Below are 221,076 nucleotides of genomic sequence, written 5' to 3'. Positions count from 1 at the left end.
GCCTCTTGGGCGGATTGCGGCTTTTCGGGCGTGGCCTCGGCTTCCAGGGCCTCCTTCAGCGCCTCGGCGTCCGGGACCGCCGCCGGCTGCCCGGCCTGGCCGGTATCCTGCGGCGTGGCTGCATCCTGCTGCGGTTTCTGCGCCGGGGCCGGATCGGCCGGGCTCACGGCTGCGGGCGTGTCCGGCTTGGGCGCGGGCTCGCCCTGCTGGACCGACGGGTCGGGCTGCGCCATCGGGGGCTCGGCCGCCTCGACCACTGCGGGCTTGGGCTGCGGCTCCTCGGCCTGGGTCACATCGGGCTTGGGCGCGGGGGCAGGCGTGGGCTGGTCCTGCGCAGCGGCCTCGCCTTGCGGGGGGGCGGGCTCGTCCTGGGTTTGCAGTTCTGCAGCGGGTTCCGCGGCGGATTCCTGCGCGGGGGATTCGCTTGCCGAACTGGCGCCCTGCACCTGCGGATCGCCGGGGCTCGGGGCCTCGGCCTGCGGTTGGGCCTGCGGCTGTTCGGCCGGCGCCGGAACCGGCTCTGCCGCGGGTTCGGGCGCGGATTGCGGCTCTTGCGCCTGCCCCGCCTCGGCCTCCTGCTGCTGGTCCGGAGGCAGGATGACCTGCTCGTCGGCGCCTTGGGTCTGCTGGTCCTGTGCCACCGCCAGCTGCGGGGCGATCAGGGACAGGCAGGTCACCATCGCGGTCGTGGTCTTGTAGATGCGGCGCATGTCGGTCCTCTTTTCCGATGGTCGCTTGATCCCGGATCAACCGGCGGCGATCGGTGCGGTTCCCCAACAAGCGCGTGACTGCCCCGTGATCGGAGCGGCGAGGGCCTCAGCCGCCGCTCAGCGCCAGCCGGCCGCCTGCCATGCGCTGCACCCGGCCCGACAGTTCCAGCGCCAGGATCGCGGGGGCGAGGATGGCGGCCGGGACTCCCAGGTCGCGGATCAGCATGTTTTCCTCGGTCGGGCTGGGGCTCAGCCGCGCCAGTATCCGCCGCTCCAGGTCCACCGGCCCGCCGGCGTCGCGCGGCCGGCCCGTGACGACCTGGCGCGGGATGCCATGACCCAGTTCCGCAAGCCGGCGGGTGACGGCGGCGGGTTGCGTGACCCGCCCGGCCGACGGGGCGACAGGGACGGGGGCAGGGGTTGCTGCCGCGGGTTGCTCTGCCGCCGCCGGCTGGGCGACCCTGGGGCCGTTCGATTGCAGCGCCGCCAACACATCGGCCGAATTGCGCACCAGAAGCGCACCGTCGCGGATCAGCGCATTGCAGCCGGCGGCCCGCGCATCCATCGGATGCCCCGGCACCGCCATCACCTCGCGCCCCTGGTCCAGCGCGCAGCGCGCGGTGATCAGGCTGCCCGAGCGATGCGCCGCCTCGATCACCACCACGGCGCGCGACAGGCCCGAGATGATGCGGTTGCGGGCGGGGAAATGCCGGGCCACCGGTTCGGTACCGGGCGGCTGTTCGGTCATCAGCAGGCCGGTTTCGCAGATCGCCTCGGCCAGGGCCGCGTTTTCGCCGGGATAGATCATGTCGATGCCGCCGGCCATGACGGCGATGGTGCCGCCGTGCAGCGCGGCTTCATGCGCGACGGTGTCGATGCCGCGCGCCAGTCCCGCGATCACCGCCGCGCCCGATTGCGACAGGCCTGCGGCCATGCCGCGCGCCATGCGCAGGCCAAGGGAAGAGGCGTTGCGCGCCCCGATCACCGCCACCGGCACGCGGTCCAGCACCGCCATGTCGCCGCGCAGCCACAGCACCGGCGGCGCCTCGGCCACCTCGCGCAGCAGGGCGGGATAATCCCGGTCGCCCCAGGTCACGAGCCGGGCGCCGGCGCGCCGGCCGGCCGCGATCTCGGCCTCGGCGACCGAAAGGGGGCAAGGGGTGTAATCCTGGATCCCCGCGGCCTGCGCCATGGCGGGCAGGGCGGCCAGCGCCGCCTGGGCGCTGCCATGTTCGCCCAGCAGCCGGTGAAAGGTCGCCGGCCCCACCTTGCGGGAACGGATGAGGTGCAAGGCGGCAAGCCCCTCCCCTTTTGGGCGGGGTCCGTGGTGGGGGTCCAAGGAAAGCTGCCTTGCCATCATGTTCCATGCCTCTGCCTGATCCGCAGGCCGAAACATCGCATGGCAAAGGTTAAGAATGGGTTAGCCGGCGAAGAATTTCTTCAACCCATTGGAATCAAGGCGATTCAGGCGGCCGATCCGCCGATGGTCAGCCCGCCGATGCGCAGCGTGGGCAGGCCGACGCCGACCGGAACCCATTGTCCCTGCTTGCCGCAATTGCCGATTCCCGGATCCAGCGACAGGTCGTTGCCGATGGCGCGGATCTGCTGCAACGCGGTCGCGCCGTCGCCGATCAGCGTCGCGCCGCGGATCGGATCGCCCACCTGGCCGTTTTTGACCCGATAGGCCTCGGTGCAGGAGAACACGAACTTGCCGTTGGTGATGTCCACCTGCCCGCCGCCGAAGCCGACCGCATAGATCCCGTCCTCCAGTCCGGCCAGGATCGAGGCCGGATCCTCGGACCCCGCCAGCATGAAGGTGTTGGTCATGCGCGGCATGGGGGCATGGGCGTGGCTCTGCCGGCGCCCGTTGCCGGTGGCGGCGACCCCCATCAGCCGGGCATTCTGCCGGTCCTGCATGTAGCCGACCAGGATCCCGTCCTCGATCAGCACGTTGCGGCCGGGGGGCGTGCCCTCGTCATCGACCGAGATCGAGCCGCGCCGGTCGGGAATGGTGCCGTCGTCGACCACGGTCACGCCGGGCGCGGCGACGCGCCTGCCCATCAGCCCAGCAAAGGCGGAATGCCCCTTGCGGTTGAAATCGCCCTCGAGCCCGTGGCCCACCGCCTCGTGCAGCAGGATGCCGGGCCAGCCGGGGCCCAGCACCACATCCATCACGCCCGCGGGCGCGGGCACCGAGCGCAGGTTGACCAGCGCGATGCGCAGCGCCTCGCGCACCAGCCCCTGCCAATGCTCGGGCGCGACCAGGCCGGAAAGGCCGATGCGCCCGCCGCCGCCCGCGGTCCCGGTTTCGCGCCGCGCGTTCGATTCGACGATGACCGAGACGTTCAGCCGCGCCATGGGGCGGATGTCGGTGGCCAGCCCGCCCTCGGGGCGCAGGATCGCCACCTCCTGCACCGAAGTCGCGATGCTGGCCGAGACCTGGACCACCCGCGGGTCCAGGTCTCGGGCGAATGCGTCGATTTGCCGCAGTAATGCGACGCGGGCGGCAAAGGGCACCTCTTCGGCCGGGTCGATGGCGGCATAAAGCGGCCGGATTTCGCCTTGCGGTGGCAGGGCCAGCGTGCCGCCGCCGGCGCCGACGGCCAGGCGCACGGTTTCGGCCGCCTTCTTCAGCGCGGCTTCGTCGATCTCGGTCGAATGGGCGTAACCCGTCACCTCGCCGCGCACCGCGCGCAGGCCAAAACCCTGTTCGGCGTCATAACTGGCAGTGCGCAGCCTTCCGTCGTCGAAGACCAGCGCCTCGGACCGGGCGCGTTCCAGAAAAAGCTCGCCGTCATCCGCCCCCGCCAGGGCGTCGCGCAGGATACGCAGCGCGCGGTCCTGATCGAGATGCGTCCGAAAGGGTGAAAAGGCAGCGTCTGTCATGGAACCGGTCCTTGTCATGCGGACCGGCCTAGGGCTTTTTTGGCAAGAAGTCGATAGGTATGGCTTGCCCGTCGGGGTAAGATATGGTTCTGGTGCAGGACCGAATGCTGGTGGCTCCGGGACAGGGGCCTGCCGGTGGCATGATAGGCAACGGGATGGGATGATGGCAATTGCGACCAAGCGCCGCGGGGTGGCGGCGGTGATGAGCCTGGGAGTTGCGACACTGGCGGCCGTTCCGGCCCTGGCGCAGGACGTGCTGGGCGATCTGCCGGTGATCGGCAAGCCGGTGAATGGCGGGATGAACTTCCAGCCGGCGTCGAGCCCGCTGGCGCAGGATCAGCAATGGCTGGATCATTTCGTACTCTACATCATCACGGCCGTGACGATCTTCGTCTGCCTGCTGCTGCTGATCTGCATCGTGCGCTTCAACCGCCGGGCGAATCCGGTGCCGGCGCGCTTTACCCACAACACCCCGATCGAGGTGATCTGGACCCTGGTCCCGGTGCTGATCCTGGTCGCCATCGGCGCCTTCTCGCTGCCGATCCTGTTCCGCAGCCAGGAGATGCCGAACGATCCCGACCTGGTCATCAAGGCCATCGGCCACCAGTGGTACTGGTCCTATGAATATCCCAACGACGGCGTCGCCTTCGATGCGCTGATGCTGGAGAAGGAAGCCCTGGCCGATGCCGGTTATTCCGAGGACGAATACCTGCTGGCCACCGACAATGCCGTCGTGGTTCCGGTCGGCAAGAAGGTTCTGGTGCAGGTGACGGCGACCGACGTGATCCACGCCTGGACCGTGCCCGCCTTTGCCGTCAAGCAGGACGCCGTGCCGGGCCGCATCGCGCAGCTGTGGTTCTCGGTCGACCAGGAAGGCGTCTATTTCGGCCAGTGCTCCGAGCTTTGCGGCATCAACCACGCCTATATGCCCATCGTGGTCAAGGCGGTCAGCCAGGAGAAATACGACGCCTGGCTTGCCGGCGCGCAAGAGGAATTCGCCGCCGACGCCTCGGACTACCTGCCCGCCAGCCCCGTCAAGCTGGCCTCGGCAGAGTAAGGCCGGGCCGTGGCCGATATCAACGCATACGAGGGGCCCGCCGAGGCGGGCTTCGGCGATTATGTGGCGCTGCTGAAGCCGCGCGTCATGTCGCTGGTGGTGTTCACGGCCTTCGTCGGGCTGTGGATCGCCCCGCAGCCGGTCAACCCTTTCGTTGCCTTCTGCGCGGTGCTGTTCATCGCGCTGGGGGGCGGGGCCTCGGGTGCCCTCAACATGTGGTATGACGCCGACATCGACGCGGTGATGCGCCGCACCGCGGGCCGTCCCGTGCCCTCGGGCCGCGTCTCCTCGGGCGAGGCGCTGGCGGTCGGCATCGCGCTCTCGGGCCTGTCGGTGATGATGCTGGGGCTGGCGGCGAACTGGTTCGCGGCCGGGTTCCTGGCCTTCACCATCTTCTTCTATGCCGTGGTCTACACGATCTGGCTGAAACGCTCGACGCCGCAGAACATCGTCATCGGCGGTGCCGCGGGGGCCTTTCCGCCGATGATCGGCTGGGCCTGCGCCACCGGCGGCATCGGCCTCGAGTCGCTCTTGATGTTCGCGCTGATCTTCTTCTGGACGCCGCCGCATTTCTGGGCCTTGGCGCTGTTCATGAAGGACGACTATTCCAAGGCCGGCGTGCCCATGCTGACCGTGACTCATGGTCGCAAGGTGACGCGCTGCCATATCTTCGCCTATACGCTGGTACTGGCGCCCTTTGCGATCTGGCTGGGCTTCACCTCGGTCGGCGGGCCGCTCTACCTGGCGGTCTCGGCGGTGCTGAACCTGCTGTTCATCGCCGGCGGCTGGCAGATCCTGCGCCGCAGCGAGGACCAGGCACAGGCCGATGGCTACCGGGTCGAGAAACGCTATTTCCGCCTGTCGCTCTATTACACTTTCCTGCATTTCCTGGCGCTGCTGGTGCAGCATTGGATCGGGGGGTGGTGATGCTGCCCCAGGTCGAACACGAGTTGCACAAGCGCCGCCGCAGCCGCAACATCGGGCTTCTGGTCGTGCTGCTGGGTTTCGTGGCGCTGGTCTTTGGCCTTTCGGTGGTCAAGATCACCCAGGGCGACATGATGCAGGGCTATGACCACCGCCCGCGCGCCTCGATGCTGCCGCCCGATCCCGATCCGCCGGCCCCCAATGCCGCCCCGGTCGCAGCGCCGGGCACGCCGGCGGCCCATCAGGAGGCAAGCCAATGAGCGGGAAACCGAGGTCGAACGGGCGCACCGTGGCCATGCTGGCCGGCGTCGTCGTGGTGATGGGCGCGCTGTCCTGGGCGGCGGTGCCGTTTTATTCCTGGTTTTGCCAGGTGACGGGCTTTGCCGGCACGACCAACGTGGCCGAGTCCGCCTCGGACACCGTGCTGGAGGAAAAGATCCGCGTGCGCTTCGACGCCAATGCCGACAGCAACCTCGGCTGGACCTTCCGCCCCATGCAGCGGGAAATGGAACTGCGGATCGGCGAGAACGCCATTGCCTTCTACGAGGCGATCAACAATACCGACCAGCCGGTCACCGGCACCGCCAGCTATAACGTGGCGCCCGATGCCGCCGGCTATTTCTTCAACAAGATCGAATGCTTCTGCTTTACCGAGCAGACCCTGCAACCGGGTGAGCGGGTCGAGATGCCGGTCAGCTTCTTCGTCGATGCCGACCTGGTCAACGATCGTGACGCGGGCCGGATCCGCGACATCACCCTGTCCTATACCTTCCACCGGACCGATCCTCCCGCGCCCAGACAGGCGGCGCTGGACGCGAAAACGGAACCGACCGTAAACTGAGCAACAAGAACCAGCAACAGCCGGGAACGCAGCCATGGCCCATGTAAAGAACCACGATTATCAGATCCTGCCGCCCTCGATCTGGCCCTTCCTCGGCGCGATCGGCGCCTTCGTGATGCTGACTGGCGCGGTCGCCTGGATGAAGGGAATCACGGTCTTGGGGCTGCCGGTCGAGGGGCCGTGGATGTTCCTGATCGGCCTGGCTGCCGTTCTTTACACCATGTTCGGCTGGTGGGTCGATGTCGTCAACGAGGGCGAGTCGGGCGAGCATACCCCGGTGGTGCGCATCGGCCTGCAATACGGCTTCATCCTGTTCATCATGTCCGAGGTGATGTTCTTCGTCGCCTGGTTCTGGGCCTTCATCAAGAACGCCATGTATCCGATGGGGCCGGACAGCCCGATCAAGGACGGCGTCTGGCCGCCGGAGGGCATCGTCACCTTCGATCCCTGGCACCTGCCGCTGATCAACACGCTGATCCTGCTGCTTTCGGGCGTCGCCGTGACCTGGGCGCACCATGCCTTCGTGCATGACGGCGACCGCAAGACCACGATCAACGGGCTGATCGTCGCGGTGATCCTGGGCATCTGCTTCACCGGGCTGCAGGCCTATGAATACAGCCATGCCGCCTTCGGCCTGGCCGACACGGTCTATGCCGGCACCTTCTTCATGGCCACCGGCTTTCACGGTGCGCATGTCATCATCGGCACGATCTTCCTGTTCGTCTGCCTGATCCGCCTGCTCAAGGGCCAGATGACCCAGCAGCAGCACGTCGGCTTCGAGGCCGCCGCCTGGTACTGGCACTTCGTCGATGTGGTCTGGCTGTTCCTCTTTGTCGTGATCTATATCTGGGGCCGCTGATCCCGACTGACATTTCCACGGCGCGGGGCAGATGTTCCCGCGCCGTTTGCTTTGGAGGCCCGCCCATGCGCCGTTACCTGTTCCCGCTGATCGTCGGCGTGCTGGGCTGCGCCATCCTGATCTCGCTGGGCATATGGCAACTTCAGCGGCTGGACTGGAAAGAGGGGCTGATCGCGCAGATCCAGCAAAGGATCGAGGGCGCCCCCGTGCCCCTGCCGGCGGCGGTGGACCCGTCGATGAAATACCTGCCGGTGCTGGTCTCGGGCCAGACCACGGGCGAGGAGATCGACGTGCTGTCGGGCACGCGCGAGGCGGGCGGCGGCTATCAGATCGTCTCGGGCTTCCTGACCGATGACGGGCGCCGGATCCTGCTCGACCGCGGCTTCGTCGATCAGGACCACAAGCGCGACCCGCGCCCGCCGGTGCGGCTGGAGGTGGCAGGCAACCTGCATTGGCCCGACGAAAAGGGCAGCGCCACGCCCGCGCCCAACCTGGCCGAGAACGTCTGGTTCGCCCGCGACGTGCCGGCCATGGCCGCGCAGCTGGGGACCGAGCCGATCCTGGTGGTCGCGGCCGAGGTCCGCGGCGATGCCCAGGGGGTGCGGCCGATCCCGGTGGCGGTCGAGGGCATTCCGAACAACCACCTGAGCTATGCCGTGCAATGGTTCATGATCGCTGCGGTTTGGGCAGGGATGACAGTGGCGCTGATCTGGCGTATCAGGCAGCGGCAATACTAGGGGGACGCGATGCGTTACGTTTCGACACGGGGCCGGGCTCCGGTCCTGGACTTCGAACAGGCGATGATGACCGGGCTGGCGCGCGACGGCGGGCTGTACCTGCCCGAGGCGATCCCGATGTTCTCGGCCGACGAGATCGCCCGCTTCGAGGGCCTGCCCTATGAAGAGGTCGCGCGCCGCGTCACCAGCCCCTTCGTCGGCGAAAGCTTCAGCGATGCGGAACTGCGCGATGCCATCGCGCGGGCCTATCATGGCTTCGACCATGTCGCCCGCGCGCCCTTGGTCCAGCTTGCGCCGGGCCATCACCTGCTCGAGCTGTTCCACGGCCCCACGCTGGCCTTCAAGGATTTCGCCATGCAGCTGATCGGCCAGCTGTTCCAGCTGGCGCTGGCGCGTTCGGGGCAGCGGGTCACGATCCTGGGCGCGACCTCGGGCGATACCGGCTCGGCCGCGATCGAGGCGTTCCGCGGCCTGTCGAACGTCGATGTGTTCATCATGTATCCGCATGGCCGCGTCAGCGAAGTGCAGCGCCGCCAGATGTCCACACCCGCCGACGCCAACGTCCATGCGCTGGCGGTGGACGGCACCTTCGACGATTGCCAGGCGCGGCTCAAGGATCTGTTCAACGACCACGATTTCCGCGATGCGGTCGGGCTTGCCGGCGTCAACTCGATCAACTGGGCGCGGGTGCTGGCGCAGATCGTCTATTACTTCACCGCCGCCGTCAGCCTGGGCGCGCCGCGGCGCGAGGTGGACTTCACCGTGCCGACCGGGAATTTCGGCGATGTCTTCGCCGGTTCCATCGCCAAGGCCATGGGCCTGCCCATCGGCAAGCTGGTCGTCGCCACCAACCAGAACGACATCCTGCACCGGGCGATGACCAGCGGCGAATACCGCGTCGGCACCGCCCGGCCCTCGATCAGCCCCTCGATGGACATCCAGGTCAGCTCGAATTTCGAACGCGCGCTGTGGCTGGCCTATGACCACGACGGCAATGCCGTGTCGCGGCTGATGGAAGAGCTGAAATCCGGCGGCTTCGTCATCAGCCAGGGCGCACTTCAGGCGCTGCGCGAGACCTATGTCTCGGGCCGTGCCTCCGAAGAGGAGACGATGGCGATGATCGCCACCATCCGCGAGGAGACGGGCGAGGTGATCTGCCCGCATACCGCCGTTGCGGTGAAGGTGGCGCGCGAGCATCTGCGGCCGGGCGTGCCGATGATCTCGCTTTCCACCGCGCATCCGGCGAAATTCCCCGACGCGGTCGAGGCGGCCGTGGGCATCCGCCCGCCCCTGCCGCCGCATATGGCCGACCTTTTCGACCGCGACGAGCGCATCACCCGGATTGCAAACGACGCCGAGGCCATTAAATCGCTGATCCTTGAACGGAGAACAGCTTGAATCAGATCCGCATCAGCACCCTGCCCAACGGGCTGCGCGTCGTCAGCCGCGACATGCCCGGCCTGCATTCCGCCGCCATCGGCATCTGGGTCAATGCCGGCTGCCGCGACGAGCGCGCCGAGCAGAACGGCATCGCCCATTTCCTGGAACACATGGCCTTCAAGGGCACGGCGCGGCGCAGCGCGCTGGAAATCGTCGAGTCGATCGAGAATGTCGGCGGCTATATCAACGCCTATACCTCGCGCGACGTGACCTCCTATTACGCGCGGGTGCTGGCGGGGGACGTGGAGCTGGCGCTGGACGTGATCTCGGACATCGTGATGAACCCGGTGTTCGACCAGCGCGAGATCGAGGTCGAGCGCGGCGTGATCCTGCAAGAGATCGGCCAGGCGCTGGACACGCCCGACGACGTGATCTTCGACTGGCTGCAAGAGGCGGCCTATCCCGACCAGCCCATGGGCCGCACCATCCTGGGCCCGGCCGAGCGGGTCAGCCGCTTCGACCGCGCCGACCTGTCGGGCTTCATCACCGAGCATTACGGTCCCGAGCGCATGATCGTCGCCGCCGCCGGTGCGGTGGACCATGACCGCATCCTGCGCCAGGTCGAGGCGATCTTCGGCCATCTGCCGGCCCGCAAGCTGACCACGCGCGAGCCCGCCCGCTGGCAGGGCGCCGAGGCGCGCCGCGTCAAGGGGCTGGAGCAGGCGCATTTCGCGCTGGCCTTCGAGGGGCCGGGCTATCAGGCGCCGGATTTCTATGCCGCGCAGATCTGGACCTCGGCGCTGGGGGGCGGCATGTCCTCGCGCCTGTTCCAGAAGCTGCGCGAGGAAAAGGGCCTGTGCTATTCGATCTTCGCGCAGTCCGGTTTCCACGACGATACCGGCATGGTGACGATCTATGCCGGCACCTCGGGCGAGCAGATCGCCGACCTGGCGACGCTGACCGTGGACGAGTTGAAGCGCTCGGCCGAGGACATGACCGAGGCCGAGGTGGCCCGCGCGCGCGCCCAGCTCAAGGCCGGGCTGCTGATGGGGCTGGAAAGCCCGACCGGCCAGGCCGAGCGCATGGCGCGGTCGCTGGCGATCTGGGGCCGGGTGCCGGACCCGGCCGAGGTGGCCGAGCGCATCGACGCCGTGACCGTGGCCGACATCCGCGCCCATGCCGAGCGTCTGATTGCCCATGCCCGCCCGGCACTGGCGCTTTACGGGCCGGTCGCGGGCGCGCCCACGCGCGAGGTGCTGGCCGAAAGGCTCGCCGCCTGATGTTCTCGCGCCGCCGTCCGCCGCGCCTGGAAACCGAGCGGATGGTGCTGCGCCTGCCTGCCCATGCGGATTTCGCCCCATGGGCCGCGCTGCGGGCCGAAAGCCGCGCCTTCCTGACCCCGTGGGAGCCGGTCTGGGCGCCCGACCACCTGACCAAGCGCGGCTTCACCAACCGGGTCTATTGGGCGCAGCGCGCCAGCCGCAACGGCACGGCTCTGCCCCTGTTCCTGATCCGGCGCGACGGGGCGCTCTTGGGGGCGATCACGCTGGACAATATCCGCCGCGGCCCGGCGCAATCGGCGACCATCGGCTACTGGATCGGCCAGCCCTTCGCCCGGCAGGGTTACATGCGCGAGGCCATCGGTGCGCTGGTCCAGCATGCCTTCACCGAGATGGACCTGAGCCGGATCGAGGCCGCCTGCCTGCCGGAAAACACCCCGTCGCGCGGCGTGCTGGAACGTTCCGGCTTCAAATACGAGGGGGTGGCGCAAAGCTACCTGCAGATCAACGGCCGCTGGCGCAACCATGTGCTTTACGCCAACCTGCGCCACGACCGGCGTGGTAAGACCGAGGTGCGCTGATGCTGAACCCTGCCGACGAGACGCTGGCTGCGACGCTGCCCGAGGGCGTGCTGCGCGAGGTCGCGCCCGCCTATCTGGAGGAGCCGCGCGGCCGCTGGCGGGGACAGGCGGGGCTGGTCGCCGCGCCGCGCAATACCGATGAGGTTGGCGCCGTGGTCCGCGCCTGCGCCGAGGCTCGCGTCGCCATCGTGCCGCGCGGCGGTGGCACCGGCCTGGTCTCGGGCCAGGTGATGCCCGAGGGGCCGGCGCCACTGATCCTGTCGCTGGAGCGGATGACCGCGCTGCGCGGCATCTGGCCCGAAGAGAACGTGCTGGTGGCCGAGGCCGGCATGACCCTGCAGGCCGTGCGCGACGCGGCCGAGGCGGCGGGGCGGCTGTTCCCGCTGTCGCTGGCGAGCCAAGGCACCGCGGCCATCGGCGGCTGCCTTGCGACCAATGCCGGCGGCGTCACCGCGCTGCGCTATGGCACGGCGCGGGCGCTTTGCCTGGGGATCGAGGCGGTGCTGCCCGACGGTTCGGTCGTCCACGACCTGAAGCGGCTGCGCAAGGACAATACCGGCTATGACCTGCGCGACCTCTTGATCGGGGCCGAGGGCACGCTGGGCATCGTCACCGCCGCCAGCCTGAAGCTGGTGGTGCCGCCGCCGGGGATCGGCACCGCCATGCTGCAGGTACCCTCGCCCGAGGCGGCGCTGACGCTCTTGTCGCTGGCCGAGGGGCGCATGGCCGGCGGCGTCACCGCCTTCGAGCTGATCGGCGGGCAGGGGCTGGCCTTCCTGGCCGAGGTGCTGCCCGAGATCCGCCAGCCGCTGCCCGGCGCCGAATGGTCGGTGCTGATCGAGGTCGGCCTGCCCGAGGGGCTGGCCCCCGAGGCGGCGCTGGAGGGGCTGCTGGTCGACGCGATGGAGCGCGGCCTGGTCTCCGACGGGGTGATCGCGCAATCGGGGGCGCATGCGGCCGGTTTCTGGCATCTGCGCGAACATATCCCCGAGGCGAACCGCCGCATCGGCGCCGTCGCCAGCCACGATATCAGCCTGCCGCTGTCGGAAATCGCCGGCTTCATCCGCGAGGCCGGCGCGCGGCTTGCGGGCGAGGGGCTGCGCATCAACTGCTTCGGGCATCTGGGCGACGGCAACCTGCATTACAACCTGTTCCCGGCGCCCGGCCGCAATCGCGCGGATTACGACGACCGGCGCAAGGCGCTATCGCTTCTGGTGCATCAGATGGTGGTGGATCGCGGCGGCTCCTTCTCGGCCGAACACGGGGTCGGGCGGCTGAAGGTCGGCGACCTGGAACGCTGGGGCGATCCGGCGCGCCTCAAGGCCATGCGGGCGATCAAGGCCACGCTGGACCCGCTGGGCATCATGAATCCGGGCGCGGTGCTTTCAGCAGAGGCGTAAGCCGCGCCCGAAGGTGGTCCAGATAGGCCGAAAGCCGCGGCGGCATGAAGGGCTGCGGCAGATACAGTGCCTGGATGTCCAGCTGCGGCCGCTGGAAATCCGGCAGAAGCCGCTGCAGCCGGCCCTGGGCCACGTCCTGCGCCACGACGAAGCTGGGGATCAGCGCCACGCCCTCGCCCTCCAGCACCAGCTTCCGCACTGCCTGGGCGCTGTTCACGGTAATGCGGCCGGGCAGGGGGATGCTGACCGCCTTGCCCTCGATCAGGAAGATCGCCCGGCCGGGATTCTGCGTATTGCTGTCGCGGATATTCGCATGCTCGCGCAGATCCTCGGGGCGGGCGGGGCGCGGATGCCGGTTCAGATAGGCGGGGCTTGCCACCGCCCAGGCCTCGGCCTGGCCGATGCGGCGGGCGATCAGGCTGGAATCGGCAAGCTGGCCGATGCGCAGCGCCAGGTCGAAGCCCTCGGCCGCCAGGTCGACATAGCGGTCTGTCAGGTTCAGGTCGATCTCGATCCCCGGATGGCCGGCGGTGAAGTCGCGGGTCAGGGTGGTGGCGAACATCTCGCCGAAGGCCACCGGGGCGCTGATGCGCAGCCGCCCGGTCAGGACGCCGTCCTCGGCATGGGCCTGCGCGTCCAGTTCCTCGACCGCCGCCAGCACCCGGCGGGCCGCCGCCAGATAACGCTCGCCCGCGGGGGTCAGCGACAGGGCGCGGGTGGTGCGGTTCAGAAGCGTGACGCCCTGCTGCCCCTCCAGCGCCGCGACATATTTGCTGACCAGCTTGTTCGAGATCCCCAGCCGCTCGCCCGCCCGGGTGAACGAGCCGGCATCGACCACGGCGACAAAGGCGCGGATGCCGTCGATCCTGTCCATTCCATCCCCGCATCGGCGACAATATTTCCATGAATATGGCAATTTTCGCGACAATCGCCAAGGTCTATCTGTCGGGCAACGGATACGCGAACAGTTGCAAGGAAACACATCATGACCGACCTTAGCCAAAGCGCCCCGGCCCTGGCCGAGCGCAATGCCGACATCGCCGCTTTTGTCCTGCGGGTCTCGACCGGGATCTGGTTCCTGGTCCATGGGCTGATCAAGCTGCTGGTCTTCACCCCCTCGGGCACAGCCGGCTATTTCCAGTCCATCGGCCTGCCGGGCATCCTGGGCCCGCTGACCATACTGGCCGAGATCCTGGGCGGGCTGGCGCTGATCGCCGGCATCTTCACCCGGCAGGTCGCGCTGGCGCTGGCCGCCGTGCTGCTGGGTGCGGCCTGGTTCGGCCATGGCGGTGCGGGCTTCACCTTCAGTAATCCGGGCGGCGGCTGGGAATATCCGCTGCTCTGGGCCGTGACCATGGTGGCGCTGGCGCTGCTGGGCGACGGGGCCTGGTCGCTGGGCCGGCGTCGCTGAGCCCTCGCCGCTGAGCCCTCGCCGCTGAGCCCGGCGCGAAACGATCTTGCCCAGGCTGGCCTTCGGGCCGGCCTTTCCTTGCGTGCATGGCTGGGTTGATTTGTCAGTCCTGCGCGATGGCTCTAATCATCGCCCGAGTTTCAGGGAGGCTGCTATGACCGAGGATCACCTTCACCGCATCCGCCACAAGCCCCTGCGCGAGCGCGTGGTCAGCGCCGAAGAGGCCGCGAGCCTGATCCGCGACGGCATGGTGCTGGGCATGTCGGGATTTACCCGCGCCGGCGAGGCCAAGGCGGTGCCGCTGGCGCTGGCCGAACGCGCCAAGGCCCAGCCGCTGAAGGTGACGCTGATGACCGGGGCGTCGCTCGGCAACGACCTCGACAAGACACTGGCCGAGGCCAAGGTGCTGTCGCGCCGCATCCCCTTCATGTCCGACCCGGCGTTGCGCCGCGCGATCAACGCCGGCGAGGTGATGTATATCGACCAGCACCTCTCCGAGACGGTCGAACAACTGCGCACCGGCCAGCTGCCGCCGGTGGACATCGCCATCGTCGAGGCGGTGGCGATCACCGAGACCGGCGGCATCGTCCCCACCACCTCGGTCGGCAATTCGGCAAGCTTCGCGCTGCTGGCCGAGAAGGTGATCGTCGAGATCAACCTGAGCCAGCCCGAGGCGCTGGAGGGGCTGCACGACATCTATATCCCCACCTATCGCCCCACCCGGACGCCGATCCCGGTGGTGACGCCGGAAAGCCGGGTCGGCTTTCCCTTCATCCCGGTGCCGCCCGAGCGCATCGCGGCCATCGTGGTCTCGACCAAGCTCGACTCGTCCTCGACCATCGAGGCGCCGGATGCCGAGACCCGGGCCATCGCCGGCCACCTGACCGAATTCCTGAAGAACGAGGTGGCGCATTCCCGGCTGCCGGGCCACCTGCACCCGCTGCAGGCCGGCATCGGCACCATCGCCAATGCGGTGCTGCACGGTTTCATCGACAGCCCGTTCCACGACCTGACCATGTATTCGGAAGTCCTGCAGGATTCGACCTTCGACCTGATGGATGCCGGCAAGATGGTCTTTGCCTCGGGTTCCTCGATCACGCTGTCGGCGCCGAAATACCGCGACGTGATGGCGCGGTTCCACGAGTTCAAGCCCCGGCTGGTGCTGCGCCCGCAGGAGATTTCCAACCACCCCGAGGTGGTGCGGCGGCTGGGGCTGATCTGCATCAACACGGCGCTGGAATTCGACCTTTACGGCAACGTGAACTCGACCCATGTCATGGGCACGCAGATGATGAACGGCATCGGCGGCTCGGGCGATTTCGCACGCAACGCCTATCTGTCGGTTTTCGTGACGAAATCCATGGCCAAGGATGGGCGGATCTCCTCGGTGGTGCCGATGGTCAGCCATGTCGACCATACCGAGCATGACGTGGACATCCTGGTCACCGAGCAGGGGCTGGCCGATCTGCGTGGCCTTGCGCCGCGCGAGCGGGCGCGGGTGGTCCTGCAAAACTGCGTGGCCCCGGAATGGCGGGATGCGCTGGCGGATTACCACGACCGGGCGCTGGCGCGGGGCGGCCATACGCCGCATCTGATCGAGGAGGCGCTCAGCTGGCACGACCGGCTGCGCCGCACCGGCAGCATGCGGCCGGAATGAGCAAACGCCCCGCTTGACCGGCGGGGCGTTTCCTTGTGGCGCGGGGGATGGGGGCTCCGCCCCCGTCGCGTGCCGCGACTCCCCCGGGGTATTTAGGAAACAGAGAAGGTCACCAGGCAGGGATGACGGCACCCTGGTATTTCTCCTCGATGAACTGCTTCACCGCCGGGTCGTGATAGGCTTCGACCAGTTGCCTGGCCCATGGGGCGTCCTCGTCGCCCTGGCGCACCACGATGATGTTGGCATAGGGGCTGTCGGGTTTTTCCATGGCGATGGCGTCTTCGTTCGGGTTGAGGCCGGCATCCAGCGCGTAGTTGGTGTTGATCACGGCGATGTCGGTATCGGCCAGTGCGCGCGGCAGCTGGGCGGCGTCGAGTTCCAGGAACTTGAGGTTCTTCGGGTTGCCGGTCACGTCGAGCGGCGAGGGGGTGAGGCCGGTGTCCTCGGCCAGCGTGACGATGCCCTTGTCCTGCAAAAGCAGCAGCGCGCGGCCGCCATTGGTCGGGTCGTTCGGGATCGCGACCCCGGCGCCCTCGGGCAGCTCGTCCAGCGATTTCAGCTTTTGCGAATAGACGCCCATCGGCGTGGTGATGGTCTTGGCGATGCTGACCAGCGCGAAGCCGCGGTCCTTGATCTGGTTGTCCAGATAGGGCTGGTGCTGGAAGCTGTTGGCTTGCAGATCGCCATCGGCCAGCGCCTGGTTCGGCACCACGTAATCGGTGAATTCGACGATGTCGATGGTCAGGCCCTTGTCCTTGGCGACCTTGGCGACTTCCTCCATGATCTCGCCATGTTCGCCCGGCGAGACGCCGACCTTGATCTCCTCGGCCGCGGCCATGCCGGCGGCGAGGGCGAGTGCCGAGGTCAGGGCGGCAAGGCTGAATTTGCGCATGGGATGTCCTTTCCGGTTATCGGCCCCGGTTGCGGGGCGCGCGCTTGTCGAAACGGGCGGCGATCCATTCGCCGGCCGATTGCACCAGTTGCACCAGCACGATCAGGATCACCACCACCGCCAGCATCACCTCGGGCATGAAGCGCTGGTAGCCGTAGCGGATGCCGAGATCGCCCAGGCCCTCGCCGCCGACCGCGCCGACCATGGCCGAATAGCCGATCAGGCTGACCACGGCGAGCGTCAGGCCCAGGATGATGCCGGGCATGGCCTCGGGGATCAGCACCTTGCGCACGATCTGGCCGGGCGTGGCGCCCATGGCGCGGGCGGCCTCGATCAGCCCGGCATCGACCTCGCGGATGGCGGTCTCGATCAGGCGGGCGATGAAGGGCGCGGCCGCGATGGTCAGTGGCACGATGGCGGCGGTGGTGCCGATCGAGGTGCCGGCGATCAGCCGCGTGAAGGGGATGATCGCCACCACCAGGATGATGAAGGGCGTCGAGCGCGCCGCGTTCACGATCAGCCCCAGCACGGTGTTCAGCCAAGGCGCCGAGAGCAGCTCGCCCCGGCGCGAGGTGGCCAGGAACACGCCCAGCGGCCCGCCGATCAGCGTGCCGAGCAGCGTGGACAGGGCGACCATGTAGAGCGTCTGCAGCGTCGCCTGCCAGAGGATCGGGATCAGGTTAGCCGACATAGCCAAGCACCTCGGTCAGAAGCCCGTGTTCTTCCAGGAAGCGGCGCGATTCCTCCAGCCGCTGGGCGGGCAGGGCGACGATCAGGCTGCCGAAGGGCCTGGTGCCGATCTCCTCGATGGCGCCGGCCAGGATGTTGACGCTGACCCCGCGTTCCGAGGTCAGCCGCGCCAGCATCGGGTCGGTGGCATGGCTGCCGATGAAGGTGATCTGCACCACCGCCTCGGCCTCGGGGCCCTGCGGCGCGTCCCGCATCTGGCCGGCGACGAATTGCGGCACCGCGACGCCGGTCACGCCGGTCAGGAACGAGCGCGTGGTGGGATGGGCGGGTTTCGAGAAGACCGCGTAGGTCTCGCCCGCCTCGACGATGCGGCCGCCCTCGATCACCGCGACATGGCTGCAGATGTCGCGCACCACCGCCATCTCATGGGTGATGAGCAGGATGGTCAGGCCAAGCTCGCGGTTGATGCGCTGCAGAAGCTCCAGCACCTGCCGGGTGGTGTCGGGGTCGAGGGCCGAGGTCGCCTCGTCCGACAGCAGCACGCGCGGCCCGGTGGCCAAGGCCCGGGCGATGCCGACCCGCTGCTTCTGCCCGCCGGAAAGCTCGGCCGGGTAGCGGCCGGCCTGGGCGGTCAGGCCGACGCGCTCGATCAGCTCCGTGACGCGGGGGGCGATCTTCGCGCGGTCCTCTCCGGCGATCTCCAGCGGCAGGGCGATGTTCTCGGCCACGGTGCGGCTGGCCAGCAGGTTGAAATGCTGGAAGATCATGCCGACCTCGCGCCGGATGCGGCGCAGGCTCGCGTCCGAGGCGGCGCCCACGTCGCGCTCGTTCACGATCACCTTGCCGGCGCTGGGGCGTTCCAGCCCGTTCACCATGCGCAACAGCGTCGATTTGCCGGCGCCGGACCGGCCGATGATGCCGGTGATCGCGCCCTGCGGCACGTCCAGCCAGATGTCGTGCAGCGCCACCACGTCGCCGCCGCCCTTTTGCGGATAGCGGCGCGTCACGCCCTGGAATGAGATTGCCGGCTCTGTCATCGCCCCTGCCTTGAATGTCAGGCGAGACCTATGCCCGCCGGGCCGGGCTTGGCAAGGGGCAGGCGCCCGGCAAAAGGGCAACGCCATTCCAAACCGGAGGGTTCGGATGGAATGGCGTTCCTTTCGCCGGCGTTACGCTGCGGAAAGCGCGGCGATGATCGGGCCGAAATCCTCGGCCTTGAGGCTGGCGCCGCCGACCAGCGCGCCGTTCACATGCGGAATGGCAAAGATCTCGGCCGCATTGCCGGGCTTGACCGAGCCGCCATAGAGCAGCGCCATGTCGGCACCGTCGGCGAAGCGCGCCGAGAGGCGCTCGCGCATCAGGGCATGGACCTCGGCGATCTGGTCGGAGGTGGGCGTGCGGCCGGTGCCGATGGCCCAGACCGGTTCATAGGCGATCACCGTGTTGGCGGCCGTGGCACCATCGGGAACCGAGCCGGCAAGCTGGGCCGAGATCACGTCGAGCGTCTGGCCGGCGTCGCGCTGCGCCTCGGTCTCGCCGACGCAGATCACCGCGACGAGGCCCGCCTCATGCGCGGCGACGGATTTGGCGGCGACCTGGGCGTCGGTCTCGGCATGGTCGGTGCGACGCTCGGAATGGCCAAGGATCACATGGCTCGCGCCCGCGTCCCTGAGCTGCGCGGCGGCGATGTCGCCGGTATGGGCACCCGCGGTCTTGGCGTGGCAGTCTTGGCCGCCGATGGCGATCTTGCCCTGCGCGCTGGCGGCCATGGCATGGAGCAGGGTGGCAGGCGGGCAGATCAGCACGTCGCAGCCCGGCGCCGGGTGATCGGCGAGCAGCCGGCCGATCTCGGCCAGTGAGGCCAGGGTTCCGTTCATCTTCCAGTTGCCGGCGGCAAGTTTGCGCGGGGCCATCTGCCTCTCTCCCTTTTCATGATCTGGCAGGGGATTAGGCCGGGGATTTCGCGCGATCAAGCCGGCAGGGCGATGTGGGCGCTAACTTGCGGCAAAAAGGTTCAAACCTTGGCGCGCGAACCTTCCAGCGGAGCGAAGTTGACCGATTCGCCGCAGCCGCAACTGTCGGTGACATTGGGGTTGCGGAACCTGAAGCCGGATTCCAGCAGGCCGGATTCATAATCGATCTCGGTCCCGAACAGGAACATCTGCGCGGTGGGGGCGATCAGAACCCGCGCTTCGCCCTGTTCGACCACCTCGTCGCCGGGCGAGGCGGTCTCGGCCAGCTCCATGGTGTATTCCATGCCGGCGCAGCCGCCCTTCTTCAGGCCGATGCGCAGGCCGCTGGCGGATTTCTGCGCCATCAGCCGGGCGATCTGCCGCTCGGCCGCCTGGGTGATGGTCACGGGGGATTTGCCGGGGATCGAAAACATCTCGGGCCCTTTTCTGTTCGCTGCCTTTCATTTAGGAGCATCGGGGCCGCGGCTCAAGGGGTGCTTGACACCGGGCGCCGGGCGGCTATAAGCGCCGCTTCATTGGTGTTGGTGGACCCCGCAAGGGGAATCCTGTCGGGCAATATGCCAAAGGACAACGCCCTTCGAGAACAGAACATAAAGAAGGAGATCAGCGATGACCAAACGCACCGCTGCCAAGTACAAGATCGACCGCCGCATGGGCGAGAACATCTGGGGCCGCGCCAAGTCGCCGCTCAACCGCCGCGAATACGGTCCCGGCCAGCACGGCCAGCGCCGCAAGGGCAAGCTGTCGGATTTCGGCACCCAGCTGCGCGCCAAGCAGAAGCTGAAGGGCTATTACGGCGACCTGACCGAGAAGCAGTTCCGCCGCATCTATGCCGAGGCCGAGCGCGTCCGGGGCGACACCGGCGAGAACCTGATCGGCCTCTTGGAGCGCCGCCTGGACGCGGTGGTCTATCGCGCCAAATTCGTGCCGACCATCTTCGCCGCCCGCCAGTTCGTGAACCACGGCCATGTCGAGGTGAACGGCAAGCGCGTGAACATCGCCTCCTACCGCGTCAAGGAAGGCGACGTGATCTCGGTCCGCGAGCGGTCGCGCCAGCTGGCCATCGTGCTGGAATCGGTCGGCCTGGCCGAGCGCGACGTGCCGGACTACCTGGAAGTGGACCACAACAAGATGACCGCCACCTTCGTGCGCACTCCGGCCCTGGGCGATGTGCCCTATGCCGTGCAGATGGAGCCGAACCTGGTCGTCGAATTCTACGCCAAGAACTGATCCTTCCGGGATCACAGGATTTCAGGGCCGTCCCTTCGGGGGCGGCCTTCGCTTTTCCGGCGCCGTCCCAGGGGTATTTTAGGAACGAAGAAGCCGGGGTGCCGGAAGAGTATTTGCAAAACGGTGAAACGCAGCGCCGGCGGCGGGGCGCTATTCCTCGGCGCAATACCACAGGCTTCCACCCACGGCGGCCGAACCGATCACCAGCGAGCCCACTGCCACCGGCGAGGCCGCCATGCCCATGGCCGCCGCCCCCGCCGCCTCGAGCGTGCCGACCATCTGCCCCGAGGTTGCGGCCAGGATCGTGGCGCCGGGCCGCTGCGTCACCGCGTCATAGCCGGCGACCGCCAGCGCATTGGCATTGCGGAAGGTTGCCTGCCGCGCCGTGTTCACCCGTTCGCAAAAGGTCTTGCGACATAGCGCATTCCCTTTGCGCGGCCCCTTCTGCGCGCCGATATAGGTGTCGTGCTGCTTGTCCCAGAGCAGGCAATAGCTGCCGTCGTCCGCCATCTGGTTGCGCCGCAGGATCTCGCGCAGGGTGACGTAGCCGGGACAGGAGATCCGCCCCCAGCCGGAGAAATTCTTCTCCAGCCGGCCGACATTCGCGCGAAACGCGTCATCGCGGACATAGTTGATCGCCGTCTGCTCGCCGGCGATCGAGGTCTCGCAGGTCCAGAGCCGCTCGTTCCCGGCCGGATTCTCTTGTGCGCCTGCCGGCGCCGACAATCCCATCGCTCCGATCAAAGCCACCGCCAGCCCGCGCATCGCTTTCCCCTTATCAGTCCCTGCGTGCCGATTTGCCAGAATGCTCCGCCGCCATGCAAGCCGCTCGCTCTACGCTTGCCCGATTGTGAACGGCGCTGCGTTTCACCGTTTTGCAAATACTCTTCCGGCAGCCTGGCTTCTTCGTTCCTAAAATACCCCTGGGACGGCGCCGGAAAAGCGAAGGCCGCCCCCGAAGGGACGGCCCGTCATTCTTGTCCGATGGCGCTGGATCAGGCTTTCGCCAGGTTGCGCAGCACGTAATGCAGCACGCCGCCGTTCTCCAGGTATTCGATCTCGACCTCGGTATCGACGCGGGCCTTGAGCTGGATCACCTTCTCGCTGCCATCGGCATAGCGGATGGTGCAGGCGACCTGAGACAGCGGCTTGAACTCGCCCGCCAGCCCGTCGATCGAGATCACCTCGTCGCCCTTGAGCCCCAGCGTCTTGCGGTTCTCGCCGCCGGTGAACTCGAAGGGGATCACGCCCATGCCGACCAGGTTCGAGCGGTGGATGCGCTCGAAGCTCTCGGCGATGACCGCCTTGACGCCCAGCAGGTTGGTGCCCTTGGCCGCCCAGTCGCGCGACGAGCCGGCGCCGTATTCGACGCCGCCGAAGATGACCAGCGGCGTGCCCTGCGCCTGATATTCCATCGAGGCGTCGAAGATCGAGGTCTGCTGCCCGTCCGGGCCCAGGGTATAGCCGCCCTCGACCCCGTCCAGCATCTCGTTGCGGATGCGGATATTGGCGAAGGTGCCGCGCATCATCACTTCGTGGTTGCCGCGGCGCGAGCCGTAGCTGTTGAAGTCCTTGGGCGCGACCTGGCGCTCGGTCAGGTATTTGCCGGCCGGGGTGGTCGGCTTGAACGAACCCGCGGGCGAGATGTGGTCGGTGGTGATCATGTCGCCCAGGATCGCCAGGATGCGGGCGCCGTCGATATTGCTGATCTGGCCCGGCTCCTTGGACATGCCGCGGAAATAGGGCGGGTTCTGGATATAGGTCGAGGTCGGCGGCCAGTCATAGGTCTCGCTGTCGGTGATCTCGACCGCCTGCCAGCGCTCGTCGCCCTTGAACACGTCGGCATATTTCTTTTGGAAGGCCTCGCGGGTGACGGTGGCCTCGACCAGTTCCGCGACCTCCTGCGAGGTCGGCCAGATGTCCTTGAGGTAGACATCCTTGCCCTCGGGGGTCTGGCCGATCGGATCCTTGGTCAGGTTGATGTTCACGTCGCCGGCGATGGCATAGGCCACGACCAGCGGCGGCGAGGCCAGGTAGTTCGCGCGCACGTCGGGCGAGATGCGGCCCTCGAAGTTGCGGTTGCCCGACAGCACGGCGGTGGCGACCAGGTCGTTGTCATGGATCGCCTTGGAGATCGCCGCATCGCCCAGCGGCCCCGAGTTGCCGATGCAGGTGGTGCAGCCATAGCCGACCAGGTTGAAGCCGATGGCGTCCAGATCCTCCTGCAACCCGGCCGCCTCCAGGTATTCGCCCACCACCTGCGAGCCGGGCGCGAGCGAGGTCTTGACCCAGGGCTTGCGGGTCAGGCCGAGCGCGCGCGCCTTGCGCGCCACCAGGCCGGCGCCGATCATCACATAGGGGTTCGAGGTATTGGTGCAGGAGGTGATCGCCGCGATCACCACCGAACCGTCGCGGATGGTGTAGTCCTTGCCCTCGACCGCCACGGACTTGCGCACGTCGGTGCCCGAAGTGGCGACCACGCCGCCGCCTTCCTCGACCATTTCCTCGGCCGCGGCCGACATGTCCACGCCGCGATATTCCGCCACGGTCTTGTAGAAGGCGCGGGCGGCCAGGTTCAGCGGCGTGTAGTCCTGCGGGCGCTTCGGACCCGAGATCGCGGGGACGATATCGCTCATGTCAAGGTGCAGCGTGTCGGTATAGACCGGCTCGTAATCCGCGCCGCGCCAGAAGCCGTTCTGCTTGGCATAGGCCTCGACGAGCGCGATGCGCTCCTCGTCGCGGCCGGTGTTGCGCAGGTAGCGCAGCGTCTCGGCGTCGATGGGGAAGAAGCCGCAGGTCGCGCCGTATTCGGGCGCCATGTTGGCGATGGTGGCGCGGTCCGCCAGCGGCAGGTGGTCTAGCCCCTCGCCGTAGAATTCGACGAACTTGCCCACCACGCCCTTCTTGCGCAGCATGGCCACGACCTTCAGCACCAGGTCGGTTGCCGTGGTGCCTTCCATCATCTTGCCGGTCAGCTTGAAGCCCACGACCTCGGGGATCAGCATCGAGACGGGCTGGCCCAGCATCGCCGCCTCGGCCTCGATCCCGCCGACGCCCCAGCCCAGCACGGCCAGGCCGTTGACCATGGTGGTGTGGCTGTCGGTGCCGACCAGCGTGTCGGGATAGGCGACGGTCTCGCCCGCCTGGTCGGCATCGGTCCAGACGGTCTGGGCCAGGTATTCCAGGTTCACCTGGTGGCAGATGCCGGTGCCGGGCGGCACCACGCGGAAGTTGTTGAACGCCTTTTGCCCCCATTTCAGGAAGGTATAGCGTTCCAGGTTGCGCTCATATTCCAACTCGACGTTGCGCTGGAAGGCGCGTGGGTTGCCGAAATCGTCGATCATCACCGAGTGGTCGATGACCAGGTCCACCGGGTTCAGCGGGTTGATCTTCTGCGCGTCGCCGCCAAGCGCCTTGATGCCGTCGCGCATCGCGGCCAGGTCCACTACCGCCGGGACGCCGGTGAAGTCCTGCATCAGCACGCGGGCCGGGCGATAGGCGATCTCGCGCGGGTTCTGGCCGCCCTGCCGCGCCCATTCGGCGAAGGCCTTGATGTCCTCGACGCTGACCGTGCGGCCGCCGTCCTCGAAGCGCAGCAGGTTTTCCAGCACCACCTTGAGCGAGGCCGGCAGCTTCGAGAAATCGCCCAGGCCGGCCTGGGTGGCGGCGTCGATCGAGTAATAGGCATAGCTCCGAGAGCCCACCTGAAGCTGGCGGCGCGTCTTGGCGGTATCGGTTCCGGTTTCGATGGGCATGGACTCGGCTCCCTATCCTTGAAAAAGGTGGCTGAATGGCGGTGCTGCCTGCCATTTGCCCCTTTTCGGCATGGGGTTCAAGGGGGCGGGGCAGACTTTGTATGCCATTGTATGCCAAATTTCTGCTGCGGCGGCAAGATGTGGGTTTTGCATCACGGTCACGCGGAGGGAACGCGGCACTAACAAAGCATTGATTTGTCGTTCCCCTGCCCGGCGGTTTAGCTGTTGCGGATCGGAAGGGCCGGGAAAACGGGCGATATGACGGCAAGGCGCATCAAGAGGACGGCTTGGGGGCAGGGACGAAGCGCGGCGATCCTGCCGGGGCTGGCCTGCGCCCTGTGGGTGTTGCTGGGCGGATTTGCCGCGCCGGCCCTGGCGCAGGACGCGGGGGTCGCGGCGGCCACCGAGCCCGCAGCCGCAGCCGCGCCGGAAGCTTCGCCGGCGCTCTCGGGGACAGGCGGCGATGCGGCGGCCTTTGCGCCCCCGGCCCCGTCCGCCGTCGCCACCGAGGAAGAGGATGATGATGGCATCATCGGCCTGATCGAGGCCCCCGAAGGCGCGCCGGGCGTGCCCGCCGAGGGCATGCCGCCGGTCATCGACCCCGGTGCGCTGGCCGCCTCGGCCATGGTTTCCTTTGCCGAGGTGCAACCGCGGGCCGGCATGATGGGGCCGGTGGGCCACCCGCCGGTGGTGGTCGAGCTTTTCACCTCGCAGGGCTGTTCGTCATGCCCGCCCGCCGACGAATTGCTGGCCGATCTGGCCGATCGCGAGGACGTCCTGGCGCTGTCCTGGCATGTCGACTACTGGGATTATCTGGGCTGGGCCGATGAATTCGCCCGCCCCGAGTTCACCCGCCGCCAGCAGGTCTATGCCCACCAGGCCGGCGAGCGCGCGATCTATACGCCGCAGATCGTCGTCGGGGGCACCGATACGCTGATCGCGCTGCGCCCGGCCGAACTGATGGGCCTGCTGCAGACGCAGATGGCGCGGCCGGCGCCGGTCATGGTCTCGTCCAGCCAGGGCAAGGACGGCTATCGCATCGAGCTGACGCCGCGCGGCGCCATCGCCGACCGGGTGGCGATCATCCTGGTGCGCTATGCGCCGCAGCGGCGGGTGGCGATCAAGGCCGGCGAGAACCGTGGCATCGCGCTGGAATACCGCAACGTGGTGCTGGCGGCCGAGCGCATCGCCGAATGGGACGGCCGCACACCCCTGCGCATGACCGTCCGCCGCGACAGCCAGAACAGCGCCGATTTCCCCGCCGATACCCGCCATGCCATCCTGGCGCAGGAACTGGGCCGGGGCGATGCGCGCTCGGCCAGCGGACCGATCCTGGCCGCGATCCGGCTGGATTGAACCGCGCCGCCGGACGCCGCCCGCTTGCGCCGGCGCAGGCGCCGGGGCAAAACCCGGCCCGTGCCGCAGATGATCATCCCAGACAGGAGCCCCCCTTGACCGAATCGCGCAAGATCGCCCCCTGGCTCAAGGCCGCATTGGAATTCGGCCCGCTGATCCTGTTCTTCCTGGTCTTCATGCGGTTTCGCGACCAGACCGTCAGCCTGGCGGGGCGGGACTATTCCGGTTTCATCCTGGCCACGCTGGTCTTCGTGCCGGTGCTGGCGCTCAGCACGCTGGCGCTGTGGCGGCTGACGGGCAGGCTGTCGCCCATGCAGATCGCGACGCTGGTGCTGGTCGTGGTCTTCGGCGGGCTGTCGGTCTGGCTGAACGATCCGAAATTCTTCAAGATGAAGCCGACGATCATCTACCTGATCTTCGCCGGCCTTCTGGGCACCAGCCTGGCCTTGCGCCGCAACTGGCTGGAACTGGTCCTGTCCGAGGCGCTGCCGATGAACGCCGAGGGCTGGCGCATCCTGACCCTGCGCATGGCGCTGCTGTTCCTGTGCCTTGCCGCGGCCAACGAGGCGGTCTGGCGGCTGATGTCGGAAACCGCCTGGGTGAATTTCAAGACCTTCGGCCTGCCGGCGATCATGGTGGTCTTCTTCATCGCCAACGCCCGCCTGTTCGAGCGTCACGCCCAGCCCCGCGACGGCGAATAGCGCCGGCTGCACCCTTGCATGGCTGGCCGGGCGGGGTTAACCCCAATCCCTGAGCATCAGGAGCGAGCCATGTCCCCGGAGTCGAAACCCCAGGAGCCGAACCAGCCTCTGCATCCGCGCACCCGCGCCGTCCATCACGGCATCCGCCGCAGCCAGTATGGCGAGATGGCCGAGGCCCTGTTCATGACCCAGGGCTTTTCCTATGACAGTGCCGAACAGGCCGAGGCGCGTTTCCTGGGGACCGGGCCGGACGAGTTCATCTATGCCCGCTACGGCAACCCGACCTCGCGCATGTTCGAGGACCGCATCGCCGACCTGGAAGGGACCGAGGACGCATTTGCGACCGCCAGCGGCATGGCGGCGGTCAACGGGGCGCTGATGTGCTTTGCCAAGCCGGGCGACCATATCGTCTCGTCGCGGGCGCTGTTCGGCTCCTGCCTCTATGTGCTGGACCTGCTGGCCCGGTTCGGGGTCGAAGTGACCTATGTCGACGGCACCGACCTTGAGCAATGGCGCGCCGCGATCCGGCCGACGACCCGCGCGGTGTTCTTCGAATCGGTGTCGAATCCGACGCTGGAGGTGGTGGACATCGCCGCCGTCGCGGAACTGGCCCATGCGGTGGGCGCGCTGGTGGTGGTGGACAATGTCTTTGCCACCCCGGTCTATTCCCGCGCGGCCCGGCAGGGCGCCGATGTGGTGGTTTATTCCGCGACCAAGCATATCGACGGCTCGGGCCGCTGCCTGGGCGGGGTGATCTGCGGCACGCGCCAATTCGTGCGCGAGGTGGCCGAGCCCTATCTGAAACATACCGGCGGCGCGATCAGCCCCTTCAATGCCTGGATGATGCTGGGCGGGCTGGCCACCATGGAGCTGCGCGTGCGCGCCCAGGCCGACAGCGCCTTGCAGCTTGCTGCCGCGCTCAGGGACGAGCCGGGGATCGCCCGCGTCATCTATCCCGGCCTGCCCGACCATCCGCAGCACGACCTGGCCATGCGGCAGATGGGTGCGGGCGGCACCATGGTCGCCCTGGACCTGGGCTCCAAGCAGGCGGCCTTCGCGGCGATGGACCGGATGCGGATCTTCCAGATCTCGAACAACCTGGGCGATGCGAAATCCATCGTCACCCACCCCTCGACCACCACGCATCAGCGCCTGTCCGAAGAAGTGCGCGCCACGCTGGGCATCACTCCCGGCCTCTTGCGCCTGTCGATCGGCCTGGAGGATGCGGGCGACCTGATCGCGGACATCCGCCGGTCGCTGGGCTGAGTGCCGGGCGGACGTGCCGGAGCCCCCTTTCTTTTCCGGTGCCGAGCCCCCAGATAGGAGCCGTCCTGCCAGGGAGACGACCATGACCGAGGCCCGCCCCGTCGCCACCGAACGCGCCTATCCGGCGTTGAGCCGCGAATACCCGGCCGATTTCCGCGTGGACGACAGCTACAAGGCCAGCCTGCCGGACCTGCAGAACGGCCCGGCCAGCCTGATCGTCGGCGCCCGCGCGCCGATCCAGCATGTCGGTATCTCGAATTTCCGCCTGCCGATCCGCTACCAGACGCAGGAGGGCGGCGAAATCGCGCTGGAAACCAGCGTCACCGGCACCGTCAGCCTGGAAGCCGACCGCAAGGGCATCAACATGAGCCGCATCATGCGCTCGTTCTACGCCCATGCGGAAAAGCAGTTCTCGATGGGCGTGCTCGAGGCGGCGCTGGAGGATTACAAATCCGACCTCGGCAGTTTCGATGCCCGCATCATGATGCGGCTCAGCTATCCGATGCGGGTCGAATCGCTGCGCTCGGGCCTGTCGGGCTGGCAGTATTACGACATCGCGCTGGAACTGGCCGAACGGGCCGGGCAGCGGCTGCGGATCATGCATTTCGACTATGTGTATTCCTCGACCTGCCCCTGCTCGCTGGAACTCAGCGAGCATGCCCGCCAGATGCGCGGCCAGCTGGCGACGCCGCATTCGCAGCGGTCGGTGGCGCGCATTTCGGCGGTGATGCAGGGCGACACGCTGTGGTTCGAGGACATGGTGGCGCTGTGCCGCCGCGCCGTCGCCACCGAAACCCAGGTCATGGTCAAGCGCGAGGACGAGCAGGCCTTTGCCGAGCTGAACGCCGCTAACCCGATCTTCGTCGAGGATGCGGTGCGCGCCTTTGCCGCCGAACTGATGGCCGAGCCGCGCATCGCCGATTTCCGCGTCGTCGCCAGTCACCAGGAATCGCTGCATTCCCATGACGCGGTCTCGGTGCTGACCCAGGGCGAGACCTTCGCCCATGCCAGCCTGGACCCCGCGATCTTCGCCGGCCTCAGGGCGTAATGCTATGGTTGTCCAGCGGAATGGCCTGTCTCCTGGCGGCCCGGCTGGCGGCAATCTGGCTTTGCCTGAGCCATCGCTATCCTGAATGGCGCCTGCGGCGGCTGACCGAGGGGCGGTCGTCCGGTCCCCTCGCGTTCGGGATGCTCCACGCCAATCCGCTGTTCGACGGTCAGGGGTTTCTGGATTGGCACCACCCGCGCAACCGCCGCGAACGCATCCGGCTTTACGCGGTGGGTGCGGTTTTTCTCGCCCCGGCCCTTCTGGTTTTCTGGGGACTCGCCGCCGCGGTAGGCGGCATGTGAACGAAATGGGAACGACAGGCTTTCCCGAGCGCGGATGCGGGGCTATGGTGCGGGCATGAGCAATTTCGACGACTCGGACGCTTTCGAGGCCGCAGCCGCCCCGGTGCCGCTTTCCCAGCGTGCCATGGGCGCGCGGCCGGCGCCCTATCTGGACGGGCTGAACCCGGCGCAGCGCGCCGCGGTCGAGGCGCTGGACGGGCCGGTGCTGCTGCTGGCCGGCGCCGGCACCGGCAAGACCCGCGCCCTGACCACGCGCATCGCGCATCTGCTGAATCTCGGCCGCGCGCGACCGGGGCAGATCCTGGCCGTGACCTTCACCAACAAGGCCGCGCGCGAGATGAAGGACCGCGTCGGCCGGCTTCTGGGCGAGATGGTCGAGGGCATGCCCTGGCTCGGCACCTTCCACTCGATCAGCGTCAAGATCCTGCGCCGCCATGCTGAACTGATCGGCGACGGCGAGTTGCACCTGAAGCCCAGCTTCACCATCCTGGACACCGACGACCAGATCCGGCTGCTGAAGCAACTGATCCAGGCCGAGAATATCGACGAAAAGCGTTGGCCGGCGCGGCAGCTGGCGCATCTGATCGACGGCTGGAAGAACCGCTGCCTGTCCCCGGCAAAGCTGCCCAAGGGCGAGGAACGCGCCTTCGACGGCTGGGGCGGGCGGCTTTACGCCGCCTATCAGCGCCGGCTGCTGGAACTGAACGCGGTCGATTTCGGCGACCTGCTGATGCATTGCGTCAACCTGTTCCAGGCGCATCCCGACGTGCTGCGGACCTGGCAGGACCGTTTCCGCTATATCCTCGTGGACGAATACCAGGACACCAACGTCGCGCAATACATGTGGCTGCGGCTGCTGGCGTCCGGGCATCGCAACATCTGCTGCGTGGGCGACGACGACCAGTCGATCTATGGCTGGCGCGGCGCCGAGGTCGGCAATATCCTGCGCTTCGAAAGCGATTTCCCCGGCGCGCAGGTGATCCGGCTGGAACAGAACTATCGCTCGACCCCGCATATCCTCGCCGCCGCCTCCGGGCTGATCGCGGCGAACAAGGGCCGGCTCGGCAAGACGCTGTGGACCGAGGCCGAGGAGGGCGAGCGCGTCCGCCTGATCGGCCATTGGGACAGCGAGGCCGAGGCGCGCTGGATCGGCGAGGAGATCGAGGCCTTCCACGGCGGGCATCGCCACAGCATCGGCCGGCGCAGCCTGAACGACATCGCCATCCTCGTGCGCGCCAGCCACCAGATGCGGGCCTTCGAGGACCGCTTCATGACTATCGGCCTGCCCTATCGGGTGATCGGCGGTCCGCGCTTCTACGAGCGGGCCGAGATCCGCGACGCCATGGCCTATTTCCGGCTGGCGGTCAGCCCCACCGACGACCTGGCCTTCGAGCGCATCGTGAACGTGCCCAAGCGCGGCTTGGGCGACAAGGCGGTGCAGAAGATCCAGATCGAGGCGCGGGAACGCGGCCTGTCGCTCTTGGAAGGCGCCGCCTCGGCCGTCGCCACCGGCGCGCTTGGCGGCAAGGGGGCAGGGGCGCTGCGGCAGTTCACCGAGGCGATGGGCCGCTGGCATGCCGATGCGCTGGACGCCTCGGTGAACCATGTCGAGCTGGCCGAGCGCATCCTGGACGAATCCGGCTATACCGCGATGTGGCAGAACGACAAGTCGCCCGACGCGCCGGGGCGGCTGGACAACCTGAAGGAATTGATGAAGGCGCTGGAGGAATTCGAAAACCTCCAGGGTTTCCTCGAGCATGTCGCGCTGGTCATGGACAATGACAAGGGCGAGCAGTCCGAGGAGGTCAGCATCATGACCCTTCACGCCGCCAAGGGGCTGGAATACCCCATCGTCTTCCTGCCCGGATGGGAGGACGGGCTGTTCCCCAGCCAGCGCAGCATGGACGAAAGCGGCATGAAGGGGCTCGAGGAGGAGCGGCGCCTGGCCTATGTCGGCATCACCCGCGGCGAGGAGCTGGTGACGATCAGCTTCGCCGGCAACCGCCGCATGTATGGGCAATGGCAGTCCTCGCTGCCCTCGCGCTTCATCGACGAACTGCCCGAGGATCATGTCGAGGTGCTGACGCCGCCCGGCCTTTACGGCGGCGGCTATGGCGCGGCGGCGCAGTCCTTCGGGCAGCCCTTCGCGCAATCGGTGATGCACGAACGCGCGGCGCGGGCGGATGTCTACAATTCGCCCGGCTGGAAACGCATGCAGGAACGCTCCGCCCAGCGGGCCCAGCCCGTCCACCGCACCCCGGTAGTGATCGACGCCGAGCCGGCGGCGCGGTTTTCGGTGGGCGACCGGGTGTTTCACCAGAAATTCGGCAATGGCACGATCATGGGCATTGCCGAGGACACGCTGACCATCCAGTTCCCCACCGGTTTCAAGACGGTGAAGGCGGGCTATGTGCAGCCCGCCTCGCAGCCCGCCCAGGGGGGCGGCGCACTGGACGACGTGCCGTTCTAAAGCGCGTCGCGCACCGCCTCGGCCACCACTTCGGCCACCACTTCGGCCAGCGTCGCGGTCGGGCGTCCGATCAGCCGCGACAGCGTGCGGCTGTCGTCGAACAGCGCGCCTTGCGCGGCGCCGGCATCCCAGCTTGCGATCGCTGCGGCCAGCCCCTCGGGCAGGCCCGCGCCCGTCAGCGCCGCGGCGTAATCGGCCTGCGACAGGTCGCGATAGGGGATCGCCCTGCCGCTTTGCGCCGAAAGCTCGGCGGCAAGCCCTGCCAGGGTCCAGCCCTCGTCGCCGGCCAGTTCATAGGCCTTGCCCAAATGGCCCTCGCCGGCCAGCACCAGGGCGGCGGCCTCGGCATAATCCGCGCGCGCGGCAGCCGAGATCCGGCCCTCGCCCGCCGCGCCGATCAGCGCGCCATGCGCCAGCGCCGCCGGGATCGCGCCGGTATAGTTCTCGGCATACCAGCCATTGCGCAGGACGGCGTAGGGAATGCCCGATTCGGCCAGCATGGCCTCGGTCGCCACATGTTCCTCGGCCAGAGACAGCGGCGAGCGGTCGGCATGCAGCAGGCTGGTATAGACGATCTGCCCGACTCCGGCAGCCTTCGCGGCCTCGATCACCGCGCGGTGCTGGCCGGCGCGCTTGCCGAGTTCGCTCGACGAGATCAGCAGCAGCCGCTCCACGCCCGGCAATGCGGCGGCCAGCGTCTCGGGCCGGTCGTAGTCGAAGGCGCGGGCCTCGACGCCAAGGTCGGCGGCCTTTCCGGGATTGCGGGCCAGCGCGACGATCCCGCCCGCTGGCAGCAGGCTCTTCAGCCGGGCGATGGTCAGGCGGCCAAGCTGGCCGGTGGCTCCGGTGACGGCGACGGTCATCTGTCTTTCCTTTCGTGAATGGCTTGTGCGGCGAAAGGTAGATATCTAACTTACTGATCGTAAGTACTGACGGAGATGTTAGTGTGAAAAATTCCGATCCCTTCGACCGAGGCAACCTGATGGCGGCGGAATGCCCCTCGCGCGATGTGCTGCGCCGGCTGACCGGGCGCTGGGGCATGCTGGTGCTGCGCGTGCTGGCCGAGGGGCCGCATCGCTTTTCCGCCCTGCGCCGGCGCATCGGCGGCATCAGCGAGCGGATGCTGGCCCAGACGCTTCAGGGGCTGGAGGCGGACGGCATGGTGCTGCGCCGCGATTTCCAGACCGTGCCGCCGCATGTGGAATATGCCCTGACCCCGCTCGGACACGAGGCGGCGCTGCGGGTCGGCGCGCTTTTGGGCTGGATCGAGGATTCGCTGCCCCGGATCGCGCGTGGCTGGACGCGGGCCTGACCCTTTCTGCGTTGTCCAAGTACCCATGCGGCGGCGCGACCGGCACGGCGCTTGACCCCGAAGGCGCGGGGCCCTATCTGACCCTTGCGCGGATGGCCGGATGACCGCGGCGGCAACGTCGAGGAAAGTCCGGACTCCATGAAGGCACGGTGCCGGGTAACGCCCGGCGGGGGCAACCCCAGGGAAAGCGCCACAGAGAAGAGACCGCCCATGCATGCATGGGCAAGGGTGAAACGGTGGGGTAAGAGCCCACCGCGGGGCTGGCAACAGCCCCGGCACGGCAAGCCCCACCGGGAGCAATGCCGAATAGGGACCGCGCGTCGCAAGACAGGGCCGCCTTTGCCCCAGCAGGTCCGGGTTGGCAGCTAGATCCCGTCAGCAATGGCGGGACCAGAGGAATGGTCATCGAAGGGGGCAACCCCGGAACAGGATCCGGCTTACAGGCCGTCCGCGCAAATCAGTTCAGAGAATTGTCAGTCGAGTTTGCAGTAAAAGGCTCGCCTTTACGGTTGTCTCTTCAACCGATGGCAAGTCGAGACGGTCGATTCCTGGTTGATTCCCGGTTGACTTCGCCGGCTTCGCCGCTAAAAGGCGGGCTTCAAGAGAATTTCACGGGGTTGGCGAGACGCATTTTGCCCCGCAGCAGGAGCGAAACAGATGGCGAAGCCGACGACGATCAAGATCCGTCTGAACTCGAGCGCCGGGACCGGGCATTTCTATGTCACCAAGAAGAATGCCCGCACGATGACCGAAAAGATGACGGTCAACAAATACGACCCGGTTGCCCGCAAGCATGTCGAGTACAAGGAAGGCAAGATCAAGTAAGATCTGCCCTTTCGACGGGATCATGCAAGGCCGCGCCCCGCAAGGGCGCGGTCTTTCCCTTTGGGTTGCTGCCCTTTGGACCTGCCGGCCTGGCCCGTCAAAGGGCCGTGGCGACCAGGAAGCTGCGCGGGAAAGGCAGCAGCACCCGCCCCGCGACCTCGGGGTAATGCGGCGCGATCTCGCGGCGATAGGCGGCCAGGAATGCCGGCCGCTCGGCCTTGTCCAGCCGGTCCAGATAGGGCCGCAGCGCCGAGCCGAGGAACCAGCCCACGATGCCCTCCAGCCCGTCCAGTTCGACATGATAGGTCGTGCGCCAGACATCGACCCGCGCGCAGAGGGGGCGCAGCAGCGCATGCAGTGCCACCGGCGACAGCAGCGGCTGGCGCTGTCCGGCCGCCGCCGCCAGCCGGGCCGACCAGCGCGGATCGGCGGCACTGCGGCGCATGGCCACATGGCTCGGCTCGTCCAGGTTGTCGGGCATCTGCACCGCCAGCGCGCCGCCGGGGCGCAGCAGCCCGACCAGATGCGGCAGCAGCACCCGGTGATCGGGCACCCATTGCAGCGAGGCATTGGCAAAGATCAGGTCGGGCGGCGTCTCGGGACGCCAGCTTTCGACATTCCCCTGCACGAAGCAGCAGCCGGGCAGGGCGGCCTGGGCGGTGCGGATCATGTCGGCATCGGGATCAAGGCCGACGACCTGCGCGCCGGGGAAACGCTCGGCCAGCAGGGCGGTCGAATTGCCCGGGCCGCAGCCGATGTCCACCACGAGGTCCGGCGCCTCCAGCGGCAGCGCCGCCAGCAGGTCGCGCGCCGGTCGGGTGCGGTCGTCCAGGAATTTCGCATATTGCGTGGCCGACCATCGCATGGCGTTCCTCCAGCCCGGATTCGCCCGCAGGCTAGAGGATGGCCCGCCGCCTGAACAGGCCGACCCTTAGTGAAAATCCCGCGATTTCGGCATTATCCTGACCTGGCGCGGATGGCCGGCGCGCGGGGCCGGCAGGGCCGGGCATGGCTCTCCGGCCAGGCGCAGCAGCGCGTCGGAGCGGTCGCCCAGCCAATGCGCGACGATATGGGTCACGCCCTCGGCACGCTGGAGCTGGCCGTGGACCTCCAGCAGGCGGGCGGTCATCACCACCTTGCGGAATCGCGCGAAGGTCTTTTCCCAGATCACCAGATTCGCCACGCCGGTTTCGTCCTCCAGCGTGACGAAGCAGGTGCCGTTGGCGCTGCCGGGGCGCTGGCGCACCAGCACGATGCCGGCCATGCGCAGGCGGCCGCGATTCGGCAGGGCGGCAAGGTCCGCCGCCGAGGCATAGCCCTGTGCTGCCAGGCTGCGGCGCAGGAAGGCCATGGGATGGGCCTTCAGCGACAGGCGCAGGGTCTGGTAATCGGCGGTGACATGCTCGCAAAGCGGCATGGCGGGCAGGGCAACGGCGGGCTCGGCGCCCTCGTCCCGGGCCCCGAACAGCGGCAGGTCCGGCGCGTCGCGCAGGGCGCGTGCCTGCCACAGCCCAGCCCGCCGGTCGAGCCCCATCGAGCGCAAGCCGTCGGCCGCCGCGATCAGCCGGATGGCGCGGGCATCGAGCCCGGCGCGGGCCTTGAGATCGGCCAGGTCGGCATAGGGCGCGTCCCGCGCAGCCTTGATGCGTTCGGCCAGCGGTTTGGACAGCCCTTCGACCTGGCGCAGGCCGAGGCGCAGCGCGAAGGCGCCGTCGCAGGGCTCCAGCATGTTGTCCCATTCGCTGATGTTCACATCCACCGGCAGCACGATGACGCCGTGGTCGCGCGCGTCGCGCACGATCTGGGCGGGCGCGTAGAAGCCCATCGGCTGGCTGTTGAGCAGCGCCGCCGCGAAGGCGGCCGGGTGATGGCATTTCAGCCAGGCCGAGACATAGGCCAGATGCGCGAAGGCCGCGGCATGGCTTTCGGGAAAGCCGTAATCGCCGAAGCCCTTGATCTGGTTGAAGCAACGCTCGGCGAAGTCGCGGTCGTAGCCGCGTTCGACCATGCGGCCGACCATCCGGTCCTGCAACCGCTCGATGGTCCCGCGCGAGCGAAAGGTGGCCATGGCCTTGCGCAGATCGTCCACCTCGGCGGGTGAGAACTCGGCGGCGACCATGGCAATCTTCATCGCCTGCTCCTGAAAGATCGGCACGCCTTCGGTGCGGTTCAGGATCTTGAACAGTTCGTCCGGGGGGCCGCATTCGGGCGAGGGGGCGGGGTAATCCACCGTCTCCAATCCCGCCCGGCGGCGCAGATAGGGATGGACCATGTTGCCCTGGATCGGGCCGGGGCGGACGATGGCGACCTGGATCACCAGGTCGTAGAACTCCTTGGGCTTCAGCCGCGGCAGCATGGCCATCTGCGCCCGGCTTTCGACCTGGAAGGTGCCGATGCTGTCGCCTCTTTGCAGCATGGCATAGGTCTCCGGATCGTCCCGGTCGAAATCCGAAAGCGTCAGCGCCTTGCCGTAATGCACCCGGACCAGTTCGAAGCATTTGCGGATGCAGGTCAGCATCCCCAGCGCCAGCACATCGACCTTGAGGATGCGCAATTCGTCGATGTCGTCCTTGTCCCATTCGATGAAGCTGCGCTCCGGCATGGCGGCATTGCCGATGGGCACGGTTTCCGACAGCGGCCCCTCGGTCAGCACGAAGCCGCCGACATGCTGCGACAGGTGGCGCGGCATGCCGATCATCTCCTCGGCCAGCCTGACCGTGCGCCGCAGCAGCGGGTCGCCCAGGTCGAGCCCGGCCTGGTCGGTCGAGGCCGCCGACATGTCCTTGCCCCAGCTGCCCCAGACCGTGTCGGCCAGCGCCGAGGTCACGTCCTCGGACAGGCCCATGACCTTGCCGACCTCGCGGATGGCGCTGCGCGGGCGGTAATGGATCACCGTGGCGCAGAGCCCGGCGCGGTCGCGGCCATAAGCGTCATAGATGTGCTGGATGACCTCCTCGCGCCGCTCATGCTCGAAATCCACGTCGATATCGGGCGGCTCCTTGCGGTTTTCGCTGATGAATCGCTCGAACAGCAGTTCATGCTTGGCGGGATCGACCGGAGTGATGCCGAGGACGTAGCAGACCGCCGAATTCGCCGCCGAGCCGCGGCCCTGGTTCAGGATGCCCTGATCTTCGGCATAGCGGACGATGTCGTGGATGGTCAGGAAATATTGGGCGATCTCCTTCCGGCGGATCAGCGCCAGTTCCTTGACCAGCGTGGCGTGGACCTTCTCGGGCACGCCGGCAGGATAGCGCCAGGCCGCGCCCTGCCAGGTCAGGTTTTCCAGATGCTGCTGCGGGGTCAGGCCGGGCGGCACGCTTTCGCGGGGATATTCGTATTGCAGCTCGTCCAGCGAGAAGCGGCAGCTGTCGGCGATCTCGCGCGTGGCGCGGATGGCATGGGGCCAGTCGGCGAACAGGCGGACCATCTCGGCCGGAGGCTTCAGGTGACGCTCGGCATTCTGCGCCAGCAGCAGGCCGGCCCGGGCGATGGTGGTGCCCGCGCGGATGCAGGTCATCACGTCCTGCAGCGGCCGGCGGTCGGGGGCGTGGTAATGCACGTCGTTCACCGCGACGATCGACAGCCCCGCCGCCCGCGCCGCCCGGTCGAGGCGGTTGATCCGCGCCCGGTCGTCGCCGCGATAAAGCCAGCTGGCCGCGACATGGGACAGCTGCGGCAGGCGGCGGGCCAGGCCGGGCAGGGGTGCAAGGTCGTCGCCCGGCAGCCAGATCAGCCGCATGCCTTCGGCATGGGCGGCCAGGTCGTCCAGGCTCAGGTCGCAGCGCCCCTTCTTCTGCCAGTTCCCGTCCAGGTCGTGCCGCCGGCCCTTGGTGATCAGCGAGGCGAGCCGGCCATAGGCGGCGCGGTCGGTGGGATAGGCCAGGAAGGCGCTGCCCTCCGCCAGCACGATCCGCGCCCCGATCACCGGGCGCAGTTGCAGCTTCTTCGCCGCGGCATGCAGCCGCACCACCCCGGCCAGGCTGTTGAGGTCGGCGATCCCCAGCGCGTCATAGCCCATCAGATGCGCCGCCAACGCCAGCTCGCGCGGCTGCGAGGCGCCGTGCAGGAAACTGAAGGCGCTGGTCACTGCCAGTTCGACGTAATCCGCGGGCGGGTTCGGGTGCTCGGCCGGGGGCAGCGGGATCTGGGGGCGGGCATGATGGTCGGGCATCAGGCGAAGATCCCGTGCAGGAACCAGCGCGGCGCGCCGCCGCGGCCGTCATGGACCAGCCCCTCGCGATAGATCCACAGGCGCAGGCCGCTGTCGTCCTCGATGCGGAAATAGTCGCGCAGCCGGGTGCCGGGGCGGTCGTGCCACCATTCCGGAGCGATGCGCTCGGGCCCGGCATGGCGGGCGACGCGCAGGGTCTGCCGGCGCCAGACGAATTGCGCCGGCGGGCCTTCGGGGATGGCGTAGAGCACGCGGATCTCCTCGGGCGGGTTGAGCAGGCGGATCGGCCGGTCGGCGCGCGCGACCGGGGCGGGAATGGTGGCCAGCGGCGGGCCGGGTGTCTCGGCGCGTTCGGGGACATGGCTTTCGCGCGGCAGCGGCCGGCTGATCGCCGCCGCGCCGAAGCGCGCCGCCAGCCGGTCCACCAGCCGCGCCAGTGCCAGCCCTGCGGGCGCGGCACCGTCGAGGCCGGGCTGGGTCTGGGCCAGCGGCTCGACCGCCTCGGCCGCAAGCCGGATCAGGTCGAAGCCATAGCCAGGGTCCAGCCGTTCGAGCCGGCCGTCGAACAGGCGCAGCAAATGGCCGGGGTCGCGCGTGGGCGCGGCCAGGGCGACGCGGATGTCGCGCCGCTCGCCATCCACGCGAAACACCGACAGGCACAGCCGCCGGCAGCCGCGATCCGCCGCCGCCATCTGCGCGCAAAGATCGGCCAGCAATCCGGGCAGCCAGTCCGAGGGGTCCATCACCGGCTCGGCCAGCCGGGCCTCGGCGGCGTATTCGGGTGCGGGCTCGGGCGCATCCAGCGGCTCGGCCGCCCGCCCCAGCGCCTGGTCGAGGCGGATCAACGGATTGTCCTGCGGCTCGGCCCGGGCAAAGCGGCGCATCAGTGACAGGCGCGGAAGGGCGGCGAGGTCGCCGATGGTCCTGAGCCCCAGCCGGCGCAAGAGCAGCAGGGTTTCCCCCGACAGCCGCAACCCGGCCACCGGCAGCGGCGCCAGCGCGGGCAGGGGATCGGCGCAGATCGTGCGCTCGGGGCCGAAGCGGGCCAGCGCCCAGGCCGCGCCGCGCGTCGGCGCCAGCGCCAGCCGCGCGGTCAGCCCGGCCCGGGCGAAGCCGGCCTGGATCTCGGCCAGCATCGCCGCCTCGCCGCCGAACAGATGCGCGGCGCCGGTGGTGTCGAGAATGATGCCGTCCTTGTCGTCGGGCGTGCTGAAGGGGCCCCAGCGCCGGGCCCAGAAGGCCAGCCGCGCCAGTTTTGCGGCATCGCGTCGGGGCTCGGCCGGCTCGATGCGCAATTCGGGGCAGATGGCGCGGCTGTCCACGGCGCGGGCGCCGATGCGGGCCCCGGCCCGTTCGGCGGCGCGGTTCGCGGCATGGATGACGGGCCCGTGCGGACCGGGCGCGGCCAGCGCCAGCGGGATCTCCTCAGGCCAGGCGTCGCCCCGGCGCGCGGCGCGGTTCAGCCAGCTCTCGATCGCCAGGCGGGGCAGAGAAATCGAGACGATCCGCCGCCCGGTCATGGCGCACCACCCAGGTCGAGGGCGGCTGGCCGCGGACCCGGAACAGTTCCGCCAGCCAGCGCGGCTCGCCCGGCGCCTGCGGATCGTCCGGGTCGGGGGCAGAGGGCAGCGGCGTCACCCGCCAGCGCATCCGCGCCGCGCTGGGTTCGGGCGGCGCGGCGTGGCGGATCAGCCAGCAGGGCAGGCCCGCCGCCTCGGCCCGAAGCGCCAGGCGGCGGCTGGCGGTGAAGCTCAGCGCCGCAGCGGCGCCATGGATCTCGCCCACCACGGCGGCCAGGGCGCGGCTTTGCAGCCCGTCCTCCAGCGCCGCCAGCACATCGGCGGGGCGCGTCAGGTCCAGCCGCAGCAGGTCGCGGCCCATGCCGGGCAGGAAGGGGGCGCCGAATTCGGTCCGGCTTAGCCGGTCCTGCGCCCAAAGCACCAGCCCCGGCGGCAGGGCGGCCAGGACGAATCCGGGCGCCGCCCCCGCCAGGGGACGGGCGCCGAAGGCTTCGGACAGGGTCGGCGCGCTCGGTTGCGGCGCCGCGGGGACTGGCGCCCGTCCGAAAGGCGCCACCCCGGAAGGGAAAGGGCGAGCGGACATGGTTCAGTCAGTATGTTCCTGATTTGTTCCTATCCCTTGTCCAAGGATTCGTCAATCCGGCCGCGCCAGGGAACATTGCACTGCCTGCGCGGTTGAGGCCATCTGACGCCAAAGGTGCAGGACGAAAGGCCATGGCCCATGCAAGCCGCAAGACATGCGGGGCAGGGCAGCAGGATCGGGACAGGGCATGCAACGCCGGGCGGCGGGGAAAACCCCATGGCCTTCATCCCGGTCATCGGGCCGCTCATCCGGGGCCAACCTGCGAGCCGCGGTTTTGCTCCCTGCCGCCCGGCACGGAGCGGCCCGATGCGGCACCGCCCGCGCAACCCTTGCGAGCCGCGCGCCAAGCGCCTAGAAGGCGGGGCGCAGCCTTGCCAGGGAAAATGCCATGCTCGACCATCTGACCTATACCGCCCCCGAACCGAAGATCATTCAGGGTGCGAAGCAGGATTGGGAACTGGTCATCGGGCTGGAGGTCCACGCCCAGGTCGCCTCGAACGCCAAGCTGTTTTCCGGTGCCTCGACCGGCTTCGGGGCCGAGCCGAACAGCCATGTCGCCTTCGTCGACGCTGCCATGCCGGGCATGCTGCCGGTGATCAACGAGTTCTGCGTGGCGCAGGCGGTCAAGACCGGGCTGGGCCTGAAGGCGGCGATCAACCTGGTCTCGGCCTTCGACCGCAAGAACTATTTCTATCCCGACCTGCCGCAGGGCTACCAGATCAGCCAGCTTTACCACCCGATCGTGGGCGAGGGCGAGGTGATCGTGGACATGGCCCCCGGCGTCGCCCGCCGCGTCAGGATCGAGCGCATTCACCTGGAACAGGATGCCGGCAAGTCGATCCACGACATGGACCCGAACATGTCCTTCGTCGACCTGAACCGCACCGGCGTCGCGCTGATGGAGATCGTCAGCCGCCCCGACATCCGCGGCCCCGAGGAGGCGGCGGCCTATGTCGCCAAGCTGCGCCAGATCATGCGCTACCTCGGCACCTGCGACGGCAACATGCAGAACGGCAACCTGCGCGCCGACGTGAACGTCTCGGTCTGCGCGCCCGGCGCCTACGAACGCTACCAGGAGACCGGCGATTTCAGCCATCTCGGCACCCGCTGCGAGATCAAGAACATGAACTCGCTGCGCTTCATCCAGGCCGCCATCGAATACGAGGCACGCCGCCAGATCGCCATCATCGAGGATGGCGGCAAGGTGGTGCAGGAAACCCGGCTCTATGACCCCGACCGGGGCGAGACCCGCTCGATGCGCTCCAAGGAAGAGGCGCATGACTACCGCTATTTCCCCGATCCCGACCTGCTGCCGCTGGAGATCGAGCAGGCCTGGGTGGACGAGATCGCCGGCGCGATGCCGGAACTGCCGGACGAGAAGAAGGCGCGTTTCGTCACCGAACTGGGCCTGTCCGAATACGATGCCGGTGTGCTGACCGCCGAGGTCGAAAGCGCCGATTACTTCGAGCAGGTCGCCGCCGGGCGCGACGGCAAGATGGCGGCGAACTGGGTCATCAACGAGCTGTTCGGACGGCTGAACAAGGAAGGGCTGAGCGTCGAGACCTCGCCCGTCTCGGCCGCCCAGCTTGGCGGGGTGATCGACCTGATCGGCTCGGGCGCGATCTCGGGCAAGATCGCCAAGGAACTGTTCGAGATCCTGTGGACCGAGGGCGGCGATCCGGCCGAGATCGTCGAGGCGCGCGGCATGAAGCAGGTCACCGACCTCGGCGCCATCGAGGCGGCGGTGGACGAGATCATCGCCGCCAATCCGGCGCAGGTGGAAAAGGCCAAGGCCAACCCGAAGCTGGCCGGCTGGTTCGTGGGCCAGGTGCTGAAGGCCACCGGCGGCAAGGCCAACCCGGCGGCGGTGAACGAACTGGTGGCCAAGAAGCTCGCCCTGGCCTGATCCGCCACGGACAGCCGGCGTTCATCCCGCGATACCGCGGCGCGGCTTGCGCGCGGCAGGGCAAGGGGCCTTTCCGGCCCCGCCCAGCCGCGCCAGGGCAAGCCCTTCGGCCGTTTTCCGCTGCGCGGCCCGGCCTGTCGGCAAGCCTTCGCCATTCCGGCCCGGCATGAATGAAATAAGCTCGCGGCTTTCCGCCGCAGCCCGCCGCTCAACGGCGGCCGGCGGGAGATTGTCCATCATGGGAAATATGCCCGTGCTGCGGCATCGAGTTTTGGTCATGAAGATCAAACCTCGGAGGGCGTCCCGCGCTATCGTTCGGGATGGCTGGCACGAGCGGCGACCTGGTGCGGCCCGATAGGCACGCCATCTGATCGGCATCCGGGCCAGCGGCTTCTCCAGATACCCGAGCCGTTTCGCGCATGATCGCTTGGTCCTGCATGCCGATGGCTCCTCCTCGGATGACCTTGACACCTGCCCGATAAAAAAGACCCCGCGCCGGAACGCGGGGCCTTGGTCAGGCGGGGCCGGGGATCACTCCTCGACCGTCACCTTGACCATGTAGTCGGGCTCGACCACGGCGCCATTGGCGGCCGGGTCGCCCTTCTTGATCGCGTTCAGCACGTCCCAGCCGTCGACCAGCTGGCCGACAACGGTATATTGCCCGTCCAGGAAAGTCGCCGGCGCCAGGTCGATGAAGAACTGGCTGTTGGCGCTGTTGGGATCCTGCGCCCGCGCCATGCCCACGGTGCCGGCCTGGAAGCTGACATCGTTGAACTCGGCCGCCAGGTCCGGCATGTTCGAGCCGCCCATGCCCGCCCGCGCGGTATCGCTGCCGTGCTTGCCGAATTCGACATCGCCGGTCTGAGCCATGAAGCCGTCGATCACGCGGTGGAACACCACCCCGTCATAGGCGCCCGATTTCGCCAGCGTCACCAGGCGCTCGACATGGTTCGGCGCCTTGTCGTTGTAAAGGTCCAGCACGATCCGGCCCTTGGCCGTGCCCTTGGAATCGGCCACCTCGATCACCAGGTTCGGACCCGGCCCGTCGGTGACGCCCGGCAGGCCCTCGGCCAGGACCGGATGGGCGGCCGCGCCGGCGCCCAGCACCAGGGCGGGAAGCAGCAGCTTATTCCACATCGGCCGCCACCCTCACCGAGATCATCCGGTCGGGATTCGCCGGCGGCTCGCCGCGGGCGATCTTGTCGACATGCTCCATGCCCTCGATGACCCGGCCATAGACGGTATACTGGCCGTTCAGGAAGTGGTTGTCCTTGAAATTGATGAAGAACTGGCTGTTGGCCGAGTTCGGGTTCATCGAGCGCGCCGCGCCCAGCGTGCCGCGGTCATGCGGCAGGCGCGAGAACTCGGCCGGCAGGTCCGGCAGGTCCGAGCCGCCGGTGCCAGCGCGGCCCGGATTGTAGTTGTTTTCCATGTTGGCATGTTCCACATCGCCGGTCTGGGCCATGAAGCCCTCGATCACGCGGTGGAAGGCCACGTTGTCGTATTTCCCGGCGCGGGCCAGTTCCTTCATGCGCTCGGCATGTTTCGGCGCCACGTCGGGCAGCAGTTCGATCACCACCGGGCCGTCCTTCAGCTCGATGATGACCGTGTTCTCGGGATCCTTGATCTCGGCCATGGGGGTCTCCTTCTGATGGCTTGGGCAAAGGCATAAGCGTTTCGCCCCGCCCAGACAACGCCCGCCGGCGCCGTGCGTTTCGCCGCATGCCCGGCCTCCGGCGCCGGTTGACGAAAATGTCATGATGCGGGAAAACCCCGGCGGGGGACGGTCAGCCCAACATGAAAGGGACATGAGCATGGCGGATTTCAACACGATCGACGACCTGGAGCTTGACGGCAAGGTGGTGCTTGTCCGCGTGGACGTGAACGTCCCGGTCGAAAACGGCCAGGTCACCGATGCCACGCGAATCGAAAAGATCGTGCCCACCGTCAAGGACATCCAGGCCAAGGGCGGCATCCCGGTGCTGCTGGCGCATTTCGACCGCCCCAAGGGCAAGCGCGTGGACAGCATGAGCCTCAAGGTCGTTCTGCCGGCGCTGCAGCGCGCCCTGGGCCAGGAGGTCAGGTTTGCGGACGAGGCCATCGGCGGCCCCGCCAAGCGGGCTGTGGCCGACCTGAAGCCGGGCGATGTCCTGCTGCTGGAGAACACCCGCTTCTATCCGGGCGAGGAAACCAATGACGCGACCTGCGCCGCCTCGCTGGCCGCCCTGGGCCAGGTCTACGTCAACGACGCCTTCTCGGCCGCCCATCGCGCCCATGCCTCGACCGAGGGCATCGCGCGGCTGCTTCCTGCCGCCGCCGGCCGGCTGATGGAGGCGGAGCTCAAGGCGCTGGACGCCGCGCTTGGCAATCCGCAGCGCCCGGTGGTGGCGGTGGTCGGCGGCGCCAAGGTCTCGACCAAGCTCGACCTGCTTGGCAACCTGATCGAGAAGGTCGATCATCTGGTCATCGGCGGTGGCATGGCCAACACCTTCCTGGTCGCCCAGGGCATCGAGGTCGGCAAGTCGCTGGCCGAGCGCGACATGGCCGATACGGCGCGCGAGATCCTGGCCAAGGCGGAACAGACCGGCTGCACCATCCACCTGCCGGTGGACGTGGTGGTGGCGCGCGAGTTCAAGGCCGGCGCCGACAACGAGACGGTGGCGGCGGATGCCTGCCCGGCCGATGCGATGATCCTGGACGCCGGCCCCGCCACGGTGGCGAAGATCCGCGAGGTCTTCGAGGCCAGCCGCACGCTGATCTGGAACGGCCCGCTTGGCGCCTTCGAGATCGCGCCCTTCGACGCCGCGACCAATGCCGCCGCGCAAGAGGCCGCGCGGCTGACGCGCGAGGGCAAGCTGATCTCGGTCGCCGGCGGCGGCGACACGGTGGCGGCGCTGAACAAGGCCGGGGTGTCGGGCGATTTCACCTTCATCTCGACTGCCGGCGGCGCCTTCCTGGAATGGATGGAGGGCAAGGAACTGCCCGGCGTCGCGGCCCTGCAGAAACGCTGAGGCCTGCCGCCCGGCAGGCGGAGGAGCCCCTCGCGGGGGGCTGTTCCGTCTGATGCCGGATCGGCGCATCGGCGCAAGCGAAAGGGCGGCAGGGGACGCCCTGGTGTCCCCTGCCGGCTGCGGTCAGTTCCCCTCGGCCGGTGCGGCTTCCGGCGCGGCTTCGCCTGCCGGCATGGCCGGTGCCGTCGCGGCGGGCGGCGCGTTGCGCGTCACGTCGCGCGAGTCGGTGTCGAGGAACAGGATATAGAGAAAGGCCCCGATCGCGATCGCAAAGGCCAGTCCCAGCACCAGGAAGAAGGGCCGGTTCTGGCGGATCTGTTCGGGAATGCCGTCGGGATCTTCGTTCGCCATTGGAATTCCTCCCAATTCTGACAGCGGAATAACGCCGAAAGGCGGCCATGTGTTCCGTTAGCGCAATCGCGATTGCCCTTGCCGGCTGGTCTGTTAATCAGCCGGCATTCAGACATGGAGTTCCCGATGCAGATGACCGATACCGTCCGCAAGATCCTCGCCAATTACGAGGGCGAAGCGCCGGGTGTGAAGGCACAGCTGGCCCGCATGCTGATGACCGGCAAGCTGGCCGGCACCGGCAAGATGATCATCCTGCCCGTGGACCAGGGTTTCGAGCATGGCCCGGCGCGCAGCTTCGCGCCGAACCCGGCCGGCTATGACCCGCATTACCATTACCAGCTGGCGATCGACGCCGGGCTCAACGCCTATGCCGCGCCCCTGGGCATGATCGAGGCGGGCGCCGACACCTTTGCCGGCCAGATCCCGACCATCCTCAAGGTGAACTCGGCCAATTCGCTGATGTCGGACACCGCCGGCAAGAACCAGGCGATCACCGCCTCGGTCGACGACGCGCTGCGGCTGGGCTGCTCGGCCATCGGCTTCACCATCTATCCGGGCTCGGACATGGCGCTCGACATGATCGAGGAGATCGTCGAGATGCGCAAGGAAGCCGCCGCCAAGGGCGTGGCGACGGTGATCTGGTCCTATCCGCGCGGCGAGGCGATCAGCAAGGACGGCGAGACCGCCATCGACATCGCCGCCTATGCCGCGCAGATCGCGGCGCTGATCGGGGCGCATATCATCAAGATCAAGCTCTCGACCGACCACCTGGAACTGGGCGAGGCGAAAAAGGTCTACGAGGCCAAGGGCATCGACATCTCGACCCAGGCCAAGCGCGTGGCGCATTGCATGCAGTCGGCCTTCAACGGCCGCCGCATCGTGGTGTTCTCGGGCGGGGCGGCCAAGGGCGCGGATGCGGTCTTCGACGACGCGCGCGCCATCCGCGACGGCGGTGGCAACGGCTCGATCATCGGCCGCAACAGCTTCCAGCGTTCGCGCGAGGATGCGCTGGAGATGCTGGGCAAGCTGGTGGACATCTATCTGGGCAAGGCCTGAGCGCCGTGGGGGCGCTGCCCCCACACCCCCGGGATATTTCGGCAAGAAAGAAGGGCGCTGCGCAGGCGCCCTTTTCCTTTGGCCGCGGAACGCCTAGTCTCTTGCGCCACAGGCAGAAGGATGGGTGCATGGCGTTTTTCTCGAAACTGCGCGAGCGGCTGACGCGGTCCTCGTCGAAGATCGGCGCGGGGCTGGATGACATCGTGTCCGAAGGTGCCGAACCGGAAAGCGCCGCGCCGGTGCAGCCCGCTGCCCCAGCCCCGCAAGCCCCGATCCCTGACACGCCCGCCAAACCCGGGCTTTTCGGCCGCATCTTCGGCCAGGCCGCCACGGCCGAGCCGCGCCGCGAGCTGGATGACGAGATGCTGGAGCAGCTCGAGGAGATGCTGATCCAGGCCGACATGGGCGTCGAGACGGCCTTGCGCGTCACCGCCAATATCGCCGAGGGCCGCATGGGGCGGCGCATCTCGTCCACCGAGCTGAAAGAGCTGCTGGCCGAGGAGATCGCCCGCATCATGACGCCCGTCGCCAAGCCCTTGCCGCTCTATCCCAAGCGGCCGCAGGTGGTGCTGGTGGTGGGGGTGAACGGCTCGGGCAAGACCACGACCATCGGCAAGCTCGCGAGCCAGTTCAAGGCGGCAGGCAAGAAGGTGGTGATCGCGGCCGGCGACACCTTCCGCGCCGCCGCCGTCGAGCAATTGCAGGTCTGGGGAAGCCGCGCCGGGGTGCCGGTGATGACCGCGCCCGAGGGCGCCGACCCCGCGAGCCTCGCCTTCGACGCCATGGTGCGGGCCGAGGCTGAGGGCGCGGATCTTCTGATGATCGACACCGCCGGCCGCCTGCAGAACCGCCAGGATCTGATGGAGGAACTCGCGAAGATCGTCCGCGTCATCCGCAAGAAGGATCCGTCGGCGCCGCACAACACCTTGCTGGTGCTGGACGCGACCACCGGGCAGAACGCGTTGAGCCAGGTCGAGACCTTCCGGAAGCTCGCCGATGTCTCGGGCCTGGTCATGACCAAGCTGGACGGCACCGCGCGCGGCGGCGTGCTGGTTGCGCTGGCCGACCGCTTCGGCCTGCCGATCCATGCCATCGGCGTGGGCGAGCAGATCGACGATCTCGATGCCTTCGACGCCCGCGACTTCGCCCGCGCCCTGGTCGGTCTCGGGGACTGACCCCGCGGCTTTCCGTTTTCCAAATACCCCTGCGGCGGCGCAACCGGAGCGGAGGTCACGGCTTGACGAGATGCGCGTCGGTCCTTGTGTCCTCGGCCGGCGCGACATTGCCCGCCGCATCGGCCATCGGCTCGACCACATCCTGCGGTGGCGTGAAGGGCGCGGTCAGCTCGGCGGTTCCGGCCTGCTTGTCATAGATGCAGACGTAGCGATCCACCCCGCCATCGGCGAGCGTGGTGATCAAGAGCGCCGCGCCGTAGCTTTCCGAGCCGAAGGGGTTGATCTCGATCGCCGTCTCGCCCGCCTCGGGGGCCAGCGCGGTGCAGGCCGCCTCGACATCCTGGCGGAACTGCTCCCAGGCCGCTTCGGACGAGGCCAGCACGGGGCTGGCGGACAGGATCAGCATCAGGGCGGCCAGGCGCATGGTCATTCTCCCTTGGCGGTGCAGGAAAACAACGCCGCTGCCCGGCCGCGGGTTTCTAGAGCCCGAGTCGCGCTGCGAAATCCCGCACCTCGGCCTCGTCCCCCGCCGCCAGCGAGCGCAAGAGCGTCGCCTGCGAGCGCAGGATCGGCTCCTCGCCGATGATCTTCAGGTGGTTGGCGCGCAGCGTCTCGCCCGAGGAGGTGATGTCGGCGATGGCCTCGGCGGTCAGGTTGGCCACCGTGCCCTCGGTCGCGCCCTGGCTGTCGACCAGCTGGTAATCCGCGACCTCCTGCGCCGAGAGCCAGGCGCGCACCAGCCGATGATACTTGGTGGCGATGCGCAGGCGGAAGCCGTGCTCGGCGCGGAAATCGCGGGCGATGGTGGCGAAATCGTCCAGCGTCTCGCAATCGCTCCAGCAAGCGGGCACGGCCAGGATCAGGTCGGCATGGCCGAAGCCCATCGGCGCCAGTTCCTCGACATGGCTGCGCCAGCCGGGCAGCTTCTCGCGGATCAGGTCGGTGCCGGTCACGCCCAGGTGGATGCGCCCGGCCATCAACTCGCGCGGGATCTCGCCCGCCGACAGCAGCACCAGCGCGACATTGTCCGCCCCCTCGACCCGGCCGGCATATTCGCGATCCGAGCCGGCGCGCGACAGGGTCACGCCGCGGGTGGCGAACCAGTCGAATGTCTGCTCCATCAGCCGCCCCTTGGACGGCACGCCCAGCCGGATCATGCTGCTTTCCCCAAGACCTGGCCCCCCAATTCGTAGACCAGCCCCGGCCGGATGATGCCGCCCACCGCCGGGATCGAGCGGCCCTGCGCCTGGCCCAGCACCGCCGCCAGCGCGTCGTAGCGCCCGCCCGAGGCGACGGGCGGCCAGTCCGTGCGGCCCGGCGCGGCAAAGCTGAAAGTCATGCCGTCGTAATATTCCATTGTGTGCCGGCCGTGGCTGGCGTCGAAATGCACCCGGCCCACGTCGATGCCGCGCGCCGACAGCGCCGCGAGATTGCGCTCCAGCCGGTCCACCGCCTCGGCGATGTCGGGGATCTCGGCCGCCAGCGCGCGCAGCTGCCGCAGCGCCTCGGGGGCCGGGGCCTGGATGGAGAACAGCCGCTCCAGCCGCTCGACCCATTGCGGCGGCAGCGGCGCCTCGGCGGCGTCGCTGCGCAGCCGGTCGATGCGGGCCTGCATCTCGGCCGGCGAACGCAGCCCGGTCCAGGGCGCGGCGGTTTCGGGAAAGCCGCGGGCCTCGGCCGGGGCGGCGAAGCGCGCCAGCGCCTTGGCAAAGCGCCGCGGCCGCCAGATGTGGTGCAAAAGCGCGGCACGACGCGCACCCGACAGCGGCAAGGCGCGCACCGCGTCTATCAGCAGGTCCATGTCGCCCATGCTGGCCTGCAGCTTCAGGGGCGCCAGGATGTCGTGGAACAGGGCGAAAACCTCGGCATCGGCATCCGGGTCGCGGGCGAAAAGCTCGAAGCCGGCCTGCAGGTATTCGTTGTCGCGCGGATGCTCGGGGCGCGTCTCGCCATGGTCCTGCTTGCGGAACACCTCGCCCAGGTAGCAATAGCGGGCGGGCTCGGCGCCGCTGGCCATGTGCATCTGCACCACCGGCACGGTGAAGTCGGGGCGCAGCATCATCTCGCCGCGGATCGGATCCTGGGTCACATAGGCGCGGGCGCGGATGTCCTCGCCATAGAGGTCCAAGAGCGTCTCGGCCGGCAGCAGCAGGTCGGGCGCCACTTCCTCGGCCCCTGCGGCGCGGAAGGCGGCGAGGATCCGCTGGCCGATGGCCTGTTTCTCGCGCTTGCTCATCCCAGGATGCGCCGGACTTCGGCGACCAGATCGGCGCGGGCCACTTCGGTCTGGGCGGGCTGGGCCTTCCATTCCTCGTGGCTGGCCTCGGCCGCGATCTTCGCCCCAAGGACCAAGTCCTTGACCTGCACCACGCCGCGCGCCGCCTCGTCGCCGCCCTGGATGATCGCGACCGGGGCATTGCGCTTGTCGGCATATTTCAGCTGGTTGCCGAAGTTCTTCGGGTTGCCCAGATAGACCTCGGCGCGGATGCCGGCCGCGCGCAGTTCCGCCGCCATGGCCTGGTAATCGGCCATGCGCTCGCGGTCCATGACGGTGACGACGACCGGGCCCGGCTCGGCCCCGCCCATCAGCCCCTTGGCGCGCAGGGCGGCCAGCAGCCGGTCCACGCCGATGGAGACGCCGGTCGCCGGCACCTTCTGGCCGGTGAAGCGTTCCACCAGCCCGTCATAGCGCCCGCCGCCGGCGACCGAGCCGAACTGACGCTTGCGGCCCTTGTCGTCGAGGATCTCGAAGGTCAGCTCGGCCTCGAAGACCGGGCCGGTGTAATAGCCCAGGCCGCGCACGATCGACGGGTCGATGACGGCGCGATCCTCGCCCACGCCCATGGCGGCGAGCATCTGGGCAATCTGCGCCAGTTCCGCGACCCCCTCGGCCCCCGCGGCCGAGGCGCCGACGGCGGCGCGCAGGTTTTGCAGCGTCGCGGCGTTGTCCGCGCCCTTCGAGGTCAGGAAGGCCAGCACCGGACCGGCCTGTTCGGGGGCCAGCCCCACGCCCTCGATGAAGGCGCCGCTATCGTCCTTGCGGCCGGTGGTGAGCAGCTGGCGCACGCCCTCCTCGCCGACCTTGTCGAACTTGTCGATGGTGCGCAGCACGTCGTCGGCAGGCTTGCCCTCGGCCACGCCCGTGGATTCCAGGATGCCGTTCAGCACCTTGCGGTTGTTGATGCGGATCAGGTAGTCGCCGCGCGCGATCCCGGCATGTTCCAGCGCCGCCGCCAGCATGGCGCAGATCTCGGCATCCGCGGCAACCGAGGCAGAACCCACGGTATCGGCATCGCATTGGTAGAACTGGCGGAAGCGGCCGGGGCCGGGCTTTTCATTGCGCCAGACCGGGCCCATGGCATAGCGGCGATAGGGGCTGGGCAGGTCGTTGCGGAACTGCGCCGCGACGCGGGCCAAGGGCGCGGTCAGGTCATAGCGCAGCGCCAGCCAGTCGCCGGAGCCGCCGCCGGGGACGTCCGATTCCTGCCAGGCGAAGACGCCGGCATTGGGGCGGTCCACGTCGGGCAGGAACTTTCCCAGCGCCTCGACGGTTTCCACGGCACTGGTTTCGAGCGGCTCGAAGCCGTGGCGATGATAGATCTCGGCGATACGGTCCAGCATCTGCTTGCGCTCGGTCACGTCCGCGCCGAAATAGTCGCGGAACCCCTTGGGCGTCTCGGCCTTGGGACGGGGCTGTTTCTTCTGATCTTTCGCCATGGTTTGCCTCGGGCTTTTCCATGCGGCGGTCTAGCGGATGGAGGATGGATGGACAAGCAGACGCAGGAACGGATCGAGCGGCTGGAGGAAGCCGCGGCCTATCTGGCGCGGACCGTCGAGGATCTGTCGGGTATCGTGGCCCGGCAGGAGGGCGAGATCGCCCGGCTGGCGCGCCATGTCGGCATGCTGATGGAGCGCGAGGCGGAGCGCGAGGCCGAGGCGGGCACGGTGCCGCTGGCGGACCAGCGGCCGCCGCATTGGTGAAGGGGTGAGGGGCGCTGCCCCTCGCCCCCGTGCCGGGGGCTCACCCCGGGGTACTTGGAAAACGGAGAAATCAGCGGCTGGCCGGGCCGAGGCGCGGGCCCGCGGGGGCCGGGGCCGGCGGCGCGGTCAGCGGCGGTTCCGCGACGCGCGCGGCAGCGGTCGGCGCGGCAGGGGCTGCCGGTTTCGGCGCCGCCCGCATCGGTTGGCTGAACGGGCCGCGGGCGGCAGGCTCGGGTTCCGGCTGGGGGGCGGCTGCGGCGGGTTGCGGCTGCGCCACGGCGACCGGCTGGTCTGCGGACCCCGCAAGCGCGCGGCGGAAGATCAGCAGGTTGTGATAGACCGTGGTGCGGCTGGTCAGGCCCGAGCGTTCTTCGGCCGGCAGGGTTTCGGCGCGGACATAGTCCCAGCCGTCGCGGGCCATCTCGTTGAGGACATCGGCGAGGGTGGCGGCGAAACGCTCGATGCCGCTGCGCGCCCCCCTGGCCTTTTCGCCGCGGGCGGGAGCGGGGATGACGGTGTATTCATAGCTGCTCATGCATGGGCCTTTCCTTTGCGCCGCAGGTTAGGCGAGATGCGGGGGCAAGGGAAGCACCGGGCAAGGGCGGCGCGCGGGCCTGCGAAGCACGAGGCCGTGAGGGGGCAGGCGGTCCGGCGCGCGGGCGGCGCCGGAGCCGCGATTCGGGCAGGCGGGGCGGTTCGGGAGGGCGGCCCCGGCCACCGGGCCGGCCGGAGGAGCGGGCCGGCGGGGAGCCCCGGCGTTTGGCTTATCCCAATTGCACCATGCGGTGCTTTTTCTTGCCGACCGAAACCTTCAGCCCGTCGCCGATCAGCGCCGCGTCGACGGCCAGCTGCGGGTCGCTGACGGCTTCGTTGTTGAGCCGCAGTCCCCCTTCGGCGATCAGGCGCTTGGCCTCCTTGCCCGAGGCGGTGATGCCGGTCTGCGCCAGCAGCTGCACCACGGTCAGGCCCGAGGCCAGGGCATCGGCGCTGACCGTCACCACCTCGAGATCGCCGCCGGCGCCGCCCTGCTCGAAGACCTCGCGCGCGGTCGCCTCGGCCGAGGCCGCCGCCTCGGCCCCGTGCAGCAGCGTCGTGACCTCATTGGCCAGGATGATCTTGGCCGCGTTGATCTCGGAGCCCGAAAGCGCGCCCAGCCGGTCGCATTCCTCGACCGGCAGCTCGGTATAGAGTTTCAGGAAGCGGCCGACATCGGCGTCGGTGGTGTTGCGCCAGAACTGCCAGAACTCGTAGGGCGACAGCATCGCGCCGTTGAGCCAGACCGCGCCGCCGGCCGACTTGCCCATCTTGCGCCCGTCCGAGGTGGTCAGCAAGGGCGAGGTCAGGCCCCAGATCTCGGCATCCAGCACCCGGCGGGTCAGGTCGATGCCGTTGACGATATTGCCCCACTGGTCCGAGCCGCCCATCTGCAGCCGGCAGCCGTAGCGGCGATACAGTTCCAGGAAGTCATAGGCCTGCAGGATCATGTAGTTGAATTCGAGGAAGCTCAGCGACTGCTCGCGGTCCAGCCGCGACTTGACCGATTCGAACGACAGCATCCGGTTGACCGAGAAATGCCGGCCGATGTCGCGCAGAAAATCGAGGTAGTTCAGGCCGTCCAGCCATTCGGCGTTGTTGAGCATCATCGCGCGGCCGTCGGCATAGTCGAGGTAGCGGGCAAAGACCTGCTGCATGCCGTCGATATTCGCCTGGATCGCGTCCGGGGTCAGCAGCGGACGCTCCTCGCTGCGGAAGCTGGGGTCGCCGACCTTGGTGGTGCCGCCGCCCATCAGCGTGATCGGTCGGTTGCCGGTCTTCTGGAACCAGCGCAGCATCATGATGTTCAGGAGGTGCCCGACATGCAGGCTGGCCGCCGTCGCGTCATAGCCGATATATGCCGTCACCGGGCCGAGGATCAGGGCTTCGTCCAGCGCCTGCATGTCGGTGCAGTCCGCCAGGTAGCCACGCTCGATCATCACGTTCAGGAAATCGGATTTGGCACGGTAGGTCATGGGCTGTTCCTTTCGACTGGCGCGGATATACCGGGGGAAGGGCCGAAGGGAAAGCAGGATGATCCATGCGCTGGGGATGATGTCGGGCACCTCGCTCGATGGGGTGGACGCGGCGATGATCGAGACCGACGGGCGGCGCATCGCCGGGTTCGGCCGCAGCGCCTGGCGCGCCTATTCCGGCAACGAATCGGGGCTGCTGCACGCGGCGCTGGGGCAATGGCCGGGCGGGCCGGACGTGGCGGATGCGGCGGCGCTCTCGGTCGCCGCCCATGCCGCGCTGGCCGAAGGTTTCCCCGAGGCGGAACTGGTCGGCTATCACGGCCAGACGCTGGCCCATGACCCGGCGGGGCGGGGCACGCATCAGGCGGGCGACGGCGCGGCGCTGGCGCGCCGGCTGGGCCGGCCGGTGGTCTGGGATTTCCGCTCCGAGGACGTGCGGCAGGGCGGCGAGGGCGCGCCGCTTGCGCCCTTCTTCCACTGGGCCTGTGCGGAATGGGCGATGGGGCAGGGGCATTTGCCGCGCGCGCCCGTCGCTTTCCTGAACCTGGGCGGGGTGGGCAACCTGACCTTTGTCGATCCGGCCGCCGATGCGCCCGAGGCGCCGGGCGCCTGCATCGCCTTCGATACCGGCCCGGCCAATGCGCCGCTGAACGACCTGATGCGCGCCCGCCGCGGCCTGGCCCGCGATGAGGGCGGGCGGCTGGCCTTGCAGGGCAACCCGGACGAGCGCGTCATCGCCCGTTTCCTGGAACATCCGCATTTCGCCCGACCCGTGCCGAAATCGCTGGACCGCGACGCCTTTCCCGCGCTTGCGGCCGAGGTGGTAGGGCTATCGGATGCCGATGCGGCCGCGACGCTGACCCATGCGGCGGCGGCGGCGGTGGCGGCGGGCATGGCGGCCCTGGACCCGGTGCCCGGCCTGGTGCTGGTCTGCGGCGGCGGCCGTCACAATGCCGCGCTGATGGCGGCGCTGGCGGCGCGGCTGGCGGCCCGCGTCGCGCCGGTCGAGGAAGCCGGGCTCGACGGCGACATGCTGGAAGCGCAGGCCTTCGGCTGGCTGGCGGTGCGGGTGCTGCGCGGGTTGCCGACCTCGGGGCCCGGCACCACCGGCGCGCCGGGGCCGGTCTGCGGCGGGCGCATCAGCCATCCGCCGCGGCGCTGAGGCGGTTGCCAGCCGGGGCCGCGATCACAGGCGGATTTCCGCCTTGTGATTGTTTCGGCACCATTTCGCGGGAACGATGCGGAGGATGGTGACGTTGGACGGGCATATGGCGGCACCCGCCGTCCGTGACAACGACAATCGGAAAGGACATCGTCCATGAAACCTCTTGTCATCGCTGCCACCACCCTGGCGCTTGCCGGTCCTGCCTTTGCGCAGACCGAGACCATGCCGCCGGCCGAGATCCCGGCCGAACAGGTCGAGGACGCCGCAACCGCGGCCGAGAATGCTGCCGAGCAGGCCGAGCAGGCCGCAGACCAAGCAGAACAGGCTGCCGACCAGGCGGCCGAGGAAGCCGGCGAGGCCGCGGCTGATGCTGCCGGTGACGCTGCCGACGCCGCCGATGCGGCGAGCGACGCGGCCAATGACGCCGCCGGCGCCGCGGCGGAGATGGGCGTCGCCCCCGATGCACCCGCCGGAGATGCGGTGCCCGAAGCGGCCGAGGGCGCTGCCGAGGAGGCTGCCGGCGCTGCCGAGGAAGCCGCCGATGCCGCAAGCGACGCTGCCGATGCCGCCGCGGATGCGGCGGCCGAGGCACCGGTCACGCCGCCCGACGTCAACCCGCCGGCGATCTCGGAGGCTGAGCCGGGCGTGCTGTCGAGCTGGCTGACCAGCCGCCGGATCTGGACCACCAACCAGCCCTCGACCACCGAATGGACCGATCCCGCGCTCGAGGAGCGCCCGGCCGAATGGCAGGACATCGCCAAGGTGAACGACATCGTGCTGGATGATTCGGGCCAGGTCGTCGGCTATGTCGCCGATATCGGCGGCTTTTTGGGCATCGGTGCCAAGAAGGTGCTGCTGGGCGTGGATGCGATCCACCTGGTGAGCATCGGCAACGACACCTTCTTCGCCACCAATTACACCAAGGCCGAGCTGCAGGCCCTGCCGGATTTCGACGAGAAGACCGTGCGGAAATAAGGTTTCCGGCCCTTGCCGGACCGGACGAGGGCGCCTTTCGGGGCGCCCTTGCGTTTTTTGCACAAGATCGGCCTTGACGGCATCCGCCGCCATGCGTAAACCCCCTCGCACCCCGGACGGCGATCCGGGGGAAGTGGTCTGCGCGGTTGTAGCTCAGTTGGTTAGAGTACCGGCCTGTCACGCCGGGGGTCGCGGGTTCGAGCCCCGTCAACCGCGCCACCACCACCATATATCGCCGAAAAGATGCGCGGTTGTAGCTCAGTTGGTTAGAGTACCGGCCTGTCACGCCGGGGGTCGCGGGTTCGAGCCCCGTCAACCGCGCCATCTTTCCCCTTGATCCTCCATGGCTTCGCGGCTGCGCCTGTGGCGCGGTTCCTTGGGTATTTGGGGAACGGAGAAGCCGGCCGCCGGTCGTGCTTCCAAGCGGCGCTAGGGGCTTTTCAAGCCGTCTCATTTCCCTATGCTGGCCCCCAACACGACGGAGGACGCCATGGCACGCGGAATAGATTACGGCGGAATGATGCACCGGGCCATGCAGCGGCTGATCGCGGATGTGCTGCAAACGGTGGCCACCGAGGGGCTGCCGGGCGAGCATCATTTCTTCATCACCTTCGACACCCGCGATTCGCAGGTGCAGATGGCCGACTGGCTGCGCGAGCGCTATCCCGACGAGATGACCATCGTCATCCAGCATTGGTTCGAGGATCTCTCGGTCACGCCCGAGGGCTTTCACATCACGCTGAATTTCGGCAATTCGCCCGAACCGCTCTATATCCCCTTCGACGCGCTGCGCACCTTCGTGGATCCCTCGGTCGAGTTCGGCCTGCGCTTCGAGAACCACGAGGAGGAGGACGAGCCCGAAGAGAACGAGCCGCCCATGGCCGAGGCGCCGGGCGAGGAGGGCGCGAAGGGCGGCGCCGAGGTGGTCAGCCTGGACAAATGGCGCAAGTGAGGCGCTGTTAGCGCATGGCATACCACGGCATGCCGATTGCCAATCCGCGCCATCGGGCCTAGAACCCCCGCAACACCGTGAGGGAGCATGCCATGACCAAGACCACCCGCACCGAGACCGACAGCTTCGGCCCGCTGGAGGTGCCCGCCGACAAGTATTGGGGCGCCCAGACCCAGCGCTCGATCCAGAACTTCCCCATCGGCTGGGAGCGCCAGCCGGTGGCGATCATCCGCGCCCTGGGCGTGATCAAGCAGGCCGCGGCCGAGGTGAACATGGCCAGCGGCAAGCTGGACCCGGCGATCGGCAAGGCGATGGTGCAGGCGGCCTCGGAAGTCGTCGCCGGCCGGTTCGACGACAATTTCCCGCTGGTGGTCTGGCAGACCGGCTCGGGCACGCAGTCGAACATGAACGCCAACGAGGTGATCTCGAACCGCGCCATCGAGATCCTGGGCGGCGAGATGGGCTCGAAGAAGCCGGTCCATCCGAACGACCATGTGAATATGGGTCAAAGCTCGAACGACACATTCCCGACCGCGATGCATGTCGCCATCGCCATGCAGGCGCGCGACGTGCTGCTGCCGGGGCTGGAAAAGCTGCACAAGGCCCTGGTCGCGAAGTCCGAGGAGTTCAAGGACATCATCAAGATCGGCCGCACCCATACCCAGGACGCGACGCCGCTGACGCTGGGCCAGGAATTCGGCGGCTATGCGCATCAGGTCGCCAAGGGCATCGAGCGGGTCAAGCTGGCGCTCGGCGACATCTACGAGCTGGCGCAGGGCGGTACCGCGGTCGGCACCGGGCTGAATACCAAGAAGGGCTGGGACACGGCGATTGCCGCCCAGATCGCCGAGATCACCGGCCTGCCCTTTGTCACCGCGCCGAACAAGTTCGAGGCGCTGGCCGCGCATGACGCGATGGTGTTCTTCTCGGGCGCGCTGAAGACCGTGGCCGCCGCGCTGTTCAAGATCGCCAATGACATGCGCCTGCTGGGTTCGGGCCCGCGCTCGGGTCTGGGCGAGCTGATCCTGCCGGAGAACGAGCCGGGCTCGTCGATCATGCCGGGTAAGGTGAACCCGACCCAGGCCGAGGCGCTGACCATGGTTTGCGCCCATGTCATGGGCAACGACGCCGCCATCGGCTTTGCCGGCTCGCAGGGCCATTTCGAACTGAACGTCTACAACCCGATGATGAGCTACAACGTGCTGCAATCCATGCAGCTTCTGGGCGACGCGGCGGGCTCGTTCACCGACAACATGGTCGTGGGCACCCAGGCGAACATCCCCCGCATCGAGAAGCTGATGAAGGAATCGCTGATGCTGGTGACGGCGCTGGCGCCGACCATCGGCTATGACAACGCGACCAAGGTGGCCAAGACCGCGCATAAGAACGGCACCACGCTGCGCGAGGAGGCGATCGCGCTGGGCTTCGTCGATGGCGAGACCTTCGACCGCATCGTCCGCCCCGAGCAGATGATCGGCCCGGAAGACTGATCTTGGCCGGGTCTGGTTCAGGCAAGGTCGTGAACCTGCGGGCGGTGCGCAAATCCGCCGCCCGCGATGCCGCCCGCCGGCAGGGCGACGAGAATGCGGCGAAATTCGGCCGCAGCAAGGCCCAGAAGCTTGCCGAGCAGGACGCCGCCGCCCGCGCTGCCCGGCACCTGGACCAGCATCGCAAGGGACCGGAGCCGGGCGATGACTGATCTGCCGCTGCCGCCGATGTCCGCGCCGGTGAAGCGCTCGATCACCATCGGCGGGCATCGCACCTCGGTCAGCCTCGAAGACGCCTTCTGGCGCGAGCTGCGCGACCTGGCCCGTGCCGGGGGACGCACCACCGCCGCGCTGATCGCCCAGATCGACGCCGCCCGCCCGCCCGAGGTGGGGCTGGCCACCGCCCTGCGGCTCTATGTGCTGGCCGAGATCGTCAAGAATCGGGCGTAATGCTTGCGGCCTGGGCCCTGGCTGACTAAAAGCCGCAGCACATATCCAAATTTTCGGGAAATACCATGGCAGGCCATTCCAAATGGGCCAATATCCAGCATCGCAAGGGCAAGCAGGACAAGCTGCGCTCGAAGCTGTTTTCGAAACTGGCCAAAGAAATCACCGTCGCCGCCAAGATGGGCGACCCTGACCCCGACAAGAACCCGCGCCTGCGCCTTGCGGTGAAGGAAGCCAAGTCGAACTCGATGCCGAAGGACGTGATCGACCGCGCCATCAAGAAATCGCAGGGCGGCGATGCCGAGAGCTATGACGAGATCCGCTACGAGGGCTATGGCCCGAACGGCATTGCCATCATCGTCGAGGCGATGACCGACAACCGCAACCGCACCGCGTCCAACGTGCGCAGCTATTTCACCAAATACGGCGGCGACCTGGGCCAGACCGGCTCGGTCAGTTTCATGTTCGACCGCAAGGGCGAGATCATGTATCCCGCCAGCGCCGGCGATGCCGACACGGTGATGATGGCCGCCATCGAGGCCGGGGCCGAGGATGTCGAGAGCGACGAGGACGGGCACTGGATCTATACCGCGGACACCGACCTGGCCGAGGTCTCGAACGCGCTGGAGGCGTCCCTGGGCGAATCCGAACATGCCAAGCTGATCTGGAAGCCGCAGGCGCCGACCGAGATCGACCTGGAGACGGCGCAGAAGCTGATGAAGCTGATCGACGCGCTGGAAGAGGACGACGACGTGCAGAACGTCACCGGGAATTTCGACATTCCCGAGGATGTGGCGGCGCAGCTTTGATTGCCTGCCTCCGGCGGGGGTATTTAAGGAACAGAGAAATCAGGGTCGCAGTTCGGCTGCGGCCCTTTTTCTGATCGCGGCGGTCAGGGGGGCGAGGGCGGGCGCCATGGCGCGCTGGACGTGCCAGTAGAGCGCCACGTCCAGCGGCATGTCGGGGAGCAGCGGTCGCAGCCGGCCCTGCGCCAGGGCCGGGGCGGCCATGGCCTCGGGGATCATGCCCCAGCCGAGGCCGAGTTCGACTGCGCGGGCGAAGGGTTCCGAGGCCGGGATCCGGTGGCCCGGCAGGTGCAGCCGTTTGCCGGTGGCCTGTTCGGCCCAGCGGGATTGCAGCGCGTCCTTGGCGTTGAAGATGATCGCCGGGGCGGCGCGCAGGCTGGCCTCGGTCACGCCGTCGGGGAAATGCCGGGCGCGGAAACCGGGCGCGGCCAGCGCCAGGTAGCGCATGGCGCCCAGGGGCAGCGCGTCGCAGCCCGGCACCGGGTCGGGGTCGGAGCTGATCGCGGCAGAGACCTGGCCCTGGCGCAGCCAGTCGCGGGCATGGTCCTGGTCGTCCAGCACCAGGTCGTAGAGCGCCGGCAGCGCCGCCATCACCGGCAGGAACCAGGTCGCCAGGCTGTCGGCATTGACCGCGAGCCGCAGCACCGCCGGTCCGGGCGGGCGCAGGCCGGCGGCGAGCGTGGTTTCCAGCAGCCGCACCTGGTCGAGATGCTGCGTCAGCCGCAGCCCGGTTTCCGTGCCGCGGGCCGGCGGGCCGCGATGGACCAGCACCTGACCCAGCCGCTCCTCGAGCCCCTTGATGCGCTGCGACACCGCCGAGGGGGTGACGCCGAGCGCCGCCGCAGCCGCCTCGAAACTGCCGCGGCGGATGATCTCGGCCAGCACGGCCAGGGCGGCATAATCGAGCATTAAGGCAACCTTAAGTCACGTAATGATTTTGAATTTGCCTGAAGGAACGCGCCGGGGCAAGACGCGGGCAAAGGAGAACCGCATGCAGGCCTATTTCGCCGGTCTTGGCACCGCCCTGTCGTTGATCGTCGCCATCGGGGCGCAGAACGCCTTCGTGCTGAGGCAGGGGTTGATGCGCCGGCATGTGCTGGCGACCTGTGCCTTTTGCGCCATCTCGGATGCGGTGCTGATCACCGCGGGGGTGCTGGGCGCCGGCGCCATCGCCGCGCAGGCGCCGTGGTTCCTGGCGGCGATGCGCTGGGGCGGGGCGGCCTTCCTGCTGGCCTATGGCGCGCGCGCCTTTCGCGCCGCCTGGCGCGGCGGCGAGGCGCTGCGGGCCGGGCCGGGCCATGCGGCGGGGCTGGGCGCGACGCTTCTGGTGCTGGCGGGGCTGACCTGGCTCAACCCGCATGTCTGGCTGGATACGGTGGTGCTGATCGGTTCGGTCTCGGCGGCTTGGGAGAACAAGCCGGGCTTCGTCGCCGGCGCGGTCTCGGGCTCGGTGCTGTTCTTTTTCGCGCTGGGTTACGGGGCGCGCTGGCTGTCGCCGCTATTCGCGCGGCCGGCGGCCTGGCGGGTGCTGGACGGGCTGGTGGGCCTGGTGATGTGGTCGATCGCCCTGGGCCTGCTGCTGGGCGGCTGAGCCTTGCGCTGCCCGTGCCGGCAGGGCATGGCTGTGGGATGAGCAGGACAACCCATTCCCTTGCGCGCGGCGACCTGCCGGGCATCCTGTGGATGCTGACGGCGGGGCTGTGCTTCGTCGCGGTCAACGGCACGGTGCGCTGGCTGGGGCAGGCGCTGCCGGCGGCGGAGGGCGCCTTCATCCGCTTCGCCTTTGGCTTGCTGTTCCTGGTCCCGGCGCTGGCGCCGGCGCTGCGGCAGGGCTTCGCCCCGCGCATCTGGGCGCTTTTCGCGCTGCGCGGCGGGCTGCATGTGCTGGCGGTGATCCTGTGGTTCTATGCCATGGCCCGCATCACCGTGGCCGAGGTCACCGCCATCGGCTTTCTCAACCCGGTCGTGGTTACGCTGGGCGCGGCACTGCTGATGGGTGAGCGGATCTCGTGGCGGCGCGGGCTGGCCATCGCCGTGGCGCTGGCGGGGGCGATGATCGTGCTGCGGCCCGGCATCCGCGCGCTGGAGCCGGGCCACCTGGCGCAGCTGGGCGCCGCGGTGATCTTTGGCGGCTCCTACCTGGTGGCCAAGCGGCTGTCGGAGCTGGTGCCGGCCTCGGTCGTGGTGGCGATGATGTCGCTGACGGTCTGCATCGGCCTGGCGCCGGTCGCGGCGCTGGTCTGGGTGCCGCCGACGCTGGCGCAATGCGCGGTGCTGGCCTGCACCGCCTTTTTCGCCACCGCGGGGCATTACGCGATGACGCGTGCCTTTGCCGCCGCGCCCCTGACGGTGACGCAGCCCGTCACCCTGCTGCAGCTGATCTGGGCCAGCCTGCTGGGCGCGCTGGTCTTTGCCGAGCCGGTCGACCTGTGGGTGCTGATTGGCGGCGCCATCATGATCGGCGCGATCAGCTATATCACCTGGCGCGAGGCGCGGCTGCGGCGCCCCACCATCACCCCGCCGGCCGAGGCGACGCGGGAAAGCTAGGCCGGCTGTTCCAGCGCGCCGCCGGCCTGGCCGCGCCGCACCACCAGGCGCGACATGATGCCCTGGCGCGTCACCCGGCCGCCGCCCTGCAGGGGCAGCATCTCGGCGCCGGTTTCGGTCATGGCCCGGATGACCTCGCGCACCGGGGTCTGGCGGTCGATGGGGAGGCCCGCGGCCTCGCCCGGTTCGGCCATGTCCTCGGCCCGCAGCACCGCCAGCGGGTTCATGTGGGCGACGAAATCCTCGACATAGGCATTCGCCGGATGGGCGATGATCTCGCGCGCGGTGCCGACCTGGACGATGCGGCCGCCCTCCATCAGCGCGATGCGGTTGCCGATGCGGAACGCCTCGTCGAGGTCGTGGCTGACGAAGATGATGGTGCGGCGGAACCGCTGCTGCAATTCCAGCAGTTCGTCCTGCAGCCGGTTGCGGATCAGCGGGTCCAGCGCCGAGAAGGGCTCGTCCATCAAGAGGATCGGCGCCTCGGTGGCGAAGGCGCGCGCCAGGCCCACGCGCTGCTGCATGCCGCCCGACAGGTCGCCCACCTTGCGCTCGGCCCAATCGGCCAGGCCGACGGTGGCCAGCTGCGCGTCGACGCGGCGGCGCCGTTCGGCCGCGGGAATGCCGGCCAGTTCCAGTCCCAGCCCGACGTTCTCGCGCACCGAGCGCCAGGGCAGCAGGCCGAATTGCTGGAAAACCATGGCGATGCATTCGCGGCGCAGCCGGCGCAGCTCGGTGCCCGAGGCCTTGGTCACCGAGGCCATGGCCTTGCCGTCCCAGATCCGCACCTCGCCCCGGCAGACCGGGTTGAGCCCGTTCACCGCCCGCAAGAGCGTGGACTTGCCCGAGCCGGAAAGGCCCATCAGCACCAGGATCTCGCCCTCGCGCACGGTCAGCGAGCAGTCGTGGACGCCCAGAACCTGGCCGGTCTCGGCCTTGATCGGGCCGCGCTCCAGGCCCTGGTCCATCAGCGGCAGCGCGGCCTGGGGCGCGTCGCCGAAGACGATGTTCACCTTGTCGAACTCGACCGCGTTATGCGCGGCTTGCCTGGCCTCAGTCATGGCGCCCCCTGACCCGCAGCATCCGGTCCAGCATGATGGCGACCACCACGATGATGAAGCCGCTTTCGAATCCCAGCGCCGTGTTCACGCTGTTCAGCGCCCGCACCACCGGCACGCCCAGCCCCGAGGCGCCGACCAGCGCCGCGATGACGACCATGGACAGCGACAGCATGATGGTCTGGTTCAGCCCGGCCATGATCTGCGGCGTGGCGCTTGGCAGTTCGACCTTCCACAGCAGTTGGCGCGGGGTGGCGCCGAAGGCGGTGGCGGCCTCGACCAGCGCCCGGGGCGTCGAGGAGATGCCCAGATGCGTCAGCCGGATCGGCGCCGGCAGCACGAAGATCACCGTGGCGATCAGGCCGGGCACCATGCCGATGCCGAAAAAGACGATGGCCGGGATCAGGTAGACGAAGGTCGGCAGCGTCTGCATCAGGTCCAGCACCGGCCGCATCCAGGCGTAAAGCCGCGGCCGGTGCGCGGCGGCGATGCCCATGGGCACGCCGATCGCCATGCAGACGACGCAGGCGGCAAGCACCAGGGTCAGGGACTGCATGGTCTCTTTCCAATAGCCCTGGTTGAGGATGAACAGGAAACCCAGCGCGACCAGCAGGCAGGTCTTCCAGCTGCGCTGCAAGGCCCAGGTCAGGGCCACGGCCAGCAGGGTGAAGACCAGCGGATGCGGGAATTCCAGCAGCTTCAGAATGCCGCCGATCAGCCCCTCCATCAGCCGCGAGATGGCGTTGAAGACCACGGCGGCATGGGCGTTGAGCCAGTCGAAGATCGCCTTGGCGGTCCGGCCCACCGGGATCTTGGTCCCCGTCAGGAATGCGGTCAGTTGGTCCATGCGTCCCTTTCTTTCTGCCGTGCGGGATCGTCGGGTCTGTGGGGCGGCCTTGCGCCGAAGGGTCGGAGCGCGGCACGGCCCGGACATGCCGTCCCGGCCAGGGTAGAGAAAACCGTCCCATGAGCTAGGCGGTGCGGGCAGGGGCGTCCCCGCCCGCCCGGCGCTTGTTCGGCCCCTATTCGGACAGCACCTTGTCCAGCGCAGCCTGCGCATCGCCGCCATCGGCGGCGGTGACGCCCGCGATCCAGGGCTGGGCCGCTTCCGGGTTGGTGCGGAGCCATTTCAGCGCCGCATCGGCCGGCTGCATGCCGTCGTTCAGGATCAGGCCCATGACCTCGTTCTCCATGGGCAGGCTGAATTCCAGGTTTTGCAGGAACTTGCCGACATTCGGGCAGGCCTCGGCATAGCCGGCGCGGGTATTGGTATCGACGCGCGCGCCGCCGAAATCGGGGCCAAAGACCTCGTCGCCGCCGGCCAGGTAGGTCATTTGGAACTGGCTGTTCATCGGATGCGGCTCCCAGCCCAGGAAGACCACCGGCTTGCCGGCGGCGTCGGCGCGCGCGACCTGCGCAAGCATGCCCTGTTCGCTGCTTTCCACGACCTCGAAGGTGCCGAGGTCGAACTTGTTCTCGGCCACCATCTCCAGGAGCAGGCGGTTGCCGTCATTGCCCGGCTCGATGCCGTAGATCTTGCCCTCCAGTGCATCCTTGTGCCCGGCGATCTTGCCGAAATCGTCGATGCCCAGCTCGGCGCCGGCCTTGTTCGTCGCCAGCGTGTATTTCGCCCCGGTCAGGTTGGTGCGCAGGATGTCCACGGTGCCCGCCTCGCGATAGGGGGCGATGTCGGCCTCCATCGTCGGCATCCAGTTGCCCAGGAACACGTCCACGTCGTCGGTGGAAAGCGCGGTATAGGTCACCGGCACCGACAGGATCTTGGTTTCGGTCTGGTATCCCAGCGCCCCCAGCACGGTCGAGGCCAGCGCGGTGGTGGCGCTGATGTCGGACCAGCCCACATCCGAAAAGACGACCTTGCGGCACTCCATCGGCTCTTGTGCCGCAGCGATGCTGGCCGTGGCGAGCGAGGCGACCAGCCCGGCGGCAAGAGCTGCAGCGGTGCGGCGAAATGTCATCTTTATCTCCCTGGTTCGTTGACGGGTGCGTTGATTAAGGCTTTCATTGATTGACGAGTCAATCAATGATCTGCCAGATACGGGTCTCTTGCACGAAATTTTCCAACGGAATTGCACCATGGTGTCCTGTCATGCCCAAGCTTGGCGCTGAACCTATCCGAAAAGCGGCGCTGATCAACGCCGCGATTGCCACAGTGGGCCGGGCGGGCTCGCTGGACGTGACCGTGGCGCAGATTGCGCGCGAGGCGGGCATGTCCTCGGCGCTCGCGCATCACTATTTCGGCTCGAAGGAGCGGATCTTCCTGGCGGCGATGCGGCATATCCTGGCACAATACGGTGCCTCGACCCGCGCCGCGCTGCGGGGCGCGGAAACGCCGCAGGAGCGGCTCAGCGCCATCATCGCCGCCAGTTTCGACGGTGCGAATTTCGAACATGATACCATCGCCGCCTGGCTGAACTTCTATGCGCTGGCGCTGGTCGAGCCCGAGGCGGCGCGGCTGCTGCGGGTCTATCACCGCCGGCTCGCCTCGAACCTGCTGACGGCCCTGCGGCCGCTGGCCGGGGCGGGGGCCGAGCGCATCGCCCGCACGCTGGGGGCGCTGATCGACGGGCTTTACCTGCGCGCGGCGCTGTCCAACGAGGCCGATGCCGCCGCCGCCGAACGAACCACGCTGGATTATCTGGAGAAGGTGCTGCCATGAGCCATGACGCGCAACCGCAGGCGAGCCTTTACATCGACGGCGCCTTCGTCGAGGGCGAGGGCGAGTCCTTGCCGGTGCATTACCCCTATACCGGCGAGGTCATCGCGCATCTGCGCGCGGCGGCCCGCGACCAGGTGACGCGCGCCACCGCCGCCGCCGCCGCCGCGCAACCCGCCTGGGCGGCAGCTCGACCGGTCGAGCGCGGCCGGGTGCTGGTCCGGGCGGCGCAGATCATCCGCGAGCGGGCCGAGGAACTGGCGCGGCTCGAAACTCTGGATACCGGCAAGCCGATCCAGGAGACGCGGGTGGCCGACTGGCCCTCGGGCGCTGATGCATTGGAATATTTCGGCGGGCTGGCGCCGACCGTCACCGGGCAGGCGATCCCGCTGGGCGGCGATTTCGTCTATACCATCCGCGAGGCACTGGGGGTCTGCGCCGGCATCGGTGCCTGGAACTATCCCAGCCAGATCGCCTGCTGGAAGGCGGCGCCGGCCTTGGCCATGGGCAATGCCATGGTCTTCAAGCCCAGCGAGGAAACCCCGCTGGGCGCGCTGAAGCTGGCCGAGATCCTGGCCGAGGCCGGGCTGCCGCCGGGCATCTTCAACGTGGTGCAGGGGCGGGCCGAGGTCGGCGCGGCGCTGGTCACGGATCCGCGGGTCGCCAAGGTCTCGCTGACCGGCTCGGTCGCGACCGGGCAAAGGGTCTATGCCGCGGCGGCCGAGGGCATGCGGCATGTCACCATGGAACTGGGCGGCAAATCGCCGCTGATCGTCTTCGACGATGCCTCGCTGGACGATGCGGTCGGCGCGGCGATGCTGGCGAATTTCTATTCCTCGGGGCAGATCTGCTCGAACGGCACCCGTGTCTTCGTGCAGCAGGGCATCCTGCCCGCCTTCCTCGACCGGCTGGCCGAGCGGGTGGCCCGGATCAGGATCGGCGATCCGCTGGACGAGGCGACCCAGCACGGTCCCATCGTCAGCCCGGGCCAGGCGGCGAAGATCCGCGAGGCCATCGCCCGCGGCTGCGCCGAGGGCGCGCGGCTGGTCTGCGGCGGGCCGGGCGAGGGCGCCTTTGTCCCGCCCACGGTCTTTGCCGATGCCTCGGATGACATGTGGATCGTGCGCGAGGAGATCTTCGGCCCGGTCATGTCGGTGCTGGGCTTCGCGACCGAAAAGGAGGCGGTCGAGCGCGCCAATGCCTCGCCCTACGGGCTGGCGGCGGGGGTGTTCACCCGCGACCTGGCGCGCGGCCACCGGGTCGCGGCCGCCCTGCAGGCCGGCACCACCTGGATCAATGCCTATAACCTGACCCCGGTCGAGGCGCCCTTCGGCGGCGTCAAGCTGTCGGGGATCGGGCGCGAGAACTCGGCCGCGGCCATAGAGCATTATTCGCAGCTGAAATCGGTCTATGTCGGCATGGGAGGGGTCGATGCACCCTATTGATCGGCGTGGCGCCCGCGGCGCGGTGGGCATGGGTATTGGGAAAACGGAAAGAGCCGCGGCGGCGGCGCAGGGGGGGCAGGCGTGATCCCGGATTATGTGATCGTGGGCGCCGGCTCGGCCGGTTGCGCGCTGGCTTACCGGCTGGTGATGGCCGGCAAGCGGGTGGACATCGTCGAATATGGCGGCAGCGATGTCGGGCCCTTCATCCAGATGCCGGCGGCGCTGTCCTATCCGATGAACATGCGCCGCTATGACTGGGGGTTTTCGTCCGAGCCCGAGCCGCATCTGGGCGGTCGGCGGCTGGTGACGCCGCGTGGCAAGGTGGTCGGCGGCTCGTCCTCGATCAACGGCATGGTCTTCGTGCGCGGCCATGCCCGGGATTTCGACTTCTGGGCGGAAAGCGGCGCCGACGGCTGGGCCTATGCCGACGTGCTGCCCTATTTCAAGCGCATGGAGACCTCGCATGGCGCGGTCAGCGACTATCGCGGCACCGAGGGGCCGCTGCATGTGACCCGCGGCTCGCGCAAGAACCCGCTGTTCAACGCCTTTATCCGGGCCGGGCGCGAGGCCGGCTATCCGACCACCGAGGATTACAACGGCGCCCGGCAGGAGGGTTTCGGCGCCATGGAGGCGACGATCTGGGAAGGCCGGCGCTGGTCGGCCGCCAATGCCTATCTGCGCCCGGCCCAGGCGACCGGCCGGCTGCGGCTGCGCCGCGGACTGGCGCGGCGCGTGGTCTTCGAGGATGGCCGCGCGGTCGGCGTCGAGGTTCGAAATACCCGTGGCGTCAACGTGTTCCGAGCGAAACATGAGGTGATTCTTTCGGCAAGCTCGATCAACACGCCGAAGCTGCTGATGCTCTCGGGGATCGGCCCGGCGGACCATCTGCGCGAACATGGCATCGAGGTCCGGGCGGACCGGCCTGGCGTGGGCGCCAATCTCCAGGACCACCTGGAGATCTACATGCAATATACCGCGACCCAGCCGGTCACGCTTTACAAGCACTGGAACCTGTGGGGAAAGGGCTCGATCGGGGCGCAATGGCTGGCGACCGGGACGGGCCTGGGCGCCTCGAACCAGTTCGAGAGTTGCGGCTTCATCCGCTCGGCCGCGGGCGTGGAATATCCCGACATCCAGTATCACTTCCTGCCCTTGGCCGTGCGCTATGACGGCCGGGCGGCGGCCGAGGGGCATGGCTTCCAGGTCCATGTCGGGCCGATGCGCTCGAAATCGCGCGGCACGGTGCGGCTGCAATCCGCCGATCCCAAGCAGGCGCCCGAGATCCGCTTCAACTACATGTCGCACCCGGATGACTGGGCCGAGTTCCGCGCCTGCGTGCGGCTGACGCGCGAGATCTTCGCCCAGCCGGCCTTTGCCGCCTACAAGGGCCACGAGATCCAGCCCGGCGAGGGCGTCGTAAGCGACGATCAGATCGACGCCTTCGTCCGCGACCATGCCGAATCGGCCTTTCACCCCTGCGGCACGGCGCGGATGGGCGCGGTGGACGACCCCTTGGCGGTGGTGGACCCGGAACTGCGGGTGATCGGGGTCGAGGGGCTGCGCGTCGCCGACAGCTCGGTCTTTCCGCGCATCACCAATGGCAACCTGAACGCGCCCTCGATCATGACCGGCGAGAAGGCCGCCGATCATATCCTGGGCCAGGGCATGCTGGCGCCGCTGAACCTGGGCCCGGAAATGGCGCCGGATTGGCAGATCGCCCAGCGTTCCGCCTAGTTCAGGGCTTCCTCGGGGTTTTCAGCAGGTCGGCAAGCCCGGCGAAGGGCTTGCGGATCCCCTCCTCGGGCGCGGTTTCGGGGGCGTCGAGCGCCGCCCCCTCGGCGCGCGGGTAAAGCGGCAGCGCCAGGGCCAGCGCCTCGGTCATGATCGCCTCGATGTCGATGAACTGGCCCAGGGGCTCCAGATCCTCGTCGGGCATCTCGACCTCGTCGCCTTCGGGGGTGCCGGCATGGGGCGAGAAGACGCGGTGCAGGGTTTCGCGCAATTCGGTCTCGACCGGGGCCAGCGTCACCACGCAGGGCTGCACGACGCGGGCCGAAAGCGTCCCCGTCACCTCCCAGGCGTCGCTGGCCACGGCGCGGATGCGGCCGGAAAAACCCAGCCGGGGCAGGGCGATCAGCCCCAGTTCCGCCGCCAGCGCCCGGCGGGCGGGCGCGGCGGGGGCCAGCGCGAAATCGGTCGGCTGGCGCGGGTTCAGATGGGCCACCCGGAACCGGGTCTGCGGGGCTTTGGAATCGGTCATCGGTGGCCTTTCGCGGGCAAAACCGCCCTTGGTCTGGATATTCTTGAGCGTGGGGCATGAGTTTGCTAAGCCGGTCGCGCGGCGTCAACAGGCGCGTAAGAGGGCAGAGAGAAGATGAAGATTTCCCGGCGGCAGCTTATGGCTTTTGCACTGACCGCATCTCTGGGCCTTTCCGCCTGCCAGGCCACCTATCGCAACCACGGCTATATCCCGCCCCAGGAGCAATTGGCCCAAGTGGTCGTCGGCCAGACCTCGCAATCCGATCTCGAGGGGCTGATCGGCCGGCCCTCGGCGCAGGGGCTTCTGACCGGCTCGGCCTGGTATTACGTGGGGTCGCGCTGGCAGTTCTATGGCCCGCGCGAGCCGCGCGAGGTCGACCGCCAGGTGGTCGCCATCAGCTTTTCCGACAGCGGCGTGGTCAGCAATATCGAGCGCTTCGGGCTGGAGCGGGGACAGGTGGTGGTGCTGTCGCGCCGCGTGACCGATACCGGTGTGACCAGCCTGGGCCTGATCCGCCAGCTTCTGGGCAATGTCGGCCGCGTGCAGGCTGGGGATTTCCTGGGCGATTGACAGGAACCGGGCGCCCACCGGCGCCCTTTTCCGTTTCAGCCGGGTTCCGGTACGAAGCGCAGCGCCACGCCGTTGATGCAATAGCGCAGCCCCGTCGGCGGCGGACCGTCGGGAAAGACATGGCCCAGATGCGCGTCGCAGCGGTGGCAGCGCACCTCGGTGCGGATCATGCCGTGGCTGGTGTCGCGATGCTCGTCGATCTGGCCCGCCGGGCTGGGGCGGGAAAAGCTGGGCCAGCCGCAATGGCTTTCGAACTTGGCGTCGCCCTCGAACAGCCGCGCGCCGCAGCAGGCGCATTCGTAATGCCCCGGTCCCTGCGGAAAGCCCGGATGCGAGAACGGCCGCTCGGTCCCTGCCTGCCGGGTCACGCGATAGGTTTCGGGGTCCAGCTCTGCCTGCCACTCCGCGTCGCTCTTGATGATCCGTTCCGACATCTTGGCCCTTCAATCCTGCCATGCTGCTGTTACAAGATAGGCGCAGAACGGTTGTTAACAAGTCGGAGCGGGGCCGGTTCACGGGCCGGGCGGGAACGCCATGATGTTACTCAACAAGGGCCGCTACCAGGTCGGCTTTGCCGAAGGCGCAGCCGAGATCCGCGAGGCGCAGCGCCTGCGCTGGCTTTGCTTTCTGGGCCGGCGCGGCGATGGCGGGGGCGCATCGCTGCTGGATGCCGACGATTACGACGACCGTTGCAGCCATGTGCTGATTCGCGACAAGGCCGGCGGCGGGCTGGTCGCCTGCTTCCGCATGCTCACCCTGTCCGGCGGGGCCGAGATCGGCGACAGCTATTCGGCGCGCTACTATAACCTGTCGCGGCTGCGCGATTTCCGCGGCCCGATGGTCGAGATCGGCCGCTTCTGCATCCACCCGCAATGGCGCGACCCCGACATCCTACGCCTGGCCTGGGGCGCGCTGGCCCGGCATGTCGACGACGCGCGCATCGAGATGCTGTTCGGCTGCTCCAGCTTTGCCGGCACCGACATCCACGGCTACGAGGATGCCTTCGCCATGCTGCGCGAGCGGCACCTGGCGCCGAAACGCTGGCTGCCGCGGGTCAAGGCACCGCAGGTCTTTCGCTTTGCCCGCGCGCTGCGGCTGCGCCAGGCGGATCCGCGCCGGGCGATGGCGGCGATGCCGCCGCTTTTGCGCTCCTACCTCGCCATGGGGGGCTGGGTCAGCGATCATGCGGTGGTGGACCGGCAGATGGATACCTTGCATGTCTTCACCGGGCTGGAGATCGGGGCCATTCCCCCGGAACGGGCGAAACTGTTGCGCGCGGCCGGGGCGTAAGGGCGGCTTTGCATCCGCCGGCGAAACCCCCTATCTGCGCAGGCATGAGCGACAGATTCCATTTCACCGTCCAGGCCACCGACGGCCGCGCCCGCAGCGGCGTGATCCAGACGCCGCGGGGCGAGATCCGCACCCCCGCCTTCATGCCGGTGGGCACCGCCGCCACGGTCAAGGCCATGCTGCCCGAATCGGTGCGCGCCACCGGTGCCGACATCCTCTTGGGCAATACCTATCACCTGATGCTGCGGCCGGGTGCCGAGCGCATCGCCCGGCTGGGCGGGCTGCACAGGTTCATGAACTGGCCGCGGCCGATCCTGACCGATTCGGGCGGTTTCCAGGTCATGTCGCTGTCCAGCCTGCGCAAGCTGACCGAGGAAGGCGTGACCTTCTCCAGCCATGTCGACGGCTCCAAGCACCACCTCTCGCCCGAGACCAGCATGGAGATCCAGCGCCTGCTGGGCTCGGACATCGTCATGGCCTTCGACGAATGCCCGGCGCTGCCCGCCTCCGAGGAGGTGGTGGCGAAATCCATGCGCATGTCGATGCGCTGGGCGCAGCGCAGCCGCGACGCCTTCGGCGACCGGCCCGGCCACGCGCTGTTCGGCATCATGCAGGGCGGCGTCACCCGCGAGCTGCGCGAGGAATCGGCCGAGGCGCTGAAGGCGATCGGCTTCGACGGCTATGCCATCGGCGGGCTGGCCGTGGGCGAGGGGCAGGAGGCGATGTTCGGCGTGCTGGACTATGCGCCCGGCTTTCTGCCGCAGGACAGGCCGCGCTACCTGATGGGCGTGGGCAAGCCCGACGACATCGTCGGCGCGGTCCTGCGCGGCGTGGACATGATGGATTGCGTGCTGCCCTCGCGCTCGGGTCGCACGGGGCAGGCCTGGACCCGGCGCGGGCAGGTCAACATCAAGAACGCGCGCCATGCCGACGATCCGCGTCCGCTGGACGAGCATTGCACCTGCCCGGCCTGCGCCGGCTACAGCCGCGCCTATCTGCACCACGTCTTCCGCGCCGGCGAAATGATCTCGGGCATGCTGCTGACCTGGCACAACCTGCATTACTTCCAGGAACTGATGGCCGGGCTGCGTGACGCCATCGCGAGCGGCACCCTGGCCGGTTTCGTTGCCCGATTCGAGGCAATGCGGGCACAGGGCGACATCGAACCGCTCTGAAACGCCGGGTCGTGCCTTGAATTTCGGCGAACCTTCGATAATCCCCAAGGGAATCGCCGGCGGAAGGACCGCCCCCCGAAGGAACCCTATGCCCGCAAAAGCCACGAACGATCAAAAGCCCGAGATCCGCACCCTGACCACCACGGCCGAACTGGCCGAGTTCTGCGCCCTGGCCAAGGCCCAGCCCTATGTCACGCTCGACACCGAGTTCCTGCGCGAGCGGACCTATTATTCCCGGCTATGCCTGATCCAGGCGGCGTTGCCGCCGGCCTCGGCCGCGAAGGCGCCGGGCGGCTCTGCCGTGCTGATCGACCCGCTGGTCGAGGGGCTGTCGCTCGAACCGCTCTACGACCTTTTCCGCCACAAGGCGACGGTCAAGGTCTTCCACGCCGCGCGGCAGGATCTGGAGATCTTCTTCCACGACGCGGGCGTGATGCCTGACCCGCTGTTCGACACCCAGATCGCCGCCATGGTCTGCGGCTTCGGCGAGCAGGTCGGCTACGAGACGCTGGTCAAGAAGATCGCCCGCCAGCCCTTGGACAAGTCCTCGCGTTTCACCGACTGGTCGCACCGGCCGCTTTCGGATGCCCAGGCCGCCTATGCGCTGGCCGACGTGACGCATCTGCGCGCGATCTACGAGTTCCTCTCGGCCCAGCTCGACAAGACCGGGCGCGCGCCCTGGCTGGCCGAGGAGGTCGCGGTGCTGCTGGACCCCGAAACCTATATCACCCGCCCCGAGGAGGCCTGGGAGCGGGTGCGCACCCGCTCCGGCTCGCCGCGCTTCCTGGCCGTGGTGCGCGAACTCGCGCGCTTCCGCGAAAGCTTTGCCCAGGAACGCGACATCCCCCGCGCCCGCGTGTTCAAGGACGATGCGCTGATCGAGCTGGCCTCGACCAAGCCGCTCTCCGAGGCCGATCTGGCCAAGTCGCGGCTGCTTCTGCGCGACGCCCGCCGGGGCGAGATCGCAAGCGGCATCCTGGCCGCGGTCAAGGCCGGGGTCGAGGCGCGCGACCTGCCCAAGCCCGCCCCCGAGGAGCCGGGCCGTCCGGGCAATGCCGCGTTGGCGGATCTGCTGCGGGTGCTGCTGAAGGCCAAGGCCGATGCGGCCGGGGTGGCGCCGCGGCTGATCGCCTCGGCCTCGGACCTGGACGCCATTGCCTCGGGCGCACGCGACCTGCCGGCGCTGCATGGCTGGCGGGCCGAGGTCTTCGGCCGCGACGCGCTGCGGCTGGCGGCGGGCGAGATCGCGCTTTCCGCCCAGGGCGGTGCGGTCAAGGTGGTGCCGGTGGCCCCTTAATTCTCGTCCGCCTCCGCCGCTTTGCGGGCGGCGGGGCTGACCACGATCCGGACCAGATACAGCACCACCAGCGCCATGGCGGTGGCCATCAGCGCCAGGCGCAAGTCGCCGGTGCCGCAGCACAGCCCGACGGCGCCGCAAAGCCACATCGAGGCGCCGGTGGTGATGCCGCGCACATTGCCCTTGTTGATGACGATCGAGCCCGCGGCCAGGAAGGCCACGCCCGCCGTCACCGCCTCGATCAGCCGCAAGGGGTCGGTGCGCTGCTGGCCCTCGCTTGCCGGGCTGAAATCGACCAGCTCCAGCGCGACCAGCGTGAAGCAGGCCGCAGCCAAGGCGATCAGCATATGGGTGCGCAGCCCGGCGGCGCGGGATTTCACCTCGCGCTCCCAGCCGATCACCCCGCCCAGCAGAACCGCCATGGTCAGCCGCAGGGCGACCACGCCGGCGGGCAGGCTCATGGGGCGCGAGAACTCGCCCGCCAGCATGTCCAGCATATTGTCACTTTCGAGACGCTTTTTCCTCGATCCCCGAACGCCCCTCGCGCCGGTCGAGTTCATTTTCCACGTCCGCAAGCGTCACGTCGCGCGCTGCCAGCATGACCAGCAGGTGATAAAGCGTATCGGCAGCCTCGGAGATCAGCCGCTCGCGGTCGCCCTTGACCGCCTCGATGATCGCTTCGACGGCCTCCTCGCCGAATTTCTCGGCGCATTTTTCGGGGCCCTTGGCCAGCAGCCTGGCGGTCCAGCTGGTCTCGGGATCGGTGCCCCTGCGCGCCGCGATGGTCTCGGCCAGGCGGTGCAGGCCGGTCTGCGCGGGGCCGCTCATGTCAGCCGCACCGGGATGCCGGCGGCGGCCAGGTGTTCCTTGGCCTCGCGCACGGTGAAGGTGCCGAAATGAAAGATCGAGGCCGCCAGCACCGCCGAGGCATGGCCTTCCAGCACGCCCTCGGCCAGGTGCTCCAGCATCCCGACCCCGCCCGAGGCGATGACCGGCACGCTCACCGCATCGGCGACGGCGCGGGTCAGCGGGATGTTGAAGCCCGACTTGGTGCCGTCGCGGTCCATGCTGGTCAGCAGGATCTCGCCCGCGCCCTTGGCGGCGACGGTGCGGGCGAATTCCACCGCGTCGATGCCGGTCGGCTTGCGGCCGCCATGGGTGAAGATCTCCCACTTTCCCGGGGCCACGGTCTTGGCGTCGATGGCGCAGACGATGCACTGACTGCCGAAACGGTCGGCAGCCTCGGCGATCACGTCGGGGTCGGCGACGGCGGCCGAGTTGAAGCTGACCTTGTCGGCACCCGCCAGCAGCAGCGCCCGCACGTCCTGGTGGCTGCGCACGCCGCCGCCGACGGTCAGCGGCACGAAGCAGGCCTCGGCGGTGCGCGTCACCAGGTCGTACATGGTGCCGCGATTCTCATGCGTGGCATGGATGTCGAGGAAACAGATCTCGTCCGCGCCGGCGGCGTCATAGGCGCGCGCCGCCTCGACCGGGTCGCCGGCATCGATCAGATCGACGAAATTCACGCCCTTGACCACGCGGCCATCGGCGACATCCAGGCAGGGGATCACACGGGTCTTCAGCATATGCCTTGTTACCTCGCCCGCCGCGCTCAGGCCAGCGCCTTCAGCGCCGCGTGAAGGTCGATGGCGCCGTCGTAAAGCGCCCGGCCCGAGATCGCCCCGGCGATGACCCCGGTGGCGCGCAGCGCCATCAGATCCTGCATCGAGGACACCCCGCCCGAGGCGATGACCGGAATGTTGACCGCCCGCGCCAAGGCCTCGGTCGCGGCGATGTTGGGGCCGGCCATGGCGCCGTCGCGGTCGATATCGGTATAGATGATCGCGGCGACGCCGGCGTCCTCGAAGCGATGCGCCAGGTCGACGGCCATCACGTCGGTCTCCTCGGCCCAGCCGCGCGTTGCCACCCGGCCGCCGCGCGCGTCGATGCCGACCGCGATCTGGCCGGGAAAGGCCATTGCCGCCTCGCGCACCAGGCCGGGCTGCTCGACCGCCACGGTGCCCAGGATCACCCGCGCCAGGCCGCGCTTCAGCCAGGCCTCGATGGTCGCCATGTCGCGGATGCCGCCGCCCAGCTGGGCCGGCACCGCGACGGCGGCCAGGATCGCCTCGACCGCGGCGGCATTCACCGGCTTGCCGGCAAATGCGCCGTTCAGGTCGACCAGATGCAGCCATTCCGCCCCGGCATCCTGGAATGCGCGGGCCTGCGCGGCGGGGTCGGTGCCGAAGACGGTCGCCGCCTCCATGTCGCCGCGCAGCAGGCGCACGCAATTGCCGTCCTTGAGGTCGATCGCGGGATAAAGGATCATCGCATCTCTCCTGATAGCGTGGCGCCCCTTTGCCACAGGCCGCGCCGATCCGAAAGGCCCCGCGCCGGCCGCTGCGACCTCACGTCAGGCTTGATCGACGGCCCGGGGCGCGCCCATCCTGCGGCCCGGACCATAACCCTGGGGAGGGGGGAATCACCATGAGGACATTGGCTCTTGCCACGCTGCTCGCGCTTGCGGGCACCACCGCGCAGGCCCAGGGCATCGGCGGCATCTTCCAGACCCAGGCCAATGACGACGGCAATGTCGGCATGGTCGAGTTCTACGACTGCGGCGGCAAGTATTGCGGCCGGCTGGTCAGAAGCTTCGACAAGGCGGGCAAGCAGATCAAGTCGCCCCATGAGGGCAAGAACATCGTCGCCGGCATGACCGACGAGGGCGGCGGCAAGTTCTCGGGCGGCACGATCTGGGATCCCGGCGCCGACAAGACCTACAAGTCGAAGATGCAGCTCGACGGCAAGACGCTGAACGTCTCGGGCTGCGTGGCGGTGTTCTGCAAGACGCAACGCTGGATCAAGGTCAAATAGCGGTCCCGGCTTCTTTCTTGTCCAAATATCCTCGGGGGTCCGGGGGCAGACAGCCCCCGGCGCCAAGGCGGCTCAGGGGCGCCAGCGCAGGAAATTGCCGATGATGCGCAGCCCCACGGCTTGCGATTTTTCGGGATGGAACTGGGTGCCGACGATATTGTCCCGCCCGACCACCGCCGTCACCGGCCCGCCGTAATCGGCGGTGGCCAGCAGATGCGCGGGATCGGCGACGCGGAACTGCCAGCCATGCACGAAATAGGCGTGATCGCCGGTGGCGATGCCGTCCAGCAGCGGGTGCGGGCGCAGCACCCTGAGGTCGTTCCAGCCCATATGCGGCACCTTCAGTCCGGGGGCGTCGATGGCGTCGATCTCGCCGCCGATCCAGCCCAGGCCGGCCGTGTCGCGATACTCATGCCCGACCTCGGCCAGCATCTGCATGCCGACACAGATGCCCATGAAGGGCACGGCGCGGGCGATCACCGCCTCGTGCAGCGCCTCGACCATGCCGGGCACGGCGTCCAGCGCCGCCCGGCAGGCCGGAAAGGCGCCGTCGCCCGGCAGCACGATGCGCTCGGCGCGGGCCACCGTCTCGGGGTCGGAGGTCACCATCACCTCGGCCCCCGCCTCGCGTCCCATCAGCGCAAAGGCCTTCTCGGCCGAATGCAGGTTGCCGCTGTCGTAATCGACCAGCGCCACCCGCATCACAGCGCCCCCTTGGTCGAGGGCAGCACGCCGGCCATGCGCGGGTCGGGCTCGACCGCCTCGCGCAGGGCGCGGGCCACGGCCTTGAAGCTGGCCTCGGCGATGTGATGGGCGTTGAGCCCGTGCAGCCGGTCCACATGCAGGGTGATGCCGCCATGGGTCGAAAGCGCCTGGAAGAACTCGCGCACCAGCTCGGTGTCGAAGCTGCCGATCTTCTGCGCCGGGAAATCCACGTTCCACACCAGATAGGGCCGCGCAGACAGGTCCAGCGCCGCGCGCACCAGCGCATCGTCCATGGCCAGGTGGAAGGCGCCGTAGCGCCGGATGCCCCGCTTGTCGCCAAGAGCCTGGGTCAGCGCCTGGCCGATGGCGATGCCGGTATCCTCGACCGTGTGGTGGTCGTCGACATGCAGGTCGCCCTGGGCGCGCACGGCCAGGTCGATCAGCGAATGCCGGGCCAGCTGGTCCAGCATGTGGTCGAAGAACCCGACGCCGGTCCGGTTGTCGTAGCGGCCGCTGCCGTCAAGGTCCAGTTCGACCTCGATCTGCGTCTCGGCCGTCTCGCGGGTGATCTTTGCGCGGCGCATCGCGTCCTCTCCTCATGCAGGCTTGCCGCCTTATAGGGTCCGTTCCGGCGGCTGAAAAGCCGATGCGGCGCCGCAGGCCCCGGCGGGAAACCCCGCCGCCTCCCGCCCGTTCTTGTCATATGGCCGGGGCAATGCGAAAAGTGGAAGGCGAGCCCCGAGGACAAGCGACCCGAAAGGATCCTGGCCGATGAGAGATGACCTGAACCTCAGCGAAAAGCGGCTGATCGCGGCGCTGGACCGGATCGACCAGTTCCTGGACCGCGCCGCGGCCCGGCAAGCCCCGCAGCCCGTTCCGGCGGATGCGGATGCCGCCTTGCAGCTGCACGAGCTCCAGGCCGAAAACCGCCGCCTTTCGCAAGAGCTTGCCGCCCTGCACGCGCGCCAGTCCGACACGCTTTCCACCTGCGAGCAGAGGCTGGCCGAGGCGCATCGGCGCCTGGTCGAGGCGGGCGAGGAGGCCGCGCGGCTCTCGGCCGCCAACGAGGCGCTGACCGAGGCAAACCGCGCGCTGATCGCGGCGCGGCAGGGGGACGGGGCACCGGACGAGGCCCGCCGCGCGCTGGAGGCCGAGATCGAATCGCTGCGCGCCGCCCGCGCTGCCGAGGTCGCGCAGATGGGCGAGATCGTCGATGCGCTGGACCGCATGATCGAAGCCCCCGCCTCCGACGCGGGCGTTTCGGGGGATACGCCGGCGCCGGGCCCGGCCGGAATGGCCGAGCATGCCGATGCGGGGCTGGACGGAGAAAGGGGCTGAACCATGGCGGAAGTGGATTTCTCGATCGGGCACAAGTCCTATACCCTGGCCTGCCAGGAGGGCGAGGAGCGGCTGCTCAAGCGCGCCGCCGGCCTGCTGGATGCCGAGGCGCGGGTGATTCTGGAGCAGGCAGGCCGGATGCCCGAGCCGCGGCTTCTGCTGCTGTCGGGGCTGATGCTGGCCGATCGGACCTCGGCGCTGGAGGATCGCCTGGCCTCGCTGGAGCGCGAACTGGCGCGGCTGAAGGCCAATCCGCAGCGCGTCGAGGTGCCGGTAGTGCCCGAAAGCCTGGGCGAGGCCATGGCCGAACTTGCCGCGCGGGCCGAGGCCTTGGCGCAGAAGGCCGAAGACCAGCTGGCGGATTGAGCGCCGGCCCCGCCGAGTGCGGAGGATATTCAGAAACGGTGAAACGGCGGGCTCGGGGCCGGGGTGCGCGCCCGTGCCCCCTTTTGGCCGGTGCGGTCCTGGCTGTATAGCGCGGGCCGACCATCCATTCAGGAGCATTCATGGAACGCCTTCTCGAACGCAGCCTTTTCGCCAGCCGCTGGATGATGGCGCCGATCTATGTCGGTCTGGCGCTGTCGCTGCTCATCCTGCTTTGGGTCTTTGCGCTGGAGCTTTGGCATCTGATCGGCATCCTGCCGGTGATGACGGTCAACGATGCGGTGCTGGGGGTGCTGGCGCTGATCGACCTGAGCCTGGCGGCGAACCTTCTGCTGATCGTGATCTTTTCCGGCTACGAGAATTTCGTCAGCCGCATGGACCTGAGCGAACACGAGGACCGGCCGGAGTGGCAGGGCGAGGTGGATTTCTCGGCGCTGAAGCTGAAGCTGGTGGCCTCGATCGTGGCGATTTCGGGCATCCACCTGCTGAAGGTGTTCATGGATGTCGGCAAATATGCCCCTGAACAGATCCGCTGGATGGTGGTGATCCACCTGGTCTTCGTGGTCTCGGGCGTGCTGCTGGCGGCGATGGACTGGATCGCGAGCCATGGCAAGACGCTGAAGAAGGCCAAGGCGTCCCAGGCCTGAACCCTTGGGCCGGCTGCGCGGCCGCATGGGTATTGGGGGAACGAAGAAGGGCAGGGCGGCGCAGGATCGGCGCTGCCCCTTGCCATGGCCGCGGATTTTTGGCCGGGCGGGCGGCGCGGACCCTTGCGACTTCGCCCGCCATGGCTATAACCCCGGACGATTTATCAGCCGCTAGCCCTGGGGACCGCCATGCCGAAAAGAACCGATATCAAATCCATCCTGATCATCGGTGCCGGTCCCATCGTCATCGGCCAGGCCTGCGAATTCGACTATTCCGGCGCCCAGGCCTGCAAGGCGCTGCGTGAAGAGGGCTACCGGGTCATCCTGGTGAACTCGAACCCCGCCACGATCATGACCGATCCCGAGATGGCGGATGCGACCTATATCGAGCCGATCACCCCCGAGGTGGTCGAGAAGATCATCGCCAAGGAGCGGCCGGACGCGCTCTTGCCGACCATGGGCGGGCAGACCGGGCTGAACACCGCACTGGCGCTGGCCGACATGGGCGTGCTGAACCGCTACGGCGTCGAGCTGATCGGCGCGCAGCGCGCCGCCATCGAGATGGCCGAGGACCGCAAGCTGTTCCGCGAGGCCATGGACCGCATCGGCCTGGAGAACCCGCGCGCCACCATCGTCGCCGCGCCCAAGCATCCGAACGGCCGCTATGACATCGCGGCCGGGGTTTCGATGGCCATGGAGGCGCTGGAGGAGATCGGCCTGCCCGCCATCATCCGCCCCGCCTTCACCCTGGGCGGCACCGGCGGCGGCGTCGCCTATAACCGCGACGATTACGAGCGCATCGTGCGCTCGGGGCTGGAGGCCTCGCCGGTGGCGCAGGTGCTGGTGGACGAGAGCCTGCTGGGCTGGAAGGAATACGAGATGGAGGTCGTGCGCGACCGCGCCGACAATGCCATCATCGTCTGTTCCATCGAGAACGTCGATCCGATGGGCGTGCATACCGGCGATTCGATCACCGTCGCCCCGGCGCTGACCCTGACCGACCGCGAATACCAGCGCATGCGCAACGGTTCCATCGCCGTGTTGCGCGAGATCGGGGTCGAGACCGGCGGCTCGAACGTGCAATGGGCGATCAATCCCAAGGACGGCCGCATGGTGGTGATCGAGATGAACCCGCGCGTGTCGCGGTCCTCGGCGCTGGCCTCGAAGGCCACCGGCTTCCCCATCGCCAAGATCGCCGCCAAGCTGGCGGTGGGCTATACGCTGGACGAGCTGGACAACGACATCACCAAGGTCACGCCGGCGAGCTTCGAGCCCTCGATCGACTATGTCGTGACCAAGATCCCGCGCTTCGCCTTCGAGAAGTTTCCCGGCTCCAAGCCCGAGCTGACCACGGCGATGAAATCGGTGGGCGAGGTCATGGCCGTCGGTCGCAGCTTCCACGAATCGCTGCAAAAGGCGCTGACCTCGATGGAGAACGGGCTGACCGGGCTCGACGAGATCGAGATCCCCGGCGCGCCCGACAAGGCGGCCATCGTCAAGGCGATCAGCCAGCAGACCCCCGACCGGCTGCGCCTGATCGCCCAGGCCATGCGCCACGGGCTTTCCGACGACGAGATCCAGCACGCGACCAGTTTCGACCCCTGGTTCCTGGCCCGGCTGCGCGAGATCGTCGATGCCGAGGCCGGGGTCCGTGCCGAGGGCCTGCCCGAGGATGCCGAGGGCCTGCGGCGGCTGAAGATGATGGGCTTTACGGATGCCCGGCTGGCGAAGCTTTCCGGCAAGGCCGAGGCCGAGGTGCGCCAGGCCCGCCGCGCCCATGACCTGCACCCGGTCTTCAAGCGCATCGACACCTGCGCGGCCGAGTTCGAGGCCCAGACCCCCTATATGTATTCGACCTACGAAGCCCCGGCGATGGGCGACGTGGAAAACGAGGCCCGGCCCAGCGACCGCAAGAAGGTGGTGATCCTGGGCGGTGGCCCGAACCGCATCGGCCAGGGCATCGAGTTCGACTATTGCTGCTGCCATGCCTGTTTCGCGCTGACCAAGGCCGGCTACGAGACGATCATGGTCAACTGCAACCCCGAGACGGTCTCGACCGATTACGACACCTCGGACCGGCTGTATTTCGAGCCGCTGACGCTGGAGCATGTGCTGGAAATCCTGGCGGTCGAGCAGGAGAACGGCACGCTGCACGGCGTCATCGTCCAGTTCGGCGGCCAGACGCCGCTGAAGCTGGCCAATGCGCTGGAGGAGGAGGGCATCCCGATCCTCGGCACCACGCCCGACGCCATCGACCTGGCCGAGGACCGCGAGCGCTTCCAGAAGCTGCTCAACGACCTGGGGCTGAAGCAGCCGATCAACGGCATCGCCCATTCCGACGCCGAGGCCATCGAGATCGCGCAGCGCATCGGCTTCCCGCTGGTCATCCGCCCGTCCTATGTGCTTGGCGGCCGCGCGATGGAGATCGTGCGCGACATGGACCAGCTCAACCGCTATATCCGCGAGGCGGTGCAGGTTTCCGGCGACAGCCCGGTGCTTCTGGACAGCTATCTCTCGGGCGCCATCGAGGTCGATGTCGATGCGCTGTCCGACGGCAAGACCGTGCATGTCGCCGGCATCATGGAGCATATCGAGGAAGCGGGCGTGCATTCCGGCGACTCGGCCTGCTCGCTGCCGCCGCATACGCTGGATGCCGAGACCATCGCCGAGCTGAAGGTCCAGACCGAGGCGATGGCCCGCGCGCTGAACGTCGTCGGGCTGATGAACGTGCAATTCGCGCTGAAGGACGGCGCGATCTATGTGCTGGAAGTGAACCCGCGCGCCTCGCGCACCGTGCCCTTCGTCGCCAAGGCCACCGACAGCGCGATTGCGTCCATCGCCGCGCGGTTGATGGCGGGCGAGCCGATGTCGAACTTCCCCGCCCGCGCGGCCTATCCCGAGGGCGTCGGCCCCGACGATCCGCTGCCCTTTGCCGATCCGCTGACGCTGGCCGATCCGAACACGCCCTGGTTCTCGGTCAAGGAGGCGGTGCTGCCCTTTGCCCGTTTCCCCGGCGTCGATACGCTGCTTGGCCCGGAAATGCGTTCGACCGGCGAGGTCATGGGCTGGGACCGCAGCTTCCCGCGCGCCTTCCTCAAGGCGCAGATGGGGGCGGGGACGCAGCTGCCCGAGGCCGGGCTGGTCTTCGTCTCGGTCCGCGATGCCGACAAGACCGCCGAACTGGCCGAAGCGGCGCGCGAGCTGACCGCCATGGGCTTCAAGCTGGTCGCGACCCGCGGCACGGCCGAGTTCCTGCGCGGTGCGGGGGTCGAGACCGAATTGGTGAACAAGGTCTATGAGGGCCGCCCGAACATCGTGGACCGGCTGAAGAACGGCGAGATCGCCATGGTGCTGAACACCACCGAGGGCGCCCAGGCCATCGCCGATTCGCGCGAGATCCGCGCGGTCGCGCTGAACGACAAGATCCCCTATTACACGACCGCCGCCGGCAGCATCGCCGCGGTCGCGGCGATCAAGTCGCGCGGCGAAGGCGAAGTCGGGGTGAGGTCGCTTCAGGCCTAGCGCCGGGATGGGGTTGTTCGGGGGCCTCATGCTGCCCCCGGTTCCCTAACGCGACCGCTGCCCGGCCTTTCCGGGCAGGAGTGCCGGTGGCCACTCGGCCAGCTTGCCGAGCGGGATCATGCGCGGCTCCGCAGCACAGATGCGGGATCGCGCGTTCGTCCAGGCCGGATCGGCAGGGGTGGCAAACCTTCGGCCTGGGCATCCATTGCCTGATACGGTCGCCGCGGCCGCCCGCGCGGACGATCCGCAACCTGGCGGTTTGACAGGCCGCTGAAAAATCGCCCGAGTATCGCGACCTGGCTTTGGAAGCCGGGAAACGCGCCTCCAAATGGCCCGGAAAACCCGAATTTCCGGCCGAGTTGGGCCAGATTGGGGACCAATTCCCTCACCGAACGGGCGCAAGATCCTTTGTCGGCAACCTGTTGGAGGGGCCGTATGGACCTGCCGTCGCGGGAACGCGCAGCAGGGCCCTGGGATTTGGGATCGCAGTTTTGGCAGGGCCTGTGCACGACCGAACGCTCATCGCGGTCGCGGCGCGGCGCCTTGTCCGCCCCAGGGTTGGAAAGCCATGCTGATGAAAAGAGGAAGTGGCAGCCCGTAGGGGAGTCGAACCCCTCTTTTCAGGTTGAAAACCTGACGTCCTAACCGATAGACGAACGGGCCACTTTTTCTGTATCCGCCGGGTCTTGCCCTGCGGCGTGGGGCGGTATTTAGGTTCTCTGCCGCGGGGCTGCAAGCGGAAAAATCACATCATGCCAAAGTTTTTTCCTGGCCGGCGGCGGGGGCTCAGCCCACCGGCGCGGCGTCATCCAGGCGCAGCCGCACCCGCTCGCGCCCGCCCCATTGCGTGAGTTCCAGCTTGCCCGCCAGGTGGAAGCGACGCCCCCTCGCGCCCAGCAGAGCGGGGCCCAGCGGGCCGTTCATCGCGCCCCAGGCTACCGCCTCCAGGACCGGGCTGCCGGGGCTGCGGAAGCGCAGGCGCAGGTGGCTGTCGCCCATCGCCCCGGTGCTGTCGATCAGCTGCTCGGCGAAGGCAAAGCGCGGTGCCGGCGCGGCCTGGCCGAAGGGGCCGGCGCGCTCCAGCATCTGCATCAGCTCGACCGTGGCGCCCGCGGGATCCAGAAGCCCCGAGATACGCAGCTCGCCCGCGCCGGGACGCTCGGCCATCTCGCGCGAGAGCAGTTGCGACAGGCGCTCCATGGCCGCGGGGATCCTGGCCTCCTCGACGGTCAGCCCGGCCGCCATGGCATGCCCGCCGCCCTTCAGCAGCAGCCCCTCGGCCGAAAGGCGCTGGATGGCGCGGCCCAGGTCCACGCCGGGCACCGAGCGGGCCGAGCCCTTGCCGATGCCGCCATCCACCCCGATCACCACCGCGGGCAAGCCGGTCGCCTCTTTCAGCCGCGCGGCGACGATGCCGACGACGCCGGGATGCCAGCCCTCGCCCGCCGCCCAGGCGACCAGGCCGTCGCTGACGCGGGCCTCGACCTGGGCCAGCGCCTCGTCGCGCACGGCGGCTTCGATGGCGCGGCGGTCGCGGTTCAGCGCGTCCAGCTCGGCCGCCAGCCGCTCGGCCTGCCGGCTGTCGGTGCAGGACAGGCACAGCGCCCCCAGGTCGGCGCGGCCGACACGGCCGCCCGCATTGATGCGCGGCCCCAAAAGGAAGCCCAGGTGAAAGGCATTCGGCGCCGAATCGAGCCGCGCCACGTCCGACAGCGCCACCAGGCCGGGGCGCTCGCGCCGGGCCATGATCAGCAGCCCCTGCCGCACGAAGGCGCGGTTCACCCCCACCAGCGGCGCCACGTCGGCCACCGTCGCCAGCGCCACCAGGTCGAGCAGCGGGATCAGGTCGGGCTGCGCATGGCCGCCCCGCCGCAGCAGGCCGTTGCAGCGCACCAGCGTCAGGAACACCACGCCGGCGGCACAGAGATGGCCCAGGCTGCCATCCTCGTCGGCGCGATTCGGGTTCACCACCGCCAGTACCGGCGGCAGGGTTTCGCCGCCCTGGTGGTGGTCCAGCACGATCACGTCGCAGGTCGAGGCCGCCAAGGCATCAAAGCTGAGCGTGCCGCAATCGACGCAAACGATCAGGTCGTGATCTCGCGACAGCGCCGCGATGGCCGGGGCGTTCGGGCCGTAACCTTCGTCGATGCGGTCGGGAATATAGAGCGTGGCGTCGCGCCCCTGCCGGCGCAGCCAGTCCAGCAGCAATGCGGCCGAGGCGCCGCCATCCACGTCGTAATCGGCGAAGATGGCGATGCGCTGGCCGGCCAGCACCGCGGCGACCAGCCGCTCGGCGGCCTTGTCCATGTCGCGCAGGTCCGAGGGGTCGGGCAGCAGGTCGCGCAGCTTGGGATCGAGGTAAAGCGGCGCCTCATGCGCGGGCACGCCGCGCGCGGCCAACACACGGCTGACGGGCAGCGGCAGGCGGCTGTCCTGGGCCAGCGCCTCGGCGGCGCGTTCCAGCATGGCATCGGGACCGCGCCAGAGGCGGCCGGTCAGCGAAGATTCTACGGAAAGAAAGGCGGTCATGCGGGCTTCATCCCCCATGACCGCCCGCGGTTCAACCCCGTCCGCCAAGGCTTACCTGATCGGGTTGCGATAGATCATCCGCCGCACCGAGCCGGTCTTCGAACGCATCAGGATGGTTTCGGTCTGCAGGTAATGCGGCTCGCGCTTGACGCCGGCCACGATCGAGCCGTTCGTCACCCCGGTCGCGGCAAAGATCACGTCGGCGGTGACCATTTCGTCGCGCGAATAGACGCGGTCCAGGTCGGTGATGCCGGCCTTGGCGGCGCGCGCCCTTTCATCGTCGTTGCGGAACAGCAGCTTGCCCCACATCTGCCCGCCCATGCATTTCAGCGCCGAGGCGGCCAGCACCCCCTCGGGCGCGCCGCCCGATCCCATGTACATGTCGATGCCGGTCAGTTCGGCCTCGGCGCAATGGATCACGCCGGCCACGTCGCCATCGGTGATCAGCCGGATCGCCGCGCCGGTCGAGCGCACCTCGGCCACCAGATCCTCGTGCCGGGGCCGTTCCAGGATGCAGACGGTGATGTCGCTGTCCTTGACGCCGCCGGCCTTGGCCAGCGCCCGCACCCGCTCGGACGGGGTCATGTCCAGGCTGACCACGTCCTTGGGATAGCCGGGGCCGATGGCCAGCTTTTCCATGTAGACGTCGGGCGCATGCAGCAGCGTGCCGCGCGGCGCCATGGCGATGACGGTCAGGGCGTTGGGCATGTCCTTGGCGGTCAGCGTGGTGCCTTCCAGCGGGTCCAGCGCGATGTCGACCGCCGGGCCCTGGCCGGTGCCGACCTCCTCGCCGATGAACAGCATGGGCGCCTCGTCCCGCTCGCCCTCGCCGATGACGACGACGCCCTTGATGTCGAGCATGTTCAGTTGGTCGCGCATCGCGTTGACGGCCGCCTGGTCGGCGGCCTTCTCGTCGCCGCGGCCGATCAGCCGCGCCGAGGCATGGGCGGCGGCCTCGCTGACACGGGCAAGGCCGAGCGACAGCATGCGATCGTTGAAATCCTTGGGCGAGGTCATCGGGAAATTCCTTGTGCTTACCGGCTTTCCGGGCTTCTACGCCCGGGGCCTCGGCCCGGCAAGCCTGCGCGCGCTAACGGGTCAGTTTTCCGCCAGTTCCAGCGCAAGCGCATGGATGCGCGGCACGATGTCGCCCAATGCGGCATGCACCAGCCGGTGCCGCGCGACATGGCCCAGCCCGGCAAAGCGGGCGCTGGCCATGCGGATGCGGAAATGCGTCTCGCCCCCCTCGCGCCAGCCGCCATGGCCGCGATGGCTTTCGCTTTCGTCGATGATGTCCAGCCGCGACGGCTGAAGCTCGGCCAGTCTTTTCCGCATCTCGTCGGCAATCATGCGCTTGCCCCCTTTCATGTCCCGCGAAATAGCCTAAACTGCCTGTCCCGTTCAGGACAAGGCAGGCAGATGAGCAACAGCGACCCGTTCGGATTCGACATTTCCGCGGCCTCGGACAAGAAACGCCGGGCCAAGGGCCGGCGCGGCATGTCCGGCGCCTTCGAAACCTCGACGCGGCAATGCGACAAGGAGGGCTGCGACCAGCCCGGCCAGTACCGCGCGCCGAAATCGCCGCGCGCGCTGGACGAATACTATTGGTTCTGCAAGGAGCACGTGCGCGAATACAACCTGAACTGGAACTATTTCCAGGGCCAGTCCGAGGCCGAGTTCCAGGAATTCCTGGACAATGCCACGGTCTGGGAGCGCCCGACCAAGCCCTTCGGCCGCGCCGCGCAGGAACAGAAATGGGCGCGCCACGGCATCGACGATCCGCTGGAGATCCTGGGGGCGAACGGCACCAATCCCGAACTGCGCACCCGCAGCGCGCGCAAGCTGCCGCCGACCGAGCGCCGGGCGCTGGAGATCCTCGAGGCCAAGGACAGCTGGACCCGCGCCGAGATCCGCAAGCAATACAAGTCCCTGGTCAAGGATCTTCATCCCGACATGAATGGCGGCGACCGCTCGGACGAAGATCGGCTGCAAGAGGTGGTCTGGGCCTGGGACCAGATCAAGGACAGCCGCAGCTTCAAGGACTGAAGGACGGGGGCTTTGCGCCCCCGCGCCCGCCGGGCAGGCCCGGCGAGCTTCCCCCGCAGGATATTTGCCCAAGGAAGAAGCAGCCGGGGCCTGGGCTTCTTTCTTGTCCAAATATCCTGGGGGAGCCGCGCGCCGGCGCGGCGGGGGCAAAGCCCCCCCCCTGCGGCCTTACAACTCGCGCTTCAGGGCCTCGACAAGATCGGTCCGCTCCCAGGAGAAGCCGCCATCCGCATCGGGCCTGCGGCCGAAATGGCCATAGGCGGCGGTGCGGCGATAGATCGGGCGGCAAAGCGCCAGATGTTCGCGGATGCCGCGCGGCGTCAGGTCCATGACCCGCGAGACGGCGCGCTCGATCTCGGCCTCGGGGATCTCGCTGGTGCCGAAGGTGTCGGCATAGATCGACAGGGGTTTTGCCACGCCGATGGCATAGGACAGCTGGATCACGCAACGTTTCGCCAGGCCGGCCGCGACGACATTCTTGGCCAGGTAGCGCGCGGCATAGGCGGCCGAGCGGTCCACCTTGGTCGGATCCTTGCCCGAGAAGGCGCCGCCGCCATGCGGTGCCGCGCCGCCATAGGTATCGACGATGATCTTGCGCCCGGTCAGCCCGGCGTCGCCATCCGGCCCGCCGATCACGAAGGTGCCGGTCGGGTTCACCCACCATTCCGTGCTCTCGGTCAGCCATTCCGCGGGCAGCACCTCGCGGATATAGGGCTCGACGATGGCGCGGATGTCATCCGAGCTCTGGCTTTCGTCCTTGTGCTGGTGCGACAGCACCAGGCTGGTGATCTCGACCGGCTTGCCGTTCTCGTAGCGCAGGCTCAGCTGCGACTTCGCATCCGGGCCCAGCGTCGGCTCGGCGCCGGATTTGCGCGCCTCGGCCAGGCGGCGCAGGATCGCGTGGGCATATTGGATCGGCGCGGGCATCAGTTCCGGCGTCTCGTCCACGGCATAGCCGAACATGATGCCCTGGTCGCCGGCGCCGTCGCGGTCGACGCCCTGGCTGATATGGGCGGATTGCTCGTGCAGGTAGTTGTGGACATGGCAGGTGTTCCAGTGGAACTTTTCCTGCTCGTAGCCGATGTCGCGGATCGTCTCGCGGGCGATCTCGCTGATGCGGCCCATGTATTCGCCCAGCTTCTTCTGGTCGGTCAGGCCGATCTCGCCCCCGATGACCACGGTGCCGGTCGTCGCGAAGGTTTCGCAGGCGACGCGGGCGGCCGGATCCTCGGCCAGCAGCGCGTCGAGCACCGCGTCCGAGATCTGGTCGCACAACTTGTCGGGGTGGCCCTCGGAGACGGATTCCGAGGTGAACACATAGTCCTGTCTGGCCATGAAGATGCTCCGTTGAAATGACGCCGCCACGCCAGGAAGCCGTTGTGACGGTCAGGCGAAGCGTTAGTGGACCTGCCCGCCGCCGTCAACTGCGCAACTTGCGCCGCCGCCCCAGGGCGGCCAGCAGGAAGGCCGCCAGCGCCAGCGCCACGGCCGGCCAGTCGCCCAGCCGCGACCAGGGCGTCGGCGGCAGCGCGCCGGGCAGGGCGGCGTCGATGCGCCCGGCGCGGTTCAGGCCCAGCGTGGCGCGCAAGCCCCCGCGCGCGTCGATCACCGCCGAGACGCCGGTATTGGCCGCCCGCATCAGCGGCAGGCCCGATTCGATGGCGCGCAGCCGGGCCTGCGCCAGATGCTGCCATGGCCCCGAGAGCTGGCCGAACCAGGCGTCGTTGGTGACCTGCAAAAGCCAGCCCGGCCGGTCTTCCCCGGCGATCAGGTGATGGGAGAACACCGCCTCGTAGCAGATCAGCGGCTGCATCGGCGGCAGGCCGGGCAGGCGCATGACCTGCGGTCCCGGCCCGGCCGAATAGCCGAAGCCGTGCTGCGCGGCAAAGGCGCGGATGCCGAACCGCGCCATCACATCGCCCCAGGGCGTGTATTCGCCAAAGGGCACCAGGTGGAACTTGTCATAGACCGGGCCGATGCCCTGGGCCGAGAACTCGGCCAGGCTGTTGAAATAGCGGCTGCCCTCGACCCGCTGGATGCCCAACACGACCGGGGCGCCGACATAGGCGGCGATGTCCTGCGGGGCGGTGCCGGATTGTTCCAGCAGGAAGTTCACCGCCGTTTCGGGCCAGATCACCACATCCGGCGGCGGCATGTCGGGGTCGCGGATGGCCGAAAGGTCGAGCAGGCGGCGGAAGAACACCTCGGACCACCAGGGATCCCATTTCAGCGCCTGGGTGGCGTCGGGCTGGACCAGCCGCAGCCGCAAGCCGGTATCGGGCGGCAGGGGGTGGGCCAGCCGCGCCAGCCCCGCGCTCCAGGCGGTGGCGACGACCAGCAGGGCCAGCACCGTGCCGGGCAGGGCCGGCAACCGGCCGGGCCGGCGAAAGCACAGGGGCAGGGCGGCGGCCAGCATGGTCAGGCCGGACAGCCCGATCGCGCCAAGCGTGGCCGCGACCTGCCCGGCGGGGGTGTCGATCCAGACATGGCCGGTCAGCGCCCAGGGCAGGCCGGTAAAGATCCAGCCGCGCATCCAGTCCGACAGCACCATCAGGGCGGCGAAGCCCAGCCCCTGCCGGGGAAAGCCCGGCGCGAGCCGGGCGGCGAGCCAGGCCGGCGCAGTCCAGAACAGCGCCCCGCCCGCCGCGGTCAGCACCAGCGCGAAGGGGGCCATCCAGCCATAGGTCTCGGGCTCGACCAGGAAGGGCTCGACGATCCAGGACATCGCCAGCGCGAAATGGCCCAGCCCGGCGGCAAAGGCGTGCCAGGCCGCGGCGCGGGGCGTTTCGGCCCGCGCCACCTGCCGGCACAGCAGCGCCAGCGCCAGCAGGGTCAGCGGCCAGAGATCCCAGGGCGCCTGACCCAGCGCGGCCATGGCCCCCAGCCCCGCGCCAAGGGCGAGCATCGCCCAGGACGGGCGCCCGCGTCGCGATGGCGATGTGCAGGCCGGAGGGGCCATGGAACCGGCTCAGGCCCCGGCGGTGGTATCGTCCGGGCTCGGCGCCGCATCGGTGCCGGCTGCGTCGCCGGGGGTGATCGCTTCGGCCTCGGCCGCCTTGGCCCTGGGCTTGCGCGGCGCGCGGGGCTTGGCCGGCTTCTTTGCCGCCTTGCGGGCCGGCTTGGCTTCGGCTTCGGCTTCCGGCTGTTCGGGCGCGGGCTGTTCCGCCTCTGCCGGGATCGCCGCAGCGTCGGCGTCGGCGGCAGCGTCGGCCTTGGCCTTGGGGGTGCGCGGCTTGCGCTTGCGCACAGGCTTTTCCTTGGCTTCGGGCTCGGCCGCCGGTTCGGCGGAGGCGGCCTCCCCGGGCGCGGCTTCCGGGGCCGTTTCCGGTTCAGGTGCCGGTTCCGCTACCGGTTCCGCGGGCTGGATCGCCGGTTCGGCCAAGGCTTCGGCCGGGGCCGGGATCGGAGCCTCGGCGGGCACGGGGCCGGGCTCGGCGGTCGGCTCCGCGGCCGCGGCCTCGGCAGGCTGCGCGGCCGGCTTGGTGCGGGCGGATTCCCCCCGGCGGCGCTTGCCGGGCTTGCGTTCGGCGGACGGGCGCTCGGCGGCCTGCTCAGGTGCGACATCCTCGCGCGGTGGCTCGGCGGCGGTTTCCTCGATGGCGGATTCCTCGACGGGGTCGCGGAAGCCTGGACGGAAGCTGCGGGTCAGGAACTCGGGCATATGCTCGCCCATGCCCATGACCGGATGGCGGTCGGTGCGGCGGTCCTCGCGCCGGTCGTGACGCTCGCCATGGCGTTCGCGGCGCTCGTCCCGGCGTTCATCCCTGCGCTCCTCGCGGGGCGCCCGGTCGTGCCGGCGCTCGGCCTGTTCGGCGGGCCTGGCCTCGGCGCGCGGCTCGTGGGCCTGGATGGGCGCCTGGGCGCGCTGTTCGCTGTCGTCGCGCCGGCCGCGGCGGTCGCGGTCGCGCCCGCGTTCCTTGCGGCCGGTCTCGCGCGCCGGACGCGGCGCGCCCTGGGCGGCGCTGGAAAGGGCAAAGCCCTCGGGCACCGGCGCGCGGGGCAGGGTCTGCTTGACCAGCGATTCGATGGCGCCCAGGTATTTCTCGTCCGCGGGCGTCGCGATCGAGATCGCGGTGCCCAGCCGCCCGGCGCGGCCGGTGCGGCCGATGCGGTGGACGTAATCCTCGGCATGGCTGGGCAAGTCGAAGTTGAACACATGGCTGACCGCCGGGATGTCGAGCCCGCGCGCCGCCACGTCCGAGGCGACCAGGAAGCGCAAGGTGCCCTCGCGGAACCCGTCCAGCGTCGCCATGCGGTGGCGCTGGTCCAGGTCGCCGTGGATCGGCGCGGCGTCGAAGCCATGCGCCTTGAGCGACTTGGCGACGATGTCCACCTCGGTCTTGCGGTTGCAGAAGATGATGGCGTTCTTGAGCCCCTCGCCCTCGGCCCGGATCAGGGCGCGCAGCAACTCGCGCTTCTGCTTCGCGGTCTGGTCGCGGCGGGTCGGGGTGATCTCGATCAGCTTCTGGGTGATCGTTTCGCTGGTGGTGGCCTGGCGTGCGACCTCGATGCGCTCGGGCGCATGCAGGAAGGTGTCGGTGATGCGCTCGATCTCGGGCGCCATGGTGGCGCTGAAGAACAGCGTCTGCCGGGTAAAGGGCGTCAGCTGGAAGATGCGCTCGATATCGGGGATGAAGCCCATGTCGAGCATCCGGTCGGCCTCGTCCACCACCATGATCTGCACGCCGGTCAGCAGAAGCTTGCCGCGCTCGAAATGATCCAGCAGCCGGCCGGGCGTCGCGATCAGCACGTCCACGCCGCGGTCGATCAGCTTGTCCTGTTCGCCGAAGGAAACGCCGCCGATCAGCAGCGCCTTGGTCAGTCGGGTGTGCTTGGCATAGATGTCGAAATTCTCGGCCACCTGGGCGGCCAGTTCGCGCGTCGGGCACAGCACCAGCGAACGCGGCATCCGGGCGCGGGCGCGGCCGCGGCCGAGCAGGGTGATCATCGGCAGGGTGAAGCTGGCGGTCTTGCCGGTGCCGGTCTGGGCGATGCCCAGCACGTCGCGCCCTTCCAGCGCCGGGGGAATCGCCCCGGCCTGGATCGGCGTGGGCGTCTCATAGCCGGCCTCGGCGATGGCTTTCAGAACCTTGGGGTCCAGCTTCAGATCGGAAAACTTGGTCATTCAGGGCTTTCGTATCAAATGCGCGGGACAGCCCGCGCCGTGCTTGCGTCCATCGCCGCTTCCGGAGAAACCGGATTGTCGCGGCGGGTCGGGACGCAATTTCCGCACGCCCCTCGCCTTGCCTGCCGGATGCAGACAGGGCGGGCCTAGCCGAAAACCCGCTCTTCGTCAATCTGATGCGCGTCTGCTGTTCCGTGGGCCGGTTGACGGCCCCCTCGGGCAGGCGCTATCCCCGGGCGATCTTACGGATGGAAGCCATGAACCTTTTCTCGGATATCCGCGCGCTGGTCCTTGATGCGCTGGCGCAGATGGAACAGGCGGGCGCGCTGCCCACGGGTCTCGACACCGCCAATGTGACGGTCGAGCCGCCGCGGGACGCCGCGCATGGCGACATGGCCACCAATGCCGCCATGGTGCTGGCCAAGCCCGCCGGGAAAAAGCCGCGCGACATCGCCGAGGCGCTGGCCGCCCGCCTGGCCGCCGATCCGCGCATCGCCTCGGCCGAGGTGGCGGGGCCGGGCTTTCTGAACCTGCGCCTGGCGCCCGCCGAATGGCAGGGCGTGGTGCGCGCCGCGCTGGCCGAGGGCGGGGATTACGGCCGCTCGGAGATGGGCAAGGGCCAGCGGATCAACGTCGAATTCGTCAGCGCCAATCCGACCGGACCGATGCATGTCGGCCACACCCGCGGCGCGGTCTTCGGGGATGCGCTGGCGGCGCTTCTGGATTTCTCGGGCCATGAGGTCACCCGCGAATATTACATCAACGACGGCGGCGCGCAGGTCGATGTGCTGGCGCGGTCCGCCTATGAACGCTATCGAGAGGCCAACGGGCTGGAGCCCGAGATCCGCGAGGGGCTTTACCCCGGCGACTACCTGATCCCGGTGGGCGAGGCGCTGAAGGCGAAATACGGCACCAGCCTGCTCGACAAGCCGGAATCGGAATGGCTGGCCGAGATCCGCAGCTTCGCCACCGAGGCGATGATGGACATGATCCGCGAGGATCTGGCGCTGCTCAACGTCCATATGGACGTGTTCTCCAGCGAGAAGGCGCTTTACGGCACCGGCCGGATCGAGGCCGCGATCGAGCGGCTGCGCCAGCAGGGCCTGATCTATGAAGGCGTGCTGGAGCCGCCCAAGGGCAAGACCCCCGAGGACTGGGAGCCGCGCGAGCAGACGCTGTTCCGGTCCACCGCCCATGGCGACGACGTGGACCGGCCGGTGAAGAAATCCGACGGCTCCTGGACCTATTTCGCGCCCGACATCGCCTATCACTGGGACAAGATCGAGCGCGGCTTCGATGCACTGATCGACGTGTTCGGCGCCGACCATGGCGGCTATGTCAAGCGCATGACCGCCGCCGTGAAGGCGCTGTCGAACGGCCGTGTGCCGCTGGACGTCAAGCTGATCCAGCTGGTCAAGCTGTTCAAGAACGGCGAGCCCTTCAAGATGTCCAAGCGCGCCGGCACCTTCGTCACCCTGCGCGACGTGGTCGAGCAGGCGGGGGCGGACGTCACCCGCTTTCACATGCTGACGCGCAAGAACGACGCGGCGCTGGATTTCGACTTCGACAAGGTGCTGGAGCAATCCAAGGACAACCCGGTCTGGTACGTGCAATATGCCAGCGCGCGGGTGAACTCGGTCCTGGGCAAGGCGGCGGCGATGGGGGTCGATACCTCGGACGCGGCGCTGGCGCAGGCGGATCTGGCGCAGCTTTCGCATCCGGCCGAGCTGGAACTGGCCCGCAAAGTTGCAGAATGGCCACGCACGGTCGAAATCGCCGCCCGCGCGCACGAGCCGCACCGGATCGCGTTTTTCCTTTACGATATTGCCTCGGAACTGCATTCGCTGTGGAACCGCGGCAATGACGAGCCCGCCCTGCGCTTCCTGCAAGAGGGCGATGCGGCGGCCACGGCAGCGAAAATCGCGCTGGCACGGTCCGTCGGCGTTGTCATTTCGGCCGGTCTTGGTATCTTGGGGGTGACTCCGGCCAAAGAAATGCGCTGAAAAACGGCGCCCTGCCGGGGGACGAGCAGATAAACGAGCAGCGTCGGAACAACCGGCAGGCAGGCAGGAATGACGGTAGTAGATTTCCGCTCTTCGGGCGGGTTTGACGGGTCGCAGCCCCACAGGCTGTCGCAGGGCTATGCCCATGCCGAGGGGCAGCAGGGCTATCAGGACGACTGGCAGGATGGCGGCTGGGACGAACAGCATTACCCCCATGCCGAATCGCTGGCCGAATCGCCTTCGCTCCTGGGGCGGATCACGCGGCTGACGCATTACCTCGGGGCGCTGGTCTCGGTCGGGCTGATCGTGATCCTGGCGGTCTGGGGCTACAAGCTGGTGGTGCGCGACGTCTCGGGCGTGCCGGTGATCCGCGCCATCGAGGGCGAGGCCCGCACCGCGCCCGACAATCCGGGCGGCGAGCTGACCCAGCGCACCGGCCTTGCGGTGAACTCGGTCGCTGCCGGGGCCGAAGCCGGGGCGGTGGACCGCGTGGCTCTTGCGCCCGCTGCCACGCCGCTTGACGGCCAGGACGTGCCCATGGGCGAACTGGGCGCCACGGCGCAAGAGCCCTCGCATCCGGTTGATGCGCCGCTGTTCGAGGAAGCCGCCCGCGTCATCGCCCGTCCCGACGGCGAGACCCTGGCCCAGCCGGACACGGCGGCGGAAAGCGTCGCCAGCGCGGTGATCTCGGACGCGCCCGCCGCCGATGCGCCGGTGAACGAGGCCGTGACCGACCTTGCCGGCAATGAGACGCGCGACATGGCCATCACCACCGCGCTGGCCGAGGCCGGCGCCCTGCCGGCCCCCGGCGCCATCGCGCAATCGGCGCGTCCCGCGCCGCGTCCGCGCCGCGTCGCCGCCGCCGCGCCGGCGGTCGCCAGCGATGCCGCGCCGGCCCCCGCACCTGCCGCTGCCGAAAGCCGCCCGGCCGCTGCCCCGGCACCGGTGCAGGTCGCCTCGGGCGCGCCCCTGGTGCAGATCGGCGCCTTCGACAGCGATGCATTGGCACGGGGCGAATGGAACCGCGTCTCGGGCAAGTTCGGCGCGCTTTTCGCCGGCAAGGGCATGGTGGTCCAGGAACACAAGGCCAATGGCCGCAGCTTCTGGCGCCTGCGCGCCGCCGGTTTCGAATCGCGCGACGAGGCGCGGCGCTTTTGCGCGGCGTTGATCGCCGAGGGCGTGGACTGCATCCCCGCCATGGCGAAATGAGCCGCTGACATGGCAGGCGCCACCATCCTCGGCGGCATCGCCGGCCCGGAGCTGAGCCGGGCCGAGCGCGATTTCTTCCGCGCCGCCGACCCCTGGGGCTTCATCCTGTTTGCGCGCAATGTCGATACGCCGGACCGCCTGCGCCGGCTGACGGCCGAGCTGCGCGAGGCGGTGGGCCGCAACGCCCCGGTGCTGGTGGACCAGGAGGGCGGGCGCGTCCAGCGCATGCGCGCGCCGCATTGGACCGACTGGCCGGCGCCGCTGGACCAGGCCGGACGGGGCGAGCGCGCCGTCTGGCTGCACCATCACCTGCTGGCACAGGAATTGCGCGCCGTCGGCATCGACGCCGATTGCGCCCCGGTCCTGGACATCGCCCGCGACGAGACGCATCCCTTCCTGAAGAACCGCTGCCTCGGCTCGGATGCCGAAACGGTGATCCGCCTGGGCCGCGCCGCGGCGCAGGCGATGCTGGCCGCCGGGGTGCTGCCGGTCGTCAAGCACATGCCGGGCCATGGCCGGGCGCGGGTGGACAGCCACAAGGATCTGCCGGTGGTCGAGGCTTCGCTCGACGAGCTTCGCGCCAGCGATTTCGCCCCGTTCCGTGCGCTGGCCGACCTGCCCATGGCGATGACGGCGCATATCCGCTTTACCGCCATCGACGATGCGCCCGCCACCGCCTCGGCCCCGGTGATCGAGATGATCCGGCGCGAGATCGGCTTTGACGGGCTGCTGATGTCCGACGACATCGGCATGCAGGCGCTGTCCGGCAGCCCGGCCGAGCGCGCCGCCGCCGCCATCGCCGCCGGCTGCGACCTGGTGCTGTCCTGCAACGAGACCCTGGCGCAGATGGACGAGATCGTGGCGGCCGCCGGAGCCATGTCCCCCCGCGCCGCCCTGCGGGCCGAGGCGGCGCTGGCCCTGCGCCGCGCGCCGGTGCAGCAGGACACCGCCGCGCTGCGGGCCGAATTGGCGGCGCTTGGCGGGCTGGCGGCCTGATCGGTTGACTAGGCCCTGTCTATCGCGGATTCTGCGCAGGTTCCCTTGCCTGGACGCGACATGACCAAGGTGCCCTACCTGACCCCCGTGCCGGACCCCGAACCGGACCCGGCGCCGCATCTGCCGGGGCTGGGCCCGCAAGCCGTGGCCGAGCGCCGCGCCGAGGAGATGCTGGTCGTCGATGTCTCGGGCTTCGAGGGGCCGCTGGACCTGCTGCTCACGCTGTCGCGCACGCAGAAGGTCGATCTGATGCAGGTCTCGGTGCTGGAGCTTGCCGATCAGTATCTGGCCTTCGTCGAGGAGGCCCGCGCGCTGCGTATCGAGCTGGCCGCCGATTACCTGGTCATGGCCGCCTGGCTTGCCTATCTGAAATCCCGCCTGCTGCTGCCGCCCGACCCCGAGGCCGAGGGGCCGAGCGCCGAAGAGATGGCGGCGCATCTGGCCTTCCAGCTGGAACGGCTGAACGCCATGCGCGAGGCCGCGGCGCGGCTGATGGCCCGCGACCGGCTGGGACAGGACCGCTTCCCCCGCGGCGCGCCCGAAACCGTCGCCCGCCAGCGCCAGGTCGCCTGGCAGGCCGGGCTGATCGACCTGATGCGCGCCTATGCCCGGCTGCGCACCCGCGACGAGTTTCGCCCCTATGCCTTCGACCGCCGGGACGTGCTGAGCATGGAGCAGGCGCTGGACCGGGTGCGCGGGCTGATCGGCTATGCCGGGGACTGGACCGCGCTTTCGGCCTTTCTGCCCGAGGGTTGGGAGGCCGATCCGCAGCGCCGCCGCTCGGCCACCGCGGCGACCTTTGCCGCGACGCTGGAACTGGCGCGGCAGGGTGCGGTGGAAATCAGCCAGGCCGGCACCTTCGCCCCGATCTCCATCCGCAGGCGTCCAGAATGAGCCAGGACCATATCGCCCCTGATTCCCAGCATTTCCCGCCGCCGCCCCTGCCCGAGCAGGAGCGCATGGTCGAGGCGATCCTCTTCGCTTCGGCCGAGCCGATGAGCCAGCGCGAGATTGCCGCCCGCCTGCCGGCCGGCTGCGATACGGCCGAGGCGCTGCGCGCGCTGCGCGCCCGCTATGAGGGGCGGGGGGTGCAGCTGGCGCGGGTGGGCGATGCCTGGGCCTTTCGCACCGCCGCCGACCTGGGCTTCCTGATGCAGGAAAGCGTGGTCGAAAGCCGCCGCCTGTCGCGGGCCGCGACCGAGACCCTGGCGATCATCGCCTATCACCAGCCCGTGACCCGCGCCGAGATCGAGGAGATCCGCGGCGTCGCCGTCAGCCGCGGCACGCTGGACCAGCTGATCGAGCTGGACTGGGTCCGCATCGGCCGCCGCCGCCAGACCCCCGGCCGGCCGGTGACCTTCGTGGTGACCGAAGCCTTCCTGGATCATTTCGGGCTGGAAAGCGCCCGCGACCTGCCGGGGCTGGCCGAGCTGCGCGCGGCAGGCCTGCTGGAATCGCGCCCGCCGGGCGAGGGGCTGGCGCCCGGCCTGTTCGGCGAGGCCGGCGAGGAGGATGCCGAAGCCATGGCCGAGGATTTGTTCGAAGACGAGTGAAGAACGGGTTGCAACCCGATGAATATAAATCGCTTAATTGCTATTCTGACGCGCGTGGCCGTCAACCGGCTGCTGCGCTGGGGCCTCCGGCGGATGCATGCGCCGAAGTCGGGCGCGCGCCGGACGCCTCGGCAGCAGGGCCGCGAAAAGACCATGCGCGAAGCGGTCAAGCACGCCCGCCAGGCGGCGCGCATCACCCGGCGGATGCGATAGGGGGCTCTGCCCCCGTCGCGCTGCCGCGCGACTCCCCCGGGATATTTGGGCAGGAAGAACGCTGGCCGGGCGGCCAGGCTCAGGCGAATTGCTTGGCCAGCTTGAGGCCCTGGCCCTGGTAGTTCGAGGCGATGCCGCTGCCGTAGAGCCGTTCGGGGCGGGCTGCCATCCGTTCGTAGACGAGCCGGCCGACGACCTGGCCATGCTCCAGCGCGAAGGGGGCCTCGTGGCAGCGCACCTCGAGGACGCCGCGCGCGCCTTGCCCGGCGGCGCCATGGCCGAAGCCGGGGTCGAAGAAGCCGGCGTAATGCACGCGGAACTCGCCCACCATGGCCAGGTAGGGTGCCATTTCCGCGGCGTAATCGGGCGGGATCGCCACGGATTCGCGGCTGACCAGGATATAGAAGGCGCCGGGGTCGAGGATCAGCTGGCCATCCGTGGTGCGCAATTCGTCCCAGAAGTCGCGGGCCTGGTAGGCGCCGATGCGGTCGAGGTCGATGACCCCGCTATGCGGCCGGGCCCGGTAGCCGACCAGGTCGCCGCGCGCGGGCCGCAGATCGACCGAGAAGCCCAGGCCGTCGTCGATCAGCGCCTCGCCCGTCACCAGCGGCTCGCATGCGTGCAGGTCACGCAAGGCGGTATCCGTCAGCACCGCCTGGCCCCGGCGCAGCCGCAGCTGGTTCAGCCGCATGCCGGGCCGCACCAGCACCGAGAAGCTGCGTGGGCAGATCTCGGCATAGATGGGGCCGTCATAGCCCTGGGGCAGGCGGTCGAATTCGGTGCCCTCGTCGGTGACCAGCCGGGTCAGAAGGTCGAGCCGGCCGGTCGAGCTTTTGGCATTGGCGACCGCGTCGAGGCCCTGGGGCAGCGACAGCCGTTCCATCAGCGGCACCAGGTAGACGCAGCCCTTTTCCAGCACCGCGCCCTCGGTGAGATCCATGCGGTGCATCTCGAAATCCTTGAGCCGGTCGCTGACCCGGCGCCCGCGCCCGGCCAGGAACGAGGCGCGCAGCCGCCATGCCGTCGCGCCCAGGCGCAGGTCAAGGCTGGCAGGCTGGACCTGTTCGGGCCGGATCGGCTGGTCGGCCGAGATCGCGCCGCTGGCGATCAGCTGACGCAGGGACGTATCGGGAAGCACACCGTTCACGCGAAACCCTTTCGGCAAAAGGAAACGCCCACCCCCGGACGGGGATGGGCGTTTTCGGAATGGTCGGGCCGGCGAGATTCGAACTCGCGGCCTTCCGCCCCCCAGACGGACGCGCTAACCAGGCTGCGCCACGGCCCGACGAGGGGCATATAGAGCGAAGCGGGCGGCCAGCACAAGGGGCCAGGGGCGGAAATTTCGGCAAGAATCTCGATTGCTGTGGATAGTCGGCCGGCGGGGGCCGGAAAGCGGGCGGCCATGCGCGTCAGCGTGCGCCGGTCAGCGCGTCGCGCAGGGTTTTCGCTTGCGCGGGCAGGGGCTTGCCCTGCAGTTCGAACTGGCGCAGGGCCAGCGCGGTCGCCACCAGCCGGCCCAGCCAGTCCGGCGCGGGATCGCGCCCCGGATCGAGCGCGGCGAAGAGCGGCAGCGATTCGGCCTGCTGTTCGGGGCGGTTCGGCCGGGCTGGCCTGAGGACCGCTTTCGCGTCCCTCGGCATGGCGTCGCGCTCGGGCAGGGCCAGGCGCACGGCCGGGCCGGGATGTTCCACCGCGCCGGCCTCGCCCAGGGTTTCGCCCAGGCGGGCGGCGCCGATCTCGCGCAGCGCGGCGCCGCGATCCGCGGCGATCAGCCGCTTGGCGCCGCGGATGCTGAGCCCCTCCTCGCGCATGACCTGGCAGAGGCCGGCTGCCAGCCGCACGTCTTCGGGCCGGTAATAGCGGCGCCCGTCGGCGCGCTTGACCGGCGCAAGCTGCGTGAATTGCGATTCCCAGTAGCGCAGCACATGCGGCGCGACGCCGACGAGGCGCGAGACCTCTCCGATGGACCTGAAGGCGTCGGGCGACTTGCTCATCAGCCCTTGCGCCTGTTCCCCGCCGCCACCCGATCCTTCATCAGATGCGATGGCCGGAAGGATAGAACCCGGCGCGGCGTGATCGGCACTTCCTCGCCGGTCTTGGGGTTGCGGCCGATGCGTTCGTTCTTGTCGCGGACCGAGAACGTGCCGAAGGACGAGATCTTGACCTGCTCGCCGCGCACCAGCGCATCGGAGATATGGCCAAGCACGCTTTCGACAAGCTGGGCCGATTCGTGGCGGGACAGACCCACCTCACGGAACACGGCCTCGGCCAGGTCCATGCGGGTCAGGGTAGAGTCGCTCATCTCGGAAACCTCTTGAATGGTGCGAAGGATGATTTCTTTACGGCGCCGAGTCAACAACCCCGGCCCGATTCCGTTCCCTCATCGGACGATTTTGTTCCGCGTTATTCGCGCCTTACCTGCAAGACCCCGCGCATGGCCGCCTGCGACCCGCTTGGAGCCGCGGCAATCCGCGCCTATGTTGAAGGGGAAAGGGCAGGCGGGACGGAGCGGATATGGCCGGTGGCTGGGCGCGCGACGATGCGGTGAACGAGCAGATCGAGGTCTCTACGCAGGAGGCGATCGAGCGGATGCGGCTACGCAATGCGCAGCGCGTCGCGCAGGAAAGCGCCCGCATCTGCGAGGAATGCGACGAGCCGATCCCCGAGGCGCGGCGGCAGGCGATTCCCGGTGTCCGGCTGTGCGTGGACTGCCAGTCGGGCCGCAACCGGGCCTGGCGACCCAGCGCCGGGATCAACCGGCGCGGATCGAAGGATTCGCAGCTGAAATAAGGGGCTTGCCTACCAGCGCAGCACGACCGAGCCCCAGGCGAGGCCGCCGCCGATGGCCTCGGCCACCAGCACGTCGCCGGGCTTGAAGCGCCCCTCGGCATTGGCCACCGAAAGCGCCAGCGGGATCGATGCGGCCGAGGTATTGCCGTGGTCGGCCACCGTCAGCACCACCTTTTCCATCGGCAGGTGCATGCGCTTGGCCGTGGCCTCGATGATGCGCAGGTTGGCCTGGTGCGGCACCAGCCAGTCCACCTGTTCGGGCGTCAGGCTGGCCCGGTCCAGCGCGCGATGCGCGGTGTCGGCCAGCTTCTCGACCGCGTGGCGGAAGACCAGGTTGCCCTGCATGCGCAGATGGCCGGCGGTGCCGGTGCTGGCCACGCCGCCGTCGACATAGAGCAGGTCGCGATATTGCCCGTCGCTGTTCAGGTCGGTCGCGAGGATGCCGCGGTCGGCGGAGGTGCCCTGGCCCTCGGCCGCCTCCAGCACCATGGCGCCGGCGCCGTCGCCGAAGAGCACGCAGGTCGAGCGGTCGCTCCAGTCCATGATCCGGCTGAAGGTCTCGGCCCCGATCAGCAGGACGCGATCTGCAAGCCCGGCGCGGATCATCGCATCGGCATTGGCCAGCGCATAGACGAAGCCGGCGCAGACCGCCTGCAGGTCATAGGCGAAGCCCCGGCGCATGCCCAGCCCGGCCTGCACCATGGTCGCGACCGAGGGGAAGGTCAGGTCGGGGGTCGAGGTCGCCACGATCACCGCGTCGATCTGTCCGGCCTCGATGCCGGCATCGGCCAGGGCCGCCTGCGCGGCCCGGATGGCCAGGTCGCTGGTGCCCTGGTCCTCGGCGGCGAAATGGCGCCGTTCGATCCCGGTGCGGGCGCGGATCCATTCGTCGCTGGTGTCCAGCTTATCCTCGAACCAGCTGTTCTCGACCACGCGCTCGGGCAGGTAATGGCCGGTTCCCCGGACGATCGCACGCCGCATCAGGACGCCTCGCTTTCCTTGCTGCCGTTGATTTGGCCGGCCGCCGCGACGGATTGCGCCACGCGCGCCGCCAGCCGGTCCTGAAAGCCGGATTGCGCCAGCCGGAAGGCCAGCTTGATCGCCGCCGAGACGCCGGTGGCATCGGCCGAGCCGTGCGATTTCACCACCGTCCCGTTCAGCCCCAGAAAGACGCCGCCATTGACGCGCCGCGGGTCGATGCGCTTTTGCAGCCGCTTGAGCGAGCCCATGGCCAGAAGCGCCGCGAATTTCGACATCACCGACTTGCCGAAGGCTTCCTTCAGCAGTTCGCCCACCAGCTTCGCGGTGCCCTCGCCGGTCTTCAGCGCGACATTGCCGGTGAAGCCGTCGGTCACGATCACATCGACGCGGGCCGAGGGCAGGTCGCCCCCCTCGACGAAGCCGACATAGTCGAAATTCGCCGCCTGCGCCGTGGTGGGGATCAGTTCATGCGCCTGCTTGAGCTCGGGCCGGCCCTTGTGGTCCTCGGTCCCGACGTTCAGCAGACCGACGCGCGGCCGTTCCAGCCCGAAACCGTTGCGGGCATAGGAGGCGCCCATCAGCGCATAGGTCAGCAAGTCCTGCGCATCGGCGCGGATGTCGGCGCCCACATCCAGCATGACGTTGAAGCCCTGCGGATTGCGCGAGGGCCAGAGGCAGGCGATCGCGGGGCGGTTCACGCCGGGCAGCTTGCGCAGCCGCAGCATCGAAAGCGCCATCAGCGCCCCGGTATTGCCACAGGAGACGGCGGCGGTCGCCTCACCCTGCCGCACCGATTCGAGGGCGGACCACATCGAGGTGCCCTCGCCCTTGCGCAGCACCTGGCTGGGCTTGTCGTCCATGGTCACGACGCCGGCCGCGTCGCGGATGTCGCAACGCCGCGCCAGATCGCCGCGGCGGGCGATCAGCCGTTCCAGCTCGGCCCGCGGGCCGTGGACGATGAAGCGGATGTCGGGATTCTTCCCGGCGCTTTCGGCCATGCCGGCGACCACCGTCGCCGGGCCGCGGTCGCCGCCCATCGCGTCAACGGAGATCACCACGCCGCCCCCGTCGCCAGGGGCACGAGGCAGAATGCTGGAATCTGCCGAAGCCATATCCGCGGTCGGTCCGCTCAGGCCGCGTCTTCGTCCAGGTCGACCTCATTGGCCTGCGCCACGACTTCGCGGTCGGCGTAGTGGCCGCAGGACGGGCAGACGTGATGCGGGCGCTTCAGCTCGCCGCAGTTGGGGCATTCGTTCGGGTTGCCGGCGACGAGCGCATCATGCGAACGGCGCATGTTGCGGCGGGAGCGGGTAACTCGGTTCTGAGGGACGGCCATGTCTCAACCTCAAGTGGTTCGGGGGGCAACCCGGCTGGGCGGCCCCGGATTCGGTGTTTCGTATCTGGGGCGGGCATAGGCCACTGGAGCGTTGGCCGCAAGTCACGAAAACTGCTCGCAAAGCGGGGGCCGCGGTCCGGGATTCCCCCGCCGGTCGAATGAAGGCGGCAAAATAGCGGGATTTCCGCATTGCGCAAGGGAAATCTGCAAGAGAAGCGGCGCATGCGCGCCGCTGCCTCCGGCGGGGATATTTGGGCAAGAAAGAAGCCGGGCGCCGGGAGGGCCCGGCGGGTTCAGCGGCCGAGCTTGGCGTGGATCTCGTCCAGGTCGATCTCGTTCTTCGGCAGCTTGTTGTCGGGGTTGTCGAAGTCGTATTTGAAGAGCTGGAAGTCCTTCTTGTAGATTTCCCAGATCAGGTGGCGCGACAGGTCGTCGAAATAGGCGCTGACCTTGTGGGCGCGCTTGGGGCCGTGCCCCTCGGATTCGTTGAACTTGGGCACGTCGTTCACGTCGAGCCTGACCGGGGTCGGCGCGGCGTCCAGCACCTTCTGCATGCCCTGGTTGAATTTCTCGGTGAAGAAGATCTGGTCGTAGCGGCCGCCGTTCACGATGAAGGTCGAGATATGGCCTGACATGGCCGACCAGTGGATGTCCGGCTCCATCGGCCGGCGCCAGCGGATGGTGTCGCGCGCAAACAGCAGGAAACGGCGGAAGCTGGCGATCTGGTCGAACTCGAAGCCGTTCTCGGGGCTGCCGACATCGACGCCGTAGCGTTGCATCAGCTCGGGCACCAGGTTGCCGCGGTAGCGCTTGCCGTTCCGCTGGATCCCCGCGATCTTGTCGAAGAACGAGGACAGGATGCGTGCGTAGGGGTTGCGCACGCAGGTGAAGGCCAGCGCCTTGTGGGCCGTGACGTTCGCCTCGATCAGCGGCTGGCTGTCGGGCTGGTTCCACTTGTGCAGCCCGCTGGTGGCGTCGTGGATGTCGCCGTCGAAATAGCGGCCGTGGTCGGAGTAGAACATGATCTGCCCGATCGAGGAGCAGGCGCATTTCGGGACGACGCGATAGACCATGCTTTCGCTTTCCGTCATCCACGTTCCTGGAAAACCCATAACTCTCTTTCCCTTCACAAGAACCGTGCCGGCCGCGGCGGCTTGCCCCTTCGGCCAAAATCGGTAAGGACACAATGCAAATCGCCGGCAGAGATTCAACCAGTGTGAGCATTGCCCGCGCAAGGCGGGCCGGATGGGTAACGAGATGGCGCGTATCGCCTTTATTCTGCTGTGCCACAAGGATCCCGAGAGCGTGGTGGCGCAGGCCCGCCGGCTGACCGCCTCGGGCGATTACGTGGCGATCCATTTCGACGGCCGGGCCGATTCACGCGATTACGCGCTGATCCGGGCGGCGCTGGCCGACAACCCTTCGGTCGCCTTCGCACAGCGGCGCTGGAAATGCGGCTGGGGCGAATGGTCGCTGGTCGGCGCCACGCTGGAGGTAGTGCGCGCCGCCGTCGCCGCCTTTCCGCGGGCCACGCATTTCTACATGCTCTCGGGCGATTGCATGCCGATCAAGTCGGCCGAATACGCCCATGGCCTGCTGGACGCAGAGGATTGCGACTATATCGAGAGCTTCGATTTCTTCGAATCGGACTGGATCAAGACCGGTTTCAAGGAAGAGCGGCTGATCTATCGGCACTGGTTCAACGAGCGCAGGCAGAAATGGCTGTTCTATGCCAGCTACGACCTGCAGAAGCGATTCGGCCTGAGGCGCAGGGTGCCGGCCGACATCCAGGTCATGATCGGGTCGCAATGGTGGTGCCTGCGCCGCCTGACCGTCGAGAAGGTGCTGGATTTCTGCGCCAGCCGGCCGGAGGTCATGCGCTTTTTCTCGACCACCTGGATCCCGGACGAGACCTTCTTCCAGACCGTCGTGCCCCATGTCGTGCCCAGGAAGGAGATCCGCACCCGCACGCTGACCTACCTGATCTTCACCGATTACGGCATGCCGGTGACCTTCTACAACGACCATTACGACCTGCTCATGGGCCAGAACTACCTGTTCGCCCGCAAGATCAGCCCCGAGGCGATCCGCCTGCGCGAGCGGCTGGGCGCGCTTTGGGCGGCGAAGGGCGTGCATTTCCCGATCTCGAACGAGGCGACCGGCCTCTTTCACTTCCTGACCGGGCGGGGCCGGGCCGGGCGGCGCTTCGGCCAGCGGTTCTGGGAGGCCGAGGGCAGCCTGGGCCGTGACAATACGCTGCTGCTGGTGGTGGCCAAGAAATGGCATGTCGCCAAGCGGCTGACCGCGGCGATCCGGGCGCATACGCCGATTCCGGCGGTGGATTACGTCTTCAACGAGCCCGAGGCGCATCTGCCCGATCTGGGCGGGGTCGAGACCACGGTGGAAAAGCGCGACCGCCACCGGCGCGCGCTGATCCGGCTGCTGTTCCAGCATTTCGAATCGAACCGGCTGGTCTTGTGCCTGGACCCCTCGGCGCTGTATCTGATCCAGGATCTGACCTCGGACAAGGCCGATACCCGCATCCTGCTGGTGGATTCCGAATTCGACGACGATTACCTGCGCGGCCATATCGCCCGCGTGGGACTGGCCGGGAGCGAAACCGCCCCCGAGGTGATCGAACGGCTGCTGCCCATGGTGCGCGCCGACCTGGAACACGAGGCCGAGCGGTTGCGCGACATGGATTTTCCCGGCTTCCATTCCATCGCGCCCTGGCGGCCGGCCGCGGAGAATGCCGTGCAACTGGCGCGTTTCCTGGACCTGCCCGCCGAGGCCGCGCTGGCGCTTGCCGGGACCGACCACCTGTTCAGCGACTGAGGAGAGAGCCATGCCCGCCTATGACGACAGCAACATCTTCGCCCGCATCCTGCGCGGCGAGATACCCAACGACACGGTGCTGGAGACCGAGCATACGCTGGTCTTTCGCGACATCCGGCCGCAGGCGCCGGTGCATGTGCTGGCGATCCCCAAGGGCGCCTATATCAGCTACGACGATTTCGCCGCCAATGCCTCGGATGCCGAGATCGTGGATTTCCACCGCGCCGTGGCGAAAGTCACCCGCGATCTGGGTGTGGCGCTGGACGGCGGCCAGGGTTTCCGCGCCATCACCAATGCCGGGCCGGACGGCGTGCAGGAGGTGCCGCATTTCCACATGCACATCCTGGGCGGCCGGCCGATGGGGCGCATGGTTCAGCCGGGCTGAGACGCCGGGCGCGAGGTCAGCTGGACGAAGACATCCTCGAGGTCCGGCGCTTCGACCGCCACGTCGCGGATCGGCAGGTCCGCGGCGCGCAGCGCGTCGATCAGCCCGTCGGTGGGGATGCGCGAGGGCGCATAGCTGAGCGCGAGCCGGCCGTCGCCGCGCCGCTCGGCCCGCACGCCCTCGGGCAGGGCGGGCAGGGTGCGGGCCGGGCCGGTATCGACGACCAGCGTCTTGGAATCGGCCCGGCCGAGCAGGGCGGCGGTATCCTCGCACAGGATCAGTTGGCCGTGGTCGATGATGGCGATGCGGTCGCACATCTCCTCGGCCTCTTGCAGGTAATGCGTGGTCAGGATGATGGTCATGCCCTGGTCGTTCAGCCGCCGCACGTTGCGCCACAGCATTTCGCGCAGCTGGATGTCGACGCCCGCCGTCGGTTCGTCCAGCACCAGGATCTGCGGCCGGTGCACCAGCGCCTTGGCCAGCAGCAGCCGCCGCTTCATGCCGCCCGAGAGGTGGCGCGAATAGCTTTCCGCCTGATCCGTCAGCCCGACCAGTTCCAGAAGCTCGTCGGTCCAGCGTTCGCGGCGGGGCACACCGTAGAGCCCCGCCTGCACCTCGAGGCTGGCGCGGGGCGTCAGGAAGGGGTCGATGTTGAGTTCCTGAGGCATGACGCCGATGGCGGCGCGGGACTGGCGCGGGTTCACATCCTGGTCGAAGCCCCAGATCGTCACCTGACCGGCGGTCTTGCGCACCAGCCCGGCCAGGATGTTGATCGTGGTGGACTTGCCCGCGCCGTTGGGTCCGAGCAGGCCGAAGATCGAGCCGGCGGGGATGGCGAGGTCCAGCCCCTTCAGCGCCTGTTTCGGGGGCGCCTTGCCCGCGGCGGCATAGGTCTTGGTCAGGCCGCTGATTTCGATGGCGTTCGGGCTTTGCTCGGGGGCTGGCATCGGCTCTTCGCGTTCATTATGATCGCCGCCGGTTTAACCCCGTTTGTCGTCAGAGCTCAAGGAACCGCCATGACCATTCCGGCCCCCGAGATCCAGACCGTCACCTCCTGGAAGGTCGCCTGCGACGGCGACGAGAAGCGGGGGCTGGGCCATCCGCGCGTCTGGCTGGCCATTCCGCGCGATACCGGCTGGGTCGAATGCGGCTATTGCGACAAGCGCTTCGTCATCGACCGCGAGCACGCGCACGAGGATCACTGATCGCGCGCCATGGCGGCCTGGTTCGGGGGGCGGCGCGGTTGCCGCGCCTCCGGCGGGGGTATTTGTGAAACAGTGAAGGCGGGGGCGGTCTTGGCCCGGTCGGCGCTTCGTGGCAGTAAGGGGCCTTGGACGCTGGCAGAAGGATGAGGCGCAGATGACGGACGGATTCGGCAAGGGCCATCACCTGCATCTGATCGACGGCTCGGCCTTCATCTTTCGCGCCTATCACGCGCTGCCGCCGCTGACCCGTCGCTCGGACGGGCTGCCCATCGGCGCGGTGGCCGGCTTTTGCAACATGGTGTGGAAGTATCTGCAGGACGGCAAGGGCTCGGACCAGCCGACCCATGCGGCGGTGATCTTCGATCATTCGGCGCGGACATTCCGCAACGACATCTATCCGCTCTACAAGGCCAACCGGCCCGAGCCGCCCGAAGATCTGCGACCGCAATTCCCGCTGACCCGCGAGGCGACGCGCGCCTTCAACATCGCCTGCATCGAGACCGAGGGCTTCGAGGCCGACGACATCATCGCCACGCTGGCCTGCCAGGCGCGGGATGCCGGCGGGCGGGTGACGATCATCAGCAGCGACAAGGACCTGATGCAGCTGGTCGGCGGCGGGGTCGAGATGATGGACCCGATCAAGGGCAAGCCCATCGGCCCCGAGGAGGTGCGCGAGAAATTCGGCGTCGGTCCCGAGCGGGTGGTGGACGTGCAGGCCCTGGCCGGCGATTCCGTCGACAACGTGCCGGGCGCGCCGGGGATCGGCATCAAGACCGCCGCGCAGCTGATCGAGGAATATGGCGATCTGGAGAGCCTGCTGGCGCGGGCGGAGGAGATCCGGCAGCCCAAGCGCCGCCAGACCCTGATCGACCATGCCGAGCAGATCCGCATCTCGAAGCGGCTGGTCGAGCTGGATTGCGGGATGGCGCTGGATTTCAGCCTGGAGAGCCTGGAGATCCGCGAGCCCGATCCCGAGGCGCTGCTGGACTTCCTGGCCCGGATGGAGCTGCGCACCCTGACCAAGCGCGTGGCCGAGCGTTTCGGCGCCGAGGCGCCGACCATGGCCGAGGCGGCGCCGGTGCCGGCCGCCGTCGCCGGTGCCGCGGCCGCGCCGGCCGTCGAACTGCCGGCCATCGACCGCAGCCTTTACGTCACCATCCGCGACGAGGTCATGCTGGCCGAATGGCTGGCCGAGATCGCCGAAAAGGGCGTGGTCGCCATCGACACCGAGACCACCGGGCTGGACGAGATGCAGGCCGAGCTGGTCGGGGTCTCGCTTTGCACCGGGCCGGGGCGGGCGGCCTATCTGCCGCTGGGCCATGTCGATGGCGCCGCCGACCTCTTCGGCTCGGGTGCGCGGGCCGAGGGGCAGATGGACCTGGACCGGGCGGTGGCGATGCTGAAGCCGGTGCTGGAGGATCCTTCGGTGCTGAAGATCGGCCAGAACATCAAGTATGACTGGAAGGTGCTGGCCCGCCACGGCATCCGCATGGCGCCTTTGGACGACACCATGCTGCTGTCCTATGCGCTGAACGCGGGGGCGCATAACCATGGCATGGACGAGTTGGCGGACCTGTATCTGGGCCATCGCTGCCTGCCGATCAAGGATCTGATCGGCTCGGGCAAGGCGCAGATCAATTTCTCGCAGGTGGCGATCGACAAGGCCAGCGAATATGCCGCCGAGGATGCCGAGGTGACCTGGCGGCTCTGGCATCATTTGCGCCCCAAGCTGGCGCCGAACCATGTGACCACCGCCTATGAGCGGCTGGAGCGGCCGATGATCGCGGTTCTGGCCGATATGGAGATGGCCGGCATCCGTATCGATTCCGAGCATCTGAAGCGCATGTCCAACGCCTTTGCCCAGAAGATGGCGGGGCTGGAGGCCGAGATCCACGAACTCGCCGGCGGTCCCTTCAACGTCGGCAGCCCCAAGCAGCTGGGCGAGATCCTGTTCCAGCGCATGGGCCTGGCCGGTGGCAAGCAGGGCAAGACCGGCGCCTTCTCCACCGGCGCCGAGGTGCTGGAGGATCTGGCCGCCGAGGGGCATGAGCTGCCGGCGCGGGTGCTGGACTGGCGGGCGATCTCGAAGCTGAAATCGACCTATACCGATGCGCTGCCCCTGCATGTGAACCCCGAGACCGGGCGCGTGCACACCAGCTATTCCATCGCCGGGGCACAGACCGGGCGGCTGGCCTCGACCGATCCGAACCTGCAGAACATCCCCGTGCGGACCGAGGAGGGGCGGCGCATCCGTGAGGCTTTCGTCGCCGGGCCGGGGATGCGGCTGGTGAGCCTCGACTACAGCCAGATCGAGCTGCGGATCCTGGCGCATGTGGCGCAGATCCCGGCGCTGAAACAGGCTTTCCGCGACGGCATCGACATCCATGCCATGACCGCCAGCCAGATGTTCGGCGTGCCGGTCGAGGGCATGGACCCGATGATCCGCCGCCGCGCCAAGGCGATCAATTTCGGGGTGATCTACGGCATCTCGGGCTTTGGCCTGGCGCGCAATCTGCGCATTCCACGCGCCGAGGCGCAGAGCTTCATCGACACCTATTTCGAGCGTTTCCCCGAGATCCGCGCCTATATGGACCGCACCGTCGCCGAGGCGAAGCAGGACGGTTTCGTGCGCACGCTGTTCGGCCGGCGGATCATGACGCCGGGCATCAACCAGTCGGGACCGGCGGCGGGCGGGGCGCGGCGCGCGGCGATCAACGCGCCGATCCAGGGTGCGGCCGCCGACATCATCCGCCGCGCCATGATCCGTATGCCGCAGGCCATCGCGCATCTGCCGGCCAGGATGCTGCTGCAGGTGCATGACGAGCTGGTCTTCGAGGTCGAGGAGGGCGCGGTGGCCGAGCTGATCGAGGCGGCGCGCGGCGTCATGCAGGGCGCGGCCGATCCCGCGGTCCGGCTGGACGTGCCGCTGATCGTCGATGCCGGGCAGGGGCTGAACTGGGCCGAGGCGCATTGAGGGCCGCCGGTCGCGTGGATTGCGCGGCCGCATGGGTATTTGGGGAACGAAGAAGCCGGCGAGGGAACGGGATGGGCCATTCGCATGCGCATGACGGCAGGCAGGGGCATGCGCACCTGCCGGGCGGGGTGGGCGATGGCACCATCCTGATCGCGGTGGTGATCAACCTGGCGCTGACCGGTGCGCAGATCCTGGGCGGCTATGTCGCCGATTCCACGGCGCTGATCGCGGACGGGGTGCATAACCTTTCCGATGCGCTGTCCCTGGTGCTGGCCTTTGGCGCCCGGCGCCTAGCGCGGCGTCCCGCCAGCCCCGAGATGAGCTATGGCTGGGGCCGAGCCGAGATCGTCGCGGCCTTCGTCAACTACATCGCGCTGATCGCCATCTCGGTCTGGCTGGGGATCGAGGCGCTGGCGCGGCTGGTCGATCCGCCGCAGGTCGCGGGCGGGCTGGTCATGGCGCTGGCGGCTTTCGCGCTGGTCGTGGATGCGCTGACCGCGGCGCTGGTCTGGCGGGCCGCGAAGGAGAGCGTGAATATCCGCGCGGCCTTCCTGCACAACCTGGCCGATGCCGCGGTCTCGGTCGCGGTGATCCTGGGGGGCGCGCTGATCTGGGCCTTCGGCTGGCAGATCGCCGACCCGATCCTGACATTGCTGATTTCTGCGGTGATCCTGTGGCATATCGGGCAGGAGATCGGGCCGGTGATGCGCATGCTGATGCTGGCCGCGCCGGCCGGCGTGGATCACGCGGCGCTGGTCCGTGCCATGGCCGGGGTCGAGGGCGTGGCGGGTGCCCATCACCTGCACCTGTGGCAGATCGACGAGCGGCGCAACGCGCTATCGGCGCATCTGGTGCTGCGCAAGGGGGCCGATCCGGCCAAGGCGGTGCGCCGGGTCAAGGCGCTGCTGCGGCGCGACTTCGGCATCGGCCATGCCACCATCGAGACCGAGCGCGAGGGCGAGCCCTGCGGCGACCGGGATGACGGCCAGGGCCATCATCCGCATTAGATCGCGGCGGAATGGCCCGAGGCCGCCATGTCGTAGCCGTCGAACATGCGCGCGATCATCCGGGTCAGCGGCCGGCCCTTGGGCGTGATGCGCAGGCCCGCGGCATCGGCCTCGACCATCTCGCCGAAATGCGCGGCGACGGGGGCGAAGACCTGGGCCAGGCCTTCGGCGTCGAAGCCGTGGTCGCGGATGAATTCCTCGGCCCGGATCTCGAAATCGCACATCAGCGCCTCGATCATGCGCGAGCGCCAGCGGTCCTCGGGCGTGAAGGCATGGCCGCGCGTGGTCGAGAAGCGCCCGTCGCGGATCCTGGCCAGATGCGCGCCGGTGGCCGGGGCGTTCTGCGCATAGCCCTGCGGGAAGCGCGAGATGGACGAGGCGCCCAGCCCCACCAGCACCTCGGCCCGGTCGTCGGTATAGCCCTGGAAGTTGCGGCGCAGCAGCCCGGCCTTTTGCGCGCGGGCGAGCCCGTCGCCGGGGCGGGCGAAATGGTCGATGCCGATCTCGTCATAGCCGTCGGCCAGGAACAGCGCGCGCGCCGTCTCGAACAGCCGCAGCCGGCCATGGGGATCGGGCAGGGCCTCGGACGGGATCATCACCTGCCGCTTGGCCATCCAGGGCACATGCGCATAGCCGTAAAGCGCCACCCGGTCGGGCGACAGCGCCAGCAGCTTCTGCACCGATTCGGCGATGCGGTGCGGATCCTGATGCGGCAGCCCGTAAAGGATGTCGGCGTTCAGGCTGGCGATGCCGCGGTCGCGGATCATGTCCACGGCGCGTTTCGTCACCTCGAAGCTCTGCTCGCGGCCGATGACCTTCTGGATCTCGGGGTCGAAATCCTGCACCCCGATCGAGGCGCGGGTCAGCCCGGCCTCGGCCAGGGCGTCCATGCGGGCCTCGTCGATCTCGTTCGGGTCGATCTCGACCGAGAACTCGGCGCCCTCGGCCAGCGGGAAGGTGTTCAGCACCGCGCCGGCGACCAGCCGCATCATCTCGGCCGGCATCAGCGTGGGCGTGCCGCCGCCCCAATGCAGGCGCGACAACCGGACGCCGGGGGCCAGCGCGGATTTCAGCATGTCGAGCTCTGCCAGCAATGCCTTGGCATAGGCGCGCACCGGCTCGTCGGATTGCGTGCCCTGGGTGCGGCAGGCGCAGAACCAGCACAGCCGCCGGCAGAACGGCACATGCATGTAGAGCGAGATTGCGGCGCCGGCGGGGATCGCCGCGATCCAGTCGCGGAAGAGCGGCTCGCCCACGGCGGGGGTGAAATGCGGCGCGGTCGGATAGCTGGTATAACGCGGCACGCGCGCGTCAAACAGTCCCAGCCGCTCAAGTTGCGATTGTTGTTCCATGTTGCTATACCTAGCCGTGAACACGCGCCGGAACCTTGACCCAAATCAAATGCCACATGACGCCGCCCTCTGTGCGACGCAGCAGCCCTGCGAAATCTGCCCCATCCGGTATCGGGCCGTCTGCGCGCATTGCGAAGGCGACGAGCTGGCCGAGCTGGAGGGCATGAAATTCTATCGCCGCTACGAGGCGGGGCAGGTCGTGGTCTGGGCCGGCGACCGCTTGGATTTCGTGGCCTCGGTGATCGCCGGCATGGCCGGGCTGACCCAGCAGCTCGAGGACGGGCGCACGCAGATGGTCGGCCTGCTGTTGCCCAGCGACTTCCTGGGCCGTCCAGGGCGCGAGATGGCGGCCTATACCGTCACCGCGACCAGCGACCTGATGCTGTGCTGTTTCCGGCGCAAGCCCTTTGAAAAGCTGCTGATCGACAATCCCCGCATCGCCAGCCGGCTGCTGGAGATGACGCTGGACGAACTGGACGCCGCCCGCGACTGGCTGCTGCTGCTGGGCCGCAAGTCGGCGCGCGAGAAGATCGCCTCGCTTCTGGTGATCCTGGCCCGGCGCGAGGCCGCGCTGATCAAGCGCCGGCCCGAAGGCCGCATCGCCATCGAACTGCCGCTGACGCGCGAGGCGATGGCGGATTACCTGGGCCTGACGCTGGAGACCGTGAGCCGGCAGATGAGCGCGTTGAAGCGCGAAGGCGTGATCGAACTGGACGGCAAGCGCCGGGTGATCGTGCCCTCCTTCGTGCGGCTGGTCACGGAAAGCGGCGACGATTCGGACGGTGGGCCGCTGAGCTAGGGGGCGCCCGCGGCCGTGTCCCCGAGGGTTGTGCCCCGGAGGGGATCCGGGGCATCGGCCGGGCCGGTCAACGGGCCATCAGCACCGGCAGCTGCGCCTTTTCCAGCATGTTGCGGGTCGCGCCGCCCAGGATCGCCTCGCGGAAGCGGGAATGGCCGTAGGCGCCCATCACCAGCATGTCGGCGCCGATCTCGGTGGCGCGGCGGTTCAGGATGTCGCTGACCAGGGGCTGGGTGCGGGCCAGGACCGCGATTTCCGCCCTGACGCCGTGGCGCGTCAGCATCTGGCACAGCGCCCCGCCGGGATCCGATCGCTCGGGGCCGCTGGGCGAAGGGTCGATCACCGTGATCTCGACGCTGTCGGCGGCGATCAGCAGCGGCAGGGCGCGGCGCACGGCGGCCAGGGCCTCGTTGGACTGGTTCCAGGCGATCATGACCTTCCGGCCGAAGGGTTCCTTCAGCGCCTCGGGCACGATCAGCACCGGGGCCGCGCCCTCGAACAGCGCCGCTTCGGTCACGGCCTCGGCATCGGCGGGCGCGCCCTCGCCATAGGGGCGGTTCAGCACCACGAGGTCGGAATAGCGCGCGCGCATGCCGACCAGCGTCGAAAGCCCGCCGACCTGCGCCACCGCGGAATCGACGGACCAGCGGATGTCCTCGGGGTCGAGCCGGTCGCGGACCCTTTCTTCAAGCTCGCCGGCCGCGGCCACGGCCTTGTCGATGGATTCCTGGAACACATAGGCCGACGCGCCTGCATAGTAATAGCCGCTCTGGGTGTGATCCACACCCATGCAGAACACGTCGAGATGCGCATCCTCGCGCCGGGTCATGGCAATGGCCGAATCCAGCTGCTTGTGCTGATTGGCATCGGTCAGAACGGTCAGGATGGTCTTGTAGCCCATGGGCCCTCTCCTTTCGGGGTTCGGCGGCGAGTTTCACCTGCATCCGGCGGGATCGCAATCGCTGACGGCGGCCGGCTGCGACATCCTGTCCGGATATTTGGGAATTTTACACCTATCCAGAACGGACAGATTGACGCAGATCAAAGTCTCACGAAACCGTGTGACGTTAAGAGGAAAGCTGTCGAAGCCGCGGCCCGTCGCATGCGATGCGAATCGGCCGCCTTCGGCGCAGGATGAAGGACACGAACTTAATGTTGGACACCATCAAGCTGATCGCGCTTGGCACGATCGCGGTATTGGCCGCGATCGGCGCCAATTACGCGCGACCCGATGATCCCGCCTATCTCGTGAATGCCCTGATCGTCATGCTGGCGGCGGGCATCATGTTTCTGCGGGTGCTGCGCCAGATGGGCAACGAGCAACCCTCGCTCGAGCCGCATCCCGAAACGCAATACATGGACGACGTGGTCCGGGCCGGCGTGATCGCCACCGCGCTGTGGGGCGTGGTCGGCTTCCTGGTCGGGGTGATCATCGCCTTTCAGCTGGCCTTCCCGGCGCTGAATCTCAGCGACCTTACCGTGGGCTATACCAATTTCGGCAAGCTCAGGCCGCTGCATACCTCGGCGGTGATCTTCGCCTTCGGCGGCAACGCGCTGATCGCCACCTCGTTCTACGTGGTGCAGCGTACCTCGGCGGCGCGGCTCTGGGGTGGCAATGCCGCCTGGTTCGTGTTCTGGGGCTACCAGCTGTTCATCGTATTGGCCGCGACCGGCTATATCCTGGGTGCCACCCAGTCCAAGGAATACGCGGAACCCGAATGGTATGTGGACTGGTGGCTGACCGTGGTCTGGGTCGTCTACCTGGCCGTGTTCCTGGGCACGATCCTGAAGCGGAAAGAACCGCATATCTATGTGGCGAACTGGTTCTACCTGTCCTTCATCGTCACCATCGCCATGCTTCACATCGTCAACAACCTGGCGATCCCGGTCAGTCCCTTCGGCTCGAAGTCGGTGCAGCTCTTCTCGGGCGTGCAGGACGCGATGACGCAATGGTGGTACGGCCACAACGCGGTGGGCTTCTTCCTGACGGCGGGCTTCCTGGGCATGATGTATTACTTCATTCCCAAGCAGGCCGAACGCCCGGTCTACAGCTACAAGCTGTCCATCATCCACTTCTGGGCGCTGATCTTCCTCTATATCTGGGCCGGTCCGCACCACCTGCACTATACCGCGCTGCCCGACTGGGCCTCGACGCTGGGCATGGTGTTCTCGATCATCCTGTGGATGCCCAGCTGGGGCGGCATGATCAACGGGCTGATGACGCTGTCGGGCGCCTGGGACAAGCTGCGCACCGACCCGGTGATCCGCATGATGGTGGTGGCCGTCGGCTTCTACGGCATGGCGACCTTCGAAGGGCCGATGATGTCGATCAAGGCGGTGAACTCGCTGAGCCATTACACCGACTGGACCATCGGCCACGTGCATTCCGGCGCGCTCGGCTGGAACGGCATGATCACCTTTGGCGCGCTCTACTATCTGGTGCCGCGTCTTTGGGGGCGTGAGCGGCTTTACTCGACGGGCCTGGTCAGCTGGCATTTCTGGCTCGCCACCATCGGGCTGGTGCTCTACGCGGCCTCGATGTGGGTCTCGGGCATCATGGAGGGGCTGATGTGGCGTGAGGTCGACGCCCAGGGCTTCCTGGTCAACGCCTTCGCCGACACGGTGGCCGCGAAATTCCCGATGAACGTGGTGCGGGCATCCGGCGGCGTGCTTTACCTGATCGGGGCGCTGATCATGTGCTACAACCTGTGGGCTACCGTCGCCAAGCAACCCAAGACCCATGCGACCACGGTCGCGGTCCCGGCAGAGTGAGGACGGATCATGGCCATTCTTGAAAAGCACAAGGTTCTGGAAAAGAACGCCACGCTGCTGCTGGTCTTTTCCTTCCTTGTCGTGACCATCGGCGGCATCGTCGAGATCGCGCCGCTGTTCTACCTGCAGAACACCATCGAGAAGGTGCAGGGCATGCGGCCCTATACGCCGCTGGAGCTGAAGGGCCGCGACATCTATGTCCGCGAGGGCTGCTATGTCTGCCACAGCCAGATGATCCGCCCGATGCGCGACGAGGTCGAGCGTTACGGCCATTACAGCCTGGCGGCCGAATCGATGTACGACCATCCGTTCCAATGGGGCTCCAAGCGGACCGGGCCGGACCTGGCCCGCGTCGGCGGCCGCTATTCGGACGAATGGCATATCGACCACCTGGTGAACCCGCAGGCGGTGGTGCCGGAATCGATCATGCCGAAATACGGCTTCCTGCTGGATCGCCAGATCGACCCCTCGAACATGGCGCAGCGGCTGAAGACCGACGCGCTGGTCGGCGTGCCCTATGACGACGAGATGATCGCCGCGGCGGTCAGCGATTTCGCCGCCCAGGCCGACCCCGATGCCGATGCCTCGGGGCTGGAGGAACGCTATCCGGGGGCGCAGCAGCGCAATTTCGACCGCCGTCCCGGCGTGTCCGAGATGGACGCCCTGATCGCCTATCTCCAGGTCTTGGGCACGATGGTCGATTTCTCGACCTTCGAACCCGATCCGAACCGCTGAGGCCGGCCATGGACAGGTATTCCTTCCTGCGCGAACTGGCCGACAGCTGGGTTCTGCTGCTGCTGGTGCTGTTCTTCCTGGGGACGATCGTCTTCGCCCTCAGGCCGGGCTCGCGCCCGCTGCATCGCGATGCGGCCGAAAGCATCTTCCGCAACGAGACGACACCCGCAGCGGCGGGCGAGAAGGAGGTCGAGTGATGGCCGATAGCGACGACGAGCACACCAGCCCGCAAAATCCCGACAACCGGATCGAGCTGGAACGCCAGGCCGCCGACAAGGCCCACAAGGCCGAGATCCTGGCCCATCCGCCAGAGGGCCCCGAGGGGCCGCTGCATCCTCCGGTCACGCCTCGGCCGGGCGCCACCCGCGTCGTGCGCGACCGCAAGGGTGGGCGCAGGGTGGTCGAAGTGCCCTCGACCGGGCACAGCTGGGATGGGATCGAGGAATATGACAACCCGCTGCCGCGCTGGTGGCTGTGGACCTTCTATGCCACCATCATCTGGGGGGTGTTCTATTTCATCGCCTATCCCGCCATTCCGCTGGTGAACGGTGCGACCCGCGGCCTTCTGGGCCAAAGCTACCGCTCCGACGTGGCGGCCGAGATCCAGCGTTTCAACGATGCCAATGCCCCGATCCAGGCCAAGCTGGTCGAGACGCCGCTGGAGGAGATCGCCGCCGACCCGGAACTGGCAAACTATACTGCCAATGCCGGCGCCGCGATCTTCCGCACCTGGTGCGCGCAATGCCACGGCTCGGGCGCGGGGGGCGCCGCAGGCTATCCCTCGCTGCTGGACAACGACTGGCTCTGGGGCGGAACCTTGGAAGAGATCCACACCACCGTCATGCATGGCATCCGCGATCCCAAGGACGGCGATACCCGCTATTCCGAGATGCCGCGCTTCGGCACCGACGACTTGCTGGACAACACCCAGATCAGCCAGGTGGTGCATCACGTGCTGGAACTGGGCGGACTGCCTCATGACGCGGCGCTGGCGGCCGAGGGGGTGGAGCTGTTCGCCGACAACTGCTCGTCCTGCCATGCCGAGGACGGCACCGGCGACCGCGCGCAGGGCGCGCCGGACTTGACCGATGCGGTCTGGCTCTATGGTTCGGACCCGGCGACGATCACCCGGATCGTGCGCGACGGACCTTTCGGCGTGATGCCGGCCTGGAGCGGGCGCCTGTCCGATGCCGACATTGTCGCCGTCGCCGCCTATGTCCACAGCCTCGGCGGTGGCGAGTAACGGATATTCAGATCCGTGGCCGGGAAACCGGCCCCGGTGGCACCGGCCCCCCGTCCTGTTCGCGCGTTTCCAAGGGGGGCCGGTGTTCTTATCAAACGCAGGGCCTGGTTCCGGCGCAAGCCCGGCCGGGCCGGTTTTCTTATGCGGATGCGACAATTCGGCCCATGTTCCCCGCATCCCGTCTCGCTATGCTCGGTCAGCCCGCGCTTGACGCAGATCAATGCGTCGCCGCCGCCAGGCTCTATACCCGAGCCACGCGCAACAGGAGCCAATCATGTCGCATCCCGACATCGACCCGCCACGCCTTTATGCTGCCCGAGAGCCGATCTTTCCCCGCCGGGTCCATGGCTGGTTTCGCAACCTGAAATGGATCATCATGGCGGTGACGCTGGCGATCTATTACGTCACGCCCTGGATCCGCTGGGACCGCGGTCCGGCCATGCCCGACCAGGCGGTGCTGATCGACCTGGCCAACCGCCGCTTCTATTTCTTCTGGATCGAGATCTGGCCGCATGAATTCTACTTCGTCGCCGGCCTTCTGGTCATGGCGGGGCTGGGGCTTTTCCTGTTCACCTCGGCCCTGGGGCGGGTCTGGTGCGGCTATGCCTGCCCGCAGACGGTCTGGACCGACCTTTTCCTTCTGACCGAACGCTGGGTCGAGGGCGACCGCAACGCCCGCCTGCGGCTGTGGAACGCGTCCTGGGACTTGCGCAAGCTGCGGCTGCGGCTGACGAAATGGACGATCTGGCTGCTTATCGCGCTGGCGACCGGCGGCGCCTGGATCTTCTATTTCACCGATGCGCCGACGCTCCTGGGCAATCTTCTGCGCGGCCAGGCCCATCCGGTCGCCTATATCACCATGGGCATCCTGACCGCGACCACCTTCGTCTTCGGCGGCTTCGCGCGCGAGCAGATCTGCGTCTATGCCTGCCCCTGGCCGCGCATCCAGGCCGCGATGATGGACGAGGACACGCTGACCGTCGCCTATCGCGAATGGCGCGGCGAGCCGCGCGGCAAGTTGCACAAGGGCGAGGCGACGAAATCCGACGGCGGCGCCAAGGGCGATTGCATTGACTGCATGGCCTGCGTGAACGTCTGCCCCATGGGTATCGACATCCGCGACGGCCAGCAGCTGGAATGCATCACCTGCGCGCTGTGCATCGACGCCTGCGACGAGGTGATGGACAAGATCGGCAAGCCGCGCGGGCTGATCGACTACATGGCGCTGAAGGACGAGGCCGCCGAGCGGGCGGGCGAGACACCGAAGCCGGTGCTCAAGCATATCCTGCGCCCGCGCACGATGCTGTATTTCACCCTCTGGGCCGGGATCGGCGTCGCGCTGGTGGTGGCGCTGTTCCTGCGCTCGCCCTTCGACCTGAACGTGACGCCGGTCAGGAACCCGCTTTACGTCACCATGGCCGATGGCGCGATCCGCAACACCTATGCGCTGCGGCTGCGCAACAAGCAGGGGGCCGAGCGCGACTTCACCGTCTCGGTCGTCGGTCCCGACGGCACCGTGCCGGCGGGCGTGGACCTGACGCTGGAAGGGCTCCCCGATGCCCATGTCCATGTGGCGGCGGACAGCACCCATACCCAGCGCGTCTATATCACCGCCGAAAAGGGCTCGGCCCTGGCCGAGGCGGCGCAGAGCGAGTTGACGCTTTGGGTCGAGGATGCCACCGATGGGAGGAAGTCCCGTATCGACACCGTCTTCCACGGAAGGAGCGAATAGATGCCCCGCGAACTGACCGGCCGCCATGTGCTGATCGTCACCCTGGGCGCCTTTGGCACCATCATCGCCGTCAACCTGTTCATGGCTTTCAAGGCCGTGGGGACCTTTCCCGGGCTCGAGGTCAAGAACAGCTATGTCGCCTCGCAAAGCTTCGACCGCGACCGCGACGCGCAGGCGGCGCTGAACTGGACGGTGACGCCGGAATATGACGGCCGCGAGCTGGTGCTGGCGATCCGGGACGGGCAGGGTCTTCCGGCGCCGGTGCAGGGGCTCGAGGTGACGGTGGGCCGCCCGACCCATGTGCGCGACGACCAGCGGCCCGAGTTCACCTATTCCGGCGGGCTGTTCCGCGCGCCGCTGGTGCTGGAGCCGGGAACCTGGAACATCCATCTGGCCGCGACCGCGCCGGACGGCACGGTCTTCCGCCAGCGCATCGACCATTACCACGGCAACCGGGTGAACTGAGATGTCCGACGCCGCGCTGCACGACCACGACGCCCGACTCTCGGCCTGTCCGGCCTGCGACGCGGCGCCGCTGGCGCAGCGTATCGCCGCGGGTGGGGGCGGGCAGGAGGACATCGTCCTGTCCCTGCCGACGATCCATTGCGCGACCTGCATCACCGATGTCGAGCGGGTGCTGAACCGCCATCCCGGCGTCAGGGATGCGCGGGTCAACCTGACGCTGCGCCGCGTCACCGTGGACGCGCCCGGCATGAGTGCCGAGGAGCTGATCCCGGTGGTCGAGGGCATCGGTTACGAGGCGCATGAGCTTGACCCCGCCGCGCTGTCGGCCAGCGCCGCCGACCGCCAGGGCCGCGACATCCTGATGCGCATCGGCGTGTCGGGCTTTGCGATGATGAACATCATGATCCTGTCGGTTGCGGTCTGGTCGGGGGCCGAGGCCGCGACGCGCGACATGTTCCACTGGATTTCCGGCGCCATCGCCCTGCCGACCTTGGCCTTCGCCGGCCAGCCCTTCTTTGCCAGCGCCTGGCGGGCGCTCAGGCATGGGCGGCTGGGCATGGACGTGCCGATCTCGCTGGCGCTGGTCCTGGCCAGTGCGATTTCGGTCTATGAGACGGCGCAATCGGGCCATCACGCCTATTTCGACGCGGCGGTGATGCTGTGCTTCTTCCTGCTGATCGGGCGCTATCTGGACTATCGCACCCGCGCCGTCGCCCGCTCCGCCGCCGAGGAGCTGACCGCGCTGGAGGTGCCGCGCGCCTTTCGCGTCACTGCTGCGGGTGACGAGCCGGTGCCGGTGGCCGAGCTGCGCCCCGGCGACCTGATCCGCATCCGCCCCGGCGCCCGCATCCCCGCCGATGGCGAGATCGCCGAGGGCAGCAGCGAGATCGACCGCTCGCTGCTGACCGGAGAAAGCATCCCGGTTCCCGCCCGTCCGGGCGTCGCGCTTTCGGCGGGCGAGGTGAACCTGACCGGCCCGCTGGTCATGCGGGTGACGGCCGCCGGGCGCGACAGCTCGCTGGCGCGGCTGACGGCGCTGGTCGCGGCGGCGGAATCGGCGCGCGGGCATTACACCGGGCTTGCCGACCGCGCCTCGCGGCTTTATTCGCCGCTGGTGCATCTGCTGGCCTTTTGCAGCTTTCTCGGCTGGTATTTCGCGACGCATGACCTGCGGCTGGCGGTGAACGTCGCGGCGGCGGTGCTGATCATCACCTGTCCCTGCGCATTGGGCCTGGCGGTGCCGGCGGTGGTCACGGCTGCCTCGGGGCGGCTGTTCCGGCGCGGCATGCTGATCAAGGACGGCACCGCGCTGGAGCGCCTGGCCGAGGTCGATGCCGTGGTCTTCGACAAGACCGGCACCCTGACCATGGGCGTGCCGCAACTGGTCTCGCTGGACCCGATCCCGGTTGCGGCGCGGCCCCTGGCGCTGGCGCTGGCGCAGGGATCGGGGCATCCCTTGTCGCAGGCGCTGGCCCAGGCGCTGCGCGAGGCCGGCACCGAACCTGCCGCATTGCAGGATCTGCGCGAGGTGCCGGGCTATGGCATCGCCGGGATCTGGCAGGGGCGCGAGTTGCGGCTGGGCCGGGCCGACTGGCTGGGGGCCCGGCATGGCGAGGCGACCCTGTCGGCAAGCTGGCTGTCGCTGGGTGATGAGGGGGGGCAGGGTGCGCCGATCCGGCTGGAGTTTTCGGACCGGCTGCGGCCGGGGGCCGAGGCCTGCGTGGCCCGGATTCTCGCCTCGGGCCGGCGGGTGATGCTGCTTTCGGGCGATGCGGCGCCGGTGGTCCGGGATCTGGCGCAGCGGCTGGGCATCGTGGAATGGCGGGCCGGCGTCACGCCCGTCGAAAAGGCCGATGCCCTGCGCCAGCTGCGGCAAGAGGGCCTGCATGCGCTGATGGTCGGCGACGGGTTGAACGACACCGCCGCCCTGACCGAGGCGCATGTCTCGATCTCACCCGCTTCGGCGCTGGATGCGGCACGCACAGCCTCGGACATGGTGCTGATGGGCAGCGATCTGGCCCCGGTGGCCGAGGCGCTGGAACTGGCCCGCGGCGCCCGCGCCCGGATCAAGGAGAATTTCGCGATCTCGCTGATCTACAATATCGTCGCGGTGCCCATCGCCATCGCCGGCTTTGCCACGCCGCTGATGGCGGCGCTGGCCATGTCGCTGAGTTCGATCAGCGTGACGTTGAACGCGCTGCGGCTGCGATAGGGAGGAAGCATGGAAATCCTGGGCCTTCTCATTCCGGTTTCCCTGGGCCTTGGCGGGCTTGGCCTTCTGGCCTTCATCTGGTCGCTGCGCGGCCGGCAATACGACGATCCGAAAGGCGATGCCGAGCGGATCCTCAGCTCCGAATGGGACGACCGCCCCAAGCCCTGACGGCCGCGGCGCGGTCACGGCCTTGTTGGCTTGCATTGCCGGCGGCGAAAGGCCAATCAGGCGCCACCCAACAGACAGGTGAGCGATGGCCAGCCCCGCCCCGTTTTCGCGTTACGAGTTCATGATCGCCTGGCGCTACCTGCGCGCGCGCCGGGCCGAAGGCGGGGTCAGCGTGATGACCTGGATCAGCCTGATCGGCATCACCCTGGGGGTGATGGCGCTGATCGCCACCCTGGCGGTGCGCGCGGGCTTCCGGGCCGAGTTCGTCGACACCATCCTGGGCGCCAATGCCCATAGCACGGTCTATTACGCCCCCACCCAGATCTATAACGAGCTGACCGAGGAGACCTATGTCACCCCCGGCCGGGTCGAGGATTACGATGCGCTCGCCGCCAGGATCATGCAGATCCCCGGCGTGACCCGCGCTGTTCCGGCGGTCCGCGCGCAGGTCATGGCGCGGCAGGGCGATGCGGCCTCGCTGGGCGATGTCTACGGCATCACGTTGGATGCGCTCCGGGGCATGTCGGGCATCGCCGATCCCCAGAGCGCGCTGGGGAATCTTGACGATTTCGACCGCGGCATCGCCATCGGCATCGGCATGGCGCGCGACCTGGGCCTGGGCGTCGGCGACCGGCTGCAACTGGTCGCCCCCGAGGGCGCCAAGACCCCCTTCGGCACCACCCCCAGGGTCGAATCCTTCGAGGTGGTCTATATCTTCTCGGCCGGGCGCTACGACGTGGACAAGGCCCGCATCTACATGCCCATGGCCGAGGCGCAGGCCTTCTTCAACCGCGAGGGGCAGGCCGACGAGATCGGGGTCTATGTCGCCGATGCCGAGCGCATCGACGACTGGACCATGCCGCTCTTGCAGGCTGCGGGCGAGCGGGCGCAGGTCTGGACATGGCGCGACGCTTCGGGGTCGTTCCTGGCCGCGCTCGACATGGAGGATGACGTGATGTTTATCATCCTGTCGATCTTGGTGCTGATCGCCTCGATGAACATCACCTCGGGGCTGATCATGCTGGTCAAGAACAAGGGCCGCGACATCGGCATCCTGCGCACCATGGGCCTGACCGAGGGCTCGGTCCTGCGGGTCTTTTTCCTCTGCGGGGCCTTTACCGGGGTGATCGGCACCATTGCCGGCGTGGCTCTGGGGGTGGCCCTTTCGCTCAATGTCGATCACATCATGGCGGCGCTGAACGCGCTGACCGGCGGCAATGCCTGGCAGCCCGAGGTGCGCGGCATCTATCACCTGACGGCGGACCTGCGGGCCTGGGACATCTTCCGCGCCGCGGCGCTGTCGCTGGCGCTGTCCTTCGTCGTGACCATCTTTCCTGCGCGCCGCGCCGCGCGCATGAACCCGGTGGAGGCGCTGCGCTATGAGTGACATCCTGGTTCTGGAAGGGATTTCCAAGACTTACGGAATCGGCGGCCCCGCGCCGGTGCCGGTGCTGGACGGGCTGTCGCTGCGGATCGCGCGGGGCGAGGTCGTGGCGCTGGTCGCGCCCTCGGGCGCCGGGAAATCGACGCTGCTGCATATCGCCGGCCTTCTGGACACGGCCGATTCGGGCCGGGTGCTGCTGAACGGCCGCGACATGGCCGGGCAAAGCGACCGGGCCCGGACCGAGGCGCGGCGCGAGGAGCTGGGCTTCGTCTATCAGTTCCACCACCTGCTGCCCGAGTTCTCGGCGGCGGAGAACATCGTGCTGCCGCAGCTCGCCAATGGTATTTCGCCGACGGCAGCGCATGCGCGGGCGCTGGACCTGCTGGGCCGCGTGGGGCTGTCGCACCGCGCCGACCACCGCCCGGCGCAGCTGTCGGGAGGCGAGCAGCAGCGCGTCGCCTTCTGCCGGGCGCTGGCCAACCAGCCCTCGCTGTTGCTGGCGGACGAGCCGACGGGGAACCTGGACCCGGCGACTTCGGACAAGGTCTTCGACGTGCTGATGGCGCTGGTGCGCGAGACCGGGCTCGCGGCGTTGATCGCCACCCATAACATGGATCTGGCGGCACGGATGGACCGGGTGATCCGGCTGGACGAGGGCGGTGCGGCATGAGCGCAGATGCCGGCCGGCGGTGCATGGCCGGGGGATGCGCGGTGCCTGGCCGCAGCATGGTGACCACGGCTCCAGGCCCGGCGGAGGCTGGGCTTGCGACTAAGTCCGCGCGCCGCGTGCGCAGGCGTAGCGTAGCCCTGCTCGGGCTGCTCTGCCTGCTGCCCGCCCAGGCTGATGCCGACCCGTTCGAGCAATTCGGCACGGCGATGAAATACGGCCTGCCGCTGGCGGCGGCGGTCTGCGCTGCCGACCAGGACCGGCTGGAGGATTTCGCGGTGCGCGGCGTTTTGCAGGCGGCGCTGGTCTGGGGAATGAAGGAATTCTTCGACGGCGCCCCGATCTCGCGCCGCCCTTCGGGCGAGAGCAAGGGCTTCCCTTCGGGCCATACGGCGGCGGCCTTCTTCGGCGCCTCGGACCTGGCCGGAAAATGCTTCGAGGACAGGCCATTGGCCGGCGGTGCCGCCTATGGCGCCGCCGGGCTGACGGGCTGGAGCCGGGTCCATGCCGGCGAACACACACCGGCGCAGGTGTTCAGCGGCGCGCTGCTGGGGGTTTCGTTCGGCGCTGCGAGCTTCGGCATTGGCAGCGAGGGGGTAAGCTTTTCGCTGGGGATGCGGTTTTGAGCCCTAACCAGGCGTTCGCCTAGACGATGCGGGAAGCTCTTATTACGGCGAAAAAACGGTTACGGTGTTCGGTAGAGCTGCAGCTAGGGCGTGTTGACAAAAGGGATTCACCGGGCGCGGTGATCGTGATTCAAGCTGGTATCTGCAATGGAGACCAGCGTGGCACGAAACCTGATGTCGAACGACGAGTGGGCGTTCTTTGAACGCTTCATCCTGGCTGTCCGTTCTCCGAACGGCCGCAAGCCCACGAACCATCGGCTTGTTCTGGATGGGATTTTCTGGATCGCCCGAACGGGGTCGCCCTGGCGCGACCTGCCGGAAGAGTTCGGCAAATGGTCGTCTGTCTATCGGCAGTTCCGGCGCTGGACGTTGGCGGGGCTGTGGGAACAGATCCTGGAGGCGCTGAACGAGAGCCGGATCGTGCCGGATGCGCTGCAGATGATCGACAGCACCGTGGTTCGCGCTCATCATCAGGCAGCGGGCGCAAAAGGGGGACTCCGCGCCAAGGTTTCGGCCGCTCGCGAGGTGGCTTCACGACCAAGATCCATCTGCGGGTCAATGCGGCAGGCCTGCCCATGAGAACCGAGATCACGGCCGGGCAGACATCGGACTACCTCGGCTTCGATCTGGTCATGGCTGACAACCTGCCCGAGCCAAGCGTTCTGCTCGCAGACCGCGGCTACGACTCCGACAACATCCGCAAGACCATGGAGGTGCGCGACGTGGTGCCGGTCATCCCCATGCGCAAAACCCGGAAGCTACGGGTCGCCGTTGACCGCAGGCTCTACCGCCTGCGCAATCTCGTTGAGCGGTGCTTCAACAAGCTCAAGAATGCCCGTCGCGTCGCCACCCGCTACGACAAGACCGCCGAAAGCTTCCTGGGCTTCATCGACATCACGTCGATCCGCCTCTGGCTCCGCCATTTGTCAACATGACCTACGCTGGTGCCATGTTTACGATTAAGGTCGCTGGTGGCCTATATCTGCTTTATTTGGCGTGGAAATCCGCACGATCAGCGTTGGCAAGTCATGCCAGTCAAGTGGCTTCCGTCCCATGTGCAGGCAATTGGGCGCTCTATCGTAAGGGTGTGTTGCTTCACCTCTCCAACCCAAAGGCTGTCCTGGGATGGATAGCGATCATGTCCTTGGGGGTGCGTCCTGATGCTCCCTCTCACACCATCCTGATCATGATGGGGGGCTGCGCAATCATGGCTATTGCAGTCAATGTCGGCTATGCTATCGCGTTCTCAACCCGCATCATGGGGTGCGCCTATCAACACTCGCGCCGGTGGATCGAGGGAGTGCTTGCCGCGATCTTCGGGGTTGCGGGCATCCGTATGCTTCTCTCAAGGCCGTAACGGCATCTTCCCGTGCAACGGCAGGAATGTCCGCATGGCGACAAAGCGATCCCAGCCTTGCCGCTCGTAACGATCCTCTACGCGCGCGACCCGGTCAGGATCACCATCGCCCCCAGCACGCAAAGCCCGCCGCCGAGCAGATCCCAGCGCGTCGGCACCTGGCCTTCGGTCAGCCAAAGCCAGCCCAGCGAGGCCGTGACATAGATCCCGCCATAGGCCGCATAGGCGCGGCCGGCGAAATCCGCATCCACCCGCGTCAGGAGCCAGGCGAAAACTGCCAGCGAGACCATCCCCGGAATCAGCCAGAGGGGCGATTTGCCAAGCCGCAGCCAGGCCCAGAAGGCGAAGCAGCCGGCGATCTCGGCCAGCGCCGCCAGGACATAGATCGCCAGCGGTGCGGCCAGGATCACACGTCCAGTTCCTCGGTATCGGCGAACTGGGCATTCTCCTGGATGAACTGGAAGCGCAGCTCGGGCTTCTTGCCCATCAGCCGCTCGACCAGGTCGCCGGTTTCGCCGCCCTCTTCCTCGTCGATCGAGACGCGGATCAGCTTGCGCGTCCTGGGGTTCATCGTGGTGTCCTTCAAGTCCTTGGCGTCCATCTCGCCCAGGCCCTTGAAGCGTTGCACGTCGATCTTGCCCTTGCCGCCCAGGCCCTTGGCCAGCATCGCCTCCTTCTCGGCATCGTCGGCGACATAGACGCGATGGGCGCCCTGCGTCAGCCGGTAAAGCGGCGGGCAGGCCAGGTAGAGATGCCCCTTGTCGATCAGCGGCCGCATCTGCGTGAAGAAGAAGGTCATCAGCAGCGACGCGATATGGGCGCCGTCGACATCGGCATCGGTCATGATGATGATCTTGTCATAGCGCAGGTCGTCGATGTTGAAGCGCGAGCCCATGCCGACGCCCAGCGCCTGGCAGAGATCGGCGATCTCCTGGTTCGAGCCCAGCTTGGACGAGGCCGCACCCAGCACGTTCAGGATCTTGCCGCGCAGGGGCAAAAGCGCCTGGGTGGTGCGCTCGCGCGCCATCTTGGCACTGCCGCCCGCCGAATCGCCCTCGACGATGAAAAGCTCGGTGCCCTCGCGATTGGTGGCCGAGCAATCGACCAGCTTGCCGGGCAGGCGCAGCTTCTTGGTGGCCGACTTCCGGGCGGTTTCCTTTTCCTGCCGGCGCCGCAGCCGCTCCTCGGCGCGCAGCACCAGGAAGTCCAGGATGGCGCCGGCCGATTTCGTATCCGCCGCCAGCCAGTTGTCGAAATGGTCGCGCACCGCGCCCTCGACCAGCCGCTGCGCCTCGGTGGTGGCCAGGCGGTCCTTGGTCTGGCCGACGAATTCCGGCTCGCGGATGAAGCAGGAGACCAGCGCGCAGCCGCCGGCCAGCAGGTCGTCGCGGGTGATCTGCGCCGCCTTCTTGTTGCTGACCCGCTCGCCATAGGCGCGGATGCCGCGCAGGATCGCCGACCAGAAGCCGGCCTCATGCGTGCCGCCCTCGGGCGTGGGCACGGTATTGCAATAGGACTGGATGAAGCCGTCGCGCGACGGCGTCCAGTTGATCGCCCAATCGACCTTGCCGGGCGTGTTGAACTTTTCCTTGAAATCGACGCTGCCGGCAAAGGGGCGGTCAGCATAGGTCGAGGCCTTGCCCAGCACCTCGCCCAGGTAATCGGCCAGCCCGCCGGGAAAGTGGAAGGTGGCTTCCAGCGGCGTCTCGCCGTCGTCGATCTCGGATTTCCAGCGGATCTCGACGCCCGAGAACAGATAGGCCTTGGACTTGACCATGCGTAGCAGCCGCGCCGGCTTGAAGCGGTGATGGCCGAAGATCTGCTCGTCGGCGTGGAAGGTGACGGTGGTGCCGCGCCGGTTCGGGGCGGCGCCGACCTTCTCGACCGGGCCCAGCGGCAGGCCGCGCGAGAAACGCTGCTCGTAAAGCTCGCGGTTGCGGGCGACCTGCACCACCATGCTGTCGGAAAGCGCGTTGACCACCGAGGCACCGACGCCGTGCAAGCCGCCCGAGGTCTGATAGGCGTCGCCCGAGAACTTGCCGCCGGCATGCAGCGTGCACAGGATCACTTCCAGCGCCGATTTGCCGGGGAATTTCGGATGCGGGTCGATGGGAATGCCGCGGCCGTTGTCGCGGATCACCACGCTGAAATCGGCCAAGAGCTCGACCTCGATGCGGCTGGCATGGCCGGCGACTGCCTCGTCCATCGAGTTGTCGAGGATCTCGGCCACCAGGTGATGCAGCGCGCGCTCGTCGGTGCCGCCGATATACATGCCGGGTCGCTTGCGCACCGGCTCCAGCCCCTCGAGCACCTCGATCGAGGATGCCGAATAGCTGTCGGAAGCCTTATCCGCGGCGGGGAAGAGATCGTCGGCCATCGCACCTGCTCGTCTTGTTCTTCTGGGGCGGGGTTATCTCATGCCCGACGGGCCGGGGGCAAGGGAAAGTGGATCAGCCGCCGCCGACCGCAAGGGATGGAGCAATGCGACGATGCATTTGCGACGGTTTCATGAAAAAGCGCGGTTTTCTTGATCGAGGTCAAATCGCCTGCTCGCCGAGGGTGGCATATCCGACGCTGTTATCGAGTTGCAGCGTGGTCGGGGCGAATGGAAGGTCATCCGGTTTCTAGTGAGTCCCCGGCCACGCCGCCTGTTAACGGTTTCGCGGGGTCCGGCGCGGCAATGGCAGAGCCACCGCCCCCCCCCGCCTTTCACCCCTTCGCCTCCGTCCGAGGCCACGGGGCCGAAAAGCTTTCCCAGCCTCGACCCGGATGCGATCCGGTTGGCCTTCGAAAGCGGGCGCTATCCCTATCCGCGCCGGATGGGGCGCGTCGCCTATGAGCGGGAAAAGGCCCGGTTGCAGGCCGAACTGCTGAAGGTGCAGATCTGGGCGCAGGAGACGGGGCAGAAATTCGTCATCCTGTTCGAGGGCCGCGATGCCGCCGGCAAGGGCGGCACGATCAAGCGGTTCATGGAGCATCTGAACCCGCGTTTCGCGCGGGTGGTGGCGCTGAACAAGCCCTCGGAGATCGAGCGCGGGCAATGGTTCTTTCAGCGCTACATCCAACACCTGCCGACCGCGGGCGAGATGGTGTTCTATGACCGCAGCTGGTACAACCGCGCCGGGGTCGAACGGGTCATGGGCTTCTGCTCGCCAGTGGAATACCTGGAGTTCATGCGCCAGGCCCCCGAATTCGAGCGCATGCTGGTTCGTTCGGGCATCCGGCTTTACAAATACTGGTTCTCGGTCACCCGCGACGAGCAGCGGGCGCGCTTCCAGGCGCGCGAGACCGATCCGCTGAAACGCTGGAAGCTCTCGCCCATCGACCTGGCCAGCCTCGACAAATGGGAGGACTACACCGAGGCGAAGGAGGCGATGTTCTTCTATACCGACACCGCCGATGCGCCCTGGACCATCGTCAAGTCGAACGACAAGAAACGCGCGCGGCTGAACTGCATGCGGCATTTCCTGTCGACGCTGGACTATCCCGACAAGGATCCGGCCATCGCGACGGCGCCCGACCCGCTGATCGTCGGCCATGCCAGCCATGTGATCCATTCGGCCGAACACATCCTGGGCTCCTCGCTGCATCCCGACAACCGACGGGCAATGCAGGTGATGGATCCGGTTCCGGGATGAACGCCTGCGGGCGGGCCGGCGATTTGCGCCGGCCGTCGGCAATCCGTCAATCGGCAAGGCTTGGAATGAATTTCCGCGATCCTGGCCAGGGCCTTGCGCAAGCGGCGCAAGGAAGCCGGCAGCGTGGCCGGTTGCAGTGTTCCCAGCGCGGTCCGGCCGCCGGGTTCGGTCCGGCTCCGGCGATCCTGCCGCGGGCCGGAAAAGCCATGTGTCCGATGTCGTATCGAATCGCGCGATCCGCGCCGGGCGGCGCGGGCCTGCCGATGCCTTTCGCACCCGGTCACCGGGCGCGAGAGGCTGCCCCCGCTGTCGGGAGTTGCCGAAAGGGCGGCCGGGACACATCCTGCGCTCGGACAGGCGGGACCGCCCCCCCCAGCCTGCCGGCCTGGATGATTTTGCCCTATCCAGGGCGCGGCGCGGATGCCGGCCTGCGATCGCTTATTCGGGTTCTGCCAGCCGCTCTTGCCACATCTTGCGAAAGGCGGGACGGGCCTGGCAATCGTCAAGCCAGGCCGCGACGGCCGGGAATTGCTCCATCAGCGGCCCATAGCCCTGGGCATAGCGCAGGATCTCGGCCAGGTTCAGGTCGGCCACGGTGAAGCGGCCGCCGACCAGGTGGCCATGCCGGGCGATGTGATCCTCCAGCACGCGCAAGGGCCGGACCAACCGCTCGGCGGCATGGGCGACCGTGGCCTGGGCCGCGCCGGGCTGGGCCTGGCCCTTGCCGTGGTTGAACAGGATGGCCAGCGCGTCCTGCTCGATGGCGGTGGCGGCGTAGAAGCTCCATTGCAGCATCAGCGCATCCTCGAGGGCATCGGCGGGGCCGAAGGGCTGGCCGTATTTGCGCGCCAGGTGCAGCGTGCAGGCCAGCGATTCCGACAGCACCAGGTCGCCGTCCTGGATCACCGGGATGGCGCCGGCGGGCGAAAGCTTCAGGAAATCCGGCGAATGCGTGTTCAGCGGCGCGTCCGGTGCGTCGGGGTCGGGCAGGCGATAGGCCTGGATCACCGGCACCTGCTTGAAGGGCAGGCCCAGTTCGTGACACAGCCAGATGATGCGCGATGCGCGCGAGCGGGTGACGCCGTAGACGGTCAGCATGGGCCTCTCCTTGATGCGCGGGCAGCTTAGGCGGGTTCAGAGCATCTGGGCAAGATAGCGCATCATGTTGCCGCCCATCACCTTGGCAATCTGCTGGTCGCTCAGGCCCGCATCCAGCAGCGCCTGGGTCAGCGCAGCCAGATGGGCGGCGTCGAAGGGCGCATCGACCGAGCCGTCGTAATCCGAGCCGAGCGAGACATGGTCCTCCCCCACAAGCGCGATGGCGGCCTGGATGCTGCCGGCGATGTCGGCCGGGGTCTTGCCGCAGACCACGTCGGCCCAATAACCGATGCCGATCAGCCCGCCCTTGTCGGCGATGGCCCTCAGCAGCGCGTCATCGAGGTTGCGCGGGCTGGGGCAATGGCCGTGGATGCCGGTATGGGACAGGATCGGCCGGGTGCCGGGGATGGCCAGCACGTCGCGCACCATCTGCGGGCTGGCATGGGCCAGGTCGATGATCATGCGCTTGGCCATCATCTCCTCGACCACTTGCCGGCCGAAGGGGCTGAGCCCGGCGCCGCTGCCGCCTTCGCCATGCAGGCTGCCGCCCAACTCGTTGTCGAAGAAATGCGTCAGGCCCAGCAGGCGGAAGCCGGCACCGTAAAGCACCTGGAGATTGCCGATCTGTCCCTCCAGCGGATGTGCCCCTTCTGCGCCCAGGATGGCGCCCACCGTCTGCGCGCCGTTCTGCCGTGCTTCCAGCAGGGTCTGCAAATCCTCGGCCGAGCGGATCAGCATGAGCTGGTCCGGCGCGCGTTGGGCGGCGTGGCGCAGGGCGGCGGCCTGGACCAGCGCGCGCTCCTTGAGGCTGAACCAGCTGGGCAGGGGGCGCAGCTGGCCGATGAAGAGCGGGGTGATATTGTCCGGCGCCTCGGCCGAGTTGCGGCCATAGTTCTGGCCGCGCGGGCTCTTGGTGACGGTGGTAAAGACCTGCACCGCGACATTGCCCTGCACCAGCCGGGGGATGTCGGTATGGCCGCGCTCGGCATGCCTGAGCAGGTCGCGGTCCCAAAGCAGCGCGTCCGAATGCCAGTCCCCGATCACCAGTCTCTGATGCAATGCCTCGGCCTGGGGCGAGACCGGCCAGCCTTCGGCCGGCATGGTCACGGGGTTCAGCCGCCGCTCGACGAATCCCGGTCCCCAGATCGCCACCACGGCGGCGGCCAGAACCGCGAGCACCGAAAGCCAAAGGATGATGCGTCGGATCATGCGGATCATGCCGCCCCCTTTCCGGTTTCCCGGCAGCATAGGACAGGCCCATGCCGCAGGCGACGGAAAACTGCCCTGGCCAAGGCCGGGAGGAAGCGGGGGCTCTGCCCCCATCCCTCCGGGATTCCCCCGGGATATTTTGACAAGGAAGAACGGCGGAAGAAGCCCTGCTGTTCTTTCTTGTCCAAATATCCTCTGGGGGTCCGGGGGGCGAAGCGCCCCCGGCGCCGCGAGGGTTCAGTCCTCCATGGCCTCGAGCTCCTCGATGAAGCCCTCGATCATCGACAGGCCCTTGTCCCAGAAGGCGGGATCGGACGCATCAAGGCCGAAGGGCGCCAGAAGCTCCTTGTGGTGGCGCGAACCGCCGGCCGCCAGCATGTCGAAATATTTTGCCTGGAAATCGGGCAGCCCGTCCTCATAGGCGGCATAAAGCGCATTCACCAGCCCGTCGCCGAAGGCATAGGCATAGACGTAGAAGGGCGAATGCACGAAATGCGGCACATAGGTCCAGAAGGTCTCGTAGCCTGGCATGAATTCGAAGGCGTCGCCCAGCGATTCCGCCTGCACCGACATCCAGAGCGCGTTGATGTCCTCGGGGGTCAACTCGCCCTTGGCGCGGGCGGCGTGCAGCTTGCATTCGAAATCGTAGAAGGCGATCTGGCGCACCACCGTGTTGATCATGTCCTCGACCTTGCCGGCCAGCAACGCCTTGCGCTGCGCCTTGTCGGCAGTTTTTGCCAAGAGCGCGCGGAAGGTCAGCATCTCGCCGAAGACGCTGGCCGTTTCGGCCAGGGTCAGCGGCGTCGCGGCCAGCAATTCGCCCTGCGCCGCTGCCAGCCGCTGGTGCACGCCATGGCCCAGTTCATGCGCCAGCGTCATCACGTCGCGCGGCTTGCCCAGGTAGTTCAGCAGCACATAGGGATGCACCGTCGTCACGGTCGGATGGGCGAAGGCGCCCGGCGCCTTGCCGGGCTTCACCGCCGCGTCGATCCAGCCCTTGTCGAAGAAGGGCTGCGCCAGTTCCGCCAGCCTCGGCGAGAAGCCGGCATAGGCGTCCAGCACCGTCGCCTGCGCCTCGGCCCAGGGGATCAGGCGCGGGCTTTCGCTGGGCAGCGGCGCGTTGCGGTCCCAGACCTGCAGCTTGTCGAGGCCGAGCCAGCGGGCCTTGAGCCGGTAGTAGCGATGCGACAGGCGCGGATAGGCGGCGGTGACGGCGTCGCGCAGCGCCTCGACCACTTCGGGCTCGACATGGTTCGACAGGTGGCGCGCGGTCTGCGGCGTCGGCATCTTGCGCCACTTGTCCTCGATGGCCTTTTCCTTGGCCAGTGTGTTGTGGATGCGGGAGAAGAGCTTGACGTTCCGGCCGAAGACCTCGGCCAGGGCGCGGGCACCGGCCTCGCGCCGGGCGCGGTCGTGGTCGGTCAGCAGGTTCAGCGTGGCCTCCAGCCCCAGTTCCTCGCCCGCGACGTCGAAGGTCAGGCCGGCCGTGGTCTCGTCGAAGAGCCGGTTCCAGGCGGCGGCGCCGACCACGGAATTGTCGTGCAGGAAGCGTTCCAGCTCGTTCGAGAGCTGGTAGGGGCGCATGGCGCGCATGCGGTCGAAGACCGGCTTGTAGCGGGCGGGACCGTTCGGGGCTGCGAAGATTTCCTCGTAGCGCGCGTCGGGGATGCGGTTGAACTCCAGGCTGAAGAATACGAGCTTGGTCGTTGCCGCGGTGATGCGGTCCTGAAGGTCGCCCATCTGCTTGGCGCGGGCCGAATCGGTGGTGTTCTGGTAATAGCGCAGCCCGGCATAGGACATGACCCGCCCGGCCAGGATGTCGATCTCCTGGTAGCGTTCGATGCATTCCAGCATCTTGCCGGCGTCGAGCGAGGCCAGCTTGCCGTCGTAGTCGCGGGCGAAGATGCAGCAGGCCCGCTCGACCGCCTCGATGTCGCGGGCCAGTTCCGGCGAATCGGGTGCGGGATAGAGATCGCCCAGTTCCCATTCCGGCAACGCGCCCAGATCGGGGGTTTGGGCCGGGACAGGCAAGGCATTCTCGTCTCGCGGCAGGACGCGGTCCAGGGGGCTGCGGGCAGAAATCGTCATGATCGCTCCTTTCGTGTGCTCAACATGTGACCTCTGAACCGTCTGGCTGCAAGCCATGCGATGTGCCGGGGCAGGGGCGTCGGCCCGATTCAAGGCGCGATTCAGGGCGTGGTGGCGGCGCCGAAATGGGCGATGGCGGCGTCCAGGAAGCGGCTGCGGACCGGGTCGCGCTCCATCATCGGCTCGTGCCGGCAATCGGCCAGTTCCAGCAGCCGGGCGCCGGGCCAGGCGGCGGCGCGGCTGCGGATGGCCTGGGCCGAGACGACCCGCTCGCAATCCCCCAGCACGATCAGCGCCGGCAGCGCGGGCGGGGGCAGCGCGGCCAGGCGCCGGCATTCCAGCAGCGCCGCGCGCAGCCAGTCGTTGCTGGCGCCGCCGACCGAGATGTCGGGCCAGGCCGCGGCCTCGGCCACCAGCCGGCCCCAGCGCCGGCCGTCATGGGTCAGCAGGTTGTCGTGGAACGGATCCAGCAGCACGAAGCTGTCCTCGCCCCCGGTGCGCGGCGCGGGATGGCCGCCGCGGCCAAGCCGGCTCAGCGTGCCGGCCAGCGCCAGCGCCAGCGCCTCGGGCACGCGGCGCAGGTTGATGCCCCACATCGGCGCCGAGAACACCACGCTTTGCACCGGCAGGCCCGCACCAAGCGCGGCAAGGCCGATGGTGCCGCCCATGGAATGCGCCAGCAGGTGCCAGGGCCGCGGCAGGTCCAGTTCCTGCGCCGCGACCACCAGTTCGACCACGTCGCGCTGGTAATCGGCGAAATCGCCGATATGGCCGGGCCGGGCATTGTCCTGCAACCGGTCGGACATGCCCTGTCCGCGCCAGTCCAGCGCCAGCACGTCCAGCCCGGCGGCGTTCAGCTCGGCCGCGACCTCGGCATATTTCTCCAGGTATTCGGTGCGGCCCGGAAACAGCAGCACCGTTCCCGAGGCGCCGCCCGCCGGCCAATGCGCCGCCCGCAGGCGCACCCCGTCCTCGGCCCGCAGCCAGAAGGCGCGGGCCGTGGGCAGCGGATCGCCGGGCAAGGTGTTGAAGGGCGCCGGCCTCATCGCTCAGGACAGCAGCGCGCCCAGCTTCATCGCCGTGCCCATCGAGCCGTCGACCCGCAGCTTGCCGGTCATGAAGGCGGTGGTCGGGTTCACGTCGCCCGACAGCAGGCCCTCGAAGGTCTCGCGGCTGGCGGTCAGCGTCACCTCGGCCTCGTCATCGGCGGCGCGGGCGCCGTCGGCGTCGATATAGACCGATCCCTCGCCCTCGATGACGAATTTGGCGGTGCCGTCGAAGCCCTTGGCCTTTTCGTCCAGAGCGGCCACGGCTGCCTCGACCACTTTGCTCATTCTCGATCTCCTGTTCTCGTGTCTGGAATTAGACGATGGGGAAAGTTACATGGGGAATATGCTTTTGCCAGTCCCCCATTTCCATCATGCCGTCGCGGCAGCACTTTTCCTGGGGCTGGCGGGGGCCGGGGCCGGCCATGCGCGGCAGGACGGCGCCGCCGCGCCCGATGCGATGCCGGTGCAGGATCTGCCGCTGCCAGAGGATCCGCCGCAAGCCGAAAGCGATGCGCTGCCCGAAAGCCCGCTTTCCGAACCCGCCGCCGCCTCCGAGCCGACCGCCGAGGCGCGGCTGCGCGAGCGCGAAGACCTGGACCTGCTGTTCGCCGAGCTGGCCCAGCCGGGCGGCGAGACCTGGGCGCGGGCCGAGACCGACATCCTGCGCATCTGGTCGCGTTCCGGCTCGGCGGCGATGGACCTGCTCTACAAGCGGGGCGAGGCGGCGCTGGACGCGGGCGATACCGTCACCGCCATCGGCCACCTGACCGCGCTGACCGATCATGCGCCGGATTTCGCGGCCGGCTGGTATCTGCGCTCGGTCGCCTTCTATCTGGACGGCGATTTCGGCCCGGCCATCGCCGACCTGGGGCAGGTGCTGCGGCTGGAGCCGCGCCATTTCGGCGCCCTGACCCAGCTCGGCACCATCCTCGAGGAACTGGGCGACGACCGGGACGCGCTGGTGGCCTTTCGCCGGAGCCTGAAGATCCATCCCCATCAACAGGAGGCGCAGGATGCCGTCCAGCGCCTCGAACGCAAACTGCAGGGCACCGACGCCTGATGAATGACAGATCGCGGGTCACGGCCGTCCTTGGCCCGACCAATACCGGCAAGACGCATTACGCCATCGACCGGATGCTGGCGCATCGCACCGGGGTCATCGGCCTGCCGCTGCGGCTGCTGGCGCGCGAGGTCTATGACCGCATCGTCAAGGCGCGCGGCCCCTCGGTCGTGGCGCTGGTCACGGGCGAGGAGCGGATCGTGCCCGAGCGCGTGCAATACTGGGTCGCCACCACCGAGGCCATGCCCGAGGTCGGGGCCGATTTCGTCGCCATCGACGAAATCCAGCTTTGCGCCGACCCGGAACGCGGCCATGTCTTCACCGACCGGCTGCTGAACATGCGCGGCCTGCATGAAACCCTGCTGCTGGGCAGCGACACCATGCGCCCGGCCATCGCCGCCTTGGTGCCGCAGGCGCAGTTCATGCGGCGCGAGCGATTCTCGACGCTTTCCTGGGCCGGTTCGAAGAAGATCAGCCGCATGCCGCCGCGTTCGGCCATCGTCTGCTTCTCGGTCGAGGAGGTCTATGCCACGGCCGAGCTGATCCGTCGCCAGAAGGGCGGCTGCGCCGTGGTCATGGGGGCGCTGAGCCCGCGCACCCGCAATGCCCAGGTCGCCATGTATCAGCAGGGCGAGGTCGATTACCTGGTCGCCACCGACGCCATCGGCATGGGGCTGAACCTCGACATCCGCCACATCGCCTTTTCCGCCACCGAGAAATTCGACGGCCGCCGCTATCGGCCGCTGTTTCCGCACGAGCTGGGCCAGATCGCCGGCCGCGCCGGGCGGCATACCGAGCCGGGCACATTCGGCGTCACCGGCGATGCGAGCCCCCTGGACGAGGGGCTGGTCGAGGCGATCGAGAACCACCGCTTCCAGCCGATCAGCCGGCTGATGTGGCGCAATGCCGCGCTGGAATTCGGCACGGTCGAGCGGCTGCTGCAAGGACTGGAGACGCAGCCGCAATCGGAATGGCTGGCGCGCGGGCGCGAGGCGGACGACATCCGCGCGCTCAAGGCGCTGTCGGCGATGCCCGAGATCCGCGACCAGGTGACGCATCCGCGCGAGGTGCGGCTGCTCTGGGACGTCTGCCGGATCCCGGATTTCCGCTCGATCTCGGCGGCCGAGCATTCGACGCTGCTGGCGCGGATCTTCGGCTTTCTGCGCGAAGGCAAGCTGCCCGGCGACTGGCTGGAGGGGCAGATCCGCCGCATTGACCGGATTCAGGGCGACATCGACACATTGTCGAAACGATTGGCATATATACGCACCTGGACCTATGTTGCCCAACGATCCGGCTGGGTGTCGGACGAAAGTCATTGGCGTGCCGAGACGCGCGCGGTAGAAGATCGGTTGTCGGACGCGTTGCACGCGGCTCTGACGCAAAGATTCGTGGACCGGCGCACGTCCGTGCTGCTGCGCCGGCTCAAGCAGAAGGAGAGCCTTTTGGCCGAGGTGAATGACAAGGGCGAAGTGACGGTCGAGGGCGAGTTCGCCGGCCGTCTGGAAGGCTTCCGCTTCCACGCCGATCCGAGCGCAACCGGGGACGAGGCGCGGATGCTGCAACGCGCCGCCTATGAGGCGCTGCGCCCCGAGTTCCATCTGCGCGCCGACCGCTTCTACAACGCGCCGGATACCGAGTTGGACTTCACCGAACAGGGCGGCCTGATGTGGGGCGCCTCGGCGGTGGGCAAGCTGGTCAAGGGCGCCGAGGCGCTGAAGCCCGGCGTCGAGGCCTTCGTCGATGAGGAGGCGGGCCCCGAGATCGCCGAGAAGGTGCGCCGCCGGCTGCAGCATTTCATCGACCGCAAGATCGCCACCCTGTTCGAGCCGCTCTTGGCGCTGAAAAACGACGAGACGCTGGCCGGGCTGGCCCGCGGCTTCGCCTTCCGCCTGGTCGAGGCGCTGGGCGTGCTGCCGCGCGAGGGCGTCGCCGCCGAGGTCAAGGAACTGGACCAGGATGCGCGCGGCCTCTTGCGCAAGCATGGCGTGCGCTTCGGCCAGTTCACCATCTTCCAGCCGGCGCTGCTGAAGCCGGCGCCGACCCGGCTGCGGCTGGTGCTTTGGGGGCTGGACCAGGGCCTGTCGGAATTTCCCGAAAGCCCGCCCCCCGGCCTGGTGACGATCCCGAACCTGCCCGACGTGCCCAAGGGCTATTACACGCTCTCGGGCTATCACCCGGCGGGTGAACGCGCGATCCGCATCGACATGCTGGAACGGCTGGCCGACATGCTGCGCGGCCAGGACAGCCGTGGCGGCTTCGAGGCGACGCCGGACATGCTGTCGATCACCGGCATGACGCTGGAACAATTCGCCGGGCTGATGCAGGGCCTGGGTTATCGCGCCGAAAAGGGCGAGAGACCCAAGGTCCGCGTCGAAACGGCTCCTGCCGCGGCGCCGGCGCCGGAGGAGGCCGATCACGAGCATCCGCTGACCGAGGAAGAAAGCGTGCTTGCCGCCGAAACCCGCGCCAAATGGGAGGCCGAGCAGGCCGCTCGCAAGGCCGCCGAGGCGGAGGCTCAGGCCGAAGCCGGGGATCCGGCCGGGGCAGGGGACGAAGCCGGCGAACCGGCGCCCGAGACCGAGGTGTTCTATACCTTCACCTGGGCGCCGCGCCCCCGCGGCGGCCATCGCCGGCCCGAGCGCGGCGAGCGCCAGGGTCAGGGCCAGGGGCGTCCGCAAGGCGAACGTGGCCCGCGCCGCGAGCGCGAGGCCGGACAGGAGAACCGGCGCGAGGGCAAGCCCTTCGAAGGCAAGCCGCGTGGTGAACGCGGCGACCGACCCGAACGCGGGCCGAAGGGCAAACCCAAGGGCAAGCCGCGCCATGACGGTCCCAAGAGCTTCGAGGCCCGCCCGCCGCGGGCCGAGAAACAGGCCGACCCGGACAGCCCCTTCGCCGTTCTCGCCGCGCTCAAGAACAAGACGTGATCGGGGAAGGCGGCGAAAGCATCAGGCTCGACCGCTGGCTGCATCACGCGCGGCTGTTCAAGACCCGCACCCTGGCCGCCGATGCGATCGGCGCCGGGGGCATCCGGCTGAACGGCCAGCCTTGCAGCAAGCCGGCGCAGGCGGTGCGGGGCGGCGATACCGTCACCGTTTCGGCCCATGGCCGGGTGCGGGTGCTGCGGATCCTGCTTCTGGGCGCGCGGCGCGGCCCGGCCAGCGAGGCGGCGACGCTTTACGAGGAACTCTAGGCAAGGCGGGGCAAAGAACCGGGTTCCGGTCCGCGCCCCTGCGACAGAACGCCATCCCATCCCGGACGGGGCTCGGCCATATCCTCGTCTTTTCGCCGGCGGTGGCCTTGATTGATGGCGGCGGCGGGCGTAACTAGCCGATCAGGAAACAGGAATATCTCGCCATGACCTATGTCGTCACTGAAAACTGCATCATGTGCAAATACACCGACTGCGTCGAGGTGTGCCCCGTGGACTGTTTTTATGAAGGCGAGAACACGCTGGTCATCCATCCCGACGAATGCATCGACTGCGGCGTCTGCGAACCGGAATGCCCGGCTGACGCGATTCGCCCCGATACCGAGCCCGACATGGAGACATGGGTCGAGTTCAACCGCAAATATGCCGAATCCTGGCCGGTGATCACGCGCAAGAAGGATCCGATGCCCGGCTATCAGGAGATGGACGGCATGCCCGGCAAGCTGGAGAAATATTTCTCGGAAGCGCCCGGTGAAGGGGATTGAGACCTCCGGTTCCGCTGGTGGTCCCCGATCTTGTTTGAAATGCTAACGACTGTGCCTGCCGCGCATCATGTCCCGTCTCATATGTGGGATTTGACTGCCGCATCGCTGGCGGGCCGGGGGCGCGGCCGCTAGATCGTGTCCGTGGCGAGGGCGTCGATTCGCCCTGACCATGCATCGGCTCTGTTCGGTGAGGCGTTTTCCTGGTGTTGAGTTTAAACGATTTTCTTTCGCCAAACGGGGCCGGTGCCGCCTTTCAGGGAACCTTTGAACCGGCGCGATTTTTGTGCTATGGTGCAGCCATCTCGCGCCGGTCGGGCTGCTTTTGTGGCCTGGCCGGCGTTGCTGCCTGTCCTGATCGACTGCCCGGTCAGAAGTGCAAGAACAACAATGTTGGCCCGTAAGGGGGGGATCGTCCCTCCTTGGGGGTTTTTGTGTCGCGCGGCGGCGCAACTGCGAAGGATGCCCAATGTCGAAAGCCAAGAAGACCGAATTTCGCCCCGATGACTTTGTCGTCTATCCCACGCATGGCGTGGGCCGCATCGTGTCGATCGAAGAGCAGGAGGTGGCGGGGCTGCGCCTCGAGATGTTCGTGATCTCGTTCGAGAAGGACAAAATGACCCTGCGCGTGCCCACCGCCCGCGCGACCGAGATCGGCATGCGCGGCCTCTCGACCCCGGACCTGGTCGAGCGGGCGCTGGACACGCTGAAGGGCAAGGCCCGCGTCAAGCGGGCGATGTGGTCGCGCCGCGCCCAGGAATATGAGCAGAAGATCAATTCGGGCGATCTGATGTCGATCGCCGAGGTGGTGCGCGACCTGCATCGCACCGACGACCAGCGCGAACAGTCCTATTCCGAGCGCCAGCTTTACGAGGCCGCGCTGGACCGCCTGACCCGCGAGGTCGCCGCCGTTTCCGGCATGGACGAGGCCGGCGCCCAGAAGAAGGTCGAGACCGTGCTGACCGCCCGCGCCGCCTGAAGGACGGCCCGCCGGGATGATCGGGGCGCCCGCGGGGGCGCCCCTTTTCATGCCGGGATGCGGGTCCGCGCCGAGGCTGCCTGCCGCCCCGGAGCCGAGGCGGAGCCCCGCGGGACAGCACCGCCGGGCATCAGACGCGGATGAGGCCGAACACCAGCGAAATCGAGACGAATGCAAGCCAGACCGAGGCGACGCGCTGGACGCCCTGCAGCCGTTCCCGGCCGCCGTTTCCCGCCTGCGCCAGGATCCCGGCGCAGCCCCAGGCCAGGGCCGCGCCGATCACCATCAGGCAGAACATCCCCAGCCGCGTCGCGAAAGCCGGATCCTGCGGCGCGGGCAGCAGGACAAGGCCAAGGATCAGCGCCTTGGGGTTCAGGACGGTGGTCACATAGATCCGCCGGGCGCCGATGTCCCGGCTTTCTCCATCGCTGCCCGGCGCCCGCCACAGGGCCGTCGCCAGAACCATGATCCAGCCGGCCGCCGCCAGTTTCAGCCCGACCGCCAGGGCCGGCATCTGTTCAAGCAGCCCCGCGCCCAGGAAGGCCAGCGGCAGGATGGCGGTCAGGTAGCCTGCCAGCTCTGCCGGCAGCAGGCGCGCGACGCGGGCCAGGCCACGCTGCGCCCCCGCGATTCCCATCAACGTATTCGTCGGCCCCGGCGCCAGCAGCAGCGCCAGAACCGTCGAAACGAATGCAGCCGTGGTCATGTTGGATGCCTGTCCTTTCAATGCTGCCCGCGCCCTATCACGGCGCTTGCCCCCATGAATTGATCTGGGTCACGGGCGCAAGCCAAGGATCCGGTCTCGGCCCCTTTTTCGCCGCTGCCGCCGCGCCGAGGGAGGCGACCCGGCCGGGCCGCCGTCCCCGGTCTCCTCTCAGCCCAGGGCGGCCAGGATGCGCGCCCAGCTGCGCGCGCCCCTGGCAAAGCTGTCGAGGTCGTATTTCTCGTTCGGGGAATGGATGCGGTCGTCGTCGCGGGCAAAGCCGATCAGCATGGAGTCCATGCCCAGGATCTCCTTGAAATCCCCGGCGATGGGGATCGAGCCGCCGGCGCCGATATAGGCGGCCTCGCGGCCCCATTCCTGGCTCAGCGCCGCCTTGGCCGCGGCGAAGGCCGGGTCCGAGATGTCCATGCGGCTGGCCGGGCTTGCTCCATGGCCATGGAACTCGACGGTGCAATCCTCGGGCACATGGGCGCGGACATGGGCGCGGAAGGTCTCGCGGATGCGGTCGGGATCCTGGGTGCCGGTCAGGCGGAAGCTGACCTTGGCGCGGGCCTCGGCCGGCAGGACGGTCTTGAAACCCTCGCTGGTATAGCCGCCGGTGATGCCGTTGATCTCGAAGGTGGGGCGGTTCCAGACCATCTCCAGCCCGGTGCGGCCCGTCTCGCCGACCGGATGCTTCAGCCCGACGCGCGCCAGGAACTCGGCCGGGTCGAAGCCGAGCGCGTCCCAGTCGGCGCGCAGTTCCGGGGACAGTTCCTCGACGCCCTCGTAGAAGCCGGGCAGGGTGACGCGGCCGCTGGCGTCCTTGACCGTCGCAAGCGCGTTGACAAGGATCTGGACCGGGTTCGCCGCCAGCCCGCCGAAGCTGCCGGAATGCAGGTCGCGGTCCGCGGCGCGGATCACGATCTCCTCGCCGCAAAGCCCGCGCAGCTGGGTGGTGATGGCCGGGCGGCCGTCGGCATAAAGCCCGGTGTCGCAGATCATGGCGATGCCGGCGCGCAATTCCCCGGCATTCTCGCGCAGGAAGGGGCGCAGGCTGGGCGAGCCGGATTCCTCCTCGCCCTCGAACAGCAGCACCAGGTCCGAGGGCAGGCTGCCATGCACGGCCTTCCAGGCCCGGAACGCCTCGATGAAGGTCATCAGCTGGCCCTTGTCGTCCGAGGCGCCGCGGCCGCGGATCACCCTGCCCTGGGGCGTATGCTCGATGCGGGGCTCGAAGGGGGGATGGTGCCACAGTTCCAGCGGATCGACCGGCTGCACGTCGTAATGGCCATAGAACAGCAAGGGCCGCCGCGTGCCCTTGGGCGAATGCGCGACCACCATCGGATGGCCGGGCGTGTCGCGCAACGCGGCCTGGAAGCCCAGCGAGGTCAGTTCGGCGCAAAGCCACTCCGCCGCCCGCCGCACCTCGGCCGCATAGGCCGGGTCGGTCGAGACCGAGGGAATGCGAAGAAATTCCATCAGCCGGTCGAGCGCCTGGGGCAGCCCCGCGTCCAGCGTTGAAAGTACTTCGCCGATTCTGGAATTGTCCGTCATCCTTCGCCTTTCCTGATTGATTTTATCAGAGAAAATGCCTGTCATCTTGGTATGGGTGCGACATTTTTACGCTGTATTTTCTCTGGCTTGATGCGTATCAAGGTATGACCCGCGGGATCGCAGCATGATCCCCCAAGCGAGCAAGTTCAAGCAAGGCAAGGGATCCGTGATGGACTATTCAGCCGCCCTCGATCAGGCCATCGGCAAGCTGCACGAAGAGGGTCGTTATCGCACCTTCATCGACATCGAGCGCCGCAAGGGGGCCTATCCGCAGGCGGTCTGGACCCGTCCCGACGGGACCGAGACCCAGATCACCGTATGGTGCGGGAACGACTACCTGGGCATGGGCCAGCATCCGGTGGTGCTGGCGGCGATGCACGAGGCGCTGGATGCCACGGGGGCGGGTTCCGGCGGCACGCGCAACATCTCGGGCACCACCGTCTATCACAAGCGCCTGGAAGGGGAACTGGCCGATCTGCACGGGAAAGAGGCCGCGCTGGTCTTTTCCAGCGCCTATACCGCCAATGACGCGACGCTCTCGACCCTGCGCAAGCTGTTTCCCGGCCTCATCATCTATTCGGACGAGCTGAACCACGCCTCGATGATCGAGGGGATCAAGCGTTTCGATGGCGCCAAGCGCATCTTCCGCCACAACGACGTGGCGCATCTGCGCGAGCTGCTGGAGGCCGACGATCCCGAGGCGCCCAAGCTGATCGCCTTCGAGTCGATCTATTCCATGGATGGCGATTTCGGCCCCATCGCCGCGATCTGCGACCTCGCGGACGAGTTCAACGCCCTGACCTATCTGGACGAGGTCCATGCCGTCGGCATGTATGGCCCCCGCGGCGGCGGCGTGGCCGAGCGCGACGGGCTGAGCCATCGCATTGACATCTTCAACGGCACGCTGGGAAAGGCTTTCGGCGTCTTCGGCGGTTATATTGCCGCCTCGGCCAAGATGGTGGACGCGATCCGCTCCTATGCGCCGGGCTTCATCTTCACCACTTCGCTGCCGCCGGCGGTGGCGGCGGGCGCCGCGGCCTCGATCGCCTTCCTCAAGACGGCCGAGGGGCAGTTGCTGCGCGACCAGCAGCAGCTGAACGCCCGCATCCTGAAGATGCGGCTGCGCGGGCTGGGCATGCCGATCATGGACCATGGCAGCCATATCGTGCCGGTGCATGTCGGCAACCCGGTGCATTGCAAGGCGCTGTCCGACATGCTGCTGGCCGATTTCGGCATCTATGTGCAGCCGATCAACTTCCCGACCGTGCCGCGCGGCACGGAACGGCTGCGCTTCACGCCCTCGCCGGTGCATGACCCCAAGCAGATCGACCACCTGGTGAAGGCCATGGACAGCCTCTGGTCGCAGTGCAAACTGAACCGTTCAACTTCGGCTGCCTGAGACGGTTTCGGGGTGAAGACCTCTCGCGCCCGTGATAACCTTGCTTTAATCAAGTTCTGAGAGTCTTCCGATTCGCGGGGACGAGCAGCAAAGTATGGGGCAGGCGCAATGATCGGGCTAAGGGGGAACCCCCCGTCCAATGGCCATGAGGAGCCGGCGGCCTTGCCGCCCGGTTTCGACGATCCTGACATTCGTCTCGGAGATCTGATGCGGGGCGAACGGGCCACGCTGGGCAAGTCGCTGCTGGATGTCCAGCGCGAATTGCGCATTCGCGCCTCCTATGTCGCCGCCATCGAGAATTGCGACATTTCCGCCTTCGACACGCCGAGCTTCATCGCCGGCTACGTGCGTTCTTATGCCCGCTATCTCGGCATGGATGCCGATTGGACCTTCCGCCGCTTCTGCCAGGAATCGGGTTTCCAGCCCACGCATGGCATGGCCCCCGCCGCCGCCGGGCCGAAGCCGCAGCGCCGCCCCTCGGACCCGGCCGAGGCGCTGGCCAATCCGCATCCGATCTTCCTGCCCCGGCAGGAAAGCATCTGGAGCTCGATCGAGCCGCGGGCCATCGGCTCGCTGCTGGTCATGGTCGTGCTGGCCTGCGGGTTGGGCTATGGCGGCTGGGCCGTGCTGCAAGAGGTGCAGAAGGTCAACCTGACCCCCGGCGAGCAGGCGCCCGGCGTGATCGCCGCGCTGGACCCGGTGCAGGAGGCGGCCGAGCCCGAAACCGTCGAATCGGCCCAGGTCAACCTGCCGCGCCCCGAGGGGCTGGACCGTACCTACCGGCCGCAGGCGCTGGAACTGCCCGTGCTGGTCGCCCGCGACGGGCCCATCGCCGCCATCGACCCGCGGCTGAACACCTCCACGCCCAAGCCGGAAGGCGCCGTGCCTGCGACCCGCAGCGCCGCGGTCCACGACCGGGTCTATGGCCCGCAGATGCCGCCCGAACAGGCGGCTGTGCGCACCGTTGCCCCCGATGCGCCCGAGATCGAGATCCTTGCCGCCCGTCCCGCCTGGGTGCGCGTCACCTCGGCCGACGGTACGGTGCTGCTGGAAAAGACCATGGACGCGGGCGAGCGTTTCGCCCTGCCCAAGCTCGAGGCGCCGCCGGTGCTGCGCGCCGGTAATTCCGGCGCGGTCTATTTCGCGGTCAACGGCCGCACCTACGGCCCGGCCGCACCCGGCGCCAAGGTGGTCAAGAATGTCGAGCTTTCGCCGACGGCGCTGACGGCGCAATATGCCTTTGCCGATCTCAGCAAGGATCCGCAGCTGGCCGAAATGGTCGCCCTGGCATCGGCCGAGCCGCCGGAACAGGCCCCCGCGCAGGATTGACCGGGCGCCGGGTCATGGCCGCCGGAGCATGAATCCGGGGTCACGGATGCGGCATCGCGCGCCTGACCGGGACCGGATGGCTTGCCCGTCTGGCCGGATCGGCCTATTTCTGACGGGTGAAGCCGCCCCTGGCGCAGGAAAAGGCACCAGCCATGTCGCATAATCCGATCCGCCCCTGGCGCAATATCGACCGGCGCAAGTCGCGCCGGATCATGGTCGGCAACGTGCCGGTCGGGGGCGACGCGCCGATCAGCGTGCAGACCATGACCAATACCGACACCTCGGACGTGCGCGCGACGCTGGACCAGATCATCCGCGCCGCCGACGTCGGCGCCGACATCGTCCGCGTCTCGACCCCCGACGAAGCCTCGACCCGCGCCCTGCGCGAGATCTGCCGCGAAAGCCCGGTGCCGATCGTGGCCGATATCCATTTCCACTACCGCCGCGCCATCGAGGCCGCCGAGGCCGGCGCCGCCTGCCTGCGCATCAATCCCGGCAATATCGGCGACGCTGCCCGCGTGCGCGAGGTGATCAAGGCCGCCCGCGACCATGGCTGCTCGATCCGCATCGGCGTGAATGCCGGCAGCCTGGAACGGCACCTGCTGGAAAAATACGGCGAGCCCTGCCCGGATGCGATGGTGGAATCCGGCCTCGACCACATCAGGATCCTGCAGGACAACGATTTCCACGAATTCAAGATCAGCGTGAAGGCCAGCGATGTCTTCCTCGCCGCCGCCGCCTATCAGCAGCTGGCCGAGGCGACCGACGCGCCGATCCACCTGGGCATCACCGAGGCGGGCGGGCTGGTGTCGGGCACGGTGAAATCCGCCATCGGCCTGGGCAACCTTCTGTGGATGGGCATCGGCGACACCATCCGGGTCAGCCTCTCGGCCGATCCGGTCGAGGAGGTCAAGGTCGGGTTCGAGATCCTGAAATCCCTGGGCCTGCGCACCCGTGGCGTGCAGATCATCTCCTGCCCCAGCTGCGCGCGCCAGGGCTTCGACGTGATCAGGACGGTCGAGACCCTGGAAAAGCGCCTCGAACATATCAAGACGCCGATGAGCCTGTCGATCATCGGCTGCGTGGTGAACGGGCCGGGCGAGGCGCTGATGACCGATATCGGCTTCACCGGCGGCGGCGCGGGTTCCGGCATGGTCTATCTGGCCGGCAAGCAGGACCACAAGATGACCAACGAGCAGATGGTCGACCATATCGTCGAACTGGTCGAGAAACGCGCCGCCGAACTCGAGGCCGCGCAAGCCGCCGCCGAATAGGCGAAAGGGCGGCCCTCGCGAGCCGCCCCGTGCTTCTTCGTTCCTCAAATACCCATTCCGCCCGCGCAACCCGCCCAGGCGGCGCAGCCTCAGCCCTCGGCCTTGGCCGCGCGTGCGCGGGCAATCGCGCCCTCCAGCCCCTCGGTGGGCATGCCGCGCAGCATCTCGCCGCCGATGATGAAGGTGGGGGTGCCCATGATCCGCATCTGCTCGGCCAGCTGGTGGTTCTTGCGCAGCACGGCCGAGACCTCCTCGGTGTTCATCCGGTTCAGCACCGCCTGGCTGTCCAGCTCCAGGTCTCCGGCCAGCTTGGTCAGGCTTTCCAGGTTCACCGGCCCGCGCGATTCCATCAGCGCGTCATGCGCCTGCTTGTAGGCATCGGGCCCCGCCTTCTGCTGCACCGCGACGGCAAAGCGCGCGGCCATGTCGCTTTCCTGGGTCAGGATCGGGAATTCCTTGACGATCCAGCGGATGTTGCCATCGGCCGAGATCAGCTTTTCCACGTCCGGGCTGACCCGCTTGCAGACGCCGCAGCGGTAATCGACGAACTCGACCAGGGTCACGTCGCCCTCGGGATTGCCGCCGACCCAGCTGTGGCCGTCGTCGAAGATCGCCGTGCGATTGTTCTCGACCAGCAGTTCGTCGTTCCTGGCCTCGTCGGCAAGGCGGCGTTCCTCCAGCACGTTGATCGATTCGATCAGCACGTCCGGATTGGCCATCAGGTAGTCGCGCACCGCCTCGCCGAAGGCGGCCTTCTCGGCCTCGGTCATATTGGCCGGGTCGAAGGCCAGGGCGGGCAGGGCGGTGGCGCTGATCAGCGCGGCGGTCACAAGGGCTTTCATGGAACAATCCTCTCCGGTTCCCGGCAACTTGACCGCTTGCGCGCGGTGTTGCAAGCGGCCGGCCGGGGCATCACGCGGGCTTGACCGGGCCGTCCGCAGGCCCGATACCCGGCAAAAACCACGAGGCAGGCTGACATGAGACAATCCCGTCGCGGGCAGGTGGATCCCTTCATCGTCATGGATGTGATGGAGGCCGCCCGCAAGGCCGAGGCCGGAGGCCGCCGCATCATCCACATGGAGGTCGGCCAGCCCTCGACCCCCGCGCCCGAGGGGGCGCGCCGGGCGCTGGCGGCGGCGCTGGACCGGCCGCTGGGCTATACGGTGGCGCTCGGGCTGCCGGAACTGCGCCGGGGCATCGCCGGGCTTTACCGGCGCTGGTACGGGCTCGACCTCGACCCGGCCCGTGTGGTGGTGACGCCGGGCTCCTCGGGCGCCTTCATCCTGGCCTTCTCGGCGCTTTTCGATGCGGGTGAGCGGGTGGCCTTGGGCGAGCCGGGCTATCCCAGCTATCGCCAGATCCTGCGCGCCATGTCGCTGGAGCCGGTGGGCATCCAGACCCGGGCCGAGGACCGCTATCAGCCGCGTCCCGACGACCTGCCGGCGGATGCGCAGGGGCTGATCCTGGCCTCGCCGGGCAACCCATCCGGTACGGTGCTGCGGCGCGAGGAACTGGCGGCGCTGACCGCGCGGGCGGCGGAACTGGGCATGAGCGTGATCTCGGACGAGATCTATCACGGGCTCGATTACGGCGCCGGCTTCCATTCCGCGCTGGAGGTCACGGACGAGGTATTCGTCATCAACAGCTTCTCGAAATATTTCAGCATGACCGGCTGGCGCGTCGGCTGGATGGTGGTGCCGGACAGCATGATCCGCACCGTCGAGCGCATCGCGCAGAACATGTTCATCTGCCCGCCGCATGCCAGCCAGGTCGCGGCGCTGGCGGCGCTGGATTGCGTGGAGGAGGCCGAGGCGAACCTGGCCGTCTATGCCGAGAACCGCCGGCTGATGCTGGACCGGCTGCCGAAGATGGGATTCGACCGCATCGCCCCGCCCGAGGGCGCCTTCTACATCTATGCCGACGTGTCGGACCTGACCACGGACAGCCTGAGCTTCGCCGCGGAAATCCTTGAAAAAGCGGGCGTGGCGGTAACGCCGGGGCTGGATTTCGATCCGCGTCGCGGCGCGCGGACCCTGCGCTTCAGCTATGCCGCGGGGCCGGCCGAGATCGCCGAGGGGCTGGACCGGCTGGCGGCCTTCATGGCCGCACGATGAGATGGCTCTGGGCCTTGTTGCTGGTCTGGCTGGCGCTGCCTGCGCTGGCCGATGACGGCGCGCGCCCGGCACCTGCGACGGTCGATCTGGCGCAATCCTCTCTGATGGCCGAGGGGCGCGACCGCGGCAAGCCGCGGCCGATGGAACTGCGGCTGACGATCAGCCGGCCGGTGCCCTACCGGGTCTATTTCCTCGACGGGCCGCCGCGGCTGGTGGTGGATTTCCGCGAGATCGATTTTTCCGGCGCCGATGCCGACGCAATGCCTGGCCGCGAACTGGTGCCGGCGCTGCGCTGGGGCCGCTTTCGTGCCGGCTGGTCGCGGCTGGTGATGGAGCTGCCCGGACCCTATGCCCTGCGGCTGGCGGTGCAAGGTCCGGCCGAGAGCGGTGCCAAGGGGGCGCTGGTCAGGCTGCGCATGGAGCCGGTCAAGCCCGAGGATTTCGCCACCCGCGGCAATGCGCTTTCGGCGCTGTGGGACTTGCCGCAGCCGGCGGCCGTGGCCTCGTTGCCGCCGCGACGCGCGGGCACGCGGCCCCTGCGCGTGGCGCTGGATCCCGGCCATGGCGGCCACGACCCCGGCGCCCAGGTCGGCGCGATCAGCGAGGCGGCGCTGATGCTGGGCTTTGCCCGCGAGTTGACCGAGATCCTGACCGCCGCCGGTTTCGAGGTCATCGCCACCCGCAAGGACGACAGCTTCATTCCGCTGGAACAGCGCATGACCATTGCCCGCGCCGAGCGGGCGGACCTGTTCATCTCGCTGCATGCCGATGCGTTGCCGGCGGGCGAGGCGGCGGGGCTGTCGATCTATGTCTGGAATCCGCAGGCCGACGACCGCGCCACGCGCGAACTGGCGATGCGCCACGACCGGGCCGACCTGCTGGCCGGGCTGGACCTGTCGGGGACCGACGACCAGGTCGCCGACGTGCTGATGGACCTGGCGCGGACCGAGACGCATCCGCGCTCGGAAGCCTTTGCCAAATTCGCAGTCTCCGAACTGAACCGGGCGGGCATCGCCATGCATCGCCGGCCGGTGCGCGGCGCGGCATTTTCGGTGCTGAAATCGCCCGACATCCCCTCGGTGCTGGTCGAGCTGGGCTTCCTGACCGATCCGGGCGACCGCGCCAACCTGTTCGACCCCGAATGGCGCGCGCAGACCGCCCAGGCGCTGGCGCAGGCCATCGGGCTTTGGGCGCAGGACGATGCCGCCCGCGCCGCCCTGCTGCGCAAGTAGCGCAAGGTTGCTTTGACGGGCGCGGCCTCGCTGTCTATAGAGGCGCAGGTTATCCCCAGAGGCTTGCCCATTGCTGCGCTTCCTGCTGTCTTTCATCGGTGCGATCTTTTCCTGGCTCGTGACCGCGGTCTTCTTCATCGCCCTGACGGTCGGGGCGGTGTTCTGGATGTATTCGCGCGACCTGCCCAGCCATGAACAATTGGCGCAATACGCGCCCAAGACCATCAGCCGGATCTATTCCGCCGAAGGGCGGCTGATCGACGAGTTCGCCGAGGAACGCCGCATCTTCGTGCCCATCGACGAGATCCCGCCGCTGGTGAAGCAGGCCTTCATCAGCGCCGAGGACAAGCATTTCTACAGCCATCACGGCTTCGACCCGATGGGCATGGGCAAGGCGGCGCTGGATGCGATCAGTTCGGGCGGGCGCAACCTGCGCGGCGCCTCGACCATCACCCAGCAGGTGATGAAGAACTTCCTGCTGTCCAGCGACCGCAGCATCGAGCGCAAGATCAAGGAGCTGATCCTGGCCACCCGGCTGGAATCGACGCTGAGCAAGGACCAGATCCTTGAGCTTTACCTCAACGAGATCTTCCTGGGCCAGAACAGCTTCGGCGTGGCCGCGGCGGCGCAAAGCTATTTCAACAAGCCGCTGACCGAACTCGCGCCGCATGAGGCGGCGACGCTGGCCGCCATGCCCAAGGCGCCGGGCCGCTATCACCCGGTCCGCGCCAGAGAGGCGCTGACCGAGCGGCGCGACTATGTGCTGCGCGAGATGTGGCAGAACGGCTATATCGACCAGGCCACCTACGAGGCCGAGGCCAGGCAGTCGCTGCGTTCGGTGCAGAACGGCGATTTCCCCGCCTTCCAGCAGCAATTGCCGCCGCGCGACTATTTCACCGACGAGATCCGCCGCCAGCTTTCGGCGCAATTCGGCGCCGAGGAGTTCTTCGGCGGCGGGCTGGCGATCCGGGCGACGGTCGATCCCAAGCTGCAACAGGTCGCCGCGCATGCGCTGCAGCAGGCGCTGGAGAAATACGACCGCGGTCGCGGCGTCTGGCGCGGCACCCGGCTTACGATCCCGGCCGAGCAGCTGGGCGACGAGCAGGCATGGCGCGCCGCGCTCTCCGATGCCGCCGTGCCGCGCGACATCGAGGGCTGGTTCCCGGCCGTGGTGCTGGCGCTGGGAGAGAGCGACGCCACCATCGGCATCGAGGACCAGGAAGGTACGGCGACAATCCCGGCCAAGGACGTGCAATGGGCCAGGAAGCGGCGCGCCGACGGCACGCTGGCGCCCAAGGCCCAGGTGGCCTCGGACCTGCTGGATGTGGGCGACGTGGTGCTGGTGCGTCGCATGACCAGCGACAGCGACGGCAGCTTCATCCGCTGGACCCTGCGCCAGGTGCCCGAGGTGCAGGGCGGCTTCATGGCCATGGACGTGAACACCGGCCGGGTCATCGCCATGCAGGGCGGCTTTTCCTATCAAAGCTCGGTCTTCAACCGCGCCACCCAGGCGCAGCGCCAGCCGGGCTCCAGCTTCAAGCCCTTCGTCTATGCGGCGGCACTGGATTCGGGCTTCAACCCGGCGACCATCGTGGTTGACGAGCCGATCACCGTGAACACGCCGCAGGGGCTGTGGACGCCCAAGAACGCCAGCGGCAAGTTCTACGGCCCGACACCGATGCGCACCGGGATCGAGCAGTCCCGCAACCTGATGACCATCCGCATCGCCCAGGGCATCGGCATGGATACGGTGGCGAAATATGCCGAGAAATTCGGCGTCTACGACCATCTCGGCCATTTCCTGGCGAACAGCCTCGGCGCACAGGAAACGACGCTGTTCAAGATGGTCGCCGCCTATGCCATGTTCGCCAATGGCGGCGAGCGGGTGGAACCCACGCTGGTCGACCGCGTGCAGGACCGCCGCGGCCGCACCATCTATCGCCACGACCGCCGCGACTGCGTGACCTGCGGCCAGCCGACCCTGCCCGCCGGCGCCGCGCCCGAGATCCGTTCGAACCGCGAGCGGGTGATGGACGCGATCACCGCCTATCAGCTGACCTCGATGCTTGAGGGCGTGGTGAAACGCGGCTCGGGGCGCGGGGTGAACCTGCCGGTGCCGGTCGCCGGCAAGACCGGCACAACCAACGATGCCAAGGACGTGTGGTTCATCGGCTTTACCTCGAACATCGTTGCCGGCTGCTACCTGGGCTATGACCAGCCGCGCACGCTGGGCGCCAACGCCTATGGCGGAACGCTTTGCGTGCCGGTCTTCAACGAGTTCATGCAGGAGGCGGTCAAGGAATTCGGCGGCACCGCCTTCAAGGTTCCGCCGGGCGGGCATTTCGTCAATATCGACCGCTTCAGCGGCGCGATCCTGGGCCCGGATGCCAAGGGCGACAACGTCATCGCCGAATATTTCCGCGACGGCCAGGATCTGACCGGGCTGGTGCTGGTCGACGGTGGCTTCGGCCGCGCCGATCCGGGCACCTTGCCGCTGTTCACCCAGGGCCGCGACGGCGGCCAGGCGGTGACGACCTCGACCGGCAAGAAGAAGGTGATCCCAAAAAAGGCCGATTTCGGCACCCTGTCCTCGGGCGGGCTGTATTGAAGGCGCTTTGCCGGGCGGGTGCTTGCCGCCGCCCGCCGCCCGCGCTATTTGTCCTGCCCTGACCGAAATCCGAACCCAGAGAGTGCCCATGCGCGCCGAAACCCAAGCCACCATCGAGGCGATCCGCAAATCGCTGAAACTGCTCGGCCAGCGCATGGACTGGGAAACCGCGCCGCACCGGCTGGAAGAGCTGAACGCCATGATCGAGGCGGGCGACATCTGGTCCGACCCGGCCCGCGCCCAGAAATTGATGCGCGACCGGCAGATGCTGTCCGACGCGGTCGAGACCTATCGCCGCATCGACACCGAGCTCAAGGACAATGCCGAGCTGATCGAACTGGGCGAGGCCGAGGGCGATGCCGAGATCGTCGCCGATGCCGAGGGCGCGCTGAAGTCGCTGGCCGAACTCGCGGCGCAGAAGGAACTGGAGGCGCTGCTGAACGGCGAAGCCGACGGCAACGACACCTTCCTGGAGATCAATGCCGGCGCCGGCGGCACGGAAAGCGCCGACTGGGCCAGCATGCTCGCGCGCATGTATGTCCGCTGGGCCGAGAAGAAGGGCTATAATGTCGAGCTTCTGTCCGAGACGCCGGGCGAGGAGGCGGGCATCCGTTCCGCCGCCTACAAGATCTCGGGGCCGAACGCCTATGGCTGGCTGAAGTCGGAATCGGGCGTGCATCGGCTGGTGCGCATCTCGCCCTATGATTCGGCGGCGCGGCGGCATACCTCGTTTTCCTCGGTCTGGGTCTATCCGGTGGTGGATGACAATATCGAGATCACCATCCCCGACAATGAGATCAGGATCGACACCTATCGGTCGTCCGGCGCGGGGGGGCAGCACGTCAACACCACCGATTCGGCGGTGCGCATCACCCACTTGCCGACCGGCATCGTCGTGACCAGCTCGGAAAAATCGCAGCACCAGAACCGCGCCAACGCCATGGCGGCGCTGAAGGCGCGGCTGTATCAGCTGGAACTGGACAAGCGCAATGCCGCGATCAACGCCCAGCACGAGGCCAAGGGCGATGCCGGCTGGGGCAACCAGATCCGCTCATACGTGCTGCATCCCTATCAGATGGTGAAGGATCTGCGCACCGGGCACGAGACCTCGGACACGCAGGGCGTGCTGGACGGCGACCTGGATGCCTTCATGGCCGCGACGCTGGCGCTGGACGTGGCGGGCAAGAGCCGGGCCGAGGCGCAGGCCGAGGACTGATCCGCCGCGCCCGTTGCGCGGCCGCATGAGTATTGGGGAAACGGTGAAACAGGCGCCGCGCGGGTGCGGGGCGCTGTACGAGCGTCTTCTCTGTTCCTCAAATACCCATGCACGGGCGACGCTGACACGGCCGCATGGGTATTTGGGGAACGAAGAAATGCGCAGAGGCCGGGCGCGGGGTGCGGGGTTTTGTGTCGCGTGGCGCCGGGTTAGCCTGCGGGCGGTCTGGATCGACAGGGGCGCGGCATGGACGTGAAGCGGATCAATCTGGCGCTGCAGGGCGGCGGTGCGCATGGCGCATTCGCCTGGGGCGTGCTGGACCGGTTGCTGGACGTGCCGGACATCGAGATCCGCGGCATCAGCGGCACCTCGGCCGGGGCGCTGAACGGGGCGGCCCTGGCGGCGGGCCTGTCCTGCGGGCCGGGCCGGCGCGGGCGCGAGGCGGCGCGGCAGAACCTGGCCCATATCTGGTCGCAGGTGGGGCAGGTCAGCGACAATTCGGTGGTGCGCTGGCTGCATTCCATGTTCCCGGTGCCGCGCGCCTGGCAGCGGCTGACCGAGCTTTTCTCGCCCGTGGCATGGATGGAATCGCTGACGCGAGTGTTCAGCCCCTATGATTCGGGGCCGTTCTATACCAACCCGCTGGCCGCCATCCTGCGCGAGATGCCGCATCCCCGGTTGGGGCGCGAGGAGGGGCCGGCGCTTTTCGTTACTGCGACCAATGTGCGCACCGGGCTGGTGCGGGTCTTTGGCGGGGCCGAGGTGACGGTCGAGACGGTGCTGGCCTCGGCCTGCCTGCCCGAGCTGTTCCGCGCCGTCGAGATCGACGATCCGCTGACCGGAAGGCGCGAGGCCTATTGGGACGGCGGCTATTCCGGCAACCCGGCGCTGTTCCCGCTGTATCGCGGCGACCTGCCGCGCGACATCGTCATCGTCAACATCAACCCGATGCTGCGCGAGGCGATCCCCAAGACCCCGGCCGCGATCCAGGACCGGGTGAATGAGATCAGCTTCAACGCGGCGCTTCTGGCCGAGCTGCGGGCGATCAATTTCGTCAAGCGGCTGCATGCCGAGGAGCGGCTGACCGGGCGGCCGATGAAGAACGTGCTGCTGCATGCGATCATGGACGAGGATCTGATGAACTCGCTGAGCGCCCGGACCAAGCTGCTGCCGAATCCCGGCCTGTTGCAGCGCATGCATGATGCCGGGGTCGAGGCCGCCGAGCGATTCCTGGACAAGGATGCGGCCAATATCGGCGCACGTGATTCCTATGACCTGGCGCAGCTTTTCGGCCGCCGATAGCCCGGCATCGGTGCCGGTCGACCGCGGATATGCGGGCACGATCCTTGCCATCGTCGGGAAATCTGGGTGAGAGGCTGGACAGCGACCCAAGCGGGACTCGTTACGGCTGCTTCCTTCCGGACCTGACCGGGTTGGCGAGGCGCCTGCCCGCGCCAACCTCTCGCCGCCTAGATAGGCGCGCGCGCGGCGGGATGCAAGCGGCTTGGCCGCCTACAGGTGCAGGCGCAGGCGCAGGAAGCCGTCGGGGGCGATTCCGGCCGGCTCGACCGGGGTGGAAAGCCCGTCGAGATGCCCCGCCGCCGCAGGCCCGGTCTCGAACAGGACCGAGGTGCCGGGCAGGGGGCGAAAGCTCCAGCCGGCGCGGGGGTTGGGGGCCAGCACCCGGCGTTGCGCCACGTAGCGGCGCAGCACCTCGCGGGTGGGGCAGGAGCTGTCCAGCAGCACCGGCCGTCCCGCCGCCACCGGGGCGAAAAGCCCGCTGTCCGACAGCCGGTAGCTGTTCGTCACCAAGATGAAGGGCTGGTCCGGCGCGACCGGGCGCATGCGGTGGGTCAGAGCGCAGATGCGGTGCGAATCGGGATGGGCCAGCTTTCCGTCGGGCGCGTAGCGCGGCGGGCGGCTCAGGTCGATCTGCCAGCCCAGCCCGTCGATGATGTCGAAATTGTAGCTGGGAAACTCGGGGTCGATCAGCGGCTGGTCCGGCTTGCCCGGCTCGATGCGCAGGAACATGCTGGCGGAGCGTTCCAGCCATTCGCACAGCTCGGCCCCGGTCAGGCGGATGGCGCAGATCCGGTTCGGAAACAGATAGAGATCGGCGATGTTGCGCAGCGTCAGCCGCCCGGCCGGGACGTCGGTGTAATGCTGCGGCCCGCCGCGGCCGCCGGCGCGGAACGGTGCGACCGCCGACAGGATCGGCAGATCCTGCCAGCGCGTGCCGCGCAGGGCGCGCCGCACGTGCCAGCGTTGCGCCATGGCCACCAGCCGCAGGCCGGGATCCTCGCCGATCAGCGAGAAATAGCTGCTCAGCGGCCGCTCGGTGCGGCCGATCCGGCGGCGGAAATGCCGCAGGGTCTGGCGATGGGCGGACAGGGCCGGGCCGGTGACGGCGGGGTGATCCTCGTCGGCGCCGACCGGCTCGGCGCGGCAGGTGAAATCGGCGATGCGCCAGCCCTGGGCCAGCGGCTCCAGCCGCAGGTCGATCACCCCCAGATGCGAGCCCCAGAAACCGGGCATGACCGCGGGCTTGCCGGCCAGCGTGCCGCGGCGGGCGTCGATCCCCGGCCCCTGCGGGTGGTCGGCCGAGGGGAACACCCGATGCGTATGGCCGGCGATCACCACGTCGATGCCGGGCAGGGCGGCCAGCGCGGTGGCCGCGTTCTCCATCATCGGCGCCGGGGCGAGCGCGCCGATGCCGCTATGCGCCAGCGCCACGATCAGTTCCGCGCCCTGTTCGCGCAGGGCCGCGATGCCGGTGCGGGCGGCCAGCAGGATGTCCTGAACCTCGATCTCGGCCTTCAGCCCGCGTTCCCATTCCACGGTCTGCGGCGGCAGAAAGCCCAGCACGCCGATGCGCAGCGCATGCGTCCGGCCCTGGTCGTCGTGGAACTGCCGCGTCAGCAGGGCATGGGCCTGCACCGGCAGGGGATGGTGCGGGCGCAGGTTGGTCGAGACGACGGGAAACTCGGCGCCCTCCAGCGTGCGGCGCAGAAAGCCCAGGCCGAAGCTGAAATCGTGGTTGCCGATGGTCGCCGCGTCATAGCCGAGCGCGTTCATCGCCGCGATGGCCGGATGCGGCTGGCGGGCGCCGATGTCGTCCATCTCGGCCAGGTAGTCGCCCATCGGGCTGCCTTGCAGCCCGTCGCCATTGTCGAACAGCAGGCAATTGCGTGCCGTCTGGCGTGCTCGGGCGATCAGGGCTGCTGCCCGCGACAGCCCCAGCCGCCCCGAGGGGCGGTCGGCGAAATAGTCGTAACCCAGCATATGCATGTGCAGATCGGTCGTCGCCAAGACGCGAACTGCAATGGACTTGACGCCAGAATGCGATTTGGGAACGGAGCATATGCAAGTCATGACGCATGAATGCAGTCTATTGATACATATTGCAACCTTGGATTGTATTTCATGCCTGCGGCCTGTTGGCCCTTGCGGGCGGCGACTTGCATGCCCCGGCACAACATGGGATGACCGGGGCGGTGCCTGGTTTCTTTGATTTGACTGGATCAGCAATGAAGTTTTCGACCCGACGGGATGTCGACCTGGCCGCGGAGGCCCTGTTCCGTGCAGCCAGCAATTTTCACGCCATCGAGCGGATGCTGGTGCGGCGCGGGGCGACGGTGCGCCGGCTCGACGACCTGGCCGCCCCTGGGGTGGGAATGCGCTGGCTGATCGGCTTCGACTGGCGCGGCCGCCATCGCGAAGTCACGGCCGAGGTGGCGCGGCTGGACGCGCCCGAGTTGCTGGTCCTCAACGGCACATCCGACCAGTTCGACCTGGTCATCCGCATGTCCGTGGTGGCGCTGACCCGGACGAAGTCGCGGATGATCTTCGAGACCGAGGCGCGTCCGCGCAGCATGAAGGCGCGGCTGATGTTGCAGACTGCCAAGCTGGGCAAGGCGCAGCTGGACCGCAAATTCGGCCGGCGGATCGGCGAGTTCATCGCCGACCTGGCCTCGGGCGCGCAGGCTGCCTAACGGCCGGCCTGCCTATCACGCGGCCGCCTGCGACTGCGCGGCGCGCAGCGGATCGGCCGGATAGACGCCCAGGATGTTCAGGCTGGAAGTGAAATAGTCCAGTTCCTCCAGCGCGCGGGCGACGTGCGGATCCTCGGGATGGCCCTCGATGTCGGCATAGAACTGCGTCGCGGTGAAGACGCCGTCCACCATGTAGCTTTCCAGCTTGGTCATGTTGACGCCGTTGGTGGCAAAGCCGCCAAGCGCCTTGTAGAGCGCCGCCGGGATGTTGCGCACCCGGAAGACGAAGCTGGTCATCATCGTCGTGCCGCCCTGGGCATTGGTGCGGCGGCTGAAATCGGGCTGGCGCGCCATGACCAGGAAGCGGGTGGTGTTGTTCTGCCGGTCCTCGATGCCCGAGGCGAGTTCCTCGAGCCCGTAGATCTCGCCCGCCAGCGGCGCGGCCAGCGCGGCCAGCGACGGCTCGGCCCGGCGCGCGACCTCCAGCGCCGAGCCGGCCGTGTCGGCGCCGACGATGCTGCGGATGGCGTGGCGGCGCAAGAAGCCGCGGCATTGACCCAGCAGCACCGGGTGGCTCATTGCCTCGCTGATCTGCGACAGCTTGGTGCCGGGCACCGCCAGCAGGCTGATGCGCACCCGCACGAAGCCCTCGTCGATGATGTGCAGCCCGGTTTCGGGCAGCAGGTGGTGGATGTCCGCCACCCGGCCATAGGTCGAGTTCTCGACCGGCAGCATCGCCAGCTCGGCCTTGCCGGCCCGCACCGCCTCGATCGTGTCCTCGAAGGTGCGGCAGGGCAGCGCCTCCATCTGCGGGCGATAGAAGCGGCAGGCCTGGTGGCTGTAGGCGCCGGGTTCGCCCTGGAATGCGATCACGTTCTGGGTGGGGGCGTCGGTCATGGATCACACCTTGGCTCGGGGTGGCGGCCTGGGCCTTGCCCTCGTGCCGGGCTGGCCTCCTGGTCCGTTTTGTGCTTTGCCAGCGACAACTACACCTTGAACCGGTGGAACAAAAGCGGGTAGATACGGCCAAATCCACGGACAGCCCAGGGGATCCGCAGACATGTTCGATACCATGACCGTCACCAAGGCAGCCGGTGCGCTAATCGGCTCGCTTCTGTTCCTGCTGTTGATGAGCTGGGCGGCATCGGGCATCTTTCACGTCGGCGTCTCGGGCCATGGCGCCGAGGGCGAGGAACACGCCCAGGCATACACCATCCCGGTCGAGGATGCCGGCGGGGCCGACGACGCCGCGGCCGATGAAGGCCCGGATTTCGCCACCGTCCTGGCTTCGGCCGATGCGGCCGCGGGCGAGAAGGTGTTCGGCAAGTGCAAGGCCTGTCACAAGCTGGACGGCAACGATGGCGTCGGCCCGCATCTGAACGGCGTCGTCGGCCGCGCGGTCGCCGGCGTCGATGGCTTCAACTATTCCGACCCGATGAAGGCGCATGGCGGCGACTGGACGCCCGAGGCGCTGCAAGAGTTCCTCGCCAATCCCAAGACCGTGATCAAGGGCACCAAGATGTCCTTCGCCGGCCTGCCCAAGATCGAGGATCGCGCCAACCTGATCGCCTATCTGCAGGGCCAGCAGTAAGCGGCGCGGCCCGCGCGGCAGGCATGGGGCGTCCCTTGGGGGCGCCCTTTTTCGTTGCCGCGGCCCGGCCCCGCGCGGCGGATCACGCATTTGCATGTTGAACCGGGCCCGAGGGCTGCTAGCCTTGCCGCGGGCGCGCCGCCGCCCTCGAGCAAGGCCAGAACCAGAACAAGGCCAGAACCAGAACAAGGATCGACAAGACCCGATGACGATGCGTTTCCTGCGACATGCCCCGATGCTTGCCTTCACGGCGCTTCTGCCCGGCCTGGTCTTGGCGCAGGAGCCGCAGGAGCCCCGGACCATCGTGTCGCATGGCATCGCGGTCTTCGGCGAACCCGAACTGCCAGCCGATTTCCCGCATCTGCGCTATGTGAACCCCGATGCGCCCAAGGGCGGCGAGATTTCGGAATGGTTCAGCGGCGGCTTCGACAGCTACAACCCCTATACCCACCGCGGCCGCGCGGCCATGCTGTCCAACGCCATGCTGGAGCCGCTGATGGAAGGCGTCGCCGACGAGATCGGCACCGCCTATTGCCTGCTCTGCGAGACCATCGAATATCCCGAAAGCCGCGACTGGGTGATCTTCCACCTGCGCCCCGAGGCGAAATTCTCGGACGGCACGCCGCTGACCGCGCATGACGTGCTGTTTTCCTTTGAACTGCTGCGCGACAAGGGCCTGTCCTCGTATCGCACGATCATTTCCAAGATCGTCGCCAAGGCCGAGGTGATCGACGACCGCACCATCAAGTTCATCTTCCGGCCGGATTATCCGCGCCGGGACGTGATCCAGTCGGTCGGCGGCCAGATCGTCTTCTCGCGCGAGGATTTCCGCAAGAACAAGCGCGACATCGAACAGTCGAGCAACATCCCCTTCGTCGGCTCGGGGCCTTACATGTTCGACCGGGCCGATGCCGGCCGCTCGATCACCCTGCGGCGCAATCCCGACTATTGGGGCAAGGATCTGCCGATCAACATCGGCCGGCACAATTTCGACCGCATCCGCGTCGAGTATTTCGGCGATTACGACAGCGCCTTCGAGGCCTTCAAGGCCGGCGTCTATACCTTCCGCAACGAGGCAAGCTCGATCCACTGGGCGACGCGCTATGATTTCCCTGCCGTGCAATCCGGCGCGGTGAAAAAGGAGGCGCTGCCCGACGGCAGCATCGCCAACGGCCAGGGCTGGGTCTTCAACCTGCGCCGTCCCAAGTTCCAGGACATCCGCGTGCGCGAGGCCATCGGGCTGATGTTCAACTTCGAATGGTCGAACGAGACGCTGTTCTATGGGCTTTACGCGCGGGTGAACTCGCCCTGGGAAAACAGCCCGCTGATGGCCGAGGGCAAGCCCACGCCGGCCGAGCTGGCGCTGCTGGAGCCCCTGGCCAAGGATCTGCCGCCGGGCGTGCTGACCGACGACGCGGTGCTTCAGCCCGTTTCGGGCAAGACCCAGCTCGACCGGCGCAACATGCGCCGCGCGGCGCAGCTGCTGGACGAGGCGGGCTGGAAGCCGGGCGCGGACGGCATGCGCCGCAATGCCCAGGGCGAGGTGCTGCGGGTCGAGTTCCTGAACGACAGCGCCACCTTCGACCGGGTGATCAACCCCTTCGTGCAGAACCTGCGGGCCATCGGCATCGACGCGGTGAACCTGCGGGTGGACGACGCCCAGTTGACCGCGCGCACCCGCAGCCATGATTTCGACATCGTGACGGATCATGTCTCCCAGGGCTATTTCCTGACCGGCGATACCGAGCAGACCTTCGGCTCGGAAAATGTCGGCGACGTGTTCAACCCGATGGGCCTGGCCAATCCGGCCATCGACCGGCTGATCCAGCTGGGCATCGAGGCAAAGACCGAGGAAGAGATGATCACCGTGGCCCATGCGCTGGACCGCAGCCTGCGGGCGCTGCGCTTCTGGGTGCCGCAATGGTTCAAGGCCCAGTATACCGTTGCCTATTACGACATCTTCGGCCATCCCGAGACCCTGCCGCCCTATGCGCTGGGTGAGCTTGATTTCTGGTGGTATGACGCGGATAAGGCGGCAAAGCTGAAACAATCCGGCGCGCTGCGCTAGACCCTGCGGGGCCGGCGCGGATCAAGGCGGAGCAAGGGGACGGATGGCAGCCTATATCCTGCGGCGCTTGCTGCTGATCATACCCACGCTGATCGGCATCATGCTGGTCAACTTCACGCTGACGCAATTCGTTCCCGGCGGCCCGATCGAGCAGATCATCGCCCGCGTCCAGGGCGAGGGCGACGCGCTGCGCAACATTACCGGCGGCGCGGGCGAGTCGCCGCAGAGCACCGAATATGCCGGCGCCCGCGGCATCCCGCCCGAATTGCTGGACCAGCTTGAGGTGCAGATGGGCTTTGCCCGCATCGCCTGCATGCCGGGCCACCAGGGCGAGCCGGACCTGAAATCCCCCGATTGCAGCAAGGAAAAGATCGGTGCGGCCGAGCGTTTCCTGATCATGCTGGGCAATTACGTCCGCTTCGATTTCGGCACCAGCTTCTTCCGCTCGATCTCGGTCATCGACCTGGTGCTGGAAAAGATGCCGGTCTCGATCACGCTGGGCCTGTGGTCGACCCTGATCGCCTATCTGATCTCGATACCGCTGGGCATCCGCAAGGCGGTCAGGAACGGCACGCCCTTCGACACCTGGACCTCGGGCGCGATCATCGTCGGCTATGCCATCCCGGCCTTCCTGTTCGCGGTCCTCTTGATGGTGCTGTTCGCGGGCGGCAGCTATTGGCAGATCTTTCCGCTGCGCGGCCTGACCTCGGACAACTGGGCTGATCTGAGCCTCTGGGGCAAGGTCAAGGACTATCTGTGGCACATCGCCCTGCCGGTGACGGCCACCACCATCTCCAGCTTCGCCACGCTGACGCTCTTGACCAAGAACAGCTTCCTGGACGAGATCAACAAGCAATATGTCATGACCGCCCGCGCCAAGGGCCTGACCGAGGGCCGGGTGCTTTACGGCCATGTCTTCCGCAACGCCATGCTGATCGTGATCGCCGGGTTTCCGTCGATGTTCCTGGGCGTGTTCTTCGGCTCCTCGATCCTGATCGAGACCATCTTCTCGCTCGATGGCCTCGGCCGACTGGGCTTCGAGGCGGCGGTGCAGCGCGACTACCCGGTGATCTTCGGCACGCTTTACGTCTTCGGCCTGCTGGGCCTGCTGGTCGGGATCCTCTCGGACCTGATGTATGTGCTGGTCGACCCGCGCATCGATTTCGAGCGGAGGGCCGGCTGATGGCGATGACCGAGCTGAACCGCCGCCGGCTGCGCAATTTCCGCCGCAACAAGCGCGCCTTCTGGTCGCTGGTGGTCTTCACCATCCTGTTCGTCGCCTCGCTGTTCGCGGAACTGATCGCCAACGACAAGCCGATCCTGGTCAGCTACAGGGGCGAGCTGCATTTCCCCGTCTATCGCTTCTATCCCGAGACCGCCTTCGGCGGCGATTTCGGCACCGAGGCGATCTATACCGATCCCGGCGTGCAATGCCTGATCCGCACCGGCGGGCGTGAGGAATGCTGGGACGACCCCGAGGCGACCGAGCAGGAGGCGCGCGAGACCGGCCAGGTCGCGGGCGAGGCGGTCGAGCGGGGCTGGATGCTCTGGCCGCCGATCCCCTATCACTATCGCACCATCAACAATGTCGGCACCGCCCCCAGCGCGCCCGATGCGGCGCATTGGCTGGGCACCGACGACACGGCGCGCGATGTGCTGGCGCGGGTGATCTACGGCTTTCGCCTGTCGATCCTGTTCACGCTGATCGTGACCGTGGTCGCCTCGCTTCTGGGCATCGCGGCGGGGGCGGTGCAGGGCTATTTCGGCGGTCGCACCGATCTGGTCTTTCAGAGATTGCTTGAGATATGGGGTTCAACCCCTTCGCTTTACGTGATTATCATCCTGTTCGCGATTCTGGGGCGAAGTTTCTGGCTCTTGGTCTTCGTCTCGATCCTGTTCGGCTGGCCGGCGCTGGTCGGCGTGGTGCGGGCCGAGTTCCTGCGGGCGCGCAACTTCGAATATGTCCGCGCCGCCCGCGCGCTTGGCGTCAATGACCGCACGATCATGTTCCGCCACATCCTGCCCAATGCCATGGTGGCGACGCTGACCATGCTGCCCTTCGTCGTCACCGGCACCATCTCGTCGCTGGCGGCGCTGGATTATCTGGGCTACGGCCTGCCCAGCTCGGCCCCCTCGCTGGGGGAGTTGGCCCTGCAGGCCAAGCAGAACTTGCAGGCGCCCTGGCTGGGCTTCACCGCCTTCTTCAGCTTCGCCATCATGCTGTCGCTGCTGGTGTTCATCTTCGAAGGCGTGCGCGACGCCTTCGACCCAAGAAAGACCTTTCGATGACGCCGGTTCTGGAAGTCAGCGACCTGCGGGTGGGGTTCCGGCAGGACGGGCAATTGGTGCCCGCCGTCAAGGGCGTCAGCTTCACCGTGGCCAAGGGCGAGACGGTGGCGCTGGTCGGCGAATCCGGCTCGGGCAAGTCGGTCACGGCTTTGTCGACCGTGCGGCTGCTGGGCGAGGCGGCCGAGGTCGCGGGCTCGGTCCGCTATGACGGGCGGGAACTGCTGGGTGCCGCCGAGGCGGAATTGCGCCGGGTGCGCGGCAATGACATTAGCTTCATCTTCCAGGAACCGATGACCTCGCTGAACCCGCTGCACACGCTGGAGCGGCAGCTGGCCGAAAGCCTGGCGCTGCACCAGGGCCTGCGCGGCGCGGCGGCGCGGGCGCGGATCATCGAGCTTTTGACCCGCGTCGGCATCCGCGACCCGGAAACGCGGCTGGCCGATTACCCGCACCAGCTGTCGGGCGGCCAGCGCCAGCGGGTGATGATTGCCATGGCGCTGGCGAACGGGCCGGAGCTGCTGATCGCCGACGAGCCGACGACGGCGCTGGACGTGACCATCCAGGCGCAGATCATGGAGCTGCTGGCGGAACTGAAGGCCGCCGAGGGGCTGTCGATGCTGTTCATCAGCCACGACCTGGGCCTGGTGCGCCGCATCGCCGACCGGGTCTGCGTGATGAAGGGCGGCGAGATCGTCGAACAGGGCCCGGTCGAGCAGATCTTTGCCCATCCGCAGCACGAATATACCCGCATGCTGCTGGCGGCCGAGCCCAAGGGCCGGGCCGAACCGCTGGCCGGCGACCCGCCCGAGGTGGTCTCGACCCGCGATCTGAAGGTCTGGTTCCCGATCCAGCGCGGCTTCCTGCGCCGCACCATCGGCCATGTGAAGGCGGTGAACGGCGCCACCCTCTCGGTCCGGGCCGGCGAGACGCTGGGCATCGTCGGCGAATCCGGTTCGGGCAAGACCACCCTGGCGCTGGCGATCATGCGGCTGATCGAAAGCGACGGGCCGATCCTCTACATGGGCCGCGACATTTCCAGGGTGCCGGGCCGGGCGCTGCGCGGCTTGCGCCGCGACATGCAGATCGTGTTCCAGGATCCCTTCGGCAGCCTGTCGCCGCGCATGACGGTCGAGCAGATCATCGCCGAGGGCCTGGGCGTGCATGGCATCGAGCCGGGCCGCAACCGCCGCGAGATGGTCGAGGCGATGATGCGCGAGGTCGGGCTGGATCCCGCCACCCTGCATCGCTATCCGCATGAGTTCAGCGGCGGCCAGCGCCAGCGCATCGCCATCGCCCGCGCCATGATCCTGAACCCCAAGCTGGTGGTTCTGGACGAGCCGACCAGCGCGCTGGACATGACCGTGCAGGTGCAGATCGTCGAGCTTTTGCGGCGCTTGCAGCGCAAGCTTGGGCTGGCCTATCTTTTCATCAGCCATGACCTGCGCGTCGTGCGCGCCATGTCGCATCAGATCATGGTCATGCGCGCCGGAGAAGTGGTCGAGCAAGGCTCGACCGACGCGGTCTTCGAGCGTCCCGAAAGCGATTATACCCGCCAGTTGATCCAGGCGGCATTTCTTGCGGTAACAAGTGAAGATCTTAAGGCAACCAGTTGAAAATCCTTTTTATTCACCAGAATTTCCCCGGCCAGTTCCTGCATCTGGCGCCGGCCCTGGCCGCGCGCGGCCATCACGTCATGGCGCTGACGGACGAGAAGAACCAGCGCGCCTCTCCGGTCCGCGTGCTGCGCTACAAGACACCGGGCGCGCTGGACCTGCCGCCCATGCTGGGCCGGACCTACGGCGAGATGGCCGAGCGCGGCTGGGTCGCGGCCCGCGGCTGCCGGGCCTTGCGCGACCGGCACGGCTATGCGCCCGACCTGATCTTCGGCCATAGCGGCTGGGGCGAGACGCTGTTTCTGCGCGAGATCTGGCCCGAGGCGAAGTTGCTGGTCTATGCCGAGCTGATGTATCGCACCCGCGGCCATGACGTCGGCTTCGACCCCGAGATCAGCCCCGGCAGCGACGAGGCGCGGGTCGGCACCGTCGCGCGCTCGGCGCATCTGATCCAGGGGCTGGTGCAGGCCGATGCCGGGCTGTCGCCGACGCAATACCAGGCGAAATCCTTTCCGCCGGAATTGCGCGGCAAGCTGACGGTGATCCACGACGGCATCGACACGCAGAAGGTCCGCCCTGATCCGCAGGCCGAGCTTGCGCTGCCCGACGGCCGCAAGCTGCGGGCGGGGGACGAGGTTCTGACCTATGTCTCGCGCTCGCTCGAGCCCTATCGCGGCTTTCACCGCTTCATGCGCGCGTTGCCCGAGGTGCTGCGGACGCGGCCGAATGCGCAGGTGGTGCTGGTCGGCGCCGATGGGGCCAGCTATGGCGGCCTGCCCAAGGACACGCCAAGCTGGCGCGAAAAGCTGCTGGCCGAACTCGACGGCCGGCTGGACCTGGCGCGCATCCATTTCCTGGGCCGGGTGCCTTATTCGCACTATCTGGCGCTGCTGCAGGTCAGCCGGGTGCATTGCTACCTGACCTATCCCTTCGTGCTCAGCTGGTCGCTGACCGAGGCGATGGCGGCGGGCTGCTATGTCGTCGGTTCCGATACCGAGCCGGTGCGCGAGCTGATCCGCGACGGCGAGAACGGCCGGCTGGTGCCGTTTTTCGACCAGCCCGCGCTGGAGGCGGCGCTGATCCGCGGCCTGGCCGGCGACCCCGAGGCGCCGCGCCTGCGGGCGGCGGCGCGCGACACCATCCGGCAGGGCTATGACCTGCACGGCCATTGCCTGCCGCGGTTGATCGACTGGGTGGAAAGCTTCGCGCCCTAAAGCTCGATCTCGCTTTCGGGGTCGCGTCCGGGCAGTGGCGGCGTCGCCTCGGGCGGCGGGGCCAGGCGCGGGTCGTCCTCGGGCGCGGGGCGCAGCATGTCGCGCAGCGCATCGCCCACCGGCGGGGGCGGCGGCGCGTCGGCGCGGCGGCGGATCAGGATGTCGCCATTCTCCAGCCGCTCGGGTGCCTGGTAGTTGCGCACGTCGTCCATCAGCTTGCCGATGTCCTGCAGCACCGGCGCGACCGCGCCCAGCGTATCGCCCAGGTCGCGGCCCAGCCGGTCCAGATGCGGCTCGGCCTGTTCCAGAAGGTTGCGCATGAAGTTTTCCAGCCCGCGCTCCAGCGTGTCGGATTCGTCGGGTGCAGGCAGGCCCTGCGGCGGCGGCTCGTCGGCCAGCGGGGGTTCGTAATCCTGTGCCCCGGCTGCGGCGGGCATCAGCGCGGTACAGAGGATCAGGGAAAGAAGCGATTTGCGCATGGGGCCGGTCCTTCGGCTGTTCGCAGGGGAAACATGCGCGGGGCCGGACGGGTTCCCTGGCGCCGGGGCCGCCCCTGCGGTCAGTCGCAAGCGTCGCCGCCTTCCGGATCGCGATATTCGTGCAGCCGTCCCCGCCAGTCGCGGATCGCATAGCGGCCGGGCGCGGTCGGCCGGACGTGGTCGGGGCCCAGCGGCACCTTGCCGTGCCCGCCCGGCAGGTCCAGCACATAGGTCGGCAGGCATGTCCCCGACAGCCGCCCGCGCAGGGCCGCCATGATCGCCTGTCCCTCGGCGATGGAGGTGCGGAAATGGCCGGTGCCGCGCGCCAGGTCGCAATGATGCAGGTAATAGGGCTTGACCCGGTTGCGGATCAGCGCCCGGAACAGCTCGGCCAGCACCTCGGGATCGGCATTCACTCCCCGAAGCAGCACGGTCTGCGACAACAGCGGGATGCCCGCATCGGCCAGCCGCGCCAGCGCGGCGCGGGCGGCCTCGGTCAGTTCCTGCGCGTGATTGGTGTGGATCACCACCCAGACCGCCAGCCGCGCCGGCCGCAGCGCCGCCAGCATGGCCGCGTCGATGCGGCCGGGGGCCACCACCGGCACGCGGGTATGGAAGCGTACGACATCGACATGGGCGATCGCCTCCAGCCGCGCCATCAGTGCCGCGATGCGGCGCGCTGACAGCACCATCGGGTCGCCGCCGGTCAGGATCACCTCGCGGATCGCCGGGGTGCGGGCGATATAGTCCAGCGCCGCCGCCAGCTGGGGCTCGGGCAGGGTGCCCTCCTCGCCCACCACCTCGCGGCGAAAACAGAAGCGGCAATAGACCTCGCATGTCCTGGTGACATGCAGGATCACCCGGTCGGGATAGCGATGGGTCAGGCCGGGCGTCGGGCTGTGCGCGTCGTCCCCGATCGGATCGGCCAGTTCCTCGGGGCGGATCCGCAATTCGCGCGCATCGGGCAGGAATTGCGCGGCGACGCCGTCGCCGGGCGCCCGCATGGCCTGGCGCATGGCGGGCGAGATGCGGATGCGGAACTCGGCCGCCACCGCGTCCAGTGCCTCGGCCTGCGCGGCATCGGCCAGGCCGGCCTCGACCAGGGCGGGAACGGTGGTGATCGGGCGCTGGGACAAGGCGGCCTCTTGCGGCGAAAGGGAAGGGCGGTTTATCGACCCCCTGGCCGGTCTTGGCAAGAGCGGGCCTTGCCGCATGGCTCAGGGCAGCACCAGGCTGCGGTCGTCCTTGAGCGTCCTGAGCACGATTTCGGAACGCACCTGGGCCACCTGCGGTTGCGGCAGCAGGTGGCGATGGATGAAGTCCGAAAACGCCTCCAGATCACGCAGCCGTACGTCGAGGATGTAATCGGCATCGCCCGAGACCGAAAAGGCCGAGCGGATCTGCGGATGCGCGGCGACGAAGCGGGCGAAATCGTCCTCCTTGCCCTGGCCATGGCTGCGCAGGTTCACCCGGATGATGGCGCGCAGGCCAAAGCCCAGTTTCTGCGGGTTCAGCCGCGCGGCATAGCCCTCGATCACGCCCGCCTCCTCCAGCGCCGCCCGCCGGCGCGAACATTGCGAGGCCGACAGGTTCACCAGTTCGGCCAGCGCGGCATTGGTCATCGCCCCGTCGCGCTGCAGGGCGTCGAGAATGGCGATGTCGAATCCGTCCATGCGTGTTTCTGGCATAAATCGTCTCATCCATGCGCGTTTCGTGCCTTTGTGTCCCGATCATGGCACAGTTTGCGCCCGGTTTGCATCGCATTCGCGCGATCATGGTTTCAGGACACGCGAACACTAGGGAGGAGACGCCATGGGACCGTTCCCGCATGACGCCCCGAAAGCCACGATCAGCGCCGAAAATCCCGCCGGGACGGACGGGTTTGAATTCGTCGAATTCGCCCATCCGCAGCCCGAGACCCTGGACCGCATCTTTCGCCAGATGGGTTTCGCGCCGGTGGCGCGGCACAGGCGCAAGGACATCACGCTCTATCGCCAGGGCGACATCAATTATCTGCTGAATGCCGACCCGGACAGCCATGCCGCCGGTTTCGTGCGCGAACACGGCCCCTGCGCCCCGGCCATGGCCTGGCGCGTGGTCGATGCCCAACACGCCTTGCGGCGGGCGCTGGACCTGGGCGCCAGGGAATATACCGGCAGCGGAAAATCCATCGAGGCGCCGGCGGTCTACGGCATCGGCGGCTCGCTTCTGTACTTCATCGACCGCTACGGCGATGCCGGCAGCGCCTATGCGGCCGATTACGACTGGCTGGGCGAGCCCGACCCGCGCCCCGAGGGGTTCGGCTTCTACTATCTCGACCACCTGACGCATAACGTCGTGCGCGGCAACATGGACACCTGGTACAAGTTCTACCACGACACGTTCAATTTCCGCGAGATCCGGTTCTTCGACATCAAGGGCAAGCAGACCGGGCTGGTCAGCCGGGCGCTGACCTCGCCCGACGGCAAGATCCGCATCCCGATCAACGAATCGACCGACGATCACAGCCAGATCGAGGAATACCTGCGCGCCTACAAGGGCGAGGGCATCCAGCACATCGCCATCGCCACCGAGGACATCTATGCTGCCACCGACCGCATCGCCGAGGCGGGGATGAAGTTCATGCCCGGCCCGCCCGACACCTATTACGAGATGTCGCACGACCGGGTTAAGGGCCATCAGGAACCCGTCGAGCGCATGAGAAAGCACGGCATCCTGATCGACGGCGAGGGCGTCGTCGGCGGCGGCATGACGCGGGTGCTGCTGCAGATCTTCTCGAGGACCGTGATCGGGCCGATCTTCTTCGAGTTCATCCAGCGCAAGGGCGATGACGGTTTCGGCGAGGGCAATTTCCGCGCCCTGTTCGAATCGATCGAGGCGGACCAGATCCGCCGCGGCGTGCTGAAGATCGACGCGGCGGAGTGAGACGCGGCGGAGTGAAAGGCCGGCCGGCCGGGCCCTACAGGCTTTTCGCCAGGGCCTCGAGCTGGTCGGCGGCCATGTTCCAGCCTTCGTGAAAGCCCATCTGCTCGTGCTGCCTGAGCGTTTCCTCGTTCCAGTGCATGGCCTGGGCGCGGTAATGCGTCCGCTGGCCCCGCGGTTCGAAATGCACATGCGAGACCATGAAGGCCCGCGCGGTCGGCAGCCAGCCCGGCCGGAAGGCGTCGGTCGAGACCAGCCGGCGCTGCGGCTCGATCTCCAGGAACACGCCGATATTCTCGAACCGCTCGCCGTCGGGGCCGTTCATGACGGTGAAGAAGGCCCCGCCCGGTCGCAGGTCGATGCGCGCCTCGGAGACATGCCAGGGCTTCGGGCAGAACCATTGCTTCAGCAGGTCCGGCTGGGTCCAGCAGCGCCAGAGCCGGTCGACGGGCGCATCCAGGACGCGCTCGAGCGTCAGCACGTGGTCGGGTGCGGTGGTCATGGCATTTCCTCCTTGCGGGCCGATCTGCGGGATGCGCTTGCGGGGCGAAACCCGCCTTGGCTGGCGGGGGAAGAGGCCGCCGCGTCCGGGAGCCGGGATCGCCCGCCCCCGATACTGGCGGGAAAATGCCCGCCGGCATAGCCCGCAAGCAGGGAAAGCGCCGCCGCCGGCACATGCGGCGGCATCCTGCCGGTGGCGCTGTTTCCGATCAGAAGGCGAAGTCGCCCAGGTCGAGCTGCGCCTTCTGCACGTCCTGGATGGTGACGATGGTATCGGCGGATAGCCGCAGCACCAGGTCGTCGCCGGCCTGCCGGGCACTGTTGATGACGGCCTGCACCTGCGCACGGCTGAATTCGTCGAAGTCCAGCCGGTCCATGCCGTTCTGGAAATCGGCGGTGATGCCGCGCCCGAACTCGAAGACATTGGCCGCCGCGCCGCCGGTCAGGACGTCGTTGCCGCGCCTGCCCTCCGGCCGGTCGTTGCCGCCAAAGCCGAATAGCCGGTCCTGGCCAGCCATCTTCGACAGCCCGTCGCCGGATGGCGTGCCGTTCAGCGTCTCGGCGAAGCTCGTCCCGCTCTTGCGCAGCATCTCTTGGCCCTTTCATGGTAAGGTGGCGGTTGCCCGTCCGCGGGATAACGGGGCCGCAATGCCGCAGGCTTGCTGACTGCCCTCTGATCCGGCCTGTCAGGCCGTCGTCAGGAACGCCCCGCCTGGGCGGAAGGCCGCCGGGCCGGGCTGTTGCCGTTTCGGCACGCCGCGCGCGGCGGCAGGGCCCCGCGCCGGCTTTGTCAGCCGCCCGTCAGTTCCCGGACGAACAGGGGCGGCATGAGACGGCTTGCCGCAATTCTCCTTCTGTCGCTGCTGCCGCCCTTTCTGGCGGCCGGCCAGGCCATCGCCAAGCCGGATTTCGAACAGGCGCGCGAGGCGGTCGAGCGTGGCCGGATCCTGCCCCTTGCCGAGGTGCTGGCACGGCTGCACGAAACCCAGCCCGGACGGGTGATCGAGGTGGACCTGGACGACGAGGACGGCATGATGATCTATGAGGTCGAGCTGGCGACCCCCGTCGGCCGCCTGATCGAGGTCGAGATCGACGCGGCCTCGGGGCGGATCCTGGCCCTGGACGAGGAGGACGGGGACTGATGCGCACCTTGATCGTCGAGGATGAGCCCCGGATCGCGCCGATCTGGAACGGGGCTGAAGGCGGCGGGCTTCCTGGTCGAGACGGCTGGCGAAACCGCGGTGCGCACGCTTCCCGGCCCGCGCGGCGAGCCGCTGCTGGCCAACTGGCTGCAGATCACCGTCGGCCCGCGTCCGCTACGCCAGGTCGGCGCCATGTCGATCGCGAACTGGCCCGCGCCTGCCTCCGGTCCGGCCGCGATGCACAAAGCGCCGAGCCGGGGCGGATCGCGACCCGGCTGATCGGCGTGCTGCGCCGCACGCCGCTGGGCGCCGGCATCGACTGGCAGTTTTCGGCGCCCCCCCGGCCTTGCCGCCCGCATCGACCCCGACGAACTGACAGAGGCGCTCGGCGCGTTGCTGGAAAACGCCATGCGCCATGCGCACCGTTCGCGTCTCGGCCCGCCGCAAGGCCGGCCGCATCCTCGTCGCTGTCCGGGACGACGGGCCGGGCATTCCCGAGACGGATCTGGAACGGCTCCCCCAGCGCGGCCTCAGCCTCGATCCCAGCGGTGAGGGGCAGGGTATCGGCCTGGCCGTGGTCGCCGAGATCGTCGATGCCGCGCAGGGGGAACTGCGGATGCGCAACGCCCGTCCCGGCTTCCGGGCCGAATTGCATCTCGACGCGGCAGCGCCCCATTCCCAGGGCGCGCCGCTTTCACCGTTTTGCAGATACTCATGAGGCAGGCGCCCCCGGTGCTGTCCTGGCCCGATGAATGCGCTCAGGGCAGCGTGACCGCCAGGTTGTCGATCAGCCGCACCCCGTCGAGCCAGGCCGCGACCAGCAGCCGCGCCGGCCGGCCCGGCTGCGGCTTGCCCAGGGTTTCGCCGTCGCGCAGTTCCAGATATTCGACCGGACCCACGCCCGCCGCCTCCAGCCCGGCCTGCGCCGCGGCCAGAGCGGCCTCGGCGGGTTCGCCGGCTTCGATTCGCCGCGCCGCCTCGAACAGCGCCTGCGGCAGCGCGGCGGCGCGCGCGCGCCCCTCGGCCGTCAGGCGCTGGTTGCGCGAGGACAGCGCCAGCCCGTCCCCGGCCCGCACGCAGGGGCAGGGCACGATCTCGACCGGCAGCTTCAGATCCTGCACCAGCCGGCGTACCAGCTGCAGCTGCTGCCAGTCCTTCTCGCCGAAAAACGCCCGGTCGGCCTGGGTCATGTTGAACAGCAGCGTCACCACCGTGGCCACGCCGTCGAAATGGCCCGGACGATGCGCCCCTTCCAGCGGGGCCGTCACGCCCGAGACCGAGACCACCGTGGCGTGGTCGGGCGGATAGACCTCGTCGCCATCGGGCACGAACAGCGCATCGACGCCCAGGGGCGCCAGCAGTTCCGCATCGGCATGTTCGGTGCGGGGATAGCGGGCGAAATCCTCGGCATTGTTGAACTGGCGCGGGTTGACGAACAGGGTCACGATCACCCGGTCGCAACTGGCCCTGGCGGCCCGGACCAGGCTCAGGTGCCCTTCGTGCAGCGCGCCCATGGTCGGCACCACGCCGATGCTTTCGCCGCGGGATTTCCAGCCGCGCACCAGCGCGCGCAGCTCGGCCAGCGGCCGGACGATGGGCGCGCTCATGCGGGCTTGCCCTCGCCGAAGACATGTTCGGGGCCGGGAAAGCGCCGGGCGCGGACCTCGGCGGCATAGCCGGCGATGGCGGCATCGGCATCGCGGCCCAGTTCGGCATAGCGCTTGACGAATTTCGGCCGGAAATCCGCGAACAGGCCCAGCATGTCGTCCACCACCAGCACCTGCCCGTCGCAATCGAGACCCGCCCCGATGCCGATGGTCGGCACGGCGATCTCCTGCGTGATGCGCGCCCCCAGCGCCGCGGGCAGCTTTTCCAGCACCACGGCAAAGGCGCCGGCGTCGGTCAGCGCGGCGGCGTCCTGGGCGATGCGGTCGGCCTCGTCCCGGCCGCGGCCCTGCACCTTGTAGCCGCCCAGCACATTGACCGCTTGCGGCGTCAGCCCGACATGGCCCATGACCGGAATGCCGCGCGCGACCAGGAAGGCCACCGTCTCGGCCATGTGCCGCCCGCCCTCCAGCTTGACCGCCTGGCAGCCGGTCTCGGCCATCAGCCGTGCCGCGTTGCGCATGGCCTGTTCGCACCCTTCCTCGTAGCTGCCGAAGGGCATGTCCACCACCAGGCAGGCGCGCGAGCAGCCCCGCGCCACCGCCTTGCCGTGCAGGATCATCATCTCCATGGTCACGCCGATGGTCGAGGGCAGGCCGTGCAGGACCATGCCCAGGCTGTCGCCGACCAGCGCGATGTCGCAATGCGCATCGACCAGCCGGGCCATGGGGGTGGTATAGGCGGTCAGGCAGACCACCGGCTCGCCGCCCTTGCGGGCGCGGATGTCACCGGGGCCAAGCTGGCTCTTGCGATCAGGGGTCGCGCTCATCACTTCCTCCGTTATCCAGGGCCTTGGCGGCCGCCGCCCGAATATTGGATTCGCGCCGCCATGTCTCGCAATAAAATGATGCAGATGCAGCATTCTTGCGCAGGAAAATAAGCCGGCCGGCCGGGGCAGCAATCGATGCTCGAAATTTCAAAAGCAAATACAATATGTTGGAATTCACCCCGCCCCAAGGCCGGCCCCCGTCCGGCAAGGCATGGCCGCCCCCGCGCGGCCGGCGGCTTCTTCGTTCCCCCAATACCCATGCGGCGGCGCCATCCGCGGCCAGACCTGCCCGCATGGATGCCCGCCCGCATGGATGCCGGCCCGCCCGATCCGCCCCGGCCCGCGGCTTGACATGCCGGGGACCGGGGCCTAGTGCCGGATCTGGCCCCTTGCGGGGCCGGACCAACCAGCGCCGCGCCGAATGCGGCCGTTTCCTCGGGATCGAGACATGACGCTGAAAGCTGCCATCCTTGGGGCCTCGGGCTATACGGGTGCCGAACTCGTCCGCATCCTGGCCACCCATCCCCGGATCCAGATCGCCGCGCTGTCCGCCGACCGCAAGGCGGGGCAGGGCTATGACGAGGTCTTCCCGCATCTGCGACATCTCAGGCTGCCGGCGCTGGTCAGGATGGAGGAGATCGACTTCTCGGCCATCGACCTGGTGTTCTGCGCCCTGCCGCACGGCCTTAGCCAGCCGCTGGTCGGGCAATTGCCGGGCGATGTGAAGATCGTCGACCTGGGCGCCGATTTCCGGCTGCGCGACCCGGCGGATTACCGGAAATGGTACGGGCTCGACCATGCCGCGCCCGAGATCCAGCCGCAGGCGGTCTATGGCCTGACCGAGTTCTATCGCGACCAGATCAAGGGCGCGCGGCTGGTCGCCGGCACCGGCTGCAACGCCGCCACCGTGCAATTCGCGCTGCGGCCACTGATCGCATCAGAGCTGATCGACCTCGACGACATCATCTGCGACCTCAAGAACGGCGTGTCCGGGGCGGGGCGCTCGCTCAAGGAAAACATGCTCTTCGCCGAACGCTCAGAGGATGTGGCGGGCTATTCCCAGGGCGGCAAGCACCGCCACCTGGGCGAGTTCGACCAGGAGTTTTCGGCCATTGCCGGGCGCGAGGTGCGCATCCAGTTCACCCCGCATCTGGTGCCGGTGAACCGCGGCATCCTGGCGTCCTGCTATCTCAAGGGCGAGCCGCAGGCGGTGCATGCCGCGCTGGCCGAGGCCTATGCCGACGAGCCTTTCATCGTCGTGCTGCCCTTTGGCCAACTGCCGGCGATGGCGCATGTGCAGGGTTCGAACTTCTGCCATATCGGCGTGACCGGCGACCGGATCTCGGGGCGGGCGCTGGTCGTCTCGACGCTGGACAACCTGTGCAAGGGCTCTTCGGGTCAGGCGGTGCAGAACGCCAACCTGATGCTGGGCCTGCCCGAAACGGAAGGGCTGATGCTGGCGCCGATCTTTCCCTGACCGGAACCATAGGGCGAGGTTGCGCGTCTTGTCTCGGATAGGGGCGGCGTTTCGCCGCCCTGAAGGAGGACAGCAAGATGCGTAGCCTGATTGCGACTGCCGCTTCCGCCATGCTGCTTGTTCTGGCCGGTTGCGGCGACAATCCCACCGAACGCGCCGCCACGGGCGGTCTGGGCGGGGCGGTCATCGCCGGTCCCGCCGGCGCCGTGGTGGGCGGGACCATCGGGGCCGCGACTGCCGATTGATCCGCATGATCCCGCGAGCCTGCGGATGATGCGGCGGAACGCAAAGGGGCAGGGCGCGAGGACGCCCCGCCCCCGAAAGCTTCAGCGATCAGCTCTTGGCGCGCTCGACATAGGTCAGGTCGGCGGTGTTGATGACGACCTTGGTGCCCACGCCGATATGCGGCGGCACCATGATGCGCACGCCGTTATGCGCCATCGCCGGCTTGTAGCTGGACGAGGCGGTCTGGCCCTTGACCACCGGTTCGGTCTCGACCACCTCGACCGTCACCTTCTGCGGCAGCTCGATGGCGATGGCGACGCCGTTATGGACCTGCAGGAAGACGCTGATGCCGTCCTCCAGGAACACCTTGTCGTCGCCGACCACCTCGGGCGAGACCACGACCTGCTCATAGCTTTCCGGCTCCATGAAGTGAAAGCCCTCGCCGTCCTCGTAAAGGAAGTTATAGGCGCGCTCGTCGACATGGGCACGCTCGACCTGTTCGGTGGTCTTCCAGCGTTCCGAGACCTTGTTGCCGTCCGAGATGCGGCGCAGCTCGACCTGGGTCGTCGGGGTGCCCTTGCCGGGGTGGAAATTGGTCGCCGTCAGGACGACATGGAGCTTGCCGTCGATCTCGACGACATTGCCTTTGCGAAGGCTGGAGGCGATGACTTTCAAGGCGGTTTCCCTTGCCTGCTTTTCAAATTCCGGGATGCCGGATACCAAGTCCGGCAGGATGACATCCCATAGCGTTTTTCGCAGCTTTGCGCCAGCCGCAAGGGAAAAACGACACAGATGCAGGAGGTGCGCGCATGAAACCCGCCGATGAAAGCCCCTGGTGGGACCGTGACCGCCATGCCGGGCGCCGGCCGCTGCTGCTGGCGCGAAACCGCATCCAGGCCGCGATCCGCGACTGGCTGGGCGCGCAGGGCTTCGTCGAGGTCGATCCGCTGGCCCTGGCGGTCAGCCCGGGCAACGAGGCGCATCTGCACGCCTTCGCCACCGACCAGATCGGCAATGACGGCGTGCCGCGGCGGATGTATCTGCATACCAGCCCCGAATTTGCCATGAAGAAACTGCTGGCCGCGGGCGAGGAGCGCATCTTCGCCTTCGGCCATGTCTGGCGCAACCGCGAGCGCGGGCCGCTGCACAGCCCCGAGTTCTGCATGCTGGAATGGTATCGGGCGGGCGAGGATTACCGCGCGCTTTTCGACGATTGCGCGCAATATCTGCGCCATGCGGCGGAATGCGCGGGCGCCGAGATGCTGCGCTTTCGCGGCGCCGAATGCGACCCCTATGCCACGCCCGAGGTGATGAGCGTGGCCGAGGCCTTCCGCGACTATGCCGGCATCGACCTGCTTTCGACCTGCGACGGGGCCGAGACCGATGCCGCGGCCCTGCGCGCCCAGGCCGAGGCGCGGGGGATCCGCCTGGCGGCGGACGACGGCTGGTCCGATATCCTGTCGCGCGTGCTGGTGGAGCGGGTCGAGCCGCATCTGGGCCATGGCCGGCCGCTGATCCTGGACCGCTACCCCGCGCCCGAGGCGGCGCTGGCGCGGCGCGCCGCGGACGAGCCGCGCGAGGCCGAGCGGTTCGAGCTTTACGCCTGCGGCGTCGAGCTGGCCAACGGTTTCGGCGAACTCACCGACCCGGCCGAGCAGCGCCGCCGCTTCGAGCTGGAGATGGCGGAAAAGGCGCGGGTCCATGACGAACGCTATCCGCTGGACGAGGATTTCCTGCGCGCGCTGGCCTTCATGCCGCCGGCCTCGGGCTGCGCGCTGGGGTTCGACCGGCTGGTGATGCTGGCCACCGGCGCACCGCGCATCGACGAGGTGATCTGGACCCCGCTGCCGGCCGGATGATGCCCCGCCACCGGCAGGGGCCCGATGCCCTTTCGGGAAGGGCGGCCTCTTGCCGGCGCCGGTTTTCCGGCTTTCGGCGCGGGACATCGGACGCTAGGCTGCGGCAAAAGGCTTGACCAAGGGGACAGGAATGCGGCTTTCATTGCGACTTTCGGCGACGCTCACGGCCATGGCTCTGCTGCTTGGGGGGTGCGCCGGCCAATACCCCGGCGCGGGGGTTCCCCAGCAGAGCCAGGAGATCAAATGGGGCCGCTACCAGAACCCGCCGGCCGAAAAGGTCGCCGGGCTGCGCAACTGGGTCGAAGGCTTCAAGGCCAGCGCCCGCGGCCAGGGCATCAGCGACAGCACGCTGGAATTCGCCTTCCGCGACGTGACCTATAACCCCGAGGCGCTGCGCCGCTCGCAGAACCAGGCGGAGTTCAAGAAATCGCTGTGGGAATACCTGGAGAACGCGGTTTCGGAAAAGCGTCAGGCCAACGGCCGGGCGGCGCTGGCGCAATATGGCGGCGTGCTCACGCGGGTCGAGGCGACCTATGGCGTGGACAAGGAGGTCGTTGCCGCGGTCTGGGGCATGGAATCGACCTATGGCGAGCGGCGCGGCGACCTGCCGCTGATCGAAAGCCTGGCCACCCTGGGCTATGAGGGCTATCGCGGTGATTTCTTCCGCAGCCAGCTGATGGCGGCGCTGAAGATCCTGCAATCGGGCGACATCGACCCCGGCCACATGACCGGCAGTTGGGCCGGCGCCATGGGGCATACCCAGTTCATTCCGACCACCTATCTTGCCTTCGCGGTGGATTTCACCGGCGACGGCCGGCGCGACATCTGGTCGAACGACCCGTCCGACGCGCTGGCCTCGGCCGCGAACTACCTGGCGAAATCGGGTTGGCAGCGCGGCCTCCCGGCGGCGGTCGAGGTCACGCTGCCGCCCGGCTTCAACACCGCGCTGGCCGGCAAGGGCAAGCGGCGCAGCGTCGCGGAATGGCAGTCCCTGGGCGTGCGCCAGGCCAACCAGCGGCCGCTGCCGCCCGCCGGCACCTCGACCGAGCTGATCGTGCCCGGCGGTGCCTCGGGCGCGGCCTTCCTGATCACCCGCAACTTCCACGCCATCCTGCGCTACAACAATGCCGACAGCTATGCGCTGGCGGTGTCGCATCTGGCGGACCGGCTCAAGGGCTATCCGGGACTGGCCAATCCCTGGCCGGCCGACCATCCCGGCCTGCGCATCGAGCAGCGCAAGGAGATGCAGCGCCTGCTGACCGCCCGCGGCTTCGACACCCAGGGGGTGGACGGCAATGTCGGCTCGAACACGATCAGCGCCATCCGCGCCTATCAGGCCTCGCGCGGGCTGCCGGTGACGGGCGAGCCGTCGGCCGCGTTGCTCGAGCAGCTGCGCCGCGGCTGACGGGTGAAGCGGCCGGGCCGGCGCCGCCCGGCCTTTCTCGGCATCGGTTCCCTGCTTGCTGCCGGGTCGCGTGGGAAGGCGGGCGCTGATCGGTGCCCCGATTGCGGGCCCCGGGCCGGGTGCCCGCCCTTGCGGCTTTGGCGCCGGGCTCATCGGCCTTTGAGTCCCGTATTTGCCCTGGCGAGGGTATTGCGAACCGCGCGGATCGTTTTCCTGCGGATCTTCGCGCCAAGCCATTCGACAGGCCGCAAGCCGGTGTTCACCAAGGGCAAGGACACGGCTGATGCCCTGGCATGATCCATGTTCCCGGCCAGAATCTTGCCGGTCGCTATGGCGCGTTTGACGGTCGCCGGTAGCAAGGTCGCCGGCATCCCGCGGAAGAGTGATCCGCCGCGCCCGGCTTAGATCGCGGCGCCGGAAGCGCCTGAAGGTCGGCATTCCCTATCGCGGATCGCAGGGACCGCTGCACCTGTCGATCGACAGCATTGGCATCACGGCCGGGGGCGAGGGGGAATGGAACGCGCGCAAGCATGGCGGGCCCAAGCGGCGCGTCCGGCGCAAGATCCGCTTGGGGATTGGCGAGAAAACCCCGGAAATACGGGCGGCAGAATGCACCAGCAGCGACCTCGGCGACGCACCGATGCTGCCAGAACCTCTCGACCCGATCCTTGCGGATCAGGATATCGCCAGCGTCACCGCCGACGGTGCCTTCGGCATGCGCAGGTGCCATGATGCCAGCGTCGCCCGTGGTGCCGCCGCGATCATGCCGCCCCGCAAGAACGCCAAACCCTGGGTGACGAACACAGCCGCAGCGATCATCCGCAGCAAGGCTCGGCGTGCATCCAGACGCTTCGGCAAGGCCATCTGGCGACGACGGCGCGGCTATCATCGCCTGAGCCGTGTCGAGAGATGTAAGGAGGATCAGAAAACGGTCCAGTGGACTGTTTTCCCGATGATCGGATGCATTGCGTGAAGCTGCCGGGTCAGCGACTGACAGCGCGGGACTTCGACCGTCAAGCTGCAGAGTTCCGGGCCCGGGTTGCCGTGCTGAACGGATTCACCGCCCTCGACATATCCGTCACCCAAGCCGTGGGACAAGCCTGTCCGGGGAAAGGGGCACTCCGGCCATCAACCGATTCGTGCAGCAGAGCCGCGGCATGGCGAAATACGGCGTCATCAACCCGATCTTTCGGCCTTAGCCCATCGACCTGGATTTCGACGATACCCTGATCTTCGAGGGCATCTTGGTCGACGAACGCACGGGCGAGCAATATTACCTCGACGCGCATGTCGCTTGTCGCCGGGCCTGCTTCAACGCCATGGAATACCTGAGGAGGCTCGGCCGTTCGGGCGAGCAGGGCTACATGATCCTCGGCGCCGTCCCGGTCGAGAGCCGCAGCGCCGGCATCGTGGACATCCCCCTGTCGGCGCGACGCCGGCGCTCCCGACCGGCATCCTCGACTTCGACATCCGGCCCGGCGGCGACGGGCCGAAACGCCAGGTCACGGGGGGTTCGGTCGCCAGGACCGGCTGACGGCGCCCCGCGCCCGCGTCCCGGCTTTCGGCACGTACGGCTCCACCAAAAGAGAGGTCCATGCCGCTTGCTTTCTATTGTTCCATATGGGCGCGGTGCAGTTTCTCAGCGGGCTGTGGCTCATGGGCCGGATCGAGGATCGCGAGATCGTGGCGATCAACCTGGTCTCGGGCCTGACCAAGCGCGACCGCCTGCCGATCTGCGTTTGCAGCCTGTGCAAGAAGAAGGCGCGGTCTCCCTTGCGGCGCTGGATGCGGGGCAATGCTGGGCACCGTTCGTCGGACCGCCTTGCTGCAAGCCCAGGCCATGCATGTCAGTAAGGCAGGCCCACGTAATTCTCGGCCAGTTCGCGGCGCGCGGTCTCGGATTCCGCCAGATGTGCCAGCGTGGCGCGGCGCATCTGCGCGGCGAAACCGTCCTCGCCGTCGAAACGGTGCAGCATCATGGTCATCTGCCAGCTGAAGCGCATCGCCTTCCAGATCCGCGCCAGCGCGCGGTCGGAATAGGTGTCGAGCCCGGCCTGATCGCCCTGCTTCAGCGCCGCAATCAGCGCCTGATGCAGGTAGAACACGTCCGACACCGCCAGGTTCAGCCCCTTGGCGCCGGTCGGCGGCACGATATGCGCGGCATCGCCCACCAGGAACAGCCGGCCCCAGCGCAGCGGCTCCGAGACGAAGCTACGCAGCGGCGCGACGGATTTCTCGATCGAGGGGCCGGTGACCAGCCGCGCCGCGGCCTGGGCGGGGATGCGGCGGCGGAACTCGGCCCAGAAGCGGTCGTCGGGCCAGTCCTCGACCCGGTCGCTCAGCGGCACCTGCACGTAATAGCGCACGAGATTGTGGTTGCGCATCGAGGCCAGCGCGAAACCATGCGGCGAATTGGCATAGATCAGCTCGTCGGCGACCGGCGGCGTGCGCGACAGGATGCCCAGCCAGCCGAAGGGATAGACCCGCTCGAATTCGCGGCGCCGATCCTCGGGGATGGTCCTGCGCGAGACGCCGTGAAAGCCGTCGCAGCCCGCGACATAGGCGCAGCTCAGGCGGTGGCGCCGGCCGCCCTGCGTGTATTCGACCGCCGCCTGCGGCCCGTCGAGGTCGAGGATGCGCACATCCTCGACGCCGTGCAGGATGGTGGTGCCCATGGCGTCCTGCGCGTCGTAAAGGTCATGCGTGACCTCGGTCTGACCATAGACCATGACCTGCCTGCCGGTCAGCGCCTTGAAATCGACATGCACCATCAGGTCGGCATCGGTGAGCCAGGCGCCGTCATGCGCGATGCCCTCGGCATCCATGCGGGCGCCGACCCCGGCCTCGCGCAGCAGCTCGACGCTGCCCCATTCCAGGATGCCGGCGCGGATGCGCGACAGCACATGCTCGCGGCTGGCGCGTTCCAGGATGACCGTGGCGATGCCGGCGCGGTTCAGAAGCTGCGACAGCAGCAGCCCCGAAGGCCCGCCGCCGATGATGACGACCTGAGTGTCCATGACGATGTCCGCTTGTTTCCCTGACTTGCAGCATAGGCGGCGGGCGGGCGGCGATGAATGGACGCGGGCGGCAAAGACTTGTATGAATCGTGCATGAGCGTGCCCGGCCCCATCCCGGTCTTCAACCTGTTCGGCGAGACTGCCGCCTTTCCGGACGTGATCCATTGCGAGCGGATCTGGGACCGGGCGCGTCTGCACGACTGGGCGATCTCGCCGCATCGCCATCGCGAGATGATGCAGGTCTTCGCCATGCGGCAGGGCGAGGCGCAGGTGATGCTGGACGGCGATGCCGCGTGCCTGCATGACGGGCAATTCCTGTTCGTGCCGGCGCTGGTCGTGCATGGTTTCCGCTTCCGCAAGGGCAGCGAGGGCCTGGTGCTGTCCTTTCCGCTGAGCGTCGCCGCCGGCTTGCAGGCCGCCTCGGCCGAGATCGGCCGGCACCTGTCGCGCCCGTTCTTCGGCGCGCTGGACGAGGGGCTGCTGACGCTGATCGGCCAGCTCTCCGACGCCTTCGCCGGCCAGGGCGCCTATCGCGGGCCGCTGCTGGCGGCGCTGTCGCATGCCCTGCTGACCGCGATCTGCGAACTCGACCGCGCGGCCTCGGCCGAGACGGTCGGCGGCAGCCCGCAGCGGCTGCAGCGGCTTGCGGCGCTGGTCGCGGCGCATATGGCCGAGGGCTGGCGGCCCGGCGACTATGCCCGCGCGCTGGCGATCACGCCCGGCCATCTGAACCGGCTGTGCCGCGAGGCGACGGGGGTCAGCGCCTCGCGCCATATCGAGGGGCTGGTGATGGCCGAGGCCTGCCGCCTGCTGGCCTTTACCCAGCTGCCGGTGGCCGAGATCGGCTATCGGCTGGGCTTTCACGACCCGGCGCATTTCTCGCGCCGGTTCCGGCTTTTGCGCGGCACGACGCCAAGCGCCTATCGCCGGCCCTTCATGACCGTCGCCTGACTGCTGGCACCAATCGCGCCGTCAGCCGCCCGCCGCCCGGCCGGCGATCTGGCGCGCCACCTGTTCCAGCGTGGCAAGGCCCGGCGTCGCGGCGGCCTGCCGGCGGGTCATGCCGACCGCGCCGGACAGGAACCTGGCACCGGTCGGGAATTCGACCAGCAGGCCGCGCTCGACCTCGTCCAGCACCACCCCGCGCGAGATGAACCACAGGCTGTCCGAGGCCAGGCAGATCCCCCGCCCCAGCGCCAGCGACACCGTCTCGACCAGCGGCCGGCCGCCGGCCAGCCCCAGCGAGACCAGATAGGCATCGACCGAGGCGCGGATCAGCGCCGTCGCCGGCGGCAGGATCAGCGGCGCCTCGCGCAGCGCCTCGGCGGCCGGCCGGCCGGCCGCGGGATGACCGGCGCGCGCCACCAGCACGACGTCCTCCTCGTAAAGGTGATCGAAGCTCAGCCCCGCCATTTCCGAGGGGCTGGGCAGGCGCCCGATCATCAGGTCGATGCTGCCCGCGCGCAGCATGCGGATCAGGTAGTGATGCGGCCCGGTCTCGACCGCCAGCGTCACCTCGGGCAGGATCTGCCGCAGCCGCAGCACCACCTGCGGAAAGAACCGCGTCGCCACCGTGGGCAGCACGCCGACCCGGATCGTGCCGCTGGTCCCCGGCCGCAACGCCGCCGCGCCTGCCTCCAGCGCCTGCAGGGCCTGGGCGGCATGGTGGCGAAACAGCGCGCCCTGTTCGGTCAGCACCAGCCGCCGCCCCTGGCGCAGGAACAGCCGCTGCCCCAGCAGCGTCTCCAGCTCGGCCAGGGTGCGCGACAGCGCCGGCTGGGTGATGCCTTGCCGGCGGGCGACGGCGGACAGCCCGCCCTCGGCCGCGATGTCCAGAAAGGCGCGGATATGGCGCAGCTTGATCGCCGGATGCATAATGGAATGATTATACATGATCGCTCATTTAGCATTTTTCGCCCGGAACAGGCTGTGGCAGATTATGGGTGAGAGAGGAGTTGCCATGCAAGTTCTGATGCGACCCTGGGGGGCGATGCATTACCGGATCGACGGGCCCGAGGACGGGTTGCCGGTGGTTTTCGCCAATTCCCTGGGCACCGACCTGCGGCTTTGGGACGCGGTGCTGCCGCTTCTGCCGGGCATCCGCGCCATTCGCTACGACAAGCGCGGCCACGGCCTGTCCGATTCCGGCGGCCCCGTCTCGATCGCCGATCTGGCCGAGGACGCCGCGGCGCTGATCGAGGCGACCGGCGGACCGGCGGTCTTCGTCGGCCTGTCCATCGGCGGCATGATCGGCCAGGCGCTGGCCGCGCGCCGGCCCGAACTGCTGCGTGCGCTGGTGCTGTCGAACACGGCGCCCCGCATGGGCGCGCCCGAGATCTGGGCCGCCCGCATCGCCGCCGTCCGTGCCGGCGGCGTCGCCAGCATCGCCGATGCGGTGATGGAGCGCTGGTTCGCACCGCCCTTCCGCACCACGCCGGCGCTGCATCCCTGGCGCAACATGCTGGCCCGCTGCGACGCGCAGGGCTACATCGCCGCCTGCGAGGCCATCGCCGCCGCCGACCTGACCGAAGCCGCCGCCAGCCTGCGCCTGCCCGCGCTGGTGATCGCCGGGGACCAGGACGGCTCCTCGCCGCCGGATCTGGTGCGCGGCACCGCCGATCTGATCCCCGGCGCGGATTTCCACGTCATCCCCGGCGCCGGCCATCTGCCCTGCGTCGAAACCCCCGCCGCATGGGCCGCGCTGCTGGCCCCCTTCCTTCAGGACCACGCCCGATGAGTGACCGTTACGACCAAGGCATGACCACCCGGCGCCGGGTGCTGGGCGATGCCCATGTCGCCCGCGCCGAGGCCGCCAAGACCGATTTCGACGAGCCCTTCCAGAGGCTGATCACCGAATCCGCCTGGGGCGCGGTCTGGTCGCGCGACACGATCAGCCCGCGCGAGCGCTCGATGCTGACCATCGCGCTGCTGGCGGGGCTGGGCAACGACCACGAACTGGCCCTGCATATCCGCGCCACCGCCAACACCGGCGCCACGCCCGGCGACGTGATCGAGGCGCTGCTGCATGTCGCCATCTATGCCGGCGTCCCGCGCGCCAACCACGCGATCAAGATCGCCAAGGAGACCTTTGCCGAAATGGAGGCGGCCAAGCGATGACCCTCAGCAATGCAACCGACCGCGGCCCGCTGTTCTTCCGCGACCGCGACTGGCACCCGCCGGCCTATACGCCGGGCTACAAGACCTCGATGACCCGCGCCCCGCATCGCGCGCTGGTGGCGCTCGGCTCGACGCTCAGCGAGGAAACCGGCCCCGCCTTCGGCCATGACATGATCGGGGTGCTGGACAACAACCTGGTGATGAACTTCACCGGCCAGCCTGCCATCGGCGAACGCATCATCATGCACGGCCGGGTGCTGGACGAGAACGGCCGCGGCGTGCCGAACGTGCTGGTCGAGATCTGGCAGGCCAATGCCGGCGGCCGCTACCGCCACAAGAAGGACGGCTACCTGGCGCCGCTGGATCCGAATTTCGGCGGCTGCGGGCGCACGCTGACCGGGCCGGATGGAAGCTACGAATTCCTGACCATCCGCCCGGGCGCCTATCCCTGGCCGAACCATGTCAACAACTGGCGGCCGATGCATATCCACATCTCGGTCTTCGGCACCGGCTTCGGCCAGCGCCTGATCACCCAGATGTATTTCGAGGGCGACCCGCTGATCGCGAAATGCCCGATCGTCAACACCATCGGCCAGGACCGCGCCATCCAGGCGCTGGTGGCGCCCCTGGACATGAACCGGGCGATCCCGATGGACTGCCTGGCCTACAAGTTCGACATCGTGCTGCGCGGCCGCCGCCAGTCGTTCTTCGAAAACCGCAAGGAGGGGATGTGATGCAGGGACTGGACTATCTCAAGGAAACCCCCTCGCAGACCGCCGGCCCCTATGTCCATATCGGCCTGACCCCGAACGCGCTCGGCAATCCCGGCATCTATCCGCAGGATCTGGGCCTCTCGCCGATCCGCGAGGGCGCGCGGGGCGAGCGCATCATCATCACCGGCCGCGTCATCGACGGCGCCGGCATGGTCCTGCGCGATGCGCTTTTCGAAACCTGGCAGGCCGATGCGGATGGCATCTATCCCGGCAACGACCCGCGCGGCGCCGCCGATCCGAACGTCACCGGCTGGGCCCGGGTCGCGGCGGATTTCGACACCGGCATCTGGCGGCTGGAAACCGTCAAGCCGGGCCGCGTGCCCTTCCCGGACGGCCGGCTGATGGCGCCGCATATCAATGTCTGGCTGGTGGCGCGCGGCATCAATCTCGGGCTCCAGACCCGGATCTGCTTCGAGGACGAGGAGGCGGCCAATGCCGAATGCCCGGTCCTCGCCCGGATCGAGCACAAGGCCCGCATCCAGACGCTCATGGCGAAGCGGACCGGACCGGGCGAATACGGCTTCGACTTCAAGCTGCAGGGCGAGAACGAAACCGTCTTCTTCGACATCTGAGGGCAAGGCCATGACCGCAACCCCCTGCATCATCTGCGTCGCCATCACCGGCTCGCTGCCGACCAAGGACAACAACCCGGCGGTGCCGATCACCATCGAGGAGCAGGTCGAATCGACGCAGGAAGCCTTCGAGGCCGGCGCGACGATCGCCCATTGCCACGTCCGCGACGACGAGGGCCGGCCGAGTTCCGACCCCGAACGCTTCGCCCGGCTCAAGGAAGGGATCGAGACGCATTGCCCCGGCATGATCGTCCAGCTCTCGACCGGCGGCCGCTCGGGGGCGGGTCGCGCCCGCGGCGGCATGCTGCCGCTGGCCCCCGACATGGCCTCGCTCTCGGTCGGTTCGAACAATTTCCCGACCCGGGTCTACGAGAACCCGCCGGACCTGGTGGACTGGCTGGCCGCCGAGATGGCGAAATACGATATCAAACCGGAAATCGAGGCTTTCGACCTCAGCCATATCCTCAAGGCGCATCAGATGTGGCAGGCGGGCCAGATCAAGGACCGGCCCTATGTGCAATTCGTCATGGGGGTGAAAAACGCCATGCCCGCCGACCGCGGGGTCTTCGACTATTACGTCCATACGGTGAAGCGCCTTTTCGGCGCCGATGCGCCCTGGTGCGCGGCGGGCATCGGGCCGAACCAGATCGTGCTGAACGACTGGGCGATCTCTGCCGGCGGCCATGCCCGCACCGGGCTCGAGGACAATGTCCGCCTCGACCGCGACAGGCTCGCCCCCTCCAACGCCGCGCTGGTGAAACGCGCCGCGGCGCTTTGCGAGAAATACCGCCGCCCGGTGGCGACCTGGCGCCAGGCCCGGCAGATCCTCGGCCTGCGCCCCCCTGAGCCTGCCGCCTGAGCCCTGCCGCCGGCCTCTCGCATCTTCTTTCTTGTCCAAATATCCTCGGGGGGTCCGGGGGGCAGACGGCCCCCCGGTCCCGCCATTGCAAAAGGACCGACCGATGCCCGCCGCAGCCGCCGACAGCGCCCTTTATCGCAGCCTCTTCTCGGATGACGAGACCGCCGCGCTCTTCGCCGACAGCGCCGAGATCCGCGCCATGCTGCTGGTCGAGGGCGCGCTGGCCCGCGCGCAGGCCCGGCTGGGCCTGATCCCCGAAACCGCCGGCGCCTTCATCGAGCGCGCCGCGCGCGAGGTGCAGATCGACCCCGCCGCGCTGGCTGCCGAGACCGCGACCAACGGCGTGCCGGTCCCGGGGCTGGTCGCGGCCTTCCGCAAGGCCATGGAGGCGCCCGATCATGCGCAATACTTGCATTGGGGCGCGACCAGCCAGGATATCATGGAAACCGGTCAGGCGCTGCGGCTGCGCCGGCTGACGGGGATCTGGGACGACAGGCTCGGCCGGCTGGCTGCCGCGCTCGGCCGGCTGGCCCGCGAGCATGCCGATCTGCCGATGGCGGCGCGGACCTACGGGCAGGCGGCGACGCCGACCGGATTCGGTGCCGCGATCGCAGGCTGGGGCCGTCCGCTGCTGCGCCACCGCGCGCGGCTTCAGGCGCTGGCGCCGGAGCTGGCCACCGTTTCGCTGGGCGGCGCGGCGGGCACGCTCTCGGCCATGGGCGCCGAGGGCCCCGCCGTGCGCGCCGGCCTGGCCGCGGCGCTCGGCCTCCATGATCCCGGCCACGGCTGGCACGCCGAACGCGACCGCATCGGCAATTTCGCCGCCTGGATGGCGGGGCTCTGCGCCAGCCTGGGCAAGATGGGCGAGGACCTGATCCTGATGGCGCAAAGCGGCATCGGCGAAATCCGCATCTCCGGCGCCGGCGGTTCCTCGACCATGCCGCAAAAGCAGAATCCGGTCGGCCCCTCGGTGCTGGTGGCGCTGGCGCGGCAGGCGGCGGCGCTGGCCTCGGCGCTGCAGGGCGCCGGCATCCACCGCCAGCAGCGCGACGGCGCGGCCTGGTTCGTGGAATGGCTGACCCTGCCGCAGCTCTGCATCTCGACCGGCCGGGCGCTGGCGCTGGCGCTGGACCTGTCGGGGCGGATCGCACCCGATGCGCAGGCCATGGCGCGCGGGCTCGACGACGGCAGCGGGCTGATCCATGCCGAGGCCTTCACCTTCGCCCTGGCCCGCCACATGCCGCGCCCCGAGGCGCAGGCCAGGATCAAGGCGCTCTGCGCCGAGGCGCAATCCGGCGGCCAGCCGCTGCCGGCGCTGGTCGCCCGCGACTTCCCGGATCTGGACCTTTCCGCCGCCGGCGGGCTCGGCACCGCCCCGGCCGAGGCGCGGGCCTTTGCCGAGGCTGCCGGCGCCTAAAGCCTGATCGTTTCAGGCTGGATCGGGCGTTCCCAGATCGGGGATGGTCTGCTTCGACATGGCTGCTGGGAAAGGAAGCCGGCATGCATGGCGAGACCTTTGTCCAGCGATCTTCGGACACGCGTTGTTGCGCGCGTTGCTGAGGGAGAGACGGTGCGCGCGGTTGCGTCTATGTTCGGCCTCAGCGTGCCGAGCGTTGTGAAATGGTCCCGGAGATGGCGCGCGACAGGCAGTTGCGAGGCCAGTCCGATGGGCGGTAAGCGGCGCGATGTGATGGCGCCGGGACGGGACGACGCGCTGGCGCGGCTTGCGGAACACCCCTCGTTACCCCTGCGCCGGCTCCGGGCCGGGCTGGCCGCGCGCGGGGTCAGGGTCAGCTATGGCGCGTTGTGGCGTTTCGCCCATGCCGAGGGGTTGTCGTTCAAAAAAAAAAAGACCGTCCTTGCCGCCGAGACCGGACGGCCCGACATCGCCCGCCGCCGCGCCCGCTGGCGGCGGCACCAGCACAGGATCGACCCGCGCCGGCTCGTGTTCATCGAGGAAACCTGGGTGCAGACAAACATGGCCCCGCGGCGCGGCCGGGGGCCGAGGGGCACCCGCCTGCCGGGCCGTGCGCCACAGGGGCACTGGCGCAGGATGACCTTCGTGGGGGCGCCGCGGATGGAGCGGATCGACGCGCCCTGCGTCATCGATGGCCCGATCAATGGGGATCTGTTCCGCGCCTGTGTCGAGCCGGTGCTTCTTTCCGACCCTGCGTCCGGGCGACGTGGTGGTCATGGACGATCTCGGCAGCCACAAGGGCGGCGCGGTGCGAAAGGCCATGCGGGCGGCAGGCGCGCATCTGCTGTTCCTCCCGCCATACAGCCCGGATCTGAGCCCCATCGAACACGATCGGGGGCTCACTCGAACGCATGGCGTTCGCCCCCTCATATTCGTCGCGCCCAAGCCCCTCATGCGCTCCGCCGCCGAACGCACCGTCGAAGCCGCCTGGAAACGCCTCGGCACATGACCTGACAGCTTCTCCGCAAAGGAGTGCGCCAACCACCTCAAAAACGCAGGCTATGCTTGGATTTGATATGGGCAGGATCTAGGCGGCGCCCCGGCGATCCGCGCGGATGCGCAGCGCGTCCGCCTCGACCGAGACCGGGCAGGCAAGGCCGGTGCCCCAGCCGGGACGAAACCAGCCGGCCATGGCGGCGCGGGGCACGGGCATCGATGCCCGGCCTCGCGCCGCCGCCGGTCAATAGCTGATCGCGGCGCTTTCGCGCAGTTCCGCGACGCTGGGCTTGGGGAAGCCGAAGAACTCCAGATAGGCCGGGATCTGCTCGAACAGCATGTCGGTGCCGACCTGATAGCGGCAGCCGCGGGCGCGGGCGGCGGCAAGCAGGGGCGTGATCTCGGATTTCAGCACCACCTCGCCGACGAAGGTGGCGGGGTCGAGGCGTTCGGGATCCATGGGCAGCGGGTCGCCCTCGGTCATGCCCAAGGGCGAGGCGTTCACCGCCAGGTCGAAGCCCGCCGGGTCGTTCGCGCCGGTCTCCAGCGCGATGCCGGGATAGGCGGCGGCGATACGGCCGGCCAGCGCCTCGGCATTGGCGGCCGCCGGGTCGTAGAGCGCCAGCCGCGCCACGCCCGCCCGGGCCAGCGAGGCGGCGATGGCCGAGCCGACGCCGCCGCAGCCGACGACCAGCGCCGAACGGCCCTGCAGCTCCTGGCCCTTGGCCAGCACGCCGCGCACGAAGCCCTCGCCGTCGAACATGTCGGCCTCGAGCGCGCCGTCCTCGGCCAGCCGCAGCCCGTTTGCCGCGCCGGCGATGCGGGCGGTGACCGAGACGCGGTCGGCCAGCGCCAGCGTGCTGACCTTGTGCGGCATGGTGATCAGGGCGCCGTGGATGTTCGACAGCCGGAACAGCAGGCGCAGGAAATCGGGGTAATCCTCGGGCTTGCAGCCCATCGGCACCACCACGGCGTCGATGCCGCGCCGCCGGAACCACGGGTTGTAGATCATCGGCGATTTGAAGGTCGTGGTCGGATAGCCCAGATGCGCGATCAGTCTGGTGGTTCCGCGGATCATGATGCCTTGCCTTTCCTGCTCGGGGGAAAGGCCCCGGATGGACCGGGGCCTTGCGGTGGAGTTCAGCGGCTGGCGGCGGCCTCGGTCCGCAGGTGGTCGTATTCCGCCTTTGTCACCGGTGCGGCATTCGGCTTGCCCAGATCCTCGATGCGGACCCGGTAGGTCTCGCGCGCCGACCAGGCCGCGGCGGCGGCGATGCAGCAGATGGCGAAGGTGATCGAACCCACCATCAGCGGCACATTGGTCGAGCCGGGAGGGGCGACGGTGGCGAAGAGCGCAGGCAAGAGCGCGGTGATCGTGGTGCCGATGTTCTGCGAGATCGCCATCGAGGACACGCGGGTCCGGGTCGGGAACAGCTCGGGGTAGAAGCTGGGGAAGACCGCGTTATAGCCCTGATAGACCACGCCCCACATCAGAAGCGACATCAGGATCGCCAGCGGCACCGAATGGATCGAGATCGCATAGAGATAGCCGAAGGCCAAGAGGCCCGATCCCAGCGCGCCGACGATGATCGGCGGACGGCGGCCGATGCGGTCCGACAGATTGCCGACCAGCGGGATCGCCAGGCAGGCGACGATATTGCCCAGGACCGGGATCCACAGATAGACGTCCTTGTGGAAGCCGATGCCATAGGCGGCCTGCACGGCATAGGCGGCGCCGAAGACGGTGGCGACGACCGGGATGGTGTTCATCAGCGCCATGCAGATCACCCGGATCATGTCCGGCCAGGTGGTGCGGATCGCCTCGACGACGGGCGAGCGCGGGGTGGCGTGCTCGGCCTCTTCCTGGCGGAAGGCGGGGGTTTCCTCGACCTCGCGGCGGATGATCCAGCCGGCGATGATGACGACGAAGCTCAGCAGGAACGGGATGCGCCAGCCCCAGCTGTTGAAGGCCTCGTCGGGCATGTAATGCGCCAGCGGCAGGAAGACGGCGGCGGCCAGGATCTGGCCGGCCTGCACACCTTGCAGCGTGAAGCTGGCGAAAAAGCCGCGCCGGCCGAAGGGCGCGTGTTCCATGATCATCGAGCTGGCGCCCGAGATCTCGCCCGCCACGGCGAAGCCCTGCACCAGCCGCAGGATCACCAGAAGGATCGGGGCCAGGATGCCGACCTGCTGATAGGTCGGCAGAAGGCCGACCAGCAGGGTCGAGATGCCCATCAGGAACATGCACAGGATCAGCACGTTCTTGCGGCCATGGGTGTCGCCCCAATGGCCCAGCACGAAGGCGCCGATCGGCCGGGCGACATAGCCCACGCCATAGGTCGCCAGCGAGGCGACGATGGCGACGCGCGGGTTTTCCGACGGGAAGAAGATCTGCGGAAACACCAGCGAGGCGGCGGTGGCGTAGATGAAGAAGTCGTAATATTCCAGCGCAGAGCCGATCCAGCCGCTGGCCGCAGCCTTGCCGGATTGATGCCTGCCCTTGGGCGCGATGGCCAGTGAAGCGGTCATGGGTAACCTCCCTGAAGCTGACCACGCCAGCTCCTCTGATTGCGCGGTCTGTGGCAAAAGGTCGCAAAACAAGCGAATAACGTCAAAGACCGTTTAACGCTTTATGTTAACATCAAGTTAATTCATCGGCGCCGGGATCGGCTGGAACGACGTGGCGATTCCGGGCAAGGGATTGATTTTCGTGCCTGCCGCTGGCGAAATTGCCCCGATGGCCCGATGGCCGGTGTTTTTCCGGCAAGGGCGGAAAATCAGCCCTGCTCTGCCAACTGTCGGGCGATTTTCCAGCCGAAGACCATGGCCGGGCCGATGGTGGTGCCGGGCCCCGGATAGGTGCCGCGGAAGATCGAGGCGGCGTCGTTGCCGCAGGCGTAAAGCCCGGGGATCGGCCGGCCCTCGCGGTCCAGCACCTGCGCATCGGCATTGCAGTCGAGCCCGCCGCTGCCGGCCAGATCGACCGGCACCACGCGCAGCGCATAGAAGGGTGCCTGCCGGATCGGGCCCAGGCAGGGATTGGGCTTGACCTCGGGATCGCCGTTGAAGCGGTTCACCACCGTCGAGCCGCGGCCGAAATCGGCGTCGGAACCGGTTTCCGCGAAGCGGTTATTGGCCCGGACGCTTTCGGCCAGCCCCTGCGCATCGACCCCGATGGCGGCTGCCAACGCGTCAAGGTTGCCTGCGCGTCGCAGATAGCCCTGCCGCAGCAGCCGCCGCAACCCGCGCCCGCCCGGCAGGACCAGCCCCAGCCCGTAGCGGCGGATGAAACCGGAATCGACCACCAGCCAGGCCTCGGACAGGCCGGCGCGGATCATGCCCAAGCAGAAATCGTGATAGCTTCCGGCCTCGTTCACGAAGCGACGGCCGTCGCGGCCGACGGCGATCAGCCCCGGCTTGGCGCGGTCGAGGATGATATGCGGCCAGATTGCCTGCGACCCGTCCGGACGGCCGAGCAGCGAGCAGGGCATCCACAGCCCGGCGCTGTCGCAGCCATCGTCCAGCGCCGCGCCGGCGCGCTCGACCGCGAGGGCGATGCCGTCGCCGCTATTGCCCTCGGGCGCCTGCGAGAAGGGGGCGATCTGCGGCGGGAACAGCCGCTCGCGCAGGGCGCGGTTCCAGCCGATGCCGCCGGTGGCCAGCACCACGCCGCGCCGCGCCCGGATGCGGCGCCGGCCCTGCGGGGTCTCGACCACCGCGCCGATCACCGCCTGCCCGTCGCGGATGAGATCAGCCAGCGGGCTGTCGAACCAGATCGGCACCTCGCGCCGGCGCAGGCTGAAAAACAGCCGCGCCACCAGCGCATTGCCCATCAGCAGCCGGGTGCCGCGCCGATGGCCCAGCCGGTCGCGGGCATAGCGCAGCAGGATCTTCAGCGCGGTCGTCAGGTTGCCGGTGCTGGCAAAGGGGGCAAGCAGTGCCCCCAGCTCGCCGCGCCCGACCATCATGCCGCCCAGCCCCATGAACACGTCGCGCGGCGGCCGCACCCGGTCGAATTCGGCCCCGAGCAGCCGGCCGTCGAATTCCACCGGCGCGAGCGCGCGCCCACCATAGGCCGAACCGGGACCGTCCAGATAGTCGGGATGCGCGGCGGCAGCGACGAAGCGGACCTCGGAATGGCGTTCAAGCTCGGCGATGGCCTCGGCCCCGGCGGCCAGGAACGCCTCGCGCCGTGCATCGCCGCCGCGGTTGCCGACGACATGGCGCAGGAAGGCGGCGGCGTCCTCGGCGCTGTCGGGCACCCCGGCCCGGTGGCTCAGCTCGGTGCCCGGCACCCAGGTCGTGCCGCCCGAGGTGGCAGTGGTGCCACCGACCATGCCGGTCTTTTCGCAAAGCAGCACCGACAGGCCGGCGATGGCGCCGCTCAGCGCCGCCGTCATGCCGCCCGCGCCGGCGCCGATCACCAGAAGATCGACCTCTTCGTCGAAAGCCATGTCCGTCATGCGCGCTCCCTCCTCTTTGCCCCGATGCGCGGCGGAACTTGCCACAGCTGGCATGAAAATGGAAGATGCTTTTATAATTGAACATCATTCCATATAGTGTAGGCCGGAGGAGACAGCATGACACAGGATACAAGGCGGCCGCGCCGCATTCTTCTGACCGGCGGCACCGGTTTCATCGGCCTGAGGGTGGCGGCCGCGCTGGCGGCGCAGGGCATCGTCCCGCGCCTTTTCGACCTCGAAGCCGCGATCCGCCGCACCGTGCTGCCAAAGGGCTGCGAGGCGGCGGCGGGGGATGTGACCGATGCCGATTCGCTGGCGCGGGCCGGCGAGGGCTGCGACGGCATCGTGCATCTTGCCGGGCTGATGACGGTGGATTGCGCCGCCGACCCGGCGCGGGCGGTGCGGGTCAATGTGCTGGGCTCGGCGCATGTCTTCGAACTGGCGCGCCGGCTGCGGGTGCCGGTCGCCTGGCTCAGCACCGCCGGGGTGTTCGGGCCGGACAGCGCCACGCTGCCGCGGCCGATGACCGTCTATGGCGTGACCAAGCTGGCGGTCGAGGGGCTGGCGCGGGTCCATGCCGCGGATCACGGCCTGCCCAGCCTGGGGCTGCGGCCCTATATCGTCTACGGGCCGGGGATCAGCAGCGGCATCGCGGCCGGGCCGTCCATCGCGCTGGCGGCCTCGGTCCGGCGCGAGCCGGCGGTGATCCGCTTCTCGGGCCGGGTGGGCTTCGTGCATGTGGATGACGTGGCGCGGCTGCTGGCCGCGGCGATGCTGCGGCCGATGCAGGGCGCGACGGTGCTGACCATGGCCGGCGACACGCGCGGGATGGCGGATTTCACCGCCGAGCTGGCGCGGCAGAGCGGCTGGGACGGCATCGCCATCGACGGCCCGCCGCTGCGCATTCCGGCGGATCTGACCTCGGACCCGGTGCCGGACTGGCTGGGCGCGCAGCCGGTCACGCCGATCGAGGAGGGCATCCGCCGCACGCTGGCGGAACTGGGCGGCTAGGCTTTCGGCATGCCCTTGGGCCGCAGGGTGCGCTTTTGCGCGGCGATGCGGAACGGGGCGTTCGGCGCGCCATAGCCGGCGTAATCGCCGCGGCGCTGCACGATCTCCAGGAAGAAGCCGCCGGGCAGGGCGGTCGAGTAGAATTGCAGGAACTGCCCGCCGGCATCCTCGTCATACATGATGTGATGGGCGCGCAGCCGGGCGGTGAAATCCGGATCGAGCCCGAAGCGCGCCTCGACATCGTCGTAGTAATTCGCCCCGATGCGCAGGAAGGGGAAGCCGCGCGCCGCCATCTCGGCCGCGGTGGCGAAGATGTCGTCGCTGGCGAAGGCGAGGTGCTGGACCGAGGAGCCGAAGGTCTCGTGCAGAAACTGCCCGGCCAGGGTGCGCCGCGTCTCGGCGCCGTTCAGGGTGATGCGCAGCCCGCCGGCCTGGATGGCCTGGCTGCGCACCAGCCCGTCGGGATCGACCACATCGACCATCGGCGCCTTTTGGGCCGTGAACAGGGTGGTGTAGAACAGCGACCAGCTGAGCATTTCGTCATAGGCCATGGTCTGGCCCAGGTGATCGACGCCGGCAAGCCCGGCGCCCGGCGGCGCGGGGGCGTCGAGGGCGAAATCCACCTCCCAGATCCGGCCCAGCTCGCCCTGGCGGTCCAGCAGGCGGATCACGTTGCTGCCGGCGCCGCGGATGCCGGGGATATCCAGCTCCTGCGCGGCATGGGGCGCGACATGCGGCTCGGCCCCCAGTGCCAGGGCGCGGTCGAAGGCGGCGCGGGCGTCGGGGACCATCAGCCCGATTTCGGACACGCCGGTGCCATGCGTGACCCAGGCGCTGTGGGCGTAGCCCCCGGGCTCGGCATTGACCAGCAGGTTGACGCCGCCCTGCCGCCACAGCGCCACCTGCTTGCTGAGATGCCGCCCGGCCTTTTCGAAGCCGGCCGCGGCGAGCAGGGTCTCCAGCGGCCCGGCATCCTCGACCGAGGTGGCGAATTCGACGAACTCCACCCGCTCGACCGGGGCCGGGGCGGGAAAGGCGGGCAGATCGACGGAGAGCGAAGGCTCGGCCCGGCGCACGCGGTCCATCAGCGCCACCAGGCTGCGATGGCCGTCGCGGGCCACCAGGCGCGGCAGGCCGGCGCGGAACTGGTCGTTGAAGATTTCCAGACTCAGCGGCCCGTCATAGCCGGTGGCCATGACCGCGCGGGTGAAGTCGGCGACGTCCAGGTCGCCCTCGCCCGGCATGTTGCGGAAATGCCGCGACCAAGAGAGCAGGTCCATCTCGATCAGCGGCGCATCGGCCAGTTGCACGAAGAAGATGCGGTCGCCGGGAATGCGGCGGATGCTGTCGGGGTCGAGCTTGCGGCCGAGTGTGTGGAAGCTGTCGAGGATCAGGCCGACATTCGGGTGATCGGCGCGGCGCACGATCTCCCAGGCGTCGCGGTGGTCGTTGACATGCCGGCCCCAGCACAGCGCCTCGTAGCCGATGCGGATGCCGCGCTCTGCCGCGATCTCGCCCAGTTCGCGGAAATCGGCGGCGGCGCGGTCGATGCCGCCAAGCGCCTCGGGATGGGTCGAGGAGCAGACGAGCACCAGGTCGGTGCCCAGCTCGGCCATCAGGTCGAACTTGCGCTGCGCCCGGGCGAAGGCGCGGCTGCGCAAGGGCTCGGGCAGGCCCTCGAAATCGCGGAAGGGCTGGAACAGGGTGATCTCCAGCCCATGGTCGCGGACCATGCGGCCGACCTCGGCCGGGGTGAAGTCCGAGGCGAGGAAATCCTGCTCGAAGATCTCGATCCCGTCGAATCCGGCCTGCTGGATCGCGGTGAGTTTCTCGGTAAAGCTGCCCGAAATCGACACGGTGGCAATCGAGGTCTTCATTCCGCACCCCTTTCCCTGATACGCCAAGCGTCGCAGAGAATCGGCGTAACGGCAAATGCCGATTCTGCGCTGTGATTAACCTTGCGTTAATTCAAAGCGGCGAGAAGGCCAGCGGACGCAGGATCACATGCCGTCCCGGCTGCGGCGCTGCCGGCACCGGCTCGGCGCTGCGCGGCATCAGCGCGACGGGACCGCGCGCATCGCCCGAGACCGGCTGCCACAGTGCCTCTGCCCCGGCCGGGTCCGCGCCGATCACCAGCGCGGCGCAATCGGCGGCGAAAAGCGCCGCGCCGGGGGCGGGCGCGGCATGGGCGCGCAAGCGTCCCGCCAGCGCCGCATGGAAGCGCGGCGAGGCGCGGTCGAGCCGCAGGAAACGGTTCTGCTGCGCATCGACCAGCGCGAAGGCGGCGGGGATGAAACCCCTGGTCCAGCCTTCCTCCTGCGCCAGCGCGGCGCGGCGGGATTCGCGTTCGGTCCAGTCGGCATAGCTCCACAGGTGATGGATGGTGTTCAGCGGCCCGGTCTCGGCCAGCCAATAGCCCATCAGAGGCAGGTGCCGTGTCACCAGCGGCAGGCCGCGTTCGGCCAGCAGGGCCAGGTAATCGCCTGCCGCGCCGGGTTTCAGCCGATAGCTGCGCCATTCATGGATCATGCCGGTCCCTCCTGCCGCGCAGATTGGCGTGGGCGGCGGCGCGCGGAAATGGACCGCGCGTCGGAAAGATTGGACTCAGCCCTCGGATCGCGCGGCCTGCTTGCGGAAGGCGCCGGGCGAGATGCCGACGCGCTGGGTGAAGAAGCGGTTGAAATAGGCCGGATCGTCGAAGCCGGTCAGATGCGCCACCTGTGCCACCGTGCTTTCGGTATAGACCAGATAACGCTTGGCCTCGATCACGATGCGCTCGTAAAGCAGCTCGGATGCGGTCTTGCCGCTGCGCGCCTTGCAGGCCGCGTTCAGCCGCGCCGGGGTGACGGCCAGCTCGCCGGCAAAGAAGCCCAGCGAACGCTGGCTGCGGAAATGCTCTTCGAGCAGCGCGCGATAGCGCACCAGCAGGTCGTAGTCGCGGTCCGGCGTGGCGGTGCCGGCGTCCTGATGCGCGATCGACAGCCGCAGCACCACCACCAGGATGCGCATGTATTGCGCCAGGATCGCCGTGCGCCGGCCCGGCGCCGACCAGATGAATTCGCGGTGCAGCCAGTGAAAGGTGTCGATCACCGCCGGAATGTCGAGGCCGGTCCCGGCCAGCGGATAGACGGCCGGCCGGCCCGCCGCCGTCGCCAGCCGCGGATCGCCGGCCGATGCCGTGCGCAGGCAGCCAAGCGCCGCCGTCACCGCGAACCCGTCGGTGCCGGGATCGAAGTCGATCTGGTGTACGACGCCCGCCGGCACCACCAGGATGCCGGGGGCGGGGATCGGCAGCTGGCGGTCCTCCATGCGGATGCCGCCGCCGCCCGATTTCACCAGCAGCACCTGCATGTGATCGGGATGGGCATGCGGACGAATCCTCCAATCGTTCGGGCCGCTGCGCTCGCGGATCGGCTCGATATGAAGCAGGTCCAGTTCGACATCCGCCTCCTGATCTCCATAGAGATAGTAATGCGGGATGCCGCCCGCCGCCTTGTCGCCCATGCGTTCCTCCGTCCCCCGGTCGGTTGCGAATAGTGCAAGAATTGCGCGCCAGCGTCCATTGGTTCGCGATGTCCCCCGCAGTAGCAGGAAGGCAGCGAAAAAGGGAGGGAGCCAATGGGCGCGCAGGAGCATTGCGACGTGCTGGTGATCGGCTCGGGCGCCGGCGGGCTGGCCACGGCGATCACCGCCAGAAAGCACGGGCTGTCGGTGATCGTGATCGAGAAGGAGCCGGTCTTCGGCGGCACCACCGCCTTTTCGGGCGGCGTGCTGTGGATCCCCGGCAACCGCCACGGCCGGGCGCTGAACCCGGATGACACGCGCGCGGCGGCGCGGGCCTATCTGCGGGCCGAGACCGGCAATTTCCACCAGCCCGAGGCGGTCGAGGCCTTCCTGGAGGCCGGACCGAAGATGCTGGACTGGTTCGAGGCCGAGACCGAGGTGAAGTTCGTCCCCACGCTTTACCCCGATTATCACCCGACCGTGCCCGGCGGGGTGGATGTCGGCCGCTCGGTGCTGGCGGCGCCCTATGACAGCAGCGCGCTGGGGGAAAACCTGCGCCGCCTGCGGCCGCCCTTGGCGACCATCACCTTCATGGGGATGATGTTCAATTCCTCGAACGCGGACATCCGGCATTTCTTCAACGCCACCCGCTCGCTGACCTCGTTTGCCTATGTCGCGAAGCGGCTGGCCGCCCATGCGGCCGAGGTCGTCCGCCACGGCCGCGGCGTGCAGGTAACCAGCGGCAACGCCCTGGCGGCGCGGCTGGCCAAGACCTGCTTCGACCTCGGCATCCCGATCCTGACCGAGACCCCGGCGCTGCATCTGCTGAAGCAGGGCGGCCGCGTTACCGGTGCGCAGGTCGGCGGCGCGCAGCCGCGCAGCATCATGGCCGCACGCGGCGTGGTGCTGGCCTGCGGCGGCTATGCGCAGGACCTGGCCCGCCGTGCCGGGATCTATGCCCATCTGAAGGCGGGGGGCGCGCATCACTCGCCGGTGCCCCCGGGCAATACCGGCGACGGCATCCGGCTGGGCGAGGCGGTCGGCGGCGCCTTCGAGGCCGAATACCCGCAGCCCGCCGCCTGGATGCCGGTCAGCCTGGTGCCGGGCAAGGGCGTATTTCCGCATCTTCTGGACCGCTACAAGCCCGGCATGATCGCGGTGCGGTCCGACGGGCGGCGCTTTGTCAACGAAAGCGACAGCTATCACGATGTGGGTGCGGCCATGGCCGCGGGCGACGGCGCGGCCTGGCTGATCTGCGACCATCGCACGATCCGCAAATACGGCCTTGGCCATGCCAAGCCGGCGCCGATGCCGCTATGGCTCTGGACCCGCAGCGGCTATCTGAAGCGCGGCCGGACGCTGGCCGGTCTGGCGCGGGCCTGCGGCATCGACCCGGCAGGGCTGGAGGCGACGGTCGCGGCCTATAACCGCGGCGCGCGCGAGGGGCGGGACGAGCAGTTCCGCCGCGGCGAGACCAGCTTCAACCGCTATCTCGCCGATCCGGAGCACAAGCCGAACCCCTGCGTGGCGCCGGTCGAGCGCGGCCCGTTCTACGCCGTGCGCATGGAAATGGGGGATCTGGGCACTTTCGACGGGCTCAGGACCACGGTCGAGGGCGCGGTGCTGGACCGGCAGGGCGCGGCGATCGCGGGGCTCTATGCCGTGGGCAACGACCGCGCCAGCATCATGGGCGGGAACTATCCGGGCGCGGGCATCACGCTGGGCCCGGCCATGACCTTCGGCTGGATCACCGGCCGCCATCTGGCCGGGCGCGCGGCCGCAACGGAGGATGCAGCATGAGCTGGCTTGGACTGGAAGGCAGGACCGTCGTCATCACCGGTGCCGGCGGCGGTATCGGGCAGGCGCTGGCGCGGAGCTTTGCCGCCGAAGGGGCGCGGGCGATCCTGCTGGACCGCGATCTTGACCGCTCCGGGCCGCTGGCCGAGCAGCTGGGCGGCGGCGCCTTGGCGCTGGCCTGCGATCTGGCCGATCCGGGCAGCGTCGCTGCCGCCGCCGGGCGGGTCGAGGCCGAGGGCGGCGCCGACGTGCTGGTCAACAGCGCCGCCATCCTGCGCCCCGGCGCGCTGGAGAGCGTCAGTCCCGAGGATTGGTCGGCCATGCTGGCGGTGAACCTGACCGGCTACCTGACCGCGGCGCAGGCTTTCGGGCGCGGCATGTTAGGGCGCGGGCGCGGCGCACTGGTCCATGTCGCCAGCATCGCCGCCAGCCAACCGCAGCCGGCCAGCGGCGCCTATTCCGCCTCGAAGGCGGCGGTGGCGATGCTGTCGCGGCAACTGGCCGCCGAATGGGGGCCGCGCGGCCTGCGCTCGAACTGCGTCAGCCCCGGGCTGGTGCTGACGCCGATGTCCGCCGCCTTCTATGCCGATCCTGAGGTCAAGGTCCGGCGCGAGGCCATGGTGCCGCTGCGCCGCATCGCCTCGCCGCAGGACATGGCGGATGCGGTGCTGTATCTCGCCTCGGACCGGGCGGCCTATGTGACCGGGCAGGACATCGTGGTCGATGGCGGCTTGTCGCAAAGCCTGATGGGGCTGGTGCCGAGGCCGGGCTATGCCTAGCGAGGCGCTGGTCACCGGCGGGGCCGAGGGCATCGGCTGGGCCATCGCGCAGGCGCTTGCGGCGCAGGGCTGCCGGGTCACGATTGCCGATCTCGACGGCGACAAGGTGGCGCTGCGGGCGGCGGAACTGGGCGCGGGGCATCGCGGCATCCGCTGCGACGTCACCGACGAGGTTCAGGCGCGAGCGGCGGCGGCCGTCGCGCCTTTCGGCATCCTGGTGAACAATGCCGGCATCGGCGACAGCCACCTGCCGACGCTGGACCAGGATCTGACCGCCTTTCGCCGGGTGCTGGACGTGCATCTGTCGGGAACCTTCCTGATGACGCGGCAGGTGGCGCGCGGCATGCTGGCGCGCGGGCGCGGGGCGGTGGTGAACCTGTCCTCGATCGCCGGGCTGACCGGCCTGCCGCGGCGCAATGCCTATGGCGCGGCCAAGGCCGGCATCGTGGCGATGACCCGGGCCATGGCCTGCGAATGGGCGGGGCAGGGGCTGCGCGTGAACGCCGTCGCCCCGGCCTTCGTCGAGACCGCGCTGGTCCGGACGCTGGCCGAGGCGGGCCGGATCGACCTGCCGGCCATCCGCCGCCGCACGCCGCTGGGCCGGCTGATCGAGGCGCGCGAGGTGGCGGCGGCGGTGGCCTTCCTGGCCTCGGACGCGGCCTCGGGCATCACCGGGGCGGTGCTGCCGGTCGATGGCGGCTGGACCGCCTTCGGCGATTTCGGCGAGGCGAGCCGCCCCGATTGAGCGCGGCCCCGCCGGTTTGCGCGCCGGCTGCACAAGGAACGGGCAGGCGCCTTGCGCCAAGCCGGATTTCCGGCCCCTCCGATGGCCCTGGGGCCGGAAGGGCGCGACAATCGGGCATGAGCCATCTCCGATTCGACGGGGACTTGCCATGATCGAACTGGTCTTCATCGCCTGCATGGGCGGCGCCCCGGCTGATTGCCGGGAACACAGCCTGATCTATACCGAGGTCACGCCCCTGGTCTGCATGCGTGGCGCGCAGCCGGCGCTGGCGCAATGGGTCGAGACCCATCCCGACTGGCGCATCGCCCGCTGGTCCTGCCAGACGCTGCGCCGCGAGCGCAGCATCTGACGGGGCGGCGCCTCAGGCTGCCTCCTCGATATGGCCGCCCAGGAACAGCTGGCCGACGCGCGGATCCTTGAGCAGCGCGTCGGCCCTGTCGAACATCCGCGTCTGGCCCAGTTCCAGCACCAGCCCGTAATCCGACATGGCCAGCGCCGCCTTGGCGTTCTGTTCCACCATCAGCACCGTCACCCCCTGGTCGCGCAGCCGGATCAGGGTCTGGAACACCTCCTGCACCAGATTGGGCGACAGCCCGATCGAGGGCTCGTCGATCAGGATCAGCTTGGGGTCCAGCAGCAGGGCGCGGGCGATCTCCAGCTGCTTCTGCTGGCCGCCCGACAGCTCGATGGCCTTCTGGTCGCGGCGCTCGCGCAGCATGGGAAACTGGTCCATGACCTGCTCCATCCGTTGCCGGACCCGGGACTGGTCGCGGGCGGTGATGCCGCCCAGCTCGAGATTGTGGAACACCGACAGCTGCGGCACCACGTTGCGGCCCTGCGGCACATAGGTGACGCCGCGGGCGATCATCTCGGCCGGGCGCTTGCGGGTCACGTCCTCGCCCTCCAGCAGGATCTGGCCGGAATGGATGTTCAGCAGCCCGAAGATCGCCTTGAACACCGTGGATTTCCCGGCGCCGTTCGGCCCGATCACCGTGGTGATCGATGCCTTGGGAATGCTGAACGAGGTGCCGTTCAGGATGGTGATGCGGCCATAGCCGCCGGTGACGTCCTTGAGTTCCAGCATGTCAGCCCCCCAGATAGGCGTCGATGACCATCTGGTTCGCCCGGATCTCCTCGGGCGAGCCTTCGGCGATGATCTCGCCTTGCGCCAGCACGATGATGCGGGTGCAAAGCGACATGACGAATTCCATGTTGTGCTCGATCACCACGAAGGTGGTGCCGTGCTCGCGGTTATAGGTCATCAGCCGCTCTTTCAGATGCGCCAGCATGGTCAGGTTCACCCCGCCCGCCGGCTCGTCCAGCAGCACGATGCCGGGCCCGGCCATGAAGGCCATCGCGGCATCGACCAGCTTCTGCTGGCCGTAGGAGAGCGAGCCCGCCTCGGTGTCGCGATAGGGGGTCAGGTTGAAGAACTCGATCAGCTGCTCGGCCTTGTCGGTCAGGCCGGCGTCGGACTTGCCGAAAAGCCGGCTCAGCATCGAGCCCTCGTGCTCCTGTCCGGCCAGGATGACGTTGTCGAGCACCGTCATGCGCGGAAAGACCGACAGCTGCTGGAAGGTGCGGCCGACCCCCATCAGCGACAGGTCGGCCGGCCGCACGCCGTCCGTGGACTGGCCGTTGATCTGGCAATGGCCGGCGCTGGGGCGCAGCTGGCCCAGGATGCAGTTGAACAGCGTCGACTTGCCCGAGCCGTTTGGCCCGATCAGGCCCAGGATCTCGCCCTTCTGGACGTCGAAGCTGACATCGTTCACGGCGCGGATGCCGCCGAACTGCTTCGAGATGTTGCGGACGGAAAGCACGGAGGCCGTCATAGCTGGAATCCCTTCTTCATGTCGCGGCGCGTCTCGTGCCGGGGCCGGAACTGGTTCCAGATTTTCTGCCCCAGCCCGATCAGGCCCTGGGGCGAGAACACCATCAGCACGATCACCAGAGCTGAATAGATGATGAGGTAATAGCCCTCGGTAAAGCGCAAGAGTTCCGGCAGCAGGATCACCACCGCCGCGCCCAGCATCGGGCCGAAGAAGAAGCCGGCGCCGCCCACCACCACCATCAGAAGCAGCTTCAGCGAATGGATCAGCGCGAAGCTGCCCGGCTCGATGAACTGCACCAGCGGCGATTGCAGCGCCCCGGCCAGCCCCCCGAAGGCCGAGCCGATGGCGAAGGCCAGAAGCGTCTGGCGGCGGATCTTCAGCCCCAGGCTTTCGGCGCGGATCGGGTTCTCGCGCAGCGCCTTGAAGGCCCGGCCCCAGGGCGAGCGCAGGATCCACCACATCACGAAGGCCGAGACCAGGAAGCAGGCCAGCGCGAAATAGTAGAAATTCAGGTTGCTGTCGGTCGCGATGCCGAAAACCGAGGGGCGCGGCATGCCGACCAGCCCGAAGGAACCGCCGGTGATCTCTTCCTCGTTGCGCAGCACCAGGAACAGCAGCGTGTTGAACGCCAGCGTCACGAAGGCCAGGAAATGGTGCTGCACCCTCAGCGCCGGCCAGCCGAGCAGCAGCCCGACCGCGAAGCAGGAGGAGATCGAGATCAGCGCCGCCGCGATCCAGGGCACGCCCGCCAGCGTCAAGAGCGCGGTGACATAGGCGCCGATGCCCATGAAGCCCGCCTGCGCCAGGCTGACCTGCCCGGCATAGCCCAGCGTCAGGTTCAGCCCCATGGCCGAGATCGAGAACAGCAGCCACGAGGTCAGCGTATAGATGATGTAATTGCCCTGGCCGATGGGCGCGGCGACCAGCGCCGCGATGCCCAGGACGATCAGGATGATGCGGGTGCGGGTCATACGGCGCGTCCCTCCTTGGTGCCGAGCAGCCCCTGCGGGCGCAGCAGGATGATGGCGATGAGCAGGATCAGCGGCATGGCCGAGCGGTATTCGGCCGAGACATAGACCGCCGAGAGATTGTCGATCACGCCGATCAGCAGCCCGCCCACCAGCGCGCCGCGGATCTGGTTGAAGCCGCCGACGATGGCGGCGATGAAGGCCACCAGGCCCAGCGTCTCGCCATTCGAGAACTTGGCCAGGTAGATCGGCGAGATCAGCACCGAGGCGATGGTCGCCAGTGCCGCGTTGATCAGGAAGGTATACATCACCATCCGCTTCACATCGACGCCCAGGATCTCGGCCACGGCCGGGTTCTGGGCGCTGGCCTGCATGCAGCGCCCGGTGCGGGTGCGGTTCAAGAACAACTGCAAGCCGCCGATGGCCAGCATCGAGACGATCAGGTTGCCGATATCCTGCGCCGAGACGCTGGCGCCGGCGAAGTGATAGACCTTCTGCGGAAAGATCGCCGGGAAGGGCTGGGCGGTGGCGCCGTAGAATTCCTTGACGCTTTCCTTCATCAGCAGGCCAAGCGCGATGGTGGCGATGACCAGCGGCAAGGTGCCATGCGGCAGCATCGGCTCGACCACCAGCTTCTTGAAGGCGACGCCCAGGATCAAGAGCGACAGCAGCAGCGCAAAGCCGATGGCGGGCCACATCGGCAGCCCCAGCCCCATGCCGACCAGCACGAAGAAGGCCGGCAGCATGACGAATTCGCCCTGCGCGAAGTTGATGGTCTGCGATGCCTGCCACAGCAGGGTGAAGCCCACCGCGGCAAGGGCATAGATGGAACCGGCGGCAAGGCCGGAGATCAGGATCTGGATTAACTCGGCCATGAGAGCCTCACGTCAGGTTGACGGATACGGGGGCAGGCCGGCGGAATGCCGGTGCCAGCCTGCCTCGCGTGCTGTGCGGGCCGATCAGTTCGGCGGCAGGATGGCCTTGACCACCTGCTTGCCGTCCTGGACCTCGACGAAGAAGCTTTCGCGCGACATCTCGCCGGTCTCGTCCCAGCTGACGTCCATCAGCACGCCGGGGCATTCGGCCACCGTCAGCGTCAGGCCGTGCATCTTGTCGGCGATGGCCTGGCTGTCCGCCTCGCCCACCATCTCGGCCACGCATTTGAGGGTATAGGCGGCCGTGTAGCCCTTGATGGCGTTGTGGTCGGGCGTGTAGTTGAACTTGGCCTTGAACTTCTCGACCATCTCGGTCATTGCCGGGATATTGGCGTCGGGGGTCAGGCCGACATGGCCCATGGCGCCGTTGGCGGCGTCGCCGGCCAGCTCGATGACCTTATGGCCGATCAGCGTCGTCTCGCCCACCAGCGGCAGGGTCACGCCCTGCTTGCGGGCCTCGCGCAGGAAGCGGGCGCTTTCCTCCTCGGTCAGGTAGACGAAGGCGGCGTCGGCCTGGATGCCCTTCAGCTTGACCACATCGGCCGAGAAATCGGTCTGCGCCTGTTCGGTGGGCAGGTCGGCGACGATCTCGAAGCCATGGGCCTCGGCCTCCTTCAGGAAGGATTCGTGCCCGCCCTTGCCGAATTCGGTGTTGGCCCAGACCACGGCGACCTTCTTCACCCCCATTTCCTCGGCCATGTATTTGGCCATCTTGGGCACGCCCTTCTGCGAGCCGAAGGCGGTGCGGAAGATGTAGGGGTTGCCCATCCCGGTGATCGAGGGCGCCTCGGAGCCGGTGAATTGCGGGATGCCGGCCTGTTTCGCCACCAGCATGTTCACCACCGTCGAGGACGAGAACACCGTGCCGGTGATCGCCACCACCCCGTCGTCGATGGCCTTCTGCACCATGGCGCGGCTGACCTGCGGGTCGGTCTGGCTGTCATATTCGGTGATGGCGACCGGTTCGCCCAGCACGCCGCCGTCGGCGTTGATCTCCTCGAAGCCCATCCGCACGCCGTCGCGGAAATTGGTGCCGGCGGCGGCGCCGGGGCCGGAAAGCTCGACGATCGAGCCGATCTTCAGCTCGGCCAGCGCCGGCACGGTGGTCAGCGCCAGCGCGGCGGCGGTTGCGGTCAGTGTCCTGATCATTGCGTTTCTTTCCTCCCTGGTTCGGATCCTGTTTTTCATGGGATCTCCTCTTCCTCTCCATAATCTGCCATGTCGCGTTCCACGCGAACATTGCAAAACGCGCAAAGATACATAATCGGGCGGTTATGCAGCGCCCTTGCGCCGCTCAGTCCAGCGCGATCTGCCGGACCCCCATCAGCAGTTCGGCCAGCAGCACCGCCTGCGCCTCGAACATGCCCGAGCCCGGCATCGTGCCGCAGCCTGTGGCGCGGGCGGCGGCGATCAGCGGCGGGATGGCCGGTCGCGTGACCACGTCGGCGACGAATTGCTCGGCGGTCAGCAGCCCGGCCTCGACCGGCAGCGGATCGCCTTCGCGCATGCCCAGCGGCGTCGCGTTCGCCACCAGCGCAAAGCCGCGCGGATCGGTGCCGCCGATGCGGACCCGGCCGGGAAAGGCGGCGTCCAGCCGGGCGATCAGCGCGTCGCGCCGCGCCGCATCGATGTCGTGCAGCGCCAGTTCCGAGGCGCCGCGCGCCAGGATCTCATAGGCGATGGCCGAGCCGGCGCCGCCGGTCCCGACCAGCAGCGCCGGCTTGCCGGCGACGTCGAAGCCCTGCGCGGCGATGCCGTCCATGTAGCCCTGCCCGTCGGTCGCGTCGCCGACCCAGCCCCCGTCCCGGCGCAGCATGATGTTCACCGCGCCCGCGGCCTGCGCCCGCGCGGTGACGCGGCTGCAGAAGGCCAGGCAGGGCGCCTTGTGCGGCACCGTCACCACGATACCCGGACAGTTCTGGACCGCCGCGGCCTGCGCCAGCCAGCCGGGCAGATCCTCGGGCAGGACGTGGATCGGCACCACCATGCCGTTATGGCCGCGATCCGCCATGATCTGGCTGAGCGATGCCGGCGATTTCACCTGCCCGATCGGATGGCCGATGATCGGGAAGAATGCCGTCTCTCCGTCGATGCGCAGCGGTTGGGCCATGCTGGTTCCTCTTTCCCTGTTGCGGACAGCGCCCCCGGGGCTGGCCGCGCCTTGAAACAATCACGCGCCCCGCCGTCAGGAAATGGACGATAGGGGCGGAACATTGGATTTTCGCGCCTCTGCGCCGCGGGGGCGATTCCGGCACCTCATCCGGTTCGAAGCGGAAGATCGCAGAAAATGGAATATCATTCAATATTAAAATTGACTTCCGATTTTATTTCTGACTTGATGCCCGGGAAGGCCGGAAGGAGGGTGTCCATGGATCGGATCGGGGTTGTCGTCATCGGCGCAGGTGTCATCGGGCGCACGCATATCGATACGCTGACGCGCATGTCGGGGCTGCGGCTGGCGGCGCTGGTCGATCCCGCCCCCTCGGGCCGGGCGCTGGCCGAATCGCTGGGCGTGGCCTGCCTGCCGGACGTGGCGGCGCTGATCGATTCGGGGCTGGCGCAGGCCGCCATCGTGGCGACGCCGAATGAGACGCATCTGCCGGTCTCGGCCGCGTTGCTGCGCGCCGGCATCCCGGTGCTGCTGGAAAAGCCGGTGGCCGAAAGCCTCGATTCGGCGCGGCAGCTGATCGCGGTGGCGGATGAGACCGGGGTGCCGCTGCTGGTCGGCCATCACCGCCGGCACAATCCGATCATCCGCGCCGCGCATGGGGCGATCCGCGGCGGCCTGCTGGGTGATCTGGTCATGGCGACCGTGACTTGCTCGCTGGCCAAGCCCGACGATTATTTCCAGGCGCCCTGGCGGCGCAGCAAGGGTGCGGGCGGGCCGCTGCTGATCAACCTGGTGCACGAGATCGACCTGCTGCGGCATTTCTTCGGCGAGATCGCCGAGGTGCAGGCCATCGCCAGCCATGCCCGCCGCGGCTTCCCGGTCGAGGACACGGCGGCGGTCTGCCTGCGCTTTGCGGAGGGCGGGCTGGCGACGCTGTGCATCTCGGACGCGGCGGTCGGGCCTTGGGCCTGGGATCTGACGGCGGGCGAGAACATGGCGCGGTTTCCGGCGCATCGCGTCCCGGCGCATCACTATGCCGGCAGCCGGGCGGGGCTGTCGCTGCCCGACCTGCTGCTGTGGCAGCCGCCCGGCGCGCCGGACTGGACGCAGGAACTGCAACCCCGGCCGCTGCCCGTCAGCCACGGCGATCCCTATGAGGCGCAGCTGGTGCATTTCGCCGATCTGGTGCGCCATGGCGGGACGCCGCGCGTCTCGGCCCGCGACGCCACCGCCAACCTGATCGTGCTGGACGCCATTCGCGCGGCGGCCGAGACGGGGCAACGTGTCGCGGTTGACCTTTCGGCGCTGAATCGCGAACCTGAAACCGCCTTCAACAGCGGAAGAGGATCATGAGCAGCGTTCTGGAAAAAGCCCTCGCCATCGTCGAACTTCTGGTCGATCACCCGATGGGCCTGCCGGTCACCACCATCGCGGCGGTGACCGAACAGCCGGCCAGCGGCGTGCACCGTACCCTGCAGGAACTGGCGCGGCTGGGCTATGTCCGGCAGCTGCAGGCGGGCGGCGACTACGCGCTGACCATCAAGCTGCCGGCCCTGGGCCTGGGCTTCATGGGGCGCGCCGGCATCACCGATGTCGCCCAGCCGGTGCTGGACCAGCTGGCCGCCGACAGCGGCGAGCTGATCCGGCTGTCGGTGATCGACGGCGAGCGGCTGATCTGGGTGGCGGTGGCACAGGGCGCGACGCGCGGCTTGCGCTACGATCCGGGGCAGGAGCAGGGCGTGGTCGTGCACCTTGCCAGTTCGGCCGGAGGCAAGGCCTGGCTCGCCAGCATGAGCGACGACGAGGCGCTGGCGTGCGTCGGCGCGCAGGGCCTGCTGCGCCAGGCCGAGGGCATGGGGCCGAACGCGCCGACCAGCATCACCCTGCTGCTGCAGCAGCTGGCCGAGGCGCGGGCGCGCGGCTATGCCACGGCGGTGGACAGCTATATCGCCGGCATGGCGGCCATGGCGGTGCCGGTGCGCTATCACGGCGACGGGCCGGTGCTGGGCTGCCTGTCCATCGCCGGTCCGGCGGTGCGCATGACGCCCGAGCGGATGGCGGAACTGGCGCCGCGCCTTCAGGCCGCGGCCGGGGAACTGGGCGCCGCCGCCGCGGGAACCAAGTATTTTCAGGCAAATGTCAGGGCGATCGACGCCGATGCCGAGGACGGGCGGAAAAGCGCATAGGCTTTTTCCCGGCTCGCGCCCCTGACGGGCAGGAGAGAATGGAAGCTTCATCCGAACGCAGGCTGGCCTGCGATGTGCTGGTCATTGGCTCGGGGGCCTCGGGCCTGGCGGCTGCAGTCACGGCGGCGCATTTCGGCCTGCGCGTGGTGCTGGCCGAGAAGGCGCCGGTTTTCGGCGGCACCTCGGCCTGGTCCGGGGGCTGGTTGTGGATCCCGCGCAATCCCTTGGCCCGCGCCGCCGGCATCGACGAGCCGCCGGAAGCGCCCCGTGAATACCTGCGCAGCGAACTGGGCAATCGCGCTAGCGACCCGCGGCTGGAGGTGTTCCTGGAAAACGGCCCCGAGATGGTGGCCTTCTTTCAGGACCATACCGCGATGCGCTGGATCGACGGCAATGCGGTCCCGGATTTCCACGAGACTCCGGGCGCCGCGAAAGGCGGGCGTTCGGTCACGGCCATGCCCTATGACGGGCGCGAGCTGGGCGACTGGATCGGCAAGCTGCGCCCGCCGCTGGACGTGGCGAGCCTTTGGGGCATGGGCATCGCCAGCGGCGCCGACATGCGGCATTTCTTCCGCGCCAGCCGCAGCCCGCGCTCGGCGCTCTACGCGACGGGGCGGATCGCCCGGCATCTGCGCGACCTGGCGCTGCACCGGCGCGGCATGCAGCTGGTCAACGGCAATGCGCTGGTGGCGCGGCTGCTGCGTTCGGCGCTGGACAAGGGGGTCACGCTGCTCGACAGCGCGCCGGTCCTGGCGCTGCAGCGGCAGGACGGCCGTGTCGCGGGTGCGCGGCTTTCGACGCCGCGGGGCGCATTGCTGGTCGAGGCGCGGCGCGGCGTGGTGCTGGCCACCGGCGGCTTCCCGCATGATCCGGCGCGGCTCGACGCGCTGGCGCCGCAGGCGGGCGGCGGGGCGGGGCATTTCTCGGCCGCGCCACGGGCCAATACCGGCGACGGGCTGCGGCTGGCCGAGGGCGCGGGGGCTGCCGTCGATGGCGAGCTGGCCTCGAACGTCGCGCTGGCGCCGGTGTCGCTGGTGCCGCGCCGGGACGGACCGCCCGCGCATTTCCCGCATCTGGTCGAACGCGCCAAGCCCGGCATCATCGCCGTGACCCCGCAGGGCCGGCGCTTCGTCAGCGAGGCCGACAGCTATCACGATTTCATGCGGGCGCTGATCGCCGCCACGCCGCCGGGCGAGCCGCCGCATTGCTGGCTGATCGCCGACCACAAGGCGCAGCGCCGCTGGGGGCTGGGCTGGTCCAAGCCCTTCCCATTCCCGCTGGGGCCGGCGATCCGCAGCGGCTATCTGAAGCGCGGCCGCACGCTGGAGGAATTGGCCCGCGCCTGCGCCATTCCCGGCGTGGCGCTGGCCGAGACCGTGGCCCGCTTCAATGCCCATGCCGAACGCGGCGAGGATCCCGACTTCCAGCGCGGCGAAAGCCTCTACAACCGCGTGCAGGGCGATGCGGAGCATGGGCCGAACCCTTCGCTGGGGCCGCTGCTGCGGGGGCCGTTCTACGCGGTCAGGATCGTGCCCGGCTCGCTCGGCACCTTTGCCGGGGCCAGGACCGATGCGGCGGCGCGGGTGCTGGACCGGGACGGCCTGCCGATCCCCGGCCTTTACGCCGTGGGCAACGACATGGCCTCGGTCATGGGCGGGCATTACCCGTCGGGCGGCATCACGCTGGGGCCCGGCATGACATTCGGCTATATCGCCGGCCGCGTTCTGGCCGGCCTGCCCGTGACCGGGCTTTCACAGGAGGAAACGTCATGAGCTATTACGAACTCGCCACCCTCGACACGGTGATCTTCGGCGCCGGCAAGGCCGCGCCGGGCATCGAGGCCTGGGTGGCGCAGGGGCAGGGCCGGCTGTGCGGCGCCTGGGGCACCGATATCGGCACGCTGAACCGGGTCTTTGTGCTGCGCGCCTTCGAGAGCCTCGCGCAGCTTCATGAGGAACGCGAGCGCGCCCTGCGCTCGGACAACCCCTTCGGCTGCGCCGATGAGCTGGTGCGGCTGTCGATGGAAAGCTATCGCGCGCTGGATTTCCTGCCGCCGGTCCAGCCCGGCAGCTTCGGCCCGGTCTACGAGTTCCGCACCTACAGGACCAGGGTGAACGGCATCCTGCCCACCATGGAGAAATGGCGCGCGGCGGTGCCGGAGCGCGAGGCCTATTCGAAGCTGACCGTCGCCATGTACGGGCTGGACGGCGAACCGCGCCTGACCCAGATCTGGCCCTATGAAAGCCTGGCCGCGCGCAGCGAGGCGCGGGCGAAATCGGTCGCGGACGGCAAATGGCCGCCCAAGGGCGGGCCGGACTGGTTGTCGCCCGACATGACCAGCCAGATCGCGCTGCCGCTCGGCTTCTCTCCGCTCAAGTGAGGCTGTGATGACGCATCCGCTATCGCTGGCCTTCCTGACCACATTCGAAGCCGGCCCGGTCGAGGCCGTCCGCATCGCCGCCGCCACCGGATACCAGATGGTCGGGCTGCGCATCCTGCCCGCCGCGCCGGGGGCCGAGCCTGATTATCCGCTGCTGACCGACGACCGGCTGCTGGCCGAGGTGCGCGCGGCGCTGCACGATACCGGCATCCGGGTCGGCGATGTCGAGATCGTCCGTCTGAAGCCGGAAAACGACTGGGATGTTTTCGCCCGCTTCTGTGCCCGTTGCGAGGCGCTGGGGGCGAAACATGTCCTCGTCGCCGGCGACGATGCGGACCTTGGCCGGCTGACCGACAGTTTCGCGCGCTTCTGCGCGCTGGCCGCACCGCACGGGCTGACGGCGGACCTGGAATTCATGCCCTGGACCGCCGTGCCCGACCTGGCCGCGGCGCTGCGCATCGTCGAGGATGCCGGCCGGCCGAACGGCGGCGTGCTGGTCGATGCGCTGCATTACGACCGCTCGGCCACCACGCTGGCGCAGATCGCGGCGCTGCCGCGCCATCGGGTGAACTATGTGCAGTTCTGCGACGGCGCCGTGCCCTATGATCCCGGCGACGAGGGTCTGATCCGGGTGGCGCGGGGCGAGCGGCTGTTTCCGGGGCAGGGCGGCATCGACCTGATCGGCCTGGCGCGGGCGATCCCCGAGGGCGTCACCGTCAGCGTCGAGGTGCCGCATCGCGCCCTGGCCGCCAAGGTCGATGCGCTTGGCCGCGCCGCCATGGCCCATGCCGCGACCATGGCGATCCTGCGTGCGGCGGGCCGGGCCTGAACCGCATCGGCGCGGCGAATTTCCGCGAGAAATCCGCAGCGTTCCCGGCTAGGATCGGCGCATGAAGGAACTGACTCTCCGCCAGGTCGAGGTGATCCGCGCCGTGATGATGGCCGGCACCATCCAGGGCGCCGCGAAACTGTTGAACGTCTCGGCCCCCGGCATTTCCCGGCTGGTCAAGCATACCGAGGAATCGCTGGACATCCGCCTGTTCGAGCGCAAGGCGGGGCTGTTCGTGCCCTCGACCGAGGCGGCGGCGATCTTCGAGATGGTGCATCAGGTCCATCGCCAGATGGAGAATCTGAACGCCGCCGTCGCATCATTGCGCAAGGGCGAGGATGTGCGGCTGTCCTTCGCCTCGGCCCCCTCGATCGCGCAATTCATCGCGGCGCGGGCGATCCGCGGCATCCGCACGCGCTTTCCCGACCTGTTCATCGACCTGAACATCCTGAAGATCGAGGAAACCTCGGACTATCTGCTGCTGGAGCGCGGCGAATTCGTGCTGATGAGCTCGGCCATCGACAATTCGGCGCTGTCGAGCGCGCCGCTGGCGCATGGCCGGCTGGTCGCCATCGTCCCCGAGGGGCACCGGCTGGCCGAGCAGCGGGCGATCTCGGTCCACGACCTGGCGCGCGAGCCCTTTGTCGGCGTCGATCCGGCCGATCCCTATGGCGAGATCCTGGCCCAGCCCTTCCGAGAGGCGGGGATCGAGCCGCGCTATTCCATGCGCGGCCGCTTCGCGCAGACGGTGGTCAGCCTGGTGCGCCACGGGCTGGGGGTGGCGGTGATCGACGAATTTTCGGTGGCCGAGGTCTATATGCCCGGCGTGGTGCGCCGGCCATTGGCCGAGCCCGGCGGTATTACCGCCTGGGTGGTGACGAAAAAGGATCGCCAGCTCTCCAGCTTTGCGGAATACGCCGTCGGCCGGTTTCGCCGCGAACTCGCCGCTGCGGTGGCGCGGGAAAGCTGGGATGCGCCTGCGGTCTGACGGGTGGCCGGATCCGATCCGACCCCCGCTGCCGTTTCTCTCGGCAGGGCTGCGCGGCCGGCGTCAAGGGCTTGGAGGTCGCGATCGTTGCCGGCCTGAAACTCGACCTGCCCGAGGCCGGGTCGATTTTGACGAGCCTGCTGCGCTTGCGAGAGCGTGTTTCCGGCGCCGGATTCCAAGGCCCGTATGGTTGCGACGCCGCAACGATCCGTCTGGTGGACTCCGCCGGAACGGGGATTCCGGCGGACACCTGCGGCTGCCCTGTCCGGCGTTTCCGCCCGTCCAGCCTGGCCTGGGGCTCATGTCATCCCGCTCTTTGGTGCGGTCAGAGGCCGGCGGTCGCAAAGGCCCGGCTTTGCCATGCGATATGCCGGCTTTCTGCTGGCCATGCTGGCGTTTGGCCCGGCCAGCAGCGTCATCGGCGGGTCGATGTGCCCTTGTCTCGCTCGTCGACCCCTTCGGCCGGACGCCCCAATCCCTCTGCCTGCCCGATCCCCTAACGCCGTTCGGCTTTCACCAGCAACCCCAAGGCTCCGGACCGTATTGCCGCGCGGGGCGTGCGGCTGTCCGCCCCACTCCGGGCCTTGCGGGCAAGCTGCCGCCCGGAGGGCGCCGGTTGCAGGCGCCTCCCGATGGACCCGGCCGGATCTCGTCGGGGGAATGGTTCCTCCTGCGAGCCATGAAGACCTGCAATGCAGAACATGGCCATCCTCGCCGGTAACACCCGCGCCGGAACCGACACCACCCGCTTCGGGCCGGTCACCGCACGCCTGCACTGTTCGGAAGGCCGGGCGGTGCGCGACGAGAAGGGCTATCAGGTCGAGGACGCGGAATGGCGCCGCATCGTCGCCTTCAACGGCCTGGGCTGGACCATCCGGCACTATTGCGAGACCGGCATGAAACGCCTGGTCCGCGGCCGCATCCATTACATGAAACGGCAGGATTCGGAAGGCCAGCACCGTTGGCGCGGCCTTTTTTCAACGTTATCCGTTTGATGCCTGATGCGCGGTTTCTGCGGACAGAATGTCGCGTCGCCGAAGCAGCCTTGCGAGGTGCGGGCTGCGCGGCCATGAAAATCACCTGCGCCATGTCCGGGTTCGAGCGTTGCCGGGCGGCGCCAGGGTCCAGTTGGAAGGGTCGGCGCCGGAACTGAAAGGCACATGGCATCCGAAGTCGGTCAGTCACCGTCTTGATGGGGGGCTGGTGACCGAGTTTCGGGGAGAGAGGGGGAAGGAGGGTTGACGCACCGCCGGGCCGAAAGCGCCGCCCTGAATATGGCCTTGAATGGGGATGTTCAGCAAAACCCGTCTGCTGCAAATCTTGCTGTCACGCCGTGCAAAAATTCGTGTCACGCTGCAGGCGTTCGTGCCGTCGCTGTGCCACGAAGGCGAGATGCCAAAGATGCTCCAGGAATCCGGCCGGAAAAAACAACTCTTTTCATTGGGTTGAATGGTGCCCGGAGGCGGATTCGAACCACCGACACGCGGATTTTCAATCCGCTGCTCTACCAACTGAGCTATCCGGGCGCCGAGCGTCTTGCTTCGGACAGGCGCGTTGTTATGGCAGGGCCGCTCCGCTGTCCAGAGCCAAAAACAACTTTTTCACGCTTCCCCGTCATTATCTGGAACCGGTTCGGCGGGAATGCGGTAGTCGCCGCGCAGCCAATGCGCCAGGTCCACATCCGCGCAGCGGCGCGAGCAGAAGGGGCGATACCGCTCGGCGGCGGGCTTGCCGCAGATCGGGCATTTCATGCCTTGTCCTCCGGCCGGGCGAGGCGCGACAGCGGCACGCGGTCGCGCTTGCGGCTGATCTCGTAAAGCCCCATCGCGGTCCAGCCGATCAGCACCGTCTCGGCCGGGTCGGGGCGGAAGGCGGCGCGCAGCACCTGGTCCAGCGTGCCGCGGTCGCGCTTGGGCATGGGCGCGAAATCCACCACGATCTGGCCGCCAAGACCGCGCAGCCGCAATTGCCGCGACAGGTCGCGCGCCAGGGCGATGTTTGCCTTGAGCCCAGCCGCCGGCGAATGGTCGCCGCCGGTATTGACGTCGATGGCGACCAGCGCGCGCAGCGCCTCGATCTCGGCCCAGGCGCCGCCGCCCAGTTCCAGGCGCGGGCGCAGCAATTGCAGCGCCGCCGCCTCGGCCCCGCTCGCCTCGAAGGCATCGGGCGCGTCCTCGACGGCGTCGGGCGGCGGGTCGGCCCAATCCTGCCATGCCTGTTCGGCAGGCTCGGGCGCGTCGAGCAGCAGCTCGGGCGCCCCTTCGCAATCGGCCGCGACGGCTTGCGCCAGTTCCAGAAGCTGCCCAAGCTCGGTCGCGATCTCGTCGTCTCCGGCCGTGGCTGCGGCGGAGCGGAAGACGATGCCGGGCGCATCTTCCCGGCCGTCCAGGGCGGACAGGCCCAGGCCGGCCAGCCCGTCGCGCAGCGCGCCGTCGCGAATCCGGCGCGAGACGTTCACGCCGGGCGCTCCGGGCGTCACGATCACGTGCCGGCCGCGGAAATTCAGCCGCGCCGAGACCGGAACCGCCTTGCCGTCCTCGGCGCAGCCGCTGACCTGAACCAGCAGGGACTGGCCTTCGCGCAGGCCCGAGCGGTCGCGCAGGAAGCCGCGTGCGCCTTCGGGCAGGCGCAGGAAGACGCCGCCCTGGCCTTTGACCAGCCGGTCCACCCTGGCGCGGCAGATCGCGCCGGGGGCAAGCGGGGTGACGCCGGACGGATCGACGATCAGATCCTCGAGCCTGCCGTCCTGCATCAGCGCCGCCGCATCGCGGCCGAAAATCCGTCCCAGGACGATCTGGCGTCCCTTCATGTTGCTTTTCCTTGAATTCCGATGGCAGCCAGAAGCGTCGCGGTTTCGGCCAGCGGCAGGCCGACGACGCCGCTGTAGGAACCCTGCATCCAGATGGCAAAGGCCGAGGCATGGCCCTGGATGGCATAGGCGCCGGCCTTGCCCTGCCATTCGCCGGTGGCGAGATAGGCGTCGATCTGCGCGGCGGTGAGGGGGCGGAAGCGGATGACGGTTTCCACCAGCCGCTCGCGCAGCCGGCCGCCATGGGCCAGCGCGACCGAGGTCAGCACCCGGTGCCGGCGGCCCGAGAGCAGCTGCAGAAAGCGCCGCGCTTCGGCGGCATCGGCGGGTTTTCCCAGGATCCTGCGCCCGGCCACCACGGCGGTATCGGCGCAGAGAACGGCGTCTCCGGCGTGACCGGCAAGCGCCGCGGCCTTTTCGCGCGCCATGCGCCGCACATAGTCGCGGGGGTTTTCCCCGCGCTGCGGGGCTTCGTCGATTTCCGCCGGCAGGATCCTGTCCGGCACGATGCCGATCTGGGCCAGCAGTTCCAGCCGGCGCGGACTGGCCGAGCCGAGAACCAGCGCCGGCGCGGCGGCGCTTTGCAGCGGGGACTGGGCAGCATCCCGCAGATCTTGCACCGCTGTCATCCTAGGCTCCCGGACGGTCGGCGGGCTTACTTGAAGCGGTAATTGATCCGCCCCTTGGTCAGGTCATAGGTGTTCATTTCCACCTGGACCTTGTCGCCGGCGAGGACGCGGATGCGGTTCTTGCGCATCTTTCCTGCCATATGCGCGATGATCTCATGGCCGTTCTCTAGCTCGACCCGGAATGTCGCGTTGGGCAGGAGTTCCTTCACGACACCGGGAAATTCGAGCATTTCTTCCTTGGCCATGTTCTCTCCTGTAGGATGACCCGCGCCTTGGGCGGGCGCAAGCTACATGCGTCCAGACGGGCGGTTTTTCAAGGGGAATCTGGACCTGGGCGGGCTTTCCTGGGTCGGATGGCCTGTCGGCGCCGGGATTTCGCGGAAAAGTTGCGCGATTGCGGCATTCGGGCAGGGCGCGCGCCGGCGGTTCATCCGGCCCTGACCAGGGGCGGCACCGGCTCGGCAAGGCGGAAGGCATCGGGATGGTCAAGATCCGCCAGCGGCAATTCGGCCTGGTCGGCGGGCGCTGCGCCCTCCGGCGGCGGGGCGAAGCTTTCCGCCCGCCAGCCGTCCTGCACAGGCAAAGGGGCCGCCGGCGCCACGCCCTGGCCGGTACCGCGCAGGCGGATGGCATGGAAGCCGTCCTTTTCGCCCAGCCGTCCGCGCGCAAGAATCTGGCCGTGCACGGTTTCCACCCTGGCATCGTCGAGCACGTTCTGGGGCAGGGGCAGCAGCGATCCGGGCGTGAGGCTGCGCAGCTGATGCAGGCTCAGCTTGCGACGACAGAGAATGCCGGCCAGCCGCACCGGCGCCTGCTGCATCGGCCCGGCCAGCGTTGCCGGAGCAGGCGCGGCCTTGGATGGGGCGGGCAGTCGCGCCGGGTTTCCGGCGCCGAGCGGCGGATCGGCCAGCGTTCCCGGCTCGACGGGCAGGGCGATCATCAGCCGGCCGTCGCGCTGCCCTCCGCTGCCCAGGCGGAAGCGAAAGTCCAGCCGCGCCATTTCGCCATCCTCCAGCATCAGCGACAGCGGGCGGGGATCGTCCAGGTAGGTGGCATAGCGGAAGGCGCCGAAATCGGGGCAGCCCGGCTGCGACGCGCATTCCCGGCCCAGTTCGGCCAGCAGCGCGTTCACGAAATCGGCCGAGATCGCGGCATCCGTCCGCGTGGGCCTGCGCGGCGGCGCGGCGCGCGCGGTGACGCGCCCAATCGCCTGCATTTCGATCAGCGCGGCCAGAAGGCCGGGGCAAAGCGCGGCCACGCCAAGCGCGTCACGCCGCCCC

214 protein-coding genes, 5 tRNA genes, 2 other RNA genes, 6 pseudogenes and 1 riboswitch (2 of these 228 cut by a window edge) are annotated in these 221,076 nt (G+C 68.4%); of the genes and pseudogenes, 129 read left to right on the top strand and 98 right to left on the bottom strand.

The window, feature by feature from the left end; translation table 11 throughout:
• The 3 genes from ACNKFW_RS17930 to tldD form a co-directional block, all read right to left on the bottom strand.
• Positions 1–710 carry the 5' portion of an OmpA family protein gene (locus ACNKFW_RS17930; RefSeq protein WP_418025125.1) on the bottom strand. The gene continues 1,471 nt to the left of window position 1, outside the view, so only the first 710 of its 2,181 coding nucleotides appear in the window; its start codon is at positions 708–710; the stop codon falls past the left edge of the window.
• A 106-nt stretch (positions 711–816) separates the two neighbouring features.
• Positions 817–2,070, bottom strand: coding sequence for a DNA-processing protein DprA (dprA, locus tag ACNKFW_RS17925; RefSeq protein ID WP_418025123.1), 1,254 nt, complete (start codon positions 2,068–2,070; stop codon positions 817–819).
• A gap of 104 nt (positions 2,071–2,174) precedes the next feature.
• Positions 2,175–3,596: a metalloprotease TldD gene (gene tldD / locus ACNKFW_RS17920; protein ID WP_147428754.1), complete on the bottom strand. Its 1,422-nt coding sequence runs from the start codon at positions 3,594–3,596 to the stop codon at positions 2,175–2,177.
• 160 nt (positions 3,597–3,756) lie between these two features.
• Between tldD and coxB the strand changes: the two genes are divergently transcribed.
• The 10 genes from coxB (at position 3,757) to ACNKFW_RS17870 (ending at position 12,655) form a co-directional block, all read left to right on the top strand.
• Positions 3,757–4,653 carry a cytochrome c oxidase subunit II gene (gene coxB / locus ACNKFW_RS17915; RefSeq protein ID WP_024843353.1) on the top strand — a complete coding sequence of 299 codons (897 nt, stop codon included), beginning with the start codon at positions 3,757–3,759 and terminating at the stop codon, positions 4,651–4,653.
• Between the two features lie 9 nt (positions 4,654–4,662).
• Positions 4,663–5,580: a heme o synthase gene (gene cyoE / locus ACNKFW_RS17910; protein ID WP_024843352.1), complete on the top strand. Its 918-nt coding sequence runs from the start codon at positions 4,663–4,665 to the stop codon at positions 5,578–5,580.
• Complete coding sequence (locus tag ACNKFW_RS17905) at positions 5,580–5,837, top strand: hypothetical protein (protein ID WP_024843351.1); 258 nt, start codon at positions 5,580–5,582, stop codon at positions 5,835–5,837. The genes cyoE and ACNKFW_RS17905 overlap by 1 nt, the downstream gene beginning before the upstream one ends.
• Positions 5,834–6,418: a cytochrome c oxidase assembly protein gene (locus tag ACNKFW_RS17900; RefSeq protein ID WP_024843350.1), complete on the top strand. Its 585-nt coding sequence runs from the start codon at positions 5,834–5,836 to the stop codon at positions 6,416–6,418. The genes ACNKFW_RS17905 and ACNKFW_RS17900 overlap by 4 nt, the downstream gene beginning before the upstream one ends.
• Positions 6,419–6,452: 34 nt before the next feature.
• Complete coding sequence (locus ACNKFW_RS17895; protein ID WP_024843349.1) at positions 6,453–7,277, top strand: cytochrome c oxidase subunit 3; 825 nt, start codon at positions 6,453–6,455, stop codon at positions 7,275–7,277.
• 65 nt (positions 7,278–7,342) lie between these two features.
• A complete protein-coding gene (locus tag ACNKFW_RS17890) occupies positions 7,343–8,014 on the top strand; it encodes an SURF1 family protein (protein WP_147428755.1) in 672 nt (223 codons plus the stop codon).
• Positions 8,015–8,023: 9 nt separating this feature from the next.
• Positions 8,024–9,412 carry a threonine synthase gene (gene thrC / locus ACNKFW_RS17885; RefSeq protein WP_147428756.1) on the top strand — a complete coding sequence of 463 codons (1,389 nt, stop codon included), beginning with the start codon at positions 8,024–8,026 and terminating at the stop codon, positions 9,410–9,412.
• Between the two features lie 53 nt (positions 9,413–9,465).
• Entirely contained in the window at positions 9,466–10,674 is a 1,209-nt protein-coding gene (locus tag ACNKFW_RS17880) for a M16 family metallopeptidase (protein ID WP_051419456.1), read from the top strand.
• Complete coding sequence (locus tag ACNKFW_RS17875; protein WP_024843345.1) at positions 10,674–11,255, top strand: GNAT family N-acetyltransferase; 582 nt, start codon at positions 10,674–10,676, stop codon at positions 11,253–11,255. Before ACNKFW_RS17880 ends, ACNKFW_RS17875 begins: the two co-directional genes overlap by 1 nt.
• The gene (locus tag ACNKFW_RS17870; RefSeq protein ID WP_147428757.1) at positions 11,255–12,655 is read left to right on the top strand and encodes an FAD-binding oxidoreductase; all 1,401 of its coding nucleotides are present in this window, start codon (positions 11,255–11,257) and stop codon (positions 12,653–12,655) included. Before ACNKFW_RS17875 ends, ACNKFW_RS17870 begins: the two co-directional genes overlap by 1 nt.
• Here ACNKFW_RS17870 and ACNKFW_RS17865 read toward each other — a convergent pair.
• The gene (locus ACNKFW_RS17865; RefSeq protein WP_147428758.1) at positions 12,618–13,529 is read right to left on the bottom strand and encodes a LysR family transcriptional regulator; all 912 of its coding nucleotides are present in this window, start codon (positions 13,527–13,529) and stop codon (positions 12,618–12,620) included. The two genes, ACNKFW_RS17870 and ACNKFW_RS17865, sit on opposite strands and share 38 nt — an antisense overlap.
• 111 nt (positions 13,530–13,640) lie before the next feature.
• Here ACNKFW_RS17865 and ACNKFW_RS17860 point away from each other — a divergent pair, with 111 nt between their 5' ends.
• Entirely contained in the window at positions 13,641–14,066 is a 426-nt protein-coding gene (locus tag ACNKFW_RS17860; RefSeq protein ID WP_147428759.1) for a DoxX family protein, read from the top strand.
• Between the two features lie 154 nt (positions 14,067–14,220).
• Positions 14,221–15,723, top strand: a complete 1,503-nt coding sequence (locus ACNKFW_RS17855) for an acetyl-CoA hydrolase/transferase family protein (RefSeq protein ID WP_024843341.1) — start codon at positions 14,221–14,223, stop codon at positions 15,721–15,723.
• Between the two features lie 109 nt (positions 15,724–15,832).
• On the opposite strand, the gene ACNKFW_RS17850 is transcribed toward ACNKFW_RS17855, so the two are convergent.
• The 5 genes from ACNKFW_RS17850 to ACNKFW_RS17830 form a co-directional block, all read right to left on the bottom strand.
• Positions 15,833–16,615 (bottom strand): MetQ/NlpA family ABC transporter substrate-binding protein, encoded by a 783-nt coding sequence (locus tag ACNKFW_RS17850; protein ID WP_147428760.1) that lies wholly within the window; start codon positions 16,613–16,615, stop codon positions 15,833–15,835.
• A gap of 16 nt (positions 16,616–16,631) precedes the next feature.
• Positions 16,632–17,306: a methionine ABC transporter permease gene (locus ACNKFW_RS17845; protein ID WP_024843339.1), complete on the bottom strand. Its 675-nt coding sequence runs from the start codon at positions 17,304–17,306 to the stop codon at positions 16,632–16,634.
• A complete protein-coding gene (locus tag ACNKFW_RS17840; protein WP_024843338.1) occupies positions 17,296–18,342 on the bottom strand; it encodes a methionine ABC transporter ATP-binding protein in 1,047 nt (348 codons plus the stop codon). Before ACNKFW_RS17840 ends, ACNKFW_RS17845 begins: the two co-directional genes overlap by 11 nt.
• A gap of 132 nt (positions 18,343–18,474) precedes the next feature.
• Positions 18,475–19,218 (bottom strand): triose-phosphate isomerase, encoded by a 744-nt coding sequence (gene tpiA, locus ACNKFW_RS17835; RefSeq protein ID WP_147428761.1) that lies wholly within the window; start codon positions 19,216–19,218, stop codon positions 18,475–18,477.
• Positions 19,219–19,319: 101 nt separating this feature from the next.
• Positions 19,320–19,691, bottom strand: coding sequence for a HesB/IscA family protein (locus tag ACNKFW_RS17830; RefSeq protein WP_024843336.1), 372 nt, complete (start codon positions 19,689–19,691; stop codon positions 19,320–19,322).
• A 196-nt stretch (positions 19,692–19,887) separates the two neighbouring features.
• Between ACNKFW_RS17830 and rpsD the strand changes: the two genes are divergently transcribed.
• Positions 19,888–20,508 (top strand): 30S ribosomal protein S4, encoded by a 621-nt coding sequence (gene rpsD, locus ACNKFW_RS17825; protein ID WP_024843335.1) that lies wholly within the window; start codon positions 19,888–19,890, stop codon positions 20,506–20,508.
• Between the two features lie 150 nt (positions 20,509–20,658).
• On the opposite strand, the gene ACNKFW_RS17820 is transcribed toward rpsD, so the two are convergent.
• Together ACNKFW_RS17820 and acnA are read right to left on the bottom strand one after the other, a co-directional pair.
• Positions 20,659–21,273 (bottom strand): hypothetical protein, encoded by a 615-nt coding sequence (locus tag ACNKFW_RS17820; RefSeq protein WP_024843334.1) that lies wholly within the window; start codon positions 21,271–21,273, stop codon positions 20,659–20,661.
• 230 nt (positions 21,274–21,503) lie between these two features.
• Positions 21,504–24,263, bottom strand: a complete 2,760-nt coding sequence (acnA, locus tag ACNKFW_RS17815; RefSeq protein ID WP_147428762.1) for an aconitate hydratase AcnA — start codon at positions 24,261–24,263, stop codon at positions 21,504–21,506.
• Positions 24,264–24,521: 258 nt separating this feature from the next.
• On the opposite strand from acnA, the gene ACNKFW_RS17810 reads away from it, so the two are divergent.
• The 6 genes and pseudogenes from ACNKFW_RS17810 to ACNKFW_RS17785 all read left to right on the top strand — a co-directional run bounded on the left by ACNKFW_RS17810 (position 24,522) and on the right by ACNKFW_RS17785 (position 31,406).
• Positions 24,522–25,619, top strand: coding sequence for a DUF1223 domain-containing protein (locus ACNKFW_RS17810; protein ID WP_147428763.1), 1,098 nt, complete (start codon positions 24,522–24,524; stop codon positions 25,617–25,619).
• A gap of 95 nt (positions 25,620–25,714) precedes the next feature.
• On the top strand, positions 25,715–26,320 hold the full coding sequence (locus ACNKFW_RS17805) for an inner membrane-spanning protein YciB (protein ID WP_024843331.1): 606 nt from the start codon (positions 25,715–25,717) through the stop codon (positions 26,318–26,320).
• A gap of 69 nt (positions 26,321–26,389) precedes the next feature.
• Positions 26,390–27,586, top strand: a complete 1,197-nt coding sequence (gene metZ, locus ACNKFW_RS17800; protein WP_147428764.1) for an O-succinylhomoserine sulfhydrylase — start codon at positions 26,390–26,392, stop codon at positions 27,584–27,586.
• 118 nt (positions 27,587–27,704) lie between these two features.
• A pseudogene (gene folE2, locus ACNKFW_RS17795) lies at positions 27,705–28,634 on the top strand (GTP cyclohydrolase FolE2); the annotation flags it as partial.
• 20 nt (positions 28,635–28,654) lie between these two features.
• Positions 28,655–28,936: a hypothetical protein gene (locus ACNKFW_RS17790; protein WP_147428765.1), complete on the top strand. Its 282-nt coding sequence runs from the start codon at positions 28,655–28,657 to the stop codon at positions 28,934–28,936.
• A 55-nt stretch (positions 28,937–28,991) separates the two neighbouring features.
• Complete coding sequence (locus ACNKFW_RS17785) at positions 28,992–31,406, top strand: ATP-dependent helicase (protein WP_147428766.1); 2,415 nt, start codon at positions 28,992–28,994, stop codon at positions 31,404–31,406.
• Here ACNKFW_RS17785 and ACNKFW_RS17780 read toward each other — a convergent pair.
• Positions 31,403–32,269, bottom strand: coding sequence for an SDR family oxidoreductase (locus tag ACNKFW_RS17780; RefSeq protein WP_147428767.1), 867 nt, complete (start codon positions 32,267–32,269; stop codon positions 31,403–31,405). The two genes, ACNKFW_RS17785 and ACNKFW_RS17780, sit on opposite strands and share 4 nt — an antisense overlap.
• An 83-nt stretch (positions 32,270–32,352) precedes the next feature.
• Between ACNKFW_RS17780 and ACNKFW_RS17775 the strand changes: the two genes are divergently transcribed.
• The 3 genes from ACNKFW_RS17775 to rpmG all read left to right on the top strand — a co-directional run bounded on the left by ACNKFW_RS17775 (position 32,353) and on the right by rpmG (position 33,543).
• On the top strand, positions 32,353–32,718 hold the full coding sequence (locus ACNKFW_RS17775) for a winged helix-turn-helix transcriptional regulator (RefSeq protein ID WP_024843326.1): 366 nt from the start codon (positions 32,353–32,355) through the stop codon (positions 32,716–32,718).
• An 88-nt stretch (positions 32,719–32,806) separates the two neighbouring features.
• An RNA gene (gene rnpB / locus ACNKFW_RS17770) (RNase P RNA component class A) lies at positions 32,807–33,174 on the top strand.
• 201 nt (positions 33,175–33,375) lie between these two features.
• Positions 33,376–33,543 carry a 50S ribosomal protein L33 gene (gene rpmG, locus ACNKFW_RS17765; protein ID WP_017999830.1) on the top strand — a complete coding sequence of 56 codons (168 nt, stop codon included), beginning with the start codon at positions 33,376–33,378 and terminating at the stop codon, positions 33,541–33,543.
• Positions 33,544–33,640: 97 nt separating this feature from the next.
• On the opposite strand, the gene tam is transcribed toward rpmG, so the two are convergent.
• From tam to ACNKFW_RS17745, 4 genes are all read right to left on the bottom strand, one after another.
• The gene (tam, locus tag ACNKFW_RS17760) at positions 33,641–34,408 is read right to left on the bottom strand and encodes a trans-aconitate 2-methyltransferase (RefSeq protein WP_147428768.1); all 768 of its coding nucleotides are present in this window, start codon (positions 34,406–34,408) and stop codon (positions 33,641–33,643) included.
• Positions 34,409–34,474: 66 nt separating this feature from the next.
• A complete protein-coding gene (locus tag ACNKFW_RS17755; RefSeq protein ID WP_147428769.1) occupies positions 34,475–37,714 on the bottom strand; it encodes an error-prone DNA polymerase in 3,240 nt (1,079 codons plus the stop codon).
• A complete protein-coding gene (locus ACNKFW_RS17750) occupies positions 37,714–39,234 on the bottom strand; it encodes a Y-family DNA polymerase (protein ID WP_147428770.1) in 1,521 nt (506 codons plus the stop codon). Before ACNKFW_RS17750 ends, ACNKFW_RS17755 begins: the two co-directional genes overlap by 1 nt.
• The gene (locus tag ACNKFW_RS17745; RefSeq protein ID WP_147428771.1) at positions 39,140–39,817 is read right to left on the bottom strand and encodes an ImuA family protein; all 678 of its coding nucleotides are present in this window, start codon (positions 39,815–39,817) and stop codon (positions 39,140–39,142) included. Before ACNKFW_RS17745 ends, ACNKFW_RS17750 begins: the two co-directional genes overlap by 95 nt.
• Positions 39,818–40,205: 388 nt before the next feature.
• On the opposite strand from ACNKFW_RS17745, the gene gatB reads away from it, so the two are divergent.
• On the top strand, positions 40,206–41,723 hold the full coding sequence (gene gatB / locus ACNKFW_RS17740) for an Asp-tRNA(Asn)/Glu-tRNA(Gln) amidotransferase subunit GatB (RefSeq protein WP_147428772.1): 1,518 nt from the start codon (positions 40,206–40,208) through the stop codon (positions 41,721–41,723).
• Positions 41,724–41,744: 21 nt separating this feature from the next.
• On the opposite strand, the gene ACNKFW_RS17735 is transcribed toward gatB, so the two are convergent.
• From ACNKFW_RS17735 to ACNKFW_RS17725, 3 genes are all read right to left on the bottom strand, one after another.
• Positions 41,745–41,963: a hypothetical protein gene (locus tag ACNKFW_RS17735; protein WP_147428773.1), complete on the bottom strand. Its 219-nt coding sequence runs from the start codon at positions 41,961–41,963 to the stop codon at positions 41,745–41,747.
• Positions 41,964–42,254: 291 nt separating this feature from the next.
• Complete coding sequence (locus ACNKFW_RS17730; protein ID WP_147428774.1) at positions 42,255–42,860, bottom strand: peptidylprolyl isomerase; 606 nt, start codon at positions 42,858–42,860, stop codon at positions 42,255–42,257.
• Positions 42,850–43,359 (bottom strand): peptidylprolyl isomerase, encoded by a 510-nt coding sequence (locus tag ACNKFW_RS17725; protein WP_024843319.1) that lies wholly within the window; start codon positions 43,357–43,359, stop codon positions 42,850–42,852. The genes ACNKFW_RS17730 and ACNKFW_RS17725 overlap by 11 nt, the downstream gene beginning before the upstream one ends.
• A gap of 178 nt (positions 43,360–43,537) precedes the next feature.
• Between ACNKFW_RS17725 and ACNKFW_RS17720 the strand changes: the two genes are divergently transcribed.
• Positions 43,538–44,734, top strand: coding sequence for a phosphoglycerate kinase (locus ACNKFW_RS17720; protein WP_024843318.1), 1,197 nt, complete (start codon positions 43,538–43,540; stop codon positions 44,732–44,734).
• Positions 44,735–44,857: 123 nt separating this feature from the next.
• On the opposite strand, the gene ACNKFW_RS17715 is transcribed toward ACNKFW_RS17720, so the two are convergent.
• Positions 44,858–45,085, bottom strand: coding sequence for a hypothetical protein (locus ACNKFW_RS17715; RefSeq protein ID WP_024843317.1), 228 nt, complete (start codon positions 45,083–45,085; stop codon positions 44,858–44,860).
• 126 nt (positions 45,086–45,211) lie between these two features.
• Here ACNKFW_RS17715 and ACNKFW_RS17710 point away from each other — a divergent pair, with 126 nt between their 5' ends.
• Positions 45,212–46,141, top strand: coding sequence for a class I fructose-bisphosphate aldolase (locus ACNKFW_RS17710; RefSeq protein ID WP_024843316.1), 930 nt, complete (start codon positions 45,212–45,214; stop codon positions 46,139–46,141).
• A gap of 128 nt (positions 46,142–46,269) precedes the next feature.
• Entirely contained in the window at positions 46,270–47,316 is a 1,047-nt protein-coding gene (gene ftsY, locus ACNKFW_RS17705) for a signal recognition particle-docking protein FtsY (protein ID WP_024843315.1), read from the top strand.
• A 55-nt stretch (positions 47,317–47,371) separates the two neighbouring features.
• On the opposite strand, the gene ACNKFW_RS17700 is transcribed toward ftsY, so the two are convergent.
• Genes ACNKFW_RS17700 through hisS form a run of 4 tightly spaced genes read right to left on the bottom strand, consistent with a single transcriptional unit; the run spans position 47,372 to position 51,033 of the window.
• Positions 47,372–47,740 carry a hypothetical protein gene (locus tag ACNKFW_RS17700; protein ID WP_024843314.1) on the bottom strand — a complete coding sequence of 123 codons (369 nt, stop codon included), beginning with the start codon at positions 47,738–47,740 and terminating at the stop codon, positions 47,372–47,374.
• A gap of 55 nt (positions 47,741–47,795) precedes the next feature.
• On the bottom strand, positions 47,796–48,473 hold the full coding sequence (gene hisG / locus ACNKFW_RS17695; protein WP_024843313.1) for an ATP phosphoribosyltransferase: 678 nt from the start codon (positions 48,471–48,473) through the stop codon (positions 47,796–47,798).
• Positions 48,470–49,552, bottom strand: a complete 1,083-nt coding sequence (locus ACNKFW_RS17690; RefSeq protein WP_147428777.1) for an ATP phosphoribosyltransferase regulatory subunit — start codon at positions 49,550–49,552, stop codon at positions 48,470–48,472. Before ACNKFW_RS17690 ends, hisG begins: the two co-directional genes overlap by 4 nt.
• Positions 49,549–51,033 (bottom strand): histidine--tRNA ligase, encoded by a 1,485-nt coding sequence (hisS, locus tag ACNKFW_RS17685; RefSeq protein ID WP_028709866.1) that lies wholly within the window; start codon positions 51,031–51,033, stop codon positions 49,549–49,551. The genes ACNKFW_RS17690 and hisS overlap by 4 nt, the downstream gene beginning before the upstream one ends.
• 48 nt (positions 51,034–51,081) lie before the next feature.
• Here hisS and ACNKFW_RS17680 point away from each other — a divergent pair, with 48 nt between their 5' ends.
• Complete coding sequence (locus ACNKFW_RS17680) at positions 51,082–51,297, top strand: SlyX family protein (protein WP_024843310.1); 216 nt, start codon at positions 51,082–51,084, stop codon at positions 51,295–51,297.
• Between the two features lie 70 nt (positions 51,298–51,367).
• Here the strand turns inward: ACNKFW_RS17680 and ACNKFW_RS17675 are convergent, their stop codons facing one another.
• Together ACNKFW_RS17675 and tyrS are read right to left on the bottom strand one after the other, a co-directional pair.
• Positions 51,368–51,832 carry a DUF4177 domain-containing protein gene (locus tag ACNKFW_RS17675; RefSeq protein WP_024843309.1) on the bottom strand — a complete coding sequence of 155 codons (465 nt, stop codon included), beginning with the start codon at positions 51,830–51,832 and terminating at the stop codon, positions 51,368–51,370.
• A 229-nt stretch (positions 51,833–52,061) separates the two neighbouring features.
• Positions 52,062–53,306 (bottom strand): tyrosine--tRNA ligase, encoded by a 1,245-nt coding sequence (gene tyrS / locus ACNKFW_RS17670; protein ID WP_333484470.1) that lies wholly within the window; start codon positions 53,304–53,306, stop codon positions 52,062–52,064.
• A 58-nt stretch (positions 53,307–53,364) separates the two neighbouring features.
• Between tyrS and ACNKFW_RS17665 the strand changes: the two genes are divergently transcribed.
• The 9 genes from ACNKFW_RS17665 to ACNKFW_RS17625 all read left to right on the top strand — a co-directional run bounded on the left by ACNKFW_RS17665 (position 53,365) and on the right by ACNKFW_RS17625 (position 59,141).
• Complete coding sequence (locus ACNKFW_RS17665; RefSeq protein WP_147428779.1) at positions 53,365–54,468, top strand: anhydro-N-acetylmuramic acid kinase; 1,104 nt, start codon at positions 53,365–53,367, stop codon at positions 54,466–54,468.
• 156 nt (positions 54,469–54,624) lie between these two features.
• The gene (locus tag ACNKFW_RS17660; protein ID WP_147428780.1) at positions 54,625–55,446 is read left to right on the top strand and encodes a PRC-barrel domain-containing protein; all 822 of its coding nucleotides are present in this window, start codon (positions 54,625–54,627) and stop codon (positions 55,444–55,446) included.
• Between the two features lie 142 nt (positions 55,447–55,588).
• A tRNA-Asp gene (locus ACNKFW_RS17655) sits at positions 55,589–55,665 on the top strand.
• A 28-nt stretch (positions 55,666–55,693) separates the two neighbouring features.
• A tRNA-Asp gene (locus ACNKFW_RS17650) sits at positions 55,694–55,770 on the top strand.
• 166 nt (positions 55,771–55,936) lie between these two features.
• A complete protein-coding gene (locus ACNKFW_RS17645; protein ID WP_024843305.1) occupies positions 55,937–56,398 on the top strand; it encodes an SspB family protein in 462 nt (153 codons plus the stop codon).
• 92 nt (positions 56,399–56,490) lie between these two features.
• Positions 56,491–57,888, top strand: coding sequence for a class II fumarate hydratase (gene fumC / locus ACNKFW_RS17640; RefSeq protein WP_024843304.1), 1,398 nt, complete (start codon positions 56,491–56,493; stop codon positions 57,886–57,888).
• A gap of 2 nt (positions 57,889–57,890) precedes the next feature.
• Complete coding sequence (locus ACNKFW_RS17635; protein ID WP_024843303.1) at positions 57,891–58,097, top strand: DUF4169 family protein; 207 nt, start codon at positions 57,891–57,893, stop codon at positions 58,095–58,097.
• A complete protein-coding gene (locus ACNKFW_RS17630; protein WP_231486621.1) occupies positions 58,090–58,335 on the top strand; it encodes a ribbon-helix-helix domain-containing protein in 246 nt (81 codons plus the stop codon). Before ACNKFW_RS17635 ends, ACNKFW_RS17630 begins: the two co-directional genes overlap by 8 nt.
• Positions 58,336–58,400: 65 nt before the next feature.
• Positions 58,401–59,141: a YebC/PmpR family DNA-binding transcriptional regulator gene (locus ACNKFW_RS17625; RefSeq protein ID WP_024843301.1), complete on the top strand. Its 741-nt coding sequence runs from the start codon at positions 58,401–58,403 to the stop codon at positions 59,139–59,141.
• 39 nt (positions 59,142–59,180) lie between these two features.
• Here the strand turns inward: ACNKFW_RS17625 and ACNKFW_RS17620 are convergent, their stop codons facing one another.
• A complete protein-coding gene (locus ACNKFW_RS17620) occupies positions 59,181–60,047 on the bottom strand; it encodes a LysR family transcriptional regulator ArgP (RefSeq protein ID WP_147428781.1) in 867 nt (288 codons plus the stop codon).
• Between the two features lie 82 nt (positions 60,048–60,129).
• On the opposite strand from ACNKFW_RS17620, the gene ACNKFW_RS17615 reads away from it, so the two are divergent.
• Positions 60,130–60,729, top strand: coding sequence for a LysE/ArgO family amino acid transporter (locus ACNKFW_RS17615; protein ID WP_024843299.1), 600 nt, complete (start codon positions 60,130–60,132; stop codon positions 60,727–60,729).
• A 38-nt stretch (positions 60,730–60,767) separates the two neighbouring features.
• A complete protein-coding gene (locus ACNKFW_RS17610; RefSeq protein ID WP_244314464.1) occupies positions 60,768–61,685 on the top strand; it encodes a DMT family transporter in 918 nt (305 codons plus the stop codon).
• Here the strand turns inward: ACNKFW_RS17610 and choV are convergent.
• The 3 genes from choV to choX all read right to left on the bottom strand — a co-directional run bounded on the left by choV (position 61,682) and on the right by choX (position 64,719).
• Complete coding sequence (gene choV / locus ACNKFW_RS17605) at positions 61,682–62,746, bottom strand: choline ABC transporter ATP-binding protein (RefSeq protein WP_024843297.1); 1,065 nt, start codon at positions 62,744–62,746, stop codon at positions 61,682–61,684. The two genes, ACNKFW_RS17610 and choV, sit on opposite strands and share 4 nt — an antisense overlap.
• Positions 62,739–63,590: a choline ABC transporter permease subunit gene (choW, locus tag ACNKFW_RS17600; RefSeq protein ID WP_147428782.1), complete on the bottom strand. Its 852-nt coding sequence runs from the start codon at positions 63,588–63,590 to the stop codon at positions 62,739–62,741. Before choW ends, choV begins: the two co-directional genes overlap by 8 nt.
• A gap of 175 nt (positions 63,591–63,765) precedes the next feature.
• A complete protein-coding gene (gene choX, locus ACNKFW_RS17595; RefSeq protein ID WP_147428783.1) occupies positions 63,766–64,719 on the bottom strand; it encodes a choline ABC transporter substrate-binding protein in 954 nt (317 codons plus the stop codon).
• Between the two features lie 131 nt (positions 64,720–64,850).
• Here choX and betI point away from each other — a divergent pair, with 131 nt between their 5' ends.
• The 3 genes from betI (at position 64,851) to betA (ending at position 68,596) form a co-directional block, all read left to right on the top strand.
• On the top strand, positions 64,851–65,420 hold the full coding sequence (gene betI, locus ACNKFW_RS17590) for a transcriptional regulator BetI (protein WP_024843294.1): 570 nt from the start codon (positions 64,851–64,853) through the stop codon (positions 65,418–65,420).
• Positions 65,417–66,862 carry a betaine-aldehyde dehydrogenase gene (betB, locus tag ACNKFW_RS17585; protein WP_147428784.1) on the top strand — a complete coding sequence of 482 codons (1,446 nt, stop codon included), beginning with the start codon at positions 65,417–65,419 and terminating at the stop codon, positions 66,860–66,862. The genes betI and betB overlap by 4 nt, the downstream gene beginning before the upstream one ends.
• 81 nt (positions 66,863–66,943) lie before the next feature.
• A complete protein-coding gene (gene betA, locus ACNKFW_RS17580; protein ID WP_036764619.1) occupies positions 66,944–68,596 on the top strand; it encodes a choline dehydrogenase in 1,653 nt (550 codons plus the stop codon).
• 1 nt (position 68,597) lies between these two features.
• Here the strand turns inward: betA and ACNKFW_RS17575 are convergent, their stop codons facing one another.
• The gene (locus ACNKFW_RS17575) at positions 68,598–69,122 is read right to left on the bottom strand and encodes a YceD family protein (RefSeq protein WP_147428785.1); all 525 of its coding nucleotides are present in this window, start codon (positions 69,120–69,122) and stop codon (positions 68,598–68,600) included.
• Positions 69,123–69,260: 138 nt separating this feature from the next.
• Here ACNKFW_RS17575 and ACNKFW_RS17570 point away from each other — a divergent pair, with 138 nt between their 5' ends.
• A complete protein-coding gene (locus ACNKFW_RS17570) occupies positions 69,261–69,692 on the top strand; it encodes an outer membrane protein assembly factor BamE (protein ID WP_024843290.1) in 432 nt (143 codons plus the stop codon).
• A 35-nt stretch (positions 69,693–69,727) separates the two neighbouring features.
• On the opposite strand, the gene msrB is transcribed toward ACNKFW_RS17570, so the two are convergent.
• On the bottom strand, positions 69,728–70,126 hold the full coding sequence (msrB, locus tag ACNKFW_RS17565) for a peptide-methionine (R)-S-oxide reductase MsrB (protein ID WP_418025113.1): 399 nt from the start codon (positions 70,124–70,126) through the stop codon (positions 69,728–69,730).
• 100 nt (positions 70,127–70,226) lie between these two features.
• Here msrB and ACNKFW_RS17560 point away from each other — a divergent pair, with 100 nt between their 5' ends.
• The 3 genes from ACNKFW_RS17560 to rnd all read left to right on the top strand — a co-directional run bounded on the left by ACNKFW_RS17560 (position 70,227) and on the right by rnd (position 73,454).
• Positions 70,227–70,982 carry a GNAT family N-acetyltransferase gene (locus tag ACNKFW_RS17560; RefSeq protein WP_333484467.1) on the top strand — a complete coding sequence of 252 codons (756 nt, stop codon included), beginning with the start codon at positions 70,227–70,229 and terminating at the stop codon, positions 70,980–70,982.
• 44 nt (positions 70,983–71,026) lie between these two features.
• Positions 71,027–72,157: a tRNA guanosine(34) transglycosylase Tgt gene (tgt, locus tag ACNKFW_RS17555; protein ID WP_147428787.1), complete on the top strand. Its 1,131-nt coding sequence runs from the start codon at positions 71,027–71,029 to the stop codon at positions 72,155–72,157.
• Between the two features lie 124 nt (positions 72,158–72,281).
• Positions 72,282–73,454 (top strand): ribonuclease D, encoded by a 1,173-nt coding sequence (gene rnd, locus ACNKFW_RS17550; protein ID WP_024843286.1) that lies wholly within the window; start codon positions 72,282–72,284, stop codon positions 73,452–73,454.
• Here rnd and ACNKFW_RS17545 read toward each other — a convergent pair.
• From ACNKFW_RS17545 to hisA, 4 genes are read right to left on the bottom strand one after another with little or no spacing between them, the layout of a single operon-like run.
• Entirely contained in the window at positions 73,451–73,951 is a 501-nt protein-coding gene (locus ACNKFW_RS17545; protein ID WP_147428788.1) for an MgtC/SapB family protein, read from the bottom strand. The genes rnd and ACNKFW_RS17545 overlap by 4 nt on opposite strands.
• A gap of 4 nt (positions 73,952–73,955) precedes the next feature.
• The gene (locus tag ACNKFW_RS17540; RefSeq protein ID WP_024843284.1) at positions 73,956–74,282 is read right to left on the bottom strand and encodes a phosphoribosyl-ATP diphosphatase; all 327 of its coding nucleotides are present in this window, start codon (positions 74,280–74,282) and stop codon (positions 73,956–73,958) included.
• Positions 74,279–75,040 (bottom strand): imidazole glycerol phosphate synthase subunit HisF, encoded by a 762-nt coding sequence (hisF, locus tag ACNKFW_RS17535; protein ID WP_147428789.1) that lies wholly within the window; start codon positions 75,038–75,040, stop codon positions 74,279–74,281. Before hisF ends, ACNKFW_RS17540 begins: the two co-directional genes overlap by 4 nt.
• Before the next feature lie 26 nt (positions 75,041–75,066).
• Entirely contained in the window at positions 75,067–75,783 is a 717-nt protein-coding gene (hisA, locus tag ACNKFW_RS17530; RefSeq protein ID WP_024843282.1) for a 1-(5-phosphoribosyl)-5-[(5-phosphoribosylamino)methylideneamino]imidazole-4-carboxamide isomerase, read from the bottom strand.
• A gap of 158 nt (positions 75,784–75,941) precedes the next feature.
• Here hisA and ACNKFW_RS17525 point away from each other — a divergent pair, with 158 nt between their 5' ends.
• Positions 75,942–76,328 (top strand): DUF2147 domain-containing protein, encoded by a 387-nt coding sequence (locus tag ACNKFW_RS17525; protein WP_024843281.1) that lies wholly within the window; start codon positions 75,942–75,944, stop codon positions 76,326–76,328.
• Positions 76,329–76,400: 72 nt separating this feature from the next.
• Here ACNKFW_RS17525 and hisH read toward each other — a convergent pair whose 3' ends face one another.
• Positions 76,401–77,030, bottom strand: a complete 630-nt coding sequence (gene hisH / locus ACNKFW_RS17520; RefSeq protein WP_147428790.1) for an imidazole glycerol phosphate synthase subunit HisH — start codon at positions 77,028–77,030, stop codon at positions 76,401–76,403.
• The gene (gene hisB / locus ACNKFW_RS17515; RefSeq protein ID WP_024843279.1) at positions 77,030–77,617 is read right to left on the bottom strand and encodes an imidazoleglycerol-phosphate dehydratase HisB; all 588 of its coding nucleotides are present in this window, start codon (positions 77,615–77,617) and stop codon (positions 77,030–77,032) included. Before hisB ends, hisH begins: the two co-directional genes overlap by 1 nt.
• 187 nt (positions 77,618–77,804) lie before the next feature.
• Here hisB and ACNKFW_RS17510 point away from each other — a divergent pair, with 187 nt between their 5' ends.
• From ACNKFW_RS17510 to carB, 4 genes are all read left to right on the top strand, one after another.
• Complete coding sequence (locus tag ACNKFW_RS17510; protein ID WP_333484465.1) at positions 77,805–78,371, top strand: hypothetical protein; 567 nt, start codon at positions 77,805–77,807, stop codon at positions 78,369–78,371.
• Between the two features lie 3 nt (positions 78,372–78,374).
• Complete coding sequence (locus ACNKFW_RS17505; protein WP_024843277.1) at positions 78,375–78,737, top strand: cell division protein ZapA; 363 nt, start codon at positions 78,375–78,377, stop codon at positions 78,735–78,737.
• A gap of 140 nt (positions 78,738–78,877) precedes the next feature.
• The gene (locus ACNKFW_RS17500; protein WP_024843276.1) at positions 78,878–79,402 is read left to right on the top strand and encodes a TIGR00645 family protein; all 525 of its coding nucleotides are present in this window, start codon (positions 78,878–78,880) and stop codon (positions 79,400–79,402) included.
• Positions 79,403–79,591: 189 nt separating this feature from the next.
• Complete coding sequence (carB, locus tag ACNKFW_RS17495) at positions 79,592–82,924, top strand: carbamoyl-phosphate synthase large subunit (protein ID WP_147428791.1); 3,333 nt, start codon at positions 79,592–79,594, stop codon at positions 82,922–82,924.
• 588 nt (positions 82,925–83,512) lie between these two features.
• Here the strand turns inward: carB and ACNKFW_RS17490 are convergent.
• The 4 genes from ACNKFW_RS17490 to ACNKFW_RS17475 form a co-directional block, all read right to left on the bottom strand.
• Positions 83,513–83,587: transfer RNA gene (locus ACNKFW_RS17490), tRNA-Glu, on the bottom strand.
• Between the two features lie 123 nt (positions 83,588–83,710).
• Entirely contained in the window at positions 83,711–85,453 is a 1,743-nt protein-coding gene (gene recJ / locus ACNKFW_RS17485; RefSeq protein ID WP_147428792.1) for a single-stranded-DNA-specific exonuclease RecJ, read from the bottom strand.
• Positions 85,454–85,504: 51 nt separating this feature from the next.
• The gene (gene glpX / locus ACNKFW_RS17480) at positions 85,505–86,470 is read right to left on the bottom strand and encodes a class II fructose-bisphosphatase (protein WP_024843273.1); all 966 of its coding nucleotides are present in this window, start codon (positions 86,468–86,470) and stop codon (positions 85,505–85,507) included.
• 81 nt (positions 86,471–86,551) lie between these two features.
• Positions 86,552–86,803: a BolA family protein gene (locus tag ACNKFW_RS17475; RefSeq protein ID WP_024843272.1), complete on the bottom strand. Its 252-nt coding sequence runs from the start codon at positions 86,801–86,803 to the stop codon at positions 86,552–86,554.
• 69 nt (positions 86,804–86,872) lie between these two features.
• Between ACNKFW_RS17475 and ACNKFW_RS17470 the strand changes: the two genes are divergently transcribed.
• Positions 86,873–87,499, top strand: coding sequence for a J domain-containing protein (locus ACNKFW_RS17470; protein WP_024843271.1), 627 nt, complete (start codon positions 86,873–86,875; stop codon positions 87,497–87,499).
• 168 nt (positions 87,500–87,667) lie between these two features.
• On the opposite strand, the gene metK is transcribed toward ACNKFW_RS17470, so the two are convergent.
• The 3 genes and pseudogenes from metK to ACNKFW_RS17455 all read right to left on the bottom strand — a co-directional run.
• Positions 87,668–88,834 (bottom strand): methionine adenosyltransferase, encoded by a 1,167-nt coding sequence (gene metK, locus ACNKFW_RS17465; protein WP_024843270.1) that lies wholly within the window; start codon positions 88,832–88,834, stop codon positions 87,668–87,670.
• Positions 88,835–88,839: 5 nt separating this feature from the next.
• Positions 88,840–88,888, bottom strand: a riboswitch (SAM-SAH riboswitch).
• Positions 88,889–88,919: 31 nt separating this feature from the next.
• Complete coding sequence (lnt, locus tag ACNKFW_RS17460; protein ID WP_231486619.1) at positions 88,920–90,374, bottom strand: apolipoprotein N-acyltransferase; 1,455 nt, start codon at positions 90,372–90,374, stop codon at positions 88,920–88,922.
• 702 nt (positions 90,375–91,076) lie between these two features.
• Positions 91,077–92,624, bottom strand: a pseudogene (locus tag ACNKFW_RS17455) (DEAD/DEAH box helicase); the annotation flags it as partial.
• A gap of 257 nt (positions 92,625–92,881) precedes the next feature.
• Here ACNKFW_RS17455 and argS point away from each other — a divergent pair.
• From argS to scpB, 5 genes are all read left to right on the top strand, one after another.
• Positions 92,882–94,627, top strand: a complete 1,746-nt coding sequence (gene argS / locus ACNKFW_RS17450; RefSeq protein WP_147428794.1) for an arginine--tRNA ligase — start codon at positions 92,882–92,884, stop codon at positions 94,625–94,627.
• A gap of 69 nt (positions 94,628–94,696) precedes the next feature.
• On the top strand, positions 94,697–95,836 hold the full coding sequence (locus ACNKFW_RS17445; protein WP_024843266.1) for an SPOR domain-containing protein: 1,140 nt from the start codon (positions 94,697–94,699) through the stop codon (positions 95,834–95,836).
• A gap of 9 nt (positions 95,837–95,845) precedes the next feature.
• On the top strand, positions 95,846–96,832 hold the full coding sequence (nagZ, locus tag ACNKFW_RS17440; RefSeq protein ID WP_147428795.1) for a beta-N-acetylhexosaminidase: 987 nt from the start codon (positions 95,846–95,848) through the stop codon (positions 96,830–96,832).
• A gap of 60 nt (positions 96,833–96,892) precedes the next feature.
• Positions 96,893–97,726 (top strand): segregation and condensation protein A, encoded by an 834-nt coding sequence (locus ACNKFW_RS17435; protein WP_208852030.1) that lies wholly within the window; start codon positions 96,893–96,895, stop codon positions 97,724–97,726.
• Entirely contained in the window at positions 97,723–98,385 is a 663-nt protein-coding gene (scpB, locus tag ACNKFW_RS17430) for an SMC-Scp complex subunit ScpB (RefSeq protein WP_114668998.1), read from the top strand. Before ACNKFW_RS17435 ends, scpB begins: the two co-directional genes overlap by 4 nt.
• A 292-nt stretch (positions 98,386–98,677) precedes the next feature.
• On the opposite strand, the gene ACNKFW_RS17425 is transcribed toward scpB, so the two are convergent.
• From ACNKFW_RS17425 to ihfA, 4 genes are all read right to left on the bottom strand, one after another.
• On the bottom strand, positions 98,678–99,745 hold the full coding sequence (locus ACNKFW_RS17425; RefSeq protein ID WP_114668999.1) for a 2'-deoxycytidine 5'-triphosphate deaminase: 1,068 nt from the start codon (positions 99,743–99,745) through the stop codon (positions 98,678–98,680).
• 60 nt (positions 99,746–99,805) lie between these two features.
• Positions 99,806–99,883, bottom strand: a tRNA-Pro gene (locus ACNKFW_RS17420).
• A 124-nt stretch (positions 99,884–100,007) separates the two neighbouring features.
• Positions 100,008–100,592, bottom strand: a complete 585-nt coding sequence (locus ACNKFW_RS17415) for a MerR family transcriptional regulator (RefSeq protein ID WP_147428797.1) — start codon at positions 100,590–100,592, stop codon at positions 100,008–100,010.
• Positions 100,592–100,900 (bottom strand): integration host factor subunit alpha, encoded by a 309-nt coding sequence (gene ihfA / locus ACNKFW_RS17410; protein WP_011748157.1) that lies wholly within the window; start codon positions 100,898–100,900, stop codon positions 100,592–100,594. The genes ACNKFW_RS17415 and ihfA overlap by 1 nt, the downstream gene beginning before the upstream one ends.
• A 212-nt stretch (positions 100,901–101,112) precedes the next feature.
• On the opposite strand from ihfA, the gene ACNKFW_RS17405 reads away from it, so the two are divergent.
• Positions 101,113–101,388 carry a DksA/TraR family C4-type zinc finger protein gene (locus ACNKFW_RS17405; RefSeq protein WP_147428798.1) on the top strand — a complete coding sequence of 92 codons (276 nt, stop codon included), beginning with the start codon at positions 101,113–101,115 and terminating at the stop codon, positions 101,386–101,388.
• Positions 101,389–101,397: 9 nt separating this feature from the next.
• On the opposite strand, the gene ACNKFW_RS17400 is transcribed toward ACNKFW_RS17405, so the two are convergent.
• From ACNKFW_RS17400 to ACNKFW_RS17385, 4 genes are all read right to left on the bottom strand, one after another.
• Entirely contained in the window at positions 101,398–102,369 is a 972-nt protein-coding gene (locus tag ACNKFW_RS17400) for a beta-ketoacyl-ACP synthase III (protein ID WP_036747224.1), read from the bottom strand.
• Entirely contained in the window at positions 102,369–103,481 is a 1,113-nt protein-coding gene (gene plsX / locus ACNKFW_RS17395; protein ID WP_024843257.1) for a phosphate acyltransferase PlsX, read from the bottom strand. Before plsX ends, ACNKFW_RS17400 begins: the two co-directional genes overlap by 1 nt.
• 17 nt (positions 103,482–103,498) lie before the next feature.
• On the bottom strand, positions 103,499–103,705 hold the full coding sequence (gene rpmF / locus ACNKFW_RS17390; RefSeq protein ID WP_010392407.1) for a 50S ribosomal protein L32: 207 nt from the start codon (positions 103,703–103,705) through the stop codon (positions 103,499–103,501).
• Between the two features lie 293 nt (positions 103,706–103,998).
• Entirely contained in the window at positions 103,999–104,817 is an 819-nt protein-coding gene (locus ACNKFW_RS17385) for a sulfotransferase family protein (protein WP_147428799.1), read from the bottom strand.
• A gap of 145 nt (positions 104,818–104,962) precedes the next feature.
• On the opposite strand from ACNKFW_RS17385, the gene ACNKFW_RS17380 reads away from it, so the two are divergent.
• Together ACNKFW_RS17380 and ACNKFW_RS17375 are read left to right on the top strand one after the other, a co-directional pair.
• Positions 104,963–106,540 carry a DUF5928 domain-containing protein gene (locus ACNKFW_RS17380; protein WP_024843255.1) on the top strand — a complete coding sequence of 526 codons (1,578 nt, stop codon included), beginning with the start codon at positions 104,963–104,965 and terminating at the stop codon, positions 106,538–106,540.
• 10 nt (positions 106,541–106,550) lie between these two features.
• A complete protein-coding gene (locus ACNKFW_RS17375) occupies positions 106,551–106,925 on the top strand; it encodes an HIT domain-containing protein (RefSeq protein WP_024843254.1) in 375 nt (124 codons plus the stop codon).
• On the opposite strand, the gene ACNKFW_RS17370 is transcribed toward ACNKFW_RS17375, so the two are convergent.
• A complete protein-coding gene (locus tag ACNKFW_RS17370; protein ID WP_147428800.1) occupies positions 106,913–107,872 on the bottom strand; it encodes an ABC transporter ATP-binding protein in 960 nt (319 codons plus the stop codon). The two genes, ACNKFW_RS17375 and ACNKFW_RS17370, sit on opposite strands and share 13 nt — an antisense overlap.
• A 69-nt stretch (positions 107,873–107,941) precedes the next feature.
• Between ACNKFW_RS17370 and ACNKFW_RS17365 the strand changes: the two genes are divergently transcribed.
• The 3 genes from ACNKFW_RS17365 (at position 107,942) to ACNKFW_RS17355 (ending at position 112,111) form a co-directional block, all read left to right on the top strand.
• Positions 107,942–108,130, top strand: coding sequence for a zinc-finger domain-containing protein (locus tag ACNKFW_RS17365; RefSeq protein WP_024843252.1), 189 nt, complete (start codon positions 107,942–107,944; stop codon positions 108,128–108,130).
• A 154-nt stretch (positions 108,131–108,284) separates the two neighbouring features.
• Positions 108,285–111,104, top strand: coding sequence for a DNA polymerase I (polA, locus tag ACNKFW_RS17360; RefSeq protein ID WP_024843251.1), 2,820 nt, complete (start codon positions 108,285–108,287; stop codon positions 111,102–111,104).
• 71 nt (positions 111,105–111,175) lie between these two features.
• Positions 111,176–112,111: a cation diffusion facilitator family transporter gene (locus tag ACNKFW_RS17355; protein WP_147428802.1), complete on the top strand. Its 936-nt coding sequence runs from the start codon at positions 111,176–111,178 to the stop codon at positions 112,109–112,111.
• Here the strand turns inward: ACNKFW_RS17355 and hemN are convergent.
• Complete coding sequence (gene hemN / locus ACNKFW_RS17350) at positions 112,108–113,463, bottom strand: oxygen-independent coproporphyrinogen III oxidase (protein ID WP_147428803.1); 1,356 nt, start codon at positions 113,461–113,463, stop codon at positions 112,108–112,110. The genes ACNKFW_RS17355 and hemN overlap by 4 nt on opposite strands.
• A 49-nt stretch (positions 113,464–113,512) precedes the next feature.
• On the opposite strand from hemN, the gene fnrL reads away from it, so the two are divergent.
• Complete coding sequence (gene fnrL / locus ACNKFW_RS17345; protein ID WP_024843248.1) at positions 113,513–114,262, top strand: transcriptional regulator FnrL; 750 nt, start codon at positions 113,513–113,515, stop codon at positions 114,260–114,262.
• Between the two features lie 67 nt (positions 114,263–114,329).
• Here fnrL and ACNKFW_RS17340 read toward each other — a convergent pair whose 3' ends face one another.
• Positions 114,330–115,163 (bottom strand): universal stress protein, encoded by an 834-nt coding sequence (locus ACNKFW_RS17340; RefSeq protein WP_024843247.1) that lies wholly within the window; start codon positions 115,161–115,163, stop codon positions 114,330–114,332.
• A gap of 251 nt (positions 115,164–115,414) precedes the next feature.
• Between ACNKFW_RS17340 and ccoN the strand changes: the two genes are divergently transcribed.
• The 13 genes from ccoN to ACNKFW_RS17275 all read left to right on the top strand — a co-directional run bounded on the left by ccoN (position 115,415) and on the right by ACNKFW_RS17275 (position 127,623).
• Positions 115,415–117,034: a cytochrome-c oxidase, cbb3-type subunit I gene (ccoN, locus tag ACNKFW_RS17335; RefSeq protein ID WP_024843246.1), complete on the top strand. Its 1,620-nt coding sequence runs from the start codon at positions 115,415–115,417 to the stop codon at positions 117,032–117,034.
• Between the two features lie 9 nt (positions 117,035–117,043).
• Complete coding sequence (ccoO, locus tag ACNKFW_RS17330) at positions 117,044–117,769, top strand: cytochrome-c oxidase, cbb3-type subunit II (protein ID WP_147428804.1); 726 nt, start codon at positions 117,044–117,046, stop codon at positions 117,767–117,769.
• Positions 117,770–117,777: 8 nt separating this feature from the next.
• Positions 117,778–117,966 carry a CcoQ/FixQ family Cbb3-type cytochrome c oxidase assembly chaperone gene (locus tag ACNKFW_RS17325; RefSeq protein ID WP_024843244.1) on the top strand — a complete coding sequence of 63 codons (189 nt, stop codon included), beginning with the start codon at positions 117,778–117,780 and terminating at the stop codon, positions 117,964–117,966.
• Entirely contained in the window at positions 117,966–119,012 is a 1,047-nt protein-coding gene (ccoP, locus tag ACNKFW_RS17320) for a cytochrome-c oxidase, cbb3-type subunit III (protein ID WP_024843243.1), read from the top strand. The genes ACNKFW_RS17325 and ccoP overlap by 1 nt, the downstream gene beginning before the upstream one ends.
• Before the next feature lie 274 nt (positions 119,013–119,286).
• A complete protein-coding gene (ccoG, locus tag ACNKFW_RS17315; protein ID WP_147428805.1) occupies positions 119,287–120,744 on the top strand; it encodes a cytochrome c oxidase accessory protein CcoG in 1,458 nt (485 codons plus the stop codon).
• Positions 120,745–121,209, top strand: a complete 465-nt coding sequence (locus tag ACNKFW_RS17310) for a FixH family protein (RefSeq protein ID WP_024843241.1) — start codon at positions 120,745–120,747, stop codon at positions 121,207–121,209.
• Position 121,210: 1 nt separating this feature from the next.
• The gene (locus ACNKFW_RS17305; RefSeq protein ID WP_147428806.1) at positions 121,211–123,421 is read left to right on the top strand and encodes a heavy metal translocating P-type ATPase; all 2,211 of its coding nucleotides are present in this window, start codon (positions 121,211–121,213) and stop codon (positions 123,419–123,421) included.
• 9 nt (positions 123,422–123,430) lie between these two features.
• Complete coding sequence (gene ccoS, locus ACNKFW_RS17300) at positions 123,431–123,589, top strand: cbb3-type cytochrome oxidase assembly protein CcoS (protein WP_024843239.1); 159 nt, start codon at positions 123,431–123,433, stop codon at positions 123,587–123,589.
• Positions 123,590–123,674: 85 nt separating this feature from the next.
• Positions 123,675–124,976, top strand: a complete 1,302-nt coding sequence (locus tag ACNKFW_RS17295; RefSeq protein WP_024843238.1) for an ABC transporter permease — start codon at positions 123,675–123,677, stop codon at positions 124,974–124,976.
• Entirely contained in the window at positions 124,969–125,643 is a 675-nt protein-coding gene (locus ACNKFW_RS17290) for an ABC transporter ATP-binding protein (RefSeq protein WP_024843237.1), read from the top strand. Before ACNKFW_RS17295 ends, ACNKFW_RS17290 begins: the two co-directional genes overlap by 8 nt.
• 116 nt (positions 125,644–125,759) lie before the next feature.
• Positions 125,760–126,266 carry a phosphatase PAP2 family protein gene (locus tag ACNKFW_RS17285; protein WP_418025102.1) on the top strand — a complete coding sequence of 169 codons (507 nt, stop codon included), beginning with the start codon at positions 125,760–125,762 and terminating at the stop codon, positions 126,264–126,266.
• Between the two features lie 147 nt (positions 126,267–126,413).
• A protein-coding gene (locus ACNKFW_RS17280; RefSeq protein WP_088238952.1) for an IS5-like element ISPme2 family transposase occupies positions 126,414–127,201 on the top strand; the annotation gives its coding sequence in 2 pieces (ribosomal slippage) (positions 126,414–126,750 and positions 126,750–127,201; 789 coding nt in all).
• Positions 127,198–127,623 carry a LysE family translocator gene (locus ACNKFW_RS17275; protein WP_418025100.1) on the top strand — a complete coding sequence of 142 codons (426 nt, stop codon included), beginning with the start codon at positions 127,198–127,200 and terminating at the stop codon, positions 127,621–127,623. Before ACNKFW_RS17280 ends, ACNKFW_RS17275 begins: the two co-directional genes overlap by 4 nt.
• Positions 127,624–127,700: 77 nt before the next feature.
• Here the strand turns inward: ACNKFW_RS17275 and ACNKFW_RS17270 are convergent, their stop codons facing one another.
• Together ACNKFW_RS17270 and parE are read right to left on the bottom strand one after the other, a co-directional pair.
• Entirely contained in the window at positions 127,701–128,033 is a 333-nt protein-coding gene (locus tag ACNKFW_RS17270; protein WP_147428808.1) for a YnfA family protein, read from the bottom strand.
• Positions 128,030–130,000, bottom strand: coding sequence for a DNA topoisomerase IV subunit B (gene parE, locus ACNKFW_RS17265; protein ID WP_024843233.1), 1,971 nt, complete (start codon positions 129,998–130,000; stop codon positions 128,030–128,032). The genes ACNKFW_RS17270 and parE overlap by 4 nt, the downstream gene beginning before the upstream one ends.
• A gap of 271 nt (positions 130,001–130,271) precedes the next feature.
• Between parE and ppk2 the strand changes: the two genes are divergently transcribed.
• Positions 130,272–131,261, top strand: coding sequence for a polyphosphate kinase 2 (ppk2, locus tag ACNKFW_RS17260; protein ID WP_407672803.1), 990 nt, complete (start codon positions 130,272–130,274; stop codon positions 131,259–131,261).
• A gap of 438 nt (positions 131,262–131,699) precedes the next feature.
• Here the strand turns inward: ppk2 and ACNKFW_RS17255 are convergent, their stop codons facing one another.
• The 5 genes from ACNKFW_RS17255 to ACNKFW_RS17235 all read right to left on the bottom strand — a co-directional run bounded on the left by ACNKFW_RS17255 (position 131,700) and on the right by ACNKFW_RS17235 (position 136,990).
• A complete protein-coding gene (locus ACNKFW_RS17255; RefSeq protein WP_024845179.1) occupies positions 131,700–132,359 on the bottom strand; it encodes a glutathione S-transferase family protein in 660 nt (219 codons plus the stop codon).
• A 36-nt stretch (positions 132,360–132,395) separates the two neighbouring features.
• Positions 132,396–133,577: a dipeptidase gene (locus ACNKFW_RS17250; RefSeq protein ID WP_024845180.1), complete on the bottom strand. Its 1,182-nt coding sequence runs from the start codon at positions 133,575–133,577 to the stop codon at positions 132,396–132,398.
• 228 nt (positions 133,578–133,805) lie between these two features.
• Entirely contained in the window at positions 133,806–135,656 is a 1,851-nt protein-coding gene (locus tag ACNKFW_RS17245; RefSeq protein ID WP_024845181.1) for a M3 family oligoendopeptidase, read from the bottom strand.
• Positions 135,657–135,757: 101 nt separating this feature from the next.
• Positions 135,758–136,702 carry an alpha/beta fold hydrolase gene (locus tag ACNKFW_RS17240; protein WP_147428809.1) on the bottom strand — a complete coding sequence of 315 codons (945 nt, stop codon included), beginning with the start codon at positions 136,700–136,702 and terminating at the stop codon, positions 135,758–135,760.
• A gap of 3 nt (positions 136,703–136,705) precedes the next feature.
• A complete protein-coding gene (locus tag ACNKFW_RS17235; RefSeq protein ID WP_024845183.1) occupies positions 136,706–136,990 on the bottom strand; it encodes an SCP2 sterol-binding domain-containing protein in 285 nt (94 codons plus the stop codon).
• A 49-nt stretch (positions 136,991–137,039) separates the two neighbouring features.
• Between ACNKFW_RS17235 and ACNKFW_RS17230 the strand changes: the two genes are divergently transcribed.
• The 5 genes from ACNKFW_RS17230 (at position 137,040) to ACNKFW_RS17210 (ending at position 142,437) form a co-directional block, all read left to right on the top strand.
• A complete protein-coding gene (locus ACNKFW_RS17230) occupies positions 137,040–137,765 on the top strand; it encodes a tetratricopeptide repeat protein (RefSeq protein ID WP_028709880.1) in 726 nt (241 codons plus the stop codon).
• Positions 137,765–140,692, top strand: a complete 2,928-nt coding sequence (locus ACNKFW_RS17225; protein WP_028709881.1) for a helicase-related protein — start codon at positions 137,765–137,767, stop codon at positions 140,690–140,692. The genes ACNKFW_RS17230 and ACNKFW_RS17225 overlap by 1 nt, the downstream gene beginning before the upstream one ends.
• Positions 140,689–140,958, top strand: coding sequence for an RNA-binding S4 domain-containing protein (locus ACNKFW_RS17220; protein WP_024845186.1), 270 nt, complete (start codon positions 140,689–140,691; stop codon positions 140,956–140,958). Before ACNKFW_RS17225 ends, ACNKFW_RS17220 begins: the two co-directional genes overlap by 4 nt.
• A gap of 164 nt (positions 140,959–141,122) precedes the next feature.
• The gene (fdxA, locus tag ACNKFW_RS17215; RefSeq protein WP_024845187.1) at positions 141,123–141,461 is read left to right on the top strand and encodes a ferredoxin FdxA; all 339 of its coding nucleotides are present in this window, start codon (positions 141,123–141,125) and stop codon (positions 141,459–141,461) included.
• Between the two features lie 466 nt (positions 141,462–141,927).
• Positions 141,928–142,437: a CarD family transcriptional regulator gene (locus ACNKFW_RS17210; RefSeq protein ID WP_024845188.1), complete on the top strand. Its 510-nt coding sequence runs from the start codon at positions 141,928–141,930 to the stop codon at positions 142,435–142,437.
• 130 nt (positions 142,438–142,567) lie between these two features.
• Here the strand turns inward: ACNKFW_RS17210 and ACNKFW_RS17205 are convergent, their stop codons facing one another.
• A complete protein-coding gene (locus ACNKFW_RS17205) occupies positions 142,568–143,143 on the bottom strand; it encodes a LysE family translocator (protein WP_147428810.1) in 576 nt (191 codons plus the stop codon).
• 168 nt (positions 143,144–143,311) lie between these two features.
• Complete coding sequence (locus ACNKFW_RS17200; protein WP_147428811.1) at positions 143,312–144,697, bottom strand: M20/M25/M40 family metallo-hydrolase; 1,386 nt, start codon at positions 144,695–144,697, stop codon at positions 143,312–143,314.
• Positions 144,698–144,866: 169 nt separating this feature from the next.
• On the opposite strand from ACNKFW_RS17200, the gene hemA reads away from it, so the two are divergent.
• The 3 genes from hemA (at position 144,867) to ispG (ending at position 148,699) form a co-directional block, all read left to right on the top strand.
• Entirely contained in the window at positions 144,867–146,096 is a 1,230-nt protein-coding gene (gene hemA / locus ACNKFW_RS17195) for a 5-aminolevulinate synthase (protein WP_024845191.1), read from the top strand.
• Between the two features lie 108 nt (positions 146,097–146,204).
• Positions 146,205–147,425 (top strand): helix-turn-helix domain-containing protein, encoded by a 1,221-nt coding sequence (locus tag ACNKFW_RS17190; protein ID WP_418025095.1) that lies wholly within the window; start codon positions 146,205–146,207, stop codon positions 147,423–147,425.
• Between the two features lie 152 nt (positions 147,426–147,577).
• The gene (gene ispG / locus ACNKFW_RS17185) at positions 147,578–148,699 is read left to right on the top strand and encodes a flavodoxin-dependent (E)-4-hydroxy-3-methylbut-2-enyl-diphosphate synthase (protein WP_024845193.1); all 1,122 of its coding nucleotides are present in this window, start codon (positions 147,578–147,580) and stop codon (positions 148,697–148,699) included.
• Positions 148,700–148,788: 89 nt separating this feature from the next.
• Here the strand turns inward: ispG and ACNKFW_RS17180 are convergent, their stop codons facing one another.
• The gene (locus ACNKFW_RS17180; RefSeq protein ID WP_418025093.1) at positions 148,789–149,541 is read right to left on the bottom strand and encodes a DsbA family protein; all 753 of its coding nucleotides are present in this window, start codon (positions 149,539–149,541) and stop codon (positions 148,789–148,791) included.
• Positions 149,542–149,676: 135 nt separating this feature from the next.
• On the opposite strand from ACNKFW_RS17180, the gene ACNKFW_RS17175 reads away from it, so the two are divergent.
• The 5 genes from ACNKFW_RS17175 to ACNKFW_RS17155 all read left to right on the top strand — a co-directional run bounded on the left by ACNKFW_RS17175 (position 149,677) and on the right by ACNKFW_RS17155 (position 157,171).
• On the top strand, positions 149,677–150,813 hold the full coding sequence (locus tag ACNKFW_RS17175) for a pyridoxal phosphate-dependent aminotransferase (protein ID WP_024845195.1): 1,137 nt from the start codon (positions 149,677–149,679) through the stop codon (positions 150,811–150,813).
• Positions 150,810–152,045 (top strand): N-acetylmuramoyl-L-alanine amidase, encoded by a 1,236-nt coding sequence (locus ACNKFW_RS17170; protein WP_418025091.1) that lies wholly within the window; start codon positions 150,810–150,812, stop codon positions 152,043–152,045. The genes ACNKFW_RS17175 and ACNKFW_RS17170 overlap by 4 nt, the downstream gene beginning before the upstream one ends.
• Positions 152,046–152,115: 70 nt before the next feature.
• Positions 152,116–154,653: a penicillin-binding protein 1A gene (locus tag ACNKFW_RS17165; RefSeq protein WP_147428813.1), complete on the top strand. Its 2,538-nt coding sequence runs from the start codon at positions 152,116–152,118 to the stop codon at positions 154,651–154,653.
• Positions 154,654–154,741: 88 nt separating this feature from the next.
• Complete coding sequence (prfB, locus tag ACNKFW_RS17160) at positions 154,742–155,869, top strand: peptide chain release factor 2 (protein ID WP_024845198.1); 1,128 nt, start codon at positions 154,742–154,744, stop codon at positions 155,867–155,869.
• A gap of 246 nt (positions 155,870–156,115) precedes the next feature.
• Complete coding sequence (locus ACNKFW_RS17155; RefSeq protein ID WP_418025089.1) at positions 156,116–157,171, top strand: patatin-like phospholipase family protein; 1,056 nt, start codon at positions 156,116–156,118, stop codon at positions 157,169–157,171.
• Between the two features lie 65 nt (positions 157,172–157,236).
• Here ACNKFW_RS17155 and ffs read toward each other — a convergent pair.
• Both ffs and ACNKFW_RS17145 read right to left on the bottom strand, forming a co-directional pair.
• Positions 157,237–157,333: signal recognition particle sRNA small type (gene ffs, locus ACNKFW_RS17150), an RNA gene on the bottom strand.
• Positions 157,334–157,381: 48 nt separating this feature from the next.
• Positions 157,382–159,178, bottom strand: a complete 1,797-nt coding sequence (locus ACNKFW_RS17145) for a bifunctional 2',3'-cyclic-nucleotide 2'-phosphodiesterase/3'-nucleotidase (RefSeq protein ID WP_418025088.1) — start codon at positions 159,176–159,178, stop codon at positions 157,382–157,384.
• 218 nt (positions 159,179–159,396) lie between these two features.
• Here ACNKFW_RS17145 and ACNKFW_RS17140 point away from each other — a divergent pair, with 218 nt between their 5' ends.
• The gene (locus tag ACNKFW_RS17140; protein ID WP_147428815.1) at positions 159,397–159,861 is read left to right on the top strand and encodes a hypothetical protein; all 465 of its coding nucleotides are present in this window, start codon (positions 159,397–159,399) and stop codon (positions 159,859–159,861) included.
• A gap of 15 nt (positions 159,862–159,876) precedes the next feature.
• Here ACNKFW_RS17140 and ACNKFW_RS17135 read toward each other — a convergent pair whose 3' ends face one another.
• Entirely contained in the window at positions 159,877–160,758 is an 882-nt protein-coding gene (locus tag ACNKFW_RS17135; protein ID WP_147428816.1) for a prephenate dehydratase, read from the bottom strand.
• Between the two features lie 163 nt (positions 160,759–160,921).
• Between ACNKFW_RS17135 and ACNKFW_RS17130 the strand changes: the two genes are divergently transcribed.
• The 6 genes from ACNKFW_RS17130 to ACNKFW_RS17105 all read left to right on the top strand — a co-directional run bounded on the left by ACNKFW_RS17130 (position 160,922) and on the right by ACNKFW_RS17105 (position 168,636).
• Positions 160,922–161,452, top strand: a complete 531-nt coding sequence (locus ACNKFW_RS17130; RefSeq protein WP_024845203.1) for a c-type cytochrome — start codon at positions 160,922–160,924, stop codon at positions 161,450–161,452.
• Positions 161,453–161,657: 205 nt separating this feature from the next.
• The gene (locus ACNKFW_RS17125; protein WP_147428817.1) at positions 161,658–163,520 is read left to right on the top strand and encodes an extracellular solute-binding protein; all 1,863 of its coding nucleotides are present in this window, start codon (positions 161,658–161,660) and stop codon (positions 163,518–163,520) included.
• Between the two features lie 43 nt (positions 163,521–163,563).
• The gene (locus tag ACNKFW_RS17120) at positions 163,564–164,703 is read left to right on the top strand and encodes a microcin C ABC transporter permease YejB (protein ID WP_024845205.1); all 1,140 of its coding nucleotides are present in this window, start codon (positions 163,564–163,566) and stop codon (positions 164,701–164,703) included.
• A complete protein-coding gene (locus tag ACNKFW_RS17115) occupies positions 164,703–165,809 on the top strand; it encodes an ABC transporter permease (protein ID WP_024845206.1) in 1,107 nt (368 codons plus the stop codon). Before ACNKFW_RS17120 ends, ACNKFW_RS17115 begins: the two co-directional genes overlap by 1 nt.
• The gene (locus ACNKFW_RS17110) at positions 165,806–167,422 is read left to right on the top strand and encodes an ABC transporter ATP-binding protein (protein WP_147428818.1); all 1,617 of its coding nucleotides are present in this window, start codon (positions 165,806–165,808) and stop codon (positions 167,420–167,422) included. Before ACNKFW_RS17115 ends, ACNKFW_RS17110 begins: the two co-directional genes overlap by 4 nt.
• Entirely contained in the window at positions 167,419–168,636 is a 1,218-nt protein-coding gene (locus ACNKFW_RS17105) for a glycosyltransferase (RefSeq protein WP_147428819.1), read from the top strand. Before ACNKFW_RS17110 ends, ACNKFW_RS17105 begins: the two co-directional genes overlap by 4 nt.
• Here the strand turns inward: ACNKFW_RS17105 and ACNKFW_RS17100 are convergent.
• The 3 genes from ACNKFW_RS17100 to ACNKFW_RS17090 form a co-directional block, all read right to left on the bottom strand.
• Complete coding sequence (locus ACNKFW_RS17100) at positions 168,633–169,115, bottom strand: hypothetical protein (protein WP_024845209.1); 483 nt, start codon at positions 169,113–169,115, stop codon at positions 168,633–168,635. The two genes, ACNKFW_RS17105 and ACNKFW_RS17100, sit on opposite strands and share 4 nt — an antisense overlap.
• A gap of 80 nt (positions 169,116–169,195) precedes the next feature.
• The gene (locus ACNKFW_RS17095) at positions 169,196–170,251 is read right to left on the bottom strand and encodes a lysine-2,3-aminomutase-like protein (RefSeq protein WP_147428820.1); all 1,056 of its coding nucleotides are present in this window, start codon (positions 170,249–170,251) and stop codon (positions 169,196–169,198) included.
• Between the two features lie 81 nt (positions 170,252–170,332).
• Positions 170,333–170,803 carry an Lrp/AsnC family transcriptional regulator gene (locus ACNKFW_RS17090; protein WP_024845211.1) on the bottom strand — a complete coding sequence of 157 codons (471 nt, stop codon included), beginning with the start codon at positions 170,801–170,803 and terminating at the stop codon, positions 170,333–170,335.
• A gap of 124 nt (positions 170,804–170,927) precedes the next feature.
• Here ACNKFW_RS17090 and hppD point away from each other — a divergent pair, with 124 nt between their 5' ends.
• On the top strand, positions 170,928–172,040 hold the full coding sequence (hppD, locus tag ACNKFW_RS17085) for a 4-hydroxyphenylpyruvate dioxygenase (protein ID WP_147428821.1): 1,113 nt from the start codon (positions 170,928–170,930) through the stop codon (positions 172,038–172,040).
• 34 nt (positions 172,041–172,074) lie between these two features.
• Here the strand turns inward: hppD and ACNKFW_RS17080 are convergent, their stop codons facing one another.
• Together ACNKFW_RS17080 and ACNKFW_RS17075 are read right to left on the bottom strand one after the other, a co-directional pair.
• Positions 172,075–172,539: an SRPBCC family protein gene (locus ACNKFW_RS17080; RefSeq protein ID WP_024845836.1), complete on the bottom strand. Its 465-nt coding sequence runs from the start codon at positions 172,537–172,539 to the stop codon at positions 172,075–172,077.
• Positions 172,540–172,747: 208 nt separating this feature from the next.
• Entirely contained in the window at positions 172,748–173,128 is a 381-nt protein-coding gene (locus ACNKFW_RS17075) for a hypothetical protein (protein WP_167521698.1), read from the bottom strand.
• Positions 173,129–173,365: 237 nt separating this feature from the next.
• On the opposite strand from ACNKFW_RS17075, the gene ACNKFW_RS17070 reads away from it, so the two are divergent.
• The 3 genes from ACNKFW_RS17070 (at position 173,366) to ACNKFW_RS17060 (ending at position 174,398) form a co-directional block, all read left to right on the top strand.
• Entirely contained in the window at positions 173,366–173,680 is a 315-nt protein-coding gene (locus ACNKFW_RS17070) for a PepSY domain-containing protein (RefSeq protein WP_147428822.1), read from the top strand.
• Between the two features lie 21 nt (positions 173,681–173,701).
• Positions 173,702–173,959, top strand: a complete 258-nt coding sequence (locus tag ACNKFW_RS17065; protein WP_244314460.1) for a hypothetical protein — start codon at positions 173,702–173,704, stop codon at positions 173,957–173,959.
• A gap of 136 nt (positions 173,960–174,095) precedes the next feature.
• Positions 174,096–174,398: an ATP-binding protein gene (locus ACNKFW_RS17060; RefSeq protein WP_244314459.1), complete on the top strand. Its 303-nt coding sequence runs from the start codon at positions 174,096–174,098 to the stop codon at positions 174,396–174,398.
• Between the two features lie 40 nt (positions 174,399–174,438).
• Here the strand turns inward: ACNKFW_RS17060 and panC are convergent, their stop codons facing one another.
• Together panC and panB are read right to left on the bottom strand one after the other, a co-directional pair.
• Positions 174,439–175,287, bottom strand: a complete 849-nt coding sequence (panC, locus tag ACNKFW_RS17055; protein ID WP_024845841.1) for a pantoate--beta-alanine ligase — start codon at positions 175,285–175,287, stop codon at positions 174,439–174,441.
• Positions 175,284–176,114 carry a 3-methyl-2-oxobutanoate hydroxymethyltransferase gene (gene panB, locus ACNKFW_RS17050; RefSeq protein WP_147428823.1) on the bottom strand — a complete coding sequence of 277 codons (831 nt, stop codon included), beginning with the start codon at positions 176,112–176,114 and terminating at the stop codon, positions 175,284–175,286. Before panB ends, panC begins: the two co-directional genes overlap by 4 nt.
• A 448-nt stretch (positions 176,115–176,562) precedes the next feature.
• Between panB and argC the strand changes: the two genes are divergently transcribed.
• Both argC and ACNKFW_RS17040 read left to right on the top strand, forming a co-directional pair.
• Positions 176,563–177,591, top strand: coding sequence for an N-acetyl-gamma-glutamyl-phosphate reductase (argC, locus tag ACNKFW_RS17045; RefSeq protein WP_024845843.1), 1,029 nt, complete (start codon positions 176,563–176,565; stop codon positions 177,589–177,591).
• 77 nt (positions 177,592–177,668) lie between these two features.
• Positions 177,669–177,836: a hypothetical protein gene (locus tag ACNKFW_RS17040; protein ID WP_167521697.1), complete on the top strand. Its 168-nt coding sequence runs from the start codon at positions 177,669–177,671 to the stop codon at positions 177,834–177,836.
• Between the two features lie 88 nt (positions 177,837–177,924).
• Here the strand turns inward: ACNKFW_RS17040 and efp are convergent, their stop codons facing one another.
• The gene (gene efp, locus ACNKFW_RS17035; RefSeq protein WP_024845844.1) at positions 177,925–178,491 is read right to left on the bottom strand and encodes an elongation factor P; all 567 of its coding nucleotides are present in this window, start codon (positions 178,489–178,491) and stop codon (positions 177,925–177,927) included.
• A 134-nt stretch (positions 178,492–178,625) separates the two neighbouring features.
• Between efp and epmA the strand changes: the two genes are divergently transcribed.
• The 5 genes and pseudogenes from epmA to ACNKFW_RS17010 form a co-directional block, all read left to right on the top strand.
• A complete protein-coding gene (epmA, locus tag ACNKFW_RS17030; protein WP_147428824.1) occupies positions 178,626–179,675 on the top strand; it encodes an EF-P lysine aminoacylase EpmA in 1,050 nt (349 codons plus the stop codon).
• Between the two features lie 130 nt (positions 179,676–179,805).
• Positions 179,806–181,080, top strand: a complete 1,275-nt coding sequence (locus ACNKFW_RS17025) for a lytic murein transglycosylase (protein WP_147428825.1) — start codon at positions 179,806–179,808, stop codon at positions 181,078–181,080.
• Positions 181,081–181,486: 406 nt separating this feature from the next.
• A pseudogene (locus ACNKFW_RS17020) lies at positions 181,487–182,175 on the top strand (IS5 family transposase); the annotation flags it as partial.
• Between the two features lie 59 nt (positions 182,176–182,234).
• Positions 182,235–182,614 (top strand): annotated as a pseudogene (locus ACNKFW_RS17015) (acetamidase/formamidase family protein); the annotation flags it as partial.
• Between the two features lie 86 nt (positions 182,615–182,700).
• Positions 182,701–182,790 (top strand): annotated as a pseudogene (locus ACNKFW_RS17010) (AmiS/UreI family transporter); the annotation flags it as partial.
• Between the two features lie 137 nt (positions 182,791–182,927).
• On the opposite strand, the gene pobA reads toward ACNKFW_RS17010, so the two are convergent.
• Positions 182,928–184,097 (bottom strand): 4-hydroxybenzoate 3-monooxygenase, encoded by a 1,170-nt coding sequence (gene pobA, locus ACNKFW_RS17005; protein ID WP_147428826.1) that lies wholly within the window; start codon positions 184,095–184,097, stop codon positions 182,928–182,930.
• A 93-nt stretch (positions 184,098–184,190) separates the two neighbouring features.
• Here pobA and ACNKFW_RS17000 point away from each other — a divergent pair, with 93 nt between their 5' ends.
• Positions 184,191–185,048, top strand: coding sequence for a helix-turn-helix domain-containing protein (locus ACNKFW_RS17000; protein ID WP_147428827.1), 858 nt, complete (start codon positions 184,191–184,193; stop codon positions 185,046–185,048).
• 21 nt (positions 185,049–185,069) lie between these two features.
• Here the strand turns inward: ACNKFW_RS17000 and ACNKFW_RS16995 are convergent, their stop codons facing one another.
• Entirely contained in the window at positions 185,070–185,990 is a 921-nt protein-coding gene (locus ACNKFW_RS16995; protein WP_147428828.1) for a LysR substrate-binding domain-containing protein, read from the bottom strand.
• A 67-nt stretch (positions 185,991–186,057) separates the two neighbouring features.
• Here ACNKFW_RS16995 and pcaD point away from each other — a divergent pair, with 67 nt between their 5' ends.
• The 7 genes and pseudogenes from pcaD to ACNKFW_RS16960 all read left to right on the top strand — a co-directional run.
• Positions 186,058–186,834 carry a 3-oxoadipate enol-lactonase gene (gene pcaD / locus ACNKFW_RS16990; protein WP_147428829.1) on the top strand — a complete coding sequence of 259 codons (777 nt, stop codon included), beginning with the start codon at positions 186,058–186,060 and terminating at the stop codon, positions 186,832–186,834.
• Entirely contained in the window at positions 186,831–187,214 is a 384-nt protein-coding gene (gene pcaC, locus ACNKFW_RS16985; protein WP_024845853.1) for a 4-carboxymuconolactone decarboxylase, read from the top strand. Before pcaD ends, pcaC begins: the two co-directional genes overlap by 4 nt.
• Complete coding sequence (gene pcaH, locus ACNKFW_RS16980; RefSeq protein WP_024845854.1) at positions 187,211–187,948, top strand: protocatechuate 3,4-dioxygenase subunit beta; 738 nt, start codon at positions 187,211–187,213, stop codon at positions 187,946–187,948. The genes pcaC and pcaH overlap by 4 nt, the downstream gene beginning before the upstream one ends.
• Positions 187,945–188,559 carry a protocatechuate 3,4-dioxygenase subunit alpha gene (pcaG, locus tag ACNKFW_RS16975; RefSeq protein WP_024845855.1) on the top strand — a complete coding sequence of 205 codons (615 nt, stop codon included), beginning with the start codon at positions 187,945–187,947 and terminating at the stop codon, positions 188,557–188,559. The genes pcaH and pcaG overlap by 4 nt, the downstream gene beginning before the upstream one ends.
• A gap of 10 nt (positions 188,560–188,569) precedes the next feature.
• Positions 188,570–189,418: a 3-keto-5-aminohexanoate cleavage protein gene (locus ACNKFW_RS16970; protein WP_147428830.1), complete on the top strand. Its 849-nt coding sequence runs from the start codon at positions 188,570–188,572 to the stop codon at positions 189,416–189,418.
• Between the two features lie 103 nt (positions 189,419–189,521).
• Positions 189,522–190,835, top strand: a complete 1,314-nt coding sequence (locus tag ACNKFW_RS16965; RefSeq protein ID WP_147428831.1) for a lyase family protein — start codon at positions 189,522–189,524, stop codon at positions 190,833–190,835.
• An 87-nt stretch (positions 190,836–190,922) separates the two neighbouring features.
• Positions 190,923–191,841, top strand: a pseudogene (locus ACNKFW_RS16960) (IS630 family transposase); the annotation flags it as partial.
• An 81-nt stretch (positions 191,842–191,922) separates the two neighbouring features.
• Here ACNKFW_RS16960 and ACNKFW_RS16955 read toward each other — a convergent pair.
• From ACNKFW_RS16955 to ACNKFW_RS16940, 4 genes are all read right to left on the bottom strand, one after another.
• Positions 191,923–192,048, bottom strand: coding sequence for a hypothetical protein (locus ACNKFW_RS16955; RefSeq protein WP_276330387.1), 126 nt, complete (start codon positions 192,046–192,048; stop codon positions 191,923–191,925).
• A 27-nt stretch (positions 192,049–192,075) separates the two neighbouring features.
• Positions 192,076–192,909: a shikimate dehydrogenase family protein gene (locus ACNKFW_RS16950; RefSeq protein WP_147428832.1), complete on the bottom strand. Its 834-nt coding sequence runs from the start codon at positions 192,907–192,909 to the stop codon at positions 192,076–192,078.
• Between the two features lie 62 nt (positions 192,910–192,971).
• On the bottom strand, positions 192,972–194,360 hold the full coding sequence (locus ACNKFW_RS16945) for an MFS transporter (RefSeq protein WP_147428833.1): 1,389 nt from the start codon (positions 194,358–194,360) through the stop codon (positions 192,972–192,974).
• 248 nt (positions 194,361–194,608) lie between these two features.
• A complete protein-coding gene (locus ACNKFW_RS16940) occupies positions 194,609–196,294 on the bottom strand; it encodes an FAD-binding protein (protein ID WP_147428834.1) in 1,686 nt (561 codons plus the stop codon).
• Positions 196,295–196,411: 117 nt separating this feature from the next.
• Between ACNKFW_RS16940 and ACNKFW_RS16935 the strand changes: the two genes are divergently transcribed.
• Positions 196,412–197,305 carry an NAD-dependent epimerase/dehydratase family protein gene (locus ACNKFW_RS16935; RefSeq protein WP_147428835.1) on the top strand — a complete coding sequence of 298 codons (894 nt, stop codon included), beginning with the start codon at positions 196,412–196,414 and terminating at the stop codon, positions 197,303–197,305.
• On the opposite strand, the gene ACNKFW_RS16930 is transcribed toward ACNKFW_RS16935, so the two are convergent.
• From ACNKFW_RS16930 to ACNKFW_RS16920, 3 genes are all read right to left on the bottom strand, one after another.
• Entirely contained in the window at positions 197,302–199,182 is a 1,881-nt protein-coding gene (locus ACNKFW_RS16930; RefSeq protein ID WP_418025078.1) for a bifunctional sugar phosphate isomerase/epimerase/4-hydroxyphenylpyruvate dioxygenase family protein, read from the bottom strand. The two genes, ACNKFW_RS16935 and ACNKFW_RS16930, sit on opposite strands and share 4 nt — an antisense overlap.
• Before the next feature lie 91 nt (positions 199,183–199,273).
• Positions 199,274–199,834, bottom strand: a complete 561-nt coding sequence (locus tag ACNKFW_RS16925) for an NIPSNAP family protein (protein ID WP_147428837.1) — start codon at positions 199,832–199,834, stop codon at positions 199,274–199,276.
• Positions 199,835–199,909: 75 nt separating this feature from the next.
• A complete protein-coding gene (locus ACNKFW_RS16920; protein ID WP_147428838.1) occupies positions 199,910–200,809 on the bottom strand; it encodes a helix-turn-helix domain-containing protein in 900 nt (299 codons plus the stop codon).
• Positions 200,810–200,923: 114 nt separating this feature from the next.
• On the opposite strand from ACNKFW_RS16920, the gene ACNKFW_RS16915 reads away from it, so the two are divergent.
• From ACNKFW_RS16915 to ACNKFW_RS16900, 4 genes are all read left to right on the top strand, one after another.
• On the top strand, positions 200,924–202,609 hold the full coding sequence (locus ACNKFW_RS16915; RefSeq protein WP_147428839.1) for an FAD-dependent oxidoreductase: 1,686 nt from the start codon (positions 200,924–200,926) through the stop codon (positions 202,607–202,609).
• On the top strand, positions 202,606–203,385 hold the full coding sequence (locus tag ACNKFW_RS16910) for an SDR family NAD(P)-dependent oxidoreductase (protein ID WP_147428840.1): 780 nt from the start codon (positions 202,606–202,608) through the stop codon (positions 203,383–203,385). The genes ACNKFW_RS16915 and ACNKFW_RS16910 overlap by 4 nt, the downstream gene beginning before the upstream one ends.
• Positions 203,378–204,130 carry an SDR family NAD(P)-dependent oxidoreductase gene (locus tag ACNKFW_RS16905; RefSeq protein ID WP_147428841.1) on the top strand — a complete coding sequence of 251 codons (753 nt, stop codon included), beginning with the start codon at positions 203,378–203,380 and terminating at the stop codon, positions 204,128–204,130. The genes ACNKFW_RS16910 and ACNKFW_RS16905 overlap by 8 nt, the downstream gene beginning before the upstream one ends.
• Before the next feature lie 148 nt (positions 204,131–204,278).
• Positions 204,279–204,479: a hypothetical protein gene (locus ACNKFW_RS16900; protein ID WP_147428842.1), complete on the top strand. Its 201-nt coding sequence runs from the start codon at positions 204,279–204,281 to the stop codon at positions 204,477–204,479.
• Positions 204,480–204,491: 12 nt separating this feature from the next.
• Here ACNKFW_RS16900 and ACNKFW_RS16895 read toward each other — a convergent pair whose 3' ends face one another.
• The 6 genes from ACNKFW_RS16895 to ACNKFW_RS16870 form a co-directional block, all read right to left on the bottom strand.
• Positions 204,492–205,214, bottom strand: a complete 723-nt coding sequence (locus ACNKFW_RS16895) for an ABC transporter ATP-binding protein (protein WP_147428843.1) — start codon at positions 205,212–205,214, stop codon at positions 204,492–204,494.
• Between the two features lies 1 nt (position 205,215).
• Entirely contained in the window at positions 205,216–205,962 is a 747-nt protein-coding gene (locus tag ACNKFW_RS16890; protein ID WP_024845237.1) for an ABC transporter ATP-binding protein, read from the bottom strand.
• Complete coding sequence (locus ACNKFW_RS16885) at positions 205,959–206,933, bottom strand: branched-chain amino acid ABC transporter permease (protein WP_147428844.1); 975 nt, start codon at positions 206,931–206,933, stop codon at positions 205,959–205,961. Before ACNKFW_RS16885 ends, ACNKFW_RS16890 begins: the two co-directional genes overlap by 4 nt.
• Positions 206,930–207,805, bottom strand: coding sequence for a branched-chain amino acid ABC transporter permease (locus ACNKFW_RS16880; protein WP_024845235.1), 876 nt, complete (start codon positions 207,803–207,805; stop codon positions 206,930–206,932). Before ACNKFW_RS16880 ends, ACNKFW_RS16885 begins: the two co-directional genes overlap by 4 nt.
• 84 nt (positions 207,806–207,889) lie before the next feature.
• A complete protein-coding gene (locus tag ACNKFW_RS16875; RefSeq protein WP_024845234.1) occupies positions 207,890–209,014 on the bottom strand; it encodes an ABC transporter substrate-binding protein in 1,125 nt (374 codons plus the stop codon).
• 145 nt (positions 209,015–209,159) lie between these two features.
• Positions 209,160–209,975, bottom strand: a complete 816-nt coding sequence (locus ACNKFW_RS16870; protein WP_024845233.1) for a shikimate dehydrogenase family protein — start codon at positions 209,973–209,975, stop codon at positions 209,160–209,162.
• A gap of 258 nt (positions 209,976–210,233) precedes the next feature.
• Here ACNKFW_RS16870 and ACNKFW_RS16865 point away from each other — a divergent pair, with 258 nt between their 5' ends.
• The 8 genes from ACNKFW_RS16865 (at position 210,234) to ACNKFW_RS16830 (ending at position 217,807) form a co-directional block, all read left to right on the top strand.
• Entirely contained in the window at positions 210,234–211,328 is a 1,095-nt protein-coding gene (locus tag ACNKFW_RS16865; RefSeq protein ID WP_167521696.1) for a Gfo/Idh/MocA family protein, read from the top strand.
• Positions 211,325–212,161 (top strand): IclR family transcriptional regulator, encoded by an 837-nt coding sequence (locus tag ACNKFW_RS16860; protein ID WP_024845231.1) that lies wholly within the window; start codon positions 211,325–211,327, stop codon positions 212,159–212,161. Before ACNKFW_RS16865 ends, ACNKFW_RS16860 begins: the two co-directional genes overlap by 4 nt.
• Positions 212,162–212,199: 38 nt before the next feature.
• Positions 212,200–213,933 (top strand): FAD-dependent oxidoreductase, encoded by a 1,734-nt coding sequence (locus ACNKFW_RS16855; protein ID WP_147428846.1) that lies wholly within the window; start codon positions 212,200–212,202, stop codon positions 213,931–213,933.
• On the top strand, positions 213,930–214,541 hold the full coding sequence (locus ACNKFW_RS16850; protein ID WP_147428847.1) for an NIPSNAP family protein: 612 nt from the start codon (positions 213,930–213,932) through the stop codon (positions 214,539–214,541). Before ACNKFW_RS16855 ends, ACNKFW_RS16850 begins: the two co-directional genes overlap by 4 nt.
• Positions 214,542–214,548: 7 nt before the next feature.
• Positions 214,549–215,370: a sugar phosphate isomerase/epimerase family protein gene (locus ACNKFW_RS16845; protein ID WP_147428848.1), complete on the top strand. Its 822-nt coding sequence runs from the start codon at positions 214,549–214,551 to the stop codon at positions 215,368–215,370.
• 61 nt (positions 215,371–215,431) lie between these two features.
• Positions 215,432–216,358 (top strand): LysR family transcriptional regulator, encoded by a 927-nt coding sequence (locus tag ACNKFW_RS16840; protein WP_024845227.1) that lies wholly within the window; start codon positions 215,432–215,434, stop codon positions 216,356–216,358.
• A gap of 692 nt (positions 216,359–217,050) precedes the next feature.
• On the top strand, positions 217,051–217,353 hold the full coding sequence (locus tag ACNKFW_RS16835) for a single-stranded DNA-binding protein (RefSeq protein ID WP_147428849.1): 303 nt from the start codon (positions 217,051–217,053) through the stop codon (positions 217,351–217,353).
• A 295-nt stretch (positions 217,354–217,648) separates the two neighbouring features.
• Positions 217,649–217,807: a hypothetical protein gene (locus ACNKFW_RS16830; RefSeq protein WP_167521695.1), complete on the top strand. Its 159-nt coding sequence runs from the start codon at positions 217,649–217,651 to the stop codon at positions 217,805–217,807.
• A 1-nt stretch (position 217,808) separates the two neighbouring features.
• On the opposite strand, the gene ACNKFW_RS16825 is transcribed toward ACNKFW_RS16830, so the two are convergent.
• From ACNKFW_RS16825 to ACNKFW_RS16800, 6 genes are all read right to left on the bottom strand, one after another.
• Positions 217,809–217,884 (bottom strand) — tRNA-Phe (locus tag ACNKFW_RS16825).
• Positions 217,885–217,959: 75 nt separating this feature from the next.
• Complete coding sequence (locus ACNKFW_RS16820; protein ID WP_024845225.1) at positions 217,960–218,109, bottom strand: DNA gyrase inhibitor YacG; 150 nt, start codon at positions 218,107–218,109, stop codon at positions 217,960–217,962.
• Positions 218,106–219,167 (bottom strand): ribonuclease E/G, encoded by a 1,062-nt coding sequence (locus ACNKFW_RS16815; protein WP_024845224.1) that lies wholly within the window; start codon positions 219,165–219,167, stop codon positions 218,106–218,108. Before ACNKFW_RS16815 ends, ACNKFW_RS16820 begins: the two co-directional genes overlap by 4 nt.
• A complete protein-coding gene (locus ACNKFW_RS16810) occupies positions 219,164–219,796 on the bottom strand; it encodes a Maf family protein (RefSeq protein WP_244314457.1) in 633 nt (210 codons plus the stop codon). Before ACNKFW_RS16810 ends, ACNKFW_RS16815 begins: the two co-directional genes overlap by 4 nt.
• Positions 219,797–219,822: 26 nt before the next feature.
• A complete protein-coding gene (gene infA / locus ACNKFW_RS16805) occupies positions 219,823–220,041 on the bottom strand; it encodes a translation initiation factor IF-1 (RefSeq protein ID WP_010397442.1) in 219 nt (72 codons plus the stop codon).
• Between the two features lie 182 nt (positions 220,042–220,223).
• Positions 220,224–221,076: the 3' portion of a FliM/FliN family flagellar motor switch protein gene (locus tag ACNKFW_RS16800; protein WP_147428850.1), read on the bottom strand. 317 nt of this gene lie beyond the right edge of the window; only the last 853 of its 1,170 coding nucleotides appear in the window; the start codon falls outside the window, past its right edge; it ends in the stop codon at positions 220,224–220,226.

This window comes from Paracoccus sp. TD-10, from assembly GCF_048270675.1.
GTDB classification, from domain to species: Bacteria; Pseudomonadota; Alphaproteobacteria; order Rhodobacterales; family Rhodobacteraceae; genus Paracoccus; species Paracoccus pantotrophus.
The sequence above is the reverse complement of the archived record's forward strand: the minus strand, read 5'-3'. Positions and strand labels throughout refer to the sequence as shown.

Excerpts from the sequence above, each read along its gene's own strand:
- dprA (WP_418025123.1), bottom strand. The coding sequence starts at position 2,070 with ATGATGGCAAGGCAGCTTTCCTTGGACCCCCACCACGGACCCCGCCCA.
- tldD (WP_147428754.1), bottom strand. The coding sequence starts at position 3,596 with ATGACAGACGCTGCCTTTTCACCCTTTCGGACGCATCTCGATCAGGAC.
- coxB (WP_024843353.1), top strand. The coding sequence starts at position 3,757 with ATGATGGCAATTGCGACCAAGCGCCGCGGGGTGGCGGCGGTGATGAGC.
- ACNKFW_RS17905 (WP_024843351.1), top strand. The coding sequence starts at position 5,580 with ATGCTGCCCCAGGTCGAACACGAGTTGCACAAGCGCCGCCGCAGCCGC.
- ACNKFW_RS17900 (WP_024843350.1), top strand. The coding sequence starts at position 5,834 with ATGAGCGGGAAACCGAGGTCGAACGGGCGCACCGTGGCCATGCTGGCC.
- ACNKFW_RS17895 (WP_024843349.1), top strand. The coding sequence starts at position 6,453 with ATGGCCCATGTAAAGAACCACGATTATCAGATCCTGCCGCCCTCGATC.
- ACNKFW_RS17890 (WP_147428755.1), top strand. The coding sequence starts at position 7,343 with ATGCGCCGTTACCTGTTCCCGCTGATCGTCGGCGTGCTGGGCTGCGCC.
- thrC (WP_147428756.1), top strand. The coding sequence starts at position 8,024 with ATGCGTTACGTTTCGACACGGGGCCGGGCTCCGGTCCTGGACTTCGAA.
- ACNKFW_RS17880 (WP_051419456.1), top strand. The coding sequence starts at position 9,466 with ATGCCCGGCCTGCATTCCGCCGCCATCGGCATCTGGGTCAATGCCGGC.
- ACNKFW_RS17875 (WP_024843345.1), top strand. The coding sequence starts at position 10,674 with ATGTTCTCGCGCCGCCGTCCGCCGCGCCTGGAAACCGAGCGGATGGTG.
- ACNKFW_RS17870 (WP_147428757.1), top strand. The coding sequence starts at position 11,255 with ATGCTGAACCCTGCCGACGAGACGCTGGCTGCGACGCTGCCCGAGGGC.
- ACNKFW_RS17865 (WP_147428758.1), bottom strand. The coding sequence starts at position 13,529 with ATGGACAGGATCGACGGCATCCGCGCCTTTGTCGCCGTGGTCGATGCC.
- ACNKFW_RS17860 (WP_147428759.1), top strand. The coding sequence starts at position 13,641 with ATGACCGACCTTAGCCAAAGCGCCCCGGCCCTGGCCGAGCGCAATGCC.
- ACNKFW_RS17855 (WP_024843341.1), top strand. The coding sequence starts at position 14,221 with ATGACCGAGGATCACCTTCACCGCATCCGCCACAAGCCCCTGCGCGAG.
- ACNKFW_RS17850 (WP_147428760.1), bottom strand. The coding sequence starts at position 16,615 with ATGCGCAAATTCAGCCTTGCCGCCCTGACCTCGGCACTCGCCCTCGCC.
- ACNKFW_RS17845 (WP_024843339.1), bottom strand. The coding sequence starts at position 17,306 with ATGTCGGCTAACCTGATCCCGATCCTCTGGCAGGCGACGCTGCAGACG.
- ACNKFW_RS17840 (WP_024843338.1), bottom strand. The coding sequence starts at position 18,342 with ATGACAGAGCCGGCAATCTCATTCCAGGGCGTGACGCGCCGCTATCCG.
- tpiA (WP_147428761.1), bottom strand. The coding sequence starts at position 19,218 with ATGGCCCCGCGCAAACTTGCCGCCGGCAACTGGAAGATGAACGGAACC.
- ACNKFW_RS17830 (WP_024843336.1), bottom strand. The coding sequence starts at position 19,691 with ATGTTTTCGATCCCCGGCAAATCCCCCGTGACCATCACCCAGGCGGCC.
- rpsD (WP_024843335.1), top strand. The coding sequence starts at position 19,888 with ATGACCAAACGCACCGCTGCCAAGTACAAGATCGACCGCCGCATGGGC.
- ACNKFW_RS17820 (WP_024843334.1), bottom strand. The coding sequence starts at position 21,273 with ATGCGCGGGCTGGCGGTGGCTTTGATCGGAGCGATGGGATTGTCGGCG.
- acnA (WP_147428762.1), bottom strand. The coding sequence starts at position 24,263 with ATGCCCATCGAAACCGGAACCGATACCGCCAAGACGCGCCGCCAGCTT.
- ACNKFW_RS17810 (WP_147428763.1), top strand. The coding sequence starts at position 24,522 with ATGACGGCAAGGCGCATCAAGAGGACGGCTTGGGGGCAGGGACGAAGC.
- metZ (WP_147428764.1), top strand. The coding sequence starts at position 26,390 with ATGTCCCCGGAGTCGAAACCCCAGGAGCCGAACCAGCCTCTGCATCCG.
- ACNKFW_RS17790 (WP_147428765.1), top strand. The coding sequence starts at position 28,655 with ATGGCCTGTCTCCTGGCGGCCCGGCTGGCGGCAATCTGGCTTTGCCTG.
- ACNKFW_RS17785 (WP_147428766.1), top strand. The coding sequence starts at position 28,992 with ATGAGCAATTTCGACGACTCGGACGCTTTCGAGGCCGCAGCCGCCCCG.
- ACNKFW_RS17780 (WP_147428767.1), bottom strand. The coding sequence starts at position 32,269 with ATGACCGTCGCCGTCACCGGAGCCACCGGCCAGCTTGGCCGCCTGACC.
- rpmG (WP_017999830.1), top strand. The coding sequence starts at position 33,376 with ATGGCGAAGCCGACGACGATCAAGATCCGTCTGAACTCGAGCGCCGGG.
- tam (WP_147428768.1), bottom strand. The coding sequence starts at position 34,408 with ATGCGATGGTCGGCCACGCAATATGCGAAATTCCTGGACGACCGCACC.
- ACNKFW_RS17755 (WP_147428769.1), bottom strand. The coding sequence starts at position 37,714 with ATGCCCGACCATCATGCCCGCCCCCAGATCCCGCTGCCCCCGGCCGAG.
- ACNKFW_RS17750 (WP_147428770.1), bottom strand. The coding sequence starts at position 39,234 with ATGACCGGGCGGCGGATCGTCTCGATTTCTCTGCCCCGCCTGGCGATC.
- ACNKFW_RS17745 (WP_147428771.1), bottom strand. The coding sequence starts at position 39,817 with ATGTCCGCTCGCCCTTTCCCTTCCGGGGTGGCGCCTTTCGGACGGGCG.
- gatB (WP_147428772.1), top strand. The coding sequence starts at position 40,206 with ATGCTCGACCATCTGACCTATACCGCCCCCGAACCGAAGATCATTCAG.
- ACNKFW_RS17735 (WP_147428773.1), bottom strand. The coding sequence starts at position 41,963 with ATGATGGACAATCTCCCGCCGGCCGCCGTTGAGCGGCGGGCTGCGGCG.
- ACNKFW_RS17730 (WP_147428774.1), bottom strand. The coding sequence starts at position 42,860 with ATGTGGAATAAGCTGCTGCTTCCCGCCCTGGTGCTGGGCGCCGGCGCG.
- ACNKFW_RS17725 (WP_024843319.1), bottom strand. The coding sequence starts at position 43,359 with ATGGCCGAGATCAAGGATCCCGAGAACACGGTCATCATCGAGCTGAAG.
- ACNKFW_RS17720 (WP_024843318.1), top strand. The coding sequence starts at position 43,538 with ATGGCGGATTTCAACACGATCGACGACCTGGAGCTTGACGGCAAGGTG.
- ACNKFW_RS17715 (WP_024843317.1), bottom strand. The coding sequence starts at position 45,085 with ATGGCGAACGAAGATCCCGACGGCATTCCCGAACAGATCCGCCAGAAC.
- ACNKFW_RS17710 (WP_024843316.1), top strand. The coding sequence starts at position 45,212 with ATGCAGATGACCGATACCGTCCGCAAGATCCTCGCCAATTACGAGGGC.
- ftsY (WP_024843315.1), top strand. The coding sequence starts at position 46,270 with ATGGCGTTTTTCTCGAAACTGCGCGAGCGGCTGACGCGGTCCTCGTCG.
- ACNKFW_RS17700 (WP_024843314.1), bottom strand. The coding sequence starts at position 47,740 with ATGCGCCTGGCCGCCCTGATGCTGATCCTGTCCGCCAGCCCCGTGCTG.
- hisG (WP_024843313.1), bottom strand. The coding sequence starts at position 48,473 with ATGATCCGGCTGGGCGTGCCGTCCAAGGGGCGGCTGATGGAGCAGACA.
- ACNKFW_RS17690 (WP_147428777.1), bottom strand. The coding sequence starts at position 49,552 with ATGAGCAAGCGCGAGAAACAGGCCATCGGCCAGCGGATCCTCGCCGCC.
- hisS (WP_028709866.1), bottom strand. The coding sequence starts at position 51,033 with ATGGCGAAAGATCAGAAGAAACAGCCCCGTCCCAAGGCCGAGACGCCC.
- ACNKFW_RS17680 (WP_024843310.1), top strand. The coding sequence starts at position 51,082 with ATGGACAAGCAGACGCAGGAACGGATCGAGCGGCTGGAGGAAGCCGCG.
- ACNKFW_RS17675 (WP_024843309.1), bottom strand. The coding sequence starts at position 51,832 with ATGAGCAGCTATGAATACACCGTCATCCCCGCTCCCGCCCGCGGCGAA.
- tyrS (WP_333484470.1), bottom strand. The coding sequence starts at position 53,306 with ATGACCTACCGTGCCAAATCCGATTTCCTGAACGTGATGATCGAGCGT.
- ACNKFW_RS17665 (WP_147428779.1), top strand. The coding sequence starts at position 53,365 with ATGATCCATGCGCTGGGGATGATGTCGGGCACCTCGCTCGATGGGGTG.
- ACNKFW_RS17660 (WP_147428780.1), top strand. The coding sequence starts at position 54,625 with ATGAAACCTCTTGTCATCGCTGCCACCACCCTGGCGCTTGCCGGTCCT.
- ACNKFW_RS17645 (WP_024843305.1), top strand. The coding sequence starts at position 55,937 with ATGGCACGCGGAATAGATTACGGCGGAATGATGCACCGGGCCATGCAG.
- fumC (WP_024843304.1), top strand. The coding sequence starts at position 56,491 with ATGACCAAGACCACCCGCACCGAGACCGACAGCTTCGGCCCGCTGGAG.
- ACNKFW_RS17630 (WP_231486621.1), top strand. The coding sequence starts at position 58,090 with ATGACTGATCTGCCGCTGCCGCCGATGTCCGCGCCGGTGAAGCGCTCG.
- ACNKFW_RS17625 (WP_024843301.1), top strand. The coding sequence starts at position 58,401 with ATGGCAGGCCATTCCAAATGGGCCAATATCCAGCATCGCAAGGGCAAG.
- ACNKFW_RS17620 (WP_147428781.1), bottom strand. The coding sequence starts at position 60,047 with ATGCTCGATTATGCCGCCCTGGCCGTGCTGGCCGAGATCATCCGCCGC.
- ACNKFW_RS17615 (WP_024843299.1), top strand. The coding sequence starts at position 60,130 with ATGCAGGCCTATTTCGCCGGTCTTGGCACCGCCCTGTCGTTGATCGTC.
- ACNKFW_RS17610 (WP_244314464.1), top strand. The coding sequence starts at position 60,768 with ATGAGCAGGACAACCCATTCCCTTGCGCGCGGCGACCTGCCGGGCATC.
- choV (WP_024843297.1), bottom strand. The coding sequence starts at position 62,746 with ATGACTGAGGCCAGGCAAGCCGCGCATAACGCGGTCGAGTTCGACAAG.
- choW (WP_147428782.1), bottom strand. The coding sequence starts at position 63,590 with ATGGACCAACTGACCGCATTCCTGACGGGGACCAAGATCCCGGTGGGC.
- choX (WP_147428783.1), bottom strand. The coding sequence starts at position 64,719 with ATGACATTTCGCCGCACCGCTGCAGCTCTTGCCGCCGGGCTGGTCGCC.
- betI (WP_024843294.1), top strand. The coding sequence starts at position 64,851 with ATGCCCAAGCTTGGCGCTGAACCTATCCGAAAAGCGGCGCTGATCAAC.
- betB (WP_147428784.1), top strand. The coding sequence starts at position 65,417 with ATGAGCCATGACGCGCAACCGCAGGCGAGCCTTTACATCGACGGCGCC.
- ACNKFW_RS17575 (WP_147428785.1), bottom strand. The coding sequence starts at position 69,122 with ATGACCGATTCCAAAGCCCCGCAGACCCGGTTCCGGGTGGCCCATCTG.
- ACNKFW_RS17570 (WP_024843290.1), top strand. The coding sequence starts at position 69,261 with ATGGCTTTTGCACTGACCGCATCTCTGGGCCTTTCCGCCTGCCAGGCC.
- msrB (WP_418025113.1), bottom strand. The coding sequence starts at position 70,126 with ATGTCGGAACGGATCATCAAGAGCGACGCGGAGTGGCAGGCAGAGCTG.
- ACNKFW_RS17560 (WP_333484467.1), top strand. The coding sequence starts at position 70,227 with ATGATGTTACTCAACAAGGGCCGCTACCAGGTCGGCTTTGCCGAAGGC.
- tgt (WP_147428787.1), top strand. The coding sequence starts at position 71,027 with ATGAGCGACAGATTCCATTTCACCGTCCAGGCCACCGACGGCCGCGCC.
- ACNKFW_RS17545 (WP_147428788.1), bottom strand. The coding sequence starts at position 73,951 with ATGCTGGACATGCTGGCGGGCGAGTTCTCGCGCCCCATGAGCCTGCCC.
- ACNKFW_RS17540 (WP_024843284.1), bottom strand. The coding sequence starts at position 74,282 with ATGAGCGGCCCCGCGCAGACCGGCCTGCACCGCCTGGCCGAGACCATC.
- hisF (WP_147428789.1), bottom strand. The coding sequence starts at position 75,040 with ATGCTGAAGACCCGTGTGATCCCCTGCCTGGATGTCGCCGATGGCCGC.
- hisA (WP_024843282.1), bottom strand. The coding sequence starts at position 75,783 with ATGATCCTTTATCCCGCGATCGACCTCAAGGACGGCAATTGCGTGCGC.
- ACNKFW_RS17525 (WP_024843281.1), top strand. The coding sequence starts at position 75,942 with ATGAGGACATTGGCTCTTGCCACGCTGCTCGCGCTTGCGGGCACCACC.
- hisH (WP_147428790.1), bottom strand. The coding sequence starts at position 77,030 with ATGCGGGTGGCGCTGGTCGATTACGACAGCGGCAACCTGCATTCGGCC.
- hisB (WP_024843279.1), bottom strand. The coding sequence starts at position 77,617 with ATGCGCCGCGCAAAGATCACCCGCGAGACGGCCGAGACGCAGATCGAG.
- ACNKFW_RS17510 (WP_333484465.1), top strand. The coding sequence starts at position 77,805 with ATGAGAGATGACCTGAACCTCAGCGAAAAGCGGCTGATCGCGGCGCTG.
- ACNKFW_RS17505 (WP_024843277.1), top strand. The coding sequence starts at position 78,375 with ATGGCGGAAGTGGATTTCTCGATCGGGCACAAGTCCTATACCCTGGCC.
- ACNKFW_RS17500 (WP_024843276.1), top strand. The coding sequence starts at position 78,878 with ATGGAACGCCTTCTCGAACGCAGCCTTTTCGCCAGCCGCTGGATGATG.
- carB (WP_147428791.1), top strand. The coding sequence starts at position 79,592 with ATGCCGAAAAGAACCGATATCAAATCCATCCTGATCATCGGTGCCGGT.
- recJ (WP_147428792.1), bottom strand. The coding sequence starts at position 85,453 with ATGACCGCCTTTCTTTCCGTAGAATCTTCGCTGACCGGCCGCCTCTGG.
- glpX (WP_024843273.1), bottom strand. The coding sequence starts at position 86,470 with ATGACCTCGCCCAAGGATTTCAACGATCGCATGCTGTCGCTCGGCCTT.
- ACNKFW_RS17475 (WP_024843272.1), bottom strand. The coding sequence starts at position 86,803 with ATGATTGCCGACGAGATGCGGAAAAGACTGGCCGAGCTTCAGCCGTCG.
- ACNKFW_RS17470 (WP_024843271.1), top strand. The coding sequence starts at position 86,873 with ATGAGCAACAGCGACCCGTTCGGATTCGACATTTCCGCGGCCTCGGAC.
- metK (WP_024843270.1), bottom strand. The coding sequence starts at position 88,834 with ATGGCCAGACAGGACTATGTGTTCACCTCGGAATCCGTCTCCGAGGGC.
- lnt (WP_231486619.1), bottom strand. The coding sequence starts at position 90,374 with ATGGCCGCGCTGGGTCAGGCGCCCTGGGATCTCTGGCCGCTGACCCTG.
- argS (WP_147428794.1), top strand. The coding sequence starts at position 92,882 with ATGAACCTTTTCTCGGATATCCGCGCGCTGGTCCTTGATGCGCTGGCG.
- ACNKFW_RS17445 (WP_024843266.1), top strand. The coding sequence starts at position 94,697 with ATGACGGTAGTAGATTTCCGCTCTTCGGGCGGGTTTGACGGGTCGCAG.
- nagZ (WP_147428795.1), top strand. The coding sequence starts at position 95,846 with ATGGCAGGCGCCACCATCCTCGGCGGCATCGCCGGCCCGGAGCTGAGC.
- ACNKFW_RS17435 (WP_208852030.1), top strand. The coding sequence starts at position 96,893 with ATGACCAAGGTGCCCTACCTGACCCCCGTGCCGGACCCCGAACCGGAC.
- scpB (WP_114668998.1), top strand. The coding sequence starts at position 97,723 with ATGAGCCAGGACCATATCGCCCCTGATTCCCAGCATTTCCCGCCGCCG.
- ACNKFW_RS17415 (WP_147428797.1), bottom strand. The coding sequence starts at position 100,592 with ATGAGCAAGTCGCCCGACGCCTTCAGGTCCATCGGAGAGGTCTCGCGC.
- ihfA (WP_011748157.1), bottom strand. The coding sequence starts at position 100,900 with ATGAGCGACTCTACCCTGACCCGCATGGACCTGGCCGAGGCCGTGTTC.
- ACNKFW_RS17405 (WP_147428798.1), top strand. The coding sequence starts at position 101,113 with ATGGCCGGTGGCTGGGCGCGCGACGATGCGGTGAACGAGCAGATCGAG.
- ACNKFW_RS17400 (WP_036747224.1), bottom strand. The coding sequence starts at position 102,369 with ATGCGGCGTGCGATCGTCCGGGGAACCGGCCATTACCTGCCCGAGCGC.
- plsX (WP_024843257.1), bottom strand. The coding sequence starts at position 103,481 with ATGGCTTCGGCAGATTCCAGCATTCTGCCTCGTGCCCCTGGCGACGGG.
- rpmF (WP_010392407.1), bottom strand. The coding sequence starts at position 103,705 with ATGGCCGTCCCTCAGAACCGAGTTACCCGCTCCCGCCGCAACATGCGC.
- ACNKFW_RS17385 (WP_147428799.1), bottom strand. The coding sequence starts at position 104,817 with ATGGGTTTTCCAGGAACGTGGATGACGGAAAGCGAAAGCATGGTCTAT.
- ACNKFW_RS17380 (WP_024843255.1), top strand. The coding sequence starts at position 104,963 with ATGGCGCGTATCGCCTTTATTCTGCTGTGCCACAAGGATCCCGAGAGC.
- ACNKFW_RS17375 (WP_024843254.1), top strand. The coding sequence starts at position 106,551 with ATGCCCGCCTATGACGACAGCAACATCTTCGCCCGCATCCTGCGCGGC.
- ACNKFW_RS17370 (WP_147428800.1), bottom strand. The coding sequence starts at position 107,872 with ATGCCAGCCCCCGAGCAAAGCCCGAACGCCATCGAAATCAGCGGCCTG.
- ACNKFW_RS17365 (WP_024843252.1), top strand. The coding sequence starts at position 107,942 with ATGACCATTCCGGCCCCCGAGATCCAGACCGTCACCTCCTGGAAGGTC.
- polA (WP_024843251.1), top strand. The coding sequence starts at position 108,285 with ATGACGGACGGATTCGGCAAGGGCCATCACCTGCATCTGATCGACGGC.
- ACNKFW_RS17355 (WP_147428802.1), top strand. The coding sequence starts at position 111,176 with ATGGGCCATTCGCATGCGCATGACGGCAGGCAGGGGCATGCGCACCTG.
- hemN (WP_147428803.1), bottom strand. The coding sequence starts at position 113,463 with ATGGAACAACAATCGCAACTTGAGCGGCTGGGACTGTTTGACGCGCGC.
- fnrL (WP_024843248.1), top strand. The coding sequence starts at position 113,513 with ATGCCACATGACGCCGCCCTCTGTGCGACGCAGCAGCCCTGCGAAATC.
- ACNKFW_RS17340 (WP_024843247.1), bottom strand. The coding sequence starts at position 115,163 with ATGGGCTACAAGACCATCCTGACCGTTCTGACCGATGCCAATCAGCAC.
- ccoN (WP_024843246.1), top strand. The coding sequence starts at position 115,415 with ATGTTGGACACCATCAAGCTGATCGCGCTTGGCACGATCGCGGTATTG.
- ccoO (WP_147428804.1), top strand. The coding sequence starts at position 117,044 with ATGGCCATTCTTGAAAAGCACAAGGTTCTGGAAAAGAACGCCACGCTG.
- ACNKFW_RS17325 (WP_024843244.1), top strand. The coding sequence starts at position 117,778 with ATGGACAGGTATTCCTTCCTGCGCGAACTGGCCGACAGCTGGGTTCTG.
- ccoP (WP_024843243.1), top strand. The coding sequence starts at position 117,966 with ATGGCCGATAGCGACGACGAGCACACCAGCCCGCAAAATCCCGACAAC.
- ccoG (WP_147428805.1), top strand. The coding sequence starts at position 119,287 with ATGTCGCATCCCGACATCGACCCGCCACGCCTTTATGCTGCCCGAGAG.
- ACNKFW_RS17310 (WP_024843241.1), top strand. The coding sequence starts at position 120,745 with ATGCCCCGCGAACTGACCGGCCGCCATGTGCTGATCGTCACCCTGGGC.
- ACNKFW_RS17305 (WP_147428806.1), top strand. The coding sequence starts at position 121,211 with ATGTCCGACGCCGCGCTGCACGACCACGACGCCCGACTCTCGGCCTGT.
- ccoS (WP_024843239.1), top strand. The coding sequence starts at position 123,431 with ATGGAAATCCTGGGCCTTCTCATTCCGGTTTCCCTGGGCCTTGGCGGG.
- ACNKFW_RS17295 (WP_024843238.1), top strand. The coding sequence starts at position 123,675 with ATGGCCAGCCCCGCCCCGTTTTCGCGTTACGAGTTCATGATCGCCTGG.
- ACNKFW_RS17290 (WP_024843237.1), top strand. The coding sequence starts at position 124,969 with ATGAGTGACATCCTGGTTCTGGAAGGGATTTCCAAGACTTACGGAATC.
- ACNKFW_RS17275 (WP_418025100.1), top strand. The coding sequence starts at position 127,198 with ATGACCTACGCTGGTGCCATGTTTACGATTAAGGTCGCTGGTGGCCTA.
- parE (WP_024843233.1), bottom strand. The coding sequence starts at position 130,000 with ATGGCCGACGATCTCTTCCCCGCCGCGGATAAGGCTTCCGACAGCTAT.
- ACNKFW_RS17255 (WP_024845179.1), bottom strand. The coding sequence starts at position 132,359 with ATGCTGACCGTCTACGGCGTCACCCGCTCGCGCGCATCGCGCATCATC.
- ACNKFW_RS17250 (WP_024845180.1), bottom strand. The coding sequence starts at position 133,577 with ATGATCCGCATGATCCGACGCATCATCCTTTGGCTTTCGGTGCTCGCG.
- ACNKFW_RS17245 (WP_024845181.1), bottom strand. The coding sequence starts at position 135,656 with ATGACGATTTCTGCCCGCAGCCCCCTGGACCGCGTCCTGCCGCGAGAC.
- ACNKFW_RS17240 (WP_147428809.1), bottom strand. The coding sequence starts at position 136,702 with ATGAGGCCGGCGCCCTTCAACACCTTGCCCGGCGATCCGCTGCCCACG.
- ACNKFW_RS17235 (WP_024845183.1), bottom strand. The coding sequence starts at position 136,990 with ATGAGCAAAGTGGTCGAGGCAGCCGTGGCCGCTCTGGACGAAAAGGCC.
- ACNKFW_RS17230 (WP_028709880.1), top strand. The coding sequence starts at position 137,040 with ATGGGGAATATGCTTTTGCCAGTCCCCCATTTCCATCATGCCGTCGCG.
- ACNKFW_RS17225 (WP_028709881.1), top strand. The coding sequence starts at position 137,765 with ATGAATGACAGATCGCGGGTCACGGCCGTCCTTGGCCCGACCAATACC.
- fdxA (WP_024845187.1), top strand. The coding sequence starts at position 141,123 with ATGACCTATGTCGTCACTGAAAACTGCATCATGTGCAAATACACCGAC.
- ACNKFW_RS17210 (WP_024845188.1), top strand. The coding sequence starts at position 141,928 with ATGTCGAAAGCCAAGAAGACCGAATTTCGCCCCGATGACTTTGTCGTC.
- ACNKFW_RS17205 (WP_147428810.1), bottom strand. The coding sequence starts at position 143,143 with ATGACCACGGCTGCATTCGTTTCGACGGTTCTGGCGCTGCTGCTGGCG.
- ACNKFW_RS17200 (WP_147428811.1), bottom strand. The coding sequence starts at position 144,697 with ATGACGGACAATTCCAGAATCGGCGAAGTACTTTCAACGCTGGACGCG.
- hemA (WP_024845191.1), top strand. The coding sequence starts at position 144,867 with ATGGACTATTCAGCCGCCCTCGATCAGGCCATCGGCAAGCTGCACGAA.
- ACNKFW_RS17190 (WP_418025095.1), top strand. The coding sequence starts at position 146,205 with ATGATCGGGCTAAGGGGGAACCCCCCGTCCAATGGCCATGAGGAGCCG.
- ispG (WP_024845193.1), top strand. The coding sequence starts at position 147,578 with ATGTCGCATAATCCGATCCGCCCCTGGCGCAATATCGACCGGCGCAAG.
- ACNKFW_RS17180 (WP_418025093.1), bottom strand. The coding sequence starts at position 149,541 with ATGAAAGCCCTTGTGACCGCCGCGCTGATCAGCGCCACCGCCCTGCCC.
- ACNKFW_RS17175 (WP_024845195.1), top strand. The coding sequence starts at position 149,677 with ATGAGACAATCCCGTCGCGGGCAGGTGGATCCCTTCATCGTCATGGAT.
- ACNKFW_RS17170 (WP_418025091.1), top strand. The coding sequence starts at position 150,810 with ATGAGATGGCTCTGGGCCTTGTTGCTGGTCTGGCTGGCGCTGCCTGCG.
- prfB (WP_024845198.1), top strand. The coding sequence starts at position 154,742 with ATGCGCGCCGAAACCCAAGCCACCATCGAGGCGATCCGCAAATCGCTG.
- ACNKFW_RS17155 (WP_418025089.1), top strand. The coding sequence starts at position 156,116 with ATGGACGTGAAGCGGATCAATCTGGCGCTGCAGGGCGGCGGTGCGCAT.
- ACNKFW_RS17140 (WP_147428815.1), top strand. The coding sequence starts at position 159,397 with ATGAAGTTTTCGACCCGACGGGATGTCGACCTGGCCGCGGAGGCCCTG.
- ACNKFW_RS17135 (WP_147428816.1), bottom strand. The coding sequence starts at position 160,758 with ATGACCGACGCCCCCACCCAGAACGTGATCGCATTCCAGGGCGAACCC.
- ACNKFW_RS17130 (WP_024845203.1), top strand. The coding sequence starts at position 160,922 with ATGTTCGATACCATGACCGTCACCAAGGCAGCCGGTGCGCTAATCGGC.
- ACNKFW_RS17125 (WP_147428817.1), top strand. The coding sequence starts at position 161,658 with ATGACGATGCGTTTCCTGCGACATGCCCCGATGCTTGCCTTCACGGCG.
- ACNKFW_RS17120 (WP_024845205.1), top strand. The coding sequence starts at position 163,564 with ATGGCAGCCTATATCCTGCGGCGCTTGCTGCTGATCATACCCACGCTG.
- ACNKFW_RS17115 (WP_024845206.1), top strand. The coding sequence starts at position 164,703 with ATGGCGATGACCGAGCTGAACCGCCGCCGGCTGCGCAATTTCCGCCGC.
- ACNKFW_RS17110 (WP_147428818.1), top strand. The coding sequence starts at position 165,806 with ATGACGCCGGTTCTGGAAGTCAGCGACCTGCGGGTGGGGTTCCGGCAG.
- ACNKFW_RS17100 (WP_024845209.1), bottom strand. The coding sequence starts at position 169,115 with ATGCGCAAATCGCTTCTTTCCCTGATCCTCTGTACCGCGCTGATGCCC.
- ACNKFW_RS17090 (WP_024845211.1), bottom strand. The coding sequence starts at position 170,803 with ATGCCAGAAACACGCATGGACGGATTCGACATCGCCATTCTCGACGCC.
- hppD (WP_147428821.1), top strand. The coding sequence starts at position 170,928 with ATGGGACCGTTCCCGCATGACGCCCCGAAAGCCACGATCAGCGCCGAA.
- ACNKFW_RS17080 (WP_024845836.1), bottom strand. The coding sequence starts at position 172,539 with ATGACCACCGCACCCGACCACGTGCTGACGCTCGAGCGCGTCCTGGAT.
- ACNKFW_RS17075 (WP_167521698.1), bottom strand. The coding sequence starts at position 173,128 with ATGCTGCGCAAGAGCGGGACGAGCTTCGCCGAGACGCTGAACGGCACG.
- ACNKFW_RS17070 (WP_147428822.1), top strand. The coding sequence starts at position 173,366 with ATGAGACGGCTTGCCGCAATTCTCCTTCTGTCGCTGCTGCCGCCCTTT.
- ACNKFW_RS17065 (WP_244314460.1), top strand. The coding sequence starts at position 173,702 with ATGAGCCCCGGATCGCGCCGATCTGGAACGGGGCTGAAGGCGGCGGGC.
- ACNKFW_RS17060 (WP_244314459.1), top strand. The coding sequence starts at position 174,096 with ATGCGCACCGTTCGCGTCTCGGCCCGCCGCAAGGCCGGCCGCATCCTC.
- panC (WP_024845841.1), bottom strand. The coding sequence starts at position 175,287 with ATGAGCGCGCCCATCGTCCGGCCGCTGGCCGAGCTGCGCGCGCTGGTG.
- panB (WP_147428823.1), bottom strand. The coding sequence starts at position 176,114 with ATGAGCGCGACCCCTGATCGCAAGAGCCAGCTTGGCCCCGGTGACATC.
- argC (WP_024845843.1), top strand. The coding sequence starts at position 176,563 with ATGACGCTGAAAGCTGCCATCCTTGGGGCCTCGGGCTATACGGGTGCC.
- ACNKFW_RS17040 (WP_167521697.1), top strand. The coding sequence starts at position 177,669 with ATGCGTAGCCTGATTGCGACTGCCGCTTCCGCCATGCTGCTTGTTCTG.
- epmA (WP_147428824.1), top strand. The coding sequence starts at position 178,626 with ATGAAACCCGCCGATGAAAGCCCCTGGTGGGACCGTGACCGCCATGCC.
- ACNKFW_RS17025 (WP_147428825.1), top strand. The coding sequence starts at position 179,806 with ATGCGGCTTTCATTGCGACTTTCGGCGACGCTCACGGCCATGGCTCTG.
- pobA (WP_147428826.1), bottom strand. The coding sequence starts at position 184,097 with ATGGACACTCAGGTCGTCATCATCGGCGGCGGGCCTTCGGGGCTGCTG.
- ACNKFW_RS17000 (WP_147428827.1), top strand. The coding sequence starts at position 184,191 with ATGAGCGTGCCCGGCCCCATCCCGGTCTTCAACCTGTTCGGCGAGACT.
- ACNKFW_RS16995 (WP_147428828.1), bottom strand. The coding sequence starts at position 185,990 with ATGTATAATCATTCCATTATGCATCCGGCGATCAAGCTGCGCCATATC.
- pcaD (WP_147428829.1), top strand. The coding sequence starts at position 186,058 with ATGCAAGTTCTGATGCGACCCTGGGGGGCGATGCATTACCGGATCGAC.
- pcaC (WP_024845853.1), top strand. The coding sequence starts at position 186,831 with ATGAGTGACCGTTACGACCAAGGCATGACCACCCGGCGCCGGGTGCTG.
- pcaH (WP_024845854.1), top strand. The coding sequence starts at position 187,211 with ATGACCCTCAGCAATGCAACCGACCGCGGCCCGCTGTTCTTCCGCGAC.
- ACNKFW_RS16970 (WP_147428830.1), top strand. The coding sequence starts at position 188,570 with ATGACCGCAACCCCCTGCATCATCTGCGTCGCCATCACCGGCTCGCTG.
- ACNKFW_RS16965 (WP_147428831.1), top strand. The coding sequence starts at position 189,522 with ATGCCCGCCGCAGCCGCCGACAGCGCCCTTTATCGCAGCCTCTTCTCG.
- ACNKFW_RS16955 (WP_276330387.1), bottom strand. The coding sequence starts at position 192,048 with ATGCCCGTGCCCCGCGCCGCCATGGCCGGCTGGTTTCGTCCCGGCTGG.
- ACNKFW_RS16950 (WP_147428832.1), bottom strand. The coding sequence starts at position 192,909 with ATGATCCGCGGAACCACCAGACTGATCGCGCATCTGGGCTATCCGACC.
- ACNKFW_RS16945 (WP_147428833.1), bottom strand. The coding sequence starts at position 194,360 with ATGACCGCTTCACTGGCCATCGCGCCCAAGGGCAGGCATCAATCCGGC.
- ACNKFW_RS16940 (WP_147428834.1), bottom strand. The coding sequence starts at position 196,294 with ATGACGGACATGGCTTTCGACGAAGAGGTCGATCTTCTGGTGATCGGC.
- ACNKFW_RS16935 (WP_147428835.1), top strand. The coding sequence starts at position 196,412 with ATGACACAGGATACAAGGCGGCCGCGCCGCATTCTTCTGACCGGCGGC.
- ACNKFW_RS16930 (WP_418025078.1), bottom strand. The coding sequence starts at position 199,182 with ATGAAGACCTCGATTGCCACCGTGTCGATTTCGGGCAGCTTTACCGAG.
- ACNKFW_RS16925 (WP_147428837.1), bottom strand. The coding sequence starts at position 199,834 with ATGATCCATGAATGGCGCAGCTATCGGCTGAAACCCGGCGCGGCAGGC.
- ACNKFW_RS16920 (WP_147428838.1), bottom strand. The coding sequence starts at position 200,809 with ATGGGCGACAAGGCGGCGGGCGGCATCCCGCATTACTATCTCTATGGA.
- ACNKFW_RS16915 (WP_147428839.1), top strand. The coding sequence starts at position 200,924 with ATGGGCGCGCAGGAGCATTGCGACGTGCTGGTGATCGGCTCGGGCGCC.
- ACNKFW_RS16910 (WP_147428840.1), top strand. The coding sequence starts at position 202,606 with ATGAGCTGGCTTGGACTGGAAGGCAGGACCGTCGTCATCACCGGTGCC.
- ACNKFW_RS16905 (WP_147428841.1), top strand. The coding sequence starts at position 203,378 with ATGCCTAGCGAGGCGCTGGTCACCGGCGGGGCCGAGGGCATCGGCTGG.
- ACNKFW_RS16900 (WP_147428842.1), top strand. The coding sequence starts at position 204,279 with ATGATCGAACTGGTCTTCATCGCCTGCATGGGCGGCGCCCCGGCTGAT.
- ACNKFW_RS16895 (WP_147428843.1), bottom strand. The coding sequence starts at position 205,214 with ATGCTGGAACTCAAGGACGTCACCGGCGGCTATGGCCGCATCACCATC.
- ACNKFW_RS16890 (WP_024845237.1), bottom strand. The coding sequence starts at position 205,962 with ATGACGGCCTCCGTGCTTTCCGTCCGCAACATCTCGAAGCAGTTCGGC.
- ACNKFW_RS16885 (WP_147428844.1), bottom strand. The coding sequence starts at position 206,933 with ATGACCCGCACCCGCATCATCCTGATCGTCCTGGGCATCGCGGCGCTG.
- ACNKFW_RS16880 (WP_024845235.1), bottom strand. The coding sequence starts at position 207,805 with ATGGCCGAGTTAATCCAGATCCTGATCTCCGGCCTTGCCGCCGGTTCC.
- ACNKFW_RS16875 (WP_024845234.1), bottom strand. The coding sequence starts at position 209,014 with ATGATCAGGACACTGACCGCAACCGCCGCCGCGCTGGCGCTGACCACC.
- ACNKFW_RS16870 (WP_024845233.1), bottom strand. The coding sequence starts at position 209,975 with ATGGCCCAACCGCTGCGCATCGACGGAGAGACGGCATTCTTCCCGATC.
- ACNKFW_RS16865 (WP_167521696.1), top strand. The coding sequence starts at position 210,234 with ATGGATCGGATCGGGGTTGTCGTCATCGGCGCAGGTGTCATCGGGCGC.
- ACNKFW_RS16860 (WP_024845231.1), top strand. The coding sequence starts at position 211,325 with ATGAGCAGCGTTCTGGAAAAAGCCCTCGCCATCGTCGAACTTCTGGTC.
- ACNKFW_RS16855 (WP_147428846.1), top strand. The coding sequence starts at position 212,200 with ATGGAAGCTTCATCCGAACGCAGGCTGGCCTGCGATGTGCTGGTCATT.
- ACNKFW_RS16850 (WP_147428847.1), top strand. The coding sequence starts at position 213,930 with ATGAGCTATTACGAACTCGCCACCCTCGACACGGTGATCTTCGGCGCC.
- ACNKFW_RS16845 (WP_147428848.1), top strand. The coding sequence starts at position 214,549 with ATGACGCATCCGCTATCGCTGGCCTTCCTGACCACATTCGAAGCCGGC.
- ACNKFW_RS16840 (WP_024845227.1), top strand. The coding sequence starts at position 215,432 with ATGAAGGAACTGACTCTCCGCCAGGTCGAGGTGATCCGCGCCGTGATG.
- ACNKFW_RS16835 (WP_147428849.1), top strand. The coding sequence starts at position 217,051 with ATGCAGAACATGGCCATCCTCGCCGGTAACACCCGCGCCGGAACCGAC.
- ACNKFW_RS16830 (WP_167521695.1), top strand. The coding sequence starts at position 217,649 with ATGTTCAGCAAAACCCGTCTGCTGCAAATCTTGCTGTCACGCCGTGCA.
- ACNKFW_RS16820 (WP_024845225.1), bottom strand. The coding sequence starts at position 218,109 with ATGAAATGCCCGATCTGCGGCAAGCCCGCCGCCGAGCGGTATCGCCCC.
- ACNKFW_RS16815 (WP_024845224.1), bottom strand. The coding sequence starts at position 219,167 with ATGAAGGGACGCCAGATCGTCCTGGGACGGATTTTCGGCCGCGATGCG.
- ACNKFW_RS16810 (WP_244314457.1), bottom strand. The coding sequence starts at position 219,796 with ATGACAGCGGTGCAAGATCTGCGGGATGCTGCCCAGTCCCCGCTGCAA.
- infA (WP_010397442.1), bottom strand. The coding sequence starts at position 220,041 with ATGGCCAAGGAAGAAATGCTCGAATTTCCCGGTGTCGTGAAGGAACTC.